Genomic DNA, 227,698 nt, shown 5'->3' with positions numbered 1-227,698 from the left:
CAGCGAGGGTCCGTACCACGTGAGGTGCCGTCCGCCGACCAGCGCCGCGGGCAGCGCGCCGAAGGCCTCGGGGCCGTCGTCCGCGGTGAAGCGGTACGGCTCGTCCGGGAGGACGACGAGGTCGGCGCCCGCCTCGAGCAACCGGTCGAGGGGGATCCGCAGGTAGCGCTCGGGGTGGTCCGCGTACACGTTGACGACACCGAGGCGGGCCAGCAGGTCACCGGCGAACGTGTCGCGGCCCAGCACCATCCAGGGCCGGCGCCACACCGGCACGATCGCCCTGCGGTACGTCTCCGGGGCCTCGCCCGCCGCCGCCCAGGCGGCCTCTGCCTCGTCCAGCCAGCGCGGCCTGCCCCGCACCCCGCAGGCGCGCAGCACCCGGTCGAGTTCGCGGAACGCCTGCTCCAGACCTCGGACCTCGGTGACCAGCACCTCCACCCCGGCGGCCCGCAGCGCGGCGATGTCCGGCTCGCGGTTCTCCTCCTCGTTGGCGACGACGAGGTCGGGGCGGAGCGCGACGACCGTCCCGAGGTCGGGGTTCTTGGTCCCGCCGACGCGTGTGACGTCCAGATCCCCGGGGTGGCTGCACCACTGGGTGGCGCCGACGAGCACACCGGGCGCGCTGACGGCGACGGCCTCGGTGAGGGAGGGGACGAGCGAAACGGCACGGAACACGTCAGGTGGCCTCGATGCGCTCGGTGACGGCGACCACGACGACGCGTGCGGCCGGCCCGGTGGCGCGCCAGCGGTGGCGTACCCCTCCGGACATGTACAGCGTGTCACCGCGGTCGAGCCGGTACGCCCGGCCTTCGGCCTCCACCTCGACGGAGCCGTCGGCGACGTACAGCAGCGAGTCGTTGCGCAGCACCAGCTCACGGCGGGCGTCGTGCTCGCCGGTGAACTCGTCGGCGTGCATCTGATGCTCCCCGCGCACCAGTGGGCGCATCCCGGCGGCGGGCTGCCGGGCGTGATCGGCGGCGCGTACGACGTCGACGGTGCGTGCCGAGTCGGCGGCGTCGAGCAGTTCCACGGCGGTGGTGCCCAGCGCGTCGGCGACCCGCTGGAGCGAGCGCATGCTCGGGCGGGCCCGCTCGTTCTCCACCTGGCTGAGGAAGGGAACGGACAGGCCGCTGCGCTCGGCGACCGCGGCGAGCGTGAGCGCGAGCGCTCTGCGCCTCCTGCGGACGGCGGCACCGACCCGGAGTGTTTCCTTGTCGTCCATCTCTCGGCTCCCTCACCCTCTTCGTCCACCTTACGCAGCGGCGGTACCACTGAGTAGCGCAACAGCGGAAGCCGCAGCTCGGCGGGGGTCCCGCCGGGCGGCGGAGAGCGGGGGCGGAGAGCGGGGGGCGGAGAGCGGGGGGGGGCGGAGAGCGGGGGGGCGGAGAGCGGGGGGGGCGGAGAGCCGGCTTCCGCCGGCGGCGGGGGTGGTGCGCGGGACCGCCGGGACGACGGAGGCGGGCCCCGCCGGTGACGACGGGGCCCGCCTCCTCCTGGCGCGTGCCTCATGGCGCGTGCCTCATGGCGCGTGCCTCATGGCGCGTGCCTCCTGGCGCGTGTGTTCCGACCGCCGGGGCGGCGCCGGACGTGTCGGCCTCGGCTACCGGGCCGCCGCCCTCTCCTCCGCCTCGGTGACCGGCGCCCAGGTGTCGGCGGCGTCCGGGTTCTCCTTCAGCCAGGCCCGGACGGCCTCCTGCTCCTTGCCCTTGCCGGTCTCCTGGATCTTCGCCTCAAGACCGGTGAGCTGCTTCTCGGTCATCCTGAAGTTCTTCATCCACTCGCCGACCCGCGGGTTGTCGTCGGAGAAGCCCTTGCGGGCCAGGGTGTGGACCCCGTCACCCTTGCCCCAGGCACCCTTGGGGTCGTCGAGCTTCTTCAGGTCGTAGCTGGAGTAGGCCCAGTGCGGCGACCAGAGGGTGACGACGATCGGCTCCTTCTTGGCGTAGGCGCGCTTGAGCTCGGCCAGCATGCCGGGAGTGGAGCCGTCGACGATCTTGTACTCGCCCTCCAGCCCGTACTCCTTGAGGATCTTGTCCTTGAGGATGCCCATCATTCCGGCGCTCGGCTCGATGCCGATGACACGGCCCTTGAACCGGCCCGCGTTCCCCTTGAGGTCGTCGAGGGAGTCGATGTCCTTCATGTACGAGGGGACCGTCAGCTCCAGCGAGGTGGGGCCGTACCAGGCGCCCATGTCCTCCAGCCGGTCCTGGTACTTCTTCCAGTACGTGGCGTGGGTGACGGGCAGCCAGGAGTCGGTCTGGACGTCGATCTGGCCGTTGGCCATCCCGGTGTACAGCGCGCCTGCCTCGTACTGCTTGGCGTCGACCTCGAAGCCCCGCTGCTCCAGCAGTTCCTTCCAGAGGAAGGTGGAGGCGATGCCCTCGTCCCAGGGGATGTAGCCCATGGAGATCTTCTCGCCGTGGCCGACGTCCTTCCCGGCGGCGGTGGTGGACCGGCCCGCACCACCGAAGACACCCATGCCGCCGGCGACGAGCGCGAGGACGACCACGCCCACGACGGCCACGGTGGGCCTGGGGCGGTGGCTCCAGATCTTCAGGCCGCCGGTGAGGGCCGCCGCCTTGGCCGCCGCGCGGCGGCCGAGCGGGGAGACCTGGCGGCCGAGCGCACCGGTGATCCGGTCCAGGTACATGGCGAGGACGACGATGGAGATGCCGGCCTCGAAGCCGAGCCCGATGTCGACGTTGCCGATGGCGCGGTAGACGGCGCCGCCCAGACCGCCGCCGCCGACCATGCCGGCGATGACCACCATGGACAGGCCCAGCATGATCACCTGGTTGATGCCCGCCATGATCGTCGGGAGCGCGAGCGGCAGCTGAACCCGCAACAGGGTGTTGCGCGGGGTGGTGCCGAACGCCTCGGCGGCCTCGACGAGCTCGCCGTCGACCTGGCGGATGCCGAGCTCCGTCATCCGTACACCGGGCGGAAGCGCGAAGACGATGGTGGCGATGATGCCGGGAACGACTCCGACACCGAAGAAGATGATGCCGGGGATCAGGTAGACCATGGCCGGCATGGTCTGCATGAAGTCCAGGACGGGCCGGATCACGGCGCTGACCGTCCTGGAACGTGACGCCCAGATCCCCAGCGGGACCGCGATGACCAGGGTGACGATCGTGGCCACGAGCACCAGCGAGAGGGTCGACATGGCGTCGTTCCACAGCTCGATGGAGTCGATCAGGGCGAGTCCGGCGAAGGCCAGGACGCCCGCGAGCAGACCGCGGAGCCACCAGGCCACGACGGCGAGGATGCCGGCGAAGAGCAGCGGTTCGGGCGCGGACAGGGCCGCGTCGATGCCGTCGTACATACCGGTGACGAGGGAGCTGATCGCGTCGAACAGCCAGGAGAGGTGCGCTTGGAGCCAGTCGACACCTGTGTCGACCCACTCGCCGAGAGGGAGCCTAGGCATCGGCCGCCTCCTTCGCGGCGCGGGCGGCGGCCGGCGCGGACACCACCGCCGAGGCGGTGGGTCGCGGGTGGGCCGCGGTGCCACCACCGGCGCCCCTCGGATCGTCGGCCGGCCCACCTGCCGACGGCTGGCCGGCCGGTGACCGGCCTGGCGACGGCGGCACCGCCGACGGCTGTTCGCCGAGGACCGAGAGCAGCCGGGCGCGGGTGACGACGCCGACGAGCTCGCCCGCGTCGTCGGTCACGGCAACGGCCGCACCGCTCGTGGAGCAGGGGGTGAACAGCTCGGCGAGCGGGGCGCCGGCGGGGACGAGGGCGGGCGCCTCGGCCAGGACGTCCTCGGCGGTGCGCAGCTCCTTGCCGCTGTCGGTCCTCGTGCCGAGGACGGTGCCGGGCTCGGCCATGACCGCCCCGGCGGTGAGCACGCGGGAGCGGTCGACGTCCTGGATGAAGGAGGCGACGTAGTCGTTGGCGGGCCTGACGAGGATGTCCTCGGCGGAGCCCAGCTGGACGATCCGGCCGTCACGCATCACCGCGATGCGATCACCGAGGCGCATGGCCTCGTTGAGGTCGTGGGTGATGAAGATGATCGTCTTCTTCAGCCGCTTCTGGAGCTCGATGAGCTGGTCCTGCATGTCCCGGCGGATCAGCGGGTCCAGAGCACTGAACGACTCGTCCATCAGCAGGATGTCGGCGTCGGTGGCGAGCGCGCGGGCCAGGCCGACGCGCTGCTGCATACCGCCGGACAGCTCGTCGGGCCAGGACTTCTCCCAGCCGCCCAGTCCGCACAGCTCCAGCGCCTCGGCGGCGCGCCGGTCGCGCTCGGCGCGGGGGACACCCTGCACTTCGAGGCCGTAGCCGGCGTTCTCCAGCACGCTGCGGTGCGGGAAGAGCGCGAAGTGCTGGAACACCATGCTGATCCCGGTGGAACGGACGCGGCGCAAATCCCGCGGGCTCAGCGCGGTGAGGTCCTGCCCGTCGTACATCACGCGCCCGGCGGTCGGCTCCAGCAGTCCGTTGAGCATGCGCAGCAGGGTGGACTTGCCTGACCCCGACAGACCCATCACGACGAAGATCTCGCCCGGTTCGACGGAGAACGAGGCGTCGATCACCGCCGCCGTCGTACCGTCGGCGCGCAGTTCGGCGCGGTCTGCGCCGCCTTCGAGCTTGCGAACCGCTTCGCCGGGTCGTCTGCCGAACACCTTGTACAAGTGATCGGCTTGCAGGCTGGACACATACACCTCACGCGTGGGAACGAAACCGGCCCGACACCCCCGGTCGGCAGGCCGTGGAGCGGGGCGGGTTCTGTCCGCGTCAGCCGTGACCCCGATGGTTGAAACCGGGACAGGGTCCGCTCCGCTGCCGCGCCTGCCCGAGGCCATACCCGGCAAACGGAAAGGTGATCCACTTCACTCACGTCGACCGTCGGCGGGGTGCGGCATGATCGGGGTGTGACGCGACGCCTGATGCTCCTCGACACCGCCTCCCTCTACTTCCGCGCCTACTTCGGGGTGCCCGAATCCGTGAAGGCCCCGGACGGTACGCCGGTCAACGCCGTGCGGGGGCTGCTGGACTTCATCGCCCGGCTGGTCCAGGACCACCGGCCGGACGACCTGGTGGCCTGCATGGACGCCGACTGGCGACCGCACTGGCGGGTCGAGCTGATCCCCTCGTACAAGGCGCACCGGGTGGCCGAGGAGACGGCCTCCGGGCCTGACGAGGAGGAGATCCCGGACACTCTGTCGCCCCAGGTGCCGGTGATCGAGGAGGTACTGGACGCGCTGGGGATCGCACGGGTCGGTGTGGCGGGGTACGAGGCGGACGACGTCATCGGCACCCTCGCCGGGCGGGCGGCGGGCCCGGTGGACATCGTCACCGGCGACCGGGACCTGTACCAGCTGGTGGACGACGCCCGGGGAGTGCGGGTGCTCTACCCGCTCAAGGGGGTCGGCACGCTCCAGGTGACGGACGAGGCCTGGCTGCGGGAGAGGTACGGCGTGGACGGTCCGGGATACGCGGATCTGGCGCTGTTGCGCGGCGACCCCAGTGACGGCCTGCCGGGCGTGCCGGGGATCGGCGAGAAGACGGCCGCCAAGCTGCTGGACTCCTTCGGCGACCTCGCGGGGATCATGGCGGCGGTGGACGATCCCTCGGCCGGGCTGACCCCGTCGCAGCGCAAGCGGCTGGACGAGGCCCGGGACTACGTGGCGGTCGCGCCGAAGGTGGTGCGGGTCGCGGGGGACGTACCGGTTCCGGACTTCGACCCCGCGCTGCCCGTCGGCCCCCGCGACCCGGCGGGGCTGGAGGAGCTCGCGGCCAGGTGGGGGCTGGGCGGCTCGCTGGAGCGGCTGCTCTCCACGCTGCACCGGTGAAGTGCTAACTTAGGTAAGCCTAAGCAACCGACCTGGGGAGAGCGCAGTGGCGGAACAGTCGACCCGCAAGGCACCGACAGCCCACGAGGCCCGGGTGGTGCGGACCGAGCGGATCACTCCGCACATGGTGCGTGTCGTCCTCGGGGGCGAGGCGATCGCCGGGCTCGCGGCGGACGAGTTCACCGACCACTACATCAAGCTGCTGTTCGCGCCGGAGGGCGTGACGTATCCGGAGCCGTTCGACGTGGCGCGGATCCGCGAGGAGCTGCCGCGTGACCAGTGGCCCCTGAACCGCACCTACACGGTACGGGCGTGGGACCGGGACCAGAGCGAGCTGACCGTGGACTTCGTGGTCCACGGCGACGAGGGCGTGGCGGGCCCCTGGGCCGCGCGGGCCCAGGTCGGCGAAACGATTCGCTTCCTGGGGCCGGGCGGCGGGTACGCGCCGGATCCGGCGGCGGACTGGCACCTGCTGGCAGGCGACGAGAGCGCGCTGCCGGCGATCGCCGCGTCGCTGGAGGCCATGACCGAGGGTGCCGTGGTGCATGCCTTCATCGAGGTCGAGGGCCCGGAGGAGGAGCAGAAGATCGCCGTGCCGAACGGTGCCGATGTGCGCTGGCTGCACCGCGCGGGGCGCCCGGTCGGCGAACTGCTCGTCGCCGCCGTACGGGAGCTGGACTTCCCCACCGGGGACGTCCACGCGTTCGTGCACGGCGAGGCCGGTGTCGTGAAGGAGCTGCGGCGCCATCTGCGCATGGAGCGGCACATCGCGCGCGAGCGGCTGTCGATCTCGGGCTACTGGCGTCTGGGGCAGACCGACGAGGCGTGGCGCGCGGTGAAGCGCGAGTGGAACGAGCAGGTGGAACGGGAGCAGGAGAACCCGGCCGCCTGAGAAGCGGACGGCACCACATCGACGGGCCGGCCCTCGGTACCGGCCCGTACGCTCGCCCTCCCGGCGGCCACAACGGCCGCCTCGCCCCTGGCCGCTGCCCCGCAGGCAGACCGGGCGCCCCTGCCCCTGCCCCCGCCACCGGCACCGGCACCGGCACCGGCAAGCCGGGGCGGCAAGCGGTGCGGGGCGCCGCTCCCCCGGCCCCGGGGCGGGCCCTCAGCCGATGGCGCCCTCGTCGCCGTACATCCGGGCGGACGCGTCGATGTGCGCCAGCCGCCGCAGCGCCGTGAGGACCGCCTCGCCGAGGACCGTCCCGATGACCACGCTCTCCACCAGGTCCTCACGGCCGGCGTTGCGGGCGACGTACCCGAGATCCACGGCCGCCACCTTCTGCGCGGCATCCGCGTAGTCGTCGAGCCCCTCGACGAAGGCGCCGTGTCCGACCCGCTCCAGCGCCGCGAGGGCGGCGGCGAGCGCCTCGGCCGAGGGGCTGTCCCGTTCGACCCGCCAGCCACGGCGAGTGAGCAGATCCGCCACCACCTGCCTCGCCGTGGTCAGCTCGACGTCCGCCGTCCCGCCGGCCGGCGGGGCGATGGGGTCCGTGGCGGCCCCGAGGACCCTGTGCACGGGACGGGAGGGGTCGTCGACGGCGACCAGCACGTCCCGGATGGCCGCCACCGACAGTCCGCCCACGTCGAGCAGGGCACGCACCAGTCGCAGCCTGCGTTCGTGCTCCGCGCCGTAGCTCGCCTGATTGGGACTGCTCAGCCGGCCCGCCGGCAACAGCCCTTCCCGTACGTAGTACTTGATCGTCGGCACCGGCACCCCGGTCCTCCGGCTCAGCTCACCGATGCGCACCCGGCGCCCGCCTCTCCGCACAGCCCTCCGCCCGCGCCAGGCGGGCTCGTCCCGAACAGCGCACTAACGGATAGCAATAGTGGCCACTATCCATAATGCCGGGTCCGGAAGCGGTGCTTCCCTACCGGCCCCCGCGGACTTCCGACTCGTACGGCATGTCGTCGGGCGTCCGCGGCGACAGCCGCCCCTGCCCCGCGCGGGCCAAGGCCGCCCCTCGACACGCGGTCACCGCTGAGCGCGCCGGTCCGTCACCAGCCCTCCGGCCGCGATCCCCACGGGGCCCGGCGGTGACGACACCGCCCGCCCTGGGCGGAACGCGTTCACGACGAGGGAACGAGGTGAAGCCGGACCAAGCTCCACGACGAGGGAACGAAAGGGAGCCGAACCGGCTCGGCTCCACCACCGGCGACGCGCCCGGAGCTCCGACCGGATTCGGCCGGCCGCGGGCGGCCTGTACGTCCGGTGTCGCGGAGCACGGTCGGCGCGCCGCGCAGGGCCGTCGCGGCCCTGCGCGGAACGGGCCCCGGAGGGGACCGCGGGAGGGCGCTCTCAGCGTTCCCCTCTCCCCCGGCTACCGCCCACGGGCCCGCACCGTGGCCGGGACGTCCCTGTCCGGCTGGAGGGTCAGGCCCGGTACGGGCCGTATCTCCCCCGGGTCGAGGTCCAGGTGGAAGCGGCGAGCGAGGACGGCCAGGACGAGCACGGCCTCGACCATGGCGAACCGCGCCCCGAGGCAGACCCGGGGTCCCCCGCCGAAGGGGAACCAGGCGTACTCCGGTATCCGCTCCGCCGCTTCCTCCCCCTCCCCCGTCCATCGCTCCGGCCTGAACTCCTCCGGGTCCCGGAACCATCGGGCGTCCCGGTGCGTGGCCCACTGGCTGCTCCATACACGGGTGCCCGGGGGCACCGGCCTGCCACCCAGGCGCGCACCCTCCTTGGCCACCCCCGTGAGCAGCCAGACGGTCGGGTAGAGCCGCAGGGTCTCCTTCACCACCGCCCGGGCGTACGGCAGCCGCGCATAGTCCTCGAAGCCCGGCTCACGGCCGGCGCCGAGGACCTGGTCCAGCTCCGCCGCGAGGGCATCCCTCACCCGCGGATTGCGGGACAGCAGGTACCAGGTCCAGAGCAGGGTGCTGCTCGTCGTCTCATGGCCACCGATGTACAGCGTGACGGTCTCGTCCCGGATCTCCTCGTCCGACAGCGTCGCACCGGTCTCGTCCCGCGCCGCGAGCAGCCGGCTGAGCAGATCGGGGCGGTCCTCCCCGCCGTCACGGTGCCGTGCGACGACCCGGGCGACCTCGGCGTCGATCACCGCGGTGGCCCGCTTGACGCGGGCCCTCCCCGGAGTGGGCACCCGGTCGGGCAGCAGTGCGCCCAGACCGCTGAACTCCGCGCCGATCTCCTGCTGCGCGGTGTCCATCGCCCGCCCGATGGCCGCCGCGTCGGCGGCCGTGTCGACGCCGAAGATGGTGCGTACGGCGATGAGCCGGGTGAGAGCGGCCATCTCGCGCTTCACGTCGATCCGCGCACCGTCGCTCCACCGGTCCGCCAGCGCCACCGCGCATCGCGCCATCGTCGCGGCGTACGAGCGCACCTGCCTGGGCCGCACCGACGGCTGGACGAGCGACCGCTTGCGCCGCCAGTCCGCGCCCCTGGCGACCACCACGCCGTTGCCGAGCAGGGTCCGGAACGACGCACCGAGTTCGGGCTGGTCGAAGGTGCGCTCGACCTCGGTGAGCAGCTCACCGATGTGTCGCGGGTCGGAGATGAAGAGGGACGGCTTCGGGCCGAATCGCCAGCTGACCATGTCGCCCCGGTCGCGCATCCGCACGAAGAACGCGAGGGGGTCCTTCCCGAACTCGGGCAGGTTGCCGAGCAGCGGTATTCCGCGGGGACCCGGCACGATCACCGGCCCGTTGTGCTCGGCGGCGTCCGCTGTCGTCCTGGTGTGCGTGGTCACGAGCGGTCTCCCCTCCTTCACGGCACCGCGCACGACCGTGTGCGTCCCACGGCATGGCTGCGAGCGTGCGCGTGCCTGAGCGTGTCGGTGTGTCGGCGCATGCGTGAGGTCGCCGCATGCGCGGGTGGGCCGGTGCGTGGTGGTGCGAGTGCGTGGGTCCATGGAATCGGATGTGCCCGGGAAGGCGCCACCCCTGTGGATAACTCACCGACGGCACGGCCAGGGCGACCGCGGCGCGCACAGCGGTTGCGCCCGTACGCCAGGGGCCCGGCCGGAACACTCCGGCCGGGCCCCTGACTTCACTCAGGTGTCAGCCCACCGAGCTGTACGCCACGACACCGCGAAGCAGCCCGTCGACCGCCTTGCGGGCGTTCTTCGCGACCGTGCTGCCCTCGCGCGGCGCGGCGGCCGCGATCTGCCCGAGCACATCGATGACCTGCTTGCACCAGCGCACGAAGTCGCCCGCGGGCATCTCCGCCTCGCGCAGCACCTCGTCGAGCCCCTTGTCGGAGGCCCACTGGTACGCCGCCCAGGCGAAGCCGAGGTCCGGCTCGCGCTGCCCGACGCCTTCCGCCTGGCTGATCTTGAACTCCTCCTCCAGGGCGTCCAGCCGGCCCCAGATCCGCACCATCTCGCCGAGCGCGGCCTTGGCCTTGCCCGAGGGGAGCTTCGGCGCCACGGCGTCGTCCGCCTGCCTGGCCTCGTACACCAAGGCCGAGACGCACGCGGCCAGTTCGGGCGGGTTGAGCCCCTCCCACACGCCCTCGCGCAGGCATTCGCTGGCCAGCAGGTCCAGTTCGCCGTAGAGCCGGGCGAGCCGCTTGCCGTGCTCGGTGACCTCGTTGCCGCGCAGGTAGTCCATCTCGGTCAGCAGCGCGACGATCCGGTCGAAGGTGCGGGCGATCGTGTTCGTACGCCCCTCGATGCGCCGCTCCAGCTGCCGGGTGTCGCGCTGGAGCCGGTGGTAGCGCTCGGCCCACCGCGCGTGGTCCTCCCGCTCGGCGCAGCCGTGGCACGGGTGGGCGCGGAGTTCGGTGCGCAGCCGGGCGATCTCGCGGTCGTCGGCGGCCGCGGAGCGCTGCTTGCGGTGCCGGTCGGGTTCGATGTGTCCGGCCTTGGTGCGCAGCGCGGACGCGAGGTCGCGCCGGGACTGCGGGGAACGCGGGTTGAAGGACTTGGGGATCCGCATCCGCTCCAGCGCCTCCACCGGTACCGGGAAGTCGATGGACGCGAGCCTCTTCACCTGCCGTTCGGCCGTGAGGACCAGCGGGCGCGGCCCGTCCTGGTGCTCGAAGCCGCGGTGCCCGTTGGACCGTCCGGCGGGCAGCCCGGGGTCCAGGACCAGCGCCAGGCCCGCGAACTTGCCGGTCGGCACATGGATGACGTCGCCGGGCTTGAGCTTCTCCAACGAGACGGCGGCGGCGGCGCGGCGCTGGGCCGCGCCCTGCTTGGCCAGCTCCGTCTCACGGTCCTTGAGGTCGCGGCGCAGCCGCGCGTACTCCTCGAAGTCGCCCAGGTGGCAGGTCATGCCCTCCCGGTAGCCGTCGAGTCCCTCCTCGTTCCTCTGCACCTGGCGGGAGATGCCGACCACGGACCTGTCCGCCTGGAACTGCGCGAACGACGTCTCCAGCAGTTCGCGCGAGCGGTGCCGGCCGAACTGGTCGACCAGGTTCACCGCCATGTTGTACGAGGGCCTGAAGCTGGAGCGCAGGGGGTAGGTCCGCGTCCCGGCGAGACCCGCCAGCTGCTCCGGGTCCATGCCGCGCTGCCACAGCACGACCGCGTGGCCCTCGACGTCGATGCCGCGCCGCCCGGCCCGGCCGGTCAGCTGGGTGTACTCGCCGGGGGTGATGTCGGCGTGCTGTTCGCCGTTCCACTTGACCAGCTTCTCCAGGACGACCGACCGCGCGGGCATGTTGATGCCCAGCGCGAGCGTCTCGGTGGCGAAGACGGCCTTGACGAGCCCGCGGACGAAAAGATCCTCCACGACCTCCTTGAAGGTGGGCAGCATGCCGGCGTGGTGGGCGGCGATGCCCCGCTCCAGTCCTTCCAGCCACTCGTAGTATCCGAGGACATGGAGGTCTTCGGTGGGGATCGAGGCGGTGCGCTCCTCGACGATCTCGCGGACCCGCTGGCGCGACTCCTCGTCGTTCAGGCGCAGTCCGGCGTACATGCACTGCTGCACGGCGGCCTCGCAGGCGGCCCGGCTGAAGATGAAGGTGATGGCGGGCAGCAGCCCTTCGGCGTCGAGGCGCTCGATGACCTCGGGCCGTGCCGGCGTCCAGATCCGCGACCGCTGACGGCGTTCGCGCTCCCGGTCGGCCTCGCGGATCATCTTGCCGCGGCGCCTGTCACGGGGGTTGTACGTACGCTGGTTCTCCATGCGCGCCAGGCGGACCAGGTCGGGGTTGACCTCGCGGCGTCCGGCCCCGCGGCCGCCGTGGTCGGTCTCCTCCTCGAAGAGGTCGTACATCCGGCGTCCGGCCAGCACGTGCTGCCACAGCGGCACGGGCCTGCTCTCGGAGACGATGACCTGGGTGTCGCCGCGGACCGTGTCGAGCCAGTCGCCGAACTCCTCGGCGTTCGACACGGTGGCGGACAGTGAGACCAGGGTCACCGATTCGGGAAGATGGATGATCACTTCTTCCCAGACGGCTCCGCGGAAGCGGTCGGAGAGGTAGTGCACCTCGTCCATGACCACGTATCCCAGGCCGCGCAGCGACTGGGAGCCCGCGTAGAGCATGTTGCGGAGCACCTCGGTGGTCATCACGACGACCGGCGCCTCGGAGTTGACGCTGTTGTCACCGGTGAGCAGGCCGACCTTGTCCTGACCGTAGCGCTTGACCAGGTCGGCGTACTTCTGGTTGGACAGCGCCTTGATGGGCGTGGTGTAGAAACACTTGCGCCCCTGCTCCAGGGCGAGGTGCACGGCGAACTCACCGACGATGGTCTTGCCCGAGCCGGTGGGTGCCGCGACGAGCACGCCCTTGCCGCTTTCCAGGGCGCGGCATGCCTCGATCTGGAACGGGTCCAGGTCGAAGTCGTACATGGCGCGGAAGGGGGAGAGCGCGGTGCTCTGCTCGGCGGCGCGCTGCCGCGCCGCTGCGTACGCTTCCGCGGGTGTGAGTTCGTCTGTCATCTTGATATCGAGCGTACCCGTCGGCACTGACAGTCAGCTCGATCTTTAATCGACCCGGTGGGACCCGGTGAAGACCGGTGGGCCCGCCGCCCCCCGGGGGCGCGGGGCCCGCCCGGGGCAGCGGCCCACGCGGGGCACCGGGACTTCTCCGTCCCGGCCATCGGACCGTCGACCGTGGGCGGTTCCGGTCACGACGCCCGGGAAGCGCCGCGCGCCTCGGGAGCGAGCACCACGGCCGCCCCCGGCACGCACTCGGCGGTCAGGGGAAGCGGCCCGAGCGGCTCCCCGTCCGCGTAGCCGGTGGTGCCGGCCGCCGCCAGCGTGACCTTGGCGGCCCGGTGCGCCGTGACCACGGGGTGGCTCAGATGCGTTCCCCGGTAGACCCGCGGGAACACCCGCAGCAGGGTGCTCCGGGAGCAGTCGCCCACGACGGTGACGTCGAACAGACCGTCGTCCATGACCGCCTCGGCGCATATCCGCATCCCCCCGCCGTAGGAGGTTCCGTTGCCGACGGCGACGAGGGTGGCCTCGATCTCCCGCTCCGTACCGTCGTCCAGGGTCATCCGGTAGGCGATGGGCCGGAAGGAGGCCAGCTCCGCGATCATGGCCAGCTCGTATGTGAAGCGGCCGCCGGGCCGGCGCGTTCGGTTGCCCCGGTCGTTGACGCGCGAGTCGAACCCGGAGGCCAGCACCGTCCCGAACCACCGCTCGCCGACCCGCCCGAGGTCGATGTTCCGCGTGCGCCCGGCCGCGAGGGCCTCGGCGGCCAGCCGCCCGGCCGCGGCAGGATCCCGTACCGGCAGGTCAAGGGCGCGGGCGAAGTCGTTGCCGGTGCCGACGGCGATCACACCGAGCGGGGTCCGGGTGCCCGCGACGGCCTGGAGGGCGAGCGAGACCATGCCGTCCCCGCCGACGGCCACCAGCGCCCCGGTCCCGCCGTCGACGGCCTCGCGAGCCCGTCGCAGCGCGTCGCCGGCGTCGGCGCCCAGGACCACACGTACGGAGAAGCCCGCCTGTCGCAGCGCGCGAGCGGCCGGCTGCGCGGCGTGCGCGCCCCGGCCGCGTCCCGCCGCCGGATTGACGAAGAGAGTGATCTCGCTGCTCATGGGGCCCCCGGGACGTGGTGTGGGGCAGGACCCTACAAGGTCGGCGCGACCCCGCCGCCCCCAGGGCGAGGCAGTCGCCACCGGCACCACGCGGCGGCGTCCCCGGTCGCAGCGGAACCGTCTCCACCGGGAGGCACCCGGCACCGCAAGGGGCGGGCCCCGTCGCCGGCTCGCCGGCGGGGGCCCGCCCCTTCCGATCAGGTGGTCCCGCCGCTTCCCGGTCAGGTGATGTCGTCGTACCCGTTGAGCCGTTGCGACCGGGACCCGTCACCGCCGGCCTGCTCGGGCAGCGCCCGGGCGGCGGGCAGGGGCTCGATCTCGCCGACCGCCACGGGCGTGAGGTCCAGCGCGGACGCCTCGTCGTCGTCGAGCTCCGCGTCAAGGTCGTTGCGCGCGCGGCGCCTGTCGTTCAGCATCGCGATGCCGACGGCGATGAAGTAGAGGATGACGATCGGGACGGCGAGCGCCAGCATGCCGAAGGGGTCGGTCGTCGGGGTGGCGATGGCGCCGAAGACGAAGACGCCCATGACCACGCCCCGCCACCAGCCGGCCATCCGGCGGCCGGTCACCATGCCGGCGAAGTTGAGCATGATCAGCAGCAGTGGCAGCTCGAAAGCGGTTCCGAAGATCAGCACCATCCGGACGCTGAAGTCCAGGACGTCGTCGAGTTCCAGGATGTTGGACGCGGTGTCCGGCGTGATGCTCAGCAGCAGCTTCATGCTGACCGGCATGATCAGGTACGCGAGGTACGCGCCGGAGGCGAAGAGCGGCACGGCGACGGCGACGAAGACGTATGTGTACTTCTTCTCGCTCTTGTGCAGGCCGGGCGCGACGAAGGCCCACAGCTGGTAGAGCCAGACCGGGCAGGAGAGGACGATGCCGGCCATCAGCGTCACCTTGACGGTGGTGGTGAAGGGCGACAGGAGCTTGTTGAAGACGATGTTGGCGCACTCGCCGCCGGTGGTCGCCCCGACCCCGCTGCCTTCGCACTTGGGTACCGGCGCGGCGAGGAAGTCCATCAGCTGCTTGTTGTAGAAGGCGGCCACGATCGTCATCACGATGATCGCGAGCATCGCCTTCGCGAGCCGGTTGCGGAGCTCTCGCAGATGGTCCGCGAGCGGCATCCGCCCCTCGGGGTCCTTCTCCTTCTTACTGCGGGCAGGCTTGAGCAACCCACGTCCTCATCTCGTGCGGCAGGCCGCGGGCAGGCGGCCTTGGGGTCAGCGCTGGGTGGTGTCGGACGGCTCGGTGACCGGGCGGGCGCTGGTCACATCGCCGGGCGCCGCCTTGATGGTGCGCTGGGCCGGGGGCTGCTCCGCCGGCGGGTCGGCCGGGGCCGGCTGCTGGCCCTCCGACTTCATCGCCTTGGCCTCGCTCTTCAGGATGCGGGCCGACTTGCCCAGCGAACGGGCCATCTCCGGGAGCTTCTTGGCGCCGAAGAGCAGCACGACGACGAGGAGGATGAGAATGATCTCGGTGGGGCCGATCTGTCGGAACATAAGTGTTGTCTACCTTCTCACCGAGGCGGCATGGGGCTGGGCTGTCGGCCATGAAACGGACTGCTGCCCGAACCACGACCGTCAGCGATCGTAACTCGCACGGGTAAACGCCGGGCAATCCCCGTGCGTACTCCCGTTTGCGGCCGGCCCCGGGGCACCCGCGCCGCGACCAGCAGCGTACCTCTCGTACCTGGGGCGGAGCAGACCGCCGGGTTATCGCAGACTTTCGCCGGTACGGGCAAGATCGAGGGCCGCCCGCTCCAGATTCTCAGCGGCTTGATTGATCCGTTCCGTGGTGCGGGCCACTTGACGGCCGAGGCGCTGAGCCTCGATGAACACCTTGATGCCGAGAATGCCGAGTACGGCGATCCCGAGGAATCCCAGGGCGATGGCGAGCATGGGCCAGAACATGCGCAGAGCCTAGACGTTCTCAGACGGTGGAGTGGAGCCGCAGCGTCCGCACGCCGCCGCCGGTGAGGAGTTCGACGATGCGCTCCCCGGCCGGCTTGCGTACCGCGGAGCCGCACTCGGGACAGGTGAAGGAGTAGAAGGTCGTACGGCGGCTGGCGCCGATGGCCAGCCGCAGCGATCCCGCGGAGAGCTCGAAGCGGGCCCGGCACTCGGGGCAGGCCGCCTTGAAGAGGACCGGGCCCAGCTGTGTCGAGATTCCGGACATCACAGACATAGTGGAAATAACCCTCAATTCCCTCAACTCGGTCGAATGCTAGCGCTCGTCACGTCGGGTCAGACGATGCCGGGTACATCGGCGGCCCGTTCCGCTTCCGGTCGTCCCGCCGCGTCCACAGCCCGCCGGCCCGCGCGCCGCGTACCCCGCACAAGGACTTCCGAGCCGCGCGGGGACGCCGTGGCGGTTCTTCACGGCTTCCTGCCCGTCTCGCACGGCATGTCCGGGTGCTACCGCTCGTCGTAGGCGGCGAGCGCCTCATGGGCGGCGCGCTGCGCGCTCAGGGCCAGGTCCCGCGGGGCCACGATCCGGCCATCCCTGCCCAGGCGCAGGGCCAGTCGGCGCAGCGACGCCGGATCGGGCGTGCGCAGCGCGACGCGCAGCCCGCCGTCGGGCAGCTCCTCGGCGCTGTCGTGCGGGTAGTACTCGGCCACCCACCGGCCTCCGGGGCCCACCTCGATCACGACTTCCGGGTCGTCGGCCGACGGCTGGACCAGACCTTCCGACAGATCGCGCAGTTCGACCTCGGGCGGTGCGGAGGGTTCGTCCAGGAGGCGGATCTCGGCCACCCGGTCGAGCCGGAAGGTGCGCCGAGCCTCCGAGAGGCGGCACCACGCCTCCATATAGGTGTGTCCGACGGCGAAGAGCCTGATCGGGTCCACCTCGCGCTCGGTGAGCTCGTCGCGCGCGGGCGAGTAGTAGCGCACCCACAGCCGCCGGCGCTCGGAGATGGCCCGGTCGACCTCGGCGAAGACACCGCCCTCGGACTCGAAGGTCACCGACAGCCGGGAGCTGGCGCCCGCCGCCTCGCCCGCCGCGGCCTCCAGCTTCGCGGTGGCGCGCAGCAGCGCCTCCCGGTCGCCCTCGCGCAGACCGGGCAGGGTGGCGACGGCACGGGCGGCGACCAGCAGCGCGGTCGCCTCGTCGGCGGCGAGCCGCAGCGGCTCGGCGACGTCGTCCGGGTTGTGCCACCAGATGCGGTCGCCGTCGGTGTCGATGTCGAGCAGGTCGCCGCCGCGGAAGCTGGTCCCGCACATGGGCAGGACGTCGAGGTCCGAGATGAGCTCGTCCTCGGTGATCCCGAAGGCCCTGGCGACATCCCCCACGTGGGCGCCGGGGCGCTCGCGCAGATAGGTCACCAGGGACAGCATCCGCCGGGTCTGGTCGATCGCGTTCGTGGCCATCGTTCCCGCTTCCCCTCAGCCCTTGGCCACGGCACGCAGCCGGTCCACCACATCGGCCCGCAGATCGGCGGGCCCCACCACCACGACGTCCGGGCCGAACTCCACGAGCCACGCGTCCAGGCCGTGCCCGTAAGGAATCTCCAGCTCGTCCCAACCGTCGCCCAGCGGCCGTACGGCGACGGCCCGGGCCCGCAGCGGGTAGCCGCTGTCGGCGCGCAGCCGGATCAGGGCGGAGCGGGTCGCGGTCTCCCCCGCCCAGCTCTCCACGGTCTCCCGGACGGTAGAGACGTCCGGGACGGGAGCGGTGAAGGCGGCGGCCCTGGACCGGACCTTGCCGGTGATCCTGGAGAGCCGGAACACGCGTTCGGCACCTCGGTCGCGGTCCCAGCCGGCCAGGTACCAGTGGCCGCGCCAGCACTCCAGCGTCCACGGCTCGACCTGGCGGGTCTCGGGACGGGCGGCAGTGGCCTTGCGGTACTCGAAGACGACGGGGCGCCGGTCGCGGCAGGCCAGCATCAGGGGCTCGAAGGCCGCCTCGTGGACCGGGATCCGGGGTTCGAGGGCGCTGTGCTGCGTCTCGTAGGTGTCCTCGGCCTCGGGCATTCCGGCGGCCCGCAGCTTCTGGAGGGCGCCGCTGGCCGCACCGGCCAGGCGGGCCTGCTGCCAGACCTTGGCGGCGAGACCGAGTGCCGCGGCCTCTTCGGCGTCGAGCTGGATGGGCGGCAGCCGGTTGGAGTCGCGGCGGGCGAGGTAGCCCGTCTCGCCGTCCAGGTTCTCCACCGTCTCGATGACCAGGCCGAGCTCGCGCAGATCGTCCTTGTCCCGCTCGAACATACGGTTGAACGAGTCGTCGGAACCGGCTTCGAGGTACGCCTCGATGGAACCACGCAGCTCACGCTTGCTGAGCGGGCGCCGGGTTCCCAGCAGGCACAGCGCCAGATTCATCAGCCGCTCGGCCTTGGCAATCGCCATCGACGCCCTGCACCTCTTCTGATGGAGTCACTTTCGCCCGATGACCGTACCGCCCCGGGGCGTCGGGACGAAAGCCGAGGGCCCCTGCCGGGAGGCAGGGGCCCTCAGGACGATCGGTTCCGGCCGGAAGCGCCGGCGATCGGACGACGATCGGACGACTCAGACCGCGACCAGGTCGCAGACGAAGATCAGCGTCTCGCCCGGCGCGATGCGGCCGCCACCGGCGCCGCGGTCGCCGTACGCGAGGTGCGCGGGGATGGTCAGCTGGCGACGGCCGCCGACCTTCATGCCCTGCACGCCCTTGTCCCAGCCCTGGATGACCTGCCCGGCACCGAGCTGGAACTGCAGCGGGGTGCCGCGGTTCCAGGAGGCGTCGAACTCCTCACCGGTGGAGAAGGCCACGCCCACGTAGTGGACCTGGACCATGTCGCCGGCCTTGGCCTCCTGGCCCTCGCCCTCCCAGATGTCCTTGATCTCCAGGTCGACCGGCGGCTCGCCACCCGGGAAGTCGATCTCGGGCTTCTCGATGCTCACGTAAGTGCTCCTACTTCTCGCTCTGCTCGCTTACAAGCAACGGGACAGTCTTACATTGCGGCCAGGATGTCGACGACGAAGACCAGCGTCGAGTTGGCCGGCAGCTCGGGGCCCTTGTCCTGGTCCTTGTACGCCTGGGCCGGCGGGATGACCAGCAGGACGCGGCTGCCTACCTTCTTGCCGACGAGGCCCTTGTCCCAGCCCTCGATGACCTGGCCCTGCCCGATGGCGGTGGTGAACGGCGCACCGGTGTTCCAGGACGAGTCGAAGTTCTTCGCCTTGTCCTTGCCCTCGTTGATCTTCCAGGCGGCGCCGGTGTACTGCATGTACACGGTCTGGCCGGACTTGACCTCGGGGCCCTTGCCCTCGATCAGCACGTCGTCGACCAGCTTGGCCGGCGGGTCGTTCTTCGGGATCTTGATGGTCGCGGGCTCGTTCTTCTCCGCGTCGATCTGCGGCAGGTCGGCCGGGATCTCGGCCTGCTTGCCCTCGGCCTTCTTCGGGATGACGCTCTCGATGTCGAGCGCGAAGACCAGGGTGTCGGTGCCGCTCACACCGATCTCCTGCTTGCCGGCCGCACCGAACGCGGCGGCGGGCGGGGCGACCACCAGGACGCGGCTGCCGACCTTCTGGCCCGTGACGCCCTCGGCGAAGGCGGGGATGACCGTCTTGGACCCGGCGGTGATCACCTGGGGGGTGCCGCCCTGGTCGTAGGAGCTGCCGAGGTCCTTGCCGCCCTTCCAGATCTTGCCGGTGAAGTTGGCGACCACGAGGTCGTCCTTCTTCACCTCGGCGCCGGTGCCCGGGGTGACCGTGTGGACCACGAACGACTTGCCGGGGTCGCCCTTGGGAACGGTGATGACCGCCTTCTTGCCCTTGTCCCCGGTGACCTGGGGCATGGGGGAGGCCGAGTCGACCGGCTTGGGGACCTCGGTCCGGGCTGCCTCCGGGGACGAGGACGCGTCGTCCTTCTTGTCGGTGTCCTCACCTCCGCAGGCGGTCAGCAGCAGGGCGGGCACGATGAGCAAGGCAGCAAGTCGGCGTCGCACGGTGGTCCTCGTGGGGTAGGCGGCATGTCGGTGCCCGTCACTCTACGTCCCCCGCTCGCGGGCCCGGGTGTACGGCGTGCAGCCGGGCCGGAGGGTGCCTGGTGCGCCCCATCCCGCTCCAGGAGGCCCGTACGGCGCCTATGGCACCGCTCAGGCCGCTGGTGCACGCAGGACGGGCCGAGCCTCGCCCGACCAGCCCGGCAGCCTCGCACACGACCGGGCCCCGCACGACCACGTGCGGGGCCCGGTCCGGTGCGCGGTGACCGCCCGGGGCCCTCGCGCGGCGGCCCTGTCGGGCCGTCGCGGGAGCCGGACCCCGGTACCGGCCTCACATTCCGGCGATGAGCTTCTCCACCCGGTCGTCCACCGACCGGAAGGGGTCCTTGCACAGTACGGTGCGCTGTGCCTGGTCGTTCAGCTTGAGGTGGACCCAGTCGACGGTGAAGTCGCGCCGCTGCTCCTGGGCACGTCGGATGAAGTCGCCGCGCAGCCGTGCCCTGGTGGTCTGCGGGGGCACCGACTTGCCCTCGAAGATCTTCAGGTCGTTGCAGATACGGGCGGCCTGCCCCTTCTTCTCCAGCAGGTAGTAGAGCCCGCGCCGACGGTGGATGTCGTGGTACGCGAGGTCTATCTGGGCGACCCGGGGGTGCGACATGGTCATGTTGTGCTTGGCCCGGTACCGCTCGATGAGCTTGTACTTCATGACCCAGTCGATCTCGGTCGCGATCCGGTCGAGGTCCTCCTGCTCGATGGCGTCGAGCGTGCGGCCCCACAGCTCCAGGACCTGGGCGACCGTGCCGGTGCGGATGCCGCGCCGGTCGACGAAGTCGACGGCCTTCTCGTAGTACTCCCGCTGCACCTCCAGGGCGGACGCCTCACGGCCGCTCGCCAGGCGCACCTTGCGCTGGCCGGTGATGTCGTGGCTGACCTCGCGGATCGCCCGGATCGGGTTCTCCAGGGTCAGGTCGCGCATCACCGTGCCCGCCTCGATCATGCGCAGGACGAGGTCGGTCGCGCCGACCTTCAGCAGCATGGTCGTCTCGGACATGTTCGAGTCGCCGACGATGACGTGGAGGCGGCGGTAGCGCTCGGCGTCCGCGTGCGGCTCGTCCCGTGTGTTGATGATGGGCCGGGAGCGGGTGGTCGCCGAGCTGACGCCCTCCCAGATGTGCTCGGCGCGCTGGCTGACGCAGTAGACGGCGCCGCGCGGGGTCTGGAGCACCTTGCCGGCGCCGCACAGCAGCTGCCTGGTGACCAGGAACGGAATGAGGATGTCCGCGAGCCGGGAGAACTCTCCGTGGCGGGCGACGAGATAGTTCTCGTGGCAGCCGTAGGAGTTTCCCGCCGAGTCGGTGTTGTTCTTGAAGAGATAGACGTCGCCCGCGATTCCCTCCTCGTGCAGGCGGCGTTCGGCGTCGACGAGCAGTCCTTCGAGAATGCGCTCGCCCGCCTTGTCATGGGTGACCAGTTCGGTCACGTTGTCGCATTCAGGAGTTGCGTATTCCGGATGCGATCCCACGTCGAGGTAGAGGCGGGCGCCGTTCCGCAGGAAGACGTTGCTGCTGCGGCCCCATGACACGACACGGCGGAAGAGGTAGCGCGCCACTTCGTCAGGAGACAGTCGGCGCTGTCCCCTGAACGTGCACGTGACGCCGTACTCGTTCTCCAGCCCGAAAATGCGGCGGTCCATGACTGAACATTACGCCTGACGGCGTGTGCTGAAACCGGGTTCGACGGCACCGTTTCGATCATTTTCCGATACACGCTCGACGTCCTCGGCGTGTTGTGCCGGGCGAGGCGGAACTGCCAGTACCCGATGGGTGGCGAGCAGGACGAGCAGGGCGGCGATCCCGCCGGCGCCCGCGACCGCGAAACCCGCGGTCGTCCCCCGGAGCTCGACCACCGGTCCCGCCACGGCGGTTCCGGCGGCGGCACCCACCCCGAACGTGGTGACCAGCCAGGAGAACGCCTCGGTGACGGTGCCGCGGGGCGCGTGCCGGTCGACCACGATGAACGCGCAGGCCAGGACGGGCGCCAGGAAGACCCCGGAGAGGGCGGCCAGGGCGGTCATCGCGGCCACCCCGGGCGTGAGCGTCAGAGGCAGATAGCAGAGCGCCAGCAGGCCGACGAGGACCGCCAGCCGGCGTTCCGGAGCGCCGGCCCAGCGCCGGGCGCCGTAGAGCACACCGCCGAACAGGGCGCCCAGGCCGAGTGCGGCCATCAGCCAGCCGTACACGGCCTCCCGCCCGTGGTCGTCGGCGTAGGCGACGCCGGAGACCGTGATGGAGCCGAGAGCCAGGCCGACGAAGAAGAACGCGCCGAGCAGGGCGAGCAGGCCCGGCGAGCGCAGAGCGCCCAGCCAGTGCGCCTCGCGGGGCGCGGAGCGCCAGTCGCGTGAGGGCCGCGAGAGGACGACGGAGAGGGCTCCGAGCACACCGAGCACATTGATGACGAGCATCGCCGCGGCGGGCGACCAGAGCGCCACGAGCAGCGTGACCAGCAGCGGGCCCACGGTGAACATGACCTCCTGGGCCACGGCGTCCATGGCGTAGGCCCGGTGCACCCGGTCCTCGCGCCCCAGGACGCTGGGCCACAGGGCGCGCAGGCCGCCTTCCAGCGGAGGTGTGAAGAGTCCTGCCACGACCACGGCGGCGTAGGCGAGGAACAGGGGCTCGATGCCGCAGAGGGCGAGCAGCGCCATGCCGAGGGCGGACACGACGGCCGACGGGAGCTGGACGCGCGGCTGGCCGTACAGGTCGACGGCACGGCCGAGGAGGGGCTGGCCGACGGCGTTGGCCACGCCGTACGCCGCGACCAGGGCTCCGGCGAGGCTGTAGCTGCCGCCCTCGGCCCGGGTGAAGAGCACGACGGCGATCGGCCCGGTGGCGTTGGGGAGCCGTCCCACCAGGGTGCCGGCCAGCAACCGGGCGGCGTGGGGTGCCTTCAACAGGTCGGCGTATCCGCCCGCTGCCGCGGCCATGTCCTGCCCCTCTCCTCCCCGGAACCTGCCGGGGTTTTACGTATAACGTCCGTGGTCATACGTACCATGACGGCAATCGGCGGGTCCAGCCCGCCCGGTGCGTGGTCGTCGAACGCGGAGGCGTGTGTGCAGTGCATTCCCGGGGAGCAGTCCCCGGATCCGGCCCGGGGGGACGCCGCCGCGTCGCCCTCGGAACCCGCCGCGGGTACGCGTCCCACCAGCCGCGATGTCGCGCGGGCCGCGGGCGTGTCCCAGGCGACGGTCTCGCTCGTGTTCGGCGACAAGTGGCGCGGGCGGGTCTCCGAGCGGACCGCCGCGACGGTGCGGGAGGCGGCCGAAGCGCTCGGCTACCGGCCCAACCTCGCCGCCCGGAATCTGCGCCTCGGCCGCACGAGGACCGCGCTCCTGGTGGTCCCCGCGCTGACCAACGAGTTCTTCGCCCGGGTGTACACGGGTGCCGCCGCCGTCGCCTCCCGGCACGGGTTCGGGGTGGTGCTCTACCCCTCCCCCGAGGGCGTCGGCCGGGCGAAGGACCCGTTCGCCTCGGCCCGGGCCGCGCTGGACGGGGTGATCGCCTCGTCGATGGCGGCGGACGCGCTGACGGCGATCCGGGGCACCGACCTGCCCCTGGTGATGCTCGACAGCGATCCGGCCGATCCCGGCGCGGCCGCGCACGTGAACATCGACATCGCCGACGGCATGCGGCAGGTGACGGAACATCTGCTGGGCCTGGGGCACCGCCGGTTCACGCACCTGTCGTCGGCGGTGGCGTCCTGGACCTTCGACGTACGGGCAAGGGCCCTGGCCGCGCTCCTGGGCGGGGTCCCCGACGCGGTCCTCACGACCGTTCCGGCGCCGCTCGACGTGGACGGCGCCCGGCGCGCCGCCGAACGCGCGCTGACCGCTCAGGGGCCCCGCCCCACGGCGCTGATCTGCGACGACGACATCCTGGCCGCCGGCGCGTGCAAGGCTCTGCGGCGGCTGGGCCTACGGGTCCCGCAGGACGTGTCGGTGACCGGCTTCGACGACCTGGCCCTCGCCTCGGCCGTGGAACCCGAGCTGACCACGGTACGGCTGCCCGCCGAACGGATCGGCGAGCGCGGCATGAGCGCCCTGCTGGCGGTGCTGGACGGCCGTGAGCCGGAGCGCGGCGACCTCCCGGTCACCCTGATGCCCCGCGGCTCGTCCGGCCCGCCGCCTGCCCCGTGAGCCCCTGCGGCCAGGGCCGCCGACGGGCACGGCAGGGCCCCGGACCGCGGGGCGGGCCGGGGCACGGGCCGGAAGACGGGGAGGGCTACTCCGTCGACTCGTCCGGAAGGTCGTCGAGCAGGTCGTCCGAAGGGGCGTCCGTCGGCGTCGACGCGGCGCCGTCGGCCTCCAGAAGACGGGACAGCTGCCGTCCGACGATCCGCTTGAACTTGCGCTGCTGCGGGCGGGTGCGGTCCAGGACCGCCACCTCCAGCCGCTCCGCGGGGATCTCCCGCTCGCTGCCGTTGGTGTCCCTGGACAGCGCCTGCACGGCGAGCTTCAGCGCCTCGGCGAGCGACATCCCGTCGCGGTGCCGCTGGTCGAGGAAACTGCTGATCTGCTCGGCGTTGCCGCCGACCGCGACCGAGCCGTGCTCGTCCACGATCGATCCGTCGTGCGGCAACCGGTAGATCTGGTCCCCCTCGGAGGACACGCCCACCTCCGCGACGACCAGCTCCACCTCGTAGGGCTTCTCGCCCGCGCTGGAGAAGATCGTGCCCAGGGTCTGGGCGTAGACGTTGGCGAGCCCACGGGCCGTCACGTCGTCGCGGTCGTAGGTGTAGCCGCGCAGGTCCGCGTAGCGCACACCGCCGATCCGCAGGTTCTCGTACTCGTTGTACTTGCCGGCCGCGGCGAAGCCGATCCGGTCGTAGATCTCACTGAACTTGTGCAGGGCACGGGACGGGTTCTCACCGACGAAGACGATGCCGTCGGTGTACTGGAGCACAACAAGGCTGCGGCCACGGGCGATGCCCTTGCGGGCGTACTCCGCCCGGTCCTGCATGGCCTGCGCGGGCGAGACATAGAACGGCGTCGTCACCGGCTATCCGTCCCTTTCTTCAGTGGCATGGGGGCACCGCCCAGCGGTGGCTGGCGGAACATCAGAGCAGCGCGGCGCGCGGGCCGTCCGGCTGTTCGAGACGGCGCTCCAGTACGGCGCGGGCGACCTCGGAGGACTCGGCCTCGGTCAGCCGCCGGAAGCCGCTGTCCGTGATCACGGTGACGATCGGGTAGATCCGGCGGGCCACGTCCGGGCCACCGGTCGCCGAGTCGTCGTCGGCGGCGTCGTAGAGCGCCTGCACGACCAGGGTGATGGCCTGCTGCTCCGTCAGATCGTCACGGAAGAGCTTCTTCATGGCGCCCCGGGCGAAGATCGAGCCGGAGCCGGTGGCGGCGTAGCCGTGCTCCTCCGAGCGGCCACCCGTGACGTCGTAGCTGAAGATGCGGCCCTTCTCCCGGTCGACGTCCCAGCCGGCGAAGAGCGGGACGACGGCCAGGCCCTGCATGGCCATGCCCAGGTTGCTGCGGATCATCGTGGAGAGCCGGTTGGCCTTGCCCTCCAGGGAGAGCTGGGTGCCTTCGACCTTCTCGAAGTGTTCCAGCTCCAGCTGGAAGAGCTTGACCATCTCCACGGCGAGGCCGGCGGTGCCGGCGATGCCCACGGCCGAGTACTCGTCGGCCGGGAAGACCTTCTCGATGTCGCGCTGCGCGATCATATTTCCCATGGTCGCGCGCCGGTCACCGGCGAGGACCACCCCACCGGGGAAACTGGTGGCGACGATGGTCGTGCCGTGGGGCGCTTCGATCACGCCCTGCACGGGCGGCAGCGTCCGCTTGCCCGGCAGGAGGTCCGGCGAGTGGTCGGACAGGAAGTCCATGAACGAGGACGAGCCCGGCGTCAGGAAGGCTGCCGGCAGACGCCCGGTGCTACGAGGGTTGGCTTCCACGCGTTTCCTTCCGGAATGAGGCGGCGGCCCGCCGCTGGGGCGGTCGGGCCGATCTTGCGTGCTGTGCACGGACCTTACCCGTGCCGTCGCGGGTCATCCGTCCCGGTGCCGTCGGCTTTCGCCGACGGCCCGGAACGCACGACGCGCGTTACTGCCCGCCCTTTTGCACGAAGGACCGTACGAAGTCCTCGGCGTTCTCCTCCAGGACGTCGTCGATCTCGTCGAGTACGGAGTCGACGTCGTCGGACAGCTTCTCCTGGCGCTCCTTGAGGTCCTCGGATGCCTGCGCCTCCTGCGCCTGCTCCTCGACCTCCTCGGTGGAGCGTGTCGCCTTCTGCTGGCCGCCGCCGGTGTCCTTGGTCGCCATATCCCTCACCCCGCTCGGTTTGCCCGCTTGGTTCGGTTCTCAAGATCAGACCCTACAAGCCCGGTCTGACATCGGCCCTGTACTTTCACAACGTCCGGGTTCCCCCACCATGATTCCCGGGAGATCGCCGGACGAAGCCCATTTCAGCTCCCGGACAGTACGCGCACCAGCTCCTCGGCGGTACGGCAGCGGTCCAGCAGCTCCTTCACGTGCTTACGTGTACCGCGCAACGGCTCCAGCGTGGGGACCCGCTGCAGGGAGTCACGGCCGGGCAGGTCGAAGATGACCGAGTCCCAGGAGGCCGCGGCGACGTCGTCGGCGTACTGCTCCAGGCAGCGGCCCCGGAAGTAGGCCCTGGTGTCCTCGGGAGGCTTCGTCTCGGCCCGCTCGACCGACGGCTCGTCCAGCAGCCGCTTCATCTTCCCGCGGGCCGCCAGACGGTTGTACAGCCCCTTCTCGGGACGTACGTCCGCGTACTGCAGGTCGACCAGGTGCAGCCGGGGTGCGTCCCAGTCCAGGGCGTCGCGGCGCCGGTACCCCTCCATGAGCTCTTTCTTGGTGATCCAGTCCAGCTCTCCGGAGAGGCTCATGGGGTCGTTCTCGAGCCGGTTGAGGGTGTCCTCCCAGCGGACCAGGACGTCCTTGGTCTGCTCGTCGGCGTCCACGCCGAAGCGCTCCTCCACGTACTTCCTGGCCAGCTCGAAGTACTCCATCTGCAGCTGGACGGCGGTGAGTGTCCGGCCGCTACGGAGCGTGACCAGGTGCTGGAGGTCCGGGTCGTGCGAGACCTGGTGCAGCGTCCGGACGGGCTGGTCGACGGCGAGGTCGACATTGATGAAACCGTCCTCGATCATCGACAGGACCAGCGCCGTCGTGCCGAGCTTCAGATACGTCGAGATCTCCGAGAGGTTCGCGTCCCCGATGATGACGTGCAGGCGCCGGTACTTCTCGGCGTCGGCGTGCGGCTCGTCCCTGGTGTTGATGATGGGCCGCTTGAGCGTGGTCTCCAGGCCGACCTCGACCTCGAAGTAGTCCGCGCGCTGACTGATCTGGAAGCCGTGCTCATGGCCGTCCTGGCCGATGCCGACCCTTCCCGCGCCGGTCACGACCTGGCGGGAGACGAAGAACGGCGTCAGGTGCCGCACGATGTCCGAGAAGGCGGTCTCCCGCTTCATCAGGTAGTTCTCGTGCGTGCCGTAGGACGCGCCCTTGTTGTCGGTGTTGTTCTTGTACAGGTGGATCGGCTGGGCACCGGGGAGCTGGGCGGCACGCTCGGCGGCCTCCGCCATGATGCGCTCGCCGGCCTTGTCCCAGAGCACGGCGTCGCGCGGATTGGTGACCTCCGGAGCGCTGTACTCCGGGTGTGCGTGGTCGACGTAGAGCCGTGCCCCGTTGGTGAGGATGACATTGGCCAGGCCGATGTCCTCGTCCGTGAGCTGACTGGTGTCGGCGGCCTCGCGGGCGAGGTCGAAGCCACGGGCGTCCCGCAGCGGATTCTCCTCCTCGAAATCCCAGCGGGCGCGCCGCGCCCGGTGCATCGCCGCCGCGTAGGCGTTGACGATCTGGGACGAGGTGAGCATGGCATTGGCGTTCGGGTGCCCAGGGACGGAGATCCCGTACTCCGTCTCGATGCCCATTACTCGCCGTACAGTCATGCGGCCCTCCTTGCCCGGCGGCGTCCCCGTCCGGGAACGGCGCTCAAGTACCGCTGCTTCTCCGATACGTGTGCGGTGCCCGTCCCCGCACTGCGCGAATCGGCGGTACGAAAGAGCCTAGAACGCCTCTGCGCTGGTGGGGAGATCAATTGCGTCATTGCTGGGGTGTGGTCGAATTCGATACGCCGGCCGGGGAAAGCAACCGGCTGCGGATGCCCGTCCGGACACCCGCAGCCGGTATGCGATCTACAGGTACTGGCCGGTGTTCGCGACCGTGTCGATGGAGCGGCCGGTGTCGGCGCCCTGCTTTCCGGTCACGAGGGTACGGATGAAGACGATCCGCTCGCCCTTCTTGCCGGAGATCCGGGCCCAGTCGTCCGGGTTGGTGGTGTTCGGCAGGTCCTCGTTCTCCTTGAACTCATCCACGCACGCCTGGAGGAGATGGGAGACCCGAAGGCCCTTCTGGTTGTGGTCGAGGAATGCCTTGATGGCCATTTTCTTGGCCCGGTCGACGATGTTCTGGATCATCGCGCCGGAGTTGAAGTCCTTGAAGTAGAGGACTTCCTTGTCGCCGTTCGCGTACGTGACCTCGAGGAAGCGGTTCTCCTCGGACTCCGCGTACATCTGCTCGACGACCGACTGGATCATGGCGTGCGCCGCGGCCTCCTTGGAGCCGCTGTGCTCGCCGAGGTCGTCCGCGTGGAGCGGCAGCGAAGCTGTCAGGTACTTGGCGAAGATGTCCTTCGCGGCCTCGGCGTCCGGACGCTCGATCTTGATCTTCACGTCCAGTCGGCCCGGCCGCAGGATGGCGGGGTCGATCATGTCCTCGCGGTTGGAGGCGCCGATCACGATGACGTTCTCCAGCCCCTCCACACCGTCGATCTCGGCGAGCAGCTGCGGGACGATGGTGTTCTCCACGTCCGAGCTGACACCGGAGCCGCGGGTGCGGAAGAGGGACTCCATCTCGTCGAAGAAGACGATGACGGGGGTGCCCTCGCTCGCCTTCTCCCGGGCACGCTGGAAGACGAGGCGGATGTGCCGCTCGGTCTCACCGACGTACTTGTTCAGGAGCTCGGGGCCCTTGATGTTGAGGAAGTAGCTCTTCCCCGCGGGCTGACCGGTCACCTCGGCGACCTTCTTGGCAAGGGAGTTGGCGACCGCCTTCGCGATCAGCGTCTTGCCGCAACCGGGCGGACCGTAGAGCAGGATGCCCTTCGGCGGCCGCAGTTCGTGCTCCTTGAAGAGGTCGGGGTAGAGGTACGGAAGCTCGACCGCGTCGCGGATCAGCTCGATCTGGTTCCCCAGACCACCGATCTTGTCGTAGTCGACGTCCGGGACCTCTTCGAGGACGAGCTCCTCGACCTCGCTCTTGGGGATGACCTCGTACACGTACCCGGACCTGGGTTCGAGCAGCAGGGCGTCGCCGGGCCGGATGGTGATGTCCAGCAGCGGCTCCGCGAGCCGCACCACCCGCTCCTCGTCGGTGTGCCCGATCACCAGGGCCCGCTCGCCGTCCTCCAGGATCTCCTTGAGGGTGACGATGTCCCCGGCCCGCTCGAACGCCATGGCCTCGACCACGTTGAGCGCTTCGTTGAGCATGACTTCCTGGCCGCGCCTGAGCTCGTCGAGCTCGATGCTCGGGCTGACGTTCACCCGGAGCTTGCGCCCGCCGGTGAAGATGTCGGCGGTGCCGTCCTCATTCGCCTGCAGGAACACCCCGAAGCCGGCCGGTGGCTGCGCAAGCCGGTCGACCTCCTCCTTGAGGGCCACGATCTGGTCTCGGGCCTCACGGAGCGTGTTCGCCAGCCGCTCGTTCTGCGCGGACACGCCGGCCAGGTTGGTCTGCAGCTCGACGATCCGCTCTTCGAGAATCCTCGTATGACGCGGAGAGTCGGCGAGCTTTCGTCGCAGGACGGCGATTTCCTGCTCGAGATAGGCAACCTGGCCGGCTGGGTCTTCAGACCCCCGCCCCGGCCGGATGCCGCGGTTGATGTCGTCGTCGTGGGCTGCCACGGTCCTCACCTCCTCCAAGGGGAGCTGGACGCTTCCTGACCCTACCTGGGTGGGTGGTGATTGAAACCCCTAGATCACAAAGACTCTCGGGGTGTGTCCGATCTTCACCCTTGCGCTCTCCCTCACGCCAGGGGAATACCCACCCATCAACATCGGAAAGCGGGCGGTTGTATCGTCGGGGTGGTCAACACCCGTCAGGGCTGGCCCGACTTACCAAGATTTGCTTCACCCGACGCAGGAAACGGCAGGGGATATGACCGTGCAGCACGAGGCTCCCACGGCGGGGACCGGCGAGGCCCTCGAGGTCTGGATCGACCAGGACCTCTGCACCGGCGACGGGATCTGTGTGCAGTACGCCCCCGAGGTCTTCGAGCTGGACATCGACGGGCTGGCGTACGTCAAGAGCGCCGAGGACGAGCTGCTTCAGGACAAGGGCGCCACCACGCCCGTCCCGCTGCCCCTCCTCCAGGACGTCGTCGACTCCGCGAAGGAGTGCCCGGGCGACTGCATCCATGTACGCCGGGTGTCGGACAGCGTCGAGGTCTACGGACCTGACGCCGGGTGACGGCTCACCTACCGCGAGCTTCCGGCGGGGCGGAGCGGACGAACTTTCCGCCCTGCCACCGCCATTCGGCGTTCTCCTCCTGATCGGGGCAGCAGCTCGGCACGTCCGCCGAGGAGTAGCCGAACAGGTTCGCGGTGATCGATCCCTCATGGACGGCGAGCGCGCCCACGCTCCTGCGCTCGGCGGGCGCCACGAGGGTGGCCACCACGCGTGGCCCGGACCTTTCGCTCCGCGCCAGTACGTAGACGCCGCTGGGCGGCGTCCCCGAACCCGCCTTGCAGTGCGCCACGACGACCGTCTCGGGGCTGCCGTCGCCGTCGAGGTCGCCGGACGCCCTTTTCGCCACGACGCTGGGCGTGCCCGCGCATTCCAGCGGCAGGGTCACGGCGGCGGCGTCCGGCGCGGAAGCCGGGGCGGCCGCGGCCCGGACACCCGTCTGGGTCGCGGTGGCGGCCGCGGGCTGCAGCAGCCCCGCGCCCGCGACGACCGCTGCCATCGCCGCGGCGGTGGCCAGCCAGTGCACCGGGCGGGCGTGGGTGTGCGCGAGGTCCGGGACGGCGGAGGTCTGCACGCGGGGTGTCTCCTGTGGGCTGTGCGGTGGGGTGGCCAGCATCGTGCCATATGTCACAGGAGGTGGGAACAGCGGGGTGGCCCCCTTTCACCGGGGGGGGCGCCGGGAGCCGGGAGCGGGTCCGAACACGACGAAGCCGCCGTCGAGTTACCGCCAGGAGGCGGGACCTCGACGGCGGCGACGGTGCGTTGCCCGGGGCGCCGGGCCCCGGAAGGGGGTTGCCCGTCCTGAGGGGCGCGGCGCCGTCAGCCCTTGTTGGGGCCTTCGTAGTCGTCTCCGTACGCGCCCTTCGCGGGGCGGCGACGGCGCATCGGGGGCTCCACACCGTCCGCGAGGCGGCGGGCGGTGAGCAGGAAACCGGTGTGGCCGATCATGCGGTGGTCCGGGCGGACCGCCAGTCCCTCGACGTGCCAGTTGCGGATCATCGACTCCCAGGCGGCCGGCTCGGCGAAGCAGCCGATCTCCCGGATGGACTCCACGGTCCGGGCGAGCTGGGTCGTGGTCGCCACGTAGCAGCACAGGATGCCGCCGGGCACGAGGGCCTTGGAGACGGCCTCCAGGCACTCCCACGGCGCGAGCATGTCGAGGATCACCCGGTCGACGTCGGTGTCGGAGAGGTTGTCCTGGAGGTCGCCCACGGTGAGCTGCCAGGCGGGGTGCGGGCCGCCGAAGTAGCGCTCCACGTTGCCCTGGGCGATCTCGGCGAAGTCCTCGCGGCGCTCGTAGGAGTGCAGCATGCCGTCGTCGCCGATGGCACGCAGCAGGAAGCTGCTCAGCGAGCCGGAGCCGACACCCGCTTCAACGACGCGCGCGCCGGGAAAGATGTCGGCGAAGGCCAGGATCTGCCCCGCGTCCTTGGGGTAGACCACGGCGGCGCCGCGGGGCATGGACAGGACATAGTCGGGGAGCAGGGGGCGCAGCGCGAGGTAGGCGACGTTTCCCGTGGTACGGACAACACTGCCCTCGGGAGCACCGATCAGCTCGTCGTGCGGGAAAGAACCCTTGTGGGTGTGGAAGTTCTTTCCGGCTTCGAGCGTGAACGTGTAGTGGCGTCCCTTGGGGTCGGTGAGCTGGACCTGGTCCCCGACCTTGAAGGGCCCGCGACGGCGGGCGGCACCGGTCGGTTCGGACATGTGACCAGTGTATGGGGTTCAGGAACCCGGCCGTGCCATGGCCGCCACGAACGCCCGCTCGACATCGGCGGTGGAGAGGACGCCGTAGATCTCACCGGTCTCCTCGATCACCAGGTACTCCGTGGCGGGGCTGGCGCGGAGTCTGTCGAGGAGCGCCTCTCCGGCCAGTTCGGAGGGGATCCGCATCCCGTCGGTGAGGTCCTGGGCGAGGCCGCTGACGGCCACCCAGGGGCGGCGGTGCTCGGGGATGCCGGCGATGGCCGTCTCGCGGACCAGTCCGGTCGGCTCCCCGTGGCCGTCGACGACGACGAGGGCGCGGGCACCGGCCTCGTTGGCGCGCCGCAGGGCCTCGGACAGCGGGGTGTCGGACTCGACGGGGACGGCGCGCCGGGTGAGGGTGCGGGCGCGGAGATCGGGGAGGTGCTCGCGCAGCCGGGCCATGCGCAGGCTGTTGCCGGCGCCGGTCCAGATGATGGCGGCGAGGATCGCGGCCAGCAGCGCGTCGGTCACCGTCTCCACGCCGCCGATCTCGCCGGAGGCGTTCCCGAGGGCCCCCGTGTGGGTGAGCAGCGGCAGACCGATCAGGACGGCGACGGCCAGCGCCCGGCCGACCCAGGCGGCGGCCACGGTGCCGCTCATCGGCTTGCCGGTGATCTTCCAAACGACCGCGCGGAGCATCCGGCCGCCGTCGAGCGGGAGCCCGGGCAGCAGGTTGAAGACGGCGACGATCAGGTTGGAGATCATCAGTCCCGCGAGCAGGACGCCGGGGACGGTCCCCGCCTCGACGGCCAGCATTCCGGCGTAGAACACCCCGGCGAGGATCAGGGAGAGCAGCGGGCCGACGAAGGCGAGGACGAATTCACGGCCCGGGGTCTCGGACTCCTTCTCGATCTCGGAGACGCCGCCGAAGAACTGGAGCTGGATGCGGCGCACCGGCAGGCCGAAGCGCAGTGCCACCACGGTGTGGGCCAGTTCGTGGACCAGGACGGAGGCGTAGAAGGCGACCGCGAAGAAGAGGGAGACCAGGTAACGGAGGGTGCCGAGCTCGGGCAGGACCCGGTCGAGCTGGTCACCGAAGACCCAGGTGATCAGGGCCGCGACGAGGAACCAGCTGGGGGCGACGTAGACGGGCACGCCGAACAGGCGGCCCATGAGGATGCCGCCGCCTGGCTCGTCCGGGCGCTGCCGCTTGCCGTTCTTGGGGGTGGCTCCGGCCGTGTCGGACTGTGGGCGGGTCGTCTCGCCGCTCTCGTCGTCCTGGTTCACGGGTTCCCTTCGGTGCGAAGCTTCTCACTCGATCATGCAGTGTGGCGGGTCTGACGTCGATGGTATGCCGCTCGCTGTCGGTGGCGGGCCGTAGGGTTCTGAGTCATGACCACGACCCCGCAGCCGCCCTCCTCGCTCTCCCCCTCCCGGGCGAGCGACTTCATGCAGTGTCCCCTTCTGTACCGGTTCCGGGTGATCGACAAGCTGCCGGAGAAGCCGAGTGAGGCGGCTACCCGGGGGACGCTGGTCCACGCGGTGCTGGAGCGGCTCTTCGACGATCCCGCCACGGAGCGCACGGCGCCGCGGGCCAGGTCGCTGGTGCCGGGGCAGTGGGACCGGCTGCTGGAGTCGAAGCCCGAGCTCGGTGAGCTGTTCGTGGAGGACGGCGAGGGCGAGCGGCTGGCGCGGTGGCTGGGCGAGGCGGAGCGGCTGGTCGAGCGGTGGTTCACGCTGGAGGACCCGACGCGCCTGGAGCCGGCCGAGCGGGAGCTGTTCGTGGAGACGGAGCTGGAGTCGGGTCTGCGGCTGCGCGGGGTGATCGACCGGATCGACGTGGCTCCGTCGGGTGATGTGCGCATCGTCGACTACAAGACCGGCAAGGCACCGCGCCCGGAATACAGCGAGGGCGCGCTGTTCCAGATGACGTTCTACGCCCTGGTGGTCTGGCGGCTGAAGGGCGTGGTGCCGCGCCGGCTCCAGCTGGTCTACCTGGGCAGCGGCGACGTGGTGACGTACGACCCGGTGGAGGCCGACCTGCTGCGGGTCGAGCGCAAGCTGCTGGCTCTGTGGGACGCGATCCGCCTGGCGACGGAGACCGGCGACTGGCGGCCGCGGCCGACGAAGCTCTGCGGCTGGTGCGACCACCAGGCGGTCTGTCCGGAGTTCGGGGGCACTCCCCCGGTCTACCCGCTGCCGCTGATCCCGGCCGGGCGCACAAGCAGTGAGTGACCGGATCATCCCGGTGACCGGGATGATCCCGGTGGTCGGATCGGGTGACGGGTGACCTGACGACCGGCGAACAGCCGGACGGGTGAAGCCGGACGGCCGACGGCGGGCGCGGGAGCGGTCCGGCGGGCGTGGCCGGGGGGTACGGGCGCGGCGCCGCCGGTGACCCTGTCCGGGGCGTGGCCGGAGGTCCCGGAGGCCGGGGCGGTCCTCGTCGCGCCCGGCCGGATCCGTACGGGGCGGTCAAGGCAGAATGGGCCCGGTCCGGCAATCCCTCATGAGGAGTATCTGTGGCCATCCGCGTCCTACTGGTCGACGACCAGCCGTTGCTGCGTACCGGCTTCCGGATGATTCTGGAGGCTGAGCAGGACATAGCGGTCGTCGGTGAGGCCGGGGACGGCCTCCAGGCCCTCGAACAGGTGCGGGCGCTCCAGCCCGACGTGGTGCTGATGGACATCCGGATGCCCCGGATGGACGGTGTGGAGGCCACCCGGCAGATCACCGGGCCGGGGCGGGACGGGCCCGCGAAGGTGCTGGTGCTGACGACCTTCGACCTCGACGAGTACGTGGTGGAGGCGCTGCGCGCGGGGGCGAGCGGCTTCCTGCTGAAGGACGCGCCCGCCCATGAGCTGGTGCAGGCCATCCGGGTGGTCGCGGCGGGCGAGGCGATGCTCGCGCCGAGCATCACGCGCCGGCTGCTGGACAAGTACGCGGATCATCTGCCGTCGGGCGACGAGCCGGTTCCGGACGCGTTGAACACCCTGACCGACCGCGAGGTCGAGGTGCTGAAGCTGGTGGCGCGCGGGCTGTCGAACGCCGAGATCGCGGCGGACCTGTTCGTCTCGGAGACCACGGTCAAGACGCACGTCGGGCATGTGCTGACGAAGCTCGGTCTGCGGGACCGGGTGCAGGCCGCGGTGTACGCCTACGAGAGCGGACTGGTGCGCCCCGGCGCCCAGTGAGGACGCCGGGGCGGGACCCGGGGGCTGGGCGCGGGGGCCTCAGCCCTTCTTGATCTCCCAGAAGCGGAAGACGGTGGAGGCGTCCAGCGTCCACTCCAGGCCGGTGATGTCGCCGCGGGCGACGGCGTACTGCTTGCCCTGCCACAGCGGGAGGACGGGCACGTCCTCGGCCACGATGTCCTGGAGCCTGCCGAAGTCGTCCTCGGTGGCGGACCGGTCGGCGGACGCCGCGGTGCTCGGGATGATCGTCCCGGTGATCTTGCTGTTCTCGTAGTTGTTGGAGAGAACGTTGCCGACGCCGAAGAACGGCTGGGTGAAGTTGTCCGGGTCCGGGTAGTCGGGCACCCAGCCCTTCACGTACACGCCGTACTTGCCGGCCTTGATGTCCTTCTCGTACTGCTCGAACTCGACGGACTTCACGGTCGCCTCGAACAGCCCGCTGTCGTTGAGCTGCTTGGCGATCGCCCTGAACTCCTCGTCGGTGGCCGGGCCGTAGCGGCTCGGGGTGGACCAGAGGGTGATCTTCACCTTGCCGTCGATGCCGTCCGCGCGCAGGGCCTGCTTGGCCTTCTCGGGCTGCGGACGGTCGCCGTAGGTGTCGAAGAAGGCGGTGTTGTGGCCGCTGATGCCGGCCGGGATGATCGAGTACAGCGGCGTCGCGGTCGAGCGGTAGACGTCCTGCACGAGGGCGTCGCGGTTGACGAGGTACGCGATGGCCTTGCGTACACCCTTCTTGCCGGCGACCGGGTCCTTCAGGTTGAAGACGAGGTGCTGCACCTCGGCGCTGCTGCCCTCGATGACCTCGATGCCCTTGTCGCGGGCCTCGGTGGAGGCTTCGAGAGACGCGATGTCGCCGGCGGCGAGACCACGGTAGGCGACGTCGATCTCGCCCTTCTGCAGGGCGGTGGACAGGCCGGCGCGGTCGCCGCGGAAGAACTTCAGCGTGACGCCGCTGTTCTTCACCTTGGCGGCCCCCCGGTACTCCGGGTTGACGGAGAAGACCGCCTGGTCGTCGCCGAAGGAGTCCAGCTTGTACGGGCCGGAGCCGACGGCCTTGCCGTCGGTGCGCAGGGCGCCGTCCTTGTACTCGCGGTGGTCGACGATGGAGCCCGCGCCCGAAGCGATCTTGTTCGGGAAGGTGGCGTCCGGGACCTTCAGCGTGAACACGACGGTCTTGTCGTCCGGCGTGTCGATCTTGTCGATCGTGCTGAGCAGCGGCGCCGGCCCGTTCTCGTCGTTGATGTCCAGCGCGCGCTCAAAGGAGAACTTGACGTCCTCCGACGTGAGGGCGTTGCCGTTGCTGAACTTCAGGCCGTCCCGCAGCGTGCAGCGGTAGACCGTGCTGCCCTTCTCGAAGCCGCACTTCTCGGCCGCTTCCGGCTGGGGCGTCGCGGCGCCCTTGGGGAAGCTCAGCAGGGACTGGAAGACGTTGTTGAACAGCAGCCAGGAACCGGGGTCGTAGCCGGCGGCGGGGTCCGTCGCCAGGACCTCGTCCGACATGCCGACGAGCACCGAGCCACCGGCGTCCCCGGAGCCGCCGCCCTGCTCCGAACCGCAGCCGCTCAGCATGGCGGCCGCAAGCCCCGCGGCGAGCGGGGCCGTCAGCCACTTGTTGTGTGCCTTCACAGAAACCTTGCCTCTGGATCTCATGGCCGGCCGAGCCGTCTGCGCGGCCGGGGTACAGCAGGGGTCAGGCGTTACCTCGGCCGAGCTCCCAGAGCATCAGGTCCGAGGACGTGTTCAGCGACCACTCGACACCGGTCAGGCCCTCCCGGTGGGCGACGTACTGCTTGCCCTGCCACAGCGGAAGCACGGGGACGTCGGTGGCGACGATCTCCTGGAGCTTCGCGAAGGCCGGGCCGGCGGCGTTGCGGTCGGCCTCACGGCGGGACTGCGGGATCAGCTGGGTGCGCGCGACGCTGTTGGCGTAGGGCGTGTTGAGGAAGTTGTCCGCGTCGAGGAACGGCGCGACATAGTTGTCCGGGTCCGGGAAGTCGGGGAACCAGCCGAGTCCGTAGACCGCGTACTCACCGCGCTTCTGCGCGGCGCGGAACTCGGACCACTCGGCGCCCTCGATGGTGACGTCGAAGAGCTTGCTGGCGTTGAGCTGGTCGCGGAGGGTCTCGAACTCCTTGGCGGTGCCCGGGCCGTAGTGGTCGGTGGTGTAGTTCAGCGTCAGCTTCACCGGGGTGTCGATACCGCCGGCACGCAGGATGTCACCGGCCTTCTTGCCGCTCGGCTCGCCGTACTCGTTGAAGAACGAGTTGGTGTGGGCGACGATGCTCGAGGGGATCAGCGAGTAGAGCGGCGTGGCGGTGGAACCGTAGACCTTGCTCGCGATCTCGCCCCGGTCGATGACGGCGGCCATCGCCTGGCGGACCGCCTTGTCCTTGACGGACGGGTCCGTGGTGTCGAAGCCGAGGTAGCGGATCTCCAGGCCGGGGACCTCGCGCAGCGCGATGCCCTCCTTGGGCTTCTCGGAGAGGTCCTTGATCTGCTCGGGCGACAGGGTCCGGGCCATCATGTCGATGTCACCCGACTCCAGGGCCTGGCCCATGCTGTCGGCGTCGGCGTAGGGGCGCAGCTCGACCTTGTCGTTGTGGAGCTTGATGTCGCCCTTGTAGTGGGCGTTCTTCGTGAAGACCGCCCTGACGACCCGGTTGTCCTTGACCTCGGTCCGCATCGTGTACGGGCCGGATCCGTCGACCTCGAACCCGTCCCTCAGCTTCCTGGCGTCGTACTTGTCGCTGCTGAGGATGCCGGCGACCGGCGTGGACAGCTTGTACGGGAAGGTGGCGTCCGGCGTCTTCAGGTGGAAGACGACCTCGCTGTCGCCCTTGGGCTCGATGGTGTCGATGTTCGCGAGGAGACCCGCCGCGCCGTTGTCGGACTTGATGGCGAGGACCCGCTCGATGGAGAACTTGACGTCCTTGGCGGTGACGGGCTTGCCGTCCGCGAACGTCAGGCCCTCGCGCAGGGTGCACCGGTAGCTCTCGCTGGCCCGGTCGGTGAAGGCGCACTGGGAGGCGGCCTCGGGCACGGGCTGGCCGCCTCCGCGCGGGACGTGCATCAGCGTCTGCACGGTCTGGCGGAGCACGTTCCAGACGCCGGTGTCGTACGCGTAGGCCGGGTCGAAGGGCGCGGGGGCGTCCTTGTCGGCGGTGAACTGGTCCGTCGTACCGACAACGATGCCGCCGCCGCCTCCGGAGCCGCCTTCCGAGCTGCCGCAGGCGACGAGAACGGGGGCGAGCAGGCCGACTACGGCCGGCAGCACCAGGGTCTTGCGGTTCATCGTGGACGTTCTCCTCATCCGGCACTGGGTACAGCGGTGGTGATACTCCGCCGCGGCCGCCGGGTGGGGCGGAGCGATCGGGCCGGGTACAGAGCGATCGGTCCTGTGTTCACGGTGGTCTGGTTACCGCCGGGGCACGGGGAAAGTGCGGCGAAGTTCTCGCGGGAAAGATTAGTGGGCGGGGCCACTAATGCCGGACCGCGCACGAGTTGAGGCCGCATCAGAAAGTGAGCAGAAATGCGTGCACCCTGATCCCTATGCACAGGAATGATTCGTACACCGCCCCATCAATCCGGACACAAGGGCGCGGCCGAAGCCCCCCGTACCGGGCATGCGGGTCTTTCGAGCCCCTTGATCGACGCCACTCTGCGTGACCAAGGTCACTTCGGGCATTCCCGGTCGGGTCACGGAAAATACACGGACCGGCGCTTTGCGTTTTAGCCCGTTTTTCAACTGTCCACGCTGGGTGTGCGATCAGTTCATTCGCGTGATCAATGTGCGGAGAAAGCGCAGGTCGACCTCTTCGAGGGAACGGACGACCACCCGTCCGTCGGCGGGGGCGATGGGGGCGACGGACGGCACGGCGACGACCCGGCAGCCGGCGGCCTCGGCGGCGGCCACACCCGTCGCGGTGTCCTCGATCACGGCGCATCTCGCGGGCTCCGCGCCGACGCCCTGGGCGGCGAAGAGGTACGGGTCGGGGTGCGGTTTCGTACGGGCCACCTCGTCGCCCGCGACGGTGAGCGTGAAGCGGTCGGGGCCGAGGGAGCGCAGGACGCGGTCGATGATGCGGCGGTGCGAGGCGGAGACGAGCGCGGTGGGGATGTTGTGCGCGGCCAGCTCGGCCAGGAGCCGCTCGGCGCCCGGCATCAGCGGGACGCCCCGGAGGATGCGCTCCTCGAACCGGTCGTTGAGCAGCACCGTCAGCTCGGCGAGGGTGATGTCCGCGCCGGTGGCCTCGATGAGGTAGCCGGCGCTGCGGGTCATGGGCCCGCCGACCACGACGTCCCTCCAGGACTCGTCGAGGGCGTGGCCGAGCTCACCGAAGACCTCGACCTCCGCGTCCCACCAGAAGCCCTCTGTGTCGACCAGGGTGCCGTCCATGTCCAGGAAGACGGCCTGGAGGGCCGACCCTTCGGCCATACGGGTCAGGGACGCGGGGACCGTGCTGGTCATCGGCACACCTCCATGAGGGACGAGAAGGCCGGTCTCTCTCCCGGTGGGTGGGAAAGGACCGGCCTGCACTGGACCGACCAGTGTACGTCTCGCCGCGCCGGAGCGCCCTCAGCGGGTCAGCGCGCGTTGAAGTACTTCGCCTCGGGGTGGTGGATGACGATGGCGTCCGTGGACTGCTCGGGGTGGAGCTGGAACTCCTCGGACAGGTGCACCCCGATCCGCTCCGGCCGGAGCAGCTCGGCGATCTTGGCCCGGTCCTCCAGGTCGGGGCACGCCCCGTAGCCCAGCGAGAATCGGGCGCCGCGGTACTTGAGCGCGAACATGTCCTCGACGTCGGCCGGGTCCTCGCCGGCGAAGCCGAGCTCGCCGCGCACCCGGGCGTGCCAGTACTCGGCGAGCGCCTCGGCGAGCTGGACCGACAGGCCGTGCAGCTCCAGGTAGTCGCGGTACGAGTCGGAGGCGAACAGCTCGGCGGTGGCCTCGCCGATCCGCGAGCCGACCGTGACGACCTGCAGACCGACGACATCGGTCTCGCCGGACTCCTCGGGGCGGAAGAAGTCGGCCAGGCACAGACGGCGGCCCCGGCGCTGGCGGGGGAAGGTGAAGCGGGTGCGCTCGTTGCCGCGCTCGTCCAGGATGATCAGGTCGTCACCCTTGGACACGCAGGGGAAGTAGCCGTACACGACTGCCGCTTCGAGCATGTTCTGGGTGTGGAGCTGGTCCAGCCAGCCGCGCAGCCGCGGACGGCCCTCGGTCTCCACCAGCTCCTCGTAGCCGGGCCCCTCGCCGGTGCGGGCCTGCTTGAGACCCCACTGCCCCTTGAAGAGGGCGCCTTCGTCCAGCCAGCTCGCGTACTCCTTGAGCTGGATGCCCTTGATGACGCGGGTGCCCCAGAAGGGGGGCTCGGGGACCGGATTGTCGGTGGAGACGTCGGAGCGGACGCCGCTCTCCGGGGTCTCCTCCTCCACCAGGACGGCGCCCGCGGCACGGACACGGCGCTGCTTGAGTTCGGGCAGTGCGGCGCCGGGGACGCCCCGCTTCACGGCGATCAGGGCGTCCATCAGGCGCAGGCCCTCGAACGCGTCCCGGGCGTAGCGGACTTCGCCCTCGTAGATCTCGTGCAGATCCTGTTCGACGTACGCCCGGGTCAGGGCGGCGCCACCGAGGATGACCGGGTAGTCGGCGGCCATCTTGCGCTGGTTGAGCTCCTCCAGGTTCTCCTTCATGATCACGGTCGACTTGACCAGGAGGCCGGACATGCCGATGACGTCGGCGCGGTGCTCCTCCGCGGCCTCCAGGATCGCGGAGACGGGCTGCTTGATGCCCAGGTTGACCACGTTGTAGCCGTTGTTGGAGAGGATGATGTCGACGAGGTTCTTGCCGATGTCGTGGACATCGCCGCGGACGGTGGCGAGCACGATGGTGCCCTTGCCCGATCCGTCGGCGTCGTCGGCCTTCTCCATGTGCGGTTCCAGGTAGGCGACCGCGTTCTTCATGACCTCCGCGGACTGGAGGACGAAGGGCAGCTGCATCTGGCCGGACCCGAAGAGCTCGCCGACGACCTTCATGCCGTCGAGCAGCGTCTCGTTGACGATGTCGAGGGCCGGGCGGAGGGTGAGCGCCTCGTCGAGGTCCGCCTCCAGGCCGTTCTTCTCGCCGTCGATGATCCGGCGCTTGAGCCGCTCGTCGAGCGGCAGGGCGGCCAGCTCCTCGGCCTTGCCCGCCTTCATGGACTTGGTGCTGACCCCCTCGAACAGCTCCAGGAACCGCTGCAGCGGGTCGTAGCCCTCGGAACGGCGGTCGTAGACGAGGTCGAGGGCGACCTTGACCTGCTCCTCCTCCAGACGGGCGATCGGGAGGATCTTCGAGGCGTGCACGATCGCCGAGTCGAGTCCGGCCTTGACGCACTCGTCGAGGAAGACCGAGTTGAGGACGAGCCGGGCGGCCGGGTTGAGGCCGAAGGAGATGTTCGACAGGCCCAGCGTCGTCTGCACGTCGGGGTGGCGCCGCTTGAGCTCGCGGATGGCCTCGATGGTGTTGACGCCGTCCTTGCGGGACTCCTCCTGCCCGGTGCAGATGGTGAACGTGAGGGTGTCGATGAGGATGTCCGACTCGTGGATGCCCCAGTTGCCGGTGAGGTCGGCGATGATCCGCTCGGCGATGGCGACCTTGTGCTCGGCGGTGCGGGCCTGGCCCTCCTCGTCGATGGTGAGCGCCATCAGGGCCGCGCCGTGCTCCTTGGCCAGCGCGGTCACCTTGGCGAAGCGCGACTCGGGACCGTCGCCGTCCTCGTAGTTGACGGAGTTGATCACGGCGCGGCCGCCGAGCTTCTCCAGCCCGGCGCGCAACACGTCGACCTCGGTGGAGTCGAGCACGATGGGCAGGGTGGAGGCGGTCGCGAAACGCCCCGCGAGCTCCTCCATGTCGGCGACGCCGTCGCGGCCGACGTAGTCGACGCACAGGTCGAGCATGTGGGCGCCCTCGCGGATCTGGTCGCGGGCCATCTCCACGCAGTCGTCCCAGCGGCCTTCGAGCATGGCCTCGCGGAACTTCTTGGAGCCGTTGGCGTTCGTACGCTCGCCGATGGCGAGGTACGAGGTGTCCTGCCGGAACGGGACGGTCTGGTAGAGCGAGGCGGCGCCCGGCTCGGGGCGCGGCTCACGGGCCGGCGGGGTGAGGCCGCGGACCCGTTCGACGACCTGGCGCAGGTGCTCGGGGGTCGTACCGCAGCAGCCGCCCACCAGGGACAGTCCGTACTCCTGGACGAAGGTCTCCTGCGCGTCGGCCAGCTCGGGGGCGGTCAGCGGGTAGTGGGCGCCGTTCTTGCCGAGGACCGGAAGGCCCGCGTTGGGCATGCAGGCGAGCGGGACACGGGAGTGGCGGGCCAGGTAGCGCAGGTGCTCGCTCATCTCGGCCGGGCCGGTGGCGCAGTTCAGACCGATCATGTCGATGCCCAGCGGCTCCAGGGCCGTGAGCGCCGCGCCGATCTCGGAGCCGAGAAGCATGGTGCCGGTGGTCTCGACGGTGACCGAACAGATGAGCGGCAGGTCGATGCCGGTGGCGTCCAGGGCGCGGCGGGCGCCGAGGACGGCCGCCTTGGTCTGCAGCAGGTCCTGGGTGGTCTCCACCAGAAGGGCGTCGGCGCCGCCGGCGATCATGCCTTCGGCGTTCTGCTGGTAGGCGTCGCGGAGCTTCACGTACGGGGCGTGGCCGAGGGTCGGCAGCTTGGTGCCGGGGCCCATCGAGCCGAGGACCCAGCGCTGCGCCCCGGAGGAGGCGGTGTACTCGTCGGCGACCTCGCGGGCGAGCCGGGCGCCCGCCTCGGAGAGCTCGAAGACCCGCTCGGGGATGTCGTACTCCGCCAGGGCGGCGAAGTTCGCGCCGAACGTGTTGGTCTCCACACAGTCGACGCCCACGGCGAAGTACGCGTCGTGGACCGAGCGCACGATGTCGGGGCGGGTCACGTTGAGGATCTCGTTGCAGCCCTCGAGGTTCTCGAAGTCCTCAAGGGTGGGGTCCTGCGCCTGGAGCATGGTGCCCATGGCTCCGTCGGCGACGACCACACGGGTGGCGAGTGCCTCTCGGAGGGCTGCTGCTCGGGTCCGGCTGTCGGCGGCGGCGGTGCCGCCGGGGACGCGGGTGCTGTCAGCGGAAGGGGTAGGCAACGAGGCCATGGAAGAGCTCCCTGGGATGCGACGGCTGTCGGCTTTGCGTCTTCGGCGGAAGGCGCACCGGGCCAGAGTAACCGCGTACCCCTCGGGCTGGACATCGTGTCCCAGGGCTTGGACGGCATGATGCGCGGGGGCGGATGTCCGGTCGTGGTGGTTCCCGGGGGCTCCTCGGTGTGGCCCGAGGTCGGCAACGACCGATAGTGTTCAGCATTGTCGAACCAAGGGGAGGAAGGCCGCGCGATGGCGAAGAACATCCAGTCGCTTGAACGGGCGGCGGCGATGCTGCGTCTGCTGGCCGGCGGGGAGCGCCGGCTCGGACTGTCCGACATCGCGTCGTCGGTGGGTCTCGCCAAGGGGACCGCGCACGGCATCCTGCGCACCCTCCAGGCAGAGGGCTTCGTGGAGCAGGACCAGGCCTCGGGCCGGTACCAGCTGGGCGCGGAGCTGCTGAGGCTGGGCAACAGCTATCTCGACGTCCATGAGCTGCGGGCCCGCGCCCTGGTGTGGACGGACGACCTGGCCCGCTCCAGCGGCGAGAGCGTCCATCTGGGCGTGCTGCACCAGCACGGCGTCCTCGTCATCCACCATGTGTTCCGCCCCGACGACAGCCGCCAGGTCCTGGAGGTTGGCGCCATGCAGCCGCTGCACTCCACCGCGCTGGGCAAGGTGCTCTCCGCGTACGACCCGGTGGCGCACAGCGAGGTGCTGGAGATCGAGCGCGAGGCGTTCACCCCGCGCACCGTCACGGGGCTGGCGGACTTCGAGACCGTACTGGACACGGCCCGGGCGCGCGGCTGGGCGGCCGACGTGGAGGAGACCTGGGAGGGCGTGGCGTCCGTCGCGGCGCCCATCCACGACCGGCGCCGGATGCCCGTGGGCGCGGTGGCCATCACCGGCGCCGTGGAGCGGGTGTGCCACGACGGCCAGCTGCGCTCCGAGCTGATCGCGGCGGTGCGCGACTGCGCCCGCGCCGTCTCCAGGGACCTGGGCGCCGGGCGCTTCTGACCCGCGCCGGGCGCCGCCGGCACCCCCGCCGCGCCCCCGTCCGGGCGGTCCCCGTGCCCCGCCGGCATCCCGCCGCCACCGCGTCCGGTGCGCCGCCCGCACCCCCGCCGCACCTCCGCCGCACCCCGCCGCCACCGCCCCCCGTGCGCCGCCGGCGACGGGACCGGGGCGCCGTCGGTAACGATCCGGGCTCCGGTCACACAGACCCTTGACGCCGTGTTAACCGTGGCGCAAAACTGCCGTTCATCGGTCGACATTGTCGAACACCTACCGGCAATACGCGTTAGAGTGTGACGACGCCAGGAGGCCGATACGGCCCTCACCTGAGGGCGCGGACAACCGGAGGGACCCGGTGTTCGCCTTCCCCCTGGACGAAGGACAAAGGAGTCGCGGGTGTCCAGCTCCGACATCTTCATCGGCGAGACCATAGGTACCGCCGTACTCATCCTGCTCGGCGGCGGTGTCTGCGCCGCGGTCACGCTCAAGAGCTCCAAGGCCCGCAACGCGGGCTGGCTGGCCATCACCTTCGGGTGGGGTTTCGCGGTGCTCACCGCCGTCTACATGACGGGCGCGCTCTCCGGAGCCCACCTCAACCCCGCGGTCACCGTCGGCCTCGCCGTCAAGGACGGCGAGTGGGGCGACGTGCCGGTCTACTTCGCCGGACAGCTGCTCGGCGCCATGATCGGCGCGGCACTGGTCTGGGTGGCCTACTACGGTCAGTTCCGTGCCCACCTCACGGACGCCGAGATCGTGGGCGACCCGGCGGACAAGCCGATCGAGGGCCCGCACTCCGGGGCGGACCACGCCGGCCCGGTCCTCGGCGTCTTCTCCACCGGCCCGGAGATCCGCAGTGTCTGGCAGAACCTCGCCACCGAGATCATCGGCACCGTCGTACTGGTCCTCGCGGTGCTCACTCAGGGCCTGAACGACAGCGGCAAGGGGCTCGGCGTGCTCGGCGCCCTGATCACCGCGCTCGTCGTGGTCGGCATCGGCCTCTCGCTGGGCGGCCCGACCGGCTACGCGATCAACCCGGCCCGCGACCTGGGCCCGCGCATCGTGCACGCCCTGCTCCCGCTGCCGAACAAGGGCGGATCCGACTGGGGCTACGCCTGGATCCCGGTCGTCGGCCCGCTGGTCGGCGGAGCACTCGCCGCGGGTATCTACAACATCGCGTTCGCCTGAGCCGTCCTTCCTCCACACTTCCGGGAGCTTCCGTGACCGACGCACACACCACCAGCACCTCGTCCCACGGCACCGGCCCGTTCATCGCGGCCATCGACCAGGGCACCACCTCCAGCCGCTGCATCGTCTTCGACCGCGACGGGCGCATCGTCTCCGTCGACCAGAAGGAGCACGAGCAGATCTTCCCGAAGCCGGGCTGGGTGGAGCACGACGCCACCGAGATCTGGACCAACGTCCAGGAGGTCGTGGCGAGCGCCATCGACAAGGCCGGCATCACCGCCGCCGACGTCAAGGCCATCGGCATCACCAACCAGCGCGAGACCACGCTGCTGTGGGACAGGAACACCGGCGAGCCCGTCCACAACGCCATCGTCTGGCAGGACACCCGCACCGACGCCCTGTGCAAGGAGCTCGGCCGCAACGTCGGCCAGGACCGCTTCCGCCGCGAGACCGGCCTGCCGCTCGCCTCCTACTTCGCCGGCCCGAAGGTCCGCTGGCTGCTGGACAACGTCGAGGGCCTGCGCGAGCGCGCCGAGCGCGGCGAGATCCTCTTCGGCACCATGGACTCCTGGGTCATCTGGAACCTGACGGGCGGTGTCGACGGCGGCGTCCACGTCACCGACGTCACCAACGCCTCGCGCACCATGCTGATGAACCTGCACACCATGACGTGGGACGAGAAGATCCTGCAGTCCATGGATGTGCCGGCCGAGGTCCTGCCGGAGATCCGCTCGTCCGCCGAGGTGTACGGCCTCGCCAAGGGCGGCGTCCTGGACGGTGTGCCGGTCGCCTCCGCGCTCGGCGACCAGCAGGCCGCCCTCTTCGGGCAGACCTGTTTCTCCGAGGGCGAGGCCAAGTCGACGTACGGCACCGGCACCTTCATGCTCATGAACACCGGTGACACGCCCGTCAACTCCTACAACGGCCTGCTGACCACCGTCGGCTACCGCATCGGCGACCAGAAGGCGGTGTACGCCCTGGAGGGCTCCATCGCCGTCACCGGTTCCCTGGTGCAGTGGATGCGCGACCAGATGGGCCTGATCAAGTCCGCCGCCGAGATCGAGACCCTCGCGTCCTCGGTCGAGGACAACGGCGGCGCGTACTTCGTACCGGCGTTCTCCGGACTGTTCGCCCCGTACTGGCGCTCCGACGCCCGCGGTGTGATCGCCGGACTGACCCGGTACGTCACCAAGGCGCACATCGCGCGCGCCGTGCTCGAGGCCACCGCCTGGCAGACCCGCGAGATCACCGACGCCATGACGAAGGACTCGGGCGTCGAACTGGCCGCGCTCAAGGTCGACGGCGGAATGACCTCGAACAACCTGCTGATGCAGACCCTCTCGGACTTCCTGGACGCGCCGGTGGTGCGTCCGATGGTCGCCGAGACGACCTGCCTCGGCGCCGCCTACGCCGCCGGACTGGCCGTCGGCTTCTGGCCCGACACCGACGCGCTGCGCGCCAACTGGCGCAGGGCCGCCGAGTGGACCCCCCGCATGGACGCCGACAAGCGCGACAGCGAGTACAAGAACTGGCTCAAGGCCGTCGAACGCTCCATGGGCTGGCTCGAAGAAGAGAACTGACGAGGAGTAATCATGACCACCCTGCAGAGCGTCCCCGCCCTCGGGACGCACCCGGCTGCCGGTTCCCTGCCGAGCCGCGCCGAGACTCGAGAGCAGCTTTCCAAGGCGACGTACGACCTCTTGGTGATCGGCGGCGGCATCCTCGGCATCTCCACGGCCTGGCACGCCGCGCAGTCCGGACTGCGGGTGGCCCTGGTGGACGCCGGTGACTTCGCCGGCGCCACCTCCTCCGCCTCCTCCAAGCTGCTCCACGGCGGTCTGCGCTACCTGCAGACCGGCGCGGTGAAGCTGGTGGCGGAGAACCACTTCGAGCGCCGTGCGGTGTCCCGCCAGGTCGCGCCGCACCTGGCGAACCCGCTGACCTTCTACCTGCCGGTGTACAAGGGAGGCCCGCACGGCGCCGCGAAGCTCGGCGCGGGCGTCTTCGCCTACTCGGCGCTCTCCGCCTTCGGCGACGGCGTCGGCCACCTGCTCAGCCCCTCCAAGGCCGCACAGGACGTGCCGGAGCTGCGCACCGACAACCTGAAGGCCGTCGCGGTGTACGGCGACGACCAGATGAACGACGCGCGCATGGCGCTGATGACGGTCCGCGCCTCCGTGGAGGCGGGCGCCACCGTCCTCAACCACGCCGAGGTCACCGGCCTGCGCTTCACCAAGGGCCGGGTCACCGGCGCGGACCTGAGGGACCGCGTCGACGGCAGCGAGTTCGGGGTGAACGCCCGCCTGGTGCTCAACGCCACGGGCCCCTGGGTCGACCACCTGCGCACGATGGAGGACCCGAACGCGGCTCCCTCGATCCGCCTCTCCAAGGGCGCCCACCTCGTGCTGAAGCGCACCTCCCCCTGGAAGGCCGCGCTGGCCACCCCGATCGACAAGTACCGCATCACGTTCGCCCTCCCCTGGGAGGACATGCTGCTGCTCGGTACGACCGACGAGGAGTACGAGGGCGACCCCGGCGACGTCGCGGTCAACGAGAAGGACACCGCCCAGATCCTGGACGAGGCCGCGTTCTCCATCCGCGACCAGCAGCTCTCCCGGGACCTGATCACCTACTCGTTCGCCGGTCTGCGGGTGCTGCCGGGCGGCCCCGGCGACACCTCCAAGGCCAAGCGCGAGACGGTCGTCACCGAAGGCCGCGGCGGCATGCTGTCGGTGGCCGGCGGCAAGTGGACGACGTTCCGCCACATCGGCCGTACGGTGATGAACAAGCTGGCGGCCCTCCCCGGCCACCCGCTGGGCGAGGACATGGAGCCGATGGCGCACCTGCCCAAGAAGCTCCCGCTCCCCGGCATCGCCAACCCGAACGCGGTCGCGCACCGGCTGCTGGTGGACGGCGGTACGCCCGGTCCGCGGATGGCCGCCGACACCGCGCGCCACCTGGCCACGCACTACGGCTCGCTCTCCTTCGACATCGCGCGCCTGGCGTACGAGAACCCGGAGCTGGGCGAGCGCATACACCCCGACGCGCCGGAGATCTGGGCACAGGTCGCCTACGCCCGCGACCACGAGTGGGCCGAGACGGCGGACGACGTGCTGCGCCGCCGTACGACCCTGACGATCCGGGGTCTGGCGACGGACGAGATCCGGGGCAAGGTGGAGGACCTGCTGGGCAAGAAGGCCTGACAGCGGCCCGATGACTGGGCGGAAGGGGCGGTTCCCGATGCGGGAGCCGCCCCTTCGGTCTGCCATGCGCCGTACATCCGGGTGCAATATGGCGCCAGGAAAATGGGAGGTCGCCTCCAGTTCCCGTGTCCGGCGCCCGCCGATCCGTCCGGCCGCGGGCCCGCCACGCGAACCGCGGGCCAGCCATCGTCGAGCAGGAGGACCGGTCATGACCGCACGCATACCGTTCGCACTCGGGGTCGCCCTGGACGGCGCGGGGACGCATCCCGGCGCTCCGGGCACGGTGCCCGAGCCGGAGGAGTTCGTCCGTCTGGTGCGCCGCGCGGAGGACGCGCTGCTCGACTTCGTGACGGTGGAGGACGCGCCCGGCCGGCACGACTCGAACCTGTTGGCGGCGGTCGCCGTGTCGGGCACCTCGCGCATCGGTCTGGTGCCGGTCGGCACCACCTCGGGCGAGCCCTCCGCGTACGCGACCCGGTCGGCGACGCTGGATCTGCTGAGCGGTGGCCGGGCGGGCGTCCGCCCGAGGCTGGGCACGAGCCCGGCCGAGCGCGAGCGGCTGCTCGGTCTGATCGGCACCCCGGAGGGCGACGAGGCCATCGCCGGGCTCTTCGAGGAGGCGTCGGCCTTCCTCGGCGAGGTGGCACGCGAGTGGGACGACGCACCCGAGGCGCTGCGCCCGCCGCAGGGCCGGCCCCCGGTGCTGTCGCTCGGTCACGACACCTCGCCGTACCGGTTCGCGGTGCGGCGCGCCGACGTCGTGCTGGTCACGCCCACGGACGCGGCCGGACTGCGACGGATCCGGGAGGAGATCGAGTCGCTGTCCGCCGAGGAGGGCCGGGCGCCGGGGACGCTGCGGGTCTACGGCGACCTGAACGTGGTGCTGGCCGGCACCGAGGCCGAGGCGCGGGAGCGCCGGGAGGCCCTGGACGCGCGGGCGCCGGGATACACCTCGGACGCGTACACCTTCGCCGGTACGGCGGAGGGCCTGGCGGACCTGCTGGCCGACTGGGCGCGGGAGGGCGGGGCGGACGGCTTCCGGGTCCGGCCGGCCGTGCTCCCCGACGACCTGTACGCGCTGGTCGACGGGACGATCCCCGAACTGACCCGCCGCGGCCTGCTGCGCACGGCGTACGAGACCCGCACGCTGCGGGGCCATCTGGGACTGACGGACGGCAAGCGGAACGCCTAGGTGTACTGACCGGGAGCGTTGTTCACGCGGCTGATGGGCGGGTGTCCGTCCCGTGCGGTGCGGCGGCGGGGAAACGGGGCGGCCGGGTGCCCTGCGGGACGGCCCGGGCGCCGGGCCGACCGGGCCTCGACCGGGCCGCCCGACGCCCGGCGCCCGGTCAAGGACGGGCGCCCGTGCGGCGGGGTGCGTCACCGGGCCCCGGCGGTCCGGACCCGGCCACCTCCTGCCGCCGCCCCTCCCTTCTCCGCCCCTCCCTTCTCCGCCCCGGCCGCTCGCGGCGCTCGCCGGGGCGGACAGCCGGAGCCCGGACCGGCCCCGGCTCACCGGGCTGCCCCGCGGCGGTCCTGTCGGCGCGTGACGCGCGCTCCGGAACGCCGGACGTCCGAGCGGTCTCGCGCCGGATGACGCCGCTTTGCCGGACAGGCCGGACGGCGGCGGAGGTTCCCCTCCACAACCCGTACGGATCGCCTGTGTTTCCGCCGGTCGTCCTGGGTAGTCGCTCCGGGTCGGGAGGACAGCACCCGGACGGGTAAAGGGGCTGCGGGAGGGGCCTCTGCAAGCCGTAAGGTTGGTCCGTACGCACGGAACTTTCGGAAGGAGGCGCGGGTGATCGAGCTCGAGGGGGTTCCCGAGCTGATCGACCCGGTCATGGTGGCCGCGTTCGAGGGCTGGAACGACGCGGGCGACGCCGCCTCCACCGCGGTCGCACACCTGGAACGGGAATGGAAGGGCGAGGTGTTCGCGGCGCTCGACGCCGAGGACTACTACGACTTCCAGGTCAACCGGCCGACGGTGTGGCTGGACGGCGGAGTACGCAAGATCACCTGGCCCACCACCCGGCTCTCCGTGGTGCGGGTCGGCGGCGAGAAGCCGCGCGACCTGGTCCTGGTCCGTGGCATCGAGCCGTCCATGCGCTGGCGCTCGTTCTGCAACGAGATCCTGGGCTTCGCCCACGAGCTGGGCGTGGAGATGGTGGTGATCCTGGGCGCGCTGCTCGGTGACACGCCGCACACCCGGCCCGTGCCGGTCAGCGGGGTCACGTCCGACCCGGACCTGGCGCGCACCATGGACCTGGAGGAGACGCGGTACGAGGGCCCGACGGGCATCGTGGGCATCCTTCAGGAAGCCTGCACGCACGCGGGAGTTCCCGCGGTGAGCCTGTGGGCGGCGGTGCCGCACTACGTCTCGCAGCCGCCCAACCCGAAGGCGACGCTGGCGCTCCTCAACCGGCTGGAAGACCTGATCGATCTGCGCATCCCGCTGGGCGAACTGGCCGAGGACGCACGTGCCTGGCAGGTGGGTGTGGACCAGCTGGCCGCCGAGGACAGCGAGGTGGCGGAGTACGTACAGACGCTGGAGGAGGCGCGGGACACCGCGGAGCTCCCCGAGGCGTCGGGCGAGGCCATCGCCCGGGAGTTCGAGCGGTATCTGCGGCGGCGTGACGGCGGGCCGGGCCCCGTGCCGGGCTCGGGCCCGGGGCATGCCACGGACCTCGGGGACAGCTCCTACCTGCGGGACACGTCGAGCGGACGGACCCGGCCGCCGAAGGCGCCGAGGACGGAGCCGGGCCCGGATCCCACGGCCGGGGCCGAGCACGGTCCCGCACCGGAGGCGGGGCCGGACTCCGCAACCGGATCGGGGCCTGGAGCGGAGTCTGGTCCCGGGCCCGGACCGGCGTCCGGGTCAGGTCCCGCATCCGGTCCGGAGCCGGGCCCCGGCCCGGGCACGGGCGGCGAAGGCGGTTCTCCGGAGACTCCCCGGGACTGACGAGGGACCGGGCGGGACCGGCAGCACATGAGCGGGGCGGGGCCCATGGGTCCCGCCCCGATCGCGTCCGCGCCCTGCTCCCCCGTCCTCGCACCCGGACGCGCTCGCGTCGCCGTGAGCGGCTCACCGCCTTCCACGTGCGCCGCCGTCCGGCGTTCGCGCCGCGACGCGCGGAGCCGCTCCCGGACGAGGTCTCCGGGAGCGGCTCGGGTCCTGCCGAACGGCTGGGCGGCGCCGGCCTACAGGGCCACACCCAGCAGGGCGTCCACGGCGCGGGAGACGAGACCGGGCGCGCTCTCGTCCGTACCGCCGTCGGATTCCTGGGCGGCGGCCCAGCGGTCCACCGCAGTGAGCGCGCTCGGGGCGTCCAGGTCGTCGGCCAGCGCCTCGCGGATCTCCTCGACCAGGGCGTCCGCGGACGGACCGTCGGGACGGGAGACGGCGGCACGCCAGCGTCCGAGCCGGTCCACGGCGTCCTGGAGGATCCGGTCGGTCCACTCCCAGTCGGCCCGGTAGTGGTGCGACAGCAGCGCGAGCCGGATGGCGGCCGGGTCGACCCCGTCATGGCGCAGCTTCGACACGAAGACCAGGTTGCCCTTGGACTTCGACATCTTCTCGCCGTCCAGGGCCACCATGCCGGCGTGGACGTACGCCTTGGCGAACGGGTGCTCGCCGGTCAGCGCCTGGGCGTGCGACGCGCCCATCTCGTGGTGCGGGAACGCCAGGTCGGATCCGCCGCCCTGGACGTCGAAGCCCATGCCGAGGTGGTCCAGGGCGATGGCGACGCACTCGATGTGCCAGCCGGGGCGCCCGGCGCCGAGGCTGCCGCCGTCCCAGCTCGGCTCGCCCTCGCGGGCCGCCATCCACAGCATCGGGTCGAGCGGGTTCTTCTTGCCCGGGCGGTCCGGGTCGCCGCCGCGCTCGGCGGAGAGGCGCCGCATCACCTCGGCGTCGTAGTTCGACACCTCACCGAAGTGCGGGTCGGCCTCGACGGAGAAGTAGATGTCGCCGTCGAGCTCGTAGGCCGCGCCGGCGTCCCTGAGCCGCTCGACGAGCGGGATGATGCCCGGTATCGCCTCGACGGCGCCGATGTAGTCCTTCGGCGGAAGCATCCGCAGGGCGGTCATGTCCTCACGGAACAGGGCGGTCTCGCGCTCGGCCAGCCCGACCCAGTCGACGCCGTCGCGGATGGCCCGCTCCAGCAGCGGATCGTCCACGTCGGTCACGTTCTGGACATAGTGAACCTGCCGCTTGGTGTCGAGCCACACGCGCTGAACGAGGTCGAACGCGTTGTAGGTCGCCGCGTGACCCATGTGGGTGGCGTCGTACGGCGTGATGCCGCACACGTAGATACGGGCGACGGGGCCGGGGGCGAGGGTCACTCGCCCGCCGGTCGCGGTGTCGTGGATCCGGAGGTCGCGGCCCTTGCCGGGCAGGGCGGGGACCTCAGAAGCGGGCCAGGCATGCATGTCATGAGCGTAACCGGACGACCTTTCCGGATACGAACCGGATCCGGGATCATGACCGGATAGGCGCTCTTGCGCATACCGCGCCGTTGTGCCGTCGGTCCGGTCCGGACGCGCGGAAGGGCGCGGCGTGCCCGTCCGGCGGCTCCGGGGCACGCCGGGGCACCGGCGCGCACCGGCCGGGCTGGATCACGGAAATCAGCAGAGCGCGGCGCTACACCGGAGGCCAGGGGATCGCGGGCCACTGACCCGAGGGTTCCGGGTGCCGGGACGCCTTGCGCAGGGCCGCGACCCGCTCCCGCAGCGCCGAGACCTCCGCGGGCGTGAGCAGTTCGGCCAGCCGGGTGGCGAGGGGCGCGTCGGCCGCCAGGGCGGACTCCAGACGGGCCAGCACGTCCAGGGCCTCCGCGGGGAGCGGCTCGCCCGCCCAGCCCCACAGCAGGGTGCGCAGCTTGTCGTCGACGTTGAAGGTGACGCCGTGGTCGATGGCGTACAGCCGGCCGTCCGCCGACGGCAGCAGATGGCCGCCCTTGCGGTCACCGTTGTTGATCACCGCGTCGAGCACCGCGAGCCGGCGCAGCCGGATGTCGTCGGCGTGGACGAGCAGGGCCGTGCGGCCGTCACCGACCTGCGCCAGCCCGACCGCCTTCCACCCCTCCGCCGGCTCCTCGTCGTCCACGAGGGCCAGGAGGGACGCCGAGGGGTCGCCGTCGATCCACTGCTGGACCATGCCCTGGCCGTACGGGCCGTCGCGCAGCACCGTCGGGGGGACCAGATCCCACCCCGTGGCCTGCGAGACCTCGTACGCCGCGACCTCGCGCTGGGCGAGCGTCCCGTCGGGGAAGTCCCACAGCGGCTGTTCGCCCGCGACCGGCTTGTACACGCACTCGGCTTCCTCGCCGTCGAGTGCGACGGTGCAGAACAGCACCGCGTTGGACGCCTCGCGGACACGGCCGCGAACGGTCAGCTCCCCCGCGGAGAGCAGATCGAGCAGCTCCACCGCCGTCAGGCTCCCCGGCGGTATCCGTTCTGGCGCGGGCATACGTGTCCTTCCGGGTCGAGCGGCAGGCTGCACAGCGGGCACGGGGGGCGTCCCGCGTTGACCACGTCGAGGGCGCGCTTGGCGAAGGCCCTCGCCTGCACCCCCGTGAGCCGCACACGCAGCATGGGCGGGCCGTTCTCCTCGTCCTGGAGCAGCCGCTCCTCGGCCTCCGCCAGGTCCTCGTCGGAGTCCGCGTCCAGCTCGACGAGCGCCTGGGCCTCGACGATCATGCGCTGTTCCTCACCGTCCCAGGCCAGCGCCATCGTGCCGACCCGGAACTCCTCCTCCACGGGTGCGTCGAGGGGTGCGGTGTCGGTGACGTCCGAGGGGGCGACGGCCGGTACGGGGGCGTTGCCCCCGGTCCGCCGCACCACCTCGTCGAGCAGCTCGTCGATGCGCTCGGCGAGCGCTGCCACCTGGGTCTTCTCCAGGGCGACGCTGGTGACGCGCCCCTTGGCGGAAGCCTGGAGGAAGAACGTACGGCGGCCAGGCAGCCCGACCGTACCGGCCACGAAGCGCTCCGGCGGGTCATAGAGGAACACCTGACGGGACACGTTCCCTCTCCCTTGATCATGAAGTTGGGCCACGACGGCCCATCCACCCTACTGTGCGGAGCGATCACGGTGCGCCCGCGCCGCCCCCCACCTCCGCCGCTCCGCCGCTCGTGCCCTCACGGGGCATCAGCGCACCGAGGTCTCCGGTGTCGCCGAGCCGCACGAGGAACGGCCTCAGCCGGGTGTAGCGGATCGCCGTCACGGAACACGGTTCCACGTGGATGCGCTGGAAGAGATCCAGGTGCATGCCGAGGGCGTCCGCGACGAGGGACTTGATGATGTCGCCGTGGGAGCACATGAGGTAGACCGCGTCCTCGCCGTGCTCCGCGTCCACGCGCGCGTTCCACTCCCGTACGGCTTCGACGGCGCGGCCCTGCATGGCGCGCATGGACTCCCCGCCCGGGAAGGCGGCGCTGGAGGGGTGCTGCTGGACGACCTCCATGAGCGGCTCGTCGGAGAGCTCGGCGAGCTTGCGGCCCGACCAGTCGCCGTAGTGGCACTCGCCGATCCGCTCGTCGGTGTGCAGCGGCAGGTGGGGGCGGGCGTCCAGCAGCGGCTGGAGGGTCTCCCGGCAGCGCTGGAGCGGGCTGCTGACGGCGGCGGCGAGCGGCACCCCGGCGAGCCGTCGGGGCAGCGCGGACGCCTGCGCGAGGCCGCGCTCGTCGAGACCGACGCCCGGGGTCCAGCCCGCGAGCACTCCGGAGGTGTTGGCGGTGGAACGTCCGTGCCGTACGAGGATCAACGTGGCCATGCCTGTCAGCCTAGGGGGTGTCTCGCCGATCGTGTCCGGCCCGTCCCCTTGGTGGCCGTCCGCGACGCCGGACCGGAGGCCGATCGCGGAAACCGGCCGCCCGGCAGACGTGCAAGGTGGCCGGGGCCGGGGAACAATACGCGCCGTGATCGTGGACTGCGCCATCTACCGGGACGGGCGCCGCATCGAGGGCCCGGCCGACTTCTCCGACGCGCTGGACGAGGCGCGGACCTCCGGCGACGCGTTCCTCTGGATAGGACTGCACGAGCCGACGGAGAAGGAGTTCGACCACGTCTCCGAGGAGTTCGGGCTGCACCCACTGGCGGTGGAGGACGCGCTGAAGGCGCATCAGCGGCCCAAGCTGGAGGTGTACGACGACTCGCTGTTCGTGGTGCTCAAGCCGGTGGTGTACGACCCGACGCACGACACCGTCGGCGCGGGCGAGCTCATGGTGTTCATAGGCGACTCGTTCGTGGTGACCGTGCGGCACGGCGAGGGGGCACCGCTCGCCGCCGTCCGCCGGCGGCTGGAGTCCGAGCCCGAGGTGCTCAAGCAGGGGCCGACCTCCGTGCTGTACGCGATCAGCGACGCCGTCGTGGACCACTACATCGACGTGGCCGCCGAGCTCCAGATCGACCTGGAGGAGCTGGAGGCGAACGTCTTCCAGCCGACCGGCCCGGACGCGAAGAACACGGCCTCGCGGATCTACACCTTCAAGCGCCAGGTGCTGGAGTTCCGTCGGGCGACGAGCCCGCTGACCGCGCCGATGACCCGGCTGTCCAGCGGCAACGTGCCCTTCGTCAGCCAGCAGGCCCAGCCGTTCTTCCGGGACGTCAGCGACCATCTGACCCGCGCCACCGAACAGGTGGAGGGGCTGGACCGGCTGCTGTCGGACATCCTGTCGGCCCATCTGGCGCAGATGGGTGTGCGGCAGAACGACGACATGCGCAAGATCTCCGCCTGGGCGGCGATGGCCGCGGTGCCCACGATGGTGGCGGGCGTCTACGGCATGAACTTCGACCACATGCCGGAGCTCCACTGGACGTGGGGCTATCCGCTGGTCGCCGGGTCGATGGCGGTGGCCGTCATGGGGCTCTACCGGCTCTTCAAGCGGCGGGGCTGGCTGTAGAGGTCCCTCCCCGCGCGCCCGGCGCGCCCTCGCGTCATTCTCCCGGCGCGGCCTCCGCCGGGCCTCCCAGGGCGTCGCGCCGCTCGGGCATCCTGAGGTCGGCCATGCGCCGCCAGCCGGCCGCCCGCTCGTACGCGTACACGGCCCTGATGCCGCCCGAGAGCGCCGCCGACCTGGCGCGCGACCACCGCAGGATGCGCCCCATGTGCGCCATCACGGCGAGGCTCACGTCCCGGTGCACGGCGATCTCGGCGAGGGCGCACTCGCGCAGGGTGCGCTGGATCGTGCGGCCGTGCCCGGCCCGGGCGAGGCGCAGCAGTTCCTCGTGGCAGTACGACAGGTGGTTGTCCTCGTCCCGGGAGATCATCCTGATGCCCCTGCCGACCTCGGGGTGGTCGCCGAAGTACCTCACGAGCATGAGCATCTGGTCGGATGCGCGCTGTTCGGTGACCCGGCTGTGCGAGAGGTAGACCACGATGTCGTGCTCGGTGAGCCTCTCGTCGCGCCGGAGCCTGTCGTGGGCCAGGCCGATACCCCTGCGCTCCAGCAGCATCGTGTAGTCGGTCTCCGGTGGTACGGGCACCGGTTCGAGCCCGCGCTTGCGGAGCAGCGCGCGGAAGATGCGGCCGTGCTTGTCCTCGTCGGCGCCATGCCGGGCGATCTTGGGGGCGAGAGCGCTCATGGCGGGCGGGACGAGGGTGGCGATCCGGGCGTTCTCCCAGCCGCCCTGGGCTTCGCCGCTGGCCGCGATGGAACAGAACAGCCGGTAGGAGTCGTCATCGTCGACGATCTCCTGGAAGAGGCTCCGGGCCGAAAGCATCACTGCCACCTCCATACGCGCGTGCGAAGTCCGCACTCCCGCAGAGGTCGAGTCAAATGCGGTACGGCGTACGTGGCAACAGCAACGTCGGTCGGCTCCGCCGAAAGGGGGAGCGCGCGGAGGCGTGAGGAGGGGAACGGGAGTGCCCGGCACTCGCCCGGCCCGCCGGGCGTAACCGACCGGCCCGCCCCGGCGTTGTCCAGCGTGACGGCCGTGGCGGGGATGCCCCCCGAGCCCCCACCACGGCCGCAGACAGTACTTCCTCCGCGTCTGCCGGCCTGCCCGGCCCCCGCGCGCTACTCGACGAGGCCAGCGCGCTCCAGCGCCTCGGTGCCGGCCCGCAGGGCGGCGATCCGCTCGTCGAGCGTGAAGCCGGCCGGGGCGAGGGTCAGCGTGGTGACCCCGGCCGCCGCGTACGCCTGCATCCGCTCGGCGATCCGCTCCACCCCGCCCAGCAGGGTGGTCTGGTCGATCAGCTGGTGGGGAACGGCGGCCGCGGCACCCGCCTTGTCGCCGGAGAGGTACTTCTCCTGGATCTCGGCGGCTTCCTTCTCGTAGCCCATCCGCTGGGCCAGCTGGTTGTAGAAGTTCTGCTTGCGGCTGCCCATGCCACCCACGTACAGCGCCGTGTACGGGCGGAACATGTCGGCGAGGCCCTTGACGTCGTCGCCGATGGCCAGCGGCAGGGTCGGCGTGACGTCGAAGCCCTCCATGGTCTTCCCGGCCTTCTCCCGGCCCGCGCGGATGTGGCGGATCGCCGTGTCCTCCAGGTGCTCGGCCGACGGGAAGATCAGCAGCGCGCCGTCGGCGATCTCGCCGGTCTGTTCCAGGTTCTTCGGGCCGATCGCCGCGATGTAGAGCGGGATGTGCTCGCGCTCCGGGTGGACGGTGAGCTTGATGGGCTTGCCGGGGCCGTCGGGCAGCGGCAGGGTCCAGTGCTGCCCCTCGTAGCTCAGCCGTTCGCGGGACATCGCCTTGCGGACGATCTCCACGTACTCGCGGGTGCGGGCGAGCGGCTTGTCGAACTTCACGCCGTACCAGCCCTCGGAGACCTGCGGTCCCGAGACGCCCAGGCCGAGGCGGAAGCGGCCGCCGGAGAGGGAGTCGAGGGTGGCGGCCGTCATGGCCGTCATGGCCGGCTGCCGGGCCGGGATCTGCATGATCGCGGAGCCGACGTCGATGCTCTCGGTCTGCGCGGCGACCCAGGACAGGACGGTCGGCGCGTCGGACCCGTAGGCCTCGGCCGCCCAGCACACGTCGTAGCCGAGGCGGTCCGCCTCCTGCGCGACGGCGAGGTTGTCGCCGTCCATGCCCGCGCCCCAGTAGCCGAGGTTGATGCCGAGCCGCATAGCCGGTCCCCTTACTCATCGACGTACATACTCACCAGTAACGTACTTGCCCGGGGACTCTAGCGCGCGGGTGCCCCACGCGGCAGGGGGCAGCACGGGCCGGGGTTGTCCACAGGGTCTCTGCGCGTGGGCCCTTGGCCAGTAATCTCGCGGCCATGGAGCAGAGGCATCTCGGCCGTACCGGCCTGCGCGTGTCCCGGATCGGGCTCGGCACCCTCACCTGGGGGCGCGACACCGCCGAGCACGACGCCGCCGACCAGTTGAAGCTGTTCTGGGAGGCCGGCGGGACGCTGGTCGACACGGCGGACGTGTACGGCGGCGGCGAGGCCGAGTACGTGCTCGGGCAGCTCGTGGAGCGGCTGGTGCCGCGGCGCGACCTGGTCCTCGCCACGAAAGCGGGCAGCGTCCCGGACCCGGACCGGCGCTTCGACGGGTCGCGGGGGCATCTGCTGGCGGCGCTGGACGCCTCCCTGGCCCGGCTCGGCACGGACTACGTCGACCTGTGGCAGGTGCACGCCTTCGACCCCCGCACGCCCCTGGAGGAGACGCTCCAGGCCCTGGACATCGCGGTGAGCAGCGGGCGCGCCCGGTACGCGGGCGTGTCGAACTTCTGCGGCTGGCAGCTGGCGAAGGCGGCGACCTGGCAGCTCGCCGCGCCCGGGGTGCGGTCACGGCTGGCCAGCACCCAGATGGAGTACTCGCTGTTGCAGCGGGGCGTGGAGCGGGAGGTGCTGCCGGCCGCGCTGGACCTGGGTTTGGGGCTGCTGCCGTCGTCGCCGCTGGGGCGGGGCGTGCTGACGGCCAAGTACCGGCACGCCACACCGGTCGATTCCCGGGGCGCCTCGGAGCAGCTGGCGCCGTTCGTCGAGCCGTATCTGGACGAGGCGGCGACCAGGATCGTGGACGCGGTCGTGACGGCGGCGGACGGGCTCGCGACGACCCCGCTGGAGGTGGCGCTGGCCTGGGTGCGGGACCGGCCCGGCGTCGCCGCGCCGATCGTGGGCGCGCGCAACGCGCAGCAGCTCGCGGCGGCACTGTCAGTGGAGACCCTTAGTCTTCCTGACGAGATCCGCCGGGCGCTCGACGATGTGTCGGCGCCCGTGCACCGCTATCCCGATCAGGACTGGAGCACCTTGTGACCGCGCTTCCCGGCGGGGCGACCCCCGGCATCCCGGCCGACGACCAGGACGCGGCCGTACCCGCCGCCGGGGGCGAGAAGCCTTCGGGTTCCGCCGAGCCGGCGGCCGCGCCGCCGGAGGCCGCCGGACCGTCCGGGGCTCCCGGCCCTTCGGACACCTCCGGCCCTTCGGACACCACGGCGCCGCAGCCCGACCCGGCGGACGCCGCCGTCGGCGACGCCTCGGCGGACAGTGCGATCGACACCACGGTCGACACCACGGTCCAGGCCGACGCTTCGACCGACGACGCCGACGACAGCGGTGGTGAGGGCGACGATGGGAAGGGCGCCGGCGGGAAGACCGGTGAGGACGCCGCTGACAGCGCCGGACCGTCCGAGGCGGAGGCCGAGCTGGCCGCCCAGCGGGAGCTGCGGGCGCGGATCGAGCGGCGCAAGGCCGAGAAGGGCGGGCCGGTCGAGAGCGGCGGCAAGCTGAGCGGCCAGGCCGCCGACCTGCTCGCCGCGGTGCGGGCGGTGGAGAGCGGCAAGGAGGCGGGCGCCGCGTTCTTCGACTCCCCGGCGGCCGCGCCCCGGCGGACGGCTGCCGCCCCGGCCCCGCCGCCGAGGCCCGTAACCGCCCAGGCTCCCCCTCCGCCCCGTTCCGCCGCGCCGGACACCGTGGCGGCCGTGCGGGCCGTACTGACCGAGGGCGGCGCGCCCGAGGCGCTGGCGCCGCGGGTGGCGACGGTGCTCGGCGAGTCGGCGGCGGACAGGCTGCGCGAGGACCCCTGGCAGCTGCTGTCCGTTCCGGGTGTGCGCCCCGAGCAGGCCGACGGCTTCGCCCGGGCGCTGCTGGGCGCGGAGTGCGGGCCCGGGGACGGGCGCCGGACGGACGCCCTCGTCGGCTGGCTGCTGGAACGGGCCGCCCTCCAGGGGCACACGGCGCTGGAGGTGACTGCGGTGCGGGCCGCGCTGGCCGAGCGGTCGGTCCCCGAGCCCGACGAGGCGGTCCAGCACGCCGTGGCCGAGGGCGCGGTGCTGGTGTTCCACGACGGCTCGGACGATGCGCCCGAGGCCGTCGAGGCAGCCGAGACCCCCGAGGGGGACGAACCGGGGACGGAGGAGACCGCCGGGCCCGTCCCCGTACTGCTGGGCCTCGACCGGTACGCGCTCGCCGAGGAGAGCCTCGCCGACGGTCTCGCCCGGCTGGTCAGGAGCGGCCCGGATGCCCGGTGGGAGGCGGCCGCGGCACCGACGGACCTGACCCGCGCGCTCGCCGCCCACGGGCTGGTCGCGCACACCGGGGGCGAGGCGGCGCGCGCGGAGCCGGCCGCGCTGGCAGTGACGGCCCGGGAGCTGGGGCTGCGGGCGGCGCTGGCCACGCACAGCGGGCACGGCCGGGGTGGACCGGTCGCGGACGCCGTGACGGTCTCCGCCCTGCTCTCCGGTACGGGCGGCCCCGGCCGGGACGAGGACGGCGCGCTCGCCCTCGACCTGCTGGTCGTGCTGGACGCGCCACAGCTGGACGTCGAGACGGCCGCGATGCTCGTCGAGTCGCTGCCGGACGGCTGCCGCCTCGTGCTCAGCGGCGATCCCGGAGTGCTCTGGTCCGCGGGCGCCGGGCGTGTCTTCGCGGATCTGCTGGCGTCGCGGGTGTGCCCGCAGATCGCCTCCCGCGTGCCGGATCCGGGGCCGCTCGGCGAGCTCGTCTCGGGTATCGGGATCGGTGAGCTGAACCAGGTCGAGGCGCCGGGCAGGGAAGTCGTGATCGTCCCGGTGCGTGACGCGGGTGAAGCGGTGCACCGCACGGTCCAGCTGGTGGCCGACTCGGTGCCCCGGGCGATCGGGGTCTCGGCCGACCAGACGCAGGTGATCACCGTGGGCCACGGCGGCTCGGCGGGGACACGGGCCCTGAACGCGGCACTGAAGCAGCGGCTCAACCCCGGGCCCGGCCGTTTCGGCGGGTTCGACCCGGGCGACCGGGTCTCCCACACCCCCGCCCCCGGCCGGACGGTGCCGGGCACAGTGGTCTCGGCGGACGCGGAGGGCCTGCGCCTCGACTGCGGAGGCGAGCCGGTCACGGTACCGAAGGACCTGGTCGAGTCGGCGCTCCGCCACGGCTGGGCGCTCACCGCGCACCAGGCGGCGGGGATGCGCTGGCCGGCTGTGGTCGTCGTGCTGCCGGGCGACGCGGTACAGGGGCTGAACCGCGCCTGGGTCTACACCGCGTTCGGCCGGGGCGAGCGGCACCTCTCGGTCGTCCAGGGGGTGGACCAGGCCCTCCCGCGAGCGGTCGCCCAGGTCCCGCACCCGCCCCGCACCACCCGGCTGCGCGCCCTGCTGGAGGGCCTTCTGACCACAGCGGAGCAGTAGGCCGCCGGACACGGCGCCGACCCCGGCCCGTGCCCCGCCCGACGGGTCCGGAGCCCGTGGACCGGGGCCGCGGCGCGGGCCGGGGCCGTGGGCCCGGCCCGCGCCCGGGACAAGCGGTCGGCCGTCCGGTCAACGGGCCATCAGGCCGGCGGGCGATCAGGTCAGCGGGCGTCGGGTGAGGCGTCGTCGAGGTCGTCCTCGTCGAAGACCGCGCTGACGTCGAAACGGCAGATGACCCGCCCCGGATCGGCCTGGTCGAAAGGCGTGCTCAGCCACTCACCCGGCTCGGGCAGGTCGTCCGCCGCCGAGACCCAGAGCGTCGAGTCGCCTTCCTCCAGGCCGAACTCCTTGTGGCGGGAGGCGATCTCATCCGGTTCGAACTCGCCGAACAGCACGCCGAGCGCCGCATGGATGCTCGCCCCCACCACCGCGGCGGCCTCCGACCGGTCGTCCCCCCGGTCCAGGTCCGCGATGCGCTGCGCCTGCGCGAGCAGCCGCTGCGGCTCCGCCACGGCGTAGTCGCGGCGGATCAGCACGCTGAGCGCGTTCGGCTCCTCGGGGCCCGCGTAGGGCGGGAGGGAGTCCTCCACGCCGGGGATCTCGAAGGGCGTGACCTCGTCGTAGCGGTCATAGAGCCGCTCGTCGTACGCCTCGGCCGCGGAGGCGAGGGCGTTGAAGGCGGCATAGACGGCCGGGTCGTCATCACCCGTGCGGTTCTCGACCGCCTCCAGGTGACGGTCCAGTGCGGCTTTGACCGCCTCGGCGGCGGCACGTACCTCGGCAGCGGTGGGCTGCGCAGCATCAGACATAGTGCAGACGCTATCCGTACCGGGCCTCTGCCCGCACAATAGATGCGATGCCGGAATACGAATTTGTCGACGTGTACGTACCTCGCGGGGTCTCCCGCAAGGAGGCGACCCGTCTGCTGACCGACCATGCCGAGTACGGACACTGGGAGTTGGACCGACTGAGTCTGCACCGGGACGGCAGCCGCAGGGTGCGGCTGCGCCGGCGCATCATCCGTCAGGTCCGTGCCACCTGGTGAGGTGACGAGTGAGCTGAGAGCGAGCAGAAGCAGGACGGAGCGGGCCCCCATCGGCGGGGCCCGCTCCGTCGTGTGCGTGTCGAGTGGCGTGCCGGTTACGCGGACCGACGGGAGCGGCGGTAGAGGACCGCGCCCCCGAGCAGCAGGCCGACGCTGGCCGGGATCAGCATGTCGAGCGGACCGCTGCCGGTGTGCGCGAGCTCGTCGTCCGCCTGCGGCGGCGTGACGGTCTGCGGGGCCGGCTTGTTCGGCTCGATCGGCGTGCCGGGCTCGTCCGGGGTACCGGGCTCGTCGGGCGTACCGGGCTCGTCCGGAGTACCGGGGTTGCCGGGGTTACCGGGGTTGCCGGGGTTACCGGGGTTACCGGGGTTGCCAGGGTTACCCGGGTTGCCGGGGTTACCGGGGTTCCCCGGGTTGCCGGGGTTCCCCGGCTCCGACGGCGTGTCCCCACCGTTCGCGCAGCCGTTGCCGAACGTCGGGTTCAGCGCTCCGACGACGTCCACACTGTTGCCGCAGGCGTTCACCGGGACGTGGACCGGCGCCTGGACGTTGTTGCCGGACGCGACGCCCGGCGAGTTGCTGGTGCCGCCCGTGGCCTTGGCGCCACTGGACCGGTTGACGCACTTGTTCCCGAAGGAGGGGTTGAGGGCCCCCACCACGTTCACACTGTTGCCGCAGGCGTTCACCGGAACGCTCACCGGCACCTGGACGGAGTTCCCGGACGCGACGCCCGGGGAATTCGCGGCGCCCCCATGGGCACCCGCTCCGGTGTGCGCCTGTGCGTACCCGCCACCGAGGGCGAGCACGCCGCCCGCGGCCGCCACGATGGTCAGGCCCTTTCGCGTGACCTGTCGCATAGCTAGTTCCCTGCCTTCTAGGCTTCCGTCATACCCCCGGGCACAGCACCCGGGGGCCGAATGCCCGCCGGCCCCGGAGCGCATGGCGCGCGCTCCGGGGCCGGCCGGGCTCAGACCCTCACGGGTCGAGGCGCAACGTCAGCCGTTGACGCAGGTGTTGCCGAAGGTCGGGTTCAGCAGCCCGACGACGTTGATCGTGTTGCCGCAGACGTTGACCGGCACGTGCACCGGAACCTGGATGACGTTGCCCGAGACGACGCCCGGGGAGCCCACCGCGGCACCCTGCGCACCCGCGTCGGCGACGGCCATGCCCGCACCGGCGAGCATCAGACCACCAGTGGCAGCCGCGACAGCGGCGACCTTCTTGATCATTGTTCCTCCTCGTTGGCAAATGCGATCCCAGCCGCGGACCGCACTCCCTGTAACGAGGAGGAAGTAAGGGAGCTACGAGCCGGTGACGGCGTTCACCCTTTCCGGTCAGGTGCGTACAGGCAGTCGATTATTGGAGTTTCGTTTCAGCCGACTATTCACCCGTTCCGGCGCGTATCCGCCGGACGGGGTTCCGGCCCCGGAGCGGGGATCACCGCCCCGACCAGGGGATTCACCCTTCCGGACAGGCGTTTCCCGGCCGCGGCACGGTCCGGTGCCGCGGCCGGGACCGGCTCCCGGACCGCGTCCGTTCCCCGACCCGGCGGGCGCCACGGCACCCGGTCCGGCGGGCGCCACGGCACCCGGTCCGGCAGGCGGCGCGGCACCCGGTCCGGCAGGCGGCGCGGCACCCGGCCCGCGTCCGTTCCCCGGCCCGGCGGCGGCGCGGCACCCGGCCCGGCGGGCGGCGCGGGCGCTCAGCTCGCGTCGATGAAGCGGTCCAGCACCCGCACACCGAACTTCAGCCCGTCCACCGGCACCCGCTCGTCCACGCCGTGGAACATCCCGGCGAAGTCCAGCTCCGGCGGCAGCTTCAGGGGGGCGAAGCCGAAGCAGCGGATACCGAGGTCGTCGAAGGACTTGGCGTCGGTGCCGCCGGAGAGCATGTACGGCACGGCGCGGGCGATCGGGTCCTCGGCCTTGAGCGCCGACTGCATGGCATCCACCAGGTCCCCGTCGAAGGTGGTCTCCAGGGCCTTGTCGCCGTGCACGTCCTCGCGCCTGACGCGCGGGCCGAGGATACGGTCGAGGTCGGCCAGGAACTCCTCCTCGTGACCGGGCAGGAAGCGCCCGTCGACGTGGGCCGTCGCCTGGCCCGGGATCACGTTGACCTTGTAGCCCGCGCCGAGCATGGTCGGGGCGGCCGAGTTGCGCAGGGTCGCACCGATCATCTTGGCGATGCCGCCGAGCTTGGCGAGCGTCGCCTCCATGTCCTCCGGGTCCAGCGGGGTGCCGAGGGCGTCGGAGAGCTCGTCGAGGAAGGACCGCACGGTCTTGGTCACCCGTACCGGCCAGGTGTGCCGGCCGAGCCGGCCCACGGCCTCGCAGAGCTCGGTGATGGCGTTGTCGCTGTTGGTCATCGAACCGTGCCCGGCGGTGCCGTCCACGGTGAGCCGCATCCAGTGCATGCCCTTCTGCGCCGTCTCGACCAGGTACAGGCGCAGGTTCTCGTTGACGGTGAACGAGAAGCCGCCGACCTCGCCGATCGCCTCCGTGACGCCCTCGAAGAGATCCGGGTGCTTGTCGACGAGGTGCCGAGCGCCGTACGTGCCGCCGGCCTCCTCGTCGGCGAGGAACGCCAGCACGATGTCGCGCGGGGGCTTGCGGCCGCTGCGCAGCCGGTCCCGTACGACCGCGAGGGTCATGGCGTCCATGTCCTTCATGTCGACCGCGCCCCGGCCCCAGACGCAGCCGTCGGCGATCTCCCCGGAGAAGGGGTGGTGGGTCCAGTCCTCCGCGTTGGCGGGCACCACGTCGGTGTGGCCGTGGATCAGGAGAGCCGGGCGGGAGGGGTCCTCGCCCTCGATCCGGGCGACGGTGGAGGCGCGCCCCTTGTGGGACTCGATGATCTTCGGTTCGAGGCCCACCTCGGCGAGCTTCTCGGCGACGTACTCGGCGGCCGCCCGCTCCCCCGGTCCCGAGTGGTCGCCGTAGTTGCTGGTGTCGATCCGGATCAGATCCCGGCAGAGGTCGACGACCTCGTCCTCTCCGGTGACGGTCCGCGCCGTGCTCGACTCGCTCACGCTGGTTCCTCCCGCGTCGGTGCTGGTGGTCCCCCTCATCCTCCACCTCCCCGGGCCGGTGCCCAAGGGCGAGCCCGGCCCGACATACGCCTGTCACACGGGCTTCCCGCCCGGGCCCCGGGGCGTGATCGGGCGCTCCGAATGTTTGCTATGGTTTTCCACGTCGGAACGGCCCAGGGCCGCGAGACAGACACCTTGTCCGGGTGGCGGAATGGCAGACGCGCTAGCTTGAGGTGCTAGTGCCCTTTATCGGGCGTGGGGGTTCAAGTCCCCCCTCGGACACAGAGAAACAGGAGCGCGGGTTCCGGCCGGAAGGCCGGGGCCCGCGCTTCTGTATGGGTCCGTCCGGCCGGGGGCGCCCTTGGGCGCGTCGCATAGGCTCGGCCGCACGATGAAGAACAGTCTGGATCCGCTGCAGCCCAAGGCAGACAAGGCCTCCGTGCGCCGGCACAACCTGAGTCTGGTGCTGCGGGCCGTGCACGACGAGGGCGAGGCGACGAGGGCGGCGGTCGCGGCCCGCGTGGGGCTGACGCGGGCGGCCGTGTCGTCGCTGGTGGAGCAGTTGCTGAGCAGCGGGTTCCTGACCGAGTCGGGCAAGACGTTCAGCGGGCACGCGGGGCGGCCCGGCACCGCCCTGCGGGTGGCGCGCACCGGGCCCGCCGGGCTCGGTGTGGAGATCAACATCGATTACGTCTCCGTGTGTGTCGTGGATCTCGCGGGCACCGACCGGGTGCGGCTGACCGAGCACCTGGACAACCGGGGCGTCGAGCCCGCCGAGGTGCTGGCGCGGGCGGCCCGGATCGCGGCCCGCACGCTGGAGTCGGCGGCCGAGCAGGACCTCCGCCCCGCGGGGGCGCGGCTCGCGCTGCCGGGGCTGGTGTCCGGGGGCACCGTGCGCCAGGCCCCGAACCTGGGCTGGAACCGGGTGGCGGCCGAGGGGCTGTTCGCCCGGGCGCTGTCCGCCCTGCGGCCCGGCCGGCGGGCACTGCCGGTGGGGTCGGACAACGAGGCGAACGCGGCGGCCCTGGCCGAGCTCTGGTTCGGCGGCCTGGAACGGGTGCGCAGCTTCGTGTATCTGACCGGGGAGATCGGGGTGGGCGGCGCCCTCGTCGTCGACGGTGAGCTGATGCGCGGCGCCCACGGCTTCGCCGGGGAGATCGGGCACGTCGTGGTGGACGCCGAGGGGCCCGGATGCCGGTGCGGCTCGCGCGGGTGCCTGGAGCAGTACGCGGGTCAGTCGGCCCTGTTGCGCGGCGCGGGGATCGACGAGCGGACCGGGACGACCGGGGTCGAGGAGCTGGAGAAGAGGGCCCGTGGCGGCGACGCGCGGGCGGTGGCGGCGCTGGAGCGCGCCGGGGGGATGCTGGGCCGGGTGCTGTCGGGGGCGGTGAACCTGCTCGATCCGGACGCGGTGGTGCTCGGCGGGATCTACCGGCCGCTGATGCCGTGGCTGGGGCCGGCGGCGGACCTGGAGCTGACCGGCCGGGTCGTGTCGGGGCTCTGGCCGGCGGGCAGCGGGCGGCTGCGGGCCTCGTCGTCGTCGGGTGACGCGGCACGGGGCGCGGCGGCGCTCGTCGTGCGGGACGTGGTGGCGGACCCCGCCGGACACGCGGAGCGGGTCACGGCCTGAGCCGTGGCCCGCTCCGCCGGCGGTCTGCCGGGCGGACGTCCGCCGCGTGGTCCGGGAGCTTTGTCCCGCCGGGGTCAGCGGACCGCGAGCAGGTGCTCCATGGCGAGCTGGTCGAGGCGTTCGAAGGCCATGGACCGTTCCGCGGCCGCGGAGACGTCGAAGTCCTCGTACGAGGAGGTGTCGGCGAGCAGTCCTGCCAGGCCGTCCTCGGCGGTGGGCAGCGCGAGCTCGTGGAGGCGCGAGGCGGTCAGCGCCTCCTGGACCTCGGGGTCCGCGCGGAAGGCCGCGGCGCGCTCCTTGAGGATGAGGTAGTTGCGCATGCAGTTCCTGGCCGACTCCCACACGCCGTCGAAGCCGTCGGTGCGCACGGGCTTGAAGTCGAAGTGGCGCGGGCCGGCGTATCCGGCGCTCTCCAGCAGGTCGACCAGCCAGAACGCCTGGCGCAGGTCGCCCGCGCCGAAGCGGAGGTCCTGGTCGTACTTGATGCCGGACTGGCCGTTGAGGTCGATGTGGAAGAGCTTCCCGGCCCACAGCGCCTGGGCGATGCCGTGGGGGAAGTTCAGGCCCGCCATCTGCTCGTGGCCGGTCTCGGGGTTGACGCCGACGAGCTCGGGGCGCTCCAGGCGCTCGATGAAGGCGAGGGCGTGGCCGATGGTGGGCAGCAGGATGTCGCCGCGCGGCTCGTTGGGCTTGGGCTCGATGGCGAAACGGAGGTCGTAGCCCTGCTCGGTGACGTACTGGCCGAGGAGGTCGAACGCCTCCTTCATGCGGTCGAGGGCGACGCGGGCGTCCTTGGCGGCGCCGGACTCGGCCCCCTCGCGACCGCCCCAGGCGACGTAGGTGGTGGCGCCGAGCTCGACTGCCAGGTCGATGTTGCGGAGGGTCTTGCGCAGGGCGTAGCGGCGGACGTCGCGGTCGTTGGCGGTGAACCCGCCGTCCTTGAAGACCGGGTGGGTGAAGAGGTTCGTGGTGGCCATCGGCACCTTCATGCCGGTGCGGTCCAGCGCGTCGCGGAAGCGCTTGACGATGGCCTCGCGCTCGCTGTCCGGGCTGCCGAACGGAATGAGGTCGTCGTCGTGGAACGTCACGCCGTACGCGCCGAGCGCCGCGAGCCGCTCCACCGACTCGACCGGGTCGAGGGCCGGGCGGGTGGCGGTGCCGAACGGGTCGGCCCCCTGCCATCCGACGGTCCACAGACCGAACGTGAAGGTGTCCTCGGGGGTGGGGGTGAAGCGTTCCGACATGTTCTGACCCCTCAGGCGTGGTGACGGATGCCATTTGTTTTCTGACATTACTAATACACTAATACGCGATCGGAGGGTTCTCGCCAAGACCTGGAACAGGGCGTGTCTCCTCTTGCCCGAAGGGCCGGAGCTCTACCGTCCTTCAATTTGTTTTGTGTACGATCAAAAAATGGACCAAGTTGTGATCGGCGTGGACAGCTCCACGCAGTCCACCAAGGCGGCCGTGGTGGACGCCGCCTCCGGCCGGCTTCTGGCCGTGGGCCGGGCGGCCCATACGGTGAGCGGTGAGGCCGGTGCGCGCGAGAGCGACCCCACGTCGTGGTGGGGGGCCCTGGCCGACGCCGTCGCCGCGGGGCTGGCGCAGTCCGGTGCCGGTGGGCATGCCGTCACCGGCATCGCGGTCGCCGGACAGCAGCACGGGCTGGTCGTCCTGGACGGTGCCGGGCGGCCGCTGCGCCCCGCCCTGCTGTGGAACGACACCCGCTCCGCCCCCCAGGCCGCCGCGCTCACCGCGAGGCTCGGCGTCCCGGAGTGGCTGGAGCGGACCGGCTCGGTGCCCGTCGCCTCCATGACCGCCTCCAAGTGGCAGTGGCTGCGCGAGAACGAACCGCACACCGCAGACGCCGCCGCGGCCGTCCGCCTCCCCCACGACTTCCTCACCGAACGGCTGGCCGGCGTCGCCGCCACCGATCCGGGCGACGCCTCCGGCACCTGCTGGTACAACACCGCGACCGGCGCCTACGACCCCCGGCTCCTGGAACTCCTCGGCCTGGACACCGCGCTGCTCCCCACCGTCGCCGCGACCGGCGCCGCCCGGGTGGGTTCGCTGACCGCTTCGGCCGCCGCCGCGCTGGGCCTGCCGGAAGGCATCGCCGTCGCCGCGGGCACCGGCGACAACATGGCCGCCGCCGTCGGGCTGGGCCTGGGCGGCGCCGGGCTGCTCGACCACCCCGTGGTCTCCCTGGGCACCTCCGGCACCGTCTTCGCCGCGACCCGGGCGCGGCCCGCCGTGGCCGCGCTGGCCGGATTCGCCGCCGCCGACGGCACCTACCTGCCACTGGGCTGCACCCTCAACTGCACGCTCGCCGTCGACCGGGTCGCCGAGCTGCTCGGCCTGGACCGCGAGGACGCCGTGCCCGGCGGCGAGGCCGTCCTGCTGCCCTACCTCGACGGGGAGCGCACCCCGGACCTGCCGGGTGCCGCCGGGCTGCTCACCGGGCTGCGTCACGCCACCACGTCCCGGCAGCTGCTCGGCGCGGCCTACGAGGGCGCCGTCTTCACCGTGCTGCGGGCCCTCGACGCCCTGCCCGGCCCGGTGGACGCGGACGCTCCGCTGCGGCTGATCGGCGGCGGCGCCCAGGGGCGGATGTGGGTGGAGACGGTCCGCCGGCTCTCCGGGCGGCCCGTCGTCCTTCCCCGTTCCACCGAGCTCGTCGCCCTCGGCGCGGCCGCGCTGGCCGCGGGCGCCGCCACCGGCGAGGACCCCGTGGCGGTCGCCACCGCCTGGCGGACCGGCGAGGGGGAGACGCTCGCTCCGGTCGAGCGCGACCACGCCACCTGGGACCGTGTCTCCGCCACCCTGGACCGGGCCGTTCCCGCCCTGCTGACCTGACCCGAGGAATTCCATGAAGTTCACCGACGGCTTCTGGCTGATGCGCGACGGCGTCGACGCCTCGTACGCCACCGAAGTGCGTGACCTGCACGTCAGCGACGACCACTTCACCGCCTACGCGGCGGTCAGGCACGTCGAGCACCGTGGCCACACCCTCAACTCGCCGCTGCTCACGGTGGAGTGCTTCTCCCCCGCCGAGGGGGTCATCGGGGTGCGGGCCACCCACCACGCGGGCAGGGCGCACGCGGGCCCCGACTTCGATCTGCCCGGTGCCGACTCGGACACCGGAACCGGCGCGCGGACCCGGCGCGACGGCTCGGTGACCGAGCTGACCAGCGGCCCGCTCACCCTGCGCCTGGACCGGTCGGGACCGTGGGGACTGACGTTCCTGGACGGTGACGGCAGGCGGCTCACCTCGGTCGAGGCCAAGGGCACCGCGTTCGCCACCACCGGCGACGGCGCCCACCACATGGTGGCGCAGCTCGCGCTGGGCGTCGGCGAGAACGTCTACGGACTCGGCGAGCGGTTCACCCCGTACGTGAAGAACGGCCAGACCGTCGACATCTGGCAGGCCGACGGCGGCACCAGCAGCGAGCAGGCGTACAAGAACGTCCCGTTCTACCTCTCCTCGCGCGGCTACGGGGTCTTCGTCAACCACCCGGGGAAGGTGTCCTTCGAGGTCGGCTCGGAGTCGGTCGGGCAGGTGCAGTTCAGCGTCGAGGACCAGACGCTGGAGTACTACGTCGTGGCGGGGCCCACCCCCAAGGACGTCCTGGCCCGCTACACCGCGCTGACCGGGCGGCCCGCGCTGCCGCCCGCCTGGTCGTTCGGGCTGTGGCTGACGACGTCCTTCTGCACGTCGTACGACGAGGAGACGGTCACCTCCTTCGTGGACGGCATGGCCGAGCGGAACATCCCGCTGTCCGTGTTCCACTTCGACTGCTTCTGGATGCGCGAGTACCAGTGGTCCGACTTCCAGTGGGACCCGGAGACCTTCCCGGACCCGGCGGGCATGCTGGCGCGGCTCAAGGAGCGCGGACTGCGGATCAGCGCGTGGATCAACCCGTACATCGCGCAGAAGTCGGCGCTCTTCGCCGAGGGCGCCCACCACGGCTACCTGGTGAGGAGGCCGAACGGCGACATCTGGCAGTGGGACCTGTGGCAGGCCGGGATGGCCCTGGTCGACTTCACCAACCCGGACGCGCGGGCGTGGTTCCGGTCGAAGCTCAAGCCGCTGCTCGACCAGGGCGTGGACTGCTTCAAGACCGACTTCGGCGAGCGGGTGCCGACCGATGTGGTGTGGCACGACGGCTCCGACCCGGAGCGGATGCACAACTACTACGCCCAGCTGTACAACCAGTGCGTCTTCGAGCTGCTGGAGAAGGAGCGCGGGGCGGGCGAGGCGGTGCTGTTCGCCCGCTCGGCGACGGCCGGCGGGCAGCAGTTCCCGGTGCACTGGGGCGGTGACTGCTTCGCCTCCTTCAACGCCATGGCCGAGTCGCTGCGCGGGGGGCTGTCGCTGAGCCTGTCCGGCTTCGGTTTCTGGAGCCATGACATCGGCGGCTTCGAGGGCACGCCCGACCCCGACGTCTTCAAGCGGTGGCTGGCCTTCGGGCTGCTGTCCTCGCACAGCAGGCTGCACGGGAACATGTCGTACCGGGTGCCGTGGGAGTTCGGCGACGAGGCGGTGGACGTGGCGCGGCAGTTCACCGAGCTGAAGCACCGGCTGATGCCCTATCTGTACGGCGCCGCCGCCGAGGCCCACCGGACGGGCACCCCCCTGATGCGTCCGATGCTGCTGGAGTTCCCCGACGACCCGGGCTGCCGGACGCTGGACCGTCAGTACATGCTCGGCCCGGACCTGCTGGTGGCGCCGGTGTTCACGGCGGACGGGGAGGTGGAGTTCTACGTGCCGGAGGGCACCTGGACGCATCTGCTGACCGGCGCGACCGTGACCGGCCCGGCCTGGCGGCGCGAGCGGCACGGCTTCGACAGCCTGCCGCTGTACGTACGGCCCGGCGCGGTGCTGCCCCTGGGCGCGGACGACCAGCGGCCGGACGGCGACTGGCTGGAGGGCCTGACGCTGCTGGTCCAGCCGGACGCGGACGGACGGACCCTCACGGTGCCCGACCTCACGGGGGCCCCGGCGGCGGACTTCACGGTGGTACGGGACGGGCGGGCGCTGCGCGTGCGCGCGAGCGGCACGGACCGGCCCTTCAGGGTCAGGCTGGTGGGGGGCGGCTCGGCGCGGGGCGCGGGAGAGGTGACCGTACCGCTGCCGTGAGCGGGGGACGGTGGGCCGGGAAACGGCCTGCCGGGGCTACCGTGGGCCCGTGAGACGCAGAACGAAGGCCCCGGCGGCCCCGCTGCCGCAGCGCGCCGGCATAGACCCGGTGCGGCTGCGGCTGCCCGCCGATCCGGACGGTGCGTGGGTGACCGTCCGGGACCATCTGGCCGGGCGGTACGCCGGGGCGATCGGCGCCGGCCGGGTCGACGCCATGCTGGCGGAGGGCCGGTTCGTCGGCGCCGACGGCCGGCCGGTGGGCGCGGAGGAGCCGTACGCGGAGGGGCGGTACGTCTGGTTCCACCGGGACTTCCCGCCCGAGCGGCGGGTGCCGTTCGACGTCGGGGTCGTCCACCGCGACGAGCGCATCGTGGTCGCCGACAAGCCGCACTTCCTGGCGACGATGCCGCGCGGGCGGCATGTGACCGAGACGGCCCTGGCGCGGCTGCGCCGCGACCTGGACCTGCCGCACCTCCAGCCCGCGCACCGGCTCGACCGGCTGACGGCCGGGCTGGTGCTCTTCGTCGTGAACCCGTCGGACCGGGGGGCGTACCAGACCCTGTTCCGGGACCGGCTGGTGCGCAAGGAGTACGAGGCGGTCGCGGCGTACGAGCCCGGGATCGCGCTGCCGGTGACCGTACGCAGCCGGATCGTGAAGGAGCGCGGGGTGATGGCCGCCCGCGAGGAGCCGGGCGAGCCGAACAGCGAGAGCCGCGTCGAGCTGACCGGTCACCGGGGCGGGCTGGGCCGGTACCGGCTGGTTCCGGAGACCGGCCGCACCCATCAGCTGCGGGTCCATATGAACAGCCTGGGCGTGCCGATCCTCGGCGATCCGGTGTATCCGGTGGTCCGTGAGGACGGGCCGGAGGACTGGTCGCGTCCGCTGCAACTGCTGGCGCGGACGCTGGAGTTCACCGACCCGCTCACGGGCGGGCTGATGCGCTTCGAGAGCCGGCGGCGGCTGGCTCAGTGGCCTCTTTGAATCCACTCCTCCAGGTGCGGGGCCTCGGCGCCGATGGTGGTCGGGTCTCCGTGCCCCGTACGGACGACCGTGTCCGGCGGCAGGGTGAGCAGCCGGTCGCGGATCGACGAGACGATCGTCGGGAAGTCGGAGAAGGACCGGCCGGTCGCGCCGGGGCCTCCCTGGAAGAGGGTGTCCCCGGTGAAGACCGTGGACAGCTCCGGGGCGTGGAGGCAGACAGCGCCCGGCGCGTGCCCGGGCGTGTGCAGCACGGTGAGGTCCGTGCCCGCGATGGTCAGGGTCTGCCCGTCGGAGAGCTCGCCGTCCGGCGAGTGGTCCGGATGGGTCTGCTTCCACAGCGGCAGGTCGCCGGGGTGCAGCAGGATCCGGGCGCCGGTGGCGGCGGCGAGGGCCGGGGCCGCGTCGATGTGGTCGTTGTGGGCGTGCGTGCAGACGACGGCCCGCAGGGTGCGGTCGCCGAGCGCGGCCAGGATGGCGCCGGCGTCGTGGGCGGCGTCGATGACGATCGCCTCCGAGTCGTCACCCACGATCCACACGTTGTTGTCGACGTCCCAGGTGCCGCCGTCGAGCGAGAAGGTGCCGGAGGTGACGAGGTGTTCGATGCGGGCGGCCATCAGAGGACCACCACCGAGCGCAGCACGTCGCCCTCGTGCATCCGCGCGAACGCCTTCTCGACGTCGCCGAGGCCGATCGTCTCGGTGACGAAGGCTCCGAGGTCGATCCGGCCCTGCTGGTGCAGGTCGATGAGCATCGGGAAGTCACGGGAGGGCAGGCAGTCGCCGTACCACGAGGACTTGAGCGCGCCGCCGCGCCCGAACACGTCGAGCAGCGGCAGTTCCAGCTTCATCTCGGGGGTCGGTACGCCGACCAGGACCACCGTGCCCGCGAGGTCGCGGGCGTAGAACGCCTGCTGGTAGGTCTCGGGGCGGCCGACCGCCTCGATGACGACATCGGCGCCGAAGCCGCCGGTGAGCTCGCGGATCGCCTCCACGGGGTCATGGGTGCGCGAGTTGACGGTGTGGGTCGCGCCCATCGACCTGGCCGTCTCCAGCTTGCGGTCGTCGATGTCGACGGCGATGATCCGGGCGGCGCCGGCCAGCCGGGACCCGACGATCGCGGCGTCGCCGACGCCACCGCAGCCGATGACGGCGACCGAGTCGCCGCGGCCGACCTGGCCGGTGTTGACGGCGGCGCCGATGCCGGCCATCACGCCGCAGCCCAGCAGTCCGGCGACGGAGGGGGCGACCGCCGGGTCGACCTTGGTGCACTGGCCGGCGGCGACCAGGGTCTTCTCGGCGAACGCGCCGATGCCCAGCGCCGGGGACAGCTCGGTGCCGTCGGTCAGGGTCATCCGCCGGCGGGCGTTGTGGGTGTCGAAGCAGTACCAGGGCCGGCCGCGCCGGCACGCCCGGCAGCGGCCGCAGACGGCTCGCCAGTTCAGTACGACGAAGTCGCCCGGGGCGACCTCGGTGACATCGTCGCCGACGGACTCGACGATGCCCGCGGCCTCGTGGCCGAGGAGGAACGGGAAGTCGTCGTTGATCCCGCCCTGCTTGTAGTGCAGGTCGGTGTGGCAGACGCCGCACGCCTGAATCTTCACGACGGCTTCACCGGGGCCGGGGTCGGGGATCACGATCGTCTCGACCCGCACCGGCTCGTTCTTCCCTGGGGCGACGACCCCCTGGACCTGCTGCGTCATCGCGGCTCTTCCCTTCCTCGTGCTGTTGTCCGGCACCACTATCCCCTGTCACGGCGGCGCGCCGGGGTGAATCTTTCGGCCGGATGGCAGGGTGTCGGCAACTCCGCGCGCCTCCGGGCTGTCCTTCTGTACGCAAGGACACTTCACGGCATTACGGGGGAAAGACCTTGACCGAGATCATCGAGTACATCGGGAACACCGCCGAAGCGGTCGTCGAGGCCGTCGCCGGGGCCGAACTGGTCCCGTACGTGGACCCTTTGACCGTCCCGCCCGTCCTGCGGCCGGACCGGCCGGACGTGCTGCAGGAGATCGAGATCGCGCTGCGGCCCACCTGGGTGCGGATGCACACCCAGCTCCCGCCGACACTGATGTGGGGGTACGAGGGCAGCGTCCCCGGCCCGACCATCGAGGTGCGGCGCGGGCAGCGGATCCGCATCGCGTGGACCAACCGCATCCCGCCCGGCAGTGAGTACCCGGTCACGGCGGTGGAGGTGGACCGGGTGGCGGGGCAGCCCGATCCCCACAACCGGCCGGGCCGCGAGGGCGCCGAGCCGAGCAAGGACGTGGCGGCGCTGCCGGCCTGGTCGGTGACGCATCTGCACGGCGCGCAGACCGGCGGCGGCAACGACGGCTGGGCGGACAACGCGGTCGGGTACGGCGACGCCCAGTTGTCGGAGTACCCGAACGACCACCAGGCGGTGCAGTGGTGGTACCACGACCACGCCATGAACATCACCCGCTGGAACGTGTACGCGGGGCTGGTCGGCACCTACCTGGTGCGGGACGACGAGGAGGACGCGCTCGGGCTGCCGTCGGGCGCGCGTGAGCTGCCGCTGATCCTGGCCGACCGGAACCTGGACCGGGACGAGGACGGCTCCGGCCGGCTGAACGGACGGCTGCTGCACAAGACGACGGTCCTGACCCGGTCCCATCCGGAGACCGGCAAGCCGGTGACCCTGCCCTTCCTCGGCCCGTACACGACCGTCAACGGCACGATCTGGCCCTATCTGGACGTGGAGGACGGCTGGTACCGCTTCCGGCTGGTCAACGCCTCCAACGCGCGCGTGTACGACCTGGTGCTCGTCGACGAGGACGACGACCCGCTGCCGGGCGTGGTCCATCAGATCGGCAGCGACGGGGGGCTGCTCCCGAGGCCGGTGACGGTCGGCTTCACCGGCGGCCAGCCGCTCACGATCGCCCCGGCCGAGAGGTTCGACCTGCTGGTCGACTTCCGGAGCCTCCAGGGGCGGACCGTGCGGCTGGTGAACAAGGCGGCCGGGCGGGCCCCGGGGGTGCCGGACGCCACGCGCAACGTGCCGTACCCGCACGTCATGGAGTTCCGGGTGGGGCGCGGCGGGTGCGCGGACGACTTCGTCCTGCCGGAGGTGCTGTCGGGGTCGTTCCGGCGGTTCGACCACGAGCACTTCGACCACGGGCACCGGCTGATCGTGCTGACGCCGCCGCAGACGGTGGGCGGGGGCGGCCACCCGGAGATCTGGGAGATGGCGGAGACCGGGGCGGCCGGCGGGACGGACGTGCGGGTGCCGACGGCGGGCGTGATCCAGGTGCAGGGCCCGGACGGGAAGGTGCGGACCTACCGGCGCACCGCCCGCACGTTCAACGACGGGCTCGGCTTCACCGTCGGGGAGGGCACGTACGAGCAGTGGTCGTTCCTGAACCTGGGGGCGCCGCTGCACCCGATGCACATCCACCTGGCGGACTTCCAGGTGGTGGGCCGGGACGCCTATTCGGTGACCGGGTTCGACCCGGTGCTGGGCGGTACGCGCTCCCCGGTGCGGTTCGACCCGGAGCGCAGGATCCCCGTCCCGCCCAACGAGCAGGGCTGGAAGGACGTCTTCCGCGTGTCCCAGGGCGAGATGGTACGGGTGATGGGCCGGTTCGACGGGGCGTACGGGCGGTTCATGTACCACTGCCATCTGCTGGAGCACGAGGACATGGGGATGATGCGGCCGTTCGTGGTGATGCCCAAGGAGGTCCTGAGGTTCGACCACGGAGCCGGGCACGGCGGCGGGCACGACGGGTCCCCCGGCGGAGGTCACGGCGGGGGGTCCGGCGGGGGCCACCACGGCTGAGGCGGCCCGCGCGAGGCCCGTTCCTGCCCCGCACGGTGTCGCGAACGGGACCGGGACCGGACCGGGCTCGGGACCGGGCTCGGGACCGGGCCGGTGTTAGGGGGGCAGGCGAACGGAGCCGGTGCGGGGAGCCGGTGAACGGGAAGCCCCCGCCGGACACGTCCGGCGGGGGCTTCCCGTACCGCTGCGGGGGGGGGAGGGAGGTCAGTCCTGGGTGGTCCCGGCCGACGCGAGGGCCGTGACCCGCTTGCGGACCAGGAACCAGCCGCCGACGAGCAGGGCCGCGATCAGCGGCAGGCAGTTGACCGTGGTCCGGCCGACCCCGCCGCCGTACCACATCAGGAACAGGACGGTGGCGAGGAACACCAGCGTCACGATCTGCGTGTACGGGGCCCAGGGCAGCCGGTAGGAGGGCCGGGTGACCCTGCCGTCCTTGGAGCGGGACCAGAACAGCAGCGAGCACAGCATGATCATGCCCCAGGTGCCGAGGATGCCGATGGAGGCGAGGTTCAGCACGATCTCGAACGCCTCGCCGGGCATCACGTAGTTCAGGCCGACGCCGAGGACGCCGAAGCCGGCGGTGAGCAGGATGCCGCCGTAGGGGACCTGGCCCTTGTTCATCCGGGCGGTGAACCTGGGCGCGGAGCCCGCCATCGCCATCGAGCGCAGGATGCGGCCGGTGGAGTACAGGCCGGAGTTCAGGCTGGACAGGGCGGCGGTGAGGACGACCAGGTTCATGATGCCGGCCGTACCGGGGATGCCGAGCTTGTCGAAGACCGTGACGAAGGGGCTCTGGTCGCCGGAGAAGGCGGTGTACGGCAGCAGCAGGGCGAGCAGGACGACCGAGCCGACGTAGAACAGGCCCACGCGCCACATGATCGAGTTGATCGCCTTCGGCATGATCTTCTCGGGGTTCTCGGTCTCACCGGCGGCGACGCCGACCAGCTCGACGGAGGCGTAGGCGAAGACGACACCCTGGACGACCATCAGCATGGGCAGCATGCCCATCGGGAAGATGCCGCCGCTGTCGGTGATGGTGGACAGGCCCGGGGTGTGGCCGCCGACCTCGTGCTGGGTGACGACCAGGAAGATGCCGACACACATGAAGATCACCAGCGCGGCGACCTTGATGATCGCGAACCAGAACTCCATCTCGCCGAAGTACTTCACCGAGATCAGGTTCGCCGTGAGGACGACGGCGAGGGCGATCATGGCGAGCACCCACTGGGGGACGTCGCTGAACATGGCCCAGAAGTGGGCGTAGGTCGCGGCCGCGGTGATGTCGGCGACGGCGGTGGTCGACCAGTTCAGGAAGTACAGCCAGCCGGCCGTGTAGGCGCCCTTCTCACCCATGAACTCACGGGCGTAGGAGACGAAGGCGCCGGAGGACGGGCGATAGAGCACCAGCTCACCGAGGGCCCGGACGACGAAGAAGGCGAAGACGCCGCAGACGGCGTACGCGATGGCGAGGGAGGGGCCCGCGCCGGCCAGGCGGCCGCCGGCGCCGAGGAACAGCCCGGTGCCGATCGCGCCGCCGATGGCGATCATGTTGACGTGGCGGGACTTGAGGTCCTTGCTGTAACCGGCATCACCGGCGTCGATGTGGGGGGTGCCCGTCGCCGCCGGAGAACCGGAGCTCAGGGTGTCGGCCGCAGGCATGGTGCGGTCACTCATCTAGAAGTCGCCTTCGTGAGGAATCGTGCGGTTTCAGCCGTACGCCGGTGATGAAGGGTGGTCACCGGGGCATGTGGGCCAGGCACATAGTCACGGCAAACGAACCGTTTGGCTGTGGCCTATGTCACGCACGGGCGTATTTGAGGTGTTTTTGAGGTTACTGGTCGGTTATGGGGCGAGAACGTCCAGCTCCCGGAGGGCCCCCACGGCGATCTGCCGGGTGAGCTCCTCCGCCCGGCCGGCGTCCCGTTCCCGTACGGCCTCGGCGACCCGCACATGGAGGGTCACGGCGGGCGGATCGGGATCCTCGAACATCACCTGGTGGTGCGTGCGGCCGGTCAGGACCTCGGCGACGACGTCACCGAGCCGGGCGAACATCTCATTGCCCGAGGCGTTGAGGACCACGCGGTGGAAGGCGATGTCATGGACGAGGTACGCCTCCAGCCGGCGGCCGCGCGAGGTGGCGACCATCCCGAGGGCGTGCTCGGTGAGCTCCCTGCACTGCTGCGGCGTGGCGTGGGTCGCGGCCAGCCCGGCGGCGACCGGCTCGACGGCGGAGCGCAGGACGGTGAGCGAGCGGAGCTGGCGCGGACGGTCGGCGCCGGCCAGCCGCCAGCGGATGACCCGCGGGTCGTAGACGTTCCACTGCTCGGTGGCCCGTACCGTCACGCCGACCCTGCGGCGGGACTCGACCAGGCGCATCGATTCGAGGACCCGGACCACCTCGCGCACGACGGTGCGGGAGACCTCGAAGCGCTGCGCCAGTTCGTCGGTGCGCAGCACGCTGCCCGGCGGGTACTCCCCCGCGGTGATCGCGAGACCCAGGGTGTCCAGCACATGCGTATGGAGCCCCCGGGCCTGTGTCGTCATGGGCACAGCGTAAGCGCCGACGCGGATTCCGATGACAGCGAGCCATTAAAAGTATGACTTTTATGTCACAGGCTCTTGAATACGTCGTACCTCATGGGTTTCAGTGTGCGGCGAGGAATCGATGTCCGGCATCGATGTCGAAGAAGACAGCGAGGCACCACCCATGCAGAAACCCCCAGTCGTCGTCGTGATGGGCGTGGCGGGAACCGGCAAGACCACCATCGGTCCGCTGGTCGCCGAGGCGCTCGGCGTCCCCTACGCCGAGGGCGACGACTTCCACCCCGAGGCCAACATCGCCAAGATGTCGGCCGGCGTCCCCCTGGAGGACGACGACCGCTGGCCGTGGCTCGACGCGATCGGGCAGTGGGCACACGGGCGCGAGGGGCTCGGCGGGGTGGTGAGCAGCTCGGCGCTCAAGCGCGCCTACCGCGACCGCCTGAGGGCGGCCGCCCCCGGAGCCGTCTTCCTCCATCTGACCGGCGACCGCTCCCTCATCGAGGAGCGGATGGCGGCCCGCAAGGGCCACTTCATGCCCACCGCGCTGCTGGACTCCCAGTTCGCCGCCCTGCAGTCGCTCGGGGACGACGAGGCCGGTACGGCCGTCGACGTCACCGGCTCCCCCGAGGAAATCACCGACCGGGCCGTGGCAGCGCTGCGCCGGCTCACCATCTGAGGAACCCCTGTGACCAGTCTCAACGTCGAGATGCTGGCAGCGGACGCCACCGAACCGATCACATCGGCGGGCAACGCTCAACTGGGCATCGCCGTCCTGGCGGGCATCGCCGTCATCGTCCTGCTCATCACCAAGTTCAAGCTGCACGCCTTCCTGGCGCTGACCATCGGGTCACTGGCGCTGGGCGCGTTCGCGGGCGCTCCGCTCGACAGGACCATCGAGTCCTTCACCAAGGGGCTCGGCTCGACCGTCGCGGGCGTCGGTGTGCTGATCGCCCTCGGGGCGATCCTCGGCAAGCTGCTCGCCGATTCCGGCGGCGCGGACCAGATCGTCGACACGATCCTCGCGAAGGCGAGCGGGCGGGCGATGCCGTGGGCGATGGTGCTGATCGCCTCGGTCATCGGGCTGCCGCTCTTCTTCGAGGTCGGCATCGTGCTGCTGATCCCGGTGGTGCTGCTGGTCGCCAAGCGCGGCAACTACTCGCTGATGCGGATCGGCATCCCGGCGCTGGCCGGCCTGTCGGTGATGCACGGGCTCATCCCGCCGCACCCCGGCCCGCTGGTCGCCATCGACGCGATCGGCGCCAATCTGGGCGTCACGCTCGCCCTGGGCATCGTGGTGGCCATCCCCACGGTGATCGTCGCCGGCCCGCTGTTCTCGCGGTACGCGGCGCGCTGGGTGGACATCCAGGCGCCCGAGCGCATGATCCCCCAGCGTCCCTCGGAGGACCTGGAGCGCCGGCCGGGCTTCGGCGCGACGGTCGCGACGGTGATGCTCCCCGTGGTGCTGATGCTGATCAAGGCCCTCGTGGACATCGTCGTCGACGACCCCGAGAACGGCATACAGCGGGTCACCGACGTCATCGGTTCGCCGCTGATCGCCCTGCTGGTCGCGGTCCTCGTGGGCATGTTCACGCTCGGCCGGGCGGCCGGCTTCACCAAGGGGCGGCTCTCCACGACCGTCGAGAAGTCGCTCGCGCCCATCGCCGGCGTGCTGCTGATCGTCGGCGCGGGCGGCGGCTTCAAGCAGACCCTGATCGACATCGGTGTCGGCCAGATGATCCTGGAGCTCTCCGAGAACTGGGCGATCCCCACCCTTCTGCTGGCCTGGCTGATCGCGGTGGCGATCCGGCTGGCGACCGGTTCGGCGACGGTCGCCACCATCTCGGCCGCCGGTCTGGTGGCGCCGCTCGCCGCCGGCATGTCGACCTCGCACGCGGCGCTGCTGGTGCTGGCGATCGGCGCCGGTTCGCTCTTCTTCAGCCATGTCAACGACGCCGGCTTCTGGCTGGTGAAGGAGTACTTCGGGATGAGCGTCGGCCAGACGATCAAGACCTGGTCGGTGATGGAGACGATCATCTCGGTGGTCGGGATCGTGTGCGTCCTGCTCCTGTCACTCGTGCTGTAGCCCCCGCGGCCACCGCCGGTGGCCGTCACGGCCCGGTCGGCGTCCGGCCGGCCCGGTGCGCGTGCCTCGGCGCGCGTCCGGGCCGGCCGGGCGCCGCCGCCATGTCCGGCGGACGACGGAACCGCTGCCGGTACGCCGGCCGTGACGGCGGAACCGCTGCCGGTACGCCCCCCGGAACGGTCGCAACGGCCGGTGTGCGGAGGTCGGCCGCCGGTGTGCGGAGGTCGGCCGCCGGTGCCGTGGAAAACCCCGCTGCTCCGCCCGCCCGGGCGTGCCAGACTTGGCGGATGTCCGCAACCGAGCCCCTCAAGCCGTACCTGCTGGCCTTTCCCGGTCCCCTGCGGGACCGGCTGGTCGCCGCCGTCCTCTCCGGCGAGAAGGTCTCCACGACCGGCCTGCTGGCCGAGTACGAGGCCGAGCGGGAAGAGCTGCCGCCGGTGGGTGAGCGCTCGGCACTGATCGACTCGGAGGGCCGCGAGGTCGCGGTGCTCGAGGTGACCGAGGTACGCCTGATGCCCCTTGGCGACGTGGACCTCCAGCACGCCCTGGACGAGGGCGAGGGGTACACGTCGGTCGCCCAATGGCGCGCGGGGCACGAGGAGTTCTGGCACAGCGACGAGATGCGCGAGGCGCTGGGCGACCCGGGGTTCACGGTCGACGACACGACCATGGTCGTCGCGGAGCGCTTCCGCGTGGTGGAGCGCCTCGGGTGACCGGGGTGGAGGAGGCCATCGCGGGTGAACTGCGGCTGGTCGACCCGGGCGTGCGGACCTCGCGGGAGCGGGCCGAGCGGTTGCTGGACCCGGACTTCGTGGAGGTCGGGGCGTCGGGGCGGCGCTGGACCCGCGAGGAGATGCTCGCGGAGCTGCCCGCCATGGAGGGCGCCGCACCCGACGGCCCGCGCTACGAGATCTCCGGCATGAGGGGGGTCCAGCTCGCGCCGGACCTGGTGCACCTGACGTACGAGACGGTCATCGACGGCAGGCGGGCGCGCCGCAGTTCGCTGTGGCGCAGGACGCCGGGGCCGGCGGGCGACGCCGGGTGGCGGATGTACCACCACCAGGCGACACCGGTCCCGTAGATCCGGGGGCCGCGCCCCGGCGGCCCCGCTCGCTCAGCCGACCGCCTTCGCCGCCGCGCGGCCCGCCGCCCGGCCCGAGAAGAGGCAGCCGCCGAGGAACGTGCCCTCCAGTGCCCGGTAGCCGTGGACCCCGCCACCGCCGAACCCGGCTGCCTCTCCCGCCGCGTAGACGCCGGGCAGCGGGGTGCCGTCGGAAGTGAGGACGCGGGACGACAGGTCGGTCTCCAGACCGCCGAGCGACTTGCGGGTGAGGATGTTCAGGCGGACGGCGATCAGCGGGCCCGCCGCGGGGTCGAGGACGCGGTGCGGGGCGACCGTGCGGATCAGCTTGTCGCCCAGGTACTTGCGCGCTCCGTGGATCGCTGTGACCTGGAGGTCCTTGGTGAAGGGGTTGGCGATCTCCCGGTCGCGGGCGGTGATCTCGCGGCGCAGCGCCGCCTCGTCGATGAGGGGCTCCTCGGTGAGCGCGTTCATGCCGCGCACCAGGGACGGCAGGTCCTTCTCGATGACGAAGTCGGCGCCGCGGTCCATGAACGCCTTGACCGGGCCGGGGACGTCGGCGCGGGCACGCTCGAACACGCCGCGCACGGACCTGCCGGTGAGGTCCGGGTTCTGTTCGGAACCGGAGAGGGTGAACTCCTTGCCGATGATGCGCCGGTTGAGAACGAACCAGGTGTAGCCGTACCCGGACCTCATGATGTGTTCGAGGGTGCCGAGCGTGTCGAAGCCGGGGAAGAGCGGGACGGGCAGCCGGCGGCCGGTCGCGTCGAGCCAGAGGGACGAGGGGCCGGGCAGGATGCGGATGCCGTGCCGGCCCCAGATGGGGTTCCAGTTCTCGATGCCCTCGGTGTAGTGCCACATCCGGTCGCGGTTGATGTGGTGGGCGCCGGCCGCCTCCGCGATACCGAGCATCAGGCCGTCGACGTGGGCGGGCACCCCGGAGAGCATCTTGTCGGGCGGGGTCCCGAGCCGCTGCGGCCACTGGGCGCGGACGAGGTCGTGGTTGCCCCCGATGCCGCCGGAGGTGACGATCACGGCCTGTGCCCGGTACTCGAAGGCGCCGGTGACCTCGCGGCTGCTGGCCGTGCCGCGCTCGGCGCCGGAGGGCTCCAGGATCTCGCCGCTGACGGTGTCCACGGCGCCGCCCGTCCGGCCGAGGCCGGTGACGCGATGCCGGAACGCCGGCCGTACGAGGCCCCGGGCGACGCCCGCGCGGACCCGCCGTTCGAAGGGGGCGACGAGCCCGGGGCCGGTGCCCCAGGTGATGTGGAAGCGCGGGACGGAGTTGCCGTGTCCGTTGGCGTCGTAGCCGCCGCGCTCCGCCCAGCCGACGACCGGGAAGAACCGGACGCCCTGGCGGTGCAGCCAGGCCCGCTTCTCGCCCGCCGCGAAGTCGACGTACGCCTCGGCCCACTTGCGGGGCCAGTGGTCCTCCGGCCGGTCGAAGCCGGCCGTGCCGAGCCAGTCCTGGAGGGCCAGCTCATGGCTGTCCCTGACCCGCATCCGGCGCTGTTCGGGCGAGTCGACGAAGAACAGTCCGCCGAAGGACCAGTGGGCCTGGCCGCCGATCGACTGCTCGGGCTCCTGGTCGAGCAGGATGACGCTGCGTCCGGCGTCGACTAGCTCGGCAGTGGCGGCCAGGCCCGCCAGGCCCGCACCGATCACGATCACATCAGCGTCGTACGCCATCGGTTCCGTCCTTGTTCGGGGGCGCCCCGGACCGGGGGTGGTCCGATCTTCTGTACGCGGCGGTAACACGTCAACAGCGCGGGCGCGTCCGGGTGTCCCGATCCGTCGGCGGCGGCCCCTGAACCGTCACCGTCGCGGGTGCCGGAGGAGGCCCCGTCCCCGGCCCGGCCGTGCGGTGATCCGTCTCCCCGTGGGGGAGCGGGGTGCGCGAGCCCGTCGCCGTCGCGGGGACCTGGCCCTCCGAAGCCCCGGGCGTCCCGGTCGTCCCCCCTGGCGGCGGGGCGGGGCGCGACCCGGAAGGCGGGACACCGGCGGCCGGTGCTTTCATGGGCCCATGAATGCCGCTGACGAGATCCTCGACGTCGTCGACGAGAACGACGAGGTGGTGGGGCAGGCCCCGCGGGGCGAGGTGTACGAGCGGGGGCTGCGCCACCGCTGCGTGTTCGTCCTCGCCCGGGACGCGGAGGACCGGATCTTCGTGCACCGCCGCACCGCGACGAAGCTGGTCTTCCCCTCGCTCCACGACATGTTCGTCGGCGGGGTCGTCGGGGCGGGCGAGAGCTACGACGACGCGGCGCTGCGCGAGGCCGGCGAGGAACTGGGGGTCGCGGGTCTGCCACGGCCCACGCCGCTGTTCACGTTCCTCTACGAGCCCGAAGACACCGGGGCGGCCGGGGCGCGCGTCCGGTCGTCGTGGTGGTCCCGCGTCTACGAGGTGCGGTGCCTCGCCCCCGTGCGGCCGCAGGCCGAGGAGGTCGCGTGGCACGCGTTCCTGCCCGAGGCGGAGCTGGAGGCACGGCTGGGCGAGTGGCGGTGGGTGCCGGACGGGGCGGCGGCGTACGAACGGCTGCGGGCCCACCGGGCGGGCACCGACGGGCCGGACGCGCGCCGGGCCGGTGCCCGCCGGCGGGACGGGCACCGGATACACCCCGGTCGGGGTCCGGTATGAGCGACTTCGTGCGGGGGCTGCGGCTGTGGTTCGGGCCCGAGCGGGTCCGGGACGAGGGCGAGACCCCCGACTACCGCTTCTCCCTCGCCAACGAGCGCACCTTCCTGGCCTGGATACGCACCGCGCTCGCGCTCGTCGGCGGCGGGTTCGCGGTCGATCAGTTCCTGCCCGGTCTGCGCTGGGGCGTCCGGGTGGGGATGGCGCTCGCGCTGCTGGCCGCGGGCGCGCTGTGCGCGCTGCGCGCGGTCAACCACTGGGTGCGGTGCGAGCTGGCCATGCGGCGCGGCGAGGATCTGCCGGTGAGCCGCTTCCCGATGCTGCTGAGCGTCGCGGTGGGTGTGGTGGCCCTCGCCATGGTGGTCGTGGTCCTGTTCGGGTGGGCGGGGTGATGACGGGCGTGGCCGAGGTCCGGGACCCCGGCCTCCAGCCGGAACGCACCCGGCTGGCGTGGCGGCGTACGACGCTGTCGTGCACCGTCGCCGCTGTGCTCGCGGCCAAGCAGTCCGTGCACGACGAGATCACCGCGGCGGGTCTGGTGGGTGCCGCGCTGTCGCTGGTGGTGTGGCTGGCGTTCCTCGGACTGGCGCACCGCCGGATGCGGGCCCTGGGCACGGCCCGGCCGCGCCCGATGACGCGGCGCGCGGCGGTGCTGGCGGCGGTGTGCACCGTCGCGCTGGCCGGCTTCGCGGTGGCCGTGGTGATCTGAGCGTCCCGCCCGGCCCGGCCCGGTGCCGTCCGGCCGGCCGGTCCGCCGCTCCGGTGGGCGCCCCGGTCGCCGCCCGGCCTCTCGGCCCCCCGCGACGGCGCTACTCCGTCCAGTCGACGGTGACGACGACCTTGCCGTGCACGCCGCCCGCCATGTTCACCCGTTGGGCCTCGGCGGCCTGCTCCAGCGGGAACGACCTGGCGACCCGCACGCTCACCACGCCCTGCTCCGCGAGCCGGGCCAGGGCCGCGAGGTCCGCCGCGTCGGGCCGCACGAACAGGTAGTGACCGCCCAGGCCGATGACCTCGCCGTCCGCGATGGACGCCAGCCGGCCCTCGGGGGCCAGCAGACCCACCGTCTCCCTGAGGACATCGCCTCCGATGATGTCGAAGACGGCGTCCACCCCGTCCGGCGCGAGCGCCCTGACCTGGTCGGCGAGCCCGTCTCCGTACACGACCGCCTCGGCGCCGAACTCCCTGACCCTCTCCCGGCCCGACTCGCGGACCGCCCCGATGACATGGGCGCCGAGGTGGCGGGCGATCTGTACGGCCATGACGCCGACCGCGCCCGCCGCCGCGTGCACCAGCACGGTGTCCCCCGGCCGCACCTGGAGCGCCCTGATCAGGGTCTGGTAGGCGGTGAGGCCGACGAGCGGAAGGCCGGCCGACTCCTCGAAGCCCAGATTGCGGGGTTTGCGGGCGAGGGTGCGGACGGGCGCCGCGACGTACTCCGCGAAGGTGCCGTGGCACAGCACGTCCTCGCGCACGTACCCCATGACCTCGTCGCCGACACCGAACTCCGTGACCGACACCCCGGGCTGGACGACCACTCCGGAGACGTCCCAGCCCGGGATCACCGGGAACACGGCATCCAGGGCCGGGTCGAGGTAGCCCGCCTGGCACTTCCAGTCGACGGGGTTCACGGCCGCGGCCCGCACCTTGACGAGCACCTTGTCGGGTCCCACCTTGGGGTCCGGCCGCTCGCCGAACTCCAGGACCTCCGGGCCGCCGTAGCGGCTGTAGCTGATCGCCTTCATGGTCCGACCCTCCGGCGCTCCGCGCCCTCCCGCAAGCCGGGGGCCGCCGCGCCGCGCGACACCCCCGAAGAAGCGGATGAAAGCTGATCAAAGGGTTGAAAGAGGTCTAGCCTGGAAGGGCCCCGACCCCTCACACAGAGGTTCCGCCATGACCGTCTCCCACCAGGAACACCTCGCCCACACCCACGCGCACGGCCCGGCCTGCGGACACCGGTCCGTCGTCCATGGCGACCACGTCGACTACGCGCACGACGGACACCTGCACCGCGAGCACTCGGGACACTGGGACGAGTGCGAGCCGGGTGAGCACATCGCCCACAGCGGGCACGCCCATGAGCACGGCGACGACTGCGGCCACCCCGCCATCGCCCACGGCGACCACGTCGACTACGTCCACGACGGACACCGGCACGCGGCCCACGACGGGCACTGGGACGACCACTGAGCGGACCAGCGGCGCCCCCGGTCAGCGCCGGCCGCACGGTCCGGGGGCGCACCCCGCCTTCTCCCGGGCGGTCCGCAACTGGCAGGCTCTGCCTGACCAGTTCGGCCACTACTCGGGGGGATACCGGTGCTCGCCACGAACACGGACCCGTACACCGTTCGACTCGCACCCGGAGTGCACGCCTATGTCCAGCCGCACGGCGGCTGGTGCGTGAACAACGCGGGGATCATCAGCGACGGCGACCACACCGTCCTCGTGGACACCGCCGCCACGGAGCGGCGCGCCCTGGGGCTGCGCGAGGCGCTGCTGGAGACCGGCGCCGCGCTGCCCCGTACGGTGATCAACACGCACCACCACGGGGACCACACCTACGGCAACGCGGTCTTCGGGCCGGGGGCGACGGTCGTCGGCCATGAGTCCTGCCGGCGGGAGGTACTGGCCGCGGGGCGCCAGCTGCACCTCATCTGGCCGCAGACCGACTTCGGCGACATCCGCATCGCGGCGCCGGCCGTGACCTACAGCGAGCGCCTGACGCTGCACGCGGGCGCCACCGAGATCCGGCTCATCCACCCCGGGGTCGCCCATACGGTCGGCGACACGATCGTGCACCTGCCGGAGCAGTCCGTCGTCTTCACGGGTGACCTGGTCTTCAACGGCGGCACCCCGTTCCTGGCCACCGGCTCGCTCAGCGGGTCGCTGCGGGCGATGGCGCTGCTGCGCTCGCTCGACGCGCAGACCGTGGTGCCCGGACACGGCCCGCTCACCGACCCCTCGGCGTACGACGCGACGGAGCGCTACCTGCTCTACGTCGCCGAACTCGCCCGGGCCGGGCACGCGGCCGGGCGCTCTCCGCTGGAGGTGGCCCGCGCGGCGGATCCGGGCGAGTTCGGCGCACTGCGCGAGAGCGAGCGGCTGGTGGCCAACGTCCACCGGGCGTACGCCGAGCTGGACGGGCTGCCGGAGGGCTCGCCGCTCGATCTGCTCACCGTCTTCGGGGACATGGCGGCCATGAACGGCGGCGTTCCCGTCGCCTGTCACGCCTGAACCCGCGGCGGCCCCTCGCCTACCAGCGGGGGGTGGCCGGCGTCGTCCAGCCGGGGTCGGAGCGCCGCATCGCCGCCGCGTCGTCGCGCTCGCGCATCGAACCGTCGTCGTCCAGCCAGCGCCGGTGCAGTGCCGCGAGCCGCCCGTGGTCGAGTTCGACGCCGAGGCCCGGCGCGTCGGAGACGGCGAGCCGGCCGTCGCGGAACTCATGGCGCCGGGTGATGACGTCCTCGGTCTGCCAGGGGTAGTGGCTGTCGCAGGCGTAGTCGAGGTTGGGGACGGTCGCCGCGACATGCGTCATGGCGGCGAGGCTGATGCCCAGGTGGGTGTTGGAGTGCATGGACAGGCCCACTCCGAACGCGCGGCAGACCGCCGCGAGCTCCCGGGTCCTGTGCAGGCCGCCCCAGTAGTGGTGGTCGCAGAGCACGACCTGTACGGCGTCGCGGGCGAAGGCTTCGGCGATCTCCGCGAAGGTCGTCACACACATGTTGGTGGCCAGGGGCACGTCCGTACCGGCCGAGACCTCGGCCATACGGTCGGTTCCGCCGGCCGGGTCCTCCAGGTATTCGAGGACGCCGCCGAGCTGTCCCGCGACGTACAGCGAGGTCTCCACGGACCAGGCCCCGTTGGGGTCCAGGCGCAGCGGCCGGCCGGGGAAGGCGTCGGCCAGGGCGCGTATCGCGGCGATCTCCCGGTCCGGTTCGAGGACGCCGCCCTTGAGCTTGAAGGAGCCGAAGCCGTACGCGTCGGCGAGGCGCCGGGCCTGGGCGACGATCCCCGCCGGGTCCAGGGCGGCCCCCCAGTCGTCCTTCTCCCCTCCGGCGGGGTGCTCGGCCCAGCGGTAGAAGAGATAGGCGCTGTAGTCGACCGCGTCGCGGACCTTGCCGCCCAGCAGGGCGTGCACGGGCAGGCCGAGGGTCTTGCCGAGGGCGTCCAGACAGGCGACCTCGAAGCCCGAGACGACCGAGAGGCGCAGCTTGTCGGCGGTCTGCACACCGCGCAGCCCACCCGCGTCGACGCTGTCCTCGGCGGCGCGTGAGTCGCCGCACACCTGCTCGGCCAGACCGAAGAGGCCGTTCACGTCCGTGATCGATCGGCCGGGGAGCGCTTCGGCGAGGGGGTGGGCCAGTTCAAGGTACTTGGCGTCTCCGTAGGTCTCCCCCACTCCGGTCACGCCGCCGTGGGTGACCACCTCCACGATGAGGCGGGGGGTGTACGGCTGGTGCACGCCCTGGGTGTTGAGCAGGGGCGGATCGGCAATGAGGACCGGGGTGAGCCGGACGTCGTCGATCGTCAGCGCGGTATGCATACATGAACTGTATTCACAGATCCGATCGGAAGACCAGAGGTGCGACGTCTGATTCCGGCCGCACCACTGGACGGCATACCGACTGGTCGGCATCATGCTCGGTACAACGACCCTGTCGCCCCCGGAGGTGCGCACGATGAGCTCAGCCCAGCCGCCAGGTCTCGACCCGGAGCAGTTGCGCGGCTATCTCGACCGCGAACGGCCCGGACTGGTGGGCGGACCGCTCAGCGCCCGGCTCATCGAAGGCGGCCGGTCGAACCTCACCTACGTCGTCACCGACGGCACCGGCCGGTGGGTGGTGCGCCGCCCGCCCCTCGGCCATGTCCTGGCCACCGCGCACGACATGAGGCGCGAGCACCGGGTGATCAGCGCCCTGCACCCCACGGCGGTACCGGTGCCCGAGCCGGTGCTGTTGTGCGAGGACGAGTCGGTGCTGGGATCGCCGTTCTACGTCATGGAGTTCGTGGCGGGCACGCCGTACCGCACCGCCGGGCAGCTCGCCCCCCTGGGCCCGGAACGGACCCGGGGCGTGGTCCTCGGTCTGGTCGACACGCTCGTCGACCTGCACGCCGTGGACCCCGACGCGGTGGGCCTGGGCGACTTCGGGCGGCCCGAGGGGTTCCTGGACCGCCAGCTGCGCCGCTGGGGCAAGCAGCTGGACGCCTCCCGCAACCGGGAGCTCGCGGGCATCGACGAGCTGCACGCCGCGCTCGGCCGCGCGCTGCCCGCCTCCCCCGCCCCCACCGTCGTCCACGGCGACTACCGCCTCGACAACGTCCTGATCGGCGACGACGACCGGCTCAAGGCCGTGCTGGACTGGGAGATGTCCACGCTCGGCGACCCGCTCACCGACCTCGGACTGCTGGTGATGTACAGCGCCAAGCTGGAGATCCCGGGCTCCCCGATCAGCACGACCGCGACCGCCCCCGGCCACCCCGCCCCCGCCGAGCTGATCGAGCGGTACGCGGCCCGCTCCGGGCGCGACACCTCGGCCATCTCCTGGTACACGGCGTTCGCCTGGTTCAAGCTCGCCGTGATCCTGGAGGGCATCCACTACCGCTACACCCTCGGACAGACCGTCGGCGCCGGCTTCGACCGGATCGGCGAACTCGTCCCGGTCTTCATCGAGCACGGCCTCACCACCCTCCAGGAAGGCTGAGAACCCATGGACTTCGCATTCGACGCGCGCACCGAGGAGCTGCGGGCGAGGCTGCTCGCCTTCATGGACGAGCACGTGTATCCGGCCGAGGCGGTCGCGCACGAACAGCGGACCGGGCTCGCGTCGCCCTGGGACACCCCGGCCGTCGTGGAGGAGCTCAAGGCGGAGGCACGCCGGCAGGGGCTGTGGAACCTGTTCCTGCCCGACGAGGAGCACGGCGCCGGGCTCACCAACCTGCAGTACGCGCCGCTCGCGGAGATCACCGGCCGCTCGCCCCAGCTGGCGCCCACCGCGCTGAACTGCGCGGCGCCGGACACCGGCAACATGGAGGTGCTGGCCCAGTTCGGCGACGAGCGGCAGAAGAAGCAGTGGCTGGAGCCGCTGCTCGCCGGGGAGATCCGCTCGGCGTTCGCGATGACCGAGCCGGAGGTGGCCTCGTCGGACGCGACGAACATCGAGACCCGCATCGTGCGGGACGGTGACGACTATGTGATCAACGGCCGCAAGTGGTACATCTCCGGGGCGATGAACCCGGACTGCAGGATCTTCATCGTGATGGGCAAGACCGACCCGGACGGCGAGGACATCCGCCGCCAGCAGTCGATGATCCTGGTGCCCAGGGACACGCCGGGACTCGACGTCCGGCGGGCGATGCAGGTGTACGGCTACGAGGACCACTACCACGGCGGTCACGCCGAGGTGTTCTTCGACGACGTGCGGGTGCCCGCCGCGAACCTGGTCGGCGAGGAGGGCGGCGGCTTCGCCATCGCCCAGGCCCGGCTGGGGCCGGGGCGCATCCACCACTGCATGCGGCTGATCGGCATGGCCGAGCGGGCGATCGAGCTGATGTGCCGCAGGGCCGTGTCCCGTACCGCCTTCGGCAAGCCGCTCGCCCAGCAGGGCGTCGTGCACAACTGGATCGCGGACGCCCGGGTCTCCGTCGAGCAGCTGCGGCTGCTGGTGCTGAAGACCGCGTGGCTGATGGACACGGTGGGCAACCGGGGCGCGCACACCGAGATCCAGGCCATCAAGATCGCCACGCCGCGCGCGGTGGTGGACATCATCGACAAGGCCGTTCAGCTGCACGGGGCGGGCGGGGTGAGCCAGGACTTCCCGCTGGCCGAACTGTGGGCCGCGGCCCGGACGCTGAAGCTGGCCGACGGTCCGGACGAGGTGCACCAGCGCTCGCTGGCACGGCGCGAGATCAAGCAGTACGCATAGGCGCGAGCGGTGGGTGCGCGCGGCCGTGGGCGGCGTACCCACCGCACCGTCGGGCGGCGCGGCCGGACGCCGGTGGTGTGTACCCGCCGTGAGGCGTATACACCGGCGTCGGCGGCGGGCACGGGCGGCGGGCGTGTGCCGCGTGCCGCCGGCGGCACGCACGCGCGGCACCCGTCACCGGCATGCGCGCGGCCGTCGCCTCAGGGGCGCAGCGCCCTCAGCAGCAGGTCGGCCAGCCGCTCGGCCAGCTGCTGCGGTGTGAGGGGGCCGTCCGGGCGGTACCAGGTGGACAGGTGGTGGATCGAGCCGAAGTGGTAGTCCACCACCAGATCGGCGGGGGTGGCCGAGGAGAAGACGCCGCTGCGCTGGCCCTCCTCGATCAGCGCCCGGAACCGCTCGTGGTAGCGACGCCGCTCCGAGCGCACCTGCTTGTTCTTCTCCGGGCTCAGGTGGTGCATGGAGCGGAAGAAGATCGACGCGTCGTCGAGGTTGTCGATGGTGGTGACGACCACGTCCGCCGCCGCGTCGCGCAGGCGCTGCTCCACGGGGGCGTCGGCGTCCGCGAAGGCGTCGAGGCGCTCCTGCTGGAGCCGCAGCACACGGGCGTACACCTCCTGGAGGAGGTCCTCCTTGGAGCCGAAGTAGTGGTAGAGGGCGCCCTTGGTGACGCCCGCCGCCTCCACGATCTCCTGGACCGAGGTGCGGTCGTAGCCCTGCTCGGCGAAGAGCCGGGTGGCGGCGGCCAGCAGCCTCTGTGGGACGGGGATGCCGCTCCCGTCCGTCGTCCTGGCCATGTGCCGCCACCTCTCCCGTGTGTGTCCGCTCGTCACTCGCTCTTACGCGGGGTAACGCAGTTCCCGCCTGAGGATCTTCCCACTTGTCGTCTTGGGCAGCTCGGGCAGGATCTCGACCTCACGGGGATATTTGTACGCCGCGAGCCGCTCCCGGCAGTACGCCGAGATCTCGTCCGGCCCGGCGGAGGTGCCCGGGCGCAGGCTGATGTACGCCTTGACCGTCTCCCCGCGGTAGCTGTCGGGGACACCGACGACGGCGGCCTCCCGGACGGCCGGGTGGGTGTAGAGCACGTCCTCGACCTCGCGCGGCCAGACCTTGAACCCGGACGCGTTGATCATGTCCTTCTTGCGGTCGACGACGTAGAGCCAGCCGTTCTCGTCCATGAAGCCGACGTCCCCCGTGCGCAGTTCCCCGTCGGGGAAGGCGTCGGCGGTGGCCTCCGGCATGTTCCAGTAGCCGGGCACGACCTGGGGACCGCGGACGGCGATCTCGCCCTGCTCGCCGAACGGCACCTCCCGGCCCTCCTCGTCCAGGATCCGGACGATGGTCTCGGGGCCGGGGAGGCCGACCGACAGGGTGCCCGAGACCGGGTCGACCGGGGCCTCGTGCTGGGGTGGTACGGCGGCGCAGGGGGCGGTGCACTCGGTGAGGCCGTAGCCGTTGCGGATGTAGGGACCGAAGCCCGCGCGGAACCGCTCGACCAGGGCCGGGGGCACCGGGGCGCCGCCAGAGGAGATCACCTGGAAGGACGCGAAGTGGTCCGGGGTGGCGTCGGGATGGGCCGCCAGGGCCATGAAGGCGGTGGAGGGGCCGACCGTGTACGCGGGCCGGTGCTCGGCGAACGCGTCGAGCACGACGCCCGCCTCGAAGCGGTAGGCGAGGACCAGGGTGCCCGCGTTGGCGAAGCAGGTGGCCAGCTCGCACACCATGCCGGTGATGTGGAAGAGCGGCGCGAGCGCGAAGTAGGCGGCGCCCTCGGCGATGGGGTGGCCGGTGCGCTGGCGCTCCGCGTTGTAGACGATGCCGCGGTGGAGGTTCATGGCCCCCTTGGGAGTGCCGCTCGTGCCGGACGTGTAGCTGATCAGGGCAACGTCGTCGGCGGCGGGGTCGCGTCCCTCGGGGGCCTTGTGCCCCGCCCGGGCGACGGTGACGAGGTCGTCGGCGGCGGCGGGCTTCGCCAGCCGTTCGAAGCCGAGGACGCGCGCGTCGTCGCGGGTCTGGAGGTCCCGTTCGCAGGCGGTGAGGGCGATGGTCACGGCGCAGACGTCGGCCGTCTCGCGCAGGTACGCCTCCCAGGCGCGGTCCGAACAGATCAGCGCGATCGCGCCGGAGTCCTTGAGGACGTGCTCGACCTCTCCCGACTTGTACATCGGGTTGAGCGGGACGACCGTCGCGCCCGCCTTCCAGGCGCCGAGCAGCGCGAGGACGAAGTGGGGGGTGTTCTGGAGCATGAGGGCGACCCGGTCGCCCCGGCGGACACCCCGCTCGACGAGGTGTCCGGCCACCGAGTCGGAGAGCGTGTCGGCCTCGCGGTAGGTCAGGCGTCCGTCGAAGTAGGCGAGGGCGGTGTGCTCTCCGGCCCGGGCGGCGGCCGCCCGGAAGGCGTACAGCACGGTCTCGGCCGGCCGGACGGGTGCCCGCTGGGCGTCGGTCAGCTGTGCGAGCCAGGGCCTGGCCGCGTAGATCGAAGTCACTTGTCCTCCCCTTCCCACTTCCGCTGGATGTGGCTCATGCTGTTCAGCCACCGTTCGGGATCGGTGGCCCTGGCCCGGTAGTACCCGGCGACCTCGGGGTGCGGCAGGATGAGGAAGCGGCCGGCCGCGATGCCCTCGAAGAGCGCGTCGACGACGTCCTCGGGCTCGATGGCGGTGGGGGCCAGGACGAGTTCGCCCGCCGAGCCGGCCGCGGTGAGCATGTCCGTGCGGACGCCCTGGGGGCAGATCGCGTGGACCTTGACCCCCCGGTGGCGGTAGGTGAGCGAGAGCCATTCGGCGAAGGCGTACGCGCCGTGCTTCGAGACGCTGTACGGGGCGGCGCCGACCATGGTGAGCAGGCCGGCCGCCGAGACGGTGGAGACGAACCGGCCGCTGCCGCGCTCCAGCCAGTCGGGCAGCAGCGCCCGGGCGGCGCGTACGTGGGCCATGACGTTGACGTCCCAGGCGGCGGCCCACACCTGCTCGTCGGCGAAGGCGTCGCCGGGCGAGGCGAGACCGGCGTTGGCGCAGTAGACGTCGACGGTGCCGCCGAGCGCCTCGCGGGCCTCGTCCACGATGGCCGAGGCGTCGCCCGGTACGGCGGTGGCGCCGATCTCGTCGGCGACGGCCTTGGTGCGCCCGGGGTCGATGTCGTTGACCACGACCCGCGCGCCCTCCGCCGCGAACCTGCGGGCGAGCGCGGCGCCTATGCCACCGCCCGCGCCCGTGACGACAACGCCGGCGCCCTGCACCGTATTCATCGAGACCCGCCTCTCCGTCGTGACTGCCCCCGCAGACTAACCAGTCGGTATGTGAGAAGGAAAGGCCCCCGGGGCCCGCTGCCCCGCCCGCCTCGTTCCGCGTGGCGCCCGACCGCGCTAGCGTGCGAGGCCGTACCCATCGGGAGCGATCACGGAGGTATGCGATGAGCCTGTCCAGACGGGGCCTGCTGGCCGCCGGCGGTGTCGCGGGGACGGCGGCCGTGACGGCCGCGCCGGCCGCCGCCCGGGGCCGGGGAGCCCGCCGGGTGCGGACCGGCTTCGACCGGCTGGCCGCCGACGGCTACGCGTCCCTGTCCGGCCGGCGGGTCGGCGTGGTCACCAACCCGACCGGGGTCACCGCCGGCGTGCGCCACATCGTGGACGTCATGCACGCCGACGAGCGGGTCGACCTCGTGGCGGTGTTCGGACCCGAGCACGGCTTCCGGGGCACGGCCCAGGCGGGCGGCTCGGAGGGCAGGTACGACGATCCGGCGACCGGACTGCCGGTCTACGACACGTACCTGAAGAGCGGTCAGGCGCTGGCGGACGTCTTCACCGCGTCGGGGGCGGACACGATCGTCTTCGACATCCAGGACGTGGGCGCGCGCTTCTACACCTACGTCTGGACGCTGTACGACTGCATGGTGGCGGCCGCGCTGGCGGGGAAACGTCTGATGGTGCTGGACCGGCCGAACCCCGTGACGGGCCGGGCGGCCACCGGGCCGGTGCTCGACCGGGCGTTCGCGACGTTCGTCGGGCGCGAGCCGATCGCGCAGGCGCACGGGATGACGGTGGCCGAGCTGGCCCGGCTGTTCAACGGGGAGTTCCTGGCCGACCCGGTGGACCTGGTGACGGTGACGATGTCCGGGTGGCGGCGCGAGGACTTCTTCGACGCGACGGGCCTGCCGTGGGTGCCGCCGAGCCCCAACATGCCGACGCCCGACACCGCGCTGGTGTACGCCGGGACCTGCCTGTTCGAGGGGACCAACCTCTCGGAGGGGCGGGGCACGACCCGGCCCTTCGAGCTGCTGGGGGCGGAGGGCGTCGACCGGCGGTGGGCCGAGGCGGCGAACGCGCTGGAGCTGCCGGGCGTCCGCTTCCGGGAGGCGTACTTCGCACCGACGTTCTCCAAGTTCCAGGGGAAGACCATCGGCGGGGTCCAGCTCCACGTCCACGACCGGACCTCCTTCGACCCCGTGCGCACCGGTGTGGGTCTGCTGGTGACGGCCAGGCAGAGCTGGAGCGGCTTCGCCTGGCGGGCGGACAACTGGATCGACAAGCTCACCGGGTCGACGAGGGTCCGCACGCTGATCGACGCGGGGGCGGGGACGGACGAGGTGGTGGGCGCCTGGCAGAGCGGGCTCGCCGCTTTCCGGACGACGCGGCGGAAGTACCTGGCGTACCACTGAGCCCCGTGCCGCCGCGGGCCGCCGGGCCGGGCGGGCCGGACCGTCGTGACGTACCCGCGCCATGGGCCTTTCCGTCCCTCCCCGCCGGCGGGATGCTGTGCGAGCAGCGACCTCGGAGCGGAGGGACGGGCCATGACCTCGATGACGGTGGAGCCGTACCGGGAGATCACCTTCGACAAGGACGGCGATGTGAACACCGCGCAGCGGGACGCGCTGGCGCGGCTGGACGTCACGGACCTGGTGATGTTCGCCCACGGGTGGAACAGCTCGCCGTCCGCGTCCACCCGGTTGTACGGCCGCTTCTTCGCGCCGTTCCCCCAGGCGGTGGGCAGCGCGCCGGGCGTGCGGCTCGGTTACGCCGGGGTGGTGTGGCCCGCCATGAGGTTCGCGGACGAGCCCGTCCCCGACTACGGACACGCGGGCGCGGTGTCCGGTCCCGAACCGGGGCCCGAGCTGGACGAGGAGTCCCTGCGCGGGCTGCGGGAGCTGTTCCCCGGGCGGGAGGCGGTGCTGGAGCGGCTGGCCGGTCTGCTGGCGGAACAGCCGGAGGAGCAGGCCGCGTTCGACGAGTTCGGCCGGCTGGTGCGGGAGCTGGTCGGCGGGGGCGGCGAGGCCGGCGGGGTTCCCGCCTCGTTCGCGGCGGACACGGACGGGCCCGCACCGGACGACGGGCCGGCACCGGACGACGGGCCGGCGTTCCTCTCCGAGGACACCGTCGCGGTGTGCCGGATGTTCACCGACGCCCTGGCCGGGACGGGCATGCGGGTGTCCCTGGGCGGCGGGCTGAGGCGGCTGTGGCGGGGCGCCAAGGAGGTGCTGCGCCAGGCGGCCTACTGGGCGATGAAGCGCCGGTCCGGCCTGGTGGGGCAGGTGGGTCTGGGCCCGCTGCTCGGACGGCTCGCCCGCTCCTCGCCGGCCCTGCGGATCCATCTGGTGGGCCACAGCCAGGGAGCGCGGCTGATGGCGTTCGCGCTGCGGGGCCTGCCCGACGGGGTCCGGAACGTGAAGTCGGTGACGCTCCTCCAGGGCGCCTTCTCGCACTACGCCTTCGCCACCCGGCTGCCCCACGGGATGCGGGGTGGCGGCGCGTTGCAGGGAATGCAGCACCGGGTCGACGGACCGGTGGTGGCCTGCCATTCCCGCCATGACACGGCGCTCGGGGTGATCTACCCGCTCGCCTCGCGCCTGGCGGGCGACGCGACGAGCGTGCTGGGCGTGGGCACCCGCTGGGGCGCCGTGGGTTTCGACGGCATCCAGGCGGTGCCCGGGTCCCCCGCCCTGACGCTGGAGGCGGCGCTGAGCCGCGGCCTGCCCGGGTCGGGGTGCGTGAGCGTGGACACGGCGTCGGTGGTGCGGCGCGGTGGCCCGCCGACAGGTGCGCACAGCGACATCTGCCACCCCGAGCTGGCCAGGGTGGTGATCGCCGCGGGCCGGATCGGACGGTGAGCCGCCGGGGGACCGGGCCGGATCGGACGGTGAGCGTCCCGACCCGGCCCCCGGGGCCGTTCTCCTCCCCCACCGGTGCGAGGGGAACCCGGACCTACCGGTGCGACGGGAACTCGACCACCTGCTGGTACGTCGGCCGGTTCTGCCAGCTGAGCGCGGACTGGGTGATGCCGCCGAGCGCGCGGTGGACGATCGTGTCGGCGCACCACTGGTTGCCGGCCGCGCAGTTGTCGTCGCCGGGATAGACCTCGGCGGCGGGCTTCGTCACGGCCTGCGTCAGCGTCGTCAGGAGCGCGTCGCGGCAGGCGCTCAGGTCGCCCCCGCCGCAGTAGGTCCGCGCGAGCCGCCCCTGGACGGGCCGGCCGAGCACCTGGCGCAGATCCTTGTCGGCGAAGCCCCACCAGCCGTACTGGAAGGCGGAGCCGCTGTGGGCGCCGGTCGGGCCGTGGCCGGCCGCCGGTGACTCGTCGATGGCGAGATTCGCCTTCAGCGCGGTGTAGAGCCCCTGACCGAGTCCGGGTGCGAACTCGGCCTCGATCAGCAGCGGCCACCAGGCGTCCATGATCCGCACGGCGTCGGCATGGCCGTAGACGCGCGAGCCGGGAGCCGTCTCCTTGCGCTGCGCCCCGGCGGCCCGCCATGCGTCCAGCTGCTGGACGGCCGTGGTGAGCCGGGGATCGGTGACCGGCGCGCCGCGCACGACCGCGAGCAGTTCCGGGAGCAGCTGCTCGCCGCGCAGGTCCGTGACGCCCGCCTCGGCCATGGCGCGGGTGAGGGAGGCCCGGGTCACGCCGCCGTCCCGGACGAGCCGGGCGACCCGCTGGTCGAGGAGGTCGCCCCGGTGGACCGCGCCGAATCCGAAGCCCGCGGTGTCGTAGTCCTTGGCCTGACGGTTGTTCCAGGAGACGTAGTAGTCCTGGCCGATGGACCGCGGGTGCTGGGCGAAGGGCGTGTAGGCGGCGGTGTGGCCCACCGGGTCGAAGTCCCGCCACTCGTACTCCCGCTGGGCGAGGACGGGCAGCGCGGGATCGACCCCGGCGGCACGGACCGGATTGAGGCCGCTGTTGTAGAAGGCGGCTTCGCGGGAGTCGGCGTAGAACCAGTTGAAGGCGTAGCCGATGTGGTGGACGGCCTGCTGGAAGGACGCGGCGTCCGTCACGGCAGCCGGGTCGTTGAGCATCTGGAAGCCGATGACGGAGTCGGCCTCATGGCCGTAGGTGGTGCGCAGCGAGGTGTAGGCGACGCGTTTGCCGCCGATCGTCGCGCGGTGGGTGACGATGCCGTACGCGGTGCGCCAGACCTGCATCCGGTAGGAGCCCGCGGCCGTCGAATCGGCGACGGTGGGCTTCCAGGCGTTGCGCTTCTCCAGTCTCTCCATGGGGGTGCACACGCCCCGGTGGAGATAGTGGGCGTCGTCCTGGCAGAGCTCGACGGCGTAGGTGTCGGTGATGTCCTGGGCGGCGGAGGTGGCGGACCAGGCGAAGTCCTGGCCCCGGCCCATCTGGACGTACATGCCCACCCCGGCGAAGGAGACGCCCCGGGCCGAGATGCCGGGGCCCTGGAGCTCCTGGAGCATCAGCAGCTGGGGGGCGAAGTACCCGGTCTGGGGCCCGAACACGGCGACGGGCCGGCCGCTCGCGGTGTGCGCGCCGGAGACGAGCAGCGCGTTGGACATGCCCTTCCTGGCGTCCAGGGAGCCGGGCGCGACGACCCCGTCGTCGTACATGCCCTGAGCGGGCCTGAGCCGGTCGGGGGCGCGGACCGGGGCCTTGGTCCCGGTGCCGGCCGAGCCGGTCCTGTCGTACACCAGCTGCTCGGGGGTGACGGAGCCGGGATCCGGGAGCGCGGTGCCCCGCGGCTCCGCCGGCCGCTGGGCGTACGGGAAGGACGTGCCGTCGTGGACGGTGAGCACGGCCTCGGGGTCGTTGCGCTGGCGGAAGGACTCCCAGACCCGGGTGCCCTCCGCGAGGCCGTACTTCTGCTGGGCGGCGAGGAGGGAGAGGGCGGCCTGCACCTCGCCGCCCCCTCCGCCGCCGAACTGGCCGCCGACGACCGAGGCGATCGAGATCAGGTCCGTGATCCTGAACGGCTGGATCTCACCGACGTTGGTGATCGAGTCGATGTGCCCGGTGAGCACGTACTCGCCGGGGAAGTAGCGGCCGTCCTTGGACTGCTTGCGGTAGGCGTTGATGCCGTCGACGTACGCCTGGGCGTCGGCCATGGCGAGGGCGCCGCGTTCGCCGTGACGGGTCCTGATGTACGCGACCTGGGCCTCGTAGTCGGCCTCGGTGTACGGGGCCTGCGGCCAGAACTGCTGCTCCAGGCCCTGGTTGGCCAGGGCGCCGCCCGCGAAGGACGTCAGCTCGCCGCGGCCGATGTGCCGGAAGAGGTCCATCATCCACAGCCGGTCCTGGGCGGCCGCGTACCCGGCGCCGAACTCGGTGCCGTAACGGGTGGTGCCCTTGATGTGCGGGACTCCGGTCTTCCGGTCGCGGGTGATGGTGACGTCCTCACGGGGCCGGGCGACGGATTCCGCCTGGCCGTCGGGGACACCGAAGGAGGCGTCGTTGAAGAAGTCGGTCAGTTTCTCGTCGGTCAGTCCACCGTAGCCGCCCACCAGGGAGTCATAGCGCCCGAGTTGGTCGGAGGCATGGGCGGGACGGGTGCCGAGGACCCGGTGGGCGAGGATGTCGGCGAGGGTGGCGTTGCCGTTCTGGCCGGGCGGCAGGATGTCCGCGCACCGGCCGAGGCAGTGGTCGGTCACGGGCGGCTCGGCGGCCGCCGCAATCTGCTGGTGGGGTGTCAGCAGACCGGCGGCCAGGACGAGTACAGCGGCGGTGGCGATTCTCAGTCTTCCGGTGCGTCGTCGCATGCGTGCTCCTCCGGGAAGGCGATGCGGCGGAGGTTACTGGCGGTACGCCCGGTCGGAAAGGTGAACAGGCGTCACTTCTCCGGATCGCCACACGGATATTTCGCGTCACATACACGAGTGAGGGGACCCATCCGTTTTTCGATGGAGCCGAAACGGGCACTCGTACGTCCATTCCTCGACGCCGAAGTACCAGCGACGGAGGTGGCAGTGCGATGGCCGGTTTCCGGAGTCTCGCAAGACAGGTACGTGATCCGGGGTGCGATCTGGCGCTGCGGCGGTATTCGCTGCGCAAGTGCCTGGAACGGTTCGCCCCCTACGGTCACCGGGCTACCTGGGACCATCTGTGCACCAGGCACAGGTTCGGGCCCGAGGACAGGGAGCCAGATCCGGCGCGGCTGGTGGCCGCGCTCGACGAACTGGAGGAGGCGCGGGCGGTATGGCTCGCGTACGAAAGGCAATTCGCGGAGCGGCGCAGGCGCGAGAAGCACGACGGGCTGCGGCGGCCGGGGTCCGTCGACGACTGGCACCGGCGCACCTGGGGCGGTAACGGTGTCGCCCGGTGCGACGACCCGTCGGTCCATCCGGACGTGCCGCTGGGCGAGGCGCTGCGCCGGCTGATCTCCGCACTGGAGTCGTCGCCGGGCTCGAACTGCCCGGTGTGCGCGGGGTCGGTGGCCTGGCGGCCCGAGCTCTCCCACGAGCCGTGGTTCGGGCCGGTCTGCACGGACTGCGGGGTGGTGGTGCCGCAGCCGGTCCTGACCACCGAGGCGCTGGCGGCCGCCAAGAAGGAAGTACGCCGGGAACTCGCGTCGGTGGCGTGAGGGGCGCGGGGGCGGGCGAGGACGTCGGCCCGGCCCCGTGGTCGTGCGCGAGGCCGCCGCCCCGGGCCCGCCCCTCCGTGACGGGCGGGGCGGACACGGGGGTGGGCGGCCGGCGCTCGGCGGCGCCGCGCTCCTCCGCCTTGCGACGCGTCCCCTCGGCCCCGGAGGGGCCTGGGGATGCACCAGGCGCCGAACGCCGCACTGGTCCGGCCCGATCGCCACGACACCCCCTAGCAGGTACCAAATCCGGTGGGCCATCGATATTCGGGAGGGCGAGGCTGGCTCCGATGTGAACCACACCCGAGGAGCTTCCGATGTCGACGCTGCGCGTCACCGCCGAGCCGCTGACCATCCATGAACACCCGAACGCCGACGCGCTCGAACTGGCCCAGGTGGGCCTGTACCGTGCCGTCGTCGCCAAGGGCGCCTACCGCACCGGTGACATAGCGCTCTACATCCCCGAGCAGGCCGTGCTGCCCGCGGCGCTCGTGGCGGAGCTGGGCCTGACGGGCCGGCTGGCGGGCAGGGCGTCCGACCGGGTCAAGGCGGTGCGGCTGCGCGGCGAACTGTCGCAGGGCATCGTGTGCCGGCCGCTCGCCCTGAAGGACGTGGACCTGGCGCGCGCGGCGGCCGAGGGCACCGACTTCGCGGCGCTGCTCGGCATCACCAAGTGGGTGGCACCGATCCCGACCACGATGAGCGGCGAGGTGGAGGCGGCGCCCGGACTGCTGCCCTGGGTCGACATCGAGAACATCCAGCGCTACCCGGCCGTCTTCGAGCCCGGCGAGCCCGTGGTGCTGACCGAGAAACTGCACGGTACGGCCTGCCTGATGACGTACGTCACCGAGGGCGGGCGCGTGCACGTCTCCTCGAAGGGCTTCGGCGCGAAGGGCCTCGCCCTGAAGGAGGACCCGCGCAACCTGTACTGGCGGGCCGTCCTGACCCACGGCGTCCCGGCGGTCGCGGCGCGGCTGGCGACCGAGCTGGGCGCGACCCGGGTCGGCGTCTTCGGCGAGGTGTACGGGGCGGGGGTGCAGGACCTGGCGTACGGCGCGAACGGCCGTGGCGAGGACCTGGGTTACGCGGTCTTCGACATATCCGCGGAGATCGACGGACAGGTCCGCTGGCTGGACCCGGCCGACGTGGCGGACGGCGCACTGCCCCTGGTACCGCGCCTGCACGCGGGACCGTACGACATCGCGACGGTGCTGGAGCTGGCGACCGGCCGGGAGACGGTCTCCGGGCGCGCACTGCATCTGCGCGAGGGCGTGGTGATCCGCCCGGCCACCGAGCGCTACAGCCCGGTGGTGGGCGGCCGGGCCATCGCGAAGGCGGTCAGCCCGGCCTATCTGACCCGCAAGGGCGGCACCGAGTACGAGTAGGGAGGGGTGCGGGCTCAGGCGTCCTGGGCGGGGACCCGGCCCCGGCGCTCCGCCATGAGCCGGGAGCCGGTCATGCGCTCGCCGAAGACGTCGTCGGGGTTGGACAGCACGCAGGTCTCCAGGGAGAGGCAGCCGCAGCCGATGCAGTCCGTGAGATGGTCGCGCAGCCGGCTCAGCTGGGAGATCCGCTCGTCGAGTTCGGAGCGCCACGCCTCGGAGAGCCGCGCCCAGTCCTCCCTGTTGGGCGTGCGCTCCTCGGGCAGCTCCGTCAACGCGTCCCTGATCGTGGCCAGCGGGATGCCGACGCGCTGCGCCGCCCGGACGAAGGCGACGCGCCGCAGCGCGTCCCTGCCGTAGCGGCGCTGGTTGCCGCTGGTGCGGCGACTGCTGATCAGCCCCTTGGCCTCGTAGAAGTGCAGGGCCGACACGGCCGCGCCGCTACGGGCGGACAGCTGGCCGACGGTGAGCTCGTGGATCTTCTCCGGAATCTGCGGCACCCCGCGAACCCTACTGGTCGGACCGGGCCCCGCCGTCCGGCCGGGTGGTTTCCGTTGACAGGAACCGCCCACCGCACAATCATGCTGAGCAAGCGCTTAGACATGTCGTACGGGGCTGGACGGAAGGCAGGGAGCAGGGATGGCGGAGCCGAGGATCTTCACCTCAGCGGAAGAGCTGCGCGCCGGGGTCGGCGAACAACTGGGCCACAGCGACTGGCTGGAGATCGACCAGAAGCGGATCGACCTGTTCGCCGACGCCACGGGCGACCACCAGTGGATCCACGTCGATCCGGAGCGGGCCGCCACCGGGCCGTTCGGGACGACCATCGCGCACGGATACCTCACGCTGTCGCTGCTTCCCCTCTTCGTCCCGCAGATCATGCGGGTCGAGGGCATGAGGATGGGCGTCAACTACGGCACCAACAAGGTCCGCTTCCCCTCCCCCGTACCGGTGGGTTCGCGGCTGCGCGCCACCGCCACGCTCACGGAGGTCGCGGACGCGGGCGGCGGGGTGCAGGTGACCGCCCTGGTGACGGTCGAGCGCGAGGGCGGCGACAAGCCGGTGTGCGTCGCCGACTCGCTCTCGCGCTACTACTTCTGAGCCGTCGCTTCCGAGCCGTCAGACCGTCACCATGCGCAGGACGAGGCCGGCGTAGAGCGCGCCGACCTCGTCGGGCGTCCGGCGCCCCTCGGTGCTGAACCAGCGGGCGACATCGATGCAGAGCGAGAGCACGGCGAGGGTGGTGCCCGGTACGTCGGGGACGTCGAACTCGCCGGACCGCACGCCGTCGTTGATGATCCGGCGCACCGCCGCGTCGCTCCGGCGGCGCAGCTCGACGATCTCGGAGCGGTGCTCGGCGCCCAGTGCGTCGAGCTCGTACTGCACCACGCGCGCGGTGGTGTGGCGTTCCGCGTGCCAGCGGACGAAGGACCGTACGGCGTCGGCGAGGCGCTCGGCGGCGCTTCCGGGGCCGTCCGCGGCGGCCTCCAGGATCTCCAGGGCCTTGTCGTGGCCGATCCGGCTGATCCGGTGGAGGAGCTCTTCCTTCGTCTTGTAGTGGATGTAGAGCGCGGCCGGGCTCATCCCGGCGCGGCCCGCGATGTCACGGGTGGTCGTGGCGTGGTAGCCGCGCTCGGCGAACGCCTCGACGGCGGCGACGAGCAGCCGCCTGGCCGCCTCGGGGGTGACCTCGCTCCACGGCACGTCCTCGCCGTCGGCCATCTCCTCCGCCGTGCTCATCGTTCGCCCCTTCCGCTCCACAGGACGACACCATACCTCGCCGGTGAGCAAGCGCTTAGGGCAATCCCGCCCGGCGGGCGACCAGGGGCCGCCCCCTGGGGCGTCCGGGGCGGCGGGCCGGGGCGTTCGCGCGGCAGGCCGGTGGCGGGCGGCCCGGGCGGGGAGCCCGGGGCCGGGCAGGGCGGGAGCGCGAAGCCGGGACGCTCCGTGCCGCGACGCCTCCCCGGCCCGTCAGAGCTTCTGGAACGGGTCGTGCTCGGCGAGCAGCTTCTCGATCCTCGCCTGATCGACCCGGCTCACGATCTGCCCGGCCTCCTGGCGGTCCCGGACCACCTTGGCGAGGGTGAAGGCGGAGGTCGTCAGATAGAGGACGGCGATGCCGAGGAAGGCGCGCACCCAGACGTCGGCCTCCATGGTGAAGATGCCGAGGGCGACCGCCCCCAGGGCGATGGCGAAGGAGGCCACGGCCTGCCCGTAGTACGCCGCGGTGTTCTGCTGCTTGACCGGTGTGTCACTCATGACGAGAAGGATCGGCGGACGCGCCGCGGGGCGCATCCGCTTCCCTACTCAGCGGCGTACTCAGACGGCGGGCGGCCGGGCCCCCTGGTCAGAAGGCCGAGACCCCCGTCAGCGCGCGGCCGATGATGAGCTTCTGGATCTGACTGGTGCCCTCGTACAGGGTCATCACACGGGCGTCGCGCAGGAGCTTGCCGACCGGGTACTCGTCGATGTACCCGTAACCGCCGAACACCTGGACGGCGTTGTTGGCCGAGCGCACGGCGGCCTCGGAGGCGAAGAGCTTCGCCTTGGAGGCGGCGGTGGCGAACTCCTCCCCCCGGTCGACGAGGTCGGCGACCCGCCAGGTCAGCAGCCGGGCGGCGTCCACGTCGACGGATATGTCGCTGATCAGCTCCTGGACCAGCTGGTACGAGGCGATCGGCTTGCCGAACTGCTCCCGCTCCCCCGCGTACCGTACGGCCGCGTCCAGCGCGGCCTGCGCGATGCCGACGCAGCCCGCCGCGACCGACATCCGGCCCTTGGCGAGCGCGGACATGGCGATGGAGAAGCCCTTGCCCTCGGGACCCATCATCGCGCCGGCCGGCACCCGGACGTCCTCCAGGACCAGTTCGGCGGTGGCCTGGCCGCGCAGGCCGAGCTTGCCGTGGACGGTCCGCCGGGTCAGGCCCGGGGTGTCGGCCGGCACCAGGAAGGCCGAGACGCCCTTGTGGCCGGGCGTGTCGTTGGTCCGGGCGAAGAGCAGCACCACATCGGCCCAGGTGCCGTTGGTGATGAACATCTTGGAGCCGTTGATGACGTAGTCGCCGCCGTCGCGCACGGCGCGGGTGGCGAGGTTGCCGGCGTCGGAACCGGTGCCCGGCTCGGTCAGGCCGAAGCAGCCCAGCGCGTCGCCCGCGGTGAGCCGGGGCAGCCACTCGCGCTTCTGCTCCTCGCTCGCCCAGGCGGCGATGGTCTTGGCGACCAGGCCGAGCGAGACGGAGACGATGCCCCGCACGGAGGAGTCGCCGCGCCCGAGCTCCTCGGTCACCAGGCAGTACGCGAGGTGGTCGCCGCCCGAACCGCCGTACTCCTCGGGAACGGTGAGTCCCAGGAAGCCCAGCGCGCCGAGCTTCCCCACGATCGCCCGGTCGACGCTCTCGGCCCGGTCCCACTCGACCACGTGCGGGGCGATCTCACGCTGGACGAAGTCCTCGGCAAGCCGCCGGACGGCTGCCTGCTCCTCACTGAGCTCCAGATTCATGCGCGGACCACCCCACTTTTAACTATCACTGCTAGTTTCTTGTTGGCAGGCCCTACTATGTGCCGCATGGCCCGACCGCGCAAGCCCCTCCTCAGCCGAGAACGCATCGTCGACACGGCGGGGGCACTCGTGGACGCGGAGGGGCTGGACGCCGTCTCGACGCGGCGGCTGGCCGCGGAGCTGGGCGTCAGCGGGCCCTCGCTCTACAACCACTTCCGCAACAAGGACGAGATCCTGGAGGCCGTCGCCGACTCGGTCAGCGCCCAGGTCGACCTGTCGATGTTCGACGAGGACGACGGCCGCGACTGGCGCACGGCGCTGCACGACTGGGCCGTCTCCTACCGCGCCGCCCTCACCGACCACCCCAACATCGTGCCGGTGCTGGCCCAGGGCCCCGGCCGCCGTCCCGCCGGGCTGCGTGTGGCCGACGCGGTGTTCGGCGCCATGGTCCGGGCCGGCTGGCCGCCCGCCCAGGCCACCTCCATCGGGGCGCTCATGCGGTACTTCATCACCGGCTCGGCGCTCGGCTCGTTCGCCCGCGGCTTCGTCGACGACGAGGCGGCGTACGACCCCGCGGACTACCCGCACCTGGGGCAGGCGCACCTGCTCGCCGACCGGCAGCAGAAGGTCGACGAGGGCGCCTTCGAGACGGGTCTGCGCGCCCTGCTCGACGGTCTCGCGGTCCAGTACGCGGCGGCCGTCGAGGGCTGACGCCCGGACTCCCCGCCCGGACACCGGGGCCCGCCGTGCGCGAACCCGTGAGGCTCGCGGGACCCCCGGGCCCGGGGTGACGCGGCCGGACGGAGCAGCGGCGACTCGCGATCCGATCCGGCCCGGGCCCGGGTCCCCCGCAGGGCGGCGGCGGCCCGTGCGGCGACCGGCGCGGGCCGGGTCCGCGCCCGTCGGCCCTTCGGCCGGCGCCGAAACATGCGTGCCTCATCCTGGAGGCAAGGCTGCCGCAGACCTCGCCGCGTTCGCCGCGCTCCTCGCCGACGGGACCCGTGCCACCTTCTGTCTCGCCCTGCTCGACGGCCGCGCCTGGACGGCCGGCGAACTCGCCCGGCACGCGCGCGTGGCCCCGTCCACCGCGAGCGAGCACCTCGGCCGGCTCGTCGCGGGCGGCGTGCTCGCCGAGGAGCGGCAGGGGCGCCACCGCTACGTACGGCTCGCCGACGCGCAGACGGCCCAGCTCATCGAGGACCTGGCGGCGCGCACCGCGCCACCGGAGCCGGTGCCCGTGCGCTCCCTGGGGGCGGCGGGCGCGAGCAGCGCCATGGCCAGGGGACGTACCTGCTACGACCACCTCGCGGGGCGGCTCGGCATCGCGATCACGGAGGCGATGACGGCCCGGGAGCTGCTGCGCCAGGACACCGGGTTCGCCCTCACCGAGCGCGGGATGGGGTGGTTCGGCGATCTGGGCATCCCGCTGGAGGCGACGGGCCGGCGGCCGGTCGTCCGCGGGTGCCTCGACTGGACCGAGCGCCGGCCGCATCTGGCGGGCCTCGGGGGCGCCGCGCTGTGCCGTCACGCGCTGGACGCCGGCTGGTGCGTACGGATCGGCTCGGAGCGGGCCGTGAAGGTGACGGCGGAAGGGGAGCGGGCGCTGCACGGGCTGCTGGGTATCGAGCCGGCGATATTGCGGTGAGCGCCGAAGGGTCCAGCCCGTACGGTCGGCGCATGAACGATTCCCCTCCCGCCGGTTCCCGGGCGCGGCGGCCGGCCCTCGCCGCGGCGGCCGTCACCGTCGTGCTGTGGGCCTCGGCCTTCGTGTCGATCCGCAGCGCGGGCTCCGCGTACTCCCCCGGCGCACTGGCCCTCGGGCGATTGCTCTCCGGGGCGCTGGCCCTCGGCTGCGTCCTGCTGATCCGGCGGGAGGGATTGCCTCCGCGTGCCGCCTGGCCCGGGATCGCGGTCTCCGGGCTGCTCTGGTTCGGCGTCTACATGGTGGTGCTCAACTGGGGTGAACAGGAGGTCGACGCGGGCACGGCCGCGATGGTCGTGAACATCGGACCGATCCTGATCGCGCTGCTCGGCTCGCGGCTGCTCGGCGAGTCGTTGCCGCCCCGGCTCCTGGCCGGCATGGCCGTGTCGTTCGCGGGTGCGGTGGCCGTGGGGCTGTCCATGTCGGGCGAGGGGCACGCATCGGTCCTGGGCGTGCTGCTGTGCCTGCTGGCGGCGGTCGCGTACGCGGCCGGTGTCGTCGCCCAGAAGCCGACGCTGGCCCACGCGAGCGCCCTCCAGGTGACGACGTGCGGATGCCTGGTGGGCGCGGTGGCGTGTCTGCCGTTCGCCGGGCAGCTGATCGACGAAGCGGGCCGGGCTCCGCTGCCGGCGACCCTGAACATGGTGTATCTGGGCGTGTTCCCGACCGCGCTGGCCTTCACCACCTGGGCCTACGCGCTGGCCCGTACGACGGCGGGGCGCATGGGCGCCACGACCTACGCGGTACCCGCGCTGGTGGTGCTGATGTCGTGGCTGTTCCTCGACGAGCTGCCGGGGCCGCTGACGCTGGCCGGTGGCGCGCTGTGCCTGGCGGGGGTGGCGGTGTCGCGCTCCCGGCCGCGGCGGGAGCCCGCGGCCGGGAGCGCGCACGCCGTCAGCGGGGAGCGGCCCGCGAGGCCAGGACCCTGATGGAGACCAGGGCGATCACGGCGAGGACCATGATGTAGCCGGCGACGGCCATCGAGGTGCCGGTCGCCTCCAGGAGCAGCACCATCACGAACGGCGCCAGGCCGCCGCCGCAGACGGCGGCGATCTGGTAGCCGAGCGACGCTCCGGTGTAGCGCATCTCGGCGGTGAACAGCTCGGCGAACAGCGCCGCCTGCGGGCCGTACATGACGCTGAGGAAGCAGCTGGTGACAAAGGTGCCGACGGCCAGCCAGAGCAGTGACCCGGTGTCGATGAGCAGGAACATGGGGATCGCCCAGACCAGCAGGCCGGCCGCGCCGAAGGCGTAGATCCGCAGCCGTCCGAGGCGGTCGGAGAGGGCCGCCGCGGCGGGTATCAGCACCAGCTGGGTGAGGCTGACGCAGAGCGAGACGGTGAGAACGGCACCGCGTCTCATGTCGAGTTCGCGGGTCGCGTAGTCCAGCACCCCGGTGATGATGATGTAGAAGGTGGCGGTGTTCACGGCGAAGGAGCCGCCGGCCAGGAAGACCGTGCCGAGGTGCCGGCGCAGGATCGTGGCCAGGGGCGAGCGGCTCGTCCCCACGGCCGTCGTCCGGGCGAGCGCCTCGCTCTTCCGCTGCTCGGCCAGGGCCCGTTCGGCCTCGCGGAACGCGGGTGTCTCCTCGACCTGGCTGTGGATGTACCAGGCGAGGCCGAGGACCAGGAAGCCGACGAAGAACGGCACCCGCCAGCCCCAGGAGACGAACGCCGACTCGCTGGTGGCGGCTCCGGCGACCAGGAAGACGGTGTTGGCGGTCACCACGCCGATGGGGACGCCGAGCTGGACGAGGCTGCCGTACAGGCCGCGCCTGCCCTCGGGGGCGTATTCGGTGGCCATCAGCATCGCGCCGCCCCACTGGGCGCCGACGGCGAGGCCCTGGACCACGCGCAGCAGGACGAGCAGCACGGGGGCCGCGATGCCGATCGACTCGTAGGTGGGAAGCAGCCCGATGCCCGCGGTGGCGACGCCCATCAGGGTGAGGGCGAGGACGAGCATGGGCTTGCGGCCCCGTTTGTCGCCGAGCTGGCCCGCGATGATCCCGCCGATGGGGCGGGCGAGGAAGCCGACGGCGAAGGTGGCGAAGGCGGCGAGCACACCGGCCGAGGGATTGCTCGCCGGGTAGTACAGATCGCCCAGTACGAGGGCGGCGGCGATGCCGAAGACGAAGTAGTCGTACCACTCGACGGCGGAGGCGAGCGCGGCCGCGGTCGCCACTCTGCGCCGATGGCGGGCGGTCGGTGAGGAAGGTGCTGAGGCGGGAGAGGGTGCCGTGTCCATGCGGTGCACGCTCCGGTGGATGCGGGGGATGGAGGGGGGCGGCGCCTTGATTGCGGGGACCGTACCGACCAGCTGGTATGGGGTCAACGGGTTGCGCGACCTCAGTTTTCTGCTTGTACGACACACCTCTTCCAGCCCCTGAGCAGGGCTTCCGGGCAGCACGAGCACCCCGGCCGCGTCGGTGCGGCCGGGGTGCTCGCAGGGGCCGGAGGGCCGATGCCGGGCCCGTCGCCGTGCGGGGCGGAGCGGCGCCCGCCCGGCGGACGGACGGCGCCGCTTCGCGGGCCCTCTAGAAGACCACCAGAGCGCGGCCCCCCTTGCCCGCGATCATGTTGTCGAACGCCGCCGGGATGCCCTCCAGCGCGATCCGCTCGGTGACCAGGGCGCCCAGGTCGAGCCGCCCGGCCCGGATGTGCCCGGCCAGTACCGGCAGGTCGGCGGCGGGGTCGGAGTTGCCGTAGACGCAGCCGGAGAGCGTACGTCCCCAGTGGAAGATCTCCAGGGCGTTGAAGGTCACCTGCTGGTCCTTGCCGCCGATGCCGACGACGGTGGTGCGGCCGCCCCGGCGGGTGGAGTCCCAGGCGGTACGGATGGTGGCGGCCCGGCCGACGCACTCGACGGCGACGTCCGCCCCGTGCCCGCCGGTCAGCTTGCGGATCTCCCTCGCGGTGGTGTCCGAGGCGATGACGTAGTCGGTGGCGCCCGCCCGGCGGGCGAGCTCCTCCTTCTCCGGGGAGACGTCCACGGCGATGATCCGTCCGGCGCCGGCGATACGGGCCGCCTGGAGGGTGGCGAGGCCCACCCCGCCGACGCCGAACACGACGACCGACTCGCCCTCGCGGACGCGGGCGGAGTGGTGGACGGCGCCGTACCCGGTGAGGACGGCGCAGCCCAGCAGGGCGGCGTCGACGAGCGGGACGCCGTCCGGGACGGGCAGTACGCAGCGGGCGGCGACGACGGTCTCCTCGGCGAACGCGGCGACGTTCAGGCCCGGGTGGAGCTCGGTGCCGTCCGCGGTGACGGCGTGGATGTTGCCCGCGCCGGTGAGGGCGTCGGCGCAGAGCCAGACCTCGCCGAGCGAGCAGGGGTGACAGCTTCCGCACGAGGGCGCCCAGTTCAGGACGACGCCGTCGCCGGGGGCGACCCCGGTGACGCCCTCGCCGACGGAGACGACCGTGCCGGCGCCCTCGTGGCCCAGGACGGCCGGCACGGGCAGCCGCATGGTGCCGTTGGTCAGGGACAGGTCGGAGTGGCAGACGCCGGCGGCGGCGAGGCGGACCCTCACCTGTCCGGGGCCGGGCTCCGGGAGTTCGATATCGGTGATCTCCAGCGGAGACCCGATGGCGGGCAGGACTGCGGCGCGGACCACGATGGGCTTCCTTCTCGGCTCAGGACGGCTGACGGCTCGACAGTGCGGGGCGCCGGTCCCGGGACCGGCGCCGCCTGGGAACGCAAGGGCCTCGGTCCCGGGACCGCCGGCCCCTCAGAACTGAAGGGCCTTGGTCTGGAGGAACTCGGCGAGGCCGTGCGGACCGAGCTCACGGCCGACGCCCGACTGCTTGTAACCGCCGAACGGCGCGAGCGGGTTGAACCGCCCGCCGTTGATGTCGACCTGCCCGGCCTCCATCCGCCGGGCGAAGGCGACCGCCTCCGCCTCGTCGCCGGCCCAGACCGCGCCGGCGAGACCGTAGACGGTGGCGTTGGCGATCCGCAGGGCGTCGTCCTCGTCCTCGTACCGCAGGAACACGACGACCGGGCCGAAGATCTCCTCCTGGGCGATGGTCATCTCGGGTGTGACGTCGGCGAAGATCGTCGGGCTGACGTAGTAGCCCTGGTCGAGGGGGGCCTCGGCGCCGCCCACGACGATCCGCGCGCCCTCCTCGACGCCCTTCGCGATGTAACCGCGCACGCGCTCCAGCTGCTTGGCGTTGACGAGCGGCCCGATGCGCCCGCCCGGCGTGTACTTGGCGACGGCGCGCGCCGCGTGTGCCACGGCCTCGTCGTACTGGTCCCTGTGGACCAGCACCCGGGTGAGGGCGCTGCACCGCTGACCGGAGTTGGACAGGGCGTTGGCGAGGCCGACCTCGACCGCCTTGGCCAGATCGGCGGAGGGCAGGATGACGTTGGCGGACTTGCCCCCGAGCTCCAGGGCGACCCGCTTGACCGCGGCGCCCGCGATCGCGCCGATCCGCCTGCCGACGGCGGTCGAGCCGGTGAAGGACACCAGGTCCACGCCCTCGTGCTCGGCCAGGGCCTGGCCGGCGACCGGCCCGAGGCCCGTCACCAGGTTGAAGACACCCGCCGGCAGCCCGGCCTCGTCCACGGCCTCGGCGAAGAGCTGCGCCGTCAGCGGGGTGTCCTCGGCCGGCTTGAGCACGACGGTGCAGCCCGCGGCCAGCGCGGGAGCCACCTTGGCGACGATCTGGTGCAGCGGGTAGTTCCAGGGCGTGATGGCGCCCACGACACCGACCGGTTCGAGGAGGACGGTGGAGTTGCCCAGCTTCTCCTCGAAGGGGTAGGAGGCGACCAGCTCCGCGTACGAGCCGGTGACCAGGACCGGCAGTCCGGCCTGGACCTGCCGGGCGAACTGCTCGGGCGCTCCGAGCTCCTCGGTGATGGTCTCCGCGATCTCGTCCTGGCGGGCGGCCAGGACGTCGCGCAGGGCGGCGAGCCGTGCGGCACGCTCGGCGGGCGGGGTCGCGGCCCAGGCCGGGAACGCCGCGCGGGCGGCCCGTACGGCCGCGTCCACGTCCTCGGCCGTGCCGGCCGGGACATGGGCGATGACCTGTTCGTTCGCCGGGTTCACCACCGCGATGGTGCCGGCGCCGGCGGCGGGCCGCCACGCGCCGCCGATGTACATGCCGTCGTGGGCCTTCATCCGCATCTCCTTCGGCCTGTCTCGGTCGTCCGCCGCCCAAACTAGCGGCGTTAGTTTTCCAGCGCCAGAGGCGCCCCGTGGGACGTCCGACACTCCGCGCCCCGGCAGCGCTCCCGGGCGTCCCGGATCCGCCGGTAGCCCGCGCCGGGCTCCCCGGTCCTGCGCGGGCGGCTCTCACCCCGGCGGGGGCAGGACCTGGCGCAGCGCCTCCAGCGCCGCCTCGTACGCGTGGTCCGGCGGGGTCGCGTACCCGACGACCAGGCCGTCCGTGGCGGGCATGGTGGCCCGTGGGTGCCGGAACGCCGCGAGGCCGTCGAGGGCGATACCGAGCCAGGAGGCGGCCTTGACGGTGGAGCGCTCGGTCCCCGCCGGGAGACGCAGCACCGCGTGGAGGCCGGCCGCGATGCCGGTGGGGACGATGTGCGGGGCGCGTTCGGTGACCATCGCGACGAGCCGGTCGCGGCGGCGGCGGTAGCGCTGGCGCATACGGCGGACGTGGCGGTCGTAGGAACCGCGGTCGATGAAGTCGGCCAGGGTCAGCTGGTCGAGGACGCTCGCCCACGCCTCCCGCTCCCCCTTGGCGGCCAGGACCGGGTCGACCAGGTGCTCGGGCAGGACCATCCAGCCCAGCCGCAGGGCCGGGGACAGGCTCTTGCTCGCCGAACCGAGATACAGGACCCGGTCGGGCGCGAGCCCCTGGAGGGCGCCGACGGGCTGGCGGTCGTAGCGGAACTCCCCGTCGTAGTCGTCCTCCAGGACCAGACCGTCGCCGGACCGTGCCCAGTCGACGACCGCCGCCCGGCGGGCGGGGTGCAGCGGGCCGCCGGTGGGGAACTGGTGGGCAGGGGTGAGCAGCACGCCCCGCGTGGCACGGACCTGCCCCAGGCCGTCGAGGACGGCACCGTGCCCGTCGAGGGGCAGGGGGAGGGTGCGCACCGACGCCGAGGCCAGCAGGGAGCGGTGGAAGGGCAGCCCGTACGACTCCACGGCCAGCGGGCCGCGCAGCACCTTGCCGCCGTACAGCAGGCGCAGGGCGTGCGCGAAGCCCGAGCACACGACGATCTGCTCGGGGTCCGTGTGCACCCCTCGCGCACGGGCCAGATAGTCGGCCAGTGCGCGCCGCAGTTCGGGCCTGCCCCGCGGATCGCCGGGCCCGAACGCCTCGCTGGGCGCCGCGTTCAGGGCGCGGCGGGCGGAGGCGAGCCAGGCCGCGCGGGGGAAGGAGGACGCGTCCGGCCGGCCCTGTCGCAGGTTGTGGGCGGACGCGGCCACGGCCCCCGGCGACTTCTTGGGCACGCGTGCGGCCGCACGGGGCCTGGCCCGCTCGGCGACCCGGGTTCCGGATCCCTGACGGGCGGTCAGCCAGCCCTCGGCGACCAGTTCGGCGTAGGCGTCGGCGACGGTGTTGCGGGCCACGCCGAGGTCGGCGGCGAGGGAGCGGTACGGAGGCAGACGGGTGCCGGGGGCCAGCCGCCCCTCCCGTACGGCGTCGCGCAGCGCCCGGGCGAGAGCGGCCCGGCGGCTGCCGGACCCCGACAGCTCCAGATGCAGGTCGGCGCCGACGCGCTCCGCCGAATTGACCCACGATTCCGTCATGGATGTGCACCCTACAGGCGGTCCACCGCTGCCTTAGATTCATGATCATGACGAACTGCGAAGCACGGGCCGACGGCCGCGGCACCCTTCCCCGTACGGGCGGCACACAGGACGACGGGCGCAAGCGCGTCGACTTCGCCAGGACCGCTCCCAAGGCGTTCAAGGCACTGATCGGATTCGACGCCGCCGCCCGCGAGGGCCTGGATCCCGCCCTCGTCGAGCTGGTCCAGATCCGCTCCTCGCAGCTCAACGGCTGCGCCTACTGCCTGCACATGCACACCTCCGACGCCCGCAAGGCGGGCGAGAGCGAGGAGCGGCTGCACATGGTGGCCGTGTGGCGGGAGGCCGCCTCGTTCTTCACCGCCGAGGAGCGGGCCGCGCTCGACCTGACCGAGGCCGTCACCCTGGTGGCGTCGGGCGGTGTCCCGGACGACGTCTACGCCCGGGCGGCCGAGTGCTTCGAGGAGGCGGAACTGGCCCGGCTGCTGGCCCTGATCTTCGCCATCAACACCTGGAACCGCCTCGCCATCAGCACCGCCAAGGTGCCCGGGACCGATGAGCGCACATCGGTCCGCTGAGCACCTCGGCCCCTGCGCCGGTGGTTCACTCCGCGCCCGGGTGCCGCCCGGCAGCGCGCCCGCCGCTGTCGGCGCCGGCGCCGGTGGCCCGGCCGACGCCGGTGACAGCGCCCCGGGTGCTCATGGCCCGCCCGGGGGCGGCGGGACGGCCGGGAGTGGCGGGAGCGCGCCCGCCGGGCGGGCCGGGGTCCCGCCCCTGACGGGCCCCCAGGCCCGCGGCCGCCAGCAGCAGGGCGCCCAGCATCACGAACGGGGCGGCCGTCCCGGCGACCCCCGCGATCAGCCCGGCGGCGGCCGGTGCGGCGACCTGGCCGAGACGGTTGCCCGTCAGGCGCAGCGCGAGGGCGGTGGAGCGGGCGTCGGCGGGGGCCGCCCGCACGACGGTCGTCATCGACAGGGGCTGCCCCACGCCGAGGCAGAATCCCAGCCCCGCCAGCATCAGGGCGAGCGCCCACACCGGGACGGGCAGGGCGATGCCCGCGCACAGGAGCCCGGCCAGCAGGCAGGTGGTGGTGAGCAGCGCCGTACGCCCCAGGAGCCGGATCATCGGGGTCATCACCAGTCGGCAGGCGATGGTGGCGGCGGCGCGCAGGCTCAGCAGCAGGCCGATGGTGGCCGGGGCGATGGAGCGGTGCTCGCCGACGACCGGCAGGTAGGCGGTGAGGATGTCCGTCGCGGAGAGCACGGCGAGGCTGATGAAAATGCCGCCGGGGACCCCCCGGGTACGGAGGATGCGGTGGACCGGCACCTTGGCCGTCCGCTCCGCGTCCCGCGCGCCCGGATCCGCGCGGTGCTCGATGCGCCGGAGCGAGGTGAGGGCGACGGCGGCGACGCCCGCCGCGACGACCAGGGCCAACGCGCTGGTCCGGCCCATCGCTCCGTCCCCTCCGGAGACGAGCAGGCCGGCGGCGATGGGCCCGACGAGCTGGCCGAGGGAGGCGCCGATGGTGAAGTGTCCGAAGTTGCGGTCCTGTTCTGCGGGCGCGGACTGGCGGGCGACGAGCGACTGGGCGCCGATCACGAAGCAGAGGTGCCCCAGGCCCATGACCCCGCTCCAGGCCGCCATCCAGGACAGCGACCCGGCCGTGCCGCTGAGCGCGCAGCCGCCGGAGATCAGGACGACCCCGAGGGGCAGCAGGGGCGCGCACCGCCCCCGGTCGGTCCTGCGCCCGAGGGGCACGGCGGCGAACAGCGGCAGCAGTGCGTACACGCCCGCGATGACGCCGACGGCCCGCTCGTCGGCCCCCAGGGCGAGCGCCCGGTAGGAGACGGCGGGCCGCGCCATCGACACCGCCCCCTGCGCGAAGCCGAAGGCGATGACGAGGCGAAGCAGCCACGAGCGGCTCATCTCAGATGATCCCGAAGAGTATTCCGGCGCCGAGGACGACCAGCGAGGTGAGCGCGGCCCACTTCACCGTGAACTTCGTGTGGTCGCCGAACTCGACCTTGGCCATGCCGACCAGGACGTAGACGGCGGGGACGAGCGGGCTCGACATGTGGAGCGCCTGGCCGACGAGGGACGCCCGGGCGATCTCCAGCGGGGAGACGCCGTGGGCCGCGCCCGCTTCGGCGAGGACGGGCAGGACGCCGAAGTAGAAGCCGTCGTTCGACATGAAATAGGTGAGCGGCAGGCTCAGGAGGCCGGTGACGAGCGCCATGTGCGGGCCCATCCCCTCGGGGATGGCGCCGACGAGCCAGTCGGCCATGTGCTTGACCATGCCGGTGCCGGTGAGGACGCCGGTGAAGACGGCGGCTGCGAAGACCATGCCGGAGACGTTGAGGACGTTGTCGGCGTGGGCGGCGATCCGGGCCTTCTGGTCCGCCATGTGCGGGAAGTTGATCGTCAGGGCGAGGGCCGCGCCGATCAGGAAGAGCACCGGGATGGGCAGCAGCTCCATGATCATCGAGGTGAGCAGGGCCACGGTGAGGGCGGCGTTGAACCAGTAGAGCCGGGGGCGCAGGGTGGGGCGGTCCGGGTCGAGCCCCTGGAAGCCCTCGCCCTCGGGAGCGGCGTCGCCGCCCCGGTCGCCCGCGCCGGCCGGGAGAGCCGCGCCGGTACCGGCGCCGCCGGTGGCCTCATGGCCGTGCTCCGCACCGCCCGGTCCGGCCGTGACCAGCACCGTCTCGGTCTGCGGCTCCAGGGCCTCGTCCAGCGTGAGATAGCCGATGCGCCTGCGCTCGCGGCGTCCGAGGACATAGGCGAGGGCGAAGACGAAGAGCAGCCCGGTGCCGAGCGCCGGGATCATCGGCACGAAGATGTCCCCGGCGTCCAGCTTGAGGGCGGTGGCGGCGCGCGCCGTCGGGCCGCCCCAGGGCAGGGTGTTCATGACGCCGTTCGCGGTGGCGGCGACACCGGTCATCACGACCAGGCTCATCTTCAGGCGCTTGTAGAGCGGATACATCGCCGAGACGGTGATCATGAAGGTGGTCGAGCCGTCGCCGTCGAGCGACACGATCGCCGCGAGCAGCGCCGTACCGACGACGACCCGCATCGGGTCCGCCTTGCAGAAGCGCAGGATGCCCCGGACGATCGGGTCGAACAGGCCCACGTCGATCATCACGCCGAAGTAGACGATGGCGAACATCAGCATCGCGGCGGTGGGCGCGAGATTGCCGACGCCTTCGAGGACGTAGTCGCCGAGCTTCGCGCCCTGCCCGACGATGACGCAGAACAGCGCGGGGATGAGGACGAGCGCCGCGATCGGCGACATCTTCTTCATCATGATCAGAACCAGGAAGGTCGCGATCATGACGAATCCGAGGATTGTCAGCATGGAGGACACCTAACGTTCACCCTTGAACTCCACCGGGGGGCGGCGGTCCGGATGACGTTAGGTGCCTCATTCAGCCGTTAACAAGATGTTGACGCGTGAGCAATACGAGCAAAACCCCAGCTCAGAAGCGTGTCACCGGGCCGGGGCGACCTCGACGGGGAAGCCGTTGAGCACGGCGGTCCCCGACAGGGGGTCCAGCCGGGACCCGTCGAGCAGCTGGTTGACGTTCACTCCGGGCCGGGCGGCCGCGACCGTCAGCCGGGTGCCCGGCCGGTCGTGTCCCCAGCCGTGCGGGAGGCTCACCACTCCCCTGCGCACGGCGTCGGTGATCTCCACGGCCACTTCCAGTTCCCCGCCGTCGGCCTTGATACGGGCGGGAGCGCCGTCGTCGAGACCGAGCCGCGCGGCGTCGTCGGGGTGGACCTGGAGCGTGCAGGTGTTGGTCCCCCCGTTGAGGGCGGGGATGTTGTGCAGCCAGCTGTTGTTGGAGCGCAGATGGCGGCGGCCGACCAGTACGAGGGAGGGCGCCGGTTCCTGGAGGGCACGCGCCAGTCGGGGGAGGTCGTCGGCGATGGGCCCGGGCATGAGCTCGACGCGTCCGCTGCGGGTCTTGAGGAGCTGGGGGATGCGGGGCCGCAGCGGGCCGAGATCGATGCCGTGGGGCTGTTCGAGCAGACGGTCGAGGGTGAGCCCGTAGGGGCCGAGGCGGAGCATGAGGTCGAGCCGTCGTTCGGGACCACTGCGGCCGGTGAGGCGGGCCGCGTACTCCTCGGGGTCCTGGCCGTGGGCCGGTGAGTGGGGCTCGGTGACCGCCTTGGCGAGGGTGCGGCCCACGGCCAGGGCGTCGACGGCCTCCGGGTCGGCGCCGTGCATGCCGCTGACGGCCAGGATCAGCCGGGCGTGGATCTCGCACTCGTCCATCCGCCCTTCCTCCAGGGGGACGGCGGCGCGGGTGTAGCGGACCTGGTTGCGGACGGCGAATCCGTTGAACGCGAAGTCGAAGTGGGCGCTCTGGGCGGGCGGCGGCGGGGGCAGGACGACATCGGCGTGGCGGGAGGTCTCGTTGAGGTACGGGTCGACGCTCACCATGAAGTCGAGTCCGTCGGCGAGCGCGCGGTCGAGCCGGTCGCCGTCGGGGGCGGAGAGGACCGGGTTGGCGGCGATGGAGATGAGGGCCCGGATGCGCCCCTCGCCCGGTACGGCGATCTCCTCGGCGAGTGCCGCGATGGGCAGTTCGCCCTTCGCCTCGGGGTGGCCCGAGACGCGGCTCGTCCAGCGGCCGAGCGCGAAGCCCTTGCCCGGGCCCGCCGGGCGGGGCGCGGGCAGGGTGGCGGCGAGCGGGAACAGGGCGCCGCCGGGCCGGTCGAGGTTGCCGGTGAGGATGTTGAGGACGTCGACGAGCCAGTTGGTGAGGGTGCCGTACTCGACGGTGCTGCCGCCGACGCGTCCGTATACGGCGGCGGCGGGCGCGGCCGCCAGCTCGCGGGCGATGGCACGGATGGTGGCGGCGTCCACGTCGCACGCGCCGGCGACCGCCTCGGGCGTGAACCGCGCCACGGCCGCCTCGACCTCCGCCAGGCCCTCGACATGGTCCGCGAGGGCGCCGGGGTCGGCGAGGCCCTCCGCGAAGAGCACCTGGGCGAGGGCGGCGAGCAGCAGCGCGTCCGCCCCCGGCCGGATGGCGACGTACCGGTCGGCGAGACGCGCGGTACGGGTGCGCCGAGGGTCGATCACGGTGAGGGTTCCGCCGCGTTTGCGCAGCGCCTTGAGCTTGCCGGGGAAGTCGGGGGCGGTGCAGAGACTTCCGTTGGACTCCAGGGGGTTGGCGCCGATCATCAGCAGATGGCCGGTGTGGTCCAGGTCGGGCACGGGTATCGCGAACGGGTCGCCGAAGAGCAGCCCGCTGGAGACGTGCTTGGGCATCTGGTCGAGCGTGGAGGCGGTGAACAGGTTGCGGGTGCGCAGGGCGCCGAGCAGCAGGGGCGGGTAGAGGGCGCCCGCCATGGTGTGGACGTTGGGGTTGCCGAGGATCACCCCCACCGCGTTGGGCCCGTGTTCCGCGAGAAGGGGCGGCAGTCCCCGGGCGATGGTGTCGAACGCCTCGTCCCAGCCGGCCTCCTGGAGCACGCCGTTCTTGCGTATCAGTGGGTTGCGCAGCCGGTCGGGGTCGGCGTCGAGCTCGCCGAAGGAAGCGCCCTTGGGGCAGATGAACCCCTGGCTGAAGACGTCGTCCCGGTCGCCGCGGGCACCGGTGACCCGCGTGCCTTCGACGGTGAGGGTCAGTCCGCAGGTCGCTTCACAGAGCGGGCAGATACGCAGGGCAGTGGGCATGGGGGCCTCCCCGAGGCGGCGGCAGCGATGGCGCACGGGCAGGACCGAGCATACCGACCGGTACGGACGGCGGCGATGCCTCAGCCCAGGACGGGCGCGAGATAGGCGTGGAGCAGCCGGCGCGTCTCGGCGATGAGCCCCGGATCGCCTGCCGGGCTGGTCCGGAAGGCGAGTTGGAGCAGGGCGTCGGTGGCCTCGACACCGACGAGGACCTTGCGCCGCAGCGTGGAGTCGGCGGTACGGCCGAGGTGGGTGGCGAGCAACTCGCAGAGCCGGTCGGCGACGAGGTGGTTGGGGTCCCGGTCGGGCACTGGGGCCTCGTCGGGCGCGGGGGCCTCGGCGGTGGCGGAGGGCTCGTCGGGGGCGGGGGGCTCCGGGGAGGCGGAGGGCCCCTCGGGGACAGGGGCGGAGGCGGGTGCGGGGATGGAGACCGCTGCGGGGGTGGACGTCTCGGCGGGCGGGGGCACGGGACCGGGCACGCCGAAGTCGACGAGCGCGAAGCCGGGGACGGTGCGCTTCATGGCGATGTACTCGTCGAGCACGGCGTCGATGGCGCCGTACGCGTCGATGCCGGGGAGCGCCGCGAGGCGGGCGCCGATGCGCTCGGCGTAGCTGTCGAGGTTGCGGTGGGCGAGGGCGGCGGCCATGGCGCGCTTGTTGGAGAAGAAGCGGTAGACCGAGCCGATCGGGACTCCGGCGCGCTCGGCCACGGCGCGGGTGCTCAGGTCCTCGTAGCCGGTCTCCTCCAGGAGCTCGGCGCAGGCGTCGAGGATCCGGGCCAGGCGCTCGGCGCTGCGCTGCTGGACGGGCGTACGGCGGAGCGAGAGGGGCTGAGGCACGCCTTCCATCATGCCCTTCCGCGTGCGGTCCCGGTCGCGGCTGGCGGGTTCACGCCGCGCCGGGCGGACCCGGGGGCTGGGCACCGGCACGATTAAGTCGTGGGCGATCGCAGTCCCCGGCGGCCTCGTGCCCCTCCAGGTCGCCGTCGTCACCGGGCACGTCATCGGTGTGGCGCACGAGAGTAGAGCGATGCTCATCTCTTGGAACCCCCCGCGCACGGGAATCGTCCAAGCCGCGCACCGCCCCCTCCTCCACTCCGGCCCTTCGCCGCCTCGACGCCTCGGCCCCCGACCGGATCGGGCTGGACCGGGCCGCTCGGGCCGATCCCCCCGCTCACCCGTTGACGTGGGCGGCCCGGAATCCTACGGTCTTACATAGGATTCCGTGAGCGGGTTGAAGCGGCAGGAGCGGGCGATGACCATGGGCAGCACCGAGCAGGCGAGGAAGACGGCCGCAGGGCTGGAGTACTCCTCCGGTTTCGGCAACGAGCACAGTTCCGAGGCGGTGCCCGGCGCTCTTCCCCTCGGGCGGAACTCGCCCCAGCGCGCCCCCCTCGGGCTGTACGCGGAGCAGCTGAGCGGTTCCGCGTTCACCGAGCCGCGCGCGGGCAACCGCCGCTCGTGGCTCTACCGCATCCGCCCGTCGGCCGCGCACCCGCCGTTCACGCGCACCGGCAACGGCGGCCTGCGCGGCGCGCCCTTCACCGAGACCGTGCCCGATCCGAACCGGCTGCGCTGGAACCCGCTCCCGGAGCCCGCTCCCGGCACCGACTGGCTGGCCGGCCTGTGGACGCTGGGCGGCAACGGTGACGCCACCCAGCGCAACGGCATGGCCGTGCACCTCTACCACGCCAACGCCTCCATGGACCGGGTGTTCAGCGACGCCGACGGCGAGCTGCTGATCGTCCCCGAGCGCGGCGGCCTGCTGCTCCGCACCGAGCTGGGGCTGCTCGCCGCCGGCCCCGGCGAGGTGGCACTCGTCCCGCGCGGCGCGCGCTTCCGCGTCGAGCTGCTCGACGAGACCGCCCGGGGCTACGTCTGCGAGAACTACGGCCTCCCGTTCCAGCTCCCCGACCTCGGCCCGATCGGCGCCAACGGCCTGGCCAACGCCAGGGACTTCCGCGCGCCGACAGCCGCCTACGAGGATGTGGAAGGACCGGTGGAGGTGGTCAACAAGTACTGCGGCAACCTGTGGACCGCGACGTACGACCACTCCCCGCTCGATGTGGTCGCCTGGCACGGCAACCATGTCCCGTACGTCTACGACCTGCACACCTTCAACGTCATCGGCAGCATCAGCTACGACCACCCCGATCCGTCGATCTTCACCGTGCTCACGTCGCCGTCCGACACCCCCGGCCTCGCGGGCGTCGACTTCGTGGTGTTCGCGCCGCGCTGGCTGGTCGGCGAGGACACCTTCCGCCCGCCGTACTTCCACCGCAACGTGATGAGCGAGTACATGGGTCTGATCAAGGGCGCCTACGACGCCAAGACCGCCGGGGAGGGGGGTTTCGTCCCGGGCGGCGGCTCGCTGCACAACATGATGTCGGCGCACGGGCCGGACCGGGAGACGTTCGACCGGGCGAGCGCCGCCGAGCTGAAGCCGCAGAAGATCGACGACGGACTCGCGTTCATGTTCGAGACCCGCTGGCCGGTGACGGCCACGGCCCAGGCCGCGAACGCGGACCATCTCCAGCAGGGCTACGACGACGTGTGGCAGGGTCTTGAGCGCCACTTCCGGTCGTAGTGTCGTAAGTACGGAGTAACCGTGACCGCCTTCGCCCCCGACTCGCTGGTCCTGAACCGCAAGCTGCCGCTCTGGTACCAGGTCTCGCAGTCGCTGCGCGCCTCGATACTGGGCCGCGCACCGGACGCGTCCCTGCGCCTGCCCACCGAGGAACAGCTCGCCACGCACTACGGCGTGAGCGTCCTGACCATGCGGCAGGCGCTCAAGGAGCTGGAGGCGGAGGGCCTGATCAGCCGGCACCGGCGGCGCGGCACGTTCATCGAGCCGGGCGCCCGGCGCAGCGCTCCGCGACGGCTGCTGGGCTCGATCGACGCGATCGTGGCCCAGCAGTCGGGTGAGCGGACGACGATCCTGGGGCACGGCGCGACGAAGGTGCCCGGCGAGCTCGTCGAGCACTTCCCGGACGTGGCGGAGGTCGTCACGTACAGGCGGCTGCGCTGCGACGGGGAGAGCGGCGAGCCGACCAACTGGGCGGAGAACGCCGTACGCGCCGACGTGGCCGCCGGGATCGACCTCGCCGATCTGGAGCGGTGGCCGATGACGAAGGTGCTGCGGGACGCCGTCGGAGTGCGGATCAGCCGGATCACCGACACGGTCGAGGCCCGGCTCGCCGACCCGGTCACGGCCGAGCTGCTCCAGGTTCCGCTGCTGTCGCCGATCCTGCACTACACGGGTGTCACGTACGGCGAGGACGGCCGGGTCGTGGACGTGGCCCGGATCCGCTACCGGGGCGACCGGTTCTCGTTCACGGTGACGGTCGAGGCGCACTGAACCCCGGAGCCCCGGCTCCCGGGCCCCCCGCGCGGATCGCGCCGGCCACGCGCGCGACGGGCCGGACACCCCTCGGGGCCTTTCTTCCGTATCGTGCCGGCCCGCTCCGGAAGAGGCCCTAGCATGCACGGCGTGAACGAGGACGTACCGCTGCTCGACGACCTTCTGCCGTGGTCCGTGGCGCCGCTGCGGCTGGGGCGGGCCTGGGTGGTCGCCCCGGACGAGCGGACTCTGAGGGCCCGCTGGGACACGCTGGTGCGGGCCGACGGCGACGAGCGGGAGGCGCTGTTCCGCCCCACCCGCGCGCGCACCCCGCGCAGTGCGGTCGCGGCGCTGCCCGGGCAGCGCACCGGGACGGGCCGGTTCGCGCGTGAGGACGGGGCGTGCCCGCGGCCGGTGCGGCTGGCGCACGGACCCTTCGACGAGCAGTGGCTGCTCCCGGACCACCGGCTGATCGACGTGGCCCGGCCCGAACTCTGGCGGGTGGCGGACGGCCGGCAGCTGTTCGCCGTCGAGCAGGGGTACGTGCCCCGGGCGCCCGGCCCCGCGCTGCTGGTGACGGCCGCGCTGCCGGACGGCCGTTCCCCGGCCGGGCGGCCGGGCCGCATCCGCCCGCTGTACCGGCGCCCCGGCGGCCGGGAACCGAACGTCGCGCCGGGGCTGCTCGCCCTGCTGCGCAAGCGGTACGGCCACGAGGTCGCCGCCGGCGACCTGCTGGCCTGGGCGCTGGCCGCGGCCCGGCCCTCCCCCGCCGGGTGCCGGGTGCCGCTGCCCGCCGACCCGGGCGTATGGGCCGGCGGTGTGGCGCTGGGGCGGCGGATGGCGGGTGTCCAGCTGCGCGGCGGCCAGGGCGGGGAGCGCCCCCGGCTGCCCGGTGGCCGCCGCCCCTATGTCCGCGCGGCGCTCCCGGCGCGCCCCGGCCCGTTCTCCTACGATCCCGGCGAGGAGACCCTGCACATCGGCGCGGGCCGTATCGCGCCGGTCCCGGCCGGGGCCTGGGAGTACCACGTGGGCGGTGTGCGGGTGCTGGAGCTCTGGTTCGAGCGCCGTACGGCCGCCGCCGAGCCGGGGACCCTGGAGGCGATCGGGCCCACGGACTGGCCCCAGGAGTGGACGTCCGAACTGCTCGAACTGATCACCGTCCTCGCCCTGCTCGCCGAACTCGACCGGGAGCGACCAGAGTTGACGGGCGTCCCCCTCGTCGGCCGGGCGGAGCTGGGGGAGGCCGGCGTGCTCCCCGTACCCGGCGCGGCCCGGCGCCCCGCCTCCGTGCTCGACCACCCCGAGGAGGGGCCGGAGGGCCAGTTCGCGCTGCTGTGAGCGGGCCCGGGGCAGACAGACGGCGGTCCGGCCCGGCACGGCACGGTCCGGCACGTGAGGGTGGGACTTCAGGGCTGCGCGGGTGCGAACGAGTTGATCACCCGGTACAGCGTGAGTTCGAAGATCTCGTCCGCGTCGACCGGCTCGGTCCCCTCGGCGAGCGCCGCGGCGAGGTGCGGATACGCGCCGCCGGCCACCTCGCGCGCCAGATACGCGCCCCGCACCGCCTGTTCCTGCTCCGGCGACCAGGGCAGTGAGCGGCTGCGCTCGGCGATGGCCAGCTCGTTGGCGACGGTGCTCATGACCGTGGCGTTGACCATCGCGATCAGTTCCATCTTGGTGCGCGCGGGAACGTTGAGCCCTTCCAGACAGCCCAGACAGAACTCCAGGTAGCGCAGGGCATTGGGGCTGAAGCCGTACAGCGTCGACATCACCCGGGTGAGCCAGGGATGGCGGTGGACGAGGGCCCGGGTCTGCCGGCCCAGCCCCATCATGTCCGCGCGCCAGTCACCGCTCGGCGCGTCGGGCAGCTCGTACTCACCGCTGGCGGCATCGACCATCAGCTCGTACAGATCCTCCTTGCGCGGCACGTAGTTGTAGAGCGACATGGTGCCGCATCCCAGCTCGGCCGCCACGCGGCGCATGGACAGCGCGTCGATCCCGTCGACGTCCGCGATGCGCACGGCCGCCGCCGCGATGTCGGACCGGCTGTACGCCGGCTTGGGGCCGCGCCCCGCGCGCTCGGGTCGCGCCCAGATCACTGCCGGTTCGGCCGCTCGGCCCACCATCGGTCATCACCTCCCCATCATCCTAGTTACGTACACCGTACGTAATGCGCTATGGTCACCGCATGACAACTACGTACGCTGTACTTAGTGAAGGTCTGGAGAAGCGGTTCGGCGAGGTGCGGGCGCTGAGGGGGCTGGACCTCGCGGTCGCCGCCGGGACGGTGTGCGGGATCCTGGGGCCGAACGGCGCCGGCAAGACGACGGCCGTCCGGGTGCTCACGACCCTCGCCGCCCCGGACGGCGGCAGTGCCCGGGTCGCCGGTCACGACGTCGTGCGCGACCCGGCCGCCGTGCGCCGCCGCATCGCCGTCACCGGCCAGTACGCCTCCGTCGACGGCGACCTGACCGGGGCCGAGAACCTGCGCCTGTTCGCGAAGCTGCTGCGCTCCCCGCTCGCCCGCGCCGATGAACTGCTGGAGCGCTTCGGTCTCACCGGGGCGGCGGACCGTCCCGCCCGCACCTACTCCGGCGGGATGCGGCGGCGCCTCGATCTCGCGTCCAGCCTCATCGCCCGTCCCGAGGTGCTGTTCCTGGACGAGCCGACCACCGGCCTCGACCCGCACAGCCGGGGCACCATCTGGGACGCGGTGCGCGAGCTGGCCGACGAGGGCACGACGGTGCTGCTGACCACGCAGTACCTGGAGGAGGCGGATCGCCTCGCCGACGACATCGTGCTGATCGACGAGGGCCGGGCGGCCCATCGCGGCACACCGGCCGAACTCAAGGCCCTGGTGGGCGGTTACACGCAGGTCGTGGTGGCCGACCCGTCGGGTCTGCACGCCGCCGCGGTCGTACTCGACCGGCTCACCGGCTCCGAACCGGTCCTGGACTCCGAGCGGAACACCGTCGGAGCCGTCACGACGGACCCGACGCTCACGCTGCCCCGGATCGTGCGCGAGCTGGACGCGGCCGGGGTGCCCCTCATCGACGCCGGCCTGCGAGCGCCCACCCTCGACGAGGTCTTCCTCCGCCTCACCCGCGGGGAGATCCCCGTATGAGCGCCGTACTCCACGACGGGACCGCGGTGCTCGGCCGTCACCTCCGGCGCGTCCGGCACGCTCCGGCGATCGTCGTGATGACGCAGACCATGCCGATCGTGTTCCTGCTGTTCTTCGGCTACGTCTTCGGCAGCGCGCTCGCGATGCCGGGCACCGAGTACCGCGCCTACCTGGTGCCGGGGCTGCTCGTGGCCACCGCGGCGAACGGCATCATGACGGGCATGTTCACGGCCGCCCAGGACTCCCACCGGGGCGTGATGGACCGCTTCCGCACGATGCCGATGAGCCGCGCGGCCGTGCCGCTGGGCCAGGCGGCGGCCGACCTGCTGACGAGCGCCGTCGGCATGGTGCCGCTGATGCTGGTCGGGCTCGCGATGGGCTGGCGGATCGAGGGCGGCGCCCTGCGGGCCGTGGGGGCGTTCGGGCTGTTGCTGCTGTTCCGTGCCGCGACGACCTGGGTCGGGATCCTGCTGGGGCTCGTCTCGCGGAGCGAGGAGGCGGCGGGCCAGCTGGGCAGCGCCACGTTCATACTGCCGCTGCTGTCCAACGCGTACATCCCGACCGACGGCATGCCGGGCTGGCTGCGCACGACCGCCGAGTGGAACCCGATCTCGGCGGTGACGACGGCGGTACGCCACCTGTTCGGCAACGCCCCCGTGCCGGCCGACGCCGCCTGGCCGGTGGCCCACCCGGTCGCGGGCGCCCTCGTCTGGTCGCTGGTGCTGCTCGCCGTGTCCGCGCCGCTCGCGGTCCGTCGGTACGCGGCCACCGGCCGCTGACCGCGGTCCGCCCGGGGCCCGGCTTCCGGGCCGATCCCGGCGGACCGCGTGACAAGGATGGCCCGTACACGATAGGTACGGCTGTCATGAGCATTCAGCAGCCACCGCCGCTCGAAGGCGTGACGGTCGTCGCCGTCGAGCAGGCCGTCTCCGCGCCCTTCGCCACCCGTCAGCTCGCGGATCTCGGGGCCCGCGTCATCAAGGTCGAGCGGCCGGACGGCGGGGACTTCGCGCGCGGCTACGACACGGCGGCGGGCGGCCTCGCCTCGCACTTCGTCTGGTGCAACCGCGGCAAGGAGTCCGTCGCCGTCGACCTCAAGGACCCCCGGGGCCTCGAGGTCGTCCGCCGGCTGGTGGCGGGCGCGGACGTGTTCGTGCAGAACCTCGCCCAGGGAGCGGCGGCCCGGCTGGGCCTCGACGCGGCCACGCTGTGCGCCGGGGACCCGCGGCTGATCGCCGTGGACATCTCCGGTTACGGCGCGGGCGGGCCGTACGCGCACAAGCGGGCGTACGACATGCTCGTGCAGTGCGAGGCCGGCCTGGTGTCGGTGACCGGTACGCCGGAACAGCCGGTCAAGGCGGGGATCCCGGCGGCCGACATCGCCGCCGCCATGTACGCCTTCTCGGGCGTACTGGCGGCACTGCTGCGCCGGGCGACGACGGGTCTGGGCGGGCCCGTGGAGATCTCCATGCTGGAGGCCCTCACCGAGTGGATGGGACACCCCCTGCACCACGGGATGCACGGGGGCGAGGCTCCGGCGCGTACCGGGGTCGCCCATGCGGTCATCGCTCCGTACGACGCCTTCTCCACGGCCGACGACGGACTGGTGCTGCTGTCGGTGCAGAACGACCGTGAGTGGCGCAGGCTCGCCGAGCAGGTGCTGGGCCGGCCCGAGCTGGGCGTCGACCCGGCGTACGCCACCAACACGGCGCGCGTGGCGCACCGCGAGCAGACCGACGCGGTGGTGGCCGAGGCGCTGGCCTCGATGGGGACGGCGGAGGCGATCGGGCTGCTGGACACGGCGGGCATCGCCTGCGCCCGGCTCAACTCGGTGGCGGACGTGGCGGCGCACCCGCAGCTGGCGGCGCGGGGGCGTTGGCGGGAAGTGGACACGCCGGTCGGCCCGTTGCGGGCGATGCTGCCGCCGATCACCCTGCCGGACGGCCCGGAGGCGAGGATGGGTGCGGTACCGGCGCTCGGGGAGCACACGGACGCGGTGCTGGAGGAGCTGGGAGTGGACGCGGGCGAACGGTCGGTGCTCCGCCGCGACGGCGTGGTGGCCTGAGAGGGCCGGGGTCTGCCACGGGGGCGAGGACCGGGGGTCCGGCCGGGCGTACCCACGGCTCCGATCCGCGGGGCGCGGGGCGGTCCGGGACGTCCCCGCGAGGCACCGGACGCCGGTGGTGCGTCGCTGCCGGGAAACGGGGCCCCGGGCCGGCGGGCGGCCCGGCGCGCGGCGGCAGGGCCCTCGGCGGGCCCGGGCGGAACAGCGCGGGCCGCCGGAACGGAGGCCGACCGGTCGGCGGGCCGTGAGCGGGGCGGGTGCGCGTGACACGGCACGCGAGCCCGTCAGGACCGGTCGGAACCCCGCGGATCTCCGGGTTCGCTCAGCCGTGGTTGCCGAAGAGCGAGCGGCGCAGCCTGCGCAGCGGTGCGAAGAGCGAGACGCGCGCGCTCTTGCTGGTGCGGGTGTGGGCGACATCACGTGTCGTCAGTTCGCGCATCAGCGACGTCGCCTCGGCCGTCTCGCGCTGCGGAAGGGCGGGACCGCCCAGCACCGCGAGATGGCGGTCGAGTCGCGAGCTGGTCGCGCTGCTCCCGCAAGTGATCGCAGGCACACGTGCCCTGCTACGCACAGTTATCTGTTCCATGTCACTCCCCACCCGTACAAGGGCACCCGGCCCGGGCCACGTTAACCCTATCGTCCCCGCATCTCACACGTGTATCCCGGTGACGGGATTCACCACACACATACGAGGGTTGGCGATTACTCTCCGAATCTGACCGATTCCAGGGTGAGTTGGACAGCCTTAGGTCTGCTGGTGAGGGGATGGTGTCCAAGGGGGCGGCATGCAGGCCGGGTTGAGCTAACTTGGAGTGATTTACGCCGTAGCGCGACGCCCCACCGCGAAGGGGGATGCCCCATGAGTGCACCGCCGGGCGACGGACGGATCGTGGCAGGGCGTTACCGACTGCTCGGTCCGCTCGGTGAGGGCGGCATGGGCGTCGTGTGGCGCGCCCGGGACGAGGTGCTGGCCCGCGAGGTCGCCGTCAAGGAGATCCGGGCCCCCTCCGGGCTCACCGCGGCGGAGCGGCAGCGGCTGTACACGCGGCTGGAGCGGGAGGCCTGGGCCGCCGCGCGGATCCCGCACCGCAACGCGGTCACCGTCCACGACGTGGCGGCCGAGGACGGTCGGCCGTGGATCGTGATGGAGCTGGTACGCGGGCTGGCGCTCTCCGAGACGCTCGACTCGGAGGGTCCGATGCCGCCCCGGCGGGCCGGGCACATCGGGGCGGAGGTCCTGGCGGCGCTGCGGGCCGGGCACGCGGCCGGGGTGCTGCACCGGGACGTGAAGCCGGGCAACGTGCTGCTGGCCAACGACGGCCGGGTGGTACTGACGGACTTCGGCATCGCGCGGGTGGCGGGGGCGTCCGGCCCGACCGTGCCGGGCGGGCTGACCGGCTCGCCCGAATTCGCGGCTCCGGAAACGGCGTTGGGCCGTCCCCCGGGCCCGGAGGCGGATCTGTGGTCGCTGGGCGTACTGCTGTACGCGGCGGTGGAGGGGAGGTCACCGTTCCGCCGGAGCACCCCGTTGAGCACCTTGCGCGCCGTGGTCGACGAGGAGCCGCCCTCGCCGCGCCGGGCGGGCGAACTGGCCCCGGTGATCGAGGGACTGCTGCGCAAGGACCCGGCCGAGCGGCTGTCGGCCGAGGAGGCCGAGGGACGACTGCGGGCCGTGGGAACGGGCGGCGGTGCCCGGACGGCCCCGGTCAGGGCCGCCGGCGGCGCCCGTACGGCCCCGACGGCGGAGGGCCCGGCGGGCGGCGCGTACGGGGGTCGACGCGCCGCCGCGCCGTCCCCCGCTCCGGGCGGGAGGTCCGCGTCCGGCCACGCGCGACGGGCGGCCGTCGCCCTGGCGGCGGGCGTCGCCGCGCTGCTGCCGGCGGTCGGCGGACTGGCGTACGCGCTGCTGCGGGACGGCGGCGCCGACGGCGGAAGGGGCAGCGGGGGCGGTTCGTCGGGCTCGCCGGCCGCCCCGTCGTGGGTGCGGGTGCGCGTCGAGGCCGTGCGGGACGGATACCGCGGCATCTGCCCGCCGCCCGCGGAACGGGCTCCCGCGTTCGGCGCGACGGTGACGGTGGGGCGCCCGCCCGCCACGGTGGCCTACCGGTGGGTCACGGAGAGCGGAGGGGACGGGGACGGGGAAGCGGCCTGGCGGACCGTGGTGTTCGGCCCGGACGACACCGGGGGGAAGCGGATCGGGCACACGCCGCCGGCCCGTTACGGCGGCGGGACGCACGACGACCGGGTCCGGGTGGAGGTCCGGAGCCCGGTCGAGGCGCGTTCCGACTGGATCGGCTTCTCGGTCACCTGCGAGGAGGAGACCCCCGCGGACGGGGGCTCGTCACCGGCCGGTTCCGCGTCGCCCCGGCCGTGACGCTCAGGCGGCGGACCTGAACGCGGGGAGGTAGCCGCCGGACTGTCCGGAGGCCGTCGGGTGGTACGACTCGCCGATGTTGAGCCAGTTCACGCTGTGCAGCCAGGCGGAACCCGAGCAGATCTCGTGACCGGCGAAGGCCGGCGCGACGTCCGCGAAGGTGTAGCCGTGGTCGGCGGCGCGCTTGGCGGTCGCCGTGTTGAGGTAGTCGGAGGCGTCGTTGATGGCGCGGCGTTCGTTCTCGCTCAGGCCGCCGACGCAGGTCCCGCTGAGCTTGTAGAAGCGGGGGTAGCCGAGGACCACGACGCGCGCGGAAGGGGCCTTGGCCCTGATCGCCGAGTACACCGAGTCCAGTCGGCCGGGCAGGGTGGTGGCGACGAAGTCGCGGGCCTGGTTGATACGGGCGAGGCAGTTGGCCTCGGACTCCAGCACACAGGTGGTCATGACGTCGGCAAACCCGGCGTCGTTGCCGCCGATCGTGATGGAGACGAGGTCGGTGGCGGAGCCGAGGGGCCCGAGCTGACTGGCCGTGACATCACCTGTGCGAGCGCCGGAGCAAGCGGTGAAGGCGAACGACGAGGGCGAGTTGGCGGTGGCCCAGAGGCGGGGGTAGGCACGGGTGCTGCGCTTGCAGTCGCCGCTCGCGCTGTCGTAGCTGCCGGCCCCGACGCCCGAGGAGTACGAGTCGCCGAGAGCTACGTAGTCGACTGCTGCGGCCGAGGGGGCGGCCTGCGCCGCACCCGCGCCGGTGAGGGCGAGAACGGCACCGAGAAGAAGCGAGGTGGAGAATGCCGCGGCTCGGGACAGTTTCATGGAACCTCCCTTTAGCAGGATCTCTGCTTCCCATTTGGTAGCAGCTTGCAGTGTCCATGCCAATAAGCGGGAAGCGGTACTTGACGGTCCGTCGACCGCAGGACCAGCATGGACGCCCGACATCCGGCGCTATGGGCGTCAAGTCACCCTGACCGCAGGCGGATCGGCGTGAACCGGGACCGTGCATGTGCGCCCGCGCTCGCGGGGAGCGACGGTGGCGCTCGCCACCGCCGGTGCCGCCCCTGGCGTCGGCCGGGTGCGACGCGCCGCCGCGCGCCCCGCCCGGCCCCCTGCTTCCCGTCGCTCGCCCGGCCTTCGGTCCCGCCACCGCCCCTCGACCGCGCGGAGGCTGCCGCCGTCGGCGACTTCGCGCCGCCGGTGACCCGCCACACCCTCACCGGCCCGACGCCCCATGTCGTCAGGTCCCCACGCCCCATGTCTCCATGCCGCACCCCCGATACCCCCCGATGGCCCTCACCAAGGGGTACGCCGTGGTCCGCCGCACCCGCCGTACCTGCGCCGTCGTGGCCGGGGCCGGTGGGCAGCGGCACCGTCAAAACACCGTGCGGGGAACGCGCGAGTGCCGGATCATGGGGCGCATGTCTGCCAACCCTCAGGACGCCCTGCCGATCCGGCTCACCGTCGACGACAGCGATTCTCCTTCCGATGTCGTCGACGCGCTGTTCCTCGGGCGCTTCGCGACGGGCGAGCAGCCGTACTCGCACAGCTCCACCATCGACCGCGTCAAGCCCGGTGCGACACTGCTGCCGCCGGGCGCCTCGGTGCTGCGCGCAGCCCGCGACGACGACCGCAGCGCCACCCTCGCCGAGGGTGACGGCTGGACGCTGCTGGTCTCCCGCTGGAACCGGGGCGCGGACGTGACGGTCACCGCGGTCGACTCCGGGCTCGCCGAGACGATCCTGAAGCAGGCCACGGACGGCGCCCAGGACGAGCCGGAGCCGCAGCCGGAGAACGTGACCATGGGCTTCTGGTACGTGTCGCCGCGCCGGGGTCCGCACCGCACCACCCGGCAGATCGCCGCCGGCACGTGGGACGAGGTGCGGCCCAACTACACGGCCCCGGTGGCCGAGGCGATGGGCCGTCTGATGAAGGTGACGCCGGACGACATCGCGGGCCGTCTGCTGCTCCTGCACGGCCCGCCGGGCACTGGCAAGACGTCCGCGCTGCGCACCCTGGCCCGCTCGTGGCGGGACTGGTGCCAGGTGGACTGCGTGCTGGACCCCGAGCGGCTGTTCAACGACGTCGGCTACCTGATGGACATCGCGATCGGCGAGGACGAGGGCACCGCGAAGGGCCGCTGGCGGCTGCTCCTGCTGGAGGACTGCGACGAGCTGATCCGCGGCGAGGCCAAGCACACGGCGGGCCAGGCCCTGTCCCGGCTGCTGAACCTGACGGACGGTCTGCTGGGGCAGGGCCGCAACGTCCTGGTGGGCGTCACCACCAACGAGGACCTGGAACGGCTGCACCCCGCGGTGGTCAGGCCGGGCCGCTGCCTGGCCCGGATCGAGGTGGGGGCGCTGACCCGGGCGGAGGCGGTGGGCTGGCTGGGGACCGAGGAGGGCGTCGGCCGGGACGGCGCGACCCTGGCGGAGCTGTTCGCCCTGCGCCGCGGCAACGGCCCGGCCGCGATCCCGGACCAGCCGAAGGACACGGACGCCGGCCTCTACCTGTAGGCGTGCCGGGCGGGGTCCGGGCGGTCACGGGGCGCACGCCGGCGCACCGGCACCATGCCCCGCGCCGGGCTCAGCCGACGCCGTAGCGCGCCCGCAGCGCGTCCTCCACGGCCGACCGCGCGTCGGCCTGCGAAAGTCCCAGGCGCTGGGCCTCGGTGGCGTACGCGGCGGCGGCCTTCGCGGCCTGGCGTGCCGCCGCGTCACCGGCGGCCGCGACGAAGGTGCCGTTGCGGCCCCGGGTCTCGATCACCCCGTCGGCCTCCAGCGCGCGGTACGCCTTGGCGATCGTGTTCGCGGCGAGGCCCAGTTCCTGCGCGAGGCCGCGGACCGTGGGCAGTTTGCTGCCGACCGGCAGCCGGCCGGACCGGGCCTGGGCGGAGATCTGCGAGCGCAGCTGTTCGTACGGGGCGGTCGCGGAGTCCGCGTCGATGGCGATCTTCAGGGTCACGGTGCCGATTCTCGCGCACGGCGTCCGGGGCGGGCGGAAAAACCGGGAGACGACGGTGGCCGGTGGTGCGTAGCGTGCGGCCCCATGACTGTGATCGTCCGTGATTTCCGTCCCGACGACGCCGAGGCCGTGGCCCGGGTCCGTCGTGCCGTGCTGCCCTTCGAGGTGACGACACCCGCGTACATCCGCTTCGGGGTGGAGCGCGCCAACCCGGCGAAGAAGGTCCGGGTTCTGGTCGCGGAGAGGGACGGGGAGGTCATCGGCACGGCGCACGCAGGCATCGCGTACGACAGCGACGTCCCGGGGCAGTCGTACGCCACGCCCCATGTCCATCCCGAACACCGCGGTCACGGCGCGGGCGCGCTGCTGCTGCGGACCGCCGAGGAGCACCTTGCGGCGGAGGGGGCGACGCACCTGTACGCCTGGGCGCTGGACGAGCCCGGTTTCCGGGAGTTCGCGGAGAGGCGCGGATACCGCCCGGCGCGCACGGCGCACTTCCAGCACCTCGACCTGGCGAACGGCCCGCTGCCCGAACCGCCCGCGCCGGCGCCGGGTGTCGAGCTGCGCACGGCGGCCGACTACGAGGACGACCCGCGTCCGGTGTACGAGGCGGACGCCGAGGCGACGTCGGACGAGCCGGGCGACATCGGGGCGAGCCTCGACGACTACGAGGACTGGATCGCCGGCGTCTGGAACAACCCGCTCCTCGACCGGGGCCTTTCCACGATCGTCACCGTGGACGGCCGGGTGGCGGCCTTCACGGCCGCGGAGACCGACGGGCTCACCCGCTACATGTCGGGCATGACCGGGACCAGGCGGGCCTACCGGGGCCGCGGCCTGGCCAGACTCGCCAAGGCCGACTCGCTGCGCCGGGCCCGGGCGGCCGGCTACCGGGACGCGTACACCAGCAACGACGGTGCCAACGAGCCGATGCTGGCGATCAACAGGTGGTTCGGTTACGAGATCTGCGCCACGGAGGTTCGGTATGTCCGTGCGATCGGTTGAGGTGGTGCTCGTCAAGGCGGGCCGTACGAAGATCCGTTACCCGGCGGAGGTGGTGGCCGACGACGGCGACCGTCTCACGGTGCGCGCCCCGTGGGCGGCCGAGGGGGTGCGGGACTTCGGCTTCGTGCGGTTCGAGCCGGGAGACGTGTTCACCGAGCACTACTGGCGGGATCGCTGGTACGCCGTGAAGGAGGTACGGTCCGCCGACGCCACCCTCAAGGGCTGGTACTGCGACATCACCCGGCCCGCGGTCGTCGACGGCGGCGAGGTGCTCGTCGAGGACCTCGACCTGGACCTGTGGGTGTCGGCGGACGGTTCGCGGATCCTGCGGCTGGACGAGGACGAGTTCCGCGACAGCGGCCTGGCGGAACGGGACCCGGAGGCCGCGGCGCGGGCCGTCGGGGCGCTGGACGCCCTGGAGGAGCTGGCCCGCGCGGGTGGTCTGCCCGGTCAGGACAGCGGCTCGCGGAAGCGGTCGTAGGGGCCGTCCACCCGTCGTGCCACGAGCTCGTGGCCGAAGCCGTAGCCGTGGCGGGGGTGCGGCTTCCGGCTGGACGACGGGGCGCCGGCGACGGACGTCCGCCCCGCCTCCGCCCCCCGTGATCGGCCTCCGTCGGGGCGGGGCGGGGAGGTCACGCCGATGCGCTACGACGGCGTGTGACCACCTTCTTCAGCAGGGGCCAGGCCAGCAGGACCACGATCACCGCGTACACGGTCACCGAGAACGGCGTGTCGACCAGGCCGGTGACGCTGCCGTCGCTGATCTGGAGTGCGCGGCGCAGCTGCTGTTCGGCGGCCGGGCCGAGGATGACGCCGATGACCGCGGGCAGCACGGGCAGGCCGTAGCACCGCATGCCGAACCCGATCAGCCCGATGACCAGCAGGATGACCAGGTCGAACGCCTCGCCGCCGACCGCGTACGCGCCGACCGCGGCGAAGAACAGGATCCCCGCGTACAGATAGGGGCGGGGGATGCGCAGCAGCTTCGCCCACACCGGCGCGAGCGGCAGGTTCAGCGCGAGCAGCAGCACCATGCCCACGAAGAGCGAGGCGATCAGGCCCCAGACCAGATCGGGTTCGCGTTCGAACAGCAGCGGGCCGGGCTGGATGCCGTACTGCTGGAAGGCGGCGAGCATCACGGCGGCGACGGCCGTCGTGGGCAGGCCCAGGGTGAGCATCGAGACGAGGGTGCCCGCGGCCGAGGCGGACGCGGCGGACTCCGGTCCGGCCACTCCCTCGATGGCCCCCTTCCCGAACTCGTCCTTGTGCCGGGACAGCCGCTTCTCCGTGACGTACGACAGGAAGGTCGGGATCTCGGCGCCGCCGGCCGGGATGGCGCCGAACGGGAAGCCTATGAGCGGTCCGCGCAGCCACGGCTTCCAGGTGCGCCTGATGTCGGCCCTGGCGAGCCAGGGGCGGCCGACGGGGATCGCGTCGCCGCCGGTGCGCCGCAGATGGGCCGCGACCCACAGCGCCTCGCCGATGGCGAAGAGACCGACCGCCACGATGACGACGTCGATGCCGTCGGCCAGGTGCAGCGAGCCGAAGGTGAGCCTCTGCTGGCCGGTCATCCGGTCGAGCCCGACCAGACCGAGGGTGAGCCCGATCAGCAGCGAGGCGAGGCCCCGGATGCGTGACGAGCCGAGCACCGAGGTCACGGCGATGAACGCCAGCACCATGATGGCGAAGTAGTCGGGCGCGCCGATGTCCACGGCCAGTGAGGCGACGGCGGGGGCGAGGGCGACCAGCAGGACCGTGCCGATCAGGCCGCCGGCGAAGTGGCCGCCTGCCGCGGCGGCGAGCGCCTGTGCGCCGCGCCCGGCTTTGGCCATCGGGTTCCCCTCGATGGCGGCCACCACCGCCGCGCTCTCTCCGGGTGTGTTGAGCAGGATGGACGTGGTGGAGCCGCCGAACATGGCGCCGTAGTAGATGCCGGCGAACATGATGAACGCGCCGGTCGGCTCCAGTCCGTAGGTCACGGGCAGCAGCAGCGCGACCGCCATGGCCGGGCCGATGCCGGGCAGGACGCCGATGGCCGTGCCGAGCAGGACCCCGACGGCCGCCCACAGGAGGTTCATCGGGGTGAGGGCGGTCCCGAAGCCGTCGATGAGGGAGTTCAGGGAATCCATCAGAGCACTCCCATCAGCGGGCCGCCGGGCAGCGGGACGCCGAGCAGGTGGTCGAAGACGAGGAAGGTGACGAGGGAGAGGGCCGCGGCGATGAGCGGGTCGCGGTCGAGGCGGCGGCTGCCCAGGGCATAGGCCGAGCCCCAGAAGAGCAGGGCGCCCGAGACCGGGAAGCCGAGCGGGCCGATGAGGACGGCGTTGGCGAGGAAGACGCCGGCCAGCAGCAGGACGGTGCGCCGGTCGGCGGGCCCGGAGAGGTCGACGTCCTCGCCGCTCTCGGCCTCGCCCCGGCCGCCGCGCAGGACGTCGACGGCGAGCAGGACGGCCACGGCGAGCAGACCGATGCCGACGGCCGTGGGGACGGTCGTGGGGCCGACGGGGCCGCGCTGGGCCGTGTCCACGTCCATCGTGAGGGCGTCGGTCAGGACGAGGACCCCGATGCCGAACAGCAGCAGCCCGACGCCGAGTTCGGAGTGTTCGCGCAGCCAGGAGCGGCGCCCGGTGACCGGTGTGCTCACAGTCCCAGCTCCTTGAGGACGGAGTCGACGCGGGTGTCCTGCTCGTCGAGGAAGTCGCCGAACTCGTCGCCGGTCAGGAAGGCGTCGCTCCAGCCGTTCTTCCTCATGGAGTCCCGCCACTGCTTCGAGTCGTGCAGCTCGCGGACGAGGCCGATGAGCTTGTCGCGTTCGGCGGCGGAGAGGCCGGGCGGGGCGACGATGCCGCGCCAGTTGGTGAACTCGGTGTCCAGGCCCGCCTCGCGCAGGGTGGGGGCGTCGAGTCCGGGCACGCGCTCGGGGCCGGTGACGGCGAGCAGCCGCAGCTCCCCCGCCTCGATCTGGTCGAGGTACTCGCCGACGCCGGAGACCCCGAAGGCGACCTTGTCGCCGAGGATCGAGGCGAGCAGCTCGCCGCCGCCGTCGAAGGGGATGTAGTTGACCGACTTGGGCGGGATGCCGGCCGCCTGCGCCATCAGCATGGGCGCGAGGTGGTCGGGGCCGCCGGGCGACGATCCGCCGCCGACGGGCAGCTTGCCGGGGTCCTTCCTCCAGGCGGCCAGGAGGTCCTGGATGGTCCGGTACGGGGAGTCCTTGCCGACGACCACGATGTCCTGCTCCTCGGTGAGCCGGGCGATCGGGGTGGTGTCGGCGAGCGTCCTGGGCGACTTGTTGGTGTGGACGGCTCCGACGACGCCGAGGCCCATGCTCATCGCGAGCCTGCCGTTGCCGTGCTCGCCGACGAGGCGGGTCAGGCCGACCGTGCCGCCCGCGCCCGGCAGGTTGAAGACCTCGATGCCATGGGTGAGGCCCGCGTCCTCGGCGTTCTTGGCCGCGGTGCGCGCCGTGATGTCGTAGCCGCCGCCGGGGCTGTTGGGCACCATGAAGCGCAGGCCGGGAATCCGGGTGCCGGTGTCGGAGCCGCCGCCCGCGCTGAGCAGCGGCGGCCCCACGAGCACCAGCAGCGCCGACCCGAGAAGGGCGAGGGGGGTACGCGATCGCACGGGTGCCGCCTTTCGGTCTGGGCACGCGCCGTCCGGGCATGCCGTGTTCGGGCATCACCCGTTCCGGAGCGTGCGTCGTTCCGGGCGTCGCTCCGGGCCCGCGTCGTTCCGGGGCGGGCGCCGTCGCGGGCGTGCGCCGTCGCGGACGGCGCCTGGTCCTGGGCGGTGCCTGGTCCCGGGCGACGCGTGGCCAACGGGCCACGCGTGGAGAAGTGGCCCACATGTTGCCCGCACGTTAAGAACCTGTCTCCCTTCCGCAATCAACGGACGTTGTGGTCGTTGCGGTCGCGACCTAGCGTGGCGCCGTGACGAAGGTGCTGGTGGTGGACGACGACTTCATGGTCGCCAGGCTGCACAGCCGCTATGTGTCGGCGGTCGACGGCTTCACGGTCGTAGGGGTGGCGCACAGCGGAGCCGAAGCGCTGCGCGCCGCCGAGGAACTGCGTCCCGATCTGGTCCTGCTGGACATCTACCTGCCCGACATGGACGGCATCGGCGTGCTACGGGCCCTGCGGGCCGCCGAGGAGAGCGACCGGGAGCGCGGCTGCGCCGACGCGCTGTTCATCACGGCCGCCCGGGACGCGGGGACGGTCCGTTCGGCGTTGCGGGCCGGGGCCCTGCACTATCTGATCAAGCCGTTCACCCAGGCGGCGCTGCGGGAGCAGCTGCTGCACGTGGCCTCGCTGCGTACGCGTCTGGACGAGCTGGGTGAGGCACGCCAGGAGGACGTCGACCATCTCTTCGGCACGCGTCCACCCGGCTCGCGGGAGCTCCCCAAGGGCCTGGCCGCGCACACGGCGGAGCTGGTCGAGCGCATCCTGCGCGCCCACCCCTCGGGCCTGTCGGCGACGGAGTGCGCGCAGGCGGGGGCGCTGTCCAGGGTGAGCGCCCGCCGCTACCTGGAGTACTTCGCGGACACCGGTCGGGCCGAGGTCACACTGCGGTACGGGGGCGCGGGCCGCCCGGAGAGGCGCTACCGCCTGCTGGGGTGACCGGGTACCCGAGGGGGCGCGGTGGTACGGGGGCGTACCGGGCCGTTCCCGGCGGTCAGCCCCAGCTCTGGGCGTACTGCCTGCGGTAGCGGCGCCGGTCGGCCCGGTCGGAGAGGAACCAGCGGACGGCCAGCAGTCCGATCAGGCTGACGGTGATGACCAGCAGCCCCGGCACCAGGGGCCGCAGACCGGCGATCGAGGTGAACGAGGCGAAGGACCCCCGTCCGCCCGGCGGGACCACCGCCGGAGGTGCGACGACCGAGCCGGTGGCACCCCCGGCGGTGGCGCCGCTGGCGTCCCCGGTGGTCGTGCCGCCGCCGATCAGCCGTACGCCGAGGGCGGAGAGCGCCGTGGTGGCGGGCTGGAAGAACGTCATCCCCCCGCTGGTGCAGTCCCCGGTGCCGCCCGAGGTCACGCCGAGCGCCAGGCCCTGCGCCAGGAGCGGGCCGCCGCTGTCCCCGGACTCGGCGCACACCGTGGTCTGGATCAGGCCGCTGACCGTGCCCTCGCGGTAGTTGACCGTCGCGTTCAACGCCGTCACCTTTCCCGAGCGCAGCCCGGTGGTGCTGCCGCTGCGGAAGACCTCCTGGCCGACGAAGGGTTCGGCCGCGCCGACGATCGCCACGGCCTGGCCCCCGCCGACGTCCACCCGGCCCGTACCGTCGAAGGCGTCGGCGTCCTCGTACCGGATGAGGGAGAAGTCGGCGCCGGGAAAGCTGCTGGCGACCGTCGTGCCGAAGCGCTCCAGGCCCCGCTGGTCCGGGAACCAGGACGTGCCGACGGGGCCGCAGTGCCCGGCCGTCAGCACGAAGTTGTCCCGGCCGTCGGTCACGTTGAAGCCGGCGGAGCAGCGGCCGCCGCCGTTGAGCATCGGGGCGGCGCCGTTCAGCCGGGTGGTGAAGGAGCCCCCGGTCCTTTCCATGTGCGCGGCGCCCCCGGTCCGCCCGACCACATCGGTCATACGGGACCAGTCGGCGGCGGAGACGGAGCTGTCGGCGTACACCGCCACCCGGTTGGCGGCGTAGTCCATCGCCCAGGCGGTGCCGGGCACCCGGGGGGCCTTGCTCAGGGTCTCGGTGGCCGAGCGCAGGTCCCGCATGCTGTGCCGCTTGATCTCGGCGCGGGCCCCCGCCCGCCGGACCTCGGCCGCCGCTTCCTCGTCCGTCACCGCGACGACGGGGCGCCCCCGCGCGTCCGTCCAGTTTCCCGCGGTGCGGGACGCGCCGAGCCGCGCGACGAGGCGCGAGCCCAGGTCGGCGGTCGGCGACGCGTGGACGCCCGCGTCCGTCGCGCGACCGGTCGTCTCCCCCGCCACGGCGTTCGTCACCATGAGGCCGCCGCAGAGCAGACCTCCGGCAGCCGCCAGCCGGATGGTGCGCCGGAGGTTGCGTCGTCCATGCTTCATCCACGGCCCCCAATGCCGTACCGGTACGAGGTCACCTGCTCCTGGGCCCCGGGGAGACGGAAGACCCTCCTTCCATACGCGGCGCGGCGCCGTTCGGTTCACCGCGCCGCGTCCGGGTCGTGTCGGGGGCGTGTGGGGGTCGTGTCCGGCCGCGGGAGCAGCGGCGGGACCGGGAGCCGAACCGGTGGCGCACCGCCCCTCAGGCGCGGCCGGCGGTTCCGCGAGGAGCCGGTGCGCCCCGAGCACCGGGGCACACCGCCCCGCTGCGCGGCGGTCGCCCGGGCGGGCGGTGGCGCCGTCCCGGCGATGCCCGCGGCGAGAACGGCGGTGGGCCGGCGGCTCGCGGGCGACGCCGGCCCCCGCGGCGTGCGTCACATCTTCGGCATGAGGACGGTGTCGACGATGTAGACGGTGGCATTGGCCGTGGGCACGTTGCCGCACACGACGTCGGACGAGTCGTTGACCTTGTACGACTCCCCCGACCCCGACGTGGTCAGCGTGCTCTTCTCCAGCGTTTCGAACGTACCGCCGTCGAGCTGCTCCGGAGCCAGCTTCTGGCCCACCACGTGATACGTCAGGATCTTCGTCAGCGTCTCCTTGTCGTTGAGGACCTTGTCCAGGTCGGCCTTGGGGATCTTCGCGAAGGCGTCGTTCGTCGGGGCGAACACCGTGATGTTCTGCGCGTTGTTCAACGTGTCGACCAGGCCGGCCTTCTTCACCGCCGTCACCAGCGTCGACAGGGCCGGGTTGTTGGACGCCGCTGTCGCCACGGGGTCCTTGGCCATCCCCTCGAACGAGCCCGCGCCCTCCTTCGGCACCGTCGCGCACGCGGGGCCGAAGGGTCCGGATGCCTGGGGCCTGCCGGAGCCGCCCTGTGCGGGGGTCTTCTCGGCCGCTGCGGAACCGGAGGACGTGCCGTCACCGCCTCCGGAGTCGTTCATGCCGCAGGCGGTGAGGGCGAGGGGCAGCGCGGCCGTGGCGACGACGGCGGCGAGGGCACGGCGGGTACGGGTACGGAACATGGGAAGTCTCCTCCGGAAGTGCGGCGCGCCGTCGGCCGGCGCCACCGTGCGAGGGACGGTCGGCGCGCACAGCCCCGGAGCTCCTGAGCCCCTGGGCTCCTGGGCTCCTGGGCTCCTGGGGCCGTACCGCTTCCCTCACACCCCTCATTCGTCGCGGGGCGCGCGGCGGATTGGCGTGGCTTCCGCCGGATCCCGCTCGCTTCGCGGGGCGGTCCCACCCATCCGCGGGGCCGACGGCTACGAACACATGAAGGAAGAGAATCGAAGGTGACCTGAGCTCACCTGTACCGCTGGGAGAGTTGCGCATGGGCGACCAACACAGCGCGGCCCGCCGCCGCGCCCGCTCCGTCCGGGGGAGTGGTGCGCGATGAAGGAGGTCGCACGCATCGGTGGTGCGCCCCAGGGGGGCGGACCGGAGCTGGCGGAGGTCATGGCCCGGGTCGCCACCGGTGACCAGGACGCCTTCGCCACCCTGTACGACGCCATCTCCGGACCGGTCTTCGGACTCGTACGCAAGGTGCTGCGGGACCCCTCGCAGTCCGAGGAGGTGGCACAGGAGGTCATGGTCGAGGTGTGGCGCACCGCGGCCCGCTTCCGGGCGGAACAGGGGAGCGTCATGACGTGGGTACTGACGATGGCCCACCGGCGCGCCGTGGACCGGGTCCGCTCCGAGCAGGCGGCCACGGCCCGCGAGCAGCGCAACGCGCACCGCGAACAGACCCCCGCGTACGACCAGGTGAGCGAGGAGGTGACCGCCCGGCTGGAGAGCGAGCAGGTGCGACGCTGTCTGCGCACGCTGACCGAGCTGCAGCGGCAGGCCGTGACACTCGCCTACTACGGGGGCTACACCTACCGGGAGGCCGCCGCTTCCCTGTCGGCGCCCCTGGGAACGGTCAAGACACGGCTCCGGGACGGTCTGATCCGCCTGCGGGACTGCATGGGAGTGAACGCATGAGCGAGGACCACATGCACGCTCCCACCGGCGCGTACGCGCTGAACGCGCTGCCGGACGACGAACGGGAGACGTTCGAGCGGCATCTGCGGGACTGCCCGGCGTGCGCCCAGGAGGTACGGGAGTTCACCGCCACGGCCGCCCGGCTGGGCGCGGCCGTGACGGCCGCACCGTCCGACGCCCTCAAGGCCCGGGTCATGGCCCGGGTCAGGACCGTGCGGCAGCTGCCTCCGCAGGTGGCGGCGGACTGCGACGACACGTCGGTCCGCCCGGCGGGCGGACGGGGCAGGCGCCTGTCCCGCCTCGTACTGGCGGCCTGTGCGGCCGTGGCGACGGCCTTCGGAGGCGTGGCGGCGTGGCAGTTCCAGGAGGCCCGCCAGGCCGAACGGCAGGTGGAACAGGCCCGCGCGGAGGCGGCGGAGATGGCCCGGGTGCTGGCCGCTCCGGACGCGCGGACCGTCTCGGGGGCGGTCAAGGGGGAGGCCAGGGCGACGGTGGTCGTCTCCCGCAGCGAGAACAGCGCCGTCTTCCTGGCCTCCGGGCTGCCGCCGCTGCCGGAGGACAGGACCTACCAGCTGTGGTTCGACGAGGGCGGCACGATGCGGCCGGCCGGGCTCATCGACCATGACGGCGGCGTGCTGATGGAGGGAGACGTGGACGGTGCCTCGGGCATGGGTGTCACGGTGGAACCCGCGGGCGGCTCCCCCCGGCCCACCACGGCCCCGGTGGCACTCATGGCCCTCCCGGCCTGAGCCCCGCCTCCGCCCCCGTTCCCGCCTCCGGCCCCGTTCCCGGGGTGCCGTCTTCCCCGGGGACACCCCCGTGCCGGCCCGGGCACGGGGGCCCCGGTGGCACACGGTGCTGCGCGCGGGCCCGGGGGTTGGGGACCCAGGCCCGAGGGTTGGGGCTCGGGGCTCCGCGAAGAAGGCGGGGCCCGAGCGGGCACCGCCGGGCGGTCCACGGCGGTCTCACTCCACGGTCACCACCACCGAGTGCCGGCCGGACGCCCCGTCGGGGGCGGTCCGGGTGCGCTTCTCGGTCTGTACCTCCCCCGTCCCGTCGGTGGCCCGGACCGTCAAGGTGTGCGTCCCGGGGGTGGCCGTCCACGGGACCGACCACTGTCGCCAGGTGTCCCGGCTGTCCTCCGCCGCGAGATCGGCCCGCTGCCACGGTCCGCCGTCCACGCTCAGCTCGACGCGGTCGATGCCCCGGTGCTGGGCCCACGCCACTCCGGCGACCATGACGGTGCCGGCCCCGGGGCGGGCGAAGGGCCGGGGCGTGTCGATCCGGGACTGGGTCTTGACGGGCGCTTCCCGGGCCCACCGCCGCTCCACCCAGTAGGTGTCATGGGCGTCGAAGGTGGTGAGCTCGATGTCCTCGATCCACTTGCACGCCGAGACGTAGCCGTAGAGGCCGGGGACGACCATCCGTACCGGGAAGCCGTGGTCGAGGGGCAGCGGCTCTCCGTTCATGCCCACAGCGAGCAGCGCGTCCCGCCCGTCCATCACCTCCTCGACCGGCGTGCCGAGCGTCATCCCGTCGACCGAGCGGGAGACCAGCTGGTCGGCGGGACCGCCCTTCGACGGCGGCCGGACCCCTGCCTCCTGGAGCAGATCCGCCAGGCGCACGCCGAGCCAGCGGGCATTGCCCACATAGGGGCCGCCGACCTCGTTCGACACACAGGCCAGGGTGATGTCCCGCTCGACGAGCTCGCGCCGCAGCAGATCCCGGTACGAGAGGGTGAGCGGCCCGCGCACGCCGAGCCCGTGGATCCGCAGGAGCCAGCCAGTGGCGTCGACCTCGGGCACCACCAGCGCGGTGTCCACCCGGTAGAAGTCCTTGTTGGGGGTGGTGAACGGGCTGATGCCGGGGACCCGGAGCTGGGCTCCCCTCGGCACCGGCGGGGCGGGCGAGTGCGGTGGTGGCAGGACGATCGCCGCCCGGGAGGCGGCGGAGTCGCGTGCCCGGGATCCGCCCAGGGCCCGGCCGGCCGCACCCGCTCCGGTCGACGCGACGGCGGCCGCGGCCGCCGAGACCAGGAACCCGCGCCGGTCCCAGCCGGGCGCCGCCGGTGTTCCGGGCGGGGCGGTACGGGGCGGGGCGACGAGCCGGCCGATGAGCCGGTGCAGCAGCCACGCGCCCACCAGGGCGCCCGCCGGTGAGGGCAGTGCGTCGGTCCATGACGTGGAGTCCGGACGGCTCGTGGCGGCGACGGCCCCGACCGCGCCCAGGACGAGGACGGCTGCCGTGGCGATGCGCCGGTGCCGCAGGGCCAGCAGTCCGAGCGCGACGGCGAGGAGACCGAGCACGGCCACGATGCCCAGCAGGAGGACGGCCTTGTCGTCCTGCCCGAACGCGCGGATCGCCCACTCCTTCACCGCGGCCGGCGTGCGGTCGATCGTGGCGCCGCCCACCGCAGTGACCGGGCCGGACTCCGGCCGGACCAGGGCGGCGACCAGCTCGGCCACCGCCAGGGAGGCGTAGCCGGCCAGCAAGCCGGTCAGCGCCGCGCACACGGGCCGAAGCCATGGATCATCCAAAGTGGTCACACCTCTGCTTCGGCGCACAACGGCCGACGGCTTGGTCTCAAACCCGAACGGGTGGTCCGGGCGCCCGCATCGCGCCGTTCGGCCGTTCCACGGGCGCAAGGTTCACGGCGAGTGACGTGCCGGGCCGGTGTCCGGCGGCGACCCTCACAGGCGGCCCCGGGCGGTGGGCCGCCAAAAGGGGTGGGTGGCCGGCCCCGCGCCCCGTACACTCACGCGGATGACGCGCTTGATCGTGGCAGCGGGAGGCGGGGGCGACGCGATCGCCGCCGCCATGGTCGACGCGGCCCTCTACGGCGGGGCGAGCCCGGCGGTGGTCCTCACCTATGCCTGGGACCGCCTGCTGATCGACCCGATACCCGGTCCGAGAAGGCCCGCCGACTTCACCGGGCTGCGCCCCCTGACCGCAAGCGTCCAGGCCATGTCCGCGGAGGCGAGGCCCGCGGCCCCCTCGGGCTCGACACTCCCCCGCCTCGCCGCCGAACTGCCCCATACCTTCGCCCTGATCGACCCGCACCACGGTGCCGAGGGCATCACCCGCCAGCTCGAAGAACTCGTCGAGCACCTCTCCCCCGAGTCGATCGACCTCCTGGACGTCGGCGGCGACATCCTCGCCCGGGGTGACGAACCCACGCTCTGCAGTCCTCTCGCCGACGCCCTGGTGCTGGCGGCCTGCTGTCAGATCGACGCCCCCGTGAGGCTGTTGGTGGCCGGTCCGGGACTGGACGGCGAACTCCCCGCCGACGAACTGCGCGACCACATGGGCGCGACCGTCCTGACCCTCACGGCCGAGCACGTCGAACCGGTCGGCTCCGTACTGGACTGGCATCCCTCCGAGGCGACGGCCATGCTCGCGGCCACCGCCCGAGGGGCCCGCGGGGTGTGCGAGGTCCGGGGCGCCGGCCTGCCCGTCCCGCTCACCGACGAAGGCCCCACCGTCCACGAGGCCGACCTGGGCGGGATCCTCGACCGCAACGCGCTCGCCCGAGCCGTCCTCGCCACGAAGAGCCTCGACGAGGCCGAGGGGCACAGTCGCGAGATCTGCGGGTTCTCGGAGATCGACTACGAGCGGGAGAAGGCCGCCTGGTTCGTCGGCCGGCCGGAACGCGAGCTCGCCCCCGAGGCCACGCTCCGCCGACTCGCGCGGTTCGAGGCCGACGCCCGCGGCCGTGGCATCACCCATACGACGTTCCGCCGGATCACCGAGGCCCTCGAACTCAACGGAAACCAGCGCCAGGACCTCAGGGCCCTGCTCATCCGCAGCCGCCCGGAGCAGTACCGGGCCCCGCTCTGGTACATCCCGCCCACCCCCCTGAGCGCCGACGACACCCCGCCCCCCACGGTCCGCCACGGACACCCACGGACCGGCCCCGCGCCGGACCCGCTGCTCGGCGGGGCGCCGGGCCGGTCCTTCCTGAGCCCCTCCTTACCCCCTCCTTAAAGGGACCATAAGGATCGCCATCACCCGCCCTCAGCAGGCTGTTTCGCGGTTTCGAGGGGCTAGCTTGCTGATCACCGGGACCGGTTCGGGCCATCGGCGCCGAGCTCACGGGGGGCCGCGCCGCCCGTCCGAGGCCGTCCCGTGTCCTGGGCCGTCCCCCGGGACTCCCCCACGTGTGCCCCCCCTCGAAGGAGAACGTCACCATGACCGCTCGCCGCACGGCAGTCGCCGCCGTCGTCCTCGGTATCGCGCCGATCGCGCTGACCGGGCTGGCCGCCTCCCCCGCCGCCGCGCACGGCACGATGACGAACCCGGTCAGCCGGGTGTCCGCCTGCTACGCCGAGGGGCCGGAGAGCCCGGACTCGGCGGCCTGCAAGGCCGCGGTCGCGGCCAGCGGCGCCCAGGCCTTCTACGACTGGAACGAGGTCAACATCGCCAACGCGGCCGGGAACCACAAGTCGCTGATCCCGGACGGCAAGCTGTGCAGTGCGGGCCGCGACAAGTACAAGGGGCTCGATCTGCCCCGCGCCGACTGGCCGTCCTCGGCGTTCACCTCCGGCAACCGCACCTTCCGCTACAAGGCGACCGCTCCCCACAGGGGCACCTTCGAGCTGTACGTCACCAAGGACGGTTACGACCCGTCCAAGCCGCTGAAGTGGTCCGACCTCGAGGCCAAGCCGTTCGCGAAGGTCACCGACCCGAAGCTGGTGAACGGGGAGTACGTCTTCGACGGCGTCGTCCCGGCCAGGTCGGGCCGTCACCTGATCTACTCCGTCTGGCAGCGCTCCGACTCCCCCGAGGCGTTCTACACCTGCTCCGACGTGGTCTTCGGCGGCAAGGACAACGGCGGTTCCACGGGCGGTGCTCCCGCGCCCACCGCCTCCGCGCCCTCCCAGGCGCAGATCGACGAGGGCACCGACAAGTCGACCGTCGACCACGGCGGTCACGGTGGCGACGACCACACCGACCACGCGTCGGCCCCCGCGGGCACCGAGCCCGCGACGAAGTCCTCCGAGGGGAACGCTCCGGCGGCCGACGGCGCCGGTTCCCCGTCGCCCATCGGAGAGCCCGCCGGAAAGCCCGCCGAAGAGCCCGCCGTGCCGGCCGCCGCCGCCGGGAACCTCGCCGAGACCGGTGGCGACGGCACCACCCCGTACATCGCGGTCGGCGGCGCGGCCGTCCTCGCCCTCGGAGCCGCCGTGATGTTCGGCACCGCGCGCCGCAAGGCCGCCTCGGCGGGGCGTCACAGCCGCTGACGTCGGAGGACGAGGGGGCCCGTCCCGGTGGACGGGCCCCCTACCGGCGTTCAGCCGAACACGGACGCGCAGGTGGTGGGTGTGGCCCGCGCCGGATCGAGGGCGTTGGTGACCTCGTGGTAGGCGATCCGGTCGAGGATGCCGATCGCCACGTGTTCGGAGAGGTCGATCGCGCACTTGTCCTGGATGACGACGTTGGTGACGTCGGGTCCGGTCAGGAACCCGGAGCGGTACGGGGTGACGACCTCGTCGTACTTGGTGGTGATGACGGTGTAGCGCACGCCCGGGACGGTGTCGCCGCCCTCGTTGAGCCGGGTGAGGAACGCGGAGCCGACCACCTGGTCGGCGAGCCCGGGGGTCTTCTCGCTGAGCAGGTCGGCCGCGCCCGGGAAGTACGGCAGCAGCTGGGTGAGCCCGCTGAGGGTGGTGCCGTGGTTGTCGGGCGCGATGGCGATGAGGGCGTTCACCTTGCCGGCGCCGCCGAGGAACTTCAGGTAGTGACGGGGCATCATGCCGCCCTGGGAGTGGCCGACGATGTCCACCTCGCCGACGCCGGTGGCGGCGAGCACCTTGTCCACGAACACGCCGAGCTGTCCGGCCGACTTGTCGATGGGGCCCAGGCCGTGGAAGAAGGGCACGTTCGGCAGCTGGCCGTAGTCCAGGGAGAAGACGCAGTAGCCGCGCCTGACCAGGTACGGGGCGAGGGTGAGCCAGTTGTCGACGGAGTTCCCGAAGGTGCCGTGCACCAGGACGACGGGGCGGGGGTGGGCGGCGGAGGGCTTGCAGGAGTAGTCGTTCCAGCCGCTGCTCGTCGCGGCGGACGCGGCGGTGGGGGTGGCCGCGGCGGAGTGGGGGGCGAGGACGGCCGCGGCGGCCAGCAGCAGGACGGTCAGCGATCTGAACCCGCGTCGTATACGCGTGGGCAGCATCAGGTGGTCTCCTTGCGGCTCAAAGGAATGGGGCACTGGCGGTACGCCCCGTGGCCCGGACCACTGGTGGGGAAGCACGCAGGGGATGGCGCGCTCATGCCAAGTTACGCACGGGTAGCCGAGGAGGGGAAGTTACGCGTCGGTAAAAACCTGAGCGATCAACGACCGGCCCTCCGGCGCGCCCTCCCCGGCCTCGGCTACGCGGCCAGCGCCCCCGGCACGATCACTTCCCGGCCGAACTTGGCCCGCGCCCGGTCCGCCACCTCCTCGATCCGCCGCGCCTTCTCGTCGGCCGGGTCGAAGGAGAGCTGGTGCGCGGCCTGTTCGGCCGGTGCCAGCCCCTCGGCGCGCAGGGCGATCCCCCGCACCCGGGCCCGCTGCAGCCCGAGGGCCTCGTGCAGGGCGTACGCGGTGGCGGTGAGCGCCGCCGAGTGGGCGGTCGGCTCCCGCAGGGCGCGCGAGCGGGTGGTGACGGACCGGTCGGCGTACCGCACGGTGAGCGCCAGCGAGCGGCACACCTGCCCCTCGGTCCGCATCCGCGCGCCGAGCTCCCCGGCGAGCGAGAGCAGCGCGCGCCGGTGCCGGTCCTGGTCCAGTTCGTCGCGGTCGAAGGCCCGTTCGGCGGCGACCGACCGGGAGGCGGCGTTCGGGACGACCGCCGTACGGTCGATGCCCCGCGCCCGCTCCCACAGCTCGCGTCCGGCCCGGGCGCCGGTGATCCGCTGGAGCACGGCGAGCGGGGCCCGGGCCACCCGGCCGATGGAGTCGAGCCCGTACGAGCAGAGCGTACGGGCGGTGGCGGGACCGACCCCGTACAGCGCGACGACCGGCTTGTCCCGCAGGAAGGCGTCGGGGTCCGCGACCACGAGGGTCGTACCGGGGACGGCCTCGCGCGCCGCCATCCTGGCCAGCATCGGGTTGGGTCCCGCCCCGATGACGCAGTCCACCCCGTGGAGGGCGAGTGCCCGGACCCGGATCACGGCGGCGAGTCCGGCGGGGTCGCGTCCGAAGTACCGCAGGGCGCCGCGCACATCGGCGAGGGCCGCGTCGGGCGGAGCGGCCTCGACGACCGGGGTGAACTCGGTCAGCAGGCCCACCAGCCGAGGCAGCATCACCTCGTACATGGGCTCCAGTCCGAACCGTACGCAGAGGATCATCCCGCGCTCCCCCGGCTCCGGTGCCACAGCTTCCTCGGTCCGGCCACCCCTTCGCCCGCCGGCCGCAGATCCGCCCAGGGGTTCATCTCGTACCCGGTCGGCATGGTGATCCGGCGGCCGCTGTCGGACGGGCCGGCCGGGGCGGCGACCGGCTCGGCCAGCCGGGCCGCCACCGCGTCCAGGCCGCCCTCGCGCCGCAGTTCGACCAGTTCGGCGAGGTTCCAGGCGGCCGCGCCGACCACGCTGAAGCTGCGTGGACCGCGCCGCTGGACCACTCCGCGCACCAGCAGCAGCCAGGAGTGGAAGACGGTGTGCGCGCAGGTCTCGTGGCTGTCGTCGAAGAAGGCCAGGTCGACCAGGCCGGTGCCGTCGTCGAGCGTGGTGAAGATGACCCGCCTGCCCGAGCGGATCGGCGGCGTCTGGGTGGCCACCTTGGAGCCCGCGACCAGCACGGTCTGCCCGTGCCGGGCCGCGCGCAGCCGCTGTGCGGTGAGTACGCCCAGCTCCTCCAGGAAGGCGTGGTGATCGCTCATCAGGTTCCGTGAGGCGTCCATGGACAGGACGCCCAGCTCGGCGCTGAGCCGCTCCGTCTCGTTCAGGTCCGGCAGCCCGATGGGCGAGGACCTCCGGCCGCCGCTCAGCGGGAGCTGGTCGCCGTACGAGCCGGTCCCCCGCTGCGCGCGGTGGAGTTCGGCGAGGTGCAGCAGCAGGTCGCGGCGGTTGGCGCCGAACGCGTCGAGCGCGCCGACCTGGGCGAGCCGTTCGGCGACGGGCCGGCCGGGCCGGGCCCGCTCCCAGAAGTCCAGCAGCGAGGAGTACGGCTGGCCGGCCTCGATCCGGGCGCCCTCCGCCTCGCTGATGCCGTGGACGTCCGAGAGGGCGAGCCGCAGGCCCCACTTCCCCAAGGAACCGGACACCAGTTCGATGCGATGGGTGACCGCGGACCTGTTCACGTCCAGGGGCAGCACGGGCACGCCCCGCCGCCGCGCGTCCGCCAGCAGCAGCCGCTTCGGATACATCCCGGGGTCGTGGGTGAGCAGCCCGGCGTAGAAGGCCGCCGGGCGATGGGCCTTGAGCCACGCCGACTGGTAGGTCGGCACGGCGAACGCCACCGCGTGCGCCTTGCAGAAACCGTACGAACCGAACGCCTCCACGATCCCCCAGGTGCGCGCGATCACGTCTTCCTCGTACCCCTTCTCCTTCGCGCGCCGGGCGAACCAGACCTTGATCCGGCCCTGCGACTCGGGGTCGGACAGCCCGCGCCGTACCGCGTCGGCCTCCTCGCGGCCGCAGCCCGTCATCACGTCCAGGATCTTGATGACCTGCTCGTGGAAGACCACGACCCCGTACGTCTCCCGGAGCGCCTCCTCCAGATCGGGGTGCGGGTAGCGGACCGGGGCCCGGCCGTGGCGGGCCTCGATGAACGGTCGCACCATGTCGGCCGCGACCGGACCGGGCCTGAAGAGCGAGATGTCGACGACCAGGTCGTGGAAGGTGGACGGCTGAAGCCTGCCGACCAGGTCGCGCTGGCCGGGCGACTCGATCTGGAAGCAGCCCAGGGTCTCGGCGGACCGGATGAGCCGGTAGGTGTCGGGGTCCCCGTCCCGCACCTGGTCCGGGTCGTCGAGGTCCAGCACCTCGCCGGTCGCCCGCTCGATCTCGGCGACCGCGTGCGCCATCGCCGACTGCATCCGTACGCCGAGCACGTCGAGCTTGAGCAGCCCGAGGTCCTCCACGTCGTCCTTGTCGAACTGCGACATCGGGAAGCTCTCGCCGCTGGTGGGCACCACCGGTGTACGGGAGAGCAGCGAGGCGTCCGAGAGCAGCACTCCGCACGGGTGCATGGCGACACCGCGCGGCAGCGCGTCGAGCGCCTCGACCAGTTCCCACAGCCGTCCGTACTTCTCCCGCTCCCCGGCCAGCTCGCGCAGTTCGGGCAGCTCGTCGAGGGCGACGCGGGCGTCCCGGGCCCGGATGTGGGGGAAGGACTTGGCGATGCGGTCGATCTCCGCCGGGTCCATGGACAGGGCGGCGCCGACGTCCCGGACGGCGTGGCGCACCCGGTAGGTCTCGGGCATGGCCACGGCCGCCACCCGCTCGGGACCGAAGCGGGCGAGGATCGCGCGGTAGACCTCCAGACGGCGGGCGGACTCCACGTCGATGTCGATGTCGGGCAGCGCGGGCCGCCGCACCGACAGGAAGCGCTCCATCAGCAGCCCCTGCTCGACCGGATCGGCGTGGGCGATGCCCAGGAGGTGGTTGATCAGGGACCCGGCACCGGAGCCGCGTGCGGCGACCCGGATGCCCATGTCGCGCACGTCGTCGACGACCTGGGCGACGGTGAGGAAGTACGAGGCGAAGCCGAGCCGTTCGACGGTGCGCAGCTCGTTCTCCAGCCGCGCCCAGTACTCCCGGTCCCGGTCGTGGCCGCGCAGCACCATCCCGGCCGCGCAGCGGGAGCGCAGGACCCGCTCGGCGGTGCGCCGGCCCGCGCCGACCAGCTGCGGCTCGGGGAAGTGCACGGTGCCGATGCCCAGGTCGTCCTCGGGGTCGACGACACACCGGGCCGCGGTCTCCTCGGTCATGGCGAGCAGCCGGTGGGCGGTGTCGCGGCGCAGCCCGGCGGCTTCGGCGACCCGCTCGGCGGTCGCGGCCATCGCGGCCGGGTCCTTCAGCCAGCGCTCGCCGCTGTCCAGCCCTTTGCGCGGGTCGATGGGGACCAGGCGGCGGGCCGCGTCGAGGACGTCGGCGACCGGGCCCTGCCCGGGGTCGGCGTACCGCACGGCGTTGGTCAGCACGGCCCGCACGCCCTGCTCGGCGGCGAAGCCGAGGGTGCGGGCGGCGTGCCGCAGCGAGCCCGGCCCGGTGCCGGTGCGTCCGTGGTGGACCACCTCCAGGCGCAGGGCGTCGCCGTGGGCCTCCCGCCAGGGGCCGAGCAGGCGCGCGGCGCGGTCGGGCCGGCCGGCCGCGAGCGCCCGGCCGACCTCGGAGTCGGGGCCGAGCAGGACGGTCAGGTCCTCGCCGTGGTTGTCCGGCCAGGGCAGCAGGGGGCTGCCGTCGCCGGCGGCGTGGGCGGTCGTGACCAGGCGGCACAGGGAGGCCCAGCCCTGCCGGGAGCGGGCCAGGAAGACCGCCCGGGGTGCGGACTCGTCGATGAAGGCACCGCCGCGCACGGGGGTGCGGCGGCGCTCGGTGGGGCCCGGCTCGCGGGCCCGCTCGCCGATCGCCAGGTCCACCCCGAACAGCGGCCGGACCCCCTGCTTCGCACCGGCCTTGGCGAACCGGACGGCGCCTGCGAGGGTGTCGCGATCGGTCAGGGCGACGGCGTCCATGCCGCGCTCGGCGGCACGCTCGGCCAGCCGTTCCGGGTGCGAGGCACCGTACCGCAGGGAAAAGCCCGAAACGGTGTGCAGATGCGTGAAGCCTGGCATCCGCACCTCCTGGATCAATCCGTATCTCGCCTCCCCCTCCTCCACCATAGACCAAGTTTCGAACGCATGTACGACACGCTTCCCGCCGACCGTCCGACGGCGGTCCGGCGGCGGTCCGGCGGCGGTCCGGCGGCGTGCGCCGCGGTGATCCGGCGACGTCCCCGCCGGTTGCCGAGGGGCGCCCCGGGTCGTCCCCGCGCCGTCCCGCCGGTCGTCCGGCAGCGCCGCCCGGGCCGTCACCCGGCGTCCCGCCGGATCGGCCATTCGGCCGCACACCGCCTGCGCGCACAGGGGGCCGCCCGGAGCGTGGAGGCATGACGTCCGCCGAAGTGAAGTTCGTCGACGAGGTCAAGAACGCCGTCACACCCCGGGCCGCACTGCTGGTCGTCGGCGTGCTCGCCCTTCAGCTGCTGTTCATCACGTCGTACGTGGGGGCCCTGCACGACCCCAGGCCCAAGGACGTCCCCTTCGGCGTGGTCGCTCCCGGCCAGAGCGCCGCCCAGGTCTCCGGCCGGCTGGCCCGGCTGCCCGGCAGCCCGCTCGCCCCGCGCGTGCTCGCCGGCCGGGCGGAGGCCCGGGCCCGGATCCTGGACCGGAGGATCGACGGCGCCCTGATCGTCGACCCCGGCGGCACCACCGACACCCTGCTGGTCGCCTCCGGCAGCGGCACGGTGCTCGCCCACACCCTGGAGGCGCTCATCACGGCGGTGGAGGAGCCCCGAAGCCGCAGCGTACGGACCGTCGACGTGGCCCCGGCCTCCCCCCAGGACTTCGACGGGCTCTCCGCGTTCTACCTGGTCGTGGGGTGGTGCGTGGGCGGCTATCTGCTGGCGTCGATCCTGGCCATCAGCGCCGGCTCGCGGCCGGCCAACCCCCAGCGGGCGATCATCCGGCTCGCCGTCCTGGCGCTCTCCGCCCTGGTCGGCGGCCTCGGCGGCGCGATCATCGTCGGCCCGGTGCTCGGCGCCCTGCCCGGCAGTGTGCCGGCGTTGTGGGGCCTGGGCGCCCTGGTCGTCTTCGCGGTCGGCGCCGTCACCCTCGCGCTCCAGGTGCTGACCGGCGTCGTCGGTATCGGGCTGGCCGTGCTGCTGATCGTGATCGCGGGCAACCCCAGCGCCGGCGGCGCCTTCCCCGGTCCGATGCTGCCCGACTTCTGGCGGACGATCGGCCCGGCCCTGCCGCCGGGCGCGGGCACCTGGGCGGCGCGCTCGATCGCGTACTTCAGGGGCAACGCCCTTTCCGGCTCGATGCAGGTGCTGGCCGTCTGGGCGATCATCGGCACCGTCGTCACCCTGGTGGGGTCCTCGGTACGCCGGCATGACCGGCCCGCCGGAAAGGACGTCGGGCCGGGACCCGGCTGACGCAGCGTCCGCGCCCGGGCCACCACGGCAGAGGGCCCCGGGCCGCCATCACGGCGGTCCGGGGCCCGTCGAGCGGGTGCGTCAGCCGATCTGCGCGCCGAAGGCGGCCAGCGCCTCCGGGACCGGCTGGAAGAAGGTCTCGCCGCCCGCGGAGCAGTCACCGCTGCCGCCCGAGGTCAGACCGATCGCGGTGTCGCCCGCGAAGAGCGAGCCGCCGCTGTCGCCCGGCTCGGCGCAGACGGTGGTCTGGATGAGACCCTCGACGACGTCGCCGTTGCCGTAGTTCACGGTGGCGTTCAGGCCGGTGACCTCGCCGTCGTGCACCTGGGTGGTCGAGCCGCTGCGGGACACCTTCATCCCGACGGTCGCCTCGCCCGCCTTGGTGATCTGCTGCGCGCTGCCGTTGTAGAGGTTCACCTCGCTCGGGTGCTCGGTGTCGCCGGAGTACTTGACCAGCGCGAAGTCGTTGCCCGGGAACTGCGAGTCGGCCATCGTGCCGATCGCCGGACCGCCCTGCGACTCGGCCCACTCGCTGCCCGCCTCGCCGCAGTGGCCCGCGGTGATGAAGTGCGGCTGGCCGTCCTTGACGACGTTGAAGCCGAGCGAGCAGCGTCCGCCACCGGTGTGGATGGCGTCACCACCGGCGACCAGCGGCTTGAACTCCCCCGCCGAGCGCTTCAGTTCGGCCTTGGAGCCCAGGCTCTCGACGACCTTGCCGAGCTTGTCCCAGGCCGCGCCCTTGACCGTACGGTCGGCCGTCACGACGACCTTGTTGGTCACCGGGTCGACGGCCCACGAGGTGCCGGGAATGGTCGCCTGCTTCTTCAGCGTCTGCCGGGCGCCGGTGAGCTCGGCGAGCGTGTGCTCGACGATTCTCGCCCGGCCGCCCGCCGCGCGGACGGAGTCGGCCGCGGCCTCGTCGATCACGTTGACCACGAGCGCCTTGGACCGGGCGTCGTAGTACGCGCCGGCCGAGCCGCCGGCGAGCTTCGCGTCGAGCGAGGTGGCCAGATTTCCGGCCGCCGTCGCCGACAGCGTCTTCACCGTGAACTGCCGAGGTTCTTCACTCGCGTTCGCAGTCTGGAAAGTGAATCCGACACCGAGCAGAGCCACCACGGCTCCGCCGGCCAGTGCCGCACGCCTTTTGGGTATGCGTCGGTGCTGCAACGTCAACCTCCTGTGGGGGCCGCGTCAGAGCACGTGGGGGCGCCATGACGCGGAGGATGAAGCGCCCACTATCCCGATACCGATGGGTAGCACACAAGGTCGACTTCAGGACGCGCACGCGACCTTCACTCTGCGCCCCCGGCGCGCCCACCCCCTTGGGGCATAACGGTTCGGTTCCGACTGCGAATACCGCCCGCGACCATCCGGTAGGCAGCGGGTAAGGACTAGTCCTGTCCTGTTCCCTTCGCCATCCGTTCGCTCCTCCTTCGCTTCTCCATCATTTCTCCCTCTCCCCTCCTTTCGCTTCTCCTTCTCCCCCTCCTTTTTCGCCTCCCCTTCGTTCGATCGCGCCGGAAACAGGGTCTCCCGAACGCCCCTGATGGGTAATCATCAGAAGCCGCGGGGAGGAGGTACACGATTCCTGGACGCGGCACATACGGAGAAGGAGGCGGGGGGTGCGACGTCAGGTGCGCGCGGCGGACGGCCGCCATCTGATGGTGGAACGCCTGGGGGACCCGCACGGCAGTCCGGTCTTCCTGCTGCACGGCACGCCCGGCAGCCGGCTCGGCCCGGCTCCGCGCGGCATGGTGCTCTACCAGCGCGGGATGCAGCTGATCGCGTACGACCGTCCCGGTTACGGCGGTTCGGACCGGCTGGAGGGCCGCTCGGTGGCCGACGTGGTCCAGGACGTGGCGGCCATCGCCGACGCCCTGGGGCTGGAGCGGTTCGCGGTGGCCGGCCGCTCCGGCGGCGCGCCGCACGCACTGGCCTGCGCGGCCCTGCTGCCGGAGCGGGTGACCAGGACCGCCGCGCTGGTGACGCTGGCCCCACGGGACGCGGACGGGCTGGACTGGTTCGAGGGCATGGCCGCCTCCAACGTCATGGAGTACACCGCCGCCACCCTGAATCCGGACGGTGTCGCCGCCCGGCTCACCCCCCGCGCCGACGAGATCAGGAAGGACCCGGTCCGGCTGCTCGACGATCTGCGCCGGGAGCTGACCGCGTCCGACCGGATGATCGTCTCGGACGCGGGGGTCAGGTCCATGCTCCTGCGCAACTACCAGGAGGCGCTGCGGACATCGGCCTACGGCTGGATCGACGACGCGCTGGCGTTCTGCAGCCCATGGGGGTTCGACCCGGCCGACATCCGGGGCGAGGTGCTGCTCTGGCACGGCGAGCAGGACGTCTTCTCGCCCGTCGGCCACTCCCGCTGGCTCGCCCAGCGCATCCCGGGCGCGACGGCCGTACTGGAACCGGCCGCCGCGCACTTCGACGCCCTGCACGCGCTGCCGCGCATCCTCACCTGGCTGCTCGCGACGGCCGGATGAGAACGGGCACGTCCCCACGGTGAGCCCGAGCCGCCCCGCCCCGGGACCGTCCCCTGGCAGGACCGGGACCGGGGCAGGGGCCCCGGGGCGGGACCGGACCCGGAACCGGACCTCGGGGCCGGAAGCCCCCGGTCCGGTCACCGGTCCGGTCCCGTCCCGCATCAGACGGCCAGCGGCTCCAGGTCCCGGTGCACCCTGCGCTCGTCGCGCGCCAGGCGGGTCAGGGCGTGCTCGTCGCCCAGCAGCCGGGACAGCTCGTCGGCGGTCTCCGTCCGCAGCCGGGCCGCCTCGTCCTTGCGGCCCAGCGCGCCGAGCGAGACCGCCATGTTGGAGGCGACCCCGAGCACCTCGGGATGGTGCGGGCCGAGGACCTCGCGCAGTGTGGTGACGGCCCGCCGCTCGATGTCGAGCGCCAGGTCCAGCTCCCCCAGATCGGCCTTGGCGTTGGCCAGGTTCACGCTGCAGAACAGCGCGTGCGGGTGCCGCTCGCCCAGGATGTCGCGCATCCCGCGCAGAGCGCCCTGGAGCATCTGCTCCGCGACCTCCGGTGCACCGCACGCCCACTGGTAGATGCCGAGGTTGTTGATGGCGGCCAGGGTGTAGGGGTGCCGCTCCCCCGGCACCTTCGTGTACTGGTCGACGACCTCCTGGGCCAGGTCCCGGGCCGCGACCGGCTCCCCGGCCGCGAACAGGTCCGCCGCCAGGTTCAGGTCGCAGGCCAGGGAGTCGGGGTGGGCGTAGGTGTACTTGGCGCGGTAACGGTTGCGGGTGGCCGTGGTCAGCCGCCTGGCGTCCTCCAGCCGTCCGGCCCTGCGCAGCGACACCGCCAGGCTCTTGCCCGCCGCGAGCGTGCCGGGGAAGGCCCGGCCGAGGGTCTGCTTGTAGATGTCGTACGTCCGGCTGAGCAGCGTCACCGAGTCGTCGTACCGTCCGACCTCGCGCAGGTCGCGCGAGAGCGAGGCGGCGGAGGAGAGGGTGTAGGGGTGCTCGGGGCCGAGCACCTCGGTACGCCGGTCGAACACCTCCTGGTCGATCTCGCGCGCCCGGGCGTACTGGCCGACCATGCGCAGGTTCAGCGCCAGGTTGTTGGCGGCCGCCAGGGTGCGCGGGTGCGCCTCGTGGAAGATCTGGCTGAACCCCTCGTGGGCCTCGGTCGCCAGTTCCATCGCCCTGCCGTACTGGCCGAGCGTGCCCAGGTCCATGGCGAGTCCGCTGGTGGTCATGTAGGTGTGCGGGTGCGAGGCGCCGAGGACTTCGCGCTGGCGCTCCAGCGTCACCTCGTCCAGCTCGGTGGCCTCCACGTAGCGGCCCTGCGAGCGCAGGATGTTGGACAGGTGGAAGCGCAGGTAGAGGTACTGGAGGTCGTCGTTGCCCAGCATCTCCTTCCACGAGTCGCGCAGGTCGCTGCCGAGTGTCCAGGCGGTCTGCCAGTCGCCGCGCTTCCAGAGGTAGCGCACCCGGTCGATCAGCAGCCGGCGGGTCTCCGGTTCCTTGCAGTAGCGGGCCTCGGAGGGGCCCAGGTGCGGCCAGATGGTGGCGAAGCGGGGCCAGGTCTCGGGGTTGTCGATCGGCTCGTCGTCGTCGGGCCGGGCGCCCGCCAGGATGCGGTGCACGGAGTGCCGGGCCTCGCGCTGCTCCTCCTCGGACAGCTGCGCCCGGATCACCGCCTGCACCAGCCGGTGGACCTGGATCGAGTTCGAGACCTGGTCGACCTTGGCCAGCGCGAAACGGCCGATCTCCCGGATCACCCGGCCCAGCACCAGCTTCTCCTGCAAGGAGGCGTCGTAGGGCTTGAGCGCCTCGATCATCTCCTTGCTGTAGAGCAGGTTGGCGTGGATCGGTTCGGGGGCGAAGAACGCGCACAGCTGAAGCAGCCGCACGGCGGCGGGTGAGCGCTCCTTGAGCCGCTCGATGGAGACGTTCCAGGTCGCGGCGACCGGCTCCGGGTACCCGGCGGGCTGGTTGAGTGACAGGGTGCGCGGGGCCCCCTGCTCCAGCTGCTCCAGGTAGGCGGCGACGGGGGTCGCGGTCTCCGCGATCCAGGCGGCGGCCTGTTCGACGGCGAGCGGCAGGTCGCCGACGGCGGTGGCGACCTGGTCGGCGTCCACGGCGCTCAGCCCCCTGGCCCGGCGCTGGAGGTGCTCGATGGACTCCTCGCGCAGGAAGACGTCGACGGGCAGCGCGTCGCCGTACTGCGACCAGGTCTGGTTCCTGGAGGTGACGAGGATGTGGCCGCCCGTCGGGAAGAACCGTTTGAGCTGGTCGGGGTCGTCGGCGTTGTCGAAGACCAGCAGCCAGCGGTTGGTCGGCACACCGCGCCGCAGCAGGTCGACGGCCTCCTGGGAGGCGGCGGCCATGTCCTCGCCGCCCTGCGCGCCGAGCCGGACGGCGAGCTCGGCGAGACCGGCGATCACGTCGTCGGTCTGTTCGGCGGACATCCACCACACCAGGTCGTAGTCGGCCATGAAGCGGTGGACGTACTCCAGGGCCACCTGGGTCTTGCCGACGCCGCCGAGCCCGTAGAGGGTCTGCGGCTGCGGCAGCACGACGGCCATGCCGCCGCCGAGCTGGTCGCGCATCCGCTCCAGTACGACGGACCGGCCCGTGAAGCCGGGGTTGCGCGGCGGCGCGTTCCAGATCTTCGGCACGGTGCCGGGGAAGCGGGGCCCGGGCGGCATCCCGTCGTTGAGCTGTACGGGGCGGTCCAGGGCGCGCAGCAGCGCGGCGGTGGCGTGCGCCTCGTCGAGCCGGAACAGGTCGACCGGGTTGCGGTCGATGTACGGGGTGGTGAGCCGGACGTCGCCGACGCGCAGGGGCAGCAGATGGCGGCGCCCGCCCCCGGGGTCCTCGGCCGCGGCCCGTTCCCAGACCTCGACCGCACGGGCGGACTTGAGGTACGCGCTGGAGAGCAGGACCACGGTCCGGGCGGCGTTCTCGGCGGCGGTGAGCACGTCCGATCCGGATGCCTCCGGATCGGCGGAGACGTCGCGCGGCACGACCCGGAAGCCCGCCCGGGTGAGGACCGACTCGATCCAGTCGGCCCACATCCGGTTCTCGGCCACGTAGCTGAGGAAGAGGTCGGCCGGCAGGGCGGGGCGCCGTCGGGTGAAGGCGTCCCGGATCCGCAGCCGCACCTCTTCGTTGACCGCCGGCATGGCGGTGATCCGCTGCTCGGTGATGACGGCGGTGAGCCGCTCGAACGCGGCCAGCAGGGAGTTGGCGATCCCGGCGTCGTCGCCGAAGGTGGCGAGGGTCTCCTCGTAGGCGTAGTAGGGCCGGTACGGGATCTCCACGGCGCCCCAGTAGGCGGCGAGCTCGTCGCCCGAGAGCCCGCTGGGGAACCCGTCGAACTTCAGCCGGGCGAGCGCCCGTCCCGCGTCGGCCTTCTCCTTCTCGCCCTCGTCGATCCGCATCGGTACGGGGAAGATCTGGATGCCACGGCCGCCGTACCGCTCGTCGATCTGACGGGCGACGGCCGACGCGCCGTCCATGGACTGGTCGCTGAGGGTGAAGCAGTCGACCAGCGCGTCGGGCAGGTGGACCGTGCAGATGTCGGCGATGTCGCTCAGACCGGTACGGCTGTCGATGAGGACGTAGTCGTAGTTGGCCTTCATGTCGTCGCGCAGCGCGTCGAAGAAGTGCCCGCCGCCGAGCCGGTCGTAGAAGTTGTCCCAGTCGAAGGTGGAGACCGTCGCCGAGTACTCGCGGTTCTGCTTGCCGGCCGAGACGAAGTCGAGGGTCCCGCCGTCGGGGAACTGCCAGCCGAGCGGCTCGGGGTTGAGCGAGACGGCGTGCGGCTGGATGCGCGCGTAGTCGCGGTGCCAGTCGTCGGGCCGCTGCACGGGGCTGGTGGCCGCCCAGGCGTACTCGGTGATCAGGTCGATGACACCGGTGGTGGCACCGAGGGTGGACGGGTCGAGGAAGGGGTGGAAGAAGCGGTGCAGGCCGGGTGCCTCCAGGTCCCAGTCGACGGCCAGGACCCGTTTGCCGTTCGCGGCGAGGATCCAGGCCGTGTTGGCCAGGGCCATCGTCCGTCCCGTACCACCCTTGTACGAGTAGAAGGTGACGACGCGTCCGTCACGACTGGCTGTCATCCAGGTCCTCCGCATCGGGCGCGATCTCGTGCGTCTCGGGGGTGAAGTACGTGGTGGAGTACTCGGCCGCCATGGGGCCGCGCAGCCGGGGGCGTTCGGTGTGGCGGCCGCCGGCGGGCGGATAGACCGCGGCGTGCCGCAGGTACTGCTGGGCGGCCGCCTCCACCACCTGGGGAAGGATCTGGCCGAACGCCTCCATGCTCGGTACGCCCCGGGCGGCGGCGCGGCTGGCGGCCCGGCCCTGGCCCATCTTGACGGGCATGGTCTGTTCGAGCGTCTCGCTCAGCGCTCCCTCCACCGCCCGGCTCTGGTGGTCCATGCGGTTCCACGGGACGACGACGCTCACCCAGGGCCGGTGTTCCGCGTCGAAGGCGGCGAGCCGCCCGCGGCGTTCCTCGTCCTGGAGCGCCCAGCGGTCCACGAGCAGGATCTCGGGCCGGGTCGGCGGCTGCTTGGCGTCCAGGGGGCCCGAGTCGTGGTCGAAGGAGGAGACGGTCGCCTGGTAGTTGAGCGAGCGGACCAGGTCCTCCGCGACATAGGCGAGCGGCCGGGCGGATTCGGGGTGGTACGGATTCCAGTCCTGCGGCATGTCGCCGTAGTACTCGGGGTGGCGGCCCTCGGGGAGGTCGTGCCGGGTCGGAGCGGCGACGGTCACCTGGATGGGGCGCGGGCCCCCGCCGGGGGCGCCGAAGGCGCTGGGTGCCTGCCGGTAGTCGACGGGGCGCCCCGGCCCTATGCCGACGTTGTCGGCGACGGAGACGATGCGTTTGGCGAGTTCGTAGACGGCCCGCTCGTACTCCTCGGCGAATATCCGGAGTTTGATCAGCCCGTACAGCCCGTCGGTCACATAGCGGTCACCGAATGCCCGGTGATTGAACTGCAACCGTTCGGCGGGGCCCGGGAGTTGTTCGGGCGGGACCGGTACCCACAGGGCGGGCACGATCGCCTCGGCCGGCCTGTTGTGCTTGGCGTGGTGGTAGATCGCCCGCTGGGCGAAGGCGTACCACTCCTTGCCGCACATCTCGCTGGCGAAGTACCGGGGCGAGAACAGCGGGACGAAGACCCGGCAGGTGGCCAGGACCTCCGCCAGCCGCTCCGACCAGCCCTCGCCGGAGCGTATCTCGCGGTCCATGAACCCGGCCGGGGATCCGGCCGGGAGGTCGGTCATGGCCATCACGTGGCCGCATAGATCGCGGAACAGCCGCTCGACCCACATATCGGGATCGGGGCCTCCGGCTCCGTACCTCGGCGTGTGCGCGTAGCTCAAGAAGAAGTACGGCCGATGGTCCGCCGCTCGCTGCTGCGGTGACGCGTGCACGCGACCCCCGTCCTGTGTGATCGCCCGTATCCAGGGTGGGAAGGATACGAGCGAATTAATCATTCCGGAGCAGGATTGCTCAGCCCCCATGGCGTTCAGTCATTCAACGCCGCTTTTCGGTCATCCACGCGAATGGACGACGGATGGTTCCCGCGATCGGTCACCCGTGTGATCGTTTTCAGGAGAGCCCGGCTTCCTTTCGCACTCCGGCAATGAGCAGTTTTCCGCTCACGGTGAGTTCGGCGGCTTCCTCCAGCAGGTGGAGGGCCTGCTCGGTGTGTTCCGTATGGCCCGGCTCGTACGCCGAGAGCCCGGCCCTCTCGTAGGCGCCGGCCAGCAGGACGGACACCGGGACGGGGGACTCCCGCCAGGGCGCGCGGTGGGTCCAGACCCCGTCCTGCGCGTAGAGGTCGGCGACGTCGAGCAGGGCCCGCAGCTTGGCCCGCCGGAAGCCGCGCAGCAGCGCCCGCGCCAGTTCCCCGGCGCCGCCCCGCAGCGGGAGGCCGAGGGCGCCGTAGCCGTGGCGGCCGACCGAGACCCCGGTACCGGTCAGCGGGGTCAGGGTGGTCAGGCTCGCGGCGGCCTCGGCGGCCTGTTCCGGTACGGCGTCCTCCAGGAGCCGCCGGGCGCTCTCCAGCCGCGCGGTCCAGTCGGCCGCCTGTGCCGGGGTGAGGCGGGCGGTCGCGGGCGCCCCGAACCGGTCCCGGAACGGGTCGAGGTCGTCGATCGCCCAACCGGCCGCCCCCCGTCGCACGGGCCGCCAGCCGGGGCCCGCCCCGTCGGGTGCCGCGCCGGCCGCCGGCCCGTCCGGGCCCGTGCGGCGGGTGATCCGGTGCTCGGCGCCCGGGATCCGGACGAGGAAGCCCTCCTCGGTCGCCCGTACCTCCGCCGTCCCGTGTCCGGCCGCTCCGCCCCGCGGGGTCAGGCGGAGTTCGCCGAGGGTCGGCAGGCGCAGCACTCCGTCGTGCCAGGCGACCCGGACCGGGGTGTCCACCGCGCCGCGCACGGCGGCGGCGGCGACGTAGCGCGCGAGGAGGCGCGCGGTGGAGGGTGCGTCGTCGCGCTCCTCCCGCAGACCGTCCAGGCATTCGAGGAGCCAGGTACGGGTGTACGGGTGGGCGAGCACCTCGTCGAGCCCGTCGGAGCGCCGCTCGACCGCACCGGCCAGCTCCCAGGCCTCGGCCCACGGTTCGCCGCCTCGGCCCGCGAGTTCGCGGTGCAGTTCGGCGAGCAGGACGCGCGTCAGGTCGTGCTGTTCGGCGACGAGCGTGCCGGGGTCGGTCACGGCGGGGGAGGCGGTGGCGGCGGCCGTGCGCTCCTCCACACCGCGCACGATCGCCTCCAGGTCGGCGCAGTAGACGGAAGGGTTGTCGAAGCCGTTGTCCCGGCGGTAGCGGTGGGTGTAGAGGCCGCCGCCGCAGGAGCGGACGACGGGGCACCGGCGGCAGGTCTCGCCGACACCGTCGAGGCCGAGCTGGCGGGCCCGGATGCCGGGGTGGGCGGCGACGTCGTCGAGGGAGTGCCGGTAGAGGTCGTATCCGGTGGCGGCCGCGCCTTCGTAGGCGCTCTTGAGGGAGTCGACCTGTTCGAGGGTGCCGTCCGTCTCGATGACGACGAGGTCGGTGGGGGCCAGGCCGAGGGACTCGGTCAGGCTCGGGCCGCCGGCCAGGGTGGACAGCACGGATTCGAAGAGGCGTACGGGCACGGGCCTGCCCTGTCCGTTCCACCGGTCGAAGGCTGCCAGGACCCAGTCGGCGTACGCGGTGGGTGAGCCTTCCGGGCGGGGCGGCGGCTCCTCCCAGGTGGCGTGCGGCAGGAGGAAGTCGATGCGCGGGGGGCCGAGTCCGACGAGCGCGTCGTATACGGCGACCGGGTCGTTGGCCACGTCGATGGTGCACAGCAGACCGAGGTCGAGGTGGCGGTAGCGCTCCGAGTGCAGCAGCTCGACGGCCTTCAGGACGAGGGGGTGGCTGCTGCGGCCGTCGGCGAAGCGCCGGTGCCGGTCGTTGGCGGCCTTGTCGCCGTCGAGGGAGATGCCCACCTTGACGCCGTACTCGTCGAAGAGATCGAGGTAGCGGGGGCTGAGCTGCAGGCCGTTGGTGTGGATCCGCAGGTCCAGGGAGGTGACCGGGGCGAGGGCGGTGGTGAGCTCCTCGCAGACGCGCCGGAGTCGTGCGGGCCCCGCCAGCAGAGGCTCCCCTCCGTGCAGGATCACTGACACGGAGGGCAGGGCATGGTTCTTGGCATGCTCGGCCAGTCGCAGAGCTGTCCAGGAAATCGCCTCGTCAGAGATTGCCTTGGGGCGGGTTCGCCAGCTCTGATCAGCGTGTTCATAGATGTAGCAGTGGTCACAGGCAAGATCACACCTGCTGTGGACCTTCAGAACGATCTCGCGGAAGGGGACCAGGGGTCCAGTCATTCCGCCAGTTTAGAGCGCGGAATTGAAGGTGGCGGACCGCTCGGTGCGGTCACCCGACGGCGGAAGGACGCGGCTGAGCTTCTTGGTGGCGTCCGTTCCCCGCACGTCGATCTCGGCCAGAGGAACGCGGTTCTTCTTCGCGGCAGCGAAGGTCACTGAGGTCTGAAAGCTCACGACGGCCGTCCTAGAGGATGTGGTCGATCTGGGGGAACCGCACCATTGCAGTGTCGGCGGCACGACTTTACTCTCATGCCCACCGGCGGCAAATCAGCACGAGGCGACGAAACAAAAGCGTTGCGCCAGTATTCCCCGACCGACCCGGAACAAGCCATTCCACCGAAAGAGTGAAGACAAAACCGCAGACGGGGGTGCGTATGGCCGGCTTTCAGGGCCCACTGCAGAGCATGGTCTTCCGAAACGCGGATCTGCCGGTCCTGTTCCACCTCTCGGACGAGATCGCCGTCGCGCGACAGCGCGAGGCGGTGCAGGACACCCGCCGGCAGCTGATGTTACTGGTCCTGGGGGCGTTCCTGGCCGTGCTGCCCGGCGGCTGGAAGCTGGGCGACACCTTCCAACTGGCGGGCGCCCTCAGTGCGTTGGCGTACGCCGGCGTACTCCTCGTCACCTACCGCACCTCCAGGCGCCGTGCGAAGTCGCAGTGGCAACTCAACCGCTCGGCAGCGGAGTTCATCAAGTCGATGTGCTGGCGCTACGCCGTGCACGGCACCCCCTTCGACGCCGACTCCCGGGATCCGGAAGGCACGTTCGTGGCGCGGCTGGAGGAGGGGCTCGCGGAACTGCGGAAGGTCGGCTGGCTCGACCCCCGGGACGGCGCGGCACCGGCCGGCTCGGGCGAGCTCATCACCCCGGCCATGCGGACCCTGCGGGACAAGCCGTTCCGGATCCGCAAGGAGACGTACGTCCGCGACCGGCTGATCGAGCAGCGCAACTGGTACCACAGGCGCACGGCCGTGTCGCGCCGGGCCACCACGCTCTGGTCGGCGACCACGGCCGTACTCACCCTGCTGGCCCTGCTCCTGGGCGTGTTGCGGGCGTTCTCGGTCGGCGGGTCGGGCGAGGTGGCCGGGCTGCTGTCGGCCGCGGCGGCGTCCTGTGTGGCGTGGAGCGAGATCCGCCGCCACCAGCCGCTGATCGCCGCGCACTCGCTGGTCGAGGAGGACCTGGCGGCGATGCACACCGCGATGGAGACGACGGTCGGCGAGGACCGGTGGTCGGCGGCCGTGTACGAGACCGAGCGCATCGTCTCCCCGCAGCACACCGACTGGCTGGTGCAGCACCGGCGGTGACGGGCCCGCGCCCGGCCGTCAGGCCCGCTCGACCCCGGCCCGCCAGATGACGGTCACCGGCTTCCCCAGCTCGCGGGCGTAGCGCACGATGTCCCCGGTGCCGCCCAGCCCGCGGGCGGGGCGGCCGTCCCAGACGGCGAGCAGCCGGTCGCAGGTGTCGGCGATGTAGGCCCCGGCGGCGTAGTACGCCTCGTCGGTGGAGTGCGGGAAGGCCAGCCTGATCTCGCGGGTCGCCCGCTCCTTGAGCTCCCGGTAGCGGGCCAGCTCCGCGGGGTCGGTGAAGCCCTGCTCGTAGTCGTCGCTGGGGATGACGGCGGTGAGTTCGGCGCCGCACCCGAGGGCGATGTCGGCGAAGAGCTGGTCCGCGCCCGTCGCCAGGCTGGAGAGCGCCTCCGTCGAGCCGTCCCGGCCGTCGAACGCGGCACGGATCGCGGCGCGGACATGGGCGTGGAGCTCCTGGGGGATGTCCCTGTGGCCGGTCACTCCGATGCGCTTCATCCGCCCCCGCTCTCCTCGCCGATCGGCCGACCGCCCTCACATCCTCTCAAATCCGGGCGAGCCGTCCAGTGGCGGAGCCCCCGCCCGGTCCTCCGGGCGGGGGCTCTGGTGCTGTCGGGCCTTCGGGCGGCGGACCGGGGGTCAGTAGATGCTGACTCCGTACGCGCTCAGGGCCTCGGTGACCGGCTGGAAGAAGGTCGTCCCGCCGGAGGAGCAGTTGCCGCTGCCGCCGGAGGTGAGACCGATGGCGGTGGTGCCGGAGTACAGCGCGCCACCGCTGTCGCCGGGCTCGGCGCACACGTTCGTCTGGATCATCCCGTAGACGACGTCGCCGCCGCCGTAGTTGACGGTGGCGTTGAGGCCGGTGACCCTGCCGCTGTGGATGCCGGTGGTCGATCCGCGGCGGGTGACCGACATGCCGACGGTCGCGTTGCCCGCGCCGGTGATGTCGACGCTGCCGACGGTGCCGGGGTGGGCGACCGAGGTGTTGGAGTAGCGCACCAGACCGTAGTCGTTGCCCGGGAAGCTCGATCCGGCCGTGGGGCCGATGCTCGTGGTGTGCGCGGAGTTGGTGTACCAGGGCGGGTTGCCGTCGGTGCAGTGACCGGCGGTGAGGAAGTAGTAGGTGGAGCCGCTGCGGACGTTGAAGCCCGCGGAGCAGCGCCAGCTGGTGGCGTAGACGGCGTCGCCGCCGGAGATGAGCTTGCTGAACGTGCCCGGTGTGCGCTCGATGCGCAGGGCGCCGGAGTTGGCGCCCGCCTCGCGCTTGATCCTCTCGATCTCGGCCGGGGAGACGGTCGAGTCGGCGGTGACGACGAGGGTGCTGGTCGCCGGGTCGACGCGCCAGGCGGTGCCCGGGACGTCGGCCTCCAGGACGGCGGAGTCCGCGGCGGACAGCTGGCTCGCGCCGAAGGTCCGGGGGGTGTCCGCGTTCGCGGCGGGGACCGCGAGTGCGGCGGCGGCCACGAGACCGGTGGACACGGCGAGCAGGCGGGTGCGTCTGGCTATGCCGTCGCGGGGGGTGGTGCGCTTGATCCTCACTTTTCCTCCCGAGGGGGATCGGGGGCCCGCCGTGGGGTGTCGGGCCCGTGAGGCGCAGCCAGGGGGTGAGGACGGTGCAGCGTGCTCTCCGGGTCGGCCGTGCCCCTGACAAGCGCTGACGGGAGTATTCGCGGGATCAACCAACGGCCGCAAGGGCGCCTTTCGGCCGTACGTCCGCGCACGCGTCACTGCCCCGGCGGGTACGGTTCGGTCCCCGCCGGGGTACGCCACTGGGACGCGTCAGTGGCCGAGCAGGTTCCGCTCCCCCGCCGGGACGGGCACCGGGAGGGTGTTGCCGGGCGGCGGGAACGGGCAGATGAAGTGGTCGGCGAAGGCGCAGGGCGGCAGCAGCGACCGGTTGAAGTCGACGGTCACGCCGCCGTCGGGGCCCGGGGCCGAGGGCCGCAGGAAGCGGAACCGGAAGGTGTCCTTTCCGCTGGTGGCGTCGGCGAAGACGGCCCAGAGCGAGCCGTCGCCCTCCACCGCGACCTGGAGGGTGTGGGCGGTGCCCGCGAGCTCGAAGGCGAGTTCGCCGGAGAGCCCCAGACCGCGCTCGCGCCCGTCGGCGTTCCGCACCTGGACGCTTCGGGTCTCCTCGTACGGGCGGAAGGTGCCCGGCACAGCCCAGCGCGGGTCGTACGCGGTGGCCTCGATGCCCGTGAAGTCCTTGCGGGCCGGTGCGTCCGGGTCGAAGTCGCGCACCGCCCACAGCCCCTCGCGGCGCAGCACGACCAGCCGGCGGTCACCCGCCGCGACGCGTGACCGCGGGATGGGCCCGTTGTCGGCGGTGAGGGCGATCTCGCCGGTCAGGGGCTGTCCGTCGACGGTGATGCCGTCCTGCGCCGTGGCGGTCAGCAGCACCTCGTCGCCGTTCTCGCGCCAGGTGCCGGGGACGGCCGGAAGTCGGCCTTCCGGGTGGTCGGAGAGCCAGTGGGTGCCGGTGAGGGAGAGCGGGCCGTACGGCTCCGAGACGGCTGCGACCCTCTGCTCGTGCCAGTTCTTCCAGTCCTGGAGTGGATCGTGCGCGTCCTGTCCGCGGTGCGCGCCGGGTGTGTCGGTGCTCATGTGGTCGACCTTTCCGTACGTGTTCACAGGGCCCTCGGCACGGCGGCGGGGCCGTGCCGGGGGCCGTCGGATGTGCTGCCGGGCCGCGGTCAGAGGACCTTGGACAGGAAGGCGCGGGTGCGCTCGTGACGCGGGCTGTCCAGGACCTCGGCCGGCGGGCCCTGCTCGACGATCCGGCCCTCGTCCATGAAGACGACGGTGTCGGCGGCCTCCCGCGCGAAACCGATCTCATGGGTCACGACGATCATCGTGGTGCCCTGTGCGGCCAGGTCCTTGATGACGTCGAGGACCTCGCCGACGAGCTCCGGGTCGAGGGCGGAGGTCGGCTCGTCGAAGAGCAGCAGCCGGGGTTCGAGCGCGAGCGCCCGTGCGATGGCCACGCGCTGCTGCTGTCCGCCGGAGAGCTGGCGCGGGTAGGCGTCGGCCTTGTCGGCGAGCCCCACCCGGGCCAGGAGCTCGGAGGCGCGGGCGACCGCCTGGGCCCGGGGCCGCTTCAGCACGGAGACCGGCGCCTCGATGATGTTCTCCTCCACCGTGAGGTGCGGGAACAGGTTGAAGTTCTGGAAGACGAAGCCGATCCGGGTGCGCTGCTTGAGGACGTCGCGTTCCGGCAGTTCGTAGAGCTTGTCGCCGGAACGGCGGTAGCCGATCAGGGTGCCGTCGACGCTGATCCAGCCGCTGTCCACCTTCTCCAGGTGGTTGATGGTGCGCAGCAGGGTGGACTTGCCCGAGCCGGACGGGCCGAGGACGACCGTGACCTCGCCGGTGCGGACCTCCAGGTCGACACCGCGCAGCACCTCCAGCGCGCCGAAGCTCTTGTGTACGGACCTGACCTCGACCATGGGGGCGGTGCTCATCGCGCGACTCCTTCGGCGTAGGGACGTTCGGTGGTGTGCGGCAGGAGGGCGAGAACGGCACGGGCGACGGCGTCGTTCTGCCGGAAGCCGGGGCCTCCGGTGCCCGGCCGGGTGAAGGCCGGGGCCGCCCGGGAGGTGGTGTAGGGGCCGAGCGCGAAGCGGCGCGGGTGCGGGCCCCGGCCGTCGCGCTCCAGGACGCGCCCGTCGGCCGGGTCGATCGGGAGCAGCCCGGATTCGCTGGTGTCCGCGCCGTCCTCGTACAGCGCCCGCAGCAGCGGGCTGCGGGTGAGGGCGGGGGTCGGCGGCTCGGGGAGCCGGGCCTCGACCAGGGCGCGGGCCTCGGTCCACCGCCCCGGCAGACTGCCGCCGGACGCCCGGAAGACGCCCTGGCGCTCATCGGTGTCGACGGTGATGCCGGGGCCGAGGAAGCGCACGATGCCGGCGCGTGACAGGGCGAGCATCTGGCGCAGCCGGGGGCCGGGCGGCCCCGAGGCGAGATAGCTGAAGAACCCGTGCCACCGGCTCTCCACGGAACCGAGGCGGAGCAGCTGTCCGTAGACGGAGAGCAGGCCGTCGAAGACCGCGAGGTCCTCGCTGCGCGCGGGGTCGTGGCGCCGGTCGAGATCGGCGGTGATGTGCTCGCGCAGCCGGTCCTGGAGGTGCTCGTACGAGGTGTGGCGCTCACCGAGCAGCGGAAGGTCGAGCGCGGCGAGGTCGAGCCGGTCGGCCGGGTCGGGGACGGCGTCGGCGATGACGAGGTCCAGCGCCTCGGCGGTGGGTTCTGCCGCCGCGTACCTCTCCTCGAACTCCGCCCAGGTGCCGCGCGTCCGCTCGGGGTGGGCGGTGAAGAGCCGGTGGCAGTGGGCGAAGCGGAGCTCCTTGTCGATGAGCGGCCACAGTTCGCCCTCGAAGTCGACGGGGGCGGGGCCGGGCCGTTCCAGTACGGGGTCGATCTGCGCGGGTCCGAAGAAGCGGGGCAGTGGCGGACGGTCGCCCTGACGGTCGTAGCCGATCTTGGAGCGGTAGGGGACGCCCCGGCGGGAGCCGACGTACAGGATGGGCTCCAGGCCGGAGGGGTGGTACTCGTCGCCCTCGTACCGTCCGCCGCGGCCCTCCGTGAGCAGCACCATCAGGTCGATGAAGGCGAGCCCGAAGCCCCGTACGATCACGGGCTCGCCGGCGGGCAGGACGGACAGGTCGCTGTCGGCGGTGAAGTCCGGCGGCAGGTGGACCAGGCCGTGCCGGTGCGCGAACGCGGCGAGCCGGCGCTGCTCGTCGTCGGTCTCGGCCTCCAGATGGCCGATCGTCATGATGACCGCGTCGGCGGTCAGCGGCTCCGCGCGGCCCTCCAGCCAGACCCGCTGGCGGCCGTCGCGCGGCCCGTCGACGCGCAGGGCGTGGGCCCGGTGCTCGTGGACGGTGACGGCGGGCGGCAGGGAGGCGACGGCCTGCTCGTAGAACCAGCGCAGATAGGCGCCCTGCTGCGGGCGGGTGGGGAAGGTCCGGCCGTCGAGGCCCGACCACTGGGCGAGCGTCGGTCCGGGCCGTACCGGTCCCTCCATGGTCACCGTGTCGTCGGTGAACATGGTGACGTCGGCGGCCTGGGAGTTCATCCACAGCAGCGGTGACTGCTCGCGCCGCCAGATACGTCCGCCGCCGACCGGATACGGGTCGACGAGATGGATGTCCAGGGGCCCGTCCCCGTGGAGCTCGGGGAGGTTGGCGGCGAGCCGTTCGAGGATGCCGGTGCCGCGCGGCCCGGCTCCGACGATGACTATCGCGGGGGTCATCGCGCACCGACCGTACCGCGCGCGTAGTGCCGCTCGACGTAGTGCTGGCCGACGCCGAGGATCGAGGTGACCACGACGTACCAGAGGGTGGCGACGAGGAGCAGCGGCATCACCTGGTAGGTGCGGTGGTAGACGAGCTGGACCGAGTAGAGCAGGTCGTGCACGGCGATGACGCTGACGATGGAGGTGCCCTTGAGGGTGCCGATCAGCATGTTCCCGGCGGGCGGCACGATGGAGCGCATGGCCTGCGGAAGCACGATCCGGCGCAGCCTGCGCCACCGGCCGAGGCCGAGGGAGTGCGCCGCTTCGAGCTGGCCGCGCTCGACGGACAGGATGCCGCCCCGCACGACTTCGGCGGCGTACGCGGCCTCGTGCAGGGTGAGTCCGATGATGGCGACGGTGACCGGGCCGAGGAGGTTGACCGTCTTGACTCCGAGGATCTGCGGGTAGAGCGCGCCGATGTTGAACCAGAACAGCAGCTGCACCAGGATCGGCGTCGAGCGGAAGAACCAGACGTACCCCCAACTGACGCTGCGCAGGACCGGGTTGGACGACAGGCGCATGACGGCGAGCAGGGTGCCGAAGACGAAGCCGAGCACCATGACGAGGGCCGTCAGCCAGAGTGTGAGCCACAGGCCGCGCAGCACGGCGGTGGAGGTGAAGTAGTCGGCGACGACGTCCCACTGGAACGCCTCGTTGCGCGCCACGGAGTTGAGGGCCAGCGCGAGGAGCACCAGGACGGCGGCGGCCGCCGTCCACTGTCCGGTACGGCGCGCGGGAACGATGCGGGTGGGTATGTCGTCGTCGGATTTCGTCAGCGGTGACGGGGAAAGGGTCGCGGGCATGGGGAAGGCTCCGTGGATTCAGAGATCGAACACGGTGAATGCCTTCACGGCCGCACAGTCGGACCGAGCCCCTCAACACGGTCCGCCCCAGAGGCTATTGCGAGTACACGGTGCGCTGCAAGCCTGTCCGCACTCTGAGCCGTTTGTCTCAATGTGGTTGACGCGGAAACGGATGCCTGCTCCACTTGTGGCCATGTATTCGCAGCAGTGGCTGGTCACGCGCTCCCACATCGACTTTGGTCGCGTGTGGTCCTCGTCCTGTTGAGCTGACCCACCTGCGTCTCTTCCGCCGCGCGCCAGCGCGCCGTTCCAGCGTGCCTTCACACGCATAGCACACGGTTCCACCTCCCTCTTTTCTTTCATATCCCTTCCTGAGGTCCCTTTTGCATTCCGGCAGAAGGGACAGCTCGACGTTCCCTTTCGCAGGAGACCCGACCCATGAGCACCCGACGCAATATGGCCTTTCTGGCCTTGATCACCACGGCCGCACTCGCCCTCACCGCATGCGGTTCGGGCGACCCGGAGGCCGTCGGCGCCGCCGGTGCCAAGCCGGGCGCGAAGTCAGCGCTCCCCACGAACGACGTGGTCTCGGCGATACCCGAGGACCAGGCGGCCGCGAAGCTGCTGCCCGCGGACGTACGCGAGCGGGGCACCCTCACCATCGCCAGCGCCGTCGCCACCGCGCCCGGCGCGGCCTTCCTGGAGGACGGCCGCACACCCGTGGGCCTGGACATCGACATCGCGGACGCCACCGCGAAGGTCCTCGGGCTGAAGCTGAAGCGCGAGGTGGCGAGCTTCGAGGCGATCCTGCCCGCGCTCGGCAGCGGGAAGTACGACCTGAGCACCGGGAACTTCGGCGTGACCGACGAGCGGCGCGCGACGCTCGACTTCGTCACCTACATCAACGACGGGCAGGGCTTCGCGGCGCGCGAGGACAGCGAGCTGAAGGAGATCACCGATCTCACGCAGCTGTGCGGGCTGACCGTGGCGACCGGGGCCGGCACCACCTTCGAGGCATCCCTGGCGAAGAACGTCGGCCGGTGCAAGGACGCGGGCAAGAAGCCGTACGAGGTGCAGACCTTCAGCGACCCGGGCGCCCAGTGGATCTCCCTCCAGCAGGGGCGCAGCGACGTGGCCATGAGCACCATCAACGGGTTGCGGTACGCGGTGACACAGCAGCCGAACGTCAAGTTCCTCAATGAGTTCAAGCGGCTCGACGTGGGCTTCGCCTTCAAGAAGGGCACTGCGCTGGCGCCCGCCTTCCAGGCGGCGGTCAACCGTCTGATCAAGGACGGGACGTACGCCGGGATCCTGAAGAAGTGGGGGGTCGAGCCGTCCGCGATCGAGACGTCGCAGATCTCGCCGCCCGAGAAGAAGTGAGGGCGGGGGCCGTCGGCGCGGGCCGACGGCCCTCACGGCACCCGCCGGCCGACGGACCGACGGGGGGCGCCGGTGCGCGCCGCGACCCGCCGGCGGGTGGGCGCGCGGCCGGCGCGCCCACGGCCCGCGGCCCGTCAGCAGCCGTCGCAGGGGCAGCAGCAGTCGCAGCCGGGAGAGTTGCAGTTGTCGCAGCTGTGGCAGCATCCTTCGCGCTTCTTGCGGGACCAGGGGCCTTCGTACTCCCGGGCGCAGCAGAGTTGGCAGGTGCACAGCAGCCAGGTGAAGGCGGCGCACCCGGCCCAGAAGCCGCGCGGGGCCGGCTTGGAAGGCCCTCCGCCGAAGCCCGGCGGCATCCCCCCAGGGCCCCCAGGGCCCCCGGGACCGCCGGGGCCACCGGGGCCACCGGGCTGGCCTCCGCCGCCGTACGGGTTGTGCGAACCGTAGGGCCCCTGGCCGCCGCCCTGGTACGGGCCGCCGTACTGGGGCGACTGCCGGCCGGGGCCCTGGCCGTACCCGTCGCCGCCGTATCCCTGGTGCGAGCAGGTCGTGGTGCCGAACGCCCGGTCCACCGACTGCCGCAGCTCGTGTGCGAGCAGGACGTGCAGCAGCGTGTCGTCGACGAACTCCGCGTCGCGCAGGGCCAGCCCGATGCCGTGCAGCGCGTCGTCGGCGAGCCGACGGGCCTCCGCCGTCGACGTGCCGGTCACCGCGAGGGGGTTCCAGGCGCCTGACGCCGCGTCCGCCGCCTGGTCCTCCACGGCGTCCAGCAGATGCGCCAGCCGCCCGAAGAGCCGCCCCGCCTCGGCGAGCGGCGCCGCGTTCTGCGGCTTCCCCGCCAGTACGGCGGTATGCGCGAACGCCGCCGCGGTGGCCGTCTCGGTCGGCTCGGTCACCGTCAGCAGGGGTGTTCCGGCCACCGTCAGCGCCTCGATCCCGGTCTGCCGGTCCACCGCGTCGACCAGCAGCGCCGTGTCGAAGCCGAGCTCGCGTCCGGTCCTGGCGCCGGCCCGGTCCCAGCCGCGCGCGACCATGCGGGCCGCGGCCGCCACGGGCCTGCGGGCCAGCAGCCCGTCCCGGTCGGCGACATGGTCACGTACCTTCGCCGAGGCCAGGACCAGCGAGACGGCGGCGGCGAGCCGCGCCCCCTCGCCCCGGGCGACGGGTGCGGTGCGCATCGCCCTGAGCGGGCAGGGCCCGGCGGTGCGGCGCGATGTCGCGGTCCGCTCGGTCTGAGCTTCCGTCAGGACCGAGACGATGAGCCCGTCGTAGTTGGTGACGACCCTGGCGAACTGGCCGTGATCGGCCCGCAGGGCCAGGCACAGCCCGCAGAGATGGGCCATCCATTCCGTCTTCAGCCCGTCCGTGAGACGGTGGGTGCAGGGCCTGACGATTCCGAACACGGCTCCCCCGAGAGTCGTTCCACTGTGCGGCGGGCATCGTATCGATACTTCGTTCACCCGTACGTCCGCGCGGGCTCACCCGTCTGGCCCGAATGTCATATGTGAGTTACGGAAGGTCGCTCTCAGGGACCGTATGGCTGCAAAACCTTGACGAATCGCCACATCTTCTGCACCAGTACCGTCACGAATCCCCTGCGCGCCGACTATCCACTTGGCGCACGATCCGCATCATGGACGACCATAGGGGTGCGGAACCACAAGTGACCGCGCTGAAAGGAGGCCTCCATGGGATCGGTGCGCAAGGCGAGTGCATGGCTCGGACTCGTCGAGGACAGCGACGAGCGTTACTACGACGACGACGAGTACACCGAGGGCGAGCGCGGCGGGGACGCCTGGGTGACGGATCCCCGGGTGCGGGTCGCCTCCGAGAGCGCGCAGGAGGAAGGCCGCCGGATCGCCACGGTGTCCCCGGACAGCTTCCGGGACGCCCGGGCGATCGGCGAGTTGTTCCGGGACGGCGTCCCGGTCATCGTGAACCTCACCGCCATGGAGCCCGCCGACGCCAAGCGCGTGGTCGACTTCGCGGCCGGCCTGACCTTCGGCCTGCGGGGCTCCATCGAGCGCGTGGCGACGCGGGTCTTCCTGCTGACGCCCGCGGACACCCGGATCGTCAGCGGGGAGCACGGCACCCGCAGCGAGGGCGGCTTCTTCAACCAGAGCTGATGGGCGAGGCCGCTCACCGCCCCTCCGGCCCTCCGCTCAGCGGAAGGCGTCGAGGCCGGTGAGCGCCTTGCCCAGCACGAGCTGGTGCATCTCGACGGTGCCCTCGTAGGTCAGCACCGATTCGAGGTTGGTGGCGTGCCGCATGACGGGGTATTCGAGCGAGATCCCGTTGGCCCCGAGGATCGTGCGCGAGGTGCGGCAGATCTCGATCGCCTCCCGCACGTTGTTGAGCTTGCCGAAGCTGACCTGCTCGGGGCGGAGCCGTCCGGCGTCCATCCGCCGCCCCAGGTGGTGGGCGAGCAGGATCCCCTTGTGCAGCTCCACCGCCATGTCGGCCAGTTTGGCCTGGGTGAGCTGGAAGCCGCCGATGGGCCGGCCGAACTGCTCACGGGTCCGCGCGTACTCCAGAGCCGCCTCGAACGACGAGCGCGCGGCGCCCATGGCGCCCCAGACGATTCCGTAGCGGGCGTGCGAGAGACAGCTCAGCGGCCCCTTGAGGCCGGTCACCCCCGGCAGCACGGCGTCGGCCGGCAGCCGTACGCCGTCGAGGACGAGCTCACTGGTGACGCTGGCCCGCAGCGACCACTTGTGCGTGATCTCGGGGGCGGAGAAGCCGGGCGCGTCGGTGGGGACGACGAAGCCGCGAATGCCCTCGTCGGTCCGGGCCCAGACGACGGCGACCCCGGCCACCGAGCCGTTGGTGATCCACATCTTGCGTCCGTCGAGGACCCAGTCGGTGCCGTCCCTCTTGGCGTGCGTCCGCATCCCGGCCGGGTCGGAACCGTGGTCGGGCTCGGTCAGCCCGAAGCAGCCGATGGTCTCGCCGGCCGCCATCGAGGGCAGCCAGCGCTGCTTCTGCTCCTCGGATCCGAACCGGTGGATGGCGTACATGGCGAGCGAGCCCTGGACCGAGACCAGCGAGCGGATGCCGGAGTCGGCGGCCTCGAGTTCCAGGCAGGCGAGCCCGTACTGGACGGCGCTCGCGCCGGCGCAGCCGTACCCCTCCAGCGACATGCCGAGGGCGCCGATCGAGCCGAGCTCGCGGGCCAGCTCGCGGAGGCCGGGCAGCTCGCCCTTCTCGTACCAGTCGGCGATGTGCGGCAGCACCCGCTCGGCGGCCCAGCCGCGGACGGTGTCGCGGATGGCGAGGTCCTCGGGCTCCAGGAGGTCGTCGAGGCCGAGCGGGTCGGCCGGGTCGAAGGGCGGGAGCTTCGAGGAACGCGCCGGCGGCGGGGGCGACTGCGGGGACGGCCGGCTCGACGCCTGCGGCGTCGGCTGCGGGGACGGCTGCTTCGAGGGTGCGGACATGCGGGCCTCCGGCGGCTGACCGACCGCTGAAACTAGCGGTGTTAGTTACGGCTGGGCGCTGACGTTACGGCTCAGTGTGCCGTGCGTCCAGACCTGGCCGGCTCGACCGGTTCGCGCCTGGCCGGGACCCACGCCCCGGTCCGTCCGTCCGGGCCCGACCGCTCCTGTGGCACGCCCGCGCCGGCGTCCGGCGGACCGCCGCCCGCGTCGGGGATCCCGTCCTCGGCGTCCGGGCCCACGGGACACTCCATCGTGCGCGGCAGCCGCAGCGCCATGAGGGCCCCCAACAGCAGCAGCCCCGCGCTGACGAACAGCGTCACGTGCAGGCCGTGCACGAAGGCGTGGCGTGCCGCCGTGCGCAGCGCGTCGCCCGCCGGCCCGCCGAGGCGGGCCGCCACCTGGTACGCCTCCCCCAGCGAGTTGGCCGCCGCGGAACCGGCCTCGCCCGGCACCCCGGCGACCGCCGCGAGCCGGGGCGAGTAGGCGGCGTTCATCACGCTGCCGAGCAGCGCGATGCCCATGCCCGCGCCCAGCTGGTACGAGGTCTCGCCGATCGCGGCGGCCCCGCCGGCGCTCTTGGCCGGGGCCTCGCTGAGCATCGACTCGTACGCCCCGAAGAGCGTGGTCTGGAGCCCGAAACCGAGCAGGACGAACCCGGTCGTGAGCAGCAGCGGCCGGTCGTGCTGGCCCATGAGCACCAGGAGCAGCACGGCCCCGGCGGTGAGCACGAAGCCCCAGCCGACCATCCGGCGCGGGCCGATCCGGCGCAGCGTGGAGGAGCCGGTGGCGCCGGCGGCCATCGCGGCGAAGGTCAGCGGAAGCAGTCGCAGACCGGTCTCCACCGGGCTGAGCCCGAGGACCAGCTGGAGGTACTGGACGGCGATGAGCTCCAGGCCGACCAGCGCCAGCATGGCCAGCACGATGCAGCCGACGGAGGTGGTGAAGGCGGCCCGGGAGAACAGCCGCATGTCGATCAGCGGGTGCGCCCGGTACCTCTGCCTCCGCACGAAGAGCAGCAGCAGGGCCGCCCCGGCCAGCAGGGGCCCCGCGGTCTGCAGGTGCCACACCGCCTCGCCGGCGCCGACGCGCTTGACGCCGAGGACCGCGCCGAGCACGCCGGCCGCCGCCATGAGCGCGCCGAGCACGTCCCAGGGGCCGTCCCCGCTGCCCTTCGACTCGGGGAGCAGCCACCGGCCGAGCGGGAGTATCAAAGCCATCAGCGGAATGTTGACGAGGAAGACCGACCCCCACCAGAAGTGCTCGACCAGGAACCCGCCGAGCACCGGTCCGGTGGCGGCGCCGATGGCGGCGACAGCCGTCCAGATGCCGATCGCGGTGGCCCGCTCGCGGCGGTCGGGGAAGACGGCCCGCAGGACGGAGAGCGTCGCCGGCATGATCATCGCACCGCCCACGCCGAGCAGGGCGCGGGCTGCGATCAGCACGGCAGGGGTGTCGGCCGCCGCCGCGACGGCGGAGGCCACGCCGAAGAGCCCGTACCCCGCCAGGAGCACCCGCCGCCGCCCGACCCGGTCGCCGAGCGTGCCGAAGAGGATCAGCAGCGAGGCGCAGACCAGGGGGTAGGCGTCCACGATCCACAGCAGCGCGGTGGAGCTGGGGCGCAGGTCCTCGGTGACGGAGGGGACGGCGACGTGCAGCACCGTCGCGTCGAGCGCGACGAGGAGCAGACTGACGCAGAGGACGAAGAGGACGACCCAGCGGTTGGCACCGCCGCCGGCGGCACGCAGCCGTGCTCCGGCCGTGGTCGTCCCGGACATGTACGTACCTCCCACGATGAAACCCTCGCGCTCGGTGGGCGCCGGCCGGGGAGGGACTTCCCGCGGGGGCGGCCCGGCATCGACGGGCGAGTGAGCCGTCAGCGTACGCGAGTTCAGGCCGGTGGCGCGTGGTCCATCTCTCACCGGGGCAGACGCGGCGGTGTGGCGTACGCCACTCACGACCACTCGCCCGGAGGAGTGAATTCCGCGCGGGTGTCTCCCGTACATCATTTCCGCGAGAGACAAACAGACTTCCGGAAGCGCCCCGGCGGCAATAGGGGACAAGGGCCCCGAGGTTTATGGATAAGCACGGAATAAACAACAGGCTGAGACACACTCCACATCACATCGTCATCACAAAGAGACCAGAACGGCCTGGCTCGACACTCACTCGCTGTAACGTCGATTGGGTGCGTACCGACATCTTTGCCCGTCTGGACCGGGAGCCGGAACCGCCGAAGATTGAGATCCCGCGGATGAGCCGCACCCGTCTCACGCTCTTCGGCGGGACGTCGGCGTTCTATCTCGCCATCGTGGTGGCCGTGCTCGTCTCGTCGTGGCTGGTGACCCTCGACTGGAAGGTCATGCTGTTCCGGCCGTACCAGCAGTGGCCGGAGCTGCACGCGTTCCTCGACTACTTCGTGGTCCTCGGCCAGCGCGGTCCGACGGCGGTGATGGTGGCGGCCTGGCTCGGCTGGCGCTCCTGGCGGCAGCACACGCTGCGGCCCCTGCTCGCGCTCGGCGCCGCGCTGCTGCTGCTCAACGTCACGGTGGGCGCTGTCAAGATCGGCCTCGGCCGACTGGGTCCGCACTACGCGACGCAGATCGGCTCCGCCGAGCTCTTCGCGGGCGGCGATATATTTCCTTCCGGACACACCGCCAACGCCGTCGTGACCTGGGGCATCCTCGCCTATCTGGCGACCACGCCGCGCGCCAGACGCTATCTGTCGGCGCTGTCGGCCGTGGTCGCGCTCGGGGTCGGCCTCACCACCGTCTACCTCGGTACGCACTGGCTGAGCGATGTGCTGCTGGGCTGGGCCGCCGGTCTGCTCATCCTGCTCGGGCTGCCGTGGTGCGAGCCGGCGATCGCCCGGGCCGAGGCGATGGTCTTCGCGGTCCGCGAGCGGTTGCGCGAGCAGCTGCGGGCGCGTCGCCGCCAGGTGCCCTCGCTGCCCGTCGCGGCGGGAGGCCCGCGACCGGCCATATACCCGCAGCGGCCGGCCGTCGTCGGCGAAGAGCCGGTACGGGCCGGCGCCGGCGACGAGCCGGTGCGCGAATCGGTGGGCGCGGGCAGCGGTGGCCGTACGGCCGCCGTGCGCACCACGCTCACCCAGCCCCGACCGCACGCCGTGGTGCGTTCGGAACGCACCCCGGTCACCCCGGCGGGCAGCCGTCGGCCGCCCCACTCGCGGCCGGTGACGGGCGGCTGACGGTCCCCGACCGCCGCCCGGGGAGGTACGCACCGCCGCCCCGCATGACGAAGGCCCCGGCTCCGGCCGGGGCCTTCGTCATGCGCTCCCGTGGGAGCGGCCCTCCCGGGAGGGCCGCCGGGGGCCTCTATCCGACCCAGCAGCGGGTGACCGTGTGGTCGTCGACCTCGAAGTTGAGCCTGCCCGCCACGAACTCCATGGTGATGATCGAGCCGGGCGGCAGCATCCGGACGGTGCTCCACCCCCGGGAGCGGGCGACCTGTTCGGCGTCGCGGTCGTCACGACCCACATAGGTGCCGGGGTCGTCGTCGGGCTGTGCGGGGGGAGTCGGTATCGATGCCATGCCATTCACCGTAGGCGGCGTCGCACAGTGACGGAAGCGGGCCCGGCACATGTCTCACGATCCCCACGTGACTCACCGGTCACACTTCTGTCACAGGATCACGACATGCGTTTAACGCGGCCGACAGCACTTCTCCGGACGCCGCCGGGCCATGACACGGGAATTCCCGCACGCCCCGGTACGGGCCATTTCCCGCATTGCCGGAATTCCACTTCTGCGGATCATCGGAATGGCCGGGTGCCGGCAATTCACCGGATCCCCGCACCATCGCCCCACCGGGTGAACGCATGGCGGAAGGCTCCCCGACAGCCCCGCGCGAACGCCGGTCCGGGGCCCCGTCGCCCCCCCCGGCGCCCGTATGACCCCGGGGGGCACGCACACGGCGGCTGGGCCCCGCACGCGTCGCGAGCGGGGCGGCAGGGCCCTTCACCCGGCGCGAGCGCGAGCCCCGACGAACCCTGGACCGGTCCCGGGGCCGGCCGGGCCGGCCCCACGCGTCGGCCGGTGGCGACGGCTGGCGCCACGCTGCGCCCGGGCCCGGGCCCGGCGCGAAGGCCCCGGGCGCAGCGTGGCGCCCGGGGCCGGACGGGCGAGCCCCGCGGCGGGGCCCCGCCTACGCGGTGACGCGGACGCAGAGGTCGTTGTCCGTGGAGTAGCAGGGCGCCGCCCGGTAGCCCTCGCCCCGGTGCACCGGGTACACGAAGACGCTTCTGCGGTCCCAGACGTCGTCCAGGATGCGGGAGATCCGCACCGGCTCCGCGCCGGCGGCGGGGCGCAGCCACAGCTCCCACAGCTGCTGCTTGTCGACGGGCGGCCGGACGAGCGCCTCGTACGGCAGCGTGAAGGCGAACGCCCTGGCACGGCCGTCGGCCGGCACCTGGTGCACCTGCGGACCGAGCCGCGCCTCGGCCACCGCCCCGGCGCCCAGCTCGGCGCCGTACAGGACCCCCTCGACCCGGCAGGCGCCCTCCCCGATGCCGATGGCACCGGCCTCGGCGTGCGGCGCCCGGACCCAGCTGCGGACCGCGAGACGGCCGTCCGCCGTGGGGTAGGGGACGCGGGCGGTGACCCCGCCGCCCGGCTCGGGGGCCCGGTCGACCAGCGCGCGCAGGTCCCGGATGCCGGGCTCGACGGCCCGCTCGTCCACGAAGGCGTCCCACCGGCCCTCGGCGAGCACGACCGTGCCGGGCAGAACGGCGCGCAGATGACCGGGACGCGTGGGCGTGAGCGGCAGCCGGGTCTCGTCCGACGCGTCGGTGCCGCCGCGCCTGCGCAGGACCAGCACGGGTTCGGCCGTGTCCAGGACCGCTATGTCGAAGGTGATGCCGCCCGCGGAGTCCGCGACGCAGTCGGCACGCGGGGCCGGGGGCCCGGGGGACGTGGGGTCGGTCATGCGCGCTTCCCCTTCCGGAGCATGTCCGCGGCCTGGTAGCGGACGGCGTACGCGGCGTCGAGCACGGCACCGCGGACGCGGTGCAGCGTCTCGCGGGTACGGCTGCGGGAGCGGCCTCCGCCGCCCTGGGCGACCAGCTCGGTGAAGAGCGCCTCGTGGCGTTCGGCGATCCGGGCCGGGTCGAAGCGTTCCGACGCCTTGAGCGCGGCCTGCCCCGTCCGGCGCCGCAGGTCGTCGTCATCGATCAGGCCGAGCAGGGCGTCGGCGACGGCGTCGACGTCCCCGACCGGTACGAGCCGCCCGTCGACGCCGTCCTCGATGATCTCGCCGGGGCCGTGCGGGCAGTCGGTGGAGACGACCGGCAGGCCGCAGCGCATCGCCTCGACGATGGTCATGCCGAAGGACTCCAGACGGGAGGTGACGGCGGCGATGGAGCCCTTGACCCACTCGGGCTCCAGCGGATTGGCCGGGCCCATCAGGTAGACGTGGTCGTGCAGGCCGCGCTCCTCGATGAGGGCGCGCAGGGCGTTCTTCTCGTTGCCGGTCGCGTCGCCGGAGCCGTAGATCCTCAGCCGCCAGTCGGGGCGGGCGGCGACCACCTTCGCGAACGCCTCGACCAGCAGGTCGTACCGCTTGACCCGGGTCAGCCGTCCCGCCGCCACGACCCACTTGGCGGTCGAGTCGGCGGGCTCCACGGTCGGCGCCGGCACGCTGTTGGGTACGGCGTCGATGCGTACGCCGGGCAGCTTGAGCCGCGTCCGGTAGGAACGGGCGTCGGCCTCGGTGACGGTGGTGACCGCGTCGAGCAGGGTGTAGCGGTGGCCGATCTCGCGTCGCAGCCGGTAGCCGTGGCTGTCCAGCGTCAGGTGCTCCTGGCCGATCCGGACCGGGCCGCGCCGGGCCTGCCGGGCGATGTGGATGTTGAGGCCGGGGCGGGTGCCGACGACGACGTCCGCCTGGAGGGACCTGAGGTGGGCGGCGATCCGGGCGTCGGTGAGCCGGCTGTACTGCTTCCACCGGCCGTCGCCGCGCGGGAAGACCCTGGCGGGCTTCTTGTAGTCGGGGTGGTCGCCGTCGTACGTGGGGCTGTTCTTGCGCAGGTCCACCAGGTGGCGCATGGTCACGCCCCGCGGAGCGCCCAGGGTCGGCTCCTCACGGTGCCGGAAGACCGAGACGATCTCGACGTCGTGCCGCTCGGCCAGGGTCTGGGCGAGGTTGAACGTCGTGCGGATCGTGCCGCCGATCCCGTACGCGTTGTGGAGCAGGAAAGAGATATGCATCGCGTCGCCGCGTCCCCCAGGTCCGATGGTCGTCAAGGGGGACTGTACTTGGCTTCGGGCGCCGGCGGCCGGGCCGGGGGGCGCCGGCCGTCGTCCGAGGGGGGTGGGCGGGGGCTCGGCGGCCCGGGGCTCACCTCCCCGGTGAGTGCGGCCGGCCCGCACGGCGTCCTCATCGACACCTTCCGCCTCCCGTCCCGCGGGACGGCCGTGCCGCGGGCGCCCGGCCGCACCGCGATGTCACCGATCAGCAGGTCGCGGTCGACCGCCGCCCTCAGCGCGGCCCGCGGCGGCGAGGGCAAGGGCGAGGACCACGGCGGTGCGCGGCGCCACCGCCCCGCGGCGCCCGCCGGGGCCGATACCGGCGGCCATCAGGCTCACCACCGGGTTCCGGGGACCGTCCTCACCGGGGACGGTGGGGGCCCGGGGGCCGCACCGCCGGCCGGAGGAGCGGGCCCGGGCGTCCGGGGGCCGCCGCGGCGGAGGAAGCGCGGGGCGGCGGGCCCACCGGTCGCGGGACGGTCCCGGCCGGCGGGCCCGACCGGTCACGCCTTCGGCAGGGCCAGCATCGTCCCGACCTTGATCCGGTGGGGATCGGCCCCGATGAGCTTCATGTTCATCTGGTGGAGCGTCTGCCAGCCGCCCTTCACCTTGAAGCGGCGGGCGATCCCGGAGAGCGTGTCCCCGGCCTGGACGGTGTGGGCCCGCCCGGACAGTCCGTACCGCTTGGAACAGGTGGGCCAGGCGCCCCAGCCCTGCCACCGCAGCACCTCCTCCGCCACCGTGATCTGCTGCTCACGGGTCGCGAGGTCGGCCCTCGGGGCGTACTTGGTGCCGCCGAACGCCTCCCAGGTCGACTGCTGGAACTGCAGTCCTCCGTAGTAGCCGTTGCCGGTGTTGATGTGCCAGCGGCCGCTGCTCTCGCAGGCGGCGACGCAGCCCCACGGCCACTGGTCGGTGGCGCAGTCGGCGAGGGTGTAGGCGGGTCCGGGAGCGGGGGGCGGACGGTGGGTGGCGCCCGTCGCGCCGCGGGTGGTGAACGGGGTGGGGACGGTGAGTGGTGTGGGGGACGTGAGCCGTGCGTGCGGGACGGGCGCGGCGTGGGCGGCCGGCGCGCCCGCGCCCGTGCTCATCGGCACCAGGGCGAGCAGTACGGCGGCCGGTGCCACGACCGGCCAGAAGCGGATCTTCGGCATCGGGTCACGCTAGGCAGCCCGGATGCCTCCCGGGCCGGTGCCGCGCGGGGGTCGCGCGAGCCCCACCCGGTCGGCGGTCGGCCACCGGAGTCCCATTCCATGCCCCCATACGCGTGACCCCGGCCGCAGATCACCCGTTGAGCTCTTCATGAGACGAGCCGGGAACCACCCGGCTCCACAGGCAACGACTCCGAGGAGCCACCCGTGCCGCGCATGCTCGACGTCAGCGAGGACGTACGCGCCGAGATCGGCGATGAAGAAGCCGACCGGCTGCTCGCCGGCGAGAACGCCCCGGGCAGCTACGACTGCACCTCCTGCCGCACCCCGGGCGACTCCGAGCAGGAGCGCACCAGCACCGTGCTGTTCGTCGGCGAGGAGACCGCCGTGCTCGCCTTCGCGCACGCCACGTGCATCCCCTCCCAGGTCGTGCAGGTGGCGGAGGCGCAGCTCCAGGGCGCCGTCCGGTCCATCACCGGCGAGGAGGCCGCCCCCCTGCCGACCGGCGGCGAGCAGGCCGTCCTGGGCGTCACCAGCGGTCTCGTGCTGATCGAGAACGAGCTGCACCCCGCCCTGGTCGTCGAGCCCACCGAGCCGATCGCCCGGCCGGGCTCCGGGGGCACCACCGACGAGTTCCTGCCGCTCCTGATCGAGCAGGGCTTCCTCCCGGTCAACGACCTGAACCAGAGGCCGAGCGGTATCGCGGGCTGGTCCGTGCTGCTCGCGATGGGCCAGCTGCACGCCATCCTCCAGCCCGGTACGGGCGGCGGCAGCCCGGTCGCCTGGTGGCAGGCGCACCAGCCCCTCCAGGTCACCGAGGGGTGGCGCGCGGCGGCGAACAAGTCGCACAGGGTCCTGGTCTTCGCCGCCCCGGTCGGCTCCATCGGCCAGCAGCCGCGTGAGGACCTGCTGCGCGACGCGCTGGAGAAGGCCGCTGCGAACGGGCGGCTCGTCGCCGCCGCGATGCCGCTGGCCGGCACCTGATGGAGGAGCCGCGTCCCGCCGGCCATCCGGCGGGCGCACCGCCCGTGCGCGGCGCGGACCGGCTCCGGCGACCGGCGAAATACGGGTCCGGGCCGCATCCGACGGGCGGTGAGGTCGTTGGCACATACGTGCACGCATACGAACCATCCCGCCAGTCGTACCAGCAGATTCCCGCGATGCGCCCCGCGCAGGACGGGCCGTCCGCCCACTCGGCCACGCCGATCTACGACGCGCTGTACTCCGAGTACCTCAGGTCGTTCCGGACCTTGCCGGGCGACCGCAGCGGCGAGGAGGACCTCGTGTTCAAGGGCTTCGGCGGCGGCGGTACGGGCACGTACCACGGCCGCGGCGGCTCGGGCGGGTCGTACGCCGGGGTCGGGCACGGGCTGGGCCACTCGCTGAACCAGCCCGGTCAGCACTCCGGCTACCCGGGGCAGTGGCAGCCGGTGAGCGTACGGCCGCACACGGGGCACTTCCCCGCGGCTCTGCCACCGGCCCCCCGCAGGGGGCTGTGAGCGACGGACCGACGTACGACGGCGGGGCCGGGTCGAGTTCTCACTCGCCCGGCCCCGCCGTCGTACCGTCACCCCGCGGTCAGCGGGCGATCACTTCTTGCGGCCGCGCTTCTCGCGCACCCGGACCGAGATGTGGATCGGCGTGCCCTCGAAGCCGAACTCCTCACGCAGCCGGCGCTCGACGAACCGCCGGTAGCCGTGCTCCAGGAAGCCGGACGCGAAGAGGACGAACCGGGGCGGCTTCGTGCCCGCCTGCGTACCGAAGAGGATGCGGGGCTGCTTGCCGCCCCGGATCGGATGCGGGTGGGCGGCCACGAGTTCGCCGAGGAAGGCGTTGAGGCGACCGGTGGGGACACGGGTCTCCCATCCGGCCAGCGCCGTCTCGATCGCCGGGACGAGCCTGTCCATGTGGCGGCCGGTACGGGCGGAGACATTGACCCGGGGAGCCCACGCGACCTGCTGCATCTCGGTCTCGATCTCGCGCTCCAGGTAGTAGCGGCGCTCCTCGTCGAGATTGTCCCACTTGTTGTACGCGATGACGAGCGCGCGGCCCGCCTCCACGGCCATCGTGATGATGCGCTGGTCCTGCACCGAGATCGATTCGCTCGTGTCGATCAGGACGACGGCGACCTCGGCCTTCTCGACGGCGGCGGCGGTGCGCAGCGAGGCGTAGTAGTCCGCGCCCTCCTGGAGGTGGACCCGGCGGCGGATACCGGCGGTGTCGACGAACTTCCAGGTCTTGCCGCCGAGCTCGATCAGCTCGTCGACCGGGTCACGGGTGGTGCCGGCCATCTCGTTGACGACGACCCGCTCCTCGCCCGCGACCTTGTTGAGGAGGGAGGACTTGCCGACGTTCGGGCGGCCGATGAGCGCGATGCGGCGCGGGCCGCCGACGGCGGTGCCGAACCGCTGCTCCGGGGCCTCGGGCAGCGCCTTCAGGATCTCGTCGAGCAGGTCGCCGGTGCCCCGGCCGTGCAGGGAGGAGACGGGGAACGGCTCGCCGAGGCCCAGCGACCACAGGGCGGTGGCGTCGGCCTCGCCGGAGGGGCCGTCGACCTTGTTGGCGGCGAGCACGACGGGCTTGCCGGCCCGTCGCAGCAGCCTGACGACGGCCTCGTCGGTGTCGGTGGCGCCGACGGTGGCGTCGACGACGAAGACGCATGCGTCGGCGGCCTCGATGGCGAACTCGGCCTGGGCGGCGACGGAGGCGTCGATGCCGAGGACGTCCTGCTCCCAGCCGCCGGTGTCGACGACCTTGAAGCGGCGGCCGGCCCACTCGGCCTCGTAGGTGACGCGGTCACGGGTGACGCCGGGCTTGTCCTCGACGACGGCCTCGCGGCGGCCGATGATGCGGTTCACCAGGGTCGACTTGCCGACGTTCGGCCGGCCGACGACGGCGAGGACGGGCAGGGGGCCGTGGCCCGCCTCCTCGATCGCGCCCTCGACCTCTTCGATGTCGAAGCCCTCTTCGGCGGCGAGCTCCATGAACTCCGCGTACTCGGCGTCGCCAAGTGCCCCGTGGTCGTGCTGGTCGTTCATGAAGTCCGTTCCTCGTTCATTCGTGGTCGGTGAACCCCGGGGGCTCACTACTCAAGTCTCGCCTAGCGCCCGGTGAGGCGCCTGGCGTTTTCCAGGTGGGCGGTGAGCCGCTCCTGGATGCGTACGGTGGCGTCGTCCAGCGCCGCCCGGGTACGCCGGCCGGATCCGTCCCCGGCCTGGAACGCGTCACCGAAGACGACGTCGACGCGGCTGCGCAGCGGGGGAAGTGCCCGTATCAACCGTCCGCGGCGCTCGGTGCTTCCCAGCACCGCGACCGGGACGATGGACGCGCCGCTGCGCACGGCGAAGTAGGCGAGCCCGGCCCTCAGTGAGGCGAAGTCGCCCTCGCCCCTGGTTCCCTCGGGGAAGATCCCGAGGACCCCGCCGGCCGCCAGCACACCGAGCGCGCCGGTGATGGCGGTGCGGTCGGCGGCCGTACGGTCGACCTTGACCTGCCCGATGCCCCGCAGGAACGGGTCGAGCGGGCCGACGAACGCCTCTTTCTTGATCAGGAAGTGCACGGGCCTCGGGGCGGTGCCCATGAGCATGGGGCCGTCGAGGTTGTGCGCGTGGTTGACGGCGAGGATGACCGGTCCGGCGGCCGGTACCCGCCAGGCGCCCAGGACGCGCGGCTTCCACAGGCCGTACATCAGCCCGATGCCGATCGCCCGCCCGACTGCGGCGCCCTTGTCGGACGGGGTCACCGGGCGTCTCGCCTCTGCTCACCGTCGGTTCCGCTCCGCCGCTCCTCGACCAGGGTGACGACGCACTCGATGACCTGCTGGAGGGTGAGCTCGGTGGTGTCGACCTCGACCGCGTCGGCGGCCTTGGCGAGCGGGGAGGTCTTGCGGCTGGAGTCGGCCGCATCCCGCTTGATCAGGGCTTCCCTGGTGGCGGCGACGTCCGAGCCCTTGACCTCGCCGGACCGGCGGGCCGCGCGGGCCTCCGGGGACGCGGTCAGGAAGATCTTGATGTCGGCGTCCGGCAGGACGGTCGTGCCGATGTCACGGCCCTCGACGACGATGCCGTGCGCGGCGTCGGCGGCGATGGACCGCTGCAGTTCGGTGATGACGGCGCGCACCTCGGGCACCGCGCTGACGGCGCTGACCTTGGAGGTGACCTCCTGGGTGCGGATGGGGCCGGAGGCGTCCGCGCCGTCCACCGTGATCGTCGGGTGGGACGGGTCCGTGCCGGAGACGATGACGGGCTTGCCCGCCGCCGCGGCCACGGCGTCGGCGTCGTCGACGTCCACGCCGTTGCCGACCATCCACCAGGTGATCGCCCGGTACTGCGCGCCGGTGTCCAGGTAGCTGAGACCCAGCTTGGCGGCGACCGCCTTGGAGGTGCTCGACTTGCCCGTGCCGGAGGGGCCGTCGATGGCGACGATCACGGATTCCACGGTGTCGGACACCTTCCTGAGACAGGGGAGAGGGCCGGCCGGATGCCGAGGGGCCCGGCACAAGGTTACCGACTGCTGCCCCCGGCCCTTGCACCCATTCGGGCTACCTCCGGCGCCGGAGCCCTCCGGACCCCGGCCCGGACCCGTCCGGACCCGCCGCAGGCCCGCCCGGAAGGCGTCCAGGGCGCTTCCCCGCATCGCCCCCCGGGCCCTCCCCCGGTCGCCTTCCCGGAGCCGGCCGCGCCGCTGTGGCCCGCCGCGCGGCCCGCCCGCGCGGCCCGTCCCACGGCCCGGCTACTGGCGCAGCGCCCAGCCCCGGTCTCGGAGCGCGGCGGACAGGGAGGAGGCGGAGGCGGGCTCCACCATCAGCTGCACGAGACCGGCCTGCTGGCCGGTGGCGTGCTCGATGCGGACGTCCTCGATGTTGACGCCCGCCCGGCCCGCGTCCGCGAAGATGCGCGCCAGCTCGCCCGGCTGGTCGCTGATCAGGACCGAGACCGTCTCGTAGGCCGTCGGGCCGCCGCCGTGCTTGCCCGGCACGCGCGCCCGGCCGGTGTTGCCCCGGCGCAGCACGTCCTCGACGCCCGAGGCGCCGCCCAGCCGCTTCTCCTCGTCGGAGGACTGCAGCGCCCTCAGCGCCCGCACCGTCTCGTCCAGATCGGCCGCGACCCCGGACAGGACGTCCGCCACGGGCCCCGGGTTCGCCGAGAGGATCTCGATCCACATACGGGGGTCGGAGGCGGCGATGCGGGTCACATCACGGATGCCCTGCCCGCACAGCCGTACCGCCGTCTCGTCGGCGTCGGCCAGCCGGGCGGCGACCATCGACGACACCAGCTGGGGGGTGTGCGAGACCAGCGCGACCGCCCGGTCGTGGGCGTCGGCGTCCATGACGACCGGGACCGCCCGGCACAGTGCGACCAGCTCCAGCGCGAGGTTCAGCACCTCGGTGTCGGTGTCGCGGGTGGGGGTCAGGACCCACGGACGGCCCTCGAAGAGGTCGGCCGTCCCGGCGAGCGGACCCGAGCGCTCCTTGCCGGACATCGGGTGCGTGCCGATGTAGGCGGTGAGGTCGAGGTCCATCGCCTCCAGCTCCCGCTTCGGCCCGCCCTTGACGCTGGCCACGTCCAGGTAGCCGCGGGCCGTCCCGGCGCGCATCGCGGCGGCCAGTTCGGTCGCGACGTAGGCGGGCGGTACGGCGATGATCGCGAGGTCGACGGGGCCGTCCGGCGGCTCCTCCGTACCCGCGCCCCGAGCGGCGGCGGTACGGGCCCGGGCCGGGTCGTGGTCGACGAGGTGGACGGTGATGCCGCGCGCGGTCAGCGCGAGGGCGGCCGAGGTGCCGATGAGGCCGGTTCCGATGACGACGGCGGTTCTCACTGGGCGATGTCCTTGCGCAGGGCGGCCGCGGCACCGAGGTACACGTGGACGAGGGCGGACTTGGGCCGGTCGGTCTCGATGTGCGCGAGGACCCGCACGACGCGGGGCATGGCGCCCTCGATGTCGAGCTCCTGGGCACAGATCAGGGGTACGTCGACGATGCCGAGCCTGCGCGCGGCGACGGCGGGGAAATCGCTGTGCAGGTCGGGCGTGGCCGTGAACCAGACGCTGATCAGATCGTCGGGCGTGAGGCCGTTGCGCTCCAGTACGGCGGTGAGGAGCTCGCCGACCCGCTCCCGCATGTGCCCGGCGTCGTCCCGGTCCAGCTGGACGGCCCCTCGGACCGCTCGTACCGCCACGTCCCGCTCCTTCGCGTGTGCCATCCGTACGGGTGAGTGCTGGCGGTCAGCCTAGTCAGCCGGGAGGGCGGCCGGGTGCGATGCCCGTCCTTCGGGACGCCGGCGGATGCCCGTGCTCGCGGGACACCGGGACGTGGGCGCGCGGCGGACCGGGCGGATCCTGGGCCGGACGGGCGGCGGGCCGGGGCGGGGGCGGCCGGCGGTGCGCGGCTGCGCTAGAAAGGCGTCATGCTGCTCCACGTCGTACCCCTGAACGAATGGTCCGCCGATCCCGGGCGTCCCTACGCCCCGTCCTCCCTGGCCTCCGAGGGCTTCGTGCACTGCTCGCCGGACGAGCCGGCGGCGCTCGCCGTCGCCGACGCCCACTACCGCTCGGTGCCCGGACCGCTGCTGGTGCTGTTCATCGACGAGGCGCTGCTCGGTGCCGAGGTGCGCTGGGAGGGCTCGGGAGGGGAACTCTTCCCGCATGTGTACGGGCCGGTCGACCGCGCCGCCGTCACGGGCGCGCGGGAGGTGCGCCGGGACGCCGACGGCCGCGTCCAGGGGCTCGCGGCCTGAGCCGGGGGCCCGGCCCGTCGAGGAACCGGACGACGGCCCCGTCCGGGTGCCGGCGCCGTGGTCGTGCCGGGAGCGCTCCGGGCGGACGTCCCGGCGCGGTTCGTCCCGCCGGTCACGCCGGATCAGGTACCGCTCGACGGGCGCACCGCCCGGTTGCTTCGTCCCGTGGACCTTCGGCGCCAAGATGCTGACCATGAGTCCAGCTCCCATGCCCCGCCGGACCGTGCTCACCGCCGTCGTCGTCGCCCCCGCCGCGCTCGCGACGGGCTGCGGCGACGACGAGGGCGGCAGCACCCCGGCCGCCAGCACGACGCCCACCGGCACCTCCAGCGCGCCCGCCCCGCCGCCCTCGGGCAGCCCGACCGCCGGCGCGGGCGAACAGCTCGCCAGGACCCGTGACATCCCGGTGGGCGGCGGCACGGTCTTCGCCGCGAAGAAGATCGTGGTGACGCAGCCGAAGGCCGGCGAGTTCAAGGCGTTCTCCGCGGTCTGCACCCACCAGGGCTGCGTCCTCGGCGCGGTGGAGGAGGGCACCATCGACTGCCCTTGCCACGGCAGCCGGTTCCGTATCGCCGACGGGTCGGTCGAGAAGGGCCCCGCCACCGAGGCGCTGCCCGCCAGGCGGATCACCGTCTCGGGGGACTCCATCCTGCTCGGCTGAGGTTCGCCGCTCCCGGCGGACACGATCTAGTCTCTGGCCCATGAGTCCCGAAGAGCTGGTGCGCGACCACACGATCTACTCCTGCGTCATGGGGTCGCGCGCCTTCGGGCTGGCCACGGAGGAGAGCGACACCGACCGGCGTGGGGTGTTCCTGGCCCCCACGTCGCTCCAGTGGCGCTTCGACAAACCCCCCACGCACGTCGAGGGCCCGGCGGACGAACAGTTCAGCTGGGAGCTGGAACGCTTCTGCGATCTGGCGCTGCGCGCCAACCCCAACATCCTGGAGTGCCTCCACTCCCCCCTCGTCGAGCACGCCGACACCACCGGACGCGAACTCCTCTCGCTGCGCGCCGCGTTCCTGTCGCGACAGGTCCACGCGACCTTCGTGCGGTACGCGGCGGGCCAGCGCAGGAAGCTGGAGGCCCACACGCGCCTGCACGGCGCGCCCCGCTGGAAACACGCCATGCACCTGCTGCGCCTGCTGACGAGCTGCCGGGACCTGCTGCGTACCGGCGAACTGGTGATCGACGTCGGGGACGAGCGCGAACGGCTGCTGTCGGTCAGGCGCGGCGAGGTCCCGTGGCCGGACGTCACCGCCTGGATGGCCCGCCTCGCCGACGAGGCCGACGAGGCGGCGGCCGGGAGCCCGCTGCCGCCCGAGCCGGACCGGTCCAGGGTGGAGGACTTCCTCCACCGCACCCGGCTGCGCTCAGCGCTGGAGACGGGCCCGTACGACGAAGTCGTGCAGCGCGTCGAATCCGGCGGGGGCGTCCGCTAGCGCCGAGGCGCCCTGGGCGTCGTCGAGCACGGTGTGCAGCCCCTCGACGTCCGCCCGCACGCGTTCGGGGCCGAAGCCCGTGGCGGGCCCGTGCTCGGCGTCGGCCTTGGCCGCGATGAGCTCGGCCAGGTACTCCGGCGCCGGGACCGATCCGAGCAGGGTCGGCAGATGGGCGACCACCTCGCCGGTGCGCATCAGGTGGATGCCGGTGAGCAGGGCCCGGAAGGTGTAGAGCAGCGGCTTGAGCTCCTGGCTCTTCTCGAAGAGCCGCCACTGGGTGGCGGCGAAGCCGCGGTAGTGGTGCGCGTGGTGCCTGGTGAGCACACCGGGCGTGAGCGCGATCAGCTCCGCGTGCGCGTCCGTCGTACGGACCACCAGGGGCGACAGCAGCTGTTCGAGCACATACCCGTTGCGCCGCAGCATCAGCCGCACGAACTTGCGCAGATCGTGGGTGACCAGGTCCATCTCGACGCCGTCCCGGTCCCACGTCCGCGACCGGGTCTCCTCCGGCTCGCGCAGCCCGGTCAGCGCCTCGACCGGCAGCAGGTGCACCCCGCGCAGGTCCACGTCCGAGTCCCGTGAGGGGAAGCCGTACAGATGCGCGCCGGAGACGGTGGCGAACAGCAGGGGGTCCGGCTGTCCGGTCACCACGTCGTCGAGATCGAGGTCCACGGAAGCGGCCACGGAGGGACCGGGCGTGTTGTGAGTCATACGATCAAGCGTCCCAGAGGGCTCCCAGTGTCAACAGCTCGCTGCGGTACTCGATCCGTTCCGACCACTCCTTCGGCCATGCCCCCGCTCCCAGGTGGGCGCCGGCGAACGCGCCGGTGAGGCAGGCGATCGAGTCCGAGTCACCGCTGGTGCAGGCGGCCCGGCGCAGTGCGGTCACCGGTTCGTCGGGGAAGAGCAGGAAGCACAGCAGAGAGGTGGCGAGGGCCTCCTCGGCGATCCAGCCCGCCCCGGTCAGCAGGCACGGGTCGGTCTCGGGGCCGGCGGTGCGCAGCGCCGACTCCAGGGTGTCCAGAACGTTCAGGCACTCGTCCCAGCCCCTCCGGACGAAGTGCTCGGGCGAGGGGTCGTGGGCGTGGGTCCACAGGTCCCCGAGCCACTTGGCGTGGTAGCGGGAGCGGTTCTCCAGGGCGTACGCGCGCAACTGCCCGACCAGCGCGTGCGGCTCCGTGCCCTGCGTCAGCAGGTACACCGCCCGGGCCGTGAGGTCGGAGGCGGCCAGCGCGGTGGGGTGTCCGTGGGTGAGCGCGGACTGCAACTGGGCGGCGCCGGCCCGCTGTTCCTCGCCGAGCCCGGGTACGAGGCCGAGCGGGGCCACCCGCATGTTGGCGCCGCAGCCCTTGGAGCCGATCTGGCTGGCCTGCTGCCACGGCAGGTCGCCGTCCAGGGCCCGGCAGGCGACCAGGCAGGTGCGGCCGGGGGCCCGGTTGTTCTCCGGGGAGTGGTACCAGTCGACGAACTCGTCACGCAGCGGGCGGGTCAGCCGGAGCGGGGCCAGCACCCCGCTGTCCATGGCGGTCCGTATGCCGCGCGCGAGCGCGAGGGTCATCTGGGTGTCGTCGGTGACGAACGCGGGTGTGGGCAGCCGCATCTCCCGCCACGGTCCGCACTTGGCGAGGATCGAGGGCACGTCATTGAACTCGGTCGGGAACCCCAGCGCGTCCCCGAGCGCGAGCCCGATGAGCGAGCCGGTGGCCGCCCGTTTGGTGATGGTCCTGGCCGCGATCATGTCTGCCGTCCTTCCGGTCGCAGCAGCGGTGGGTGCAGGGCGGTCGCTTGCCCCGCCCGGTAGAGAGCGGCCGGTTTCCCCCGTCCGCCGGTCAGGCGCGCCGCCCCTTCCACGGCCTGGACGAAGCCGGGCGTGGTGAGGACCTTGCGCCGGAAGTTGGGGCGGTCGAGCTCGACGCCCCACACCGTCTCGTACACCTGGCGCAGCTCGCCGAGGGTGAACTCGGGCGGGCAGAAGGCGGTGGCGAGGCAGGTGTACTCCAGCTTGGCGCCGACGCGGTCGCGCGCGTCGGCGAGGATCGTGTCGTGGTCGAAGGCGAGCGGCCCGTGCGTGCCGTACGGGAGCCACTGGGCGTGCGCGGCGTCCCCGCCGCCGCGCGGCTCGGGCAGGTCCGGGACGAGTGCGGCGTACGCGACCGAGACGACGCGCATCCGCGGGTCGCGGTCGGGTTCGCTGTAGGTGCGCAGCTGCTCCAGGTGGAGGTGGGAGACGGTGCTGTCGGACAGCCCGGTCTCCTCGGCCAGTTCACGCCGGGCCGCCTGTCCGGCGGACTCCCGGGGCAGGACGAAGCCGCCCGGCAGCGCCCAGGCCCCCTTGTACGGTTCCTGGCCGCGTTCGACGAGCAGCACGTGGAGCTGTTCCTCGCGGACGGTGAGGACGGCGAGGTCGACGGTGACGGCGAACGGCTCGAAGGCGTGCGGATCGTAGCCCTCGGGGCGCACGCCGGTCATCGGATCTCCGGGAGGGGGTCCGCGAGGGCCCAGCCCTCGCCGAGCAGTGCCTCCACCGCGTCCACGGCGGTCGCCAGCCTCCTCTCGTGGGGGCCGGTCAGCCTGACCGTGCGCCGGCCTGTGGCCACGAGCCGGTCCGCGAAGCGGTCGGTCATCCAGGGCCTCAGGTGCTCCCCGTCCCGCAGTCCGTCGTCCTCGAAGGGCACGTCCCGGTGGTCCGTCAGCAGCCACAGGTGCTGGACCCGGCCCCGTTCGGCGATCGCCTCCACCTCCGGGTGGGACGCGCCCAGGTACCGCTCGTGCCAGACCGTGGTCGCGAAGGCGTCGGTGTCGCAGAAGACGACGGGGGACCCGGCCCGCGCGGCCGCCTCCTCGAGGTCTCTCTGGCGCCTGGCGATCAGCGGGAACTCCTCGGACCGGAAGGCCACCTCGTCCCAGCTCGCGCCGGGCCGCTCCGCCCGCAGGGCGGCCAGCTTCGCCTCGCTGAACTCCCGCCCGTACTCCGGTACGTACCGGGTGCGCGCCCAGACCCCGCCGCGCCGCCGGTAGTGCTCGGCGAGCGCGCGGGCGAGCGTGGTCGTCCCGGTCGACTCGGCGCCCAGGACCACCACCCGGCGGGCGAGCGCCGCCCGCACGGGCGGCTCCAGGAAGTCCCAGCACCCGACGGGGTCCTTGCGGACGGCGGTGCCGGAGACCGGAAAGACCGTACGGTCCGGGTCCACGCACACGGCCTCGGCGCCGAAGCGCCGGCCGAGCTCCTCGCCGTACGCCTCGGAGGTGAACACGGCGTCCACGGGCTCGGGCACCGCCCCGCGGAACACGGCCATATGGGCGGCCCACACATCGGGGTCCGTCAGGTCGACCGGGATGTCATCGACGGCACCCACGACATGGGCGTCCGGGTGGGTCTCGCGCATCCAGGCGACCCGGTCGGCGAGCGGGACGGACTCCACCGACGACGCGCAGACGAGCACGGTGAGCCGCTCGCAGCGGTCCTGCGCGGTGCGCACCAGATGGTGGTGGCCGGCGTGCGGCGGATAGAACTTGCCCAGTACCAGGCCGTGTCCGTAGCGCTTCATGCGGGCGTCTCGACCACTGGAGCCCGCGGGACCGTGAGGTCGCGGTTCCAGTTGCGCAGGCCGATGACGCACAGCGTCATGAACCCGATGTACAGCAGGGAGGTCAGGTAGAGCTCCTTGTAGGCGTAGAGCGGGATGTACACCACGTCGGCGGCGATCCACAGCCACCACGACTCCAGCCGCTTGCGGCACTGGCCGTAGGTCGCCATCAGGGAGAGGGCGGTGGTCAGGGCGTCCCAGAAGGGGACGGACGAGTCGGTGGCGCGGTCCAGGAGCACCGTCAGCGCGAGGGTCCCCACCACCCCCGCCGCGAGCAGCCACGTCCATTCGGTGCGCGTGGTGCGGCGCACCGGCAGGGCGTCGGAGCCTGGTCCACCCCCGTGGGTCCAGGTCCACCAGCCGTACACGGCGAGGGTGATGAAGACGATCTGGAGGCCCGCGTCGGCGTACAGGCCCGCCTGCCAGAAGAGCAGGATGAACAGGATGTTGTTGGCGATGCCGATCGGCCAGTTGGCGATGTGCTGACGCGCCACGAGCCAGACGCACAGGGCGCCGCTGCCGAAGCCGAGGACCTCGGTCCAGCTGACCGGGGTGTCCAGGACGGTGAACAGGGGCTGCTGGAGAGGTTCGAGTATGTCCGCGAGTCGCACGCCCGCCTCCTTAAGAGTCAACCTGACTATAAAGGCGGAGGGGTAGGTCCACAAGCCTGATGGACCATCACGAACGCGCGAAAGCCCGCGACCACGGTGCGGTCGCGGGCTTTCGCGCGGTGATGACCCTTACAGGCCGACTTCCTTCATCAGCATGCCGACCTCGGTGTTGGTCAGCCGGCGCAGCCAGCCGGACTTCTGGTCGCCGAGCGCGATCGGGCCGAAGGCCGTCCGGACGAGCTTCTCGACCGGGAAGCCCGCCTCGGCGAGCATCCGGCGCACGATGTGCTTGCGCCCCTCGTGCAGGGTGACCTCGACGAGGTAGTTCTTTCCGGTCTGCTCGACCACCCGGAAGTGGTCGGCACGGGCGTAGCCGTCCTCCAGCTGGATGCCGTCCTTGAGCCGCTTGCCGACCTCGCGCGGCAGCGGGCCCGTGATGGCGGCCAGGTAGGTCTTCTTCACGCCGTACTTGGGGTGCGTGAGGCGGTGGGCCAGCTCACCGTGGTTGGTGAGCAGGATGATGCCCTCGGTCTCGGTGTCGAGCCGCCCGACGTGGAAGAGCCGGGTCTCACGGTTGGTGACGTAGTCGCCCAGGCACTGGCGGCCGTCGGGGTCCTCCATGGTGGAGACGACACCGGCGGGCTTGTTCAGCGCGAAGAAGAGGTACGACTGGGTGGCGACCGTCAGGCCGTCGACCTTGATCTCGTCCTTCTCCGGGTCGACGCGCTTGCCCTGCTCCAGGACGATCTCGCCGTTGACCTCGACGCGGGCCTGCTCGATCAGCTCCTCGCAGGCGCGGCGGGAGCCCATGCCGGCACGGGCGAGCACCTTCTGCAGCCGCTCGCCCTCCTGCTCGGCGCCCGGGAAGGTCTTCGGGGTCCTGATCTCGGGACGGTCCGCGTACCGGTCGCGGTTGCGCTGCTCGATCTTGGCGTCGAGCTCACGCGAGCGGGCCGGGGCCTGCCGCTGCCCGTGCGGGCCGCGACGGGGCGGGGTGCCGCCCTGGGGTGCCTTCGGGCCGCCCTTGGCGCCGCCGCGGGCCGCGGTGCCGCGACCCTTCTTCGGGCCGTCGGACGGGCCGCCCACGTCGTAGGTGCGCTCCTCGGGGCGGGGGCGGCGGGGGTTGCCGCCGCTCCCGCGCTGCTGCTGGTCGTCGCGGCTGTTACCGGCGCCCCGGTAATTGCCGCGGCCGCCGCTGCTGCCGCGGCCGCCGCTGTTGCCACCACGGCTCCCGCCGTTGTTTCCGCTGCTGTTCCTGCCGCTGCTGCTTCGCATCAAATTTCCGTCTTGTCGTCTGCGTCCTCGGAATCCGGTGCATCCGGATCGAACGACGGGACCCCTTCCAGGGTGTCCGCCTCGATCGCGTCCGCCTCGGGGAGGAAGGGCGCGAGCTCGGGGAGTTCGTCCAGGCCGCGCAGGCCCATCCGCTCCAGGAAATGGTTCGTCGTCCTGTACAGGATCGCACCTGTTTCGGGTTCCGCGCCCGCCTCCTCCACCAGACCCCGCTGGAGGAGGGTCCGCATGACTCCGTCGCAGTTCACTCCGCGCACCGCGGAGACCCTCGACCGGCTGACGGGCTGCCGGTACGCGACGACCGCCAGGGTCTCCAGCGCGGCCCGGGTCAGCCGGGCCTGCTGCCCGTCCAGGACGAAGCTCTCGACGGCCGGGGCGAAGGCGGCCCGGGTGTAGTAGCGCCAGCCGCCGGCCACCAGCCGCAGCTCGAAGCCCCGCCCCTGCACGTCGTACTCGTCGGCGAGCTCCCGCAGCGCGTCCGCGACCTCACGCCTGGGCCGCTCCAGCACCTTGGCCAGGTGCTCCTCGGTCGCGGGCTCGTCGACGACCATCAGAACGGCCTCCAGGGCCGGCTTGAGCTCCATCACACCTTCTCCTCCTCCCGGACCCGGTCGAACTCGTCCGTCACCTCGGCGTTCCGCACGCCCGTCCACCGGACGGTCAGCTCACCGAGGGCGTCCTCCTGGTCGAGGGTGACGGCCTTCTCCCGGTAGAGCTCCAGCAGGGCCAGGAAGCGGGCGACGACGGTGAGCGTGTCCGGGGCGTCGTGGGCCAGCTCCCGGAAGCTCACCTCGCCGTGCTCGCGCAGTCTCGCCAGCACGATCCCGGCCTGCTCGCGGACGCTCACCAGCGGGGCGTGGATGTGGTCCACGTACACCTGGGGCCTGGCCCTGGGCCGCATGGCCTTCACGGCCAGCGCGGCGAAGCCCTCGGCGCCGATGCCGATGACCACCTCGGGGAGCAGTTCGGCGTGGTGCGGCTCCAGGCCCACGGTCCGGGGGTACCGCCTGCCCTCGCCGTCCAGCCGCTCGTCGAAGATCTCGGCGATCCGCTTGTACGCCCGGTACTGCAGGAGCCTCGCGAAGAGCAGGTCCCGCGCCTCCAGCAACGCGAGGTCCGCCTCGTCCTCCACCTCGGCGGCGGGCAGCAGCCGGGCGGCCTTGAGGTCGAGCAGCGTGGCGGCGACCACCAGGAACTCGGTGGTCTGGTCGAGGTCCCCGTCGGGGCCCATGGCCCGGATGTGGGCCATGAACTCGTCGGTCACCTTGGAGAGCGCCACCTCGGTGACGTCCAGCTTGTGCTTCGAGATCAGTTGCAGCAGCAGATCGAAGGGGCCCTCGAAGTTCTTCAGCCGGACGGTGAAACGCCCGTTCCCGGGGGTGTCCCGGTCGGGAGCGGCCGGTTCCGTGCCGGACGGGCCTGTGCGGGCCTGTTCCGTGCCGGGCGGGTCTGCGGGCCCCGGCGGACCCGCGGGCCCCTCACCGCCCCCGTGGGCGCCCGCGGGCCCGTCATCGGCCCCGGAGGCCGTCGGCGGTCCCTGCACGGCGGTGGCGACGGTCCTCGGCTGCCCGGGATCGGAGTGCGGCTGCGACTCCGGCGCAAGCCCGGGCACGTCCTCCGGGTCGGGCGCGGGACCGTGCTCGGGCTCGGGCTCCTGTGCGGGGTCGAGCTCACCCCCGGGAGCGGACTCCGGCGGATCGGACTCCGGCCCGCGATCCGTGGGCGCGGGCGGGGCCGGGGGCGGCGCGTCGGCGGCCGCCACCGGCACGCCCGGGCCGCGCCCCAGGGCGCGGCGGGGAGCCCGCCGCGGGGCGGGCGCCTCGGCCGGCCGCCGGGAGGCGGTGGGGAGGTCGGCGGGCTCGTCGGTCGGGGGCATGGCTGTCCAGGGGGCGGAACGGACGTACGGCGGTCCGCGCAGGCTATCCTCAGCGCCCGCGCAGACGCCGTACGAGAATGCTCGCGTCGCCCCTCGACTCCAGGTCCGCCAGCACCACGGCGACCGCCTCGCGGACGATCCGGCCGCGGTCCACGGCCAGGCCGTGCTCGCCGCGCAGCACCAGCCGGGCGTGTTCGAGGTCCATCAGTTCCTCGGCGGAGACGTACACCGTGATCTTCTCGTCGTGCCGCTCACGCCCGCTGGGGCGCCGGTTCTGCGAGCGTCCGCGACGCCGGGCCGGAGCCGTGGTGGCCTTCCCGGGGGCGCCGGACGCCTCCGCGTCGGCCGTACGGCTGCGGGGCTCCGCGGCCTCCGCGTCGGCGGCCGAGTGCTCCTGCGAGCGGGAGGCGGGACCCGGGGCCGTGCCACCGGCCGCCGCGTCCCCGGCCGCGGGCGCGGCGGCCGGTGGCGCGCTCTCCCCGGCGGGGGCGGGCACCCGCGGCTCACCGTTCGGCCCGCCGGGTCCGCCCGCCTGGCGCCTCGGGGACGACGCCTGCAGCGCCATGCCCCCGGTCGTACGGAACAGCTCGTCGGCACCGGGCAGACTCACTCGGCGTGACACCGGGCGAGCACCTCCCTGGCGAGCTGGCGGTAGGCGGCCGCACCGACCGAGTTCGACGCGTACGTCGTGATCGGCTCACCGGCGACCGTGGTCTCCGGGAAGCGCACGGTCCGGCCGATCACGGTGTGGTAGACGTGATCGTCGAAGGCCTCGACCACCCGGGCCAGCACCTCGCGGCTGTGCACGGTGCGCGAGTCGTACATCGTGGCGAGGATGCCGTCGAGCTCCAGGTCGGGGTTGAGCCGCTCCTGGACCTTCTCGATCGTCTCGGTGAGGAGTGCCACACCTCGCAGCGCGAAGAACTCGCACTCCAGCGGCACTATCACCTTGTGCGCCGCGGTGAGCGCGTTCACCGTGAGCAGACCGAGCGACGGCTGGCAGTCGATCACGATGTAGTCGTAGTCCTGGAGCAGCGGCTTCAGGGCGCGCTGGAGCGTGGACTCGCGCGCGACCTCGCTGACGAGCTGGACTTCCGCGGCCGAGAGGTCGATGTTGCTCGGCAGCAGGTCCATGTTGGGCACGGCGGTCTTGAGCAGCACCTCGTCCGCCGACATGCCCCGCTCCATGAGCAGGTTGTAGACGGTGAGGTCCAGCTCCATCGGATTGACGCCGAGGCCGACCGACAGGGCTCCCTGCGGGTCGAAGTCGACGAGCAGCACCCGTCGGCCGTACTCCGCGAGCGCGGCGCCCAGGTTGATGGTCGACGTGGTCTTTCCCACGCCGCCCTTCTGGTTGCACATCGCGATGATCTTCGCGGGGCCGTGCTCGGTCAGCGGCCCGGGGATCGGGAAGTACGGCAGGGGCCGTCCGGTGGGGCCGATCCGCTCGCGGCGCTGACGGGCAGCGTCCGGGGCGAGGGTGGCCGCGTACTCCGGGTCGGGCTCGTACTCGGCGTCAGGGTCGTAGAAGTGCCCCTCGGGGACTTCGTCGTAGGCGGCGAAGTGGGTGGACTCTCGGCCACTCTCGTTGCCGGCCATGGCGTTCACGTGTTGGCCGTCCATCATCTTCATCGTGTGGGCTGTCGTCATGTGCTGGTGCGTCGCGAAGGTTCGGACAGCGACGGAGCCGACAGCCTCGAGCCCGGACGACGGACCCTGGGCCGTCGCAGGCATTCCTGGTTGACCACCCCCGGGAGTAAATGTCGACTCATTCACAAGTCGTCTTACCTCCTTGGACGTGACCAGGAAACTTATCGATAGGTCAGCGTGGCACCATGCCGACGGTTGGCGACTCTATGGCGTGTCACCGCTCCGCAGCAACACAATCGGCCGGACGCGGCCCGATGTGTCGGCAACCGAACACCCCTCTGTCAAGGGTGCGCGGCCATCCATCGACACATTTCGCGGGTGTGCGAAACGGTTAAAGGGTTACGTTCGAGGCGACTTGAACAGCGCCCAGGAAGTGGCCGGGCACACATCCGGCCGGACCTCGTCCCACAAGGTCCGGCCGGGTGCGCGTGGTTGACGATCCCCGTTGACCGGGGTGCCGGGGGCGCCGGGTCAGGCGATGAGCGCGCTCAGCTCAAGGTGCTCCAGGCCGTGGGCCTCGGCGACCTCCCGGTAGACGACCTTGCCGTCATGGGTGTTGAGGCCCTTGGCGAGCGCGGCGTCGCGGCGCAGCGCCTCGACCCAGCCGTTGTTGGCCAGCGACACGATGTAGGGCAGCGTGGCGTTGGTCAGCGCGTAGGTGGAGGTGTTCGGGACCGCGCCGGGCATGTTGGCGACGCAGTAGAAGACCGAGTTGTGGACCGGGAAGGTCGGCTCGGCGTGGGTGGTGGGACGGGAGTCCTCGAAGCAGCCGCCCTGGTCGATCGCGATGTCGACAAGGACACTTCCGGGCTTCATCCGGGAGACCAGCTCGTTGGTGACCAGCTTCGGGGCCTTGGCGCCCGGGATGAGCACGGCACCGATGACGAGGTCGGCCTCCAGGACGGCCTTCTCCAGCTCGAAGGAGTTGGACATGACGGCCTTGACCTTCGTACCGAAGATCTTGTCCGCCTCGCGCAGCTTGTTGATGTCGCGGTCGAGCAGGGTCACGTCGAAGCCCATGCCGATCGCGATCTGCGTGGCGTTCCAGCCGGAGACGCCACCGCCGATGACGACGGCCTTGGCCGGGATCACGCCCGGGACGCCGCCCGGCAGGACGCCGCGGCCGCCGACGGCGCGCATCAGGTGGTAGGCGCCGACCTGCGGGGCCAGCCGGCCCGCGACCTCGGACATCGGGGCGAGCAGCGGCAGGGCACGGTTGGCGGTCTCGACCGTCTCGTACGCGATGGCGGTGGTGCCGGACGCGATGAGGGCGTCCGTGCACTCGCGGGAAGCGGCCAGGTGCAGGTAGGTGAAGAGGGTCTGGTCCTTGCGGAGGCGGTGGTACTCCTCGGCGATCGGCTCCTTGACCTTCAGCAGCAGGTCCGCGGTGGCCCACACCTCGTCGGCGGTCGGCAGGATCTCCGCACCGGCGGCGATGTACTCGTCGTCCGTGATCGAGGAGCCCACACCGGCGTTCTGCTCGACGAAGACCTGGTGGCCGTTGCGCACGAGCTCGTGCACACCGGCGGGGGTGATGGCCACCCGGAACTCGTTGTTCTTGACCTCGCGGGGGATGCCGACCTTCACGTCGATCACGGTCCTTGGCTTTGGGGGTACGGGGGCAATGCGATACATACCCGGATGCACTGGTGCGCAACGGGATACACCGCGGTCAATCGCGGCGGACCCAGTCTAATGAAGGACTTCCAGCTGTCTAGCCTTGCAAAGCATTAATCTTTGGCTGAAGCACTACGGATTTCGCAGGCTGTACCCCGGGGGGAACCCTCCGTTCCGAGCAGCCGGTCGGCCGCGGCCCGGTGGAGCCGGGCGGCGGCCGGGTCGCCGAGCCGGTCGAGCGTGTCCGCCAGCCTGAGCTGGAGCGCCGCCTGAAGCCGCACGTCCTGGGCCTGGCGCGCCCACTCGACCGCCTCCTCGCAGGTGCGCAGCGACTCCTGCGGCCGCCCGGCGTACTCCTGCACCCGGGCCGCTTCGCTCAACGCCCTTGCGTGGCCAGCCGGATCACCGAGTCGGCGATATCCGGCCGCGGCCGCCCGCCAGTTCCGCAGCGCCTCGCCGTAGCGGCCCGCGTAGGTGTGCACGGCGCCGAGCCTGCCGTACAGCCGCGCCTGATCGGCCCGCTCGTCGCGCGCCAGCCGCTGCGAGAGCGCCCTGCCGTACCAGTCGCCCGCCCGCTGCCAGTCCCCCAGTTCCTGGTAGGCGCCGCCTACGGATTCCATCGCGCGACCGGTCGCGTACGGGTCGTTCGCGGCCCGTCCGGCGTCCAGGGCGGCCCGGTAGCGGGCCAGGGCGTCCTCGGTGCGGCCGGTACCTGCGTCCAGGTCGGCCAGGTTCAGCAGCGCGGCGGCCCGTTCCCGGTGCAGTCCGCGCCGCTCCGCCACATCGAGGACCAGCTGGTGCAGCCCGTACAGCTCGGGCGCGGCCGCCTCGGCGCCCAGGTGCGCGGTCAGGGCGCGCACGAGGGCGGCCATCAGGCGCCGGGCCAGGGTGTCGAGCTCCCCGTCGGCGACGGCGAGGCGGGCGGAGGCGAGCAGCGCGGGCTGCCGGGTGCGCAGCCAGTCGGCGGCGGCGCCCGGGGTCGGGAAGCGCAGCGCCCGGGGCGTGCCCGCCAGCTTCTTGCGCGCGGGCGAGCCCTCCGGTTCGGTGACCGCCCGGCAGGACTGGAGGAGCCGCACGGTCCGCTCCAGCATGCGCGCCCGGGCCAGCTGCACCTCGGCGGGCCGGTCCTCGCTCTCCAGCAGGGCGCGCACCAGCGGCACCAGGCAGCCGGGCAGCTCGTACTGCTCGGCGTCCACCTGCCGTACCAGTCCGAGGGCGGCGAACCCCTCCAGCGTGGACCTGGCGGCCGAGACGGAGCAGCCCGCCAGGGCGGAGGCCGTCTGGGCGTCGGCGATCCCGACCGGGGCGAGGGCGAGCAGCCGCAGGATCCTCGCGGCGGGCGCCGGCAGCGCTTCGTAGGCCAGCCGGAACGCACGGGCGAGCGGGCGGCCGGCGGCCGGGCTCTCGGGGTCGTCGGGCAGGGCCCGGAGCCGTTTGGTGAGGTCGGCGACCGAGGACATGGGCCGGGCCGCGAGCCACCCGCCCACCAGGACCAGCGCCGCGGGCTGGCCGCCGCACAGCTCGGTGAGGGTCTCGGCGGCCTGCGGGTCGACGGTGATGCGCACCGAGCCCGTGAAGCCGTCCAGCAGCTCGATGGCCGACTTGGCGTCCAGGCCGCCGACGGTGCAGGGCCGTACGTCGGGGATGCCGGTGAGCGGCCCCTGGGCGACGGCCACCACCAGGCAGGCGGGGTTGTCCGGCAGCAACGGGTCGACCTGGCCGGCGTCGACGGCGTCGTCGAGGAGCAGCAGCGCCCGGCGTCCGGCGAGCGCGTCGCGCACGAGGCCGGTCAGCTCGTCGTCGTCGGCGCCGGCGGGTACGGGGACCCCCAGCGCGCCGAGCAGTTCCCGTGCGGTGCGCCCGGTGGGCACCCGTGCGCCGCCGGGGTCGGTGAGCCGGGCGCGCAGCACGCCGTCCGGGTAGCCGGGGACGAGCTCGCGCACGAGTTCCTCGGCGAGCGAGGACCGCCCGCTGCCGGGGCGGCCGGCGATCAGCAGGACGCGGGCGCGGGGGGCCTTGCGCCCGGCGATGGTGTCGAGGCCGGCGCGCTGGATGTCGGCCCGCAGGGCCTTCAACTCGCGCTGCCGGCCGAAGAACTGACGTCGTGACGGCCGGAGCCCGGCGGCCCGCCCGCCGCCGGGCCGGTCCGGGCGGCCTGGTTCCTCCGGCGTGGAGGCGGCCTTCCGGGGCCGCTCGGCGCCGTCGAAGTCCACCGCCTGATCCGTCACGGGCCACGCTCCCGTCCACCTGCGCACGTGCTGAGCCCGCCGGGTCTCCGTACGGGTGATCCGAGCGTAGTTCAGCCCCGGCGGCGTCCCGGCGGGGCAGGGCGGACAGATCGCCCAATCGGATCAGCCGATCGTCACACCGGACGTCCGGATCCGGACGTCACGCCTCGAAGGGGCGTGCGGGCCAGGGTGCCTCGGCCGGGCGCAGCGCGTCCAGACCGTCGCCCGCGCGGGCCGCCAGTACCGAAAGGACACCCACCACCAGACAGTTGTTGTGCAGGTCGCCCGCGAGCACCCCGCGCACCAGCTCGTCCAGGGGCACCCGGGCGAGCTCCATGTCGGCCTCCTCCTCGGCGACCTCGAAGCGCTCGCCCTCGGCGGCCGACAGGTCCTGGGCCAGGAAGATCCGCACGGCCTCGTCGCAGCCGCCCGGGGTGGTGTAGACGTCCGTCAGCACCCGCCACCGGTCCGCCTTGACGTGCGCCTCCTCGTACAGCTCGCGCTGCGCGGCGCTCAACGGGTTCTCACCGGGCACGTCCAGCAGCCCCGCCGGGATCTCCCACAGCTTCTGCCGCACCGGGTGCCGGTACTGCCGCAGCACCAGGACCCGGTCCTCCTCGTCGAGGGCGAGGACCGCCACCGAGCCCGGATGGACCTGGTAGTCGCGGCGCACCACGGTCCCGTCGGGCATGACCACGTCGTCGGTGCGGACACTGGTCTTGTTGCCCCGGAACGGGACCGCGCTCGCGGTCACGGACCATTCCTCGGGCGTGTCCTTGATGGTCATGAAGACGTCCTCCCTCGTGCAGAAAACCGGGGTACGGGCCCCGACAGGCCCGTACCCCGGTCAACCGTATCGTCTGGTCCTACTTACCCGTCCTGCCCGTCTTGCCCGCCTCCGTCTGCCGGCGCACGGCGGCCTTCACCAGACCGGCGAAGAGGGGGTGGGGGCGGGTGGGGCGCGAGCGCAGCTCCGGGTGGGCCTGGGTGGCGACCAGGTAGGGGTGCACCTCGCGGGGGTACTCGACGTACTCGACGAGCTTGTTGTCCGGGGACGTACCGGAGAAGACGATGCCCGTCTTCTTCTCCAGCTCCGCGCGGTAGGCGTTGTTCACCTCGTAGCGGTGGCGGTGGCGCTCGTCGATGTACTGCTCGTCGCCGTACACCTCGCGCACGATCGAGCCCTCCGCGAGCTTCGCCGGGTACAGGCCCAGACGCATGGTGCCGCCCAGGTCGCCCGCGCCCTCGACGTACGCCAGCTGCTCCTCCATCGTCGAGATGACGGGGTGCGCGGTGGCGGGGTCGAACTCGGTGGAGTTGGCGTCCGTGATGCCCGCCAGGTTGCGCGCGGCCTCGATCACGATGCACTGGAGGCCCAGGCACAGGCCGAGCAGCGGGATCCGGTTCTCACGGGCGTACTGGATCGCGCCGACCTTGCCGGACACACCGCGGTCGCCGAAGCCGCCGGGGATGCAGATCGCGTCCACGTCGCCGAGCTGCTTGGCGGCGCCGGCCGGGGTCTTGCACTCGTCGGAGGCGACCCACTTGACCTTGACGCGGGCCCGGTTGGCGAAACCGCCGGCGCGCAGCGCCTCGGTCACCGACAGGTAGGCGTCCGGCAGGTCGATGTACTTGCCGACCAGCGCGACCGCGACCTCGTGGTCGGGGTTGTGGACGCGGTCCAGCAGGTCGTCCCAGGTCGTCCAGTCGACATCGCGGAACGGCAGGTCGAGCTTGCGCACGACGTAGGCGTCCAGGCCCTCCGTGTGCAGCACCTTCGGGATGTCGTAGATCGACTTGGCGTCGATGGCCGCGACCACGGCCGCCTCGTCGACGTCGCACATCAGCGAGATCTTGCGCTTGATCGCGGTCGGCACGTCGCGGTCGGCGCGCAGCACGATCGCGTCGGGCTGGATGCCGATGTTGCGAAGGGCCGCGACCGAGTGCTGGGTCGGCTTGGTCTTGAGCTCGCCGGAGGGGCCGATGTAGGGCAGGAGCGAGATGTGCACGACGAAGACGTTGTCGCGGCCGACCTCGTGGCGGACCTGGCGGACCGTCTCCAGGAACGGCAGCGACTCGATGTCGCCGACGGTTCCGCCGACCTCCGTGATGACGACGTCGACGTCGTCGGTGGCCATCCGGCGGATGCGGTGCTTGATCTCGTTGGTGATGTGCGGGATCACCTGGACCGTGTCGCCCAGGTACTCGCCGCGCCGCTCCTTGGCGATCACCTGCGAGTAGACCTGGCCGGTGGTGACGTTGGCCGAGCCGTCGAGGTCGACGTCGAGGAAGCGCTCGTAGTGGCCGATGTCCAGGTCGGTCTCGGCGCCGTCGTTGGTGACGAACACCTCACCGTGCTGGAACGGGTTCATCGTGCCGGGGTCGACGTTGAGGTAGGGGTCGAGCTTCTGCATCGTGACCCGAAGGCCCCGCGCCTTGAGGAGCGCACCCAGGCTGGAGGCGGTCAGCCCCTTGCCGAGGGAGGACGCGACACCCCCGGTGACGAAGATGTGCTTGGTCGTCGTGGATTTGGGCGGCATGGCCAAGAGGGGGCTCCCGTGGTCGCGGTCTGGAGGTGCGTACCGGCGCCCTTCCGGGGATTCCGGAGGTGCCGTCGCTGCGGTTCGGGGGCCCGCCGTCTGTAGTGGGGCGCCCACCGGTCCACGGGCTACCAGGGTATCAGCGACGAGGGGAGACCGCTTCCGGCCACGCGCGGCACATGGGTTCACACGGAGCGCTACTAGCTCACCCGTTCGGCTCAGCTGCTCTACCAGGACGATCACACAGAGGGCCGGGGGGCGTCGTATCCTGCTCGGACATTCGCCTGTCGAGCCAGGCCCGCGCACGGCACCACCCCAGCCCGTCCCCGGGACACGAAGCGCTCGACGGCTATCCCTGACCCCCAGACCCCAGTAAGCGCCCCGCGGGGCGGACGTGGCCGTTCGACTGGAGATGCACGTGGCCGGGCGCATCGAGGACTACGCACTCATCGGAGACATGCAGACCGCTGCCCTGGTCTGCCGGGACGGCACGGCCGACTGGCTGTGCCTGCCCCGCTTCGACTCGCACGCGGTCTTCGCAGGAATCCTCGGTACCGAGGAACACGGTTTCTGGCGGATGGGGCCGGCGCACGCCGAAGGCGAGCAGCCGCCGGCCGCCGACCGCCGCCGCTACCGGGGCGACTCGCTCATCCTCGAATCCGAGTGGGACATCCCGGGTCGCGGCACGGTGCGGGTGACCGATTTCATGCCACCCCGCGACGGCGCGCCCCAGCTGGTGCGCATCGTGGAAGGTGTCAGCGGCCGGGTGCGGATGCGCTCCGCGCTGCGCATGCGCTTCAGCTACGGGCGCGTGGTGCCCTGGGTGCACAAGGTCGACAACCGTACGGTCGCCGTCGCCGGCCCCGACTCGGTCTGGCTGGACACCACCGCCGAGACGCACGGCGAGAACCTCACCACGTACTCCGACTTCACCGTCTCGGCGGGCGAGCGGGTCGCGTTCACCATCAGCTGGCAGCCCTCCCACCACCCGGAGCCGCCCATGGCGGACCCGGAGGGCGCACTGGAGGCGACGACCGACTTCTGGCGCGAGTGGGTCGAGCACTGTACGTACCGGGGTCCCTACCGCGAGGCCGTGGTCCGCTCCCTGATCACCTTGAAGGCGCTGACGTACGCGCCCACGGGCGGCATCGTCGCCGCGCCGACCACCTCGCTGCCGGAGGACATCGGCGGCGTCCGGAACTGGGACTACCGCTACACCTGGCTGCGCGACGCCGCCATCACCCTCTCCTCCCTGCTGCGGACCGGCTACCGCGAGGAGGCCCGGGCCTGGCGCGAGTGGCTGCTGCGCGCGGTGGCGGGCGACCCGGAGAATCTGCAGATCATGTACGGGATCGCGGGCGAGCGGGAGCTGGGCGAGGCGGAGCTGGACTGGCTGCCGGGGTACGAGAACTCCGCCCCGGTGCGGGTCGGCAACGGCGCCGCCAACCAGCTCCAGCTCGACGTCTACGGCGAGGTCACCGAGGCTCTGCACCTGGCGCACATGACGGGCCTGGCGCGTAACGACTACGCCTCCCTCCTCCAGCTGAAGCTGATCAGCTACCTGGAGGACCACTGGGACCAGCCGGACGAGGGCATCTGGGAGGTGCGCGGGCCGCGCCGGCACTTCGTGCACTCCAAGGTGATGGCCTGGGTCGCGGTCGACCGGACGATCAAGCTGATCGAGTCGGGGGACGCGGAGGGGCCGCTGGAGCGCTGGCGCGAGCTGCGCGACGAGATCCACCGGGACGTCTGCGAGAAGGGGTACGACCCCGAGCGCAACACCTTCACGCAGTCCTACGGTTCCAAGGAGCTGGACGCCTCCCTGCTGCTCATCCCGCAGATGGGCTTCCTGCCTCCGGACGACAAGCGGGTCATCGGCACCATCGAGGCGATCCAGCGGGAGCTGTCCACCCACGACGGCTTCATCCTGCGCTACCCGACCGAGGGCTCCGACGAGGGCGTGGACGGCCTGCCCGGCGACGAGGGCGCCTTCCTGGCCTGCTCGTTCTGGATGGCCGACGACCTGGCGATGATCGGCCGGGTCGACGAGGCCCGCAGGCTCTTCGAGAAGCTGCTGGCCCTGCGCAACGACCTGGGCCTGCTGGCCGAGGAGTGGGACCCGCGCCTCCAGCGCCAGGTCGGCAACTTCCCCCAGGCGTTCAGCCACGTGCCGCTCATCGACACGGCACTGCGGCTGACGGCGTCCGGCGCGTACGGGGGCCAGTGAGTGTCCGGACACCACCCGGGGGCCGTACGGGAGTGACGTACGCCACACACGGACCGGGCCGTGCAACCCTCGCGCGCGCGTGGGGAGTTGCCGGTCCGGGAGCGTGCGGTGACGGACGGATGATGTCGTCACGACACGCGCCCGGGTAGCGTCCGGCCGCATGGAGAACCAGGGCGGGATCACCGTGCGGCGGGCGCTGGAGCTGCCCGGGCTGCGCGGCGGGCTCCCGGAAGTCGTGGCCGGCGCGGACCGGCTGGACCGCACGGTCCGCTGGGTGCACGCCGGTGAGGTGCCGAACATCGCCTCGCTGCTGAAGGGCGGCGAACTGCTGCTGACGACCGGCCTGGGGCTGGGTACCCGCCCGGCCGAGCAGCGGGCCTTCGTACGGCGGCTGGCGGACCGCGGGATCGCCGCGCTCGTGGTGGAGCTGGGGCCGAGGTTCTCGCGCCTGCCCGCGACCCTGGTGGAGACGGCGCGGACGGCCGGGCTGCCGCTGGTCCAGCTCCACCGGGAGGTGCCCTTCGTCTCGGTCACGGAAGAGGTCCACACCGAGATCGTCAACGGGCACTACGCCCTGCTGCGCCAGGCCGAGGAGGTGCACCGGCGGTGCACCGAGGCGCTGCTGGGCGGGGGCGGCGTGCCGCAGGTCCTGCGGATCCTCGCCGACTTCGCCGCCAACCCCGTCTTCCTGGAGACCGCCGACGGTACCCTGCTGTACGCGGCGGGCACCGATGCCGCGGCCGCCTGCGCCGACCCGCTCCAGGTCTGGGAGGGGCTGCGCGGCCAGCGGGCCGCCCGTGAGGCCGGGCCGCCGACGGGCGCGGTACTGGTGGACGTGCCGGGCGGTGGTCCCGGCGCCGGGTCGGTCCGGGCCCGGCTGGTCCTGCTGTCCGTCTCTGGGCCCCTCTCCCCCGTCCACCGCATGGCCGCCGAGCGCGCGGCGGGCATCCTCGCCGTGGTGCTGATGCAGGCCCGGCAGGAGGAGGAACTGGCGGCGCGCGGGCGCGGCGACTTCCTCACCGATCTCGCCGAGGGCCGCATCACCGCCGAGGACGCGCCCGCGCAGGCCCGGGTGCTGGGCTTCCGGCCGGGGGACGGCCCGCTGCTGCCCGTGGTCATGCGCCTCGCCTCGGAACTCTCCCCCTCGGGGAACTGGGCGCTGCTGGCCCGCGCCGTGCTGGAGGAGCTGGGTTCGGTGGGCGTCCCGGTACTGCTGGGCGTCCGCCCGGTCGAGGGCCGGGTGCCGCTGCTGCTGGGGCTGCGCGCCGAGAGCGAGCGGACGGCGGTCGCCGACCGGGTCGCGGCGGCGCTGCGCGCGGGTGTGGAGCGCGCCGGGCTGGAGCGGGCCGGTGCGCACGCGCCGGTCGTCGTGGTGGGGGTGGCGGGCGGCTGGGCGGCCGCTTCCGCGGGGCTGCGGCACGCGGCGGAGACCGCCGCGGCGGCGCAGGGGCTGCCGGAGCGGCCCTGGTACGACGCCCGGCGGCTGGACATCGACCTGCTGCTGTGGCGGCTGCACCACCACGGTGAGGGCACCGCGCTGGCGGCGTTCGTCGACCGGGCGATCGGTCCGCTGACAGAGCACGACCGCACCTCCCGGCCCCCGCTGCTTCCCACCCTCCAGACCTACCTGGCGCACGCGGGCCGCAAGGCCGAGACGGCCCGCGAACTGCACCTCAACCGCCAGACCCTCTACAACCGGCTCGCCCGCATCGGCGACCTGCTGGGCACCGACCTGGACGACCCCCAGACGGTGCTGGCCCTCTCCCTGGCCCTCCGGGCGCGCCGCTACACGGTGTGAGGGACCGGCACGCCGGGCGAGGTCGCCGCGGTCCGGCGGGCGGCCCCGTTCAGGGCCTCGTGCCCCGTACGCACAGCTCGTCGTACACGCTGAGCACCTGCGCGATCGTCTCGTCCTCCGTGGGCCACGTCCCCGCCTGCGCCCGCCCCGCCGCCGACAGCGCCGCGCGCCGCTCCGGCTCGGCGAGCAGGCCGGTCACCGCGGCGGCGAGGGCGGCGGCGTCCCCGTACGGGACCAGTTCCGCGGCGTGGCCGACCAGTTCGGGGACCCCGCCGACGGCGGTGGCGACCAGGGGGACGCCCAGGCGCAGCGCCTCCTGGGCGAGCGTGGCGCGGGCCTCCCAGCGGCTGGGGAGCAGCGCGATGTCGGCGGCTGCCAGCAGCGACGCGGCGTCCTCGCGGCGTCCGAGCAGCCGGACCGGAAGCCCCTCCGCGTCGATGCGCCGCTGCAGTGCCGCCCGCAGGCGGCCCTCACCCGCGACGGCGACCAGGGGCACCGGATCGTGCGACAGCCACAGCCGTGACGCGTCCAGCAGGGTGTCATAGCCCCGGTGTGGCTCCAGCGCCCCGACCGCCGTCAGCAACGGCCGGTCCATCGCTCCGAGTTCCGCCCTCGCCTTGCCGCCCTGGGCGTCGGCGCCGATCCGGGGCGCGGGGATGGTGACGGGCCCCAGGCGCGCGTCGCGGGCTCCCCTGCGGCGGGCCCGGTCGACGAGCTCGGAGGACGTCGCGAGGACGACGGCCGCCTCCCGTACCGCCCTTCGCTCCATCAGGCGCAGCAGGTGCCTGCGGGCGCCCTCGGCGTGCGGGCGGGTGTGCCAGGTCACGACGAGGGGCGTGCGGTACGGGGCCCGGGCCACGCCCGCGCGTACCGCGGCGTGCAGTCCGTGGGCGTGGACCACGTCGGCGTCCGCGCACTGCGCGCGCAGGGCGGCCACGGCCACGGGGTCGCCGCGGCGCGGGACCGGCGCGAAGTGCGCCCCGGTGCCGAGGAAGTCGTAGTCGTGGTCCAGCTCGGCCGGGGCGCACACGGTCACCCGCACCCCCCGCGCCACGAGCCCCGCGGCCAGTGATCTGACGTGAGCGCTGCTGCCCGCGCTGCCGCCGCCCAGCACTTGGACCGTACGCAGCTGTGTCACGCGGTCAAGAATGCCAGTCCGTACGCACGTTCCGGCGCCGGTGAGGCCATGTTGCCGTGCGGGAGCCGTAACCCGGCTCCCGGGATCACTCACACGGGTGATCCGGCGAGTCGGCTGACCTGGGCTCCGCACACGGTCGCCACGATGAGCCCGGCGGCATGGGCGGCGAGCCCGGGGCGACCGTTCCCGGCCGCGATCGCGACGCCGAGGGCCGCGCCCAGGGCATGGGCGCCCGCGTCGCCGAGCATGGTGCGCTCGCCGAGGTCGTCGACGAGCACAGCGGCCGCGGCGCCCATCGGGGCGGCGGCCAGCGGTCCGCGTAGCAGCGCGGGAACGCCGGCCGCGAGGACCACGAGGGCGGCCCTGCCCGGGCGGACGTCCACGAGGTTGACGAAGTGGGCGGTACCGGCGACCACCACGCCGGCCAGGACCTTGTCGACGGGCCGTTCCCTCAGGAGCGCGCCGGCGATCAGTCCGGCGGCGCCGATCCCGAGGAGTTTGACGGCGCCACTGGTGACCTCGCCGTCACGCAGGGCGCGGAGATGGGCGCCGAGGCCCCTGCGGTGGTCGCCGTTGGCGTCGTCGTACGCACCGCACGCGGCCCCCGCGAGAGCCCCCAGCACGGCGACCCCCCGCCCGGCGGCGGGCAGGGCCCCGAGCACGGTGCCCAGTGCCACGGCGGGCCCGGCGTAGAGGTCGACGGTCCGCCCCGCGTAATTCTTCCGCTGCCAGCGCCGGGCGTCCCCCGGCGACCGCTGCCGCAGCCGGAGGTGGAGGGCGCGCGTGGCGCCGGCTGCCAGGACGAACCCCGCTGCCCTGCTGCGACCTGCGATCATCGCCTCACCCTGCGCCCGCTGTCAGCGCCGTACGCCCGGTGGTGTGTACCCGCGCGCGACGGGGCTCGGGGGCGCGCCGCCGTGGAACGGGAGCGACGACGGGTGAGGGGGCCGGTCCGCCCCCGGGTCCTGCGTCGTGGTTCAACCGTCCGCCCTGGCCGTCGCCAGGAGCTCCTCAGCGTGCGCCCGGGCGGTTTCGGAGTCCTCCTGGCCCGCCAGCATGCGCGAGAGCTCGCGCACCCGGTCCTCGCCCTCCAGGACGGTGACGCCGGACCGGGTCACCGAACCGTCGTTGGTCTTCTCGACCAGCAGCTGCCGGTCGGCGAAGGCCGCCACCTGCGGCAGGTGCGTGACCACCACGACCTGGGCGGTCCTGGCGAGCTTGGCCAGCCGGCGGCCGATCTCCACGGCCGCCTTGCCGCCGACTCCCGCGTCGACCTCGTCGAAGAGGTAGGTCGGTACGGGGTCGGTGCCCGCGAAGACCACCTCGACGGCGAGCATCACCCGGGACAGCTCACCGCCCGAGGCGCCCTTGGCGATGGGGCGGGGCGGGGCGCCGGGGTGGGGGGCGAGCAGCAGCTCGACCTCGTCCGCGCCGGCCGGGCCGTAGGCGACGGTGCGCCCGCCGACCTCGACGCCCTCGGGGTCCTCGGTCTGCCGGATGTCGAACGACACCCGCGCGTGCGGCATGGCGAGCGACGCCAGCTCCGCGGTGACCGCGGCGGCGAACCGCGCCGCCGCCTCGGTCCGCGCGTCCGTCAGCGCCTGGGCCAGCCCGGACAGTTCCGCCCGCAGGGCGTCCCGTTCCGCGGTGAGCTCGCCGATCCGGTCGTCGTCGCCGTCCAGTTCGGTGAGCCGGGCTGCGCCCTCCTCGGCCCAGGCGAGCACGGCGGCGACATCGGCGCCGTACTTGCGGGTGAGGCCGGTCAGCGCCGCGCGGCGCTCCTCCACGGCGGCCAGCCGCCGTGGATCGGCGTCCAGGTTGTCGGCGTAGCCGGCCAGCTCCCCCGCCACATCGGCGAGCAGGATGGAGATCTCGCCCATCCGGTCGGCGAGCGCGGCCAGGGAGGGGTCGTGGGACCGTACGGCCTCCAGCGCCCGTCCCGCGCCCGCGACGAGGGTCGTCGCGTCGACGGTCTCCGGGTCCTCGGGGTCACCGGCCAGGGCGCCGTGGGCGAGTGCGGCCGCGGAGGCGAGGGCCTCGGCGTGACCGAGCCGTTCGGCCTCGGCCGCCAGTTCGGCGTCCTCGCCGGCGCGCGGCTCGACGGCCTCGATCTCACCGAGGCCGAAGCGCAGCAGGTCGGCCTCCTGGGCGCGTTCACGGGCCCGGGTCGTCAGTTCGTCGAGCTCCGCGGCGACGGCTCGCAGCCGGCGGTACGCCTCCGTGTAGGCGACGAGCGGCCCGGCGACCGCGTCACCCGCGTACCGGTCGAGCGCGCCGCGCTGCCGGGCGGGCTTGAGCAGGCCCTGCTGATCGGTCTGACCGTGCACGGCGACGAGCTCGTCCGCGAGCTCGGCGAGCACGCCGACGGGCACCGAGCGCCCGCCCAGGTGCGCCCGTGAGCGGCCCTCCGCCGAGATGGTGCGGCTGATGAGCAGCGCCCCCTCGTCCAGCTCGGCGCCCGCCTCCTCGGCCCGTACGGCCGCGGCGGAGCCCGGGGCCACGCCGATCCGGCCCTCGACCACGGCCGACGGCGCGCCGATCCGGACCAGGGCGGGGTCGGCGCGCCCACCGAGCAGCAGCCCCAGACTGGTCACCACCATGGTCTTGCCCGCGCCGGTCTCGCCGGTCACCGCGGTGAAACCGGGTGACAGCTCGACCACCGCGTCGTCGATGACTCCGAGCGACCGTATCCGCATCTCCTCCAACACGGAGAAGACCTTACGAGGTCCGGAGCCCGCTGTGCGACGGCCCCCGCCCCGCGTCGGTGAAGCCGCAGGTCGCGGAGGCGTTCTGTCACTCCACCGGGGGGTCGGCCCCGCCCGGCCGGGGGAGGCCGGCCCCCCTCGGCGGCCGCGTCCGTTCCCCCCGGCGCCGGGGCTGCGGAGTCCGGGGGGGGGGACGGCTTCCCTCAGTGGGGTGCGCCGCGCCAGCCGGACACCGGAAGGGCGAACTTGGCCACCAGCCGGTCCGTGAACGACGCGTGGTGCAGCCGGGCGAGACGTACCGGCACGGCCCCCCGCCGTACCTCCACGCGCGCTCCGGCGGGCAGTCCGGCGGTGCGCCGCCCGTCGCACCACAGCACCCCGTCCGGAGTGTGCGGCTCGACCTCGACGGTCAGTACCGAATCGGGGGTGGTGACGAGCGGCTTGGCGAACAGCGCGTGGGCCCCGATCGGCACCATCAGCAGCGCCTCGACCTCGGGCCAGATCACCGGTCCGCCGGCCGAGAAGGCGTACGCCGTCGAGCCGGTCGGCGTCGCGCAGATCACGCCGTCGCAGCCGAAGCCGGTGACCGGCCGGCCGTCCACCGCGACCACGACCTCCAGCATCCGCTCCGGCGCGATCTTCTGGACGGCCGCCTCGTTGAGCGCCCAGTCGGTGTGCAGGACGTCACCGTTGTCGTGCACGGTGACGTCGAGGGTCATGCGCTCCTCGACCTCGTAGGCCCGGGTGACGACCCGGTCCACCACCTTGTCGAGGTCGTCCCGCTCGGCCTCCGCGAGGAAGCCGACCCGCCCCAGGTTGACGCCGAGCATCGGCACGCCGGAGGCGCGCGCGAACTCGGCGCCGCGCAGCAGCGTGCCGTCGCCCCCGAGGACGATCAGCAGTTCGCACCCGTCGAGTACGTCCGGCGATGCCTCCGCCACCGTTTCCACGGAGGACGGCAGCGGCATGTCGGCCGCCTCGGCTGCCAGGACGCGTACCCCGAGGCCGCTGCGGAGCAGCCCCAGGACAACGAGTTCGGCGCTGCGCACGGCGGCCGGCCGGCCGGTGTGCGCGAGCAGGAAGACGGTTCGTGGTGCTGCTGTCGTCGAGTCTGTCGATGCTGCTGTCGTCGAAGTCAACGAGGTCCTTCCGCCACGGCGCGGTCCACATCCGCCGGATCCAGCGCGGGCGCCCCTGCCCGCAGCCACAGAAAGTACTCGACGTTGCCGGAGGGGCCGGGCAGCGGGCTGGCGGTCACGCCGAGGACGCCGAGTCCCAGCTCGCCCGCCTGCCGCGCCACGTTGCGCACCGCGTCCGCGCGCAGCTCGGCGCTGCGGACGACACCGCCGCTGCCCAGGCGCTCCTTGCCCACCTCGAACTGCGGCTTCACCATGAGCACCAGGTCGGCGTCGGGCGCGGTGCAGCGCGTCAGCGCGGGCAGCACGAGCCCCAGCGGGATGAAGGACAGGTCGCCCACGACCAGGTCGACCGGAATGCCGTCGATCGCTTCGGGCGTCAGTTCCCGCACGTTCGTCCGGTCCTTCACGGTGACCCGGTCGTCGCTCTGCAGCGACCAGGCCAGCTGGCCGTAGCCCACGTCGACGGCGACGACGTGGGCGGCTCCGGCGCGCAGCAGGACGTCGGTGAAGCCGCCGGTGGAGGCGCCCGCGTCGAGCGCCCGCCGCCCCGCCACCTCCAGTCCGCGCGGTACGAACGCGGCGAAGGCGCCGGCGAGCTTGTGGCCGCCCCGGGACACGTAGTCCGGATCGTCGTCGTCCTGGGCCACCACGATGGCGGCAGCGGTCTCGACCTGGGTGGCGGCCTTGGTCGCGGTGTTGCCGCCGACCGTCACCCGCCCTGCCGCGATCAGCTGGCTCGCGTGCTCGCGTGAGCGTGCGAGCTTGCGGCGTACCAGCTCGGCGTCGAGACGGCGGCGTGCCACTCCTGCCACGTTCGGTTCAGCTCCTGTTGTCGTACGAAGGTGCGGGCTGGGGGCGGGCGTCGAGCGCGGTCAGCGCGTCGCGCAGCTCCCGGTGTACATCCTCGTACACCTCCAGGTGGCCGTCCGACGGAAGGTGGTCGGCGTCGCCGAGCCGGGCGAGACCCGCGTCCACGCCGGGGTGTCCGGTGGCGGTCCGCTCGACGCCCAGGGGGACGGGCGGACCGGGGTGGTGCGCGGTGTCGTGCGTCCCGGGGGCGGGGCCCTCGAAGGCACCGGTCCCGTCCGGGGCTTCCCGGCCGGCCCTGTCGGCGGCCCCGTGCCCGGCGGCCGCCGGATCGGGCGTCACATCGTCCATGCCCAGACGCTACCGCGAAGCCCTGCGGTACGGTCGATCACGATGGCCACGATCGAGGAGTGCCGCAGCGCACTCGACAGACTCAGCGACAACCTGACGCGCGCGGAGGGCGAGGCGCACGGCGCGGCCGCCCTCGACCGCACGCTCAGCTGCCACCTCACCGACCTCGGCACCACCTTCACCGGCCGCCTCGCGGGCGGCCGGATCGAGGTGCTGGACCGGGTGGACGGACCGCCCCCGGGGAAGTCCGAGATCCGTCTGGCGATGACCGGCGACGACCTGGTCGCCCTGGTGGACGGGGAGCTGAACTTCGCGCGGGCCTGGGCCTCGGGGCGGGTCCGGCTGGAGGCGGGCTTCCGCGACCTGCTGCGTCTGCGGTCACTCCTGTAGGCCGGGTCCGCAGGGGGCCCGCCCGGCCCGCGAGGGTCACGGACGATGCGCCGCGGCCCGGAGCCGCGCCGTGCGGCCGGCGGGCACGATCAGGGGCGTTCCGGTCTCGGGGTCATCGATGACCTGGCAGCGCAGGCCGAACACCCGCTCGACCAGTTCCGCGGTCACCACCTCGGACGGCGGCCCCTGCGCGACGATCTCCCCGTCCCGTACGGCGATGAGGTGCGTGGCGTACCGGGCCGCGTGGTTCAGGTCGTGCAGGACGGCGACGAGGGTGCGTCCCTGGGTCTCGTGCAGCTCCGCGCACAGGTCCAGCACGTCGATCTGGTGCTGGATGTCGAGGAACGTCGTCGGCTCGTCGAGGAGCAGCAGCGGCGTCTGCTGGGCGAGGGCCATCGCGATCCACACGCGCTGGCGCTGGCCGCCGGACAGCTCGTCGACGTACCGGTCCCCCAGCTCGCCGACGCCGGTCGCGTCCATCGACTCCTGGACGATCCGCTCGTCCTCCGGCGACCACTGGCGCAGCAGCCCCTGGTGCGGGTAGCGGCCGCGGGCCACCAGGTCGGCCACCGTGATGCCGTCCGGCGCTATCGACGACTGCGGGAGCAGCCCGAGCGTCCTCGCCACCTTCTTGGCGGGCATCGAGTGGATGGCCTCCCCGTCCAGCAGCACCCTGCCCCGCGTCGGCTTCAGCATCCGGGACAGGGCGCGCAGCAGGGTCGACTTGCCGCAGGCGTTGGGGCCGACGATCACCGTGAAGGAGTTGTCGGGGATCTCCACCGAGAGGTCGCGGGCGATGACCCGCTGCTCGTAGGCGAGGGTGACCGATTCGGCGCTGAGGCGCTGCATGGGGGTACTCCTGGCGTTCTGGGCGTTCGGGTCTGGCCGGTCGTCGGAGTGCCGCCGGTCCTCCGGCGGGCGGGTACGGGGGCCGGTACCGCGGCCGGTACGGGGGCCGCGGTCCCGGGCGGGGCTCATATGCGGCCCGCCTTGCGCTCGGTGACCAGCAGCCACAGCAGGTAGACGCCGCCGACGACACCGGTCACGACGCCGACCGGCAGCTGGCGCTCACCGAAGGCGTTGGTGGCGACCCAGTCGGCCACGAGCAGCAGTGCGGCCCCCATGAAGGCGGAGGCGGCCAGGTTGGGGCCGGGCGAGCGGGTGAGCCGGCGGGCGAGCTGCGGCGCGCTCAGCGAGACGAACGCGATCGGGCCGGCCGCGGCGGTGGCCACCGAGACCAGCAGTACCGCCGAGCCCACCAGCACCAGCCGGGTCCGCTCGACCTTCACACCGAGCGCGTACGCCGCGTCGTCGCCCATCTCCAGCATGCGCAGGGGCCGTCCGTACACCAGCACCAGCGGGACGAGGACGGCGCACACCGCCAGGAGCGGACCGAACTGGGCCCAGTCCCGGCCGTCCAGGGAGCCGGTCATCCACAGCACCGCGCGGGTGGCGTCGATCAGGTCGGCCTTGGTGATCAGGTAGTGGATGACGGCCGTCAGCATGGCGGCGGCGCCGATGCCGACGAGGACCAGCCGGAAGCCGTGCACCCCTCGCTTCCAGGCCAGGAGGTACACCGCGGCGCCCGTCAGCAGGCCGCCGACGACGGCGCCCATGGAGACGGCGGCGGAGTCGCCCTGGAAGAGCACGATCACGCTGAGCGCGCCGACGGTCGCGCCCTGCCCGAACCCGAGCACATCGGGGCTGCCGAGCGGGTTGCGGGAGAGGGACTGGAAGACGGCACCGCCGATGCCGAGCGCCGCGCCGACCAGGATGGCCACCAGCACGCGCGGCAGCCGCAGGTCCTGGACGATGAACTCCTGCGCCATGGTGCCGTTGCCGAGGAGCGTGGCGACGACGTCGCCGGGCGCGATCGGGAAGTCCCCGCTGCCGATGAGGACGACACCGGCGGCGAGCGTCGTCAGGGCCAGCAGCAGGACGGCGAGGGCCGCCCGGGGCTCGAACCGGACGGACAGGCCGCCGGGGGTGCGGATCGCTTTCGCCGTACGGGTCACGCTCACAGCTGGGCCATCCTCTTGCGACGTACGAGGTGGATGAAGACGGGCCCGCCGACGAGCGCGGTGACGATGCCGACCTGGAGCTCGGCGGGCCGGGCGGCGACACGGCCCAGGACGTCGGAGCCGAGCAGCAGGACCGGCGCGAGCACGGCCGCGTACGGCAGGATCCACCGCATGTCGGGGCCGGTCAGGGCGCGGACGAAGTAGGGCACCATCAGGCCGATGAACACGATCGGCCCGCAGGCGGCGGTCGCGGCCCCGCACATCAGCGTCACGGACACCATGGCGAGCACCCGGGTCCGGTTGAGGTTCGCGCCCAGGGCCCGGGCGGTGTCGTCACCCATCTCCATGGCGTTCAGCGGCCGTGCGATGAGCAGCGCCAGGACGATGCCGACCGCGATGAACGGCACGACCCTGCCGACGGTCGCCATCTCGGCGTTGGCCAGCGACCCGACGGTCCAGAAGCGCAGCCGGTCCAGCGCGGCCGCGTCCAGCAGCTGTACGGCGTTGACGTAGCCGTACAGCGCGGCGGTGGCCGCCGTGCCCGCCAGGGCGAGCCGTACGGGCGTGGCGCTGCGGGTGCCGCCGAGCACGTACACGACCACCGAGACGAGGGCCGCGCCGATGAACGCGAACCAGACGTAGCCGGTGAACGAGGTGACACCGAGGAAGCTGACAGCGGTGACGACCGCGGCGGACGCCCCCGCGTTGACGCCCAGCAGCCCGGGCTCCGCCAGCGGGTTGCGGGTGAGTGCCTGCATCACCGCGCCGGACAGGCCGAGTGCGGCCCCCACGAGCAGTCCCAGTACGGTACGCGGCACCCGCAGATCGCGGACGATGATGTCGTTGCCGGTACCGGAGTTGTGGAACAGGCCGTGCCACACCTCGTCGAGCGGAACCGGTTTGGCTCCGACGACGATGCTCGCGACACAGACCAGCAGCAGGACGCCGAGGGACGCGAGGAGACCGAGGGCGCGCACCGAGTCGCGCCTGCGGGGCCCGGCAGCGGCTATCGGCTCCGCGCTCTGTTTGGGGGGACTGTCGACCAACACGCCGGTTAGGTTAGCCTACCCTCGCAATCTGGCCACGGTGGGGCACGCACGGGCCCCCGCGCATCGGATCCCCGCGCATCGGGCCACGGTCTGCCGGCCGCGCGAAGCCGCCGGCGCGGGAACCGCCGCACCGGCCGGGCCGTCATCGGCCCGGCCGCTCCGCACGTGCTCAGCCCAACCGGGCCAGCGCCTTCTCCGCGTCGAGCGAGCAGGAACCGTCACCGGCCCACGTCCAGGCCGCCGCGCACAGCGCCCGCAGACCGTCCGTCGCCTCGCCCTCGCCGTCCAGTACGAGCGCGTCCCCGCGCGCCGACGCCGTCCATCCCCCGCACACGAACCCGGCGTCCTGCGTGCCGGTCACCTCCGGCTGGCCGGTGAGCAGCCCCCGCAGGTCCGCGTCCACATACGTCGGACGGTGCTGCGGCGGCGCCCCGAGCAGCTGGGCGGCGTCCGTCACCCCTGTCAGGACGAGCAGTGAGTCGACGTCCCCGTTGAACGCCCCTTCGATGTCCGTGTCCAGGCGGTCCCCGACCACCAGCGGCCGGCGCGCGCCCGTCCGCAGAATCGTTTCGCGATGCATCGGGGGCAGCGGCTTGCCCGCCACCTGCGGCTCGGCGCCCGTCGCGATCCGCACGACCTCCACCGCCGCGCCGTTGCCCGGCGCGATCCCGCGGGCGCTGGGGATCGTCAGGTCGGTGTTGGACGCGAACCACGGCAGCCCGCGCGCGATCGCGTACGACGCCTCGGCGAACCGCCCCCACGCGAGGTCCGGTCCGCCGTATCCCTGGACCACGGCGACGGGATCGTCGTCCGCCGACTCGACCGGCTCCAGACCCCGCTCGCGCAGCGCGACCCGCAGCCCCTCGCCGCCGATCACCAGGACCCGTGCGCCCTCCGGCACCTGGTCCGCGATCAGCCGCGCGACCGCCTGCGCCGACGTGATCACATCGGAGGGGTGGGCCGGCACACCGAGTTCGGTCAGGTGGACGGCGACGGCGTCGGGAGTCCTCAGCGCGTTGTTGGTGACGTACGCGAGGTGCATTCCGCCCTCCCGGGCCGTGCCGAGCGCCTCCACGGCGTGGGCGATGGCCTCACCGCCCGCGTAGACGACCCCGTCGAGGTCCAGCAGTGCCGTGTCGTACGCCTCGCTCAGCGCGGTCGCGCTGCCGCTCGGCCGGTTCCTGCCCTGCTGCTGACCCATTGTTCGTCGCTCCTCACTGTTTGCCACTCCCCCGATCATCGCTCATCCGAGCGCGGCACATACGATGACGGGATGAACACCACAGGTCCTGCGGCCAACGACGGTCTGCACCTGCTCCCGTTCCGAGGGCTGCGCTATGTCGCCGAACGGGTCGGCAGTCTGGCCGCGGTGACCTCCCCGCCCTACGACGTCGTCGTACGGCCCGACGGCCTGCACCATCTGGAGTCGGCCGACCCGCACAACATCGTCCGGTTGATCCTGCCCCAGGCGTCGTCGGGCGAGGCCCGCCCCCAGCAGGCCGCCCAGACGCTCCACAGCTGGCTCGCCGAGGGGGTCATCGCCCCGGACAGCGAGCCCGCCCTGTACGTCTACGAACAGCGCAAGGGCGATCTGCTCCAGCGCGGTCTGATCGGCGCTCTGGAACTGTCCTCCCCCTCCGAGGGCATCGTGCTTCCGCACGAGGATGTCATGCCGCACGTGGTGGAGGACCGGGCGGCCCTGATGCGGACGACGGCCGCCAATCTGGAGCCGCTGCTCCTGACCTATCGCGGCGACGGCGGCCCCACCGGCGCGAGGGCCGCCATCGAGCGTGCCATCCTCGCTCCGCCGCTGCTGGCGACGACCACGGAGGACGGCTTCTGCCACCGGCTGTGGGCGGTCACCGATCCGGCCGAGATCGCGGGGGTCACGGCCGACCTCGCCCACCACCAGGCCCTGATCGCCGACGGCCACCACCGCTGGGCGACCTACCTGCGCCTGCGGGACGAGCATCCCTCGTCGAGCCCGTGGAACTTCGGCCTGGTCCTGCTGATCGACACCGCCCGCTATCCGCTCCAGGTCCGGGCCATCCACCGGCTGCTGCACCGGCTGCCCGTCGCCGACGCCCTCGCCGCACTCGACGGCTCGTTCCGTCTCCGTACGCTCGGCACCGGCCTTCAGGTCGCCCTGGAGACCCTCGCCGCCGCGTCGGCCGACAGCAACGCCTTCCTGCTCGCGGGCGACGGCCGCTTCCATCTGGTGGACCGTCCCGACGAGGGCCTGCTGGCCCGTACGATCCGGACGGACCGCCCGGAGACCTGGCGCGCCCTCGACGCGACCGTGCTGCACTCGACCATGCTCCACCACGTATGGCAGATCCCGGACGCCCCCGAGCACATCTCCTACATCCATGACACCGAGGCCGCGGTCGCCCAGGCCGAACGCCGCGGCGCGACCGCCGTTCTGATGCATCCGGTACGGGAGGACGTCGTCCGCGCGCTCGCGCGCCAGGGCGTCACGATGCCGCGCAAGTCCACCTCGTTCGGGCCGAAGCCGGCGACGGGCCTGGTGCTGCGCAGTCTCACTCTGGACTGACCTTCCCCATGCCCCGGGTACGACAGAGGGCGGCACCCCACTCGGGGGTGCCGCCCTCTGTCATCGGTACGTGTCAGTCGCGCCGCTCGTCGTCGTTCTCGTCGGCGTCGTCGTCCTCGTCGCTCTCGCCGTCGGCGTCGACCGGCTCCGCGCCGACGCCTCCGTCCTCGGCCGCCACGTCGACGAACTCGACTCCGTCCAGCTCGGCGAGGCGGTCGGAAGCGTCGGTCGAACCGTCCTTGTCGGCCTCCAGCGCCTTGGCGAACCACTCACGCGCCTCGGCCTCACGACCCGCCTCCAGCAGGGCGTCGGCGTACGCGTAACGCAGCCGCGCGGTCCAGGGCTGGTTGGAGTTCGACGCCAGCTCCGGGCTCTGCAGGGTCACGATGGCGGCGTCCAGCTGCCCCATGTCCCTGCGCGCCCCGGCGGCGACGAGCCGCATCTCGACCTGGCTCGCCTTGTCGAGCTTCTGCACCTCGGGCTCGCCGGCCATCGCCAGCGCGCGCTCGGGGCGGCCCAGCCCACGCTCGCAGTCGGCCATGACGGGCCACAGCTCGACGCTGCCGGTCATCCGCCGGGCCGCCCGGAACTCGGCGAGCGCCTCGGCGTACTTCTGGTTCGCGTAGGCGGCGAAGCCGGCGGCCTCGCGCACGGCGGCGACGCGGGAGGCGAGCCGGAGTGCGACGCGCGAGTACCCGTAGGCCTTCTCGGGGTCCTCGTCGATGAGCTGCGCGACCATCACCAGGTTCCTGGCGACGTCCTCGGCGAGGCCCTTGGGCAGGCTCATCAGCTCCTGCCGCACGTCCTTGTCGATCTCGTCGCCGGTGACCTCCGGCGGGATGGGCAGCCGCTTGATCGGCTCCCGGTCCCGGTCACGGTCCCGGTCGTCGCGCCCGCGGAAGCCACCGCGGTCGTCCCGTCCGCGGTACCCGCCGCGGTCACGGTCGTCGCGACGGTCATCACGCCGGAAGCCACCGCCGGCGCCACCGGGGCGGCCGCCGCGGTCGTCACGGCGGAAGCCACCACCGGAACGGTTGTCGTCCCGACGCGGCCCACGGTCGTCACGACGGAAGTCGCTGCCACGGTTGTCGTCCCGACGGTCGTCACGGCGGAAGCCACCACCGGAACGGCTGTCGTCACGGCGGAAGCCACCACCACG

General features: G+C 72.6%; 197 protein-coding genes and 1 tRNA gene (2 of these 198 running past the window's edge). 73 read left to right on the top strand and 125 right to left on the bottom strand.

Going from position 1 to position 227,698, the window contains the following annotated elements; translation table 11 throughout:
- Window positions 1–23 carry the 3' end of a TDT family transporter gene (locus PUR26_RS08785; RefSeq protein ID WP_329870850.1) on the top strand. 1,084 nt of this gene lie to the left of the window's left edge, so only the last 23 of its 1,107 coding nucleotides appear in the window; its start codon lies beyond the left edge, outside the window; its stop codon occupies window positions 21–23.
- Here the strand turns inward: PUR26_RS08785 and PUR26_RS08780 are convergent.
- From PUR26_RS08780 to PUR26_RS08765, 4 genes are all read right to left on the bottom strand, one after another.
- Window positions 1–675, bottom strand: partial view of a helical backbone metal receptor gene (locus PUR26_RS08780; protein ID WP_329870848.1) — the 5' portion only. 39 nt of this gene lie to the left of the window's left edge; 675 of the gene's 714 nt are visible here — the first part of the coding sequence; it begins with the start codon at window positions 673–675; its stop codon lies beyond the left edge, outside the window. The genes PUR26_RS08785 and PUR26_RS08780 overlap by 62 nt on opposite strands.
- Before the next feature lies 1 nt (window position 676).
- Entirely contained in the window at window positions 677–1,222 is a 546-nt protein-coding gene (locus tag PUR26_RS08775; protein ID WP_329870847.1) for a helix-turn-helix domain-containing protein, read from the bottom strand.
- Between the two features lie 378 nt (window positions 1,223–1,600).
- Window positions 1,601–3,427 carry an ABC transporter permease/substrate binding protein gene (locus PUR26_RS08770; RefSeq protein ID WP_329870845.1) on the bottom strand — a complete coding sequence of 609 codons (1,827 nt, stop codon included), beginning with the start codon at window positions 3,425–3,427 and terminating at the stop codon, window positions 1,601–1,603.
- On the bottom strand, window positions 3,420–4,661 hold the full coding sequence (locus PUR26_RS08765) for a quaternary amine ABC transporter ATP-binding protein (RefSeq protein ID WP_329870843.1): 1,242 nt from the start codon (window positions 4,659–4,661) through the stop codon (window positions 3,420–3,422). The genes PUR26_RS08770 and PUR26_RS08765 overlap by 8 nt, the downstream gene beginning before the upstream one ends.
- 231 nt (window positions 4,662–4,892) lie before the next feature.
- On the opposite strand from PUR26_RS08765, the gene PUR26_RS08760 reads away from it, so the two are divergent.
- Together PUR26_RS08760 and PUR26_RS08755 are read left to right on the top strand one after the other, a co-directional pair.
- Window positions 4,893–5,798, top strand: coding sequence for a 5'-3' exonuclease (locus PUR26_RS08760; protein WP_329871055.1), 906 nt, complete (start codon window positions 4,893–4,895; stop codon window positions 5,796–5,798).
- A gap of 46 nt (window positions 5,799–5,844) precedes the next feature.
- Window positions 5,845–6,690, top strand: coding sequence for a siderophore-interacting protein (locus PUR26_RS08755; protein WP_329870841.1), 846 nt, complete (start codon window positions 5,845–5,847; stop codon window positions 6,688–6,690).
- A 216-nt stretch (window positions 6,691–6,906) separates the two neighbouring features.
- Here PUR26_RS08755 and PUR26_RS08750 read toward each other — a convergent pair whose 3' ends face one another.
- The 14 genes from PUR26_RS08750 to PUR26_RS08685 all read right to left on the bottom strand — a co-directional run bounded on the left by PUR26_RS08750 (window position 6,907) and on the right by PUR26_RS08685 (window position 22,656).
- Window positions 6,907–7,515: a MerR family transcriptional regulator gene (locus PUR26_RS08750; protein ID WP_443077019.1), complete on the bottom strand. Its 609-nt coding sequence runs from the start codon at window positions 7,513–7,515 to the stop codon at window positions 6,907–6,909.
- Between the two features lie 604 nt (window positions 7,516–8,119).
- A complete protein-coding gene (locus tag PUR26_RS08745; protein WP_329870837.1) occupies window positions 8,120–9,508 on the bottom strand; it encodes a cytochrome P450 in 1,389 nt (462 codons plus the stop codon).
- A 310-nt stretch (window positions 9,509–9,818) separates the two neighbouring features.
- Complete coding sequence (locus PUR26_RS08740) at window positions 9,819–12,647, bottom strand: DEAD/DEAH box helicase (protein ID WP_329870835.1); 2,829 nt, start codon at window positions 12,645–12,647, stop codon at window positions 9,819–9,821.
- Window positions 12,648–12,835: 188 nt separating this feature from the next.
- A complete protein-coding gene (locus PUR26_RS08735) occupies window positions 12,836–13,753 on the bottom strand; it encodes a diacylglycerol kinase (protein ID WP_329870833.1) in 918 nt (305 codons plus the stop codon).
- 221 nt (window positions 13,754–13,974) lie between these two features.
- The gene (gene tatC, locus PUR26_RS08730) at window positions 13,975–14,877 is read right to left on the bottom strand and encodes a twin-arginine translocase subunit TatC (RefSeq protein ID WP_443077018.1); all 903 of its coding nucleotides are present in this window, start codon (window positions 14,875–14,877) and stop codon (window positions 13,975–13,977) included.
- A 96-nt stretch (window positions 14,878–14,973) separates the two neighbouring features.
- Window positions 14,974–15,252 carry a Sec-independent protein translocase subunit TatA gene (gene tatA / locus PUR26_RS08725; protein WP_031075385.1) on the bottom strand — a complete coding sequence of 93 codons (279 nt, stop codon included), beginning with the start codon at window positions 15,250–15,252 and terminating at the stop codon, window positions 14,974–14,976.
- Between the two features lie 213 nt (window positions 15,253–15,465).
- On the bottom strand, window positions 15,466–15,663 hold the full coding sequence (locus tag PUR26_RS08720) for a hypothetical protein (RefSeq protein ID WP_329870829.1): 198 nt from the start codon (window positions 15,661–15,663) through the stop codon (window positions 15,466–15,468).
- A gap of 19 nt (window positions 15,664–15,682) precedes the next feature.
- On the bottom strand, window positions 15,683–15,928 hold the full coding sequence (locus tag PUR26_RS08715) for a hypothetical protein (protein WP_443077014.1): 246 nt from the start codon (window positions 15,926–15,928) through the stop codon (window positions 15,683–15,685).
- 239 nt (window positions 15,929–16,167) lie between these two features.
- Window positions 16,168–17,121 (bottom strand): helix-turn-helix transcriptional regulator, encoded by a 954-nt coding sequence (locus tag PUR26_RS08710; protein WP_329870827.1) that lies wholly within the window; start codon window positions 17,119–17,121, stop codon window positions 16,168–16,170.
- 15 nt (window positions 17,122–17,136) lie between these two features.
- Entirely contained in the window at window positions 17,137–18,093 is a 957-nt protein-coding gene (locus PUR26_RS08705) for a helix-turn-helix transcriptional regulator (protein WP_329870826.1), read from the bottom strand.
- A gap of 159 nt (window positions 18,094–18,252) precedes the next feature.
- On the bottom strand, window positions 18,253–18,627 hold the full coding sequence (locus PUR26_RS08700; protein ID WP_329870825.1) for an FKBP-type peptidyl-prolyl cis-trans isomerase: 375 nt from the start codon (window positions 18,625–18,627) through the stop codon (window positions 18,253–18,255).
- Between the two features lie 50 nt (window positions 18,628–18,677).
- Window positions 18,678–19,676, bottom strand: a complete 999-nt coding sequence (locus PUR26_RS08695; RefSeq protein WP_329870823.1) for an FKBP-type peptidyl-prolyl cis-trans isomerase — start codon at window positions 19,674–19,676, stop codon at window positions 18,678–18,680.
- 328 nt (window positions 19,677–20,004) lie between these two features.
- On the bottom strand, window positions 20,005–21,366 hold the full coding sequence (pafA, locus tag PUR26_RS08690) for a Pup--protein ligase (RefSeq protein WP_329870822.1): 1,362 nt from the start codon (window positions 21,364–21,366) through the stop codon (window positions 20,005–20,007).
- A 9-nt stretch (window positions 21,367–21,375) separates the two neighbouring features.
- Window positions 21,376–22,656, bottom strand: coding sequence for an MFS transporter (locus PUR26_RS08685; protein ID WP_329870820.1), 1,281 nt, complete (start codon window positions 22,654–22,656; stop codon window positions 21,376–21,378).
- 135 nt (window positions 22,657–22,791) lie between these two features.
- Between PUR26_RS08685 and PUR26_RS08680 the strand changes: the two genes are divergently transcribed.
- On the top strand, window positions 22,792–23,865 hold the full coding sequence (locus tag PUR26_RS08680; protein WP_329871053.1) for a LacI family DNA-binding transcriptional regulator: 1,074 nt from the start codon (window positions 22,792–22,794) through the stop codon (window positions 23,863–23,865).
- An 85-nt stretch (window positions 23,866–23,950) separates the two neighbouring features.
- Here PUR26_RS08680 and prcA read toward each other — a convergent pair whose 3' ends face one another.
- The 5 genes from prcA to arc all read right to left on the bottom strand — a co-directional run bounded on the left by prcA (window position 23,951) and on the right by arc (window position 29,666).
- The gene (gene prcA / locus PUR26_RS08675; RefSeq protein ID WP_329870818.1) at window positions 23,951–24,724 is read right to left on the bottom strand and encodes a proteasome subunit alpha; all 774 of its coding nucleotides are present in this window, start codon (window positions 24,722–24,724) and stop codon (window positions 23,951–23,953) included.
- Between the two features lie 61 nt (window positions 24,725–24,785).
- Window positions 24,786–25,631 carry a proteasome subunit beta gene (gene prcB / locus PUR26_RS08670; protein WP_329870817.1) on the bottom strand — a complete coding sequence of 282 codons (846 nt, stop codon included), beginning with the start codon at window positions 25,629–25,631 and terminating at the stop codon, window positions 24,786–24,788.
- A 148-nt stretch (window positions 25,632–25,779) separates the two neighbouring features.
- Entirely contained in the window at window positions 25,780–25,998 is a 219-nt protein-coding gene (locus PUR26_RS08665; RefSeq protein WP_030918434.1) for a ubiquitin-like protein Pup, read from the bottom strand.
- A gap of 143 nt (window positions 25,999–26,141) precedes the next feature.
- On the bottom strand, window positions 26,142–27,653 hold the full coding sequence (dop, locus tag PUR26_RS08660; protein WP_443077013.1) for a depupylase/deamidase Dop: 1,512 nt from the start codon (window positions 27,651–27,653) through the stop codon (window positions 26,142–26,144).
- A 246-nt stretch (window positions 27,654–27,899) separates the two neighbouring features.
- Window positions 27,900–29,666 (bottom strand): proteasome ATPase, encoded by a 1,767-nt coding sequence (gene arc, locus PUR26_RS08655; RefSeq protein ID WP_329870814.1) that lies wholly within the window; start codon window positions 29,664–29,666, stop codon window positions 27,900–27,902.
- A gap of 253 nt (window positions 29,667–29,919) precedes the next feature.
- Here arc and PUR26_RS08650 point away from each other — a divergent pair, with 253 nt between their 5' ends.
- Window positions 29,920–30,231: a ferredoxin gene (locus PUR26_RS08650; RefSeq protein WP_329870812.1), complete on the top strand. Its 312-nt coding sequence runs from the start codon at window positions 29,920–29,922 to the stop codon at window positions 30,229–30,231.
- A gap of 4 nt (window positions 30,232–30,235) precedes the next feature.
- On the opposite strand, the gene PUR26_RS08645 is transcribed toward PUR26_RS08650, so the two are convergent.
- The 3 genes from PUR26_RS08645 to PUR26_RS08635 all read right to left on the bottom strand — a co-directional run bounded on the left by PUR26_RS08645 (window position 30,236) and on the right by PUR26_RS08635 (window position 33,201).
- Window positions 30,236–30,802: a hypothetical protein gene (locus PUR26_RS08645; RefSeq protein WP_329870810.1), complete on the bottom strand. Its 567-nt coding sequence runs from the start codon at window positions 30,800–30,802 to the stop codon at window positions 30,236–30,238.
- A gap of 245 nt (window positions 30,803–31,047) precedes the next feature.
- Window positions 31,048–31,935, bottom strand: coding sequence for a tRNA (adenine-N1)-methyltransferase (locus PUR26_RS08640; RefSeq protein WP_329870808.1), 888 nt, complete (start codon window positions 31,933–31,935; stop codon window positions 31,048–31,050).
- A gap of 18 nt (window positions 31,936–31,953) precedes the next feature.
- Window positions 31,954–33,201: a site-2 protease family protein gene (locus PUR26_RS08635; protein ID WP_329870806.1), complete on the bottom strand. Its 1,248-nt coding sequence runs from the start codon at window positions 33,199–33,201 to the stop codon at window positions 31,954–31,956.
- A gap of 105 nt (window positions 33,202–33,306) precedes the next feature.
- Here PUR26_RS08635 and PUR26_RS08630 point away from each other — a divergent pair, with 105 nt between their 5' ends.
- Together PUR26_RS08630 and PUR26_RS08625 are read left to right on the top strand one after the other, a co-directional pair.
- A complete protein-coding gene (locus PUR26_RS08630; protein WP_329870805.1) occupies window positions 33,307–34,149 on the top strand; it encodes a RecB family exonuclease in 843 nt (280 codons plus the stop codon).
- Between the two features lie 287 nt (window positions 34,150–34,436).
- Window positions 34,437–35,108 carry a response regulator transcription factor gene (locus PUR26_RS08625; RefSeq protein WP_329870803.1) on the top strand — a complete coding sequence of 224 codons (672 nt, stop codon included), beginning with the start codon at window positions 34,437–34,439 and terminating at the stop codon, window positions 35,106–35,108.
- A 39-nt stretch (window positions 35,109–35,147) separates the two neighbouring features.
- Here PUR26_RS08625 and PUR26_RS08620 read toward each other — a convergent pair whose 3' ends face one another.
- The 4 genes from PUR26_RS08620 to metH all read right to left on the bottom strand — a co-directional run bounded on the left by PUR26_RS08620 (window position 35,148) and on the right by metH (window position 43,250).
- Window positions 35,148–36,758: an ABC transporter substrate-binding protein gene (locus PUR26_RS08620; RefSeq protein WP_443077012.1), complete on the bottom strand. Its 1,611-nt coding sequence runs from the start codon at window positions 36,756–36,758 to the stop codon at window positions 35,148–35,150.
- A gap of 40 nt (window positions 36,759–36,798) precedes the next feature.
- Window positions 36,799–38,400: an ABC transporter substrate-binding protein gene (locus PUR26_RS08615; RefSeq protein WP_329870800.1), complete on the bottom strand. Its 1,602-nt coding sequence runs from the start codon at window positions 38,398–38,400 to the stop codon at window positions 36,799–36,801.
- Window positions 38,401–38,874: 474 nt separating this feature from the next.
- Window positions 38,875–39,576, bottom strand: a complete 702-nt coding sequence (locus tag PUR26_RS08610) for an HAD family hydrolase (protein WP_329870798.1) — start codon at window positions 39,574–39,576, stop codon at window positions 38,875–38,877.
- A 116-nt stretch (window positions 39,577–39,692) separates the two neighbouring features.
- On the bottom strand, window positions 39,693–43,250 hold the full coding sequence (metH, locus tag PUR26_RS08605; RefSeq protein WP_329870796.1) for a methionine synthase: 3,558 nt from the start codon (window positions 43,248–43,250) through the stop codon (window positions 39,693–39,695).
- Between the two features lie 237 nt (window positions 43,251–43,487).
- Here metH and PUR26_RS08600 point away from each other — a divergent pair, with 237 nt between their 5' ends.
- From PUR26_RS08600 to PUR26_RS08575, 6 genes are all read left to right on the top strand, one after another.
- Window positions 43,488–44,252, top strand: a complete 765-nt coding sequence (locus PUR26_RS08600; protein ID WP_329870794.1) for an IclR family transcriptional regulator — start codon at window positions 43,488–43,490, stop codon at window positions 44,250–44,252.
- A gap of 393 nt (window positions 44,253–44,645) precedes the next feature.
- A complete protein-coding gene (locus PUR26_RS08595; RefSeq protein WP_329870792.1) occupies window positions 44,646–45,434 on the top strand; it encodes an MIP/aquaporin family protein in 789 nt (262 codons plus the stop codon).
- Between the two features lie 32 nt (window positions 45,435–45,466).
- Entirely contained in the window at window positions 45,467–47,014 is a 1,548-nt protein-coding gene (gene glpK, locus PUR26_RS08590; RefSeq protein ID WP_329870790.1) for a glycerol kinase GlpK, read from the top strand.
- Between the two features lie 12 nt (window positions 47,015–47,026).
- Window positions 47,027–48,637, top strand: coding sequence for a glycerol-3-phosphate dehydrogenase/oxidase (locus PUR26_RS08585; RefSeq protein ID WP_329870788.1), 1,611 nt, complete (start codon window positions 47,027–47,029; stop codon window positions 48,635–48,637).
- Between the two features lie 208 nt (window positions 48,638–48,845).
- Entirely contained in the window at window positions 48,846–49,829 is a 984-nt protein-coding gene (locus PUR26_RS08580; RefSeq protein WP_329870786.1) for an LLM class flavin-dependent oxidoreductase, read from the top strand.
- A 606-nt stretch (window positions 49,830–50,435) separates the two neighbouring features.
- Entirely contained in the window at window positions 50,436–51,596 is a 1,161-nt protein-coding gene (locus PUR26_RS08575) for a PAC2 family protein (RefSeq protein WP_329870784.1), read from the top strand.
- 239 nt (window positions 51,597–51,835) lie between these two features.
- On the opposite strand, the gene mshC is transcribed toward PUR26_RS08575, so the two are convergent.
- The 4 genes from mshC to PUR26_RS08555 all read right to left on the bottom strand — a co-directional run bounded on the left by mshC (window position 51,836) and on the right by PUR26_RS08555 (window position 55,409).
- A complete protein-coding gene (gene mshC / locus PUR26_RS08570; protein ID WP_329870782.1) occupies window positions 51,836–53,065 on the bottom strand; it encodes a cysteine--1-D-myo-inosityl 2-amino-2-deoxy-alpha-D-glucopyranoside ligase in 1,230 nt (409 codons plus the stop codon).
- Between the two features lie 211 nt (window positions 53,066–53,276).
- Entirely contained in the window at window positions 53,277–54,104 is an 828-nt protein-coding gene (locus PUR26_RS08565; RefSeq protein ID WP_329870780.1) for an SCO1664 family protein, read from the bottom strand.
- The gene (locus PUR26_RS08560; RefSeq protein ID WP_329870779.1) at window positions 54,068–54,658 is read right to left on the bottom strand and encodes a DUF3090 domain-containing protein; all 591 of its coding nucleotides are present in this window, start codon (window positions 54,656–54,658) and stop codon (window positions 54,068–54,070) included. The genes PUR26_RS08565 and PUR26_RS08560 overlap by 37 nt, the downstream gene beginning before the upstream one ends.
- Window positions 54,659–54,722: 64 nt before the next feature.
- Window positions 54,723–55,409 (bottom strand): histidine phosphatase family protein, encoded by a 687-nt coding sequence (locus tag PUR26_RS08555; RefSeq protein WP_329870777.1) that lies wholly within the window; start codon window positions 55,407–55,409, stop codon window positions 54,723–54,725.
- A 136-nt stretch (window positions 55,410–55,545) separates the two neighbouring features.
- Here PUR26_RS08555 and corA point away from each other — a divergent pair, with 136 nt between their 5' ends.
- A complete protein-coding gene (gene corA / locus PUR26_RS08550; RefSeq protein WP_329871050.1) occupies window positions 55,546–56,538 on the top strand; it encodes a magnesium/cobalt transporter CorA in 993 nt (330 codons plus the stop codon).
- A gap of 34 nt (window positions 56,539–56,572) precedes the next feature.
- Here the strand turns inward: corA and PUR26_RS08545 are convergent, their stop codons facing one another.
- A complete protein-coding gene (locus PUR26_RS08545) occupies window positions 56,573–57,358 on the bottom strand; it encodes a ferritin-like domain-containing protein (RefSeq protein ID WP_329870775.1) in 786 nt (261 codons plus the stop codon).
- Window positions 57,359–57,654: 296 nt separating this feature from the next.
- A complete protein-coding gene (locus PUR26_RS08540) occupies window positions 57,655–58,707 on the bottom strand; it encodes an LLM class F420-dependent oxidoreductase (protein WP_329870773.1) in 1,053 nt (350 codons plus the stop codon).
- Window positions 58,708–58,862: 155 nt separating this feature from the next.
- On the opposite strand from PUR26_RS08540, the gene PUR26_RS08535 reads away from it, so the two are divergent.
- Both PUR26_RS08535 and PUR26_RS08530 read left to right on the top strand, forming a co-directional pair.
- Complete coding sequence (locus PUR26_RS08535) at window positions 58,863–59,846, top strand: aldo/keto reductase (RefSeq protein WP_329870771.1); 984 nt, start codon at window positions 58,863–58,865, stop codon at window positions 59,844–59,846.
- Window positions 59,843–62,197, top strand: coding sequence for a helix-hairpin-helix domain-containing protein (locus tag PUR26_RS08530; protein ID WP_329870770.1), 2,355 nt, complete (start codon window positions 59,843–59,845; stop codon window positions 62,195–62,197). The genes PUR26_RS08535 and PUR26_RS08530 overlap by 4 nt, the downstream gene beginning before the upstream one ends.
- A gap of 161 nt (window positions 62,198–62,358) precedes the next feature.
- Here PUR26_RS08530 and PUR26_RS08525 read toward each other — a convergent pair whose 3' ends face one another.
- Window positions 62,359–63,006, bottom strand: a complete 648-nt coding sequence (locus tag PUR26_RS08525) for a hypothetical protein (RefSeq protein WP_329870768.1) — start codon at window positions 63,004–63,006, stop codon at window positions 62,359–62,361.
- A 47-nt stretch (window positions 63,007–63,053) separates the two neighbouring features.
- Here PUR26_RS08525 and PUR26_RS08520 point away from each other — a divergent pair, with 47 nt between their 5' ends.
- Window positions 63,054–63,242, top strand: coding sequence for a DUF5703 family protein (locus PUR26_RS08520; protein WP_005319466.1), 189 nt, complete (start codon window positions 63,054–63,056; stop codon window positions 63,240–63,242).
- Window positions 63,243–63,337: 95 nt separating this feature from the next.
- Here the strand turns inward: PUR26_RS08520 and PUR26_RS08515 are convergent, their stop codons facing one another.
- The 3 genes from PUR26_RS08515 to PUR26_RS08505 all read right to left on the bottom strand — a co-directional run bounded on the left by PUR26_RS08515 (window position 63,338) and on the right by PUR26_RS08505 (window position 66,270).
- The gene (locus PUR26_RS08515; protein ID WP_329870756.1) at window positions 63,338–64,099 is read right to left on the bottom strand and encodes a chaplin; all 762 of its coding nucleotides are present in this window, start codon (window positions 64,097–64,099) and stop codon (window positions 63,338–63,340) included.
- A gap of 138 nt (window positions 64,100–64,237) precedes the next feature.
- A complete protein-coding gene (locus tag PUR26_RS08510) occupies window positions 64,238–64,471 on the bottom strand; it encodes a chaplin (RefSeq protein ID WP_329870754.1) in 234 nt (77 codons plus the stop codon).
- Window positions 64,472–64,944: 473 nt separating this feature from the next.
- A complete protein-coding gene (locus PUR26_RS08505) occupies window positions 64,945–66,270 on the bottom strand; it encodes a M20/M25/M40 family metallo-hydrolase (protein WP_329870752.1) in 1,326 nt (441 codons plus the stop codon).
- A gap of 197 nt (window positions 66,271–66,467) precedes the next feature.
- Here PUR26_RS08505 and PUR26_RS08500 point away from each other — a divergent pair.
- Both PUR26_RS08500 and PUR26_RS08495 read left to right on the top strand, forming a co-directional pair.
- Window positions 66,468–66,552 (top strand) — tRNA-Leu (locus PUR26_RS08500).
- Window positions 66,553–66,661: 109 nt separating this feature from the next.
- The gene (locus PUR26_RS08495) at window positions 66,662–67,900 is read left to right on the top strand and encodes an ROK family protein (RefSeq protein ID WP_329870750.1); all 1,239 of its coding nucleotides are present in this window, start codon (window positions 66,662–66,664) and stop codon (window positions 67,898–67,900) included.
- A 74-nt stretch (window positions 67,901–67,974) separates the two neighbouring features.
- Here the strand turns inward: PUR26_RS08495 and xylA are convergent, their stop codons facing one another.
- Window positions 67,975–69,144, bottom strand: a complete 1,170-nt coding sequence (gene xylA, locus PUR26_RS08490) for a xylose isomerase (protein WP_329870749.1) — start codon at window positions 69,142–69,144, stop codon at window positions 67,975–67,977.
- 169 nt (window positions 69,145–69,313) lie between these two features.
- Here xylA and xylB point away from each other — a divergent pair, with 169 nt between their 5' ends.
- Genes xylB through PUR26_RS08475 form a run of 3 tightly spaced genes read left to right on the top strand, consistent with a single transcriptional unit; the run spans window position 69,314 to window position 74,022 of the window.
- Window positions 69,314–70,756 carry a xylulokinase gene (gene xylB, locus PUR26_RS08485; RefSeq protein ID WP_329870748.1) on the top strand — a complete coding sequence of 481 codons (1,443 nt, stop codon included), beginning with the start codon at window positions 69,314–69,316 and terminating at the stop codon, window positions 70,754–70,756.
- Window positions 70,757–70,769: 13 nt separating this feature from the next.
- Entirely contained in the window at window positions 70,770–73,040 is a 2,271-nt protein-coding gene (yicI, locus tag PUR26_RS08480) for an alpha-xylosidase (RefSeq protein WP_329870746.1), read from the top strand.
- Window positions 73,041–73,089: 49 nt separating this feature from the next.
- Window positions 73,090–74,022 carry an RluA family pseudouridine synthase gene (locus PUR26_RS08475; protein ID WP_329870745.1) on the top strand — a complete coding sequence of 311 codons (933 nt, stop codon included), beginning with the start codon at window positions 73,090–73,092 and terminating at the stop codon, window positions 74,020–74,022.
- Here the strand turns inward: PUR26_RS08475 and PUR26_RS08470 are convergent.
- Complete coding sequence (locus PUR26_RS08470; RefSeq protein ID WP_329870743.1) at window positions 74,007–74,636, bottom strand: MBL fold metallo-hydrolase; 630 nt, start codon at window positions 74,634–74,636, stop codon at window positions 74,007–74,009. The two genes, PUR26_RS08475 and PUR26_RS08470, sit on opposite strands and share 16 nt — an antisense overlap.
- Complete coding sequence (locus tag PUR26_RS08465; protein ID WP_329870741.1) at window positions 74,636–75,721, bottom strand: S-(hydroxymethyl)mycothiol dehydrogenase; 1,086 nt, start codon at window positions 75,719–75,721, stop codon at window positions 74,636–74,638. Before PUR26_RS08465 ends, PUR26_RS08470 begins: the two co-directional genes overlap by 1 nt.
- Window positions 75,722–75,888: 167 nt before the next feature.
- Between PUR26_RS08465 and phsA the strand changes: the two genes are divergently transcribed.
- A complete protein-coding gene (gene phsA, locus PUR26_RS08460; protein WP_443077010.1) occupies window positions 75,889–77,814 on the top strand; it encodes an O-aminophenol oxidase PhsA in 1,926 nt (641 codons plus the stop codon).
- Window positions 77,815–78,018: 204 nt separating this feature from the next.
- Here phsA and PUR26_RS08455 read toward each other — a convergent pair whose 3' ends face one another.
- Window positions 78,019–79,488 (bottom strand): amino acid permease, encoded by a 1,470-nt coding sequence (locus PUR26_RS08455; protein ID WP_329870739.1) that lies wholly within the window; start codon window positions 79,486–79,488, stop codon window positions 78,019–78,021.
- Between the two features lie 168 nt (window positions 79,489–79,656).
- Window positions 79,657–80,358, bottom strand: coding sequence for a FadR/GntR family transcriptional regulator (locus tag PUR26_RS08450; RefSeq protein ID WP_329870738.1), 702 nt, complete (start codon window positions 80,356–80,358; stop codon window positions 79,657–79,659).
- A 163-nt stretch (window positions 80,359–80,521) separates the two neighbouring features.
- Here PUR26_RS08450 and PUR26_RS08445 point away from each other — a divergent pair, with 163 nt between their 5' ends.
- The 4 genes from PUR26_RS08445 to PUR26_RS08430 all read left to right on the top strand — a co-directional run bounded on the left by PUR26_RS08445 (window position 80,522) and on the right by PUR26_RS08430 (window position 83,519).
- Window positions 80,522–81,031 (top strand): gluconokinase, encoded by a 510-nt coding sequence (locus PUR26_RS08445; protein WP_329870737.1) that lies wholly within the window; start codon window positions 80,522–80,524, stop codon window positions 81,029–81,031.
- A 9-nt stretch (window positions 81,032–81,040) separates the two neighbouring features.
- On the top strand, window positions 81,041–82,438 hold the full coding sequence (locus PUR26_RS08440) for a GntT/GntP/DsdX family permease (RefSeq protein WP_329870735.1): 1,398 nt from the start codon (window positions 81,041–81,043) through the stop codon (window positions 82,436–82,438).
- 287 nt (window positions 82,439–82,725) lie between these two features.
- Window positions 82,726–83,151, top strand: coding sequence for an ASCH domain-containing protein (locus tag PUR26_RS08435; RefSeq protein ID WP_329870733.1), 426 nt, complete (start codon window positions 82,726–82,728; stop codon window positions 83,149–83,151).
- Complete coding sequence (locus tag PUR26_RS08430; RefSeq protein WP_329870731.1) at window positions 83,148–83,519, top strand: nuclear transport factor 2 family protein; 372 nt, start codon at window positions 83,148–83,150, stop codon at window positions 83,517–83,519. Before PUR26_RS08435 ends, PUR26_RS08430 begins: the two co-directional genes overlap by 4 nt.
- Before the next feature lie 33 nt (window positions 83,520–83,552).
- Here PUR26_RS08430 and PUR26_RS08425 read toward each other — a convergent pair whose 3' ends face one another.
- Window positions 83,553–85,208: an FAD-binding dehydrogenase gene (locus PUR26_RS08425; RefSeq protein ID WP_329870729.1), complete on the bottom strand. Its 1,656-nt coding sequence runs from the start codon at window positions 85,206–85,208 to the stop codon at window positions 83,553–83,555.
- Between the two features lie 334 nt (window positions 85,209–85,542).
- On the opposite strand from PUR26_RS08425, the gene PUR26_RS08420 reads away from it, so the two are divergent.
- From PUR26_RS08420 to PUR26_RS08410, 3 genes are read left to right on the top strand one after another with little or no spacing between them, the layout of a single operon-like run.
- Window positions 85,543–86,157, top strand: coding sequence for an NUDIX hydrolase (locus PUR26_RS08420; protein ID WP_329870728.1), 615 nt, complete (start codon window positions 85,543–85,545; stop codon window positions 86,155–86,157).
- Window positions 86,154–86,546 (top strand): YidH family protein, encoded by a 393-nt coding sequence (locus PUR26_RS08415; RefSeq protein WP_329870726.1) that lies wholly within the window; start codon window positions 86,154–86,156, stop codon window positions 86,544–86,546. Before PUR26_RS08420 ends, PUR26_RS08415 begins: the two co-directional genes overlap by 4 nt.
- Window positions 86,546–86,863: a DUF202 domain-containing protein gene (locus PUR26_RS08410; RefSeq protein WP_329870725.1), complete on the top strand. Its 318-nt coding sequence runs from the start codon at window positions 86,546–86,548 to the stop codon at window positions 86,861–86,863. Before PUR26_RS08415 ends, PUR26_RS08410 begins: the two co-directional genes overlap by 1 nt.
- A gap of 100 nt (window positions 86,864–86,963) precedes the next feature.
- On the opposite strand, the gene PUR26_RS08405 is transcribed toward PUR26_RS08410, so the two are convergent.
- Window positions 86,964–87,899, bottom strand: a complete 936-nt coding sequence (locus PUR26_RS08405; protein ID WP_329870723.1) for an NADP-dependent oxidoreductase — start codon at window positions 87,897–87,899, stop codon at window positions 86,964–86,966.
- A gap of 148 nt (window positions 87,900–88,047) precedes the next feature.
- Here PUR26_RS08405 and PUR26_RS08400 point away from each other — a divergent pair, with 148 nt between their 5' ends.
- Both PUR26_RS08400 and PUR26_RS08395 read left to right on the top strand, forming a co-directional pair.
- Window positions 88,048–88,344 (top strand): hypothetical protein, encoded by a 297-nt coding sequence (locus PUR26_RS08400; protein ID WP_329870722.1) that lies wholly within the window; start codon window positions 88,048–88,050, stop codon window positions 88,342–88,344.
- A gap of 126 nt (window positions 88,345–88,470) precedes the next feature.
- Window positions 88,471–89,388: an MBL fold metallo-hydrolase gene (locus PUR26_RS08395; RefSeq protein WP_329870720.1), complete on the top strand. Its 918-nt coding sequence runs from the start codon at window positions 88,471–88,473 to the stop codon at window positions 89,386–89,388.
- A gap of 19 nt (window positions 89,389–89,407) precedes the next feature.
- On the opposite strand, the gene PUR26_RS08390 is transcribed toward PUR26_RS08395, so the two are convergent.
- Window positions 89,408–90,697 (bottom strand): glucarate dehydratase family protein, encoded by a 1,290-nt coding sequence (locus tag PUR26_RS08390; RefSeq protein WP_329870718.1) that lies wholly within the window; start codon window positions 90,695–90,697, stop codon window positions 89,408–89,410.
- A gap of 136 nt (window positions 90,698–90,833) precedes the next feature.
- On the opposite strand from PUR26_RS08390, the gene PUR26_RS08385 reads away from it, so the two are divergent.
- Together PUR26_RS08385 and PUR26_RS08380 are read left to right on the top strand one after the other, a co-directional pair.
- Entirely contained in the window at window positions 90,834–91,856 is a 1,023-nt protein-coding gene (locus PUR26_RS08385; RefSeq protein WP_329870717.1) for a phosphotransferase family protein, read from the top strand.
- 6 nt (window positions 91,857–91,862) lie between these two features.
- Entirely contained in the window at window positions 91,863–93,077 is a 1,215-nt protein-coding gene (locus PUR26_RS08380) for an acyl-CoA dehydrogenase family protein (RefSeq protein ID WP_329870716.1), read from the top strand.
- Between the two features lie 200 nt (window positions 93,078–93,277).
- On the opposite strand, the gene PUR26_RS08375 is transcribed toward PUR26_RS08380, so the two are convergent.
- From PUR26_RS08375 to PUR26_RS08365, 3 genes are read right to left on the bottom strand one after another with little or no spacing between them, the layout of a single operon-like run.
- Complete coding sequence (locus tag PUR26_RS08375; RefSeq protein WP_329870714.1) at window positions 93,278–93,871, bottom strand: TetR/AcrR family transcriptional regulator; 594 nt, start codon at window positions 93,869–93,871, stop codon at window positions 93,278–93,280.
- 42 nt (window positions 93,872–93,913) lie between these two features.
- Window positions 93,914–95,566 (bottom strand): AMP-binding protein, encoded by a 1,653-nt coding sequence (locus PUR26_RS08370; protein ID WP_329870713.1) that lies wholly within the window; start codon window positions 95,564–95,566, stop codon window positions 93,914–93,916.
- Window positions 95,563–96,327, bottom strand: a complete 765-nt coding sequence (locus PUR26_RS08365; RefSeq protein ID WP_329870711.1) for an SDR family oxidoreductase — start codon at window positions 96,325–96,327, stop codon at window positions 95,563–95,565. The genes PUR26_RS08370 and PUR26_RS08365 overlap by 4 nt, the downstream gene beginning before the upstream one ends.
- A 164-nt stretch (window positions 96,328–96,491) precedes the next feature.
- Here PUR26_RS08365 and PUR26_RS08360 point away from each other — a divergent pair, with 164 nt between their 5' ends.
- Together PUR26_RS08360 and PUR26_RS08355 are read left to right on the top strand one after the other, a co-directional pair.
- Complete coding sequence (locus PUR26_RS08360) at window positions 96,492–97,736, top strand: exo-beta-N-acetylmuramidase NamZ family protein (protein ID WP_329870709.1); 1,245 nt, start codon at window positions 96,492–96,494, stop codon at window positions 97,734–97,736.
- A 132-nt stretch (window positions 97,737–97,868) separates the two neighbouring features.
- The gene (locus PUR26_RS08355) at window positions 97,869–99,182 is read left to right on the top strand and encodes a serine-threonine protein kinase (protein ID WP_329870707.1); all 1,314 of its coding nucleotides are present in this window, start codon (window positions 97,869–97,871) and stop codon (window positions 99,180–99,182) included.
- A 94-nt stretch (window positions 99,183–99,276) separates the two neighbouring features.
- Here the strand turns inward: PUR26_RS08355 and PUR26_RS08350 are convergent, their stop codons facing one another.
- Window positions 99,277–102,054 (bottom strand): penicillin acylase family protein, encoded by a 2,778-nt coding sequence (locus tag PUR26_RS08350; protein ID WP_329870706.1) that lies wholly within the window; start codon window positions 102,052–102,054, stop codon window positions 99,277–99,279.
- 212 nt (window positions 102,055–102,266) lie between these two features.
- Here PUR26_RS08350 and PUR26_RS08345 point away from each other — a divergent pair, with 212 nt between their 5' ends.
- On the top strand, window positions 102,267–102,875 hold the full coding sequence (locus tag PUR26_RS08345; RefSeq protein ID WP_329870705.1) for a hypothetical protein: 609 nt from the start codon (window positions 102,267–102,269) through the stop codon (window positions 102,873–102,875).
- 314 nt (window positions 102,876–103,189) lie between these two features.
- Window positions 103,190–104,257, top strand: a complete 1,068-nt coding sequence (locus PUR26_RS08340; RefSeq protein ID WP_329870703.1) for an RNA ligase (ATP) — start codon at window positions 103,190–103,192, stop codon at window positions 104,255–104,257.
- Window positions 104,258–104,271: 14 nt separating this feature from the next.
- Here the strand turns inward: PUR26_RS08340 and soxR are convergent, their stop codons facing one another.
- Window positions 104,272–104,754 (bottom strand): redox-sensitive transcriptional activator SoxR, encoded by a 483-nt coding sequence (soxR, locus tag PUR26_RS08335; protein ID WP_329870701.1) that lies wholly within the window; start codon window positions 104,752–104,754, stop codon window positions 104,272–104,274.
- A gap of 139 nt (window positions 104,755–104,893) precedes the next feature.
- Between soxR and PUR26_RS08330 the strand changes: the two genes are divergently transcribed.
- Window positions 104,894–105,355 (top strand): MaoC family dehydratase, encoded by a 462-nt coding sequence (locus PUR26_RS08330; protein WP_329870699.1) that lies wholly within the window; start codon window positions 104,894–104,896, stop codon window positions 105,353–105,355.
- A gap of 18 nt (window positions 105,356–105,373) precedes the next feature.
- Here the strand turns inward: PUR26_RS08330 and PUR26_RS08325 are convergent, their stop codons facing one another.
- The 3 genes from PUR26_RS08325 to PUR26_RS08315 form a co-directional block, all read right to left on the bottom strand.
- The gene (locus PUR26_RS08325; RefSeq protein WP_329870697.1) at window positions 105,374–105,994 is read right to left on the bottom strand and encodes a TetR/AcrR family transcriptional regulator; all 621 of its coding nucleotides are present in this window, start codon (window positions 105,992–105,994) and stop codon (window positions 105,374–105,376) included.
- A 231-nt stretch (window positions 105,995–106,225) separates the two neighbouring features.
- Window positions 106,226–106,513 carry a YiaA/YiaB family inner membrane protein gene (locus tag PUR26_RS08320; RefSeq protein WP_329870696.1) on the bottom strand — a complete coding sequence of 96 codons (288 nt, stop codon included), beginning with the start codon at window positions 106,511–106,513 and terminating at the stop codon, window positions 106,226–106,228.
- Window positions 106,514–106,601: 88 nt separating this feature from the next.
- A complete protein-coding gene (locus tag PUR26_RS08315; protein ID WP_329870695.1) occupies window positions 106,602–107,753 on the bottom strand; it encodes an acyl-CoA dehydrogenase family protein in 1,152 nt (383 codons plus the stop codon).
- Between the two features lie 66 nt (window positions 107,754–107,819).
- Here PUR26_RS08315 and PUR26_RS08310 point away from each other — a divergent pair, with 66 nt between their 5' ends.
- The 3 genes from PUR26_RS08310 to PUR26_RS08300 all read left to right on the top strand — a co-directional run bounded on the left by PUR26_RS08310 (window position 107,820) and on the right by PUR26_RS08300 (window position 110,384).
- On the top strand, window positions 107,820–108,464 hold the full coding sequence (locus PUR26_RS08310) for a TetR/AcrR family transcriptional regulator (RefSeq protein WP_329870694.1): 645 nt from the start codon (window positions 107,820–107,822) through the stop codon (window positions 108,462–108,464).
- Between the two features lie 220 nt (window positions 108,465–108,684).
- Window positions 108,685–109,398: an ArsR/SmtB family transcription factor gene (locus PUR26_RS08305; RefSeq protein ID WP_329870693.1), complete on the top strand. Its 714-nt coding sequence runs from the start codon at window positions 108,685–108,687 to the stop codon at window positions 109,396–109,398.
- Window positions 109,399–109,430: 32 nt separating this feature from the next.
- Window positions 109,431–110,384, top strand: a complete 954-nt coding sequence (locus PUR26_RS08300; protein WP_329870692.1) for a DMT family transporter — start codon at window positions 109,431–109,433, stop codon at window positions 110,382–110,384.
- Here PUR26_RS08300 and PUR26_RS08295 read toward each other — a convergent pair.
- The 4 genes from PUR26_RS08295 to pdxR all read right to left on the bottom strand — a co-directional run bounded on the left by PUR26_RS08295 (window position 110,350) and on the right by pdxR (window position 116,173).
- A complete protein-coding gene (locus tag PUR26_RS08295) occupies window positions 110,350–111,699 on the bottom strand; it encodes an MFS transporter (protein ID WP_329870691.1) in 1,350 nt (449 codons plus the stop codon). The two genes, PUR26_RS08300 and PUR26_RS08295, sit on opposite strands and share 35 nt — an antisense overlap.
- 289 nt (window positions 111,700–111,988) lie before the next feature.
- The gene (locus PUR26_RS08290) at window positions 111,989–113,068 is read right to left on the bottom strand and encodes a Zn-dependent alcohol dehydrogenase (RefSeq protein ID WP_329870690.1); all 1,080 of its coding nucleotides are present in this window, start codon (window positions 113,066–113,068) and stop codon (window positions 111,989–111,991) included.
- 114 nt (window positions 113,069–113,182) lie between these two features.
- Window positions 113,183–114,577 (bottom strand): aldehyde dehydrogenase family protein, encoded by a 1,395-nt coding sequence (locus tag PUR26_RS08285; RefSeq protein ID WP_329870688.1) that lies wholly within the window; start codon window positions 114,575–114,577, stop codon window positions 113,183–113,185.
- 174 nt (window positions 114,578–114,751) lie between these two features.
- Complete coding sequence (pdxR, locus tag PUR26_RS08280) at window positions 114,752–116,173, bottom strand: MocR-like pyridoxine biosynthesis transcription factor PdxR (protein ID WP_329870686.1); 1,422 nt, start codon at window positions 116,171–116,173, stop codon at window positions 114,752–114,754.
- 47 nt (window positions 116,174–116,220) lie between these two features.
- On the opposite strand from pdxR, the gene PUR26_RS08275 reads away from it, so the two are divergent.
- Window positions 116,221–116,751, top strand: coding sequence for a carboxymuconolactone decarboxylase family protein (locus PUR26_RS08275; protein WP_329870684.1), 531 nt, complete (start codon window positions 116,221–116,223; stop codon window positions 116,749–116,751).
- Window positions 116,752–116,776: 25 nt separating this feature from the next.
- On the opposite strand, the gene PUR26_RS08270 is transcribed toward PUR26_RS08275, so the two are convergent.
- From PUR26_RS08270 to PUR26_RS08255, 4 genes are all read right to left on the bottom strand, one after another.
- Window positions 116,777–118,099 (bottom strand): MFS transporter, encoded by a 1,323-nt coding sequence (locus PUR26_RS08270; protein WP_329870682.1) that lies wholly within the window; start codon window positions 118,097–118,099, stop codon window positions 116,777–116,779.
- A 1-nt stretch (window position 118,100) separates the two neighbouring features.
- Window positions 118,101–119,525: a CitMHS family transporter gene (locus tag PUR26_RS08265; RefSeq protein ID WP_329870680.1), complete on the bottom strand. Its 1,425-nt coding sequence runs from the start codon at window positions 119,523–119,525 to the stop codon at window positions 118,101–118,103.
- 132 nt (window positions 119,526–119,657) lie between these two features.
- The gene (locus PUR26_RS08260) at window positions 119,658–121,856 is read right to left on the bottom strand and encodes a molybdopterin oxidoreductase family protein (protein WP_329870679.1); all 2,199 of its coding nucleotides are present in this window, start codon (window positions 121,854–121,856) and stop codon (window positions 119,658–119,660) included.
- An 80-nt stretch (window positions 121,857–121,936) separates the two neighbouring features.
- Window positions 121,937–122,704: a TetR/AcrR family transcriptional regulator gene (locus tag PUR26_RS08255; RefSeq protein WP_329871047.1), complete on the bottom strand. Its 768-nt coding sequence runs from the start codon at window positions 122,702–122,704 to the stop codon at window positions 121,937–121,939.
- Between the two features lie 412 nt (window positions 122,705–123,116).
- Here PUR26_RS08255 and hmgA point away from each other — a divergent pair, with 412 nt between their 5' ends.
- The 3 genes from hmgA to PUR26_RS08240 all read left to right on the top strand — a co-directional run bounded on the left by hmgA (window position 123,117) and on the right by PUR26_RS08240 (window position 126,533).
- Entirely contained in the window at window positions 123,117–124,442 is a 1,326-nt protein-coding gene (gene hmgA, locus PUR26_RS08250) for a homogentisate 1,2-dioxygenase (protein WP_329871045.1), read from the top strand.
- 21 nt (window positions 124,443–124,463) lie between these two features.
- Window positions 124,464–125,213 (top strand): GntR family transcriptional regulator, encoded by a 750-nt coding sequence (locus tag PUR26_RS08245; RefSeq protein WP_329870677.1) that lies wholly within the window; start codon window positions 124,464–124,466, stop codon window positions 125,211–125,213.
- A 123-nt stretch (window positions 125,214–125,336) separates the two neighbouring features.
- Window positions 125,337–126,533, top strand: coding sequence for a type ISP restriction/modification enzyme (locus tag PUR26_RS08240; RefSeq protein ID WP_329870676.1), 1,197 nt, complete (start codon window positions 125,337–125,339; stop codon window positions 126,531–126,533).
- Between the two features lie 68 nt (window positions 126,534–126,601).
- Here the strand turns inward: PUR26_RS08240 and PUR26_RS08235 are convergent, their stop codons facing one another.
- On the bottom strand, window positions 126,602–127,321 hold the full coding sequence (locus PUR26_RS08235) for a TetR/AcrR family transcriptional regulator (protein WP_329870674.1): 720 nt from the start codon (window positions 127,319–127,321) through the stop codon (window positions 126,602–126,604).
- Window positions 127,322–127,383: 62 nt separating this feature from the next.
- Between PUR26_RS08235 and PUR26_RS08230 the strand changes: the two genes are divergently transcribed.
- The 3 genes from PUR26_RS08230 to PUR26_RS08220 all read left to right on the top strand — a co-directional run bounded on the left by PUR26_RS08230 (window position 127,384) and on the right by PUR26_RS08220 (window position 130,384).
- Window positions 127,384–128,319 carry an ATP-binding cassette domain-containing protein gene (locus PUR26_RS08230; RefSeq protein ID WP_329870673.1) on the top strand — a complete coding sequence of 312 codons (936 nt, stop codon included), beginning with the start codon at window positions 127,384–127,386 and terminating at the stop codon, window positions 128,317–128,319.
- A complete protein-coding gene (locus tag PUR26_RS08225) occupies window positions 128,316–129,098 on the top strand; it encodes an ABC transporter permease (RefSeq protein WP_329870672.1) in 783 nt (260 codons plus the stop codon). Before PUR26_RS08230 ends, PUR26_RS08225 begins: the two co-directional genes overlap by 4 nt.
- A gap of 86 nt (window positions 129,099–129,184) precedes the next feature.
- Complete coding sequence (locus PUR26_RS08220) at window positions 129,185–130,384, top strand: CaiB/BaiF CoA transferase family protein (protein ID WP_329870670.1); 1,200 nt, start codon at window positions 129,185–129,187, stop codon at window positions 130,382–130,384.
- Window positions 130,385–130,706: 322 nt separating this feature from the next.
- Here PUR26_RS08220 and PUR26_RS08215 read toward each other — a convergent pair whose 3' ends face one another.
- Complete coding sequence (locus tag PUR26_RS08215) at window positions 130,707–130,970, bottom strand: hypothetical protein (RefSeq protein ID WP_329870668.1); 264 nt, start codon at window positions 130,968–130,970, stop codon at window positions 130,707–130,709.
- 273 nt (window positions 130,971–131,243) lie between these two features.
- Here PUR26_RS08215 and PUR26_RS08210 point away from each other — a divergent pair, with 273 nt between their 5' ends.
- Window positions 131,244–132,758: a serine/threonine-protein kinase gene (locus PUR26_RS08210; protein WP_329870667.1), complete on the top strand. Its 1,515-nt coding sequence runs from the start codon at window positions 131,244–131,246 to the stop codon at window positions 132,756–132,758.
- Window positions 132,759–132,761: 3 nt separating this feature from the next.
- Here PUR26_RS08210 and PUR26_RS08205 read toward each other — a convergent pair whose 3' ends face one another.
- Entirely contained in the window at window positions 132,762–133,571 is an 810-nt protein-coding gene (locus PUR26_RS08205; RefSeq protein WP_329870665.1) for an SGNH/GDSL hydrolase family protein, read from the bottom strand.
- Between the two features lie 599 nt (window positions 133,572–134,170).
- Here PUR26_RS08205 and PUR26_RS08200 point away from each other — a divergent pair.
- Window positions 134,171–135,265 (top strand): DUF5925 domain-containing protein, encoded by a 1,095-nt coding sequence (locus PUR26_RS08200; protein ID WP_329870664.1) that lies wholly within the window; start codon window positions 134,171–134,173, stop codon window positions 135,263–135,265.
- Between the two features lie 70 nt (window positions 135,266–135,335).
- Here the strand turns inward: PUR26_RS08200 and PUR26_RS08195 are convergent, their stop codons facing one another.
- A complete protein-coding gene (locus PUR26_RS08195; RefSeq protein ID WP_329870662.1) occupies window positions 135,336–135,713 on the bottom strand; it encodes a GntR family transcriptional regulator in 378 nt (125 codons plus the stop codon).
- 84 nt (window positions 135,714–135,797) lie between these two features.
- On the opposite strand from PUR26_RS08195, the gene PUR26_RS08190 reads away from it, so the two are divergent.
- Complete coding sequence (locus tag PUR26_RS08190; RefSeq protein WP_329870660.1) at window positions 135,798–136,718, top strand: GNAT family N-acetyltransferase; 921 nt, start codon at window positions 135,798–135,800, stop codon at window positions 136,716–136,718.
- Window positions 136,699–137,199: a DUF402 domain-containing protein gene (locus tag PUR26_RS08185; protein WP_329870659.1), complete on the top strand. Its 501-nt coding sequence runs from the start codon at window positions 136,699–136,701 to the stop codon at window positions 137,197–137,199. Before PUR26_RS08190 ends, PUR26_RS08185 begins: the two co-directional genes overlap by 20 nt.
- 151 nt (window positions 137,200–137,350) lie before the next feature.
- On the opposite strand, the gene PUR26_RS08180 is transcribed toward PUR26_RS08185, so the two are convergent.
- The 3 genes from PUR26_RS08180 to PUR26_RS08170 are packed head-to-tail and all read right to left on the bottom strand — an operon-like array spanning window position 137,351 to window position 140,342.
- The gene (locus PUR26_RS08180) at window positions 137,351–138,847 is read right to left on the bottom strand and encodes a tripartite tricarboxylate transporter permease (protein WP_329870658.1); all 1,497 of its coding nucleotides are present in this window, start codon (window positions 138,845–138,847) and stop codon (window positions 137,351–137,353) included.
- Entirely contained in the window at window positions 138,847–139,362 is a 516-nt protein-coding gene (locus tag PUR26_RS08175) for a tripartite tricarboxylate transporter TctB family protein (RefSeq protein WP_329870657.1), read from the bottom strand. Before PUR26_RS08175 ends, PUR26_RS08180 begins: the two co-directional genes overlap by 1 nt.
- Window positions 139,359–140,342 carry a Bug family tripartite tricarboxylate transporter substrate binding protein gene (locus PUR26_RS08170; RefSeq protein WP_329870655.1) on the bottom strand — a complete coding sequence of 328 codons (984 nt, stop codon included), beginning with the start codon at window positions 140,340–140,342 and terminating at the stop codon, window positions 139,359–139,361. The genes PUR26_RS08175 and PUR26_RS08170 overlap by 4 nt, the downstream gene beginning before the upstream one ends.
- A 305-nt stretch (window positions 140,343–140,647) precedes the next feature.
- Between PUR26_RS08170 and PUR26_RS08165 the strand changes: the two genes are divergently transcribed.
- Complete coding sequence (locus tag PUR26_RS08165) at window positions 140,648–141,334, top strand: response regulator (protein WP_329870653.1); 687 nt, start codon at window positions 140,648–140,650, stop codon at window positions 141,332–141,334.
- A gap of 55 nt (window positions 141,335–141,389) precedes the next feature.
- Here PUR26_RS08165 and PUR26_RS08160 read toward each other — a convergent pair whose 3' ends face one another.
- Window positions 141,390–142,739 (bottom strand): S1 family peptidase, encoded by a 1,350-nt coding sequence (locus PUR26_RS08160; protein WP_329870652.1) that lies wholly within the window; start codon window positions 142,737–142,739, stop codon window positions 141,390–141,392.
- A 371-nt stretch (window positions 142,740–143,110) separates the two neighbouring features.
- Complete coding sequence (locus PUR26_RS08155; RefSeq protein ID WP_329870651.1) at window positions 143,111–143,761, bottom strand: fasciclin domain-containing protein; 651 nt, start codon at window positions 143,759–143,761, stop codon at window positions 143,111–143,113.
- Between the two features lie 367 nt (window positions 143,762–144,128).
- On the opposite strand from PUR26_RS08155, the gene PUR26_RS08150 reads away from it, so the two are divergent.
- Together PUR26_RS08150 and PUR26_RS08145 are read left to right on the top strand one after the other, a co-directional pair.
- Window positions 144,129–144,716 (top strand): sigma-70 family RNA polymerase sigma factor, encoded by a 588-nt coding sequence (locus tag PUR26_RS08150; RefSeq protein WP_329870650.1) that lies wholly within the window; start codon window positions 144,129–144,131, stop codon window positions 144,714–144,716.
- Window positions 144,713–145,465, top strand: coding sequence for an anti-sigma factor (locus PUR26_RS08145; protein WP_329870648.1), 753 nt, complete (start codon window positions 144,713–144,715; stop codon window positions 145,463–145,465). The genes PUR26_RS08150 and PUR26_RS08145 overlap by 4 nt, the downstream gene beginning before the upstream one ends.
- 216 nt (window positions 145,466–145,681) lie before the next feature.
- Here PUR26_RS08145 and PUR26_RS08140 read toward each other — a convergent pair whose 3' ends face one another.
- A complete protein-coding gene (locus PUR26_RS08140) occupies window positions 145,682–147,262 on the bottom strand; it encodes a sulfite oxidase (protein ID WP_329870646.1) in 1,581 nt (526 codons plus the stop codon).
- Window positions 147,263–147,479: 217 nt separating this feature from the next.
- Between PUR26_RS08140 and PUR26_RS08135 the strand changes: the two genes are divergently transcribed.
- Window positions 147,480–148,700 (top strand): DUF1152 domain-containing protein, encoded by a 1,221-nt coding sequence (locus PUR26_RS08135; protein ID WP_329870644.1) that lies wholly within the window; start codon window positions 147,480–147,482, stop codon window positions 148,698–148,700.
- A 203-nt stretch (window positions 148,701–148,903) separates the two neighbouring features.
- Window positions 148,904–149,956 carry a lytic polysaccharide monooxygenase auxiliary activity family 9 protein gene (locus PUR26_RS08130; protein WP_329870643.1) on the top strand — a complete coding sequence of 351 codons (1,053 nt, stop codon included), beginning with the start codon at window positions 148,904–148,906 and terminating at the stop codon, window positions 149,954–149,956.
- A 50-nt stretch (window positions 149,957–150,006) separates the two neighbouring features.
- On the opposite strand, the gene PUR26_RS08125 is transcribed toward PUR26_RS08130, so the two are convergent.
- From PUR26_RS08125 to PUR26_RS08115, 3 genes are all read right to left on the bottom strand, one after another.
- On the bottom strand, window positions 150,007–150,885 hold the full coding sequence (locus tag PUR26_RS08125; protein WP_329870641.1) for an esterase/lipase family protein: 879 nt from the start codon (window positions 150,883–150,885) through the stop codon (window positions 150,007–150,009).
- A gap of 197 nt (window positions 150,886–151,082) precedes the next feature.
- A complete protein-coding gene (locus PUR26_RS08120) occupies window positions 151,083–152,042 on the bottom strand; it encodes a DNA polymerase Y family protein (RefSeq protein WP_329870639.1) in 960 nt (319 codons plus the stop codon).
- Window positions 152,039–155,473, bottom strand: a complete 3,435-nt coding sequence (locus tag PUR26_RS08115; protein ID WP_329870637.1) for a DNA polymerase III subunit alpha — start codon at window positions 155,471–155,473, stop codon at window positions 152,039–152,041. The genes PUR26_RS08120 and PUR26_RS08115 overlap by 4 nt, the downstream gene beginning before the upstream one ends.
- A gap of 329 nt (window positions 155,474–155,802) precedes the next feature.
- Here PUR26_RS08115 and PUR26_RS08110 point away from each other — a divergent pair, with 329 nt between their 5' ends.
- Window positions 155,803–156,834 (top strand): DUF3533 domain-containing protein, encoded by a 1,032-nt coding sequence (locus PUR26_RS08110; protein ID WP_329871043.1) that lies wholly within the window; start codon window positions 155,803–155,805, stop codon window positions 156,832–156,834.
- Between the two features lie 81 nt (window positions 156,835–156,915).
- Here PUR26_RS08110 and PUR26_RS08105 read toward each other — a convergent pair whose 3' ends face one another.
- Entirely contained in the window at window positions 156,916–158,001 is a 1,086-nt protein-coding gene (locus tag PUR26_RS08105; protein WP_329870635.1) for a S1 family peptidase, read from the bottom strand.
- A 455-nt stretch (window positions 158,002–158,456) separates the two neighbouring features.
- On the opposite strand from PUR26_RS08105, the gene PUR26_RS08100 reads away from it, so the two are divergent.
- The gene (locus PUR26_RS08100) at window positions 158,457–159,329 is read left to right on the top strand and encodes an alpha/beta fold hydrolase (RefSeq protein ID WP_329870633.1); all 873 of its coding nucleotides are present in this window, start codon (window positions 158,457–158,459) and stop codon (window positions 159,327–159,329) included.
- Between the two features lie 161 nt (window positions 159,330–159,490).
- Here PUR26_RS08100 and fxsT read toward each other — a convergent pair whose 3' ends face one another.
- The 4 genes from fxsT to fxsA all read right to left on the bottom strand — a co-directional run bounded on the left by fxsT (window position 159,491) and on the right by fxsA (window position 167,334).
- Complete coding sequence (gene fxsT / locus PUR26_RS08095) at window positions 159,491–163,423, bottom strand: FxSxx-COOH system tetratricopeptide repeat protein (RefSeq protein WP_329870632.1); 3,933 nt, start codon at window positions 163,421–163,423, stop codon at window positions 159,491–159,493.
- On the bottom strand, window positions 163,407–164,804 hold the full coding sequence (gene fsxC, locus PUR26_RS08090; RefSeq protein WP_329870630.1) for an FxsC protein: 1,398 nt from the start codon (window positions 164,802–164,804) through the stop codon (window positions 163,407–163,409). Before fsxC ends, fxsT begins: the two co-directional genes overlap by 17 nt.
- Window positions 164,805–164,919: 115 nt before the next feature.
- Window positions 164,920–167,160, bottom strand: coding sequence for a radical SAM/SPASM protein FxsBH, inactivated beta-hydroxylase extension form (gene fxsBH / locus PUR26_RS08085; RefSeq protein ID WP_329870628.1), 2,241 nt, complete (start codon window positions 167,158–167,160; stop codon window positions 164,920–164,922).
- A 9-nt stretch (window positions 167,161–167,169) separates the two neighbouring features.
- On the bottom strand, window positions 167,170–167,334 hold the full coding sequence (fxsA, locus tag PUR26_RS08080; protein ID WP_329870626.1) for an FxSxx-COOH cyclophane-containing RiPP peptide: 165 nt from the start codon (window positions 167,332–167,334) through the stop codon (window positions 167,170–167,172).
- A gap of 230 nt (window positions 167,335–167,564) precedes the next feature.
- On the opposite strand from fxsA, the gene PUR26_RS08075 reads away from it, so the two are divergent.
- A complete protein-coding gene (locus PUR26_RS08075) occupies window positions 167,565–168,467 on the top strand; it encodes a DUF4231 domain-containing protein (RefSeq protein ID WP_329870624.1) in 903 nt (300 codons plus the stop codon).
- 18 nt (window positions 168,468–168,485) lie between these two features.
- On the opposite strand, the gene PUR26_RS08070 is transcribed toward PUR26_RS08075, so the two are convergent.
- The 6 genes from PUR26_RS08070 to PUR26_RS08045 all read right to left on the bottom strand — a co-directional run bounded on the left by PUR26_RS08070 (window position 168,486) and on the right by PUR26_RS08045 (window position 174,563).
- Window positions 168,486–168,965 (bottom strand): hypothetical protein, encoded by a 480-nt coding sequence (locus tag PUR26_RS08070; protein WP_329870622.1) that lies wholly within the window; start codon window positions 168,963–168,965, stop codon window positions 168,486–168,488.
- A gap of 141 nt (window positions 168,966–169,106) precedes the next feature.
- Window positions 169,107–170,006, bottom strand: a complete 900-nt coding sequence (locus PUR26_RS08065; protein WP_329870620.1) for a S1 family peptidase — start codon at window positions 170,004–170,006, stop codon at window positions 169,107–169,109.
- A 240-nt stretch (window positions 170,007–170,246) separates the two neighbouring features.
- Entirely contained in the window at window positions 170,247–171,071 is an 825-nt protein-coding gene (locus tag PUR26_RS08060; RefSeq protein WP_329870618.1) for a DUF1684 domain-containing protein, read from the bottom strand.
- Window positions 171,072–171,160: 89 nt separating this feature from the next.
- The gene (locus tag PUR26_RS08055) at window positions 171,161–171,913 is read right to left on the bottom strand and encodes an amino acid ABC transporter ATP-binding protein (RefSeq protein ID WP_329871042.1); all 753 of its coding nucleotides are present in this window, start codon (window positions 171,911–171,913) and stop codon (window positions 171,161–171,163) included.
- 11 nt (window positions 171,914–171,924) lie between these two features.
- Entirely contained in the window at window positions 171,925–173,718 is a 1,794-nt protein-coding gene (locus PUR26_RS08050; RefSeq protein WP_329870617.1) for an FAD/NAD(P)-binding protein, read from the bottom strand.
- A complete protein-coding gene (locus PUR26_RS08045; RefSeq protein WP_329870616.1) occupies window positions 173,715–174,563 on the bottom strand; it encodes an amino acid ABC transporter permease in 849 nt (282 codons plus the stop codon). Before PUR26_RS08045 ends, PUR26_RS08050 begins: the two co-directional genes overlap by 4 nt.
- A gap of 438 nt (window positions 174,564–175,001) precedes the next feature.
- On the opposite strand from PUR26_RS08045, the gene PUR26_RS08040 reads away from it, so the two are divergent.
- A complete protein-coding gene (locus tag PUR26_RS08040; protein ID WP_329870615.1) occupies window positions 175,002–175,943 on the top strand; it encodes an ABC transporter substrate-binding protein in 942 nt (313 codons plus the stop codon).
- 134 nt (window positions 175,944–176,077) lie between these two features.
- On the opposite strand, the gene PUR26_RS08035 is transcribed toward PUR26_RS08040, so the two are convergent.
- Window positions 176,078–177,343 (bottom strand): DUF5685 family protein, encoded by a 1,266-nt coding sequence (locus tag PUR26_RS08035; protein ID WP_329870613.1) that lies wholly within the window; start codon window positions 177,341–177,343, stop codon window positions 176,078–176,080.
- Window positions 177,344–177,628: 285 nt separating this feature from the next.
- On the opposite strand from PUR26_RS08035, the gene PUR26_RS08030 reads away from it, so the two are divergent.
- A complete protein-coding gene (locus PUR26_RS08030; RefSeq protein WP_329870612.1) occupies window positions 177,629–178,066 on the top strand; it encodes a cell division protein SepF in 438 nt (145 codons plus the stop codon).
- 36 nt (window positions 178,067–178,102) lie between these two features.
- On the opposite strand, the gene PUR26_RS08025 is transcribed toward PUR26_RS08030, so the two are convergent.
- A complete protein-coding gene (locus tag PUR26_RS08025) occupies window positions 178,103–179,374 on the bottom strand; it encodes an acyl-CoA dehydrogenase family protein (RefSeq protein ID WP_329870610.1) in 1,272 nt (423 codons plus the stop codon).
- A 71-nt stretch (window positions 179,375–179,445) separates the two neighbouring features.
- Complete coding sequence (locus PUR26_RS08020; RefSeq protein ID WP_329870608.1) at window positions 179,446–181,149, bottom strand: MFS transporter; 1,704 nt, start codon at window positions 181,147–181,149, stop codon at window positions 179,446–179,448.
- 410 nt (window positions 181,150–181,559) lie between these two features.
- On the opposite strand from PUR26_RS08020, the gene PUR26_RS08015 reads away from it, so the two are divergent.
- Window positions 181,560–182,579 (top strand): phosphatase PAP2 family protein, encoded by a 1,020-nt coding sequence (locus PUR26_RS08015; protein WP_329870606.1) that lies wholly within the window; start codon window positions 181,560–181,562, stop codon window positions 182,577–182,579.
- A 127-nt stretch (window positions 182,580–182,706) separates the two neighbouring features.
- On the opposite strand, the gene PUR26_RS08010 is transcribed toward PUR26_RS08015, so the two are convergent.
- The 4 genes from PUR26_RS08010 to PUR26_RS07995 form a co-directional block, all read right to left on the bottom strand.
- Window positions 182,707–182,922, bottom strand: a complete 216-nt coding sequence (locus PUR26_RS08010; protein WP_329870604.1) for an I78 family peptidase inhibitor — start codon at window positions 182,920–182,922, stop codon at window positions 182,707–182,709.
- A gap of 613 nt (window positions 182,923–183,535) precedes the next feature.
- Window positions 183,536–184,315 (bottom strand): hypothetical protein, encoded by a 780-nt coding sequence (locus tag PUR26_RS08005; RefSeq protein ID WP_329870603.1) that lies wholly within the window; start codon window positions 184,313–184,315, stop codon window positions 183,536–183,538.
- Complete coding sequence (locus tag PUR26_RS08000) at window positions 184,312–185,595, bottom strand: glycosyltransferase family 4 protein (RefSeq protein ID WP_329870601.1); 1,284 nt, start codon at window positions 185,593–185,595, stop codon at window positions 184,312–184,314. Before PUR26_RS08000 ends, PUR26_RS08005 begins: the two co-directional genes overlap by 4 nt.
- Window positions 185,596–186,137: 542 nt before the next feature.
- Complete coding sequence (locus tag PUR26_RS07995; protein ID WP_329870600.1) at window positions 186,138–186,788, bottom strand: transglycosylase family protein; 651 nt, start codon at window positions 186,786–186,788, stop codon at window positions 186,138–186,140.
- A 204-nt stretch (window positions 186,789–186,992) separates the two neighbouring features.
- Between PUR26_RS07995 and PUR26_RS07990 the strand changes: the two genes are divergently transcribed.
- Together PUR26_RS07990 and PUR26_RS07985 are read left to right on the top strand one after the other, a co-directional pair.
- Complete coding sequence (locus PUR26_RS07990) at window positions 186,993–187,769, top strand: hypothetical protein (RefSeq protein WP_329870598.1); 777 nt, start codon at window positions 186,993–186,995, stop codon at window positions 187,767–187,769.
- Window positions 187,770–187,945: 176 nt separating this feature from the next.
- Entirely contained in the window at window positions 187,946–188,284 is a 339-nt protein-coding gene (locus PUR26_RS07985) for a hypothetical protein (protein ID WP_443077007.1), read from the top strand.
- Window positions 188,285–188,374: 90 nt separating this feature from the next.
- Here the strand turns inward: PUR26_RS07985 and der are convergent, their stop codons facing one another.
- The 5 genes from der to aroH form a co-directional block, all read right to left on the bottom strand.
- Window positions 188,375–189,823 (bottom strand): ribosome biogenesis GTPase Der, encoded by a 1,449-nt coding sequence (gene der, locus PUR26_RS07980; RefSeq protein ID WP_329870595.1) that lies wholly within the window; start codon window positions 189,821–189,823, stop codon window positions 188,375–188,377.
- 62 nt (window positions 189,824–189,885) lie between these two features.
- The gene (locus tag PUR26_RS07975; protein WP_329871040.1) at window positions 189,886–190,473 is read right to left on the bottom strand and encodes a lysophospholipid acyltransferase family protein; all 588 of its coding nucleotides are present in this window, start codon (window positions 190,471–190,473) and stop codon (window positions 189,886–189,888) included.
- Between the two features lie 50 nt (window positions 190,474–190,523).
- A complete protein-coding gene (gene cmk / locus PUR26_RS07970) occupies window positions 190,524–191,213 on the bottom strand; it encodes a (d)CMP kinase (protein ID WP_329871038.1) in 690 nt (229 codons plus the stop codon).
- A gap of 303 nt (window positions 191,214–191,516) precedes the next feature.
- Window positions 191,517–192,602 carry a prephenate dehydrogenase gene (locus PUR26_RS07965; RefSeq protein WP_329870593.1) on the bottom strand — a complete coding sequence of 362 codons (1,086 nt, stop codon included), beginning with the start codon at window positions 192,600–192,602 and terminating at the stop codon, window positions 191,517–191,519.
- A complete protein-coding gene (gene aroH / locus PUR26_RS07960) occupies window positions 192,599–192,961 on the bottom strand; it encodes a chorismate mutase (RefSeq protein ID WP_329870592.1) in 363 nt (120 codons plus the stop codon). Before aroH ends, PUR26_RS07965 begins: the two co-directional genes overlap by 4 nt.
- A 228-nt stretch (window positions 192,962–193,189) precedes the next feature.
- Here aroH and PUR26_RS07955 point away from each other — a divergent pair, with 228 nt between their 5' ends.
- From PUR26_RS07955 to PUR26_RS07945, 3 genes are all read left to right on the top strand, one after another.
- The gene (locus PUR26_RS07955; protein ID WP_329870590.1) at window positions 193,190–193,519 is read left to right on the top strand and encodes a DUF952 domain-containing protein; all 330 of its coding nucleotides are present in this window, start codon (window positions 193,190–193,192) and stop codon (window positions 193,517–193,519) included.
- A gap of 193 nt (window positions 193,520–193,712) precedes the next feature.
- A complete protein-coding gene (locus tag PUR26_RS07950) occupies window positions 193,713–194,180 on the top strand; it encodes a Rieske (2Fe-2S) protein (RefSeq protein ID WP_329870588.1) in 468 nt (155 codons plus the stop codon).
- A gap of 40 nt (window positions 194,181–194,220) precedes the next feature.
- On the top strand, window positions 194,221–194,958 hold the full coding sequence (locus tag PUR26_RS07945; protein ID WP_329870586.1) for a nucleotidyltransferase domain-containing protein: 738 nt from the start codon (window positions 194,221–194,223) through the stop codon (window positions 194,956–194,958).
- On the opposite strand, the gene PUR26_RS07940 is transcribed toward PUR26_RS07945, so the two are convergent.
- The 14 genes from PUR26_RS07940 to PUR26_RS07875 all read right to left on the bottom strand — a co-directional run bounded on the left by PUR26_RS07940 (window position 194,890) and on the right by PUR26_RS07875 (window position 210,360).
- Entirely contained in the window at window positions 194,890–195,669 is a 780-nt protein-coding gene (locus PUR26_RS07940) for a nucleotidyltransferase domain-containing protein (protein ID WP_443077006.1), read from the bottom strand. The two genes, PUR26_RS07945 and PUR26_RS07940, sit on opposite strands and share 69 nt — an antisense overlap.
- Before the next feature lie 4 nt (window positions 195,670–195,673).
- A complete protein-coding gene (locus tag PUR26_RS07935; RefSeq protein ID WP_329870585.1) occupies window positions 195,674–196,696 on the bottom strand; it encodes an ADP-ribosylglycohydrolase family protein in 1,023 nt (340 codons plus the stop codon).
- The gene (locus PUR26_RS07930) at window positions 196,693–197,427 is read right to left on the bottom strand and encodes an NUDIX hydrolase (protein WP_329870583.1); all 735 of its coding nucleotides are present in this window, start codon (window positions 197,425–197,427) and stop codon (window positions 196,693–196,695) included. The genes PUR26_RS07935 and PUR26_RS07930 overlap by 4 nt, the downstream gene beginning before the upstream one ends.
- Window positions 197,424–198,506: an AAA family ATPase gene (locus tag PUR26_RS07925; protein WP_329870581.1), complete on the bottom strand. Its 1,083-nt coding sequence runs from the start codon at window positions 198,504–198,506 to the stop codon at window positions 197,424–197,426. The genes PUR26_RS07930 and PUR26_RS07925 overlap by 4 nt, the downstream gene beginning before the upstream one ends.
- Entirely contained in the window at window positions 198,503–199,156 is a 654-nt protein-coding gene (pnuC, locus tag PUR26_RS07920; protein WP_329870579.1) for a nicotinamide riboside transporter PnuC, read from the bottom strand. Before pnuC ends, PUR26_RS07925 begins: the two co-directional genes overlap by 4 nt.
- A 129-nt stretch (window positions 199,157–199,285) precedes the next feature.
- Window positions 199,286–200,431 carry a pseudouridine synthase gene (locus PUR26_RS07915; RefSeq protein ID WP_329870577.1) on the bottom strand — a complete coding sequence of 382 codons (1,146 nt, stop codon included), beginning with the start codon at window positions 200,429–200,431 and terminating at the stop codon, window positions 199,286–199,288.
- Window positions 200,431–201,033, bottom strand: a complete 603-nt coding sequence (gene scpB, locus PUR26_RS07910; protein ID WP_329870576.1) for an SMC-Scp complex subunit ScpB — start codon at window positions 201,031–201,033, stop codon at window positions 200,431–200,433. The genes PUR26_RS07915 and scpB overlap by 1 nt, the downstream gene beginning before the upstream one ends.
- Window positions 201,033–202,325, bottom strand: a complete 1,293-nt coding sequence (locus PUR26_RS07905) for a segregation/condensation protein A (protein ID WP_329870574.1) — start codon at window positions 202,323–202,325, stop codon at window positions 201,033–201,035. Before PUR26_RS07905 ends, scpB begins: the two co-directional genes overlap by 1 nt.
- 49 nt (window positions 202,326–202,374) lie before the next feature.
- On the bottom strand, window positions 202,375–202,947 hold the full coding sequence (locus tag PUR26_RS07900; protein ID WP_329870572.1) for a hypothetical protein: 573 nt from the start codon (window positions 202,945–202,947) through the stop codon (window positions 202,375–202,377).
- Complete coding sequence (locus PUR26_RS07895) at window positions 202,932–204,059, bottom strand: ParA family protein (RefSeq protein ID WP_329870570.1); 1,128 nt, start codon at window positions 204,057–204,059, stop codon at window positions 202,932–202,934. The genes PUR26_RS07900 and PUR26_RS07895 overlap by 16 nt, the downstream gene beginning before the upstream one ends.
- Window positions 204,060–204,446: 387 nt before the next feature.
- On the bottom strand, window positions 204,447–205,562 hold the full coding sequence (gene ald / locus PUR26_RS07890) for an alanine dehydrogenase (RefSeq protein WP_329871034.1): 1,116 nt from the start codon (window positions 205,560–205,562) through the stop codon (window positions 204,447–204,449).
- A 143-nt stretch (window positions 205,563–205,705) separates the two neighbouring features.
- A complete protein-coding gene (locus tag PUR26_RS07885; RefSeq protein WP_443077005.1) occupies window positions 205,706–207,820 on the bottom strand; it encodes a tetratricopeptide repeat protein in 2,115 nt (704 codons plus the stop codon).
- Window positions 207,821–207,980: 160 nt separating this feature from the next.
- Window positions 207,981–208,607: an NUDIX hydrolase gene (locus tag PUR26_RS07880; RefSeq protein WP_329870568.1), complete on the bottom strand. Its 627-nt coding sequence runs from the start codon at window positions 208,605–208,607 to the stop codon at window positions 207,981–207,983.
- A gap of 79 nt (window positions 208,608–208,686) precedes the next feature.
- Window positions 208,687–210,360 carry a CTP synthase gene (locus PUR26_RS07875; protein ID WP_329870566.1) on the bottom strand — a complete coding sequence of 558 codons (1,674 nt, stop codon included), beginning with the start codon at window positions 210,358–210,360 and terminating at the stop codon, window positions 208,687–208,689.
- Between the two features lie 418 nt (window positions 210,361–210,778).
- Between PUR26_RS07875 and PUR26_RS07870 the strand changes: the two genes are divergently transcribed.
- Window positions 210,779–212,587, top strand: a complete 1,809-nt coding sequence (locus tag PUR26_RS07870) for a glycoside hydrolase family 15 protein (RefSeq protein ID WP_329871031.1) — start codon at window positions 210,779–210,781, stop codon at window positions 212,585–212,587.
- Between the two features lie 160 nt (window positions 212,588–212,747).
- Window positions 212,748–214,385 (top strand): PucR family transcriptional regulator, encoded by a 1,638-nt coding sequence (locus PUR26_RS07865; RefSeq protein WP_329870564.1) that lies wholly within the window; start codon window positions 212,748–212,750, stop codon window positions 214,383–214,385.
- A gap of 49 nt (window positions 214,386–214,434) precedes the next feature.
- Here PUR26_RS07865 and PUR26_RS07860 read toward each other — a convergent pair whose 3' ends face one another.
- The 6 genes from PUR26_RS07860 to PUR26_RS07835 form a co-directional block, all read right to left on the bottom strand.
- Window positions 214,435–215,523, bottom strand: a complete 1,089-nt coding sequence (locus PUR26_RS07860; protein ID WP_329870562.1) for a glycosyltransferase family 4 protein — start codon at window positions 215,521–215,523, stop codon at window positions 214,435–214,437.
- 89 nt (window positions 215,524–215,612) lie between these two features.
- Window positions 215,613–216,359: a hypothetical protein gene (locus PUR26_RS07855; protein ID WP_329870560.1), complete on the bottom strand. Its 747-nt coding sequence runs from the start codon at window positions 216,357–216,359 to the stop codon at window positions 215,613–215,615.
- 141 nt (window positions 216,360–216,500) lie between these two features.
- A complete protein-coding gene (recN, locus tag PUR26_RS07850; protein ID WP_329871029.1) occupies window positions 216,501–218,219 on the bottom strand; it encodes a DNA repair protein RecN in 1,719 nt (572 codons plus the stop codon).
- 212 nt (window positions 218,220–218,431) lie between these two features.
- On the bottom strand, window positions 218,432–219,367 hold the full coding sequence (locus PUR26_RS07845; RefSeq protein ID WP_329870558.1) for an NAD kinase: 936 nt from the start codon (window positions 219,365–219,367) through the stop codon (window positions 218,432–218,434).
- Window positions 219,364–220,179: a TlyA family RNA methyltransferase gene (locus PUR26_RS07840; RefSeq protein WP_329870556.1), complete on the bottom strand. Its 816-nt coding sequence runs from the start codon at window positions 220,177–220,179 to the stop codon at window positions 219,364–219,366. Before PUR26_RS07840 ends, PUR26_RS07845 begins: the two co-directional genes overlap by 4 nt.
- Window positions 220,180–220,186: 7 nt before the next feature.
- Window positions 220,187–220,525 carry a hypothetical protein gene (locus PUR26_RS07835; protein WP_329870554.1) on the bottom strand — a complete coding sequence of 113 codons (339 nt, stop codon included), beginning with the start codon at window positions 220,523–220,525 and terminating at the stop codon, window positions 220,187–220,189.
- A 42-nt stretch (window positions 220,526–220,567) separates the two neighbouring features.
- Between PUR26_RS07835 and PUR26_RS07830 the strand changes: the two genes are divergently transcribed.
- Window positions 220,568–220,915 (top strand): SCP2 sterol-binding domain-containing protein, encoded by a 348-nt coding sequence (locus PUR26_RS07830; protein WP_329870552.1) that lies wholly within the window; start codon window positions 220,568–220,570, stop codon window positions 220,913–220,915.
- Between the two features lie 36 nt (window positions 220,916–220,951).
- Here PUR26_RS07830 and PUR26_RS07825 read toward each other — a convergent pair whose 3' ends face one another.
- The 4 genes from PUR26_RS07825 to PUR26_RS07810 all read right to left on the bottom strand — a co-directional run bounded on the left by PUR26_RS07825 (window position 220,952) and on the right by PUR26_RS07810 (window position 225,186).
- Complete coding sequence (locus PUR26_RS07825; protein WP_329870550.1) at window positions 220,952–221,764, bottom strand: ABC transporter ATP-binding protein; 813 nt, start codon at window positions 221,762–221,764, stop codon at window positions 220,952–220,954.
- Window positions 221,765–221,889: 125 nt separating this feature from the next.
- Window positions 221,890–222,936 carry a FecCD family ABC transporter permease gene (locus PUR26_RS07820; protein ID WP_329870548.1) on the bottom strand — a complete coding sequence of 349 codons (1,047 nt, stop codon included), beginning with the start codon at window positions 222,934–222,936 and terminating at the stop codon, window positions 221,890–221,892.
- Window positions 222,933–223,985: a FecCD family ABC transporter permease gene (locus tag PUR26_RS07815; protein ID WP_329870547.1), complete on the bottom strand. Its 1,053-nt coding sequence runs from the start codon at window positions 223,983–223,985 to the stop codon at window positions 222,933–222,935. The genes PUR26_RS07820 and PUR26_RS07815 overlap by 4 nt, the downstream gene beginning before the upstream one ends.
- A 169-nt stretch (window positions 223,986–224,154) precedes the next feature.
- Window positions 224,155–225,186 (bottom strand): HAD hydrolase-like protein, encoded by a 1,032-nt coding sequence (locus tag PUR26_RS07810; protein WP_329870546.1) that lies wholly within the window; start codon window positions 225,184–225,186, stop codon window positions 224,155–224,157.
- Between the two features lie 72 nt (window positions 225,187–225,258).
- On the opposite strand from PUR26_RS07810, the gene PUR26_RS07805 reads away from it, so the two are divergent.
- A complete protein-coding gene (locus PUR26_RS07805) occupies window positions 225,259–226,539 on the top strand; it encodes a DUF1015 domain-containing protein (RefSeq protein WP_329870544.1) in 1,281 nt (426 codons plus the stop codon).
- A 73-nt stretch (window positions 226,540–226,612) separates the two neighbouring features.
- Here the strand turns inward: PUR26_RS07805 and PUR26_RS07800 are convergent, their stop codons facing one another.
- The gene (locus tag PUR26_RS07800; protein WP_329871028.1) at window positions 226,613–227,386 is read right to left on the bottom strand and encodes a hypothetical protein; all 774 of its coding nucleotides are present in this window, start codon (window positions 227,384–227,386) and stop codon (window positions 226,613–226,615) included.
- Between the last annotated feature and the right edge of the window lie 312 nt (window positions 227,387–227,698).

Origin of the sequence: Streptomyces sp. SP18CS02, assembly GCF_036322365.1 — a bacterium.
Taxonomy (GTDB): Bacteria; Actinomycetota; Actinomycetes; order Streptomycetales; family Streptomycetaceae; genus Streptomyces.
Note: the sequence above shows the minus strand (reverse complement) of the source record. Positions and strands in the feature narration are given on the sequence as shown.

Excerpts from the sequence above, each read along its gene's own strand:
- PUR26_RS08315 (WP_329870695.1), bottom strand. The coding sequence starts at position 107,753 with ATGAATCTGGAGCTCAGTGAGGAGCAGGCAGCCGTCCGGCGGCTTGCC.
- PUR26_RS08735 (WP_329870833.1), bottom strand. The coding sequence starts at position 13,753 with ATGAGCAGCGAGATCACTCTCTTCGTCAATCCGGCGGCGGGACGCGGC.
- PUR26_RS08615 (WP_329870800.1), bottom strand. The coding sequence starts at position 38,400 with ATGAACCGCAAGACCCTGGTGCTGCCGGCCGTAGTCGGCCTGCTCGCC.
- xylB (WP_329870748.1), top strand. The coding sequence starts at position 69,314 with ATGGACCAAGTTGTGATCGGCGTGGACAGCTCCACGCAGTCCACCAAG.
- PUR26_RS08415 (WP_329870726.1), top strand. The coding sequence starts at position 86,154 with ATGAGCGACTTCGTGCGGGGGCTGCGGCTGTGGTTCGGGCCCGAGCGG.
- PUR26_RS07975 (WP_329871040.1), bottom strand. The coding sequence starts at position 190,473 with ATGTACGGCCTGTGGAAGCCGCGCGTCCTGGGCGCCTGGCGGGTACCG.
- PUR26_RS07930 (WP_329870583.1), bottom strand. The coding sequence starts at position 197,427 with ATGACCGGCGTGCGCCCCGAGGGCTACGATCCGCACGCCTTCGAGCCG.
- PUR26_RS08210 (WP_329870667.1), top strand. The coding sequence starts at position 131,244 with ATGAGTGCACCGCCGGGCGACGGACGGATCGTGGCAGGGCGTTACCGA.
- PUR26_RS08025 (WP_329870610.1), bottom strand. The coding sequence starts at position 179,374 with ATGTCCGCACCCTCGAAGCAGCCGTCCCCGCAGCCGACGCCGCAGGCG.
- PUR26_RS08770 (WP_329870845.1), bottom strand. The coding sequence starts at position 3,427 with ATGCCTAGGCTCCCTCTCGGCGAGTGGGTCGACACAGGTGTCGACTGG.
- PUR26_RS08775 (WP_329870847.1), bottom strand. The coding sequence starts at position 1,222 with ATGGACGACAAGGAAACACTCCGGGTCGGTGCCGCCGTCCGCAGGAGG.
- fxsT (WP_329870632.1), bottom strand. The coding sequence starts at position 163,423 with ATGACAGCCAGTCGTGACGGACGCGTCGTCACCTTCTACTCGTACAAG.
- PUR26_RS08355 (WP_329870707.1), top strand. The coding sequence starts at position 97,869 with ATGACCTCGATGACGGTGGAGCCGTACCGGGAGATCACCTTCGACAAG.
- PUR26_RS08255 (WP_329871047.1), bottom strand. The coding sequence starts at position 122,704 with ATGGAAGGCGTGCCTCAGCCCCTCTCGCTCCGCCGTACGCCCGTCCAG.
- PUR26_RS08265 (WP_329870680.1), bottom strand. The coding sequence starts at position 119,525 with ATGCTGACAATCCTCGGATTCGTCATGATCGCGACCTTCCTGGTTCTG.
- PUR26_RS08005 (WP_329870603.1), bottom strand. The coding sequence starts at position 184,315 with ATGACCGACCCCACGTCCCCCGGGCCCCCGGCCCCGCGTGCCGACTGC.
- PUR26_RS08285 (WP_329870688.1), bottom strand. The coding sequence starts at position 114,577 with ATGAAGGCCCACGACGGCATGTACATCGGCGGCGCGTGGCGGCCCGCC.
- PUR26_RS07825 (WP_329870550.1), bottom strand. The coding sequence starts at position 221,764 with ATGCAGCGCCTCAGCGCCGAATCGGTCACCCTCGCCTACGAGCAGCGG.
- PUR26_RS08220 (WP_329870670.1), top strand. The coding sequence starts at position 129,185 with ATGAGCATTCAGCAGCCACCGCCGCTCGAAGGCGTGACGGTCGTCGCC.
- PUR26_RS08555 (WP_329870777.1), bottom strand. The coding sequence starts at position 55,409 with ATGGCCACGTTGATCCTCGTACGGCACGGACGTTCCACCGCCAACACC.
- PUR26_RS08360 (WP_329870709.1), top strand. The coding sequence starts at position 96,492 with ATGAGCCTGTCCAGACGGGGCCTGCTGGCCGCCGGCGGTGTCGCGGGG.
- PUR26_RS07905 (WP_329870574.1), bottom strand. The coding sequence starts at position 202,325 with ATGCCCCCGACCGACGAGCCCGCCGACCTCCCCACCGCCTCCCGGCGG.
- PUR26_RS07950 (WP_329870588.1), top strand. The coding sequence starts at position 193,713 with ATGAGTCCAGCTCCCATGCCCCGCCGGACCGTGCTCACCGCCGTCGTC.
- PUR26_RS08545 (WP_329870775.1), bottom strand. The coding sequence starts at position 57,358 with ATGCTTTCGGCCCGGAGCCTCTTCCAGGAGATCGTCGACGATGACGAC.
- PUR26_RS08435 (WP_329870733.1), top strand. The coding sequence starts at position 82,726 with ATGTCCGCAACCGAGCCCCTCAAGCCGTACCTGCTGGCCTTTCCCGGT.
- PUR26_RS07810 (WP_329870546.1), bottom strand. The coding sequence starts at position 225,186 with ATGGGTCAGCAGCAGGGCAGGAACCGGCCGAGCGGCAGCGCGACCGCG.
- PUR26_RS08180 (WP_329870658.1), bottom strand. The coding sequence starts at position 138,847 with ATGGATTCCCTGAACTCCCTCATCGACGGCTTCGGGACCGCCCTCACC.
- pdxR (WP_329870686.1), bottom strand. The coding sequence starts at position 116,173 with ATGACGGAATCGTGGGTCAATTCGGCGGAGCGCGTCGGCGCCGACCTG.
- PUR26_RS08055 (WP_329871042.1), bottom strand. The coding sequence starts at position 171,913 with ATGGTCGAGGTCAGGTCCGTACACAAGAGCTTCGGCGCGCTGGAGGTG.
- PUR26_RS08600 (WP_329870794.1), top strand. The coding sequence starts at position 43,488 with ATGGCGAAGAACATCCAGTCGCTTGAACGGGCGGCGGCGATGCTGCGT.
- PUR26_RS07835 (WP_329870554.1), bottom strand. The coding sequence starts at position 220,525 with ATGGACGATGTGACGCCCGATCCGGCGGCCGCCGGGCACGGGGCCGCC.
- PUR26_RS07945 (WP_329870586.1), top strand. The coding sequence starts at position 194,221 with ATGAGTCCCGAAGAGCTGGTGCGCGACCACACGATCTACTCCTGCGTC.
- yicI (WP_329870746.1), top strand. The coding sequence starts at position 70,770 with ATGAAGTTCACCGACGGCTTCTGGCTGATGCGCGACGGCGTCGACGCC.
- PUR26_RS08275 (WP_329870684.1), top strand. The coding sequence starts at position 116,221 with ATGACGAACTGCGAAGCACGGGCCGACGGCCGCGGCACCCTTCCCCGT.
- PUR26_RS08515 (WP_329870756.1), bottom strand. The coding sequence starts at position 64,099 with ATGCGACAGGTCACGCGAAAGGGCCTGACCATCGTGGCGGCCGCGGGC.
- PUR26_RS08295 (WP_329870691.1), bottom strand. The coding sequence starts at position 111,699 with ATGGACACGGCACCCTCTCCCGCCTCAGCACCTTCCTCACCGACCGCC.
- PUR26_RS08375 (WP_329870714.1), bottom strand. The coding sequence starts at position 93,871 with ATGGCCAGGACGACGGACGGGAGCGGCATCCCCGTCCCACAGAGGCTG.
- PUR26_RS08115 (WP_329870637.1), bottom strand. The coding sequence starts at position 155,473 with ATGCCAGGCTTCACGCATCTGCACACCGTTTCGGGCTTTTCCCTGCGG.
- PUR26_RS08720 (WP_329870829.1), bottom strand. The coding sequence starts at position 15,663 with ATGTTCTGGCCCATGCTCGCCATCGCCCTGGGATTCCTCGGGATCGCC.
- PUR26_RS08030 (WP_329870612.1), top strand. The coding sequence starts at position 177,629 with ATGGGATCGGTGCGCAAGGCGAGTGCATGGCTCGGACTCGTCGAGGAC.
- PUR26_RS07865 (WP_329870564.1), top strand. The coding sequence starts at position 212,748 with ATGGAGAACCAGGGCGGGATCACCGTGCGGCGGGCGCTGGAGCTGCCC.
- PUR26_RS08390 (WP_329870718.1), bottom strand. The coding sequence starts at position 90,697 with ATGCATACCGCGCTGACGATCGACGACGTCCGGCTCACCCCGGTCCTC.
- der (WP_329870595.1), bottom strand. The coding sequence starts at position 189,823 with ATGAACGACCAGCACGACCACGGGGCACTTGGCGACGCCGAGTACGCG.
- PUR26_RS08310 (WP_329870694.1), top strand. The coding sequence starts at position 107,820 with ATGGCCCGACCGCGCAAGCCCCTCCTCAGCCGAGAACGCATCGTCGAC.
- PUR26_RS08060 (WP_329870618.1), bottom strand. The coding sequence starts at position 171,071 with ATGAGCACCGACACACCCGGCGCGCACCGCGGACAGGACGCGCACGAT.
- PUR26_RS08445 (WP_329870737.1), top strand. The coding sequence starts at position 80,522 with ATGCAGAAACCCCCAGTCGTCGTCGTGATGGGCGTGGCGGGAACCGGC.
- PUR26_RS08685 (WP_329870820.1), bottom strand. The coding sequence starts at position 22,656 with ATGGCCGCGGCAGCGGGCGGATACGCCGACCTGTTGAAGGCACCCCAC.
- PUR26_RS08640 (WP_329870808.1), bottom strand. The coding sequence starts at position 31,935 with ATGTCCGAACCGACCGGTGCCGCCCGCCGTCGCGGGCCCTTCAAGGTC.
- PUR26_RS07925 (WP_329870581.1), bottom strand. The coding sequence starts at position 198,506 with ATGAAGCGCTACGGACACGGCCTGGTACTGGGCAAGTTCTATCCGCCG.
- PUR26_RS08705 (WP_329870826.1), bottom strand. The coding sequence starts at position 18,093 with ATGGCGATTGCCAAGGCCGAGCGGCTGATGAATCTGGCGCTGTGCCTG.
- PUR26_RS07875 (WP_329870566.1), bottom strand. The coding sequence starts at position 210,360 with ATGCCGCCCAAATCCACGACGACCAAGCACATCTTCGTCACCGGGGGT.
- PUR26_RS08300 (WP_329870692.1), top strand. The coding sequence starts at position 109,431 with ATGAACGATTCCCCTCCCGCCGGTTCCCGGGCGCGGCGGCCGGCCCTC.
- PUR26_RS08130 (WP_329870643.1), top strand. The coding sequence starts at position 148,904 with ATGACCGCTCGCCGCACGGCAGTCGCCGCCGTCGTCCTCGGTATCGCG.
- PUR26_RS08760 (WP_329871055.1), top strand. The coding sequence starts at position 4,893 with ATGCTCCTCGACACCGCCTCCCTCTACTTCCGCGCCTACTTCGGGGTG.
- tatC (WP_443077018.1), bottom strand. The coding sequence starts at position 14,877 with ATGCCGCTCGCGGACCATCTGCGAGAGCTCCGCAACCGGCTCGCGAAG.
- PUR26_RS08620 (WP_443077012.1), bottom strand. The coding sequence starts at position 36,758 with ATGAGATCCAGAGGCAAGGTTTCTGTGAAGGCACACAACAAGTGGCTG.
- PUR26_RS08185 (WP_329870659.1), top strand. The coding sequence starts at position 136,699 with ATGTCCGTGCGATCGGTTGAGGTGGTGCTCGTCAAGGCGGGCCGTACG.
- PUR26_RS08525 (WP_329870768.1), bottom strand. The coding sequence starts at position 63,006 with ATGTCTGATGCTGCGCAGCCCACCGCTGCCGAGGTACGTGCCGCCGCC.
- PUR26_RS08450 (WP_329870738.1), bottom strand. The coding sequence starts at position 80,358 with ATGACGACACAGGCCCGGGGGCTCCATACGCATGTGCTGGACACCCTG.
- PUR26_RS07985 (WP_443077007.1), top strand. The coding sequence starts at position 187,946 with ATGCGCCCCGCGCAGGACGGGCCGTCCGCCCACTCGGCCACGCCGATC.
- PUR26_RS08520 (WP_005319466.1), top strand. The coding sequence starts at position 63,054 with ATGCCGGAATACGAATTTGTCGACGTGTACGTACCTCGCGGGGTCTCC.
- PUR26_RS08070 (WP_329870622.1), bottom strand. The coding sequence starts at position 168,965 with ATGAAGCGCATCGGAGTGACCGGCCACAGGGACATCCCCCAGGAGCTC.
- PUR26_RS08135 (WP_329870644.1), top strand. The coding sequence starts at position 147,480 with ATGACGCGCTTGATCGTGGCAGCGGGAGGCGGGGGCGACGCGATCGCC.
- PUR26_RS08260 (WP_329870679.1), bottom strand. The coding sequence starts at position 121,856 with ATGCCCACTGCCCTGCGTATCTGCCCGCTCTGTGAAGCGACCTGCGGA.
- PUR26_RS08150 (WP_329870650.1), top strand. The coding sequence starts at position 144,129 with ATGAAGGAGGTCGCACGCATCGGTGGTGCGCCCCAGGGGGGCGGACCG.
- PUR26_RS08540 (WP_329870773.1), bottom strand. The coding sequence starts at position 58,707 with ATGCGGCTCGGCATCAACCTCGGCTACTGGGGCGCGGGCATGGACGGC.
- PUR26_RS08465 (WP_329870741.1), bottom strand. The coding sequence starts at position 75,721 with ATGACGCAGCAGGTCCAGGGGGTCGTCGCCCCAGGGAAGAACGAGCCG.
- PUR26_RS08240 (WP_329870676.1), top strand. The coding sequence starts at position 125,337 with ATGCACGGCGTGAACGAGGACGTACCGCTGCTCGACGACCTTCTGCCG.
- PUR26_RS08365 (WP_329870711.1), bottom strand. The coding sequence starts at position 96,327 with ATGAATACGGTGCAGGGCGCCGGCGTTGTCGTCACGGGCGCGGGCGGT.
- fsxC (WP_329870630.1), bottom strand. The coding sequence starts at position 164,804 with ATGATTAATTCGCTCGTATCCTTCCCACCCTGGATACGGGCGATCACA.
- PUR26_RS07830 (WP_329870552.1), top strand. The coding sequence starts at position 220,568 with ATGGCCACGATCGAGGAGTGCCGCAGCGCACTCGACAGACTCAGCGAC.
- PUR26_RS08205 (WP_329870665.1), bottom strand. The coding sequence starts at position 133,571 with ATGAAACTGTCCCGAGCCGCGGCATTCTCCACCTCGCTTCTTCTCGGT.
- PUR26_RS08740 (WP_329870835.1), bottom strand. The coding sequence starts at position 12,647 with ATGACAGACGAACTCACACCCGCGGAAGCGTACGCAGCGGCGCGGCAG.
- PUR26_RS08120 (WP_329870639.1), bottom strand. The coding sequence starts at position 152,042 with ATGATCCTCTGCGTACGGTTCGGACTGGAGCCCATGTACGAGGTGATG.
- PUR26_RS08350 (WP_329870706.1), bottom strand. The coding sequence starts at position 102,054 with ATGCGACGACGCACCGGAAGACTGAGAATCGCCACCGCCGCTGTACTC.
- PUR26_RS08650 (WP_329870812.1), top strand. The coding sequence starts at position 29,920 with ATGACCGTGCAGCACGAGGCTCCCACGGCGGGGACCGGCGAGGCCCTC.
- mshC (WP_329870782.1), bottom strand. The coding sequence starts at position 53,065 with ATGCATGCCTGGCCCGCTTCTGAGGTCCCCGCCCTGCCCGGCAAGGGC.
- dop (WP_443077013.1), bottom strand. The coding sequence starts at position 27,653 with ATGACTGTACGGCGAGTAATGGGCATCGAGACGGAGTACGGGATCTCC.
- PUR26_RS08125 (WP_329870641.1), bottom strand. The coding sequence starts at position 150,885 with ATGCTGCCCACGCGTATACGACGCGGGTTCAGATCGCTGACCGTCCTG.
- PUR26_RS08050 (WP_329870617.1), bottom strand. The coding sequence starts at position 173,718 with ATGACCCCCGCGATAGTCATCGTCGGAGCCGGGCCGCGCGGCACCGGC.
- xylA (WP_329870749.1), bottom strand. The coding sequence starts at position 69,144 with ATGTCGGAACGCTTCACCCCCACCCCCGAGGACACCTTCACGTTCGGT.
- PUR26_RS08270 (WP_329870682.1), bottom strand. The coding sequence starts at position 118,099 with ATGAGCCGCTCGTGGCTGCTTCGCCTCGTCATCGCCTTCGGCTTCGCG.
- PUR26_RS08010 (WP_329870604.1), bottom strand. The coding sequence starts at position 182,922 with ATGGCATCGATACCGACTCCCCCCGCACAGCCCGACGACGACCCCGGC.
- PUR26_RS08000 (WP_329870601.1), bottom strand. The coding sequence starts at position 185,595 with ATGCATATCTCTTTCCTGCTCCACAACGCGTACGGGATCGGCGGCACG.
- PUR26_RS07805 (WP_329870544.1), top strand. The coding sequence starts at position 225,259 with ATGAACACCACAGGTCCTGCGGCCAACGACGGTCTGCACCTGCTCCCG.
- fxsBH (WP_329870628.1), bottom strand. The coding sequence starts at position 167,160 with ATGACTGGACCCCTGGTCCCCTTCCGCGAGATCGTTCTGAAGGTCCAC.
- PUR26_RS08385 (WP_329870717.1), top strand. The coding sequence starts at position 90,834 with ATGAGCTCAGCCCAGCCGCCAGGTCTCGACCCGGAGCAGTTGCGCGGC.
- PUR26_RS08405 (WP_329870723.1), bottom strand. The coding sequence starts at position 87,899 with ATGAAGGCGATCAGCTACAGCCGCTACGGCGGCCCGGAGGTCCTGGAG.
- PUR26_RS07855 (WP_329870560.1), bottom strand. The coding sequence starts at position 216,359 with ATGATCGCAGGTCGCAGCAGGGCAGCGGGGTTCGTCCTGGCAGCCGGC.
- PUR26_RS07935 (WP_329870585.1), bottom strand. The coding sequence starts at position 196,696 with ATGATCGCGGCCAGGACCATCACCAAACGGGCGGCCACCGGCTCGCTC.
- PUR26_RS08630 (WP_329870805.1), top strand. The coding sequence starts at position 33,307 with ATGACCACGACCCCGCAGCCGCCCTCCTCGCTCTCCCCCTCCCGGGCG.
- tatA (WP_031075385.1), bottom strand. The coding sequence starts at position 15,252 with ATGTTCCGACAGATCGGCCCCACCGAGATCATTCTCATCCTCCTCGTC.
- PUR26_RS08020 (WP_329870608.1), bottom strand. The coding sequence starts at position 181,149 with ATGTCCGGGACGACCACGGCCGGAGCACGGCTGCGTGCCGCCGGCGGC.
- PUR26_RS07995 (WP_329870600.1), bottom strand. The coding sequence starts at position 186,788 with ATGCCGAAGATCCGCTTCTGGCCGGTCGTGGCACCGGCCGCCGTACTG.
- PUR26_RS08470 (WP_329870743.1), bottom strand. The coding sequence starts at position 74,636 with ATGGCCGCCCGCATCGAACACCTCGTCACCTCCGGCACCTTCTCGCTC.
- PUR26_RS08665 (WP_030918434.1), bottom strand. The coding sequence starts at position 25,998 with ATGGCGACCAAGGACACCGGCGGCGGCCAGCAGAAGGCGACACGCTCC.
- PUR26_RS08330 (WP_329870699.1), top strand. The coding sequence starts at position 104,894 with ATGGCGGAGCCGAGGATCTTCACCTCAGCGGAAGAGCTGCGCGCCGGG.
- PUR26_RS08410 (WP_329870725.1), top strand. The coding sequence starts at position 86,546 with ATGACGGGCGTGGCCGAGGTCCGGGACCCCGGCCTCCAGCCGGAACGC.
- metH (WP_329870796.1), bottom strand. The coding sequence starts at position 43,250 with ATGGCCTCGTTGCCTACCCCTTCCGCTGACAGCACCCGCGTCCCCGGC.
- PUR26_RS08420 (WP_329870728.1), top strand. The coding sequence starts at position 85,543 with ATGAATGCCGCTGACGAGATCCTCGACGTCGTCGACGAGAACGACGAG.
- PUR26_RS08075 (WP_329870624.1), top strand. The coding sequence starts at position 167,565 with ATGGTCTTCCGAAACGCGGATCTGCCGGTCCTGTTCCACCTCTCGGAC.
- PUR26_RS08225 (WP_329870672.1), top strand. The coding sequence starts at position 128,316 with ATGAGCGCCGTACTCCACGACGGGACCGCGGTGCTCGGCCGTCACCTC.
- PUR26_RS08325 (WP_329870697.1), bottom strand. The coding sequence starts at position 105,994 with ATGAGCACGGCGGAGGAGATGGCCGACGGCGAGGACGTGCCGTGGAGC.
- PUR26_RS08495 (WP_329870750.1), top strand. The coding sequence starts at position 66,662 with ATGAAGAACAGTCTGGATCCGCTGCAGCCCAAGGCAGACAAGGCCTCC.
- pafA (WP_329870822.1), bottom strand. The coding sequence starts at position 21,366 with ATGGACCGCCGCATTTTCGGGCTGGAGAACGAGTACGGCGTCACGTGC.
- PUR26_RS07915 (WP_329870577.1), bottom strand. The coding sequence starts at position 200,431 with ATGCGAAGCAGCAGCGGCAGGAACAGCAGCGGAAACAACGGCGGGAGC.
- PUR26_RS08040 (WP_329870615.1), top strand. The coding sequence starts at position 175,002 with ATGAGCACCCGACGCAATATGGCCTTTCTGGCCTTGATCACCACGGCC.
- PUR26_RS08235 (WP_329870674.1), bottom strand. The coding sequence starts at position 127,321 with ATGGTGGGCCGAGCGGCCGAACCGGCAGTGATCTGGGCGCGACCCGAG.
- PUR26_RS08400 (WP_329870722.1), top strand. The coding sequence starts at position 88,048 with ATGACCGTCTCCCACCAGGAACACCTCGCCCACACCCACGCGCACGGC.
- PUR26_RS08045 (WP_329870616.1), bottom strand. The coding sequence starts at position 174,563 with ATGCCCGCGACCCTTTCCCCGTCACCGCTGACGAAATCCGACGACGAC.
- PUR26_RS08190 (WP_329870660.1), top strand. The coding sequence starts at position 135,798 with ATGACTGTGATCGTCCGTGATTTCCGTCCCGACGACGCCGAGGCCGTG.
- PUR26_RS07895 (WP_329870570.1), bottom strand. The coding sequence starts at position 204,059 with ATGCCTGCGACGGCCCAGGGTCCGTCGTCCGGGCTCGAGGCTGTCGGC.
- PUR26_RS08715 (WP_443077014.1), bottom strand. The coding sequence starts at position 15,928 with ATGTCCGGAATCTCGACACAGCTGGGCCCGGTCCTCTTCAAGGCGGCC.
- PUR26_RS08340 (WP_329870703.1), top strand. The coding sequence starts at position 103,190 with ATGTCGACGCTGCGCGTCACCGCCGAGCCGCTGACCATCCATGAACAC.
- PUR26_RS07880 (WP_329870568.1), bottom strand. The coding sequence starts at position 208,607 with ATGACCATCAAGGACACGCCCGAGGAATGGTCCGTGACCGCGAGCGCG.
- PUR26_RS08380 (WP_329870716.1), top strand. The coding sequence starts at position 91,863 with ATGGACTTCGCATTCGACGCGCGCACCGAGGAGCTGCGGGCGAGGCTG.
- recN (WP_329871029.1), bottom strand. The coding sequence starts at position 218,219 with ATGCGGATACGGTCGCTCGGAGTCATCGACGACGCGGTGGTCGAGCTG.
- PUR26_RS08585 (WP_329870788.1), top strand. The coding sequence starts at position 47,027 with ATGACCACCCTGCAGAGCGTCCCCGCCCTCGGGACGCACCCGGCTGCC.
- PUR26_RS08160 (WP_329870652.1), bottom strand. The coding sequence starts at position 142,739 with ATGAAGCATGGACGACGCAACCTCCGGCGCACCATCCGGCTGGCGGCT.
- PUR26_RS08565 (WP_329870780.1), bottom strand. The coding sequence starts at position 54,104 with ATGCCCGCGCCAGAACGGATACCGCCGGGGAGCCTGACGGCGGTGGAG.
- PUR26_RS08215 (WP_329870668.1), bottom strand. The coding sequence starts at position 130,970 with ATGGAACAGATAACTGTGCGTAGCAGGGCACGTGTGCCTGCGATCACT.
- PUR26_RS08345 (WP_329870705.1), top strand. The coding sequence starts at position 102,267 with ATGGCCGGTTTCCGGAGTCTCGCAAGACAGGTACGTGATCCGGGGTGC.
- PUR26_RS08145 (WP_329870648.1), top strand. The coding sequence starts at position 144,713 with ATGAGCGAGGACCACATGCACGCTCCCACCGGCGCGTACGCGCTGAAC.
- PUR26_RS08610 (WP_329870798.1), bottom strand. The coding sequence starts at position 39,576 with ATGACCAGCACGGTCCCCGCGTCCCTGACCCGTATGGCCGAAGGGTCG.
- PUR26_RS08200 (WP_329870664.1), top strand. The coding sequence starts at position 134,171 with ATGTCTGCCAACCCTCAGGACGCCCTGCCGATCCGGCTCACCGTCGAC.
- PUR26_RS08155 (WP_329870651.1), bottom strand. The coding sequence starts at position 143,761 with ATGTTCCGTACCCGTACCCGCCGTGCCCTCGCCGCCGTCGTCGCCACG.
- PUR26_RS08535 (WP_329870771.1), top strand. The coding sequence starts at position 58,863 with ATGGAGCAGAGGCATCTCGGCCGTACCGGCCTGCGCGTGTCCCGGATC.
- PUR26_RS08580 (WP_329870786.1), top strand. The coding sequence starts at position 48,846 with ATGACCGCACGCATACCGTTCGCACTCGGGGTCGCCCTGGACGGCGCG.
- PUR26_RS08510 (WP_329870754.1), bottom strand. The coding sequence starts at position 64,471 with ATGATCAAGAAGGTCGCCGCTGTCGCGGCTGCCACTGGTGGTCTGATG.
- PUR26_RS07940 (WP_443077006.1), bottom strand. The coding sequence starts at position 195,669 with ATGACTCACAACACGCCCGGTCCCTCCGTGGCCGCTTCCGTGGACCTC.
- scpB (WP_329870576.1), bottom strand. The coding sequence starts at position 201,033 with ATGGAGCTCAAGCCGGCCCTGGAGGCCGTTCTGATGGTCGTCGACGAG.
- PUR26_RS08455 (WP_329870739.1), bottom strand. The coding sequence starts at position 79,488 with ATGAGTGACCGCACCATGCCTGCGGCCGACACCCTGAGCTCCGGTTCT.
- PUR26_RS08425 (WP_329870729.1), bottom strand. The coding sequence starts at position 85,208 with ATGGCGTACGACGCTGATGTGATCGTGATCGGTGCGGGCCTGGCGGGC.
- PUR26_RS08320 (WP_329870696.1), bottom strand. The coding sequence starts at position 106,513 with ATGAGTGACACACCGGTCAAGCAGCAGAACACCGCGGCGTACTACGGG.
- hmgA (WP_329871045.1), top strand. The coding sequence starts at position 123,117 with ATGGGCAGCACCGAGCAGGCGAGGAAGACGGCCGCAGGGCTGGAGTAC.
- PUR26_RS08710 (WP_329870827.1), bottom strand. The coding sequence starts at position 17,121 with ATGGCCACGAACGCGATCGACCAGACCCGGCGGATGCTGTCCCTGGTG.
- PUR26_RS08230 (WP_329870673.1), top strand. The coding sequence starts at position 127,384 with ATGACAACTACGTACGCTGTACTTAGTGAAGGTCTGGAGAAGCGGTTC.
- PUR26_RS07955 (WP_329870590.1), top strand. The coding sequence starts at position 193,190 with ATGCTGCTCCACGTCGTACCCCTGAACGAATGGTCCGCCGATCCCGGG.